Source organism: Paraneptunicella aestuarii (assembly GCF_019900845.1).
GTDB classification, from domain to species: Bacteria; Pseudomonadota; Gammaproteobacteria; order Enterobacterales; family Alteromonadaceae; genus Paraneptunicella; species Paraneptunicella aestuarii.
On sequence record NZ_CP074570.1, the window covers coordinates 3171930 to 3402615 of the forward strand.

Annotated in this window: 164 protein-coding genes (2 of these 164 only partly in view); 52 read left to right on the top strand and 112 right to left on the bottom strand. The window is 44.2% G+C overall.

The genetic code is table 11. The annotated features are described in order from the left end of the window. The 12 genes from KIH87_RS12100 to KIH87_RS12160 all read right to left on the bottom strand — a co-directional run. Positions 1 to 4790, bottom strand: the beginning of a protein-coding gene (locus KIH87_RS12100) for an SDR family NAD(P)-dependent oxidoreductase (RefSeq protein WP_232358124.1). 10786 nt of this gene lie to the left of the window's left edge; only the first 4790 of its 15576 coding nucleotides appear in the window; it begins with the start codon at positions 4788 to 4790; the stop codon falls past the left edge of the window. 7 nt (positions 4791 to 4797) lie between these two features. Next, positions 4798 to 21171, bottom strand: coding sequence for an SDR family NAD(P)-dependent oxidoreductase (locus tag KIH87_RS12105; protein ID WP_232358125.1), 16374 nt, complete (start codon positions 21169 to 21171; stop codon positions 4798 to 4800). A gap of 342 nt (positions 21172 to 21513) precedes the next feature. Continuing rightward, entirely contained in the window at positions 21514 to 21783 is a 270-nt protein-coding gene (locus tag KIH87_RS12110) for an acyl carrier protein (protein WP_232358126.1), read from the bottom strand. Between the two features lie 13 nt (positions 21784 to 21796). Further along, complete coding sequence (locus KIH87_RS12115) at positions 21797 to 22534, bottom strand: SDR family NAD(P)-dependent oxidoreductase (protein ID WP_232358127.1); 738 nt, start codon at positions 22532 to 22534, stop codon at positions 21797 to 21799. A 69-nt stretch (positions 22535 to 22603) separates the two neighbouring features. Beyond that, positions 22604 to 23989 (bottom strand): ANL family adenylate-forming protein, encoded by a 1386-nt coding sequence (locus tag KIH87_RS12120; RefSeq protein WP_232358128.1) that lies wholly within the window; start codon positions 23987 to 23989, stop codon positions 22604 to 22606. A 183-nt stretch (positions 23990 to 24172) separates the two neighbouring features. After that, complete coding sequence (locus tag KIH87_RS12125) at positions 24173 to 24907, bottom strand: DUF4386 domain-containing protein (RefSeq protein ID WP_232358129.1); 735 nt, start codon at positions 24905 to 24907, stop codon at positions 24173 to 24175. Between the two features lie 229 nt (positions 24908 to 25136). After that, complete coding sequence (locus KIH87_RS12130; protein WP_232358130.1) at positions 25137 to 25808, bottom strand: SRPBCC family protein; 672 nt, start codon at positions 25806 to 25808, stop codon at positions 25137 to 25139. 124 nt (positions 25809 to 25932) lie between these two features. Further along, a complete protein-coding gene (locus tag KIH87_RS12135; protein ID WP_269751474.1) occupies positions 25933 to 27216 on the bottom strand; it encodes a GMC family oxidoreductase N-terminal domain-containing protein in 1284 nt (427 codons plus the stop codon). Between the two features lie 128 nt (positions 27217 to 27344). Next, the gene (locus KIH87_RS12145; RefSeq protein ID WP_232358131.1) at positions 27345 to 28682 is read right to left on the bottom strand and encodes a hypothetical protein; all 1338 of its coding nucleotides are present in this window, start codon (positions 28680 to 28682) and stop codon (positions 27345 to 27347) included. A gap of 189 nt (positions 28683 to 28871) precedes the next feature. Further along, on the bottom strand, positions 28872 to 36062 hold the full coding sequence (locus KIH87_RS12150) for an HAD-IIIC family phosphatase (protein WP_232358132.1): 7191 nt from the start codon (positions 36060 to 36062) through the stop codon (positions 28872 to 28874). 1 nt (position 36063) lies between these two features. Continuing rightward, positions 36064 to 37836: an aspartate aminotransferase family protein gene (locus KIH87_RS12155; RefSeq protein ID WP_232358133.1), complete on the bottom strand. Its 1773-nt coding sequence runs from the start codon at positions 37834 to 37836 to the stop codon at positions 36064 to 36066. A 12-nt stretch (positions 37837 to 37848) separates the two neighbouring features. Next, on the bottom strand, positions 37849 to 48585 hold the full coding sequence (locus tag KIH87_RS12160) for an SDR family NAD(P)-dependent oxidoreductase (RefSeq protein WP_232358134.1): 10737 nt from the start codon (positions 48583 to 48585) through the stop codon (positions 37849 to 37851). 1676 nt (positions 48586 to 50261) lie between these two features. Between KIH87_RS12160 and KIH87_RS12165 the strand changes: the two genes are divergently transcribed. After that, on the top strand, positions 50262 to 53591 hold the full coding sequence (locus KIH87_RS12165; protein ID WP_232358135.1) for a P-loop NTPase family protein: 3330 nt from the start codon (positions 50262 to 50264) through the stop codon (positions 53589 to 53591). A gap of 78 nt (positions 53592 to 53669) precedes the next feature. Here the strand turns inward: KIH87_RS12165 and KIH87_RS12170 are convergent, their stop codons facing one another. From KIH87_RS12170 to KIH87_RS12205, 8 genes are all read right to left on the bottom strand, one after another. Beyond that, complete coding sequence (locus tag KIH87_RS12170) at positions 53670 to 54746, bottom strand: hypothetical protein (RefSeq protein WP_232358136.1); 1077 nt, start codon at positions 54744 to 54746, stop codon at positions 53670 to 53672. A 16-nt stretch (positions 54747 to 54762) separates the two neighbouring features. Continuing rightward, a complete protein-coding gene (locus KIH87_RS12175; RefSeq protein WP_232358137.1) occupies positions 54763 to 58143 on the bottom strand; it encodes a serine-rich family protein in 3381 nt (1126 codons plus the stop codon). Between the two features lie 538 nt (positions 58144 to 58681). Then, positions 58682 to 59170 (bottom strand): transcription/translation regulatory transformer protein RfaH, encoded by a 489-nt coding sequence (rfaH, locus tag KIH87_RS12180; protein WP_232358138.1) that lies wholly within the window; start codon positions 59168 to 59170, stop codon positions 58682 to 58684. Positions 59171 to 59726: 556 nt separating this feature from the next. Next, positions 59727 to 60164 (bottom strand): PaaI family thioesterase, encoded by a 438-nt coding sequence (locus tag KIH87_RS12185; RefSeq protein ID WP_232358139.1) that lies wholly within the window; start codon positions 60162 to 60164, stop codon positions 59727 to 59729. A 3-nt stretch (positions 60165 to 60167) separates the two neighbouring features. Beyond that, positions 60168 to 61286, bottom strand: coding sequence for an acyl-CoA dehydrogenase family protein (locus KIH87_RS12190; protein WP_232358140.1), 1119 nt, complete (start codon positions 61284 to 61286; stop codon positions 60168 to 60170). Between the two features lie 26 nt (positions 61287 to 61312). Continuing rightward, complete coding sequence (locus tag KIH87_RS12195; protein ID WP_232358141.1) at positions 61313 to 62434, bottom strand: FAD-dependent oxidoreductase; 1122 nt, start codon at positions 62432 to 62434, stop codon at positions 61313 to 61315. Beyond that, positions 62431 to 64389 (bottom strand): asparagine synthase (glutamine-hydrolyzing), encoded by a 1959-nt coding sequence (gene asnB / locus KIH87_RS12200; RefSeq protein WP_232358142.1) that lies wholly within the window; start codon positions 64387 to 64389, stop codon positions 62431 to 62433. Before asnB ends, KIH87_RS12195 begins: the two co-directional genes overlap by 4 nt. 87 nt (positions 64390 to 64476) lie before the next feature. Beyond that, positions 64477 to 65661 carry a hydroxymethylglutaryl-CoA synthase gene (locus tag KIH87_RS12205; protein WP_232358143.1) on the bottom strand — a complete coding sequence of 395 codons (1185 nt, stop codon included), beginning with the start codon at positions 65659 to 65661 and terminating at the stop codon, positions 64477 to 64479. Positions 65662 to 65950: 289 nt separating this feature from the next. Between KIH87_RS12205 and KIH87_RS12210 the strand changes: the two genes are divergently transcribed. The 3 genes from KIH87_RS12210 to KIH87_RS12220 all read left to right on the top strand — a co-directional run bounded on the left by KIH87_RS12210 (position 65951) and on the right by KIH87_RS12220 (position 68343). Beyond that, a complete protein-coding gene (locus KIH87_RS12210) occupies positions 65951 to 66865 on the top strand; it encodes a LysR family transcriptional regulator (RefSeq protein WP_232358144.1) in 915 nt (304 codons plus the stop codon). A 217-nt stretch (positions 66866 to 67082) separates the two neighbouring features. After that, positions 67083 to 67715 (top strand): DsbA family oxidoreductase, encoded by a 633-nt coding sequence (locus KIH87_RS12215; protein ID WP_232358145.1) that lies wholly within the window; start codon positions 67083 to 67085, stop codon positions 67713 to 67715. Positions 67716 to 67767: 52 nt separating this feature from the next. Continuing rightward, entirely contained in the window at positions 67768 to 68343 is a 576-nt protein-coding gene (locus KIH87_RS12220) for a flavodoxin family protein (RefSeq protein WP_232358146.1), read from the top strand. A 394-nt stretch (positions 68344 to 68737) separates the two neighbouring features. Here the strand turns inward: KIH87_RS12220 and KIH87_RS12225 are convergent, their stop codons facing one another. The 5 genes from KIH87_RS12225 to KIH87_RS12245 form a co-directional block, all read right to left on the bottom strand. Beyond that, positions 68738 to 73717 (bottom strand): FimV/HubP family polar landmark protein, encoded by a 4980-nt coding sequence (locus tag KIH87_RS12225; protein ID WP_232358147.1) that lies wholly within the window; start codon positions 73715 to 73717, stop codon positions 68738 to 68740. Between the two features lie 485 nt (positions 73718 to 74202). After that, on the bottom strand, positions 74203 to 75219 hold the full coding sequence (locus KIH87_RS12230) for an aspartate-semialdehyde dehydrogenase (protein WP_232358148.1): 1017 nt from the start codon (positions 75217 to 75219) through the stop codon (positions 74203 to 74205). A 22-nt stretch (positions 75220 to 75241) separates the two neighbouring features. Further along, on the bottom strand, positions 75242 to 76363 hold the full coding sequence (locus KIH87_RS12235) for a 4-phosphoerythronate dehydrogenase (RefSeq protein WP_232358149.1): 1122 nt from the start codon (positions 76361 to 76363) through the stop codon (positions 75242 to 75244). A gap of 656 nt (positions 76364 to 77019) precedes the next feature. Continuing rightward, positions 77020 to 77856 (bottom strand): hypothetical protein, encoded by an 837-nt coding sequence (locus KIH87_RS12240; RefSeq protein ID WP_232358150.1) that lies wholly within the window; start codon positions 77854 to 77856, stop codon positions 77020 to 77022. Between the two features lie 230 nt (positions 77857 to 78086). Continuing rightward, the gene (locus KIH87_RS12245; protein WP_232358151.1) at positions 78087 to 79520 is read right to left on the bottom strand and encodes an alpha-amylase family protein; all 1434 of its coding nucleotides are present in this window, start codon (positions 79518 to 79520) and stop codon (positions 78087 to 78089) included. 442 nt (positions 79521 to 79962) lie between these two features. Here KIH87_RS12245 and KIH87_RS12250 point away from each other — a divergent pair, with 442 nt between their 5' ends. From KIH87_RS12250 to KIH87_RS12290, 9 genes are all read left to right on the top strand, one after another. Next, entirely contained in the window at positions 79963 to 82779 is a 2817-nt protein-coding gene (locus tag KIH87_RS12250; RefSeq protein ID WP_232358152.1) for a sensor domain-containing protein, read from the top strand. A 65-nt stretch (positions 82780 to 82844) separates the two neighbouring features. Continuing rightward, on the top strand, positions 82845 to 83531 hold the full coding sequence (locus KIH87_RS12255; protein WP_332460716.1) for an SOS response-associated peptidase family protein: 687 nt from the start codon (positions 82845 to 82847) through the stop codon (positions 83529 to 83531). A 291-nt stretch (positions 83532 to 83822) separates the two neighbouring features. After that, a complete protein-coding gene (locus KIH87_RS12260; protein WP_232358154.1) occupies positions 83823 to 84218 on the top strand; it encodes an NUDIX hydrolase in 396 nt (131 codons plus the stop codon). Positions 84219 to 84304: 86 nt separating this feature from the next. Beyond that, positions 84305 to 85384, top strand: coding sequence for a DUF3419 family protein (locus KIH87_RS12265; RefSeq protein WP_232358155.1), 1080 nt, complete (start codon positions 84305 to 84307; stop codon positions 85382 to 85384). A gap of 11 nt (positions 85385 to 85395) precedes the next feature. Continuing rightward, positions 85396 to 86301, top strand: a complete 906-nt coding sequence (locus KIH87_RS12270; RefSeq protein ID WP_232358156.1) for a phosphatidylserine decarboxylase — start codon at positions 85396 to 85398, stop codon at positions 86299 to 86301. A 1-nt stretch (position 86302) separates the two neighbouring features. Beyond that, positions 86303 to 87034, top strand: a complete 732-nt coding sequence (locus KIH87_RS12275; protein WP_232358157.1) for an AfsA-related hotdog domain-containing protein — start codon at positions 86303 to 86305, stop codon at positions 87032 to 87034. Between the two features lie 27 nt (positions 87035 to 87061). Then, positions 87062 to 89536, top strand: coding sequence for a PEP/pyruvate-binding domain-containing protein (locus tag KIH87_RS12280; protein ID WP_232358158.1), 2475 nt, complete (start codon positions 87062 to 87064; stop codon positions 89534 to 89536). Further along, entirely contained in the window at positions 89537 to 90454 is a 918-nt protein-coding gene (locus KIH87_RS12285; RefSeq protein WP_232358159.1) for a UbiA prenyltransferase family protein, read from the top strand. Next, positions 90448 to 91383, top strand: coding sequence for an NAD-dependent epimerase/dehydratase family protein (locus tag KIH87_RS12290; RefSeq protein ID WP_232358160.1), 936 nt, complete (start codon positions 90448 to 90450; stop codon positions 91381 to 91383). Before KIH87_RS12285 ends, KIH87_RS12290 begins: the two co-directional genes overlap by 7 nt. 14 nt (positions 91384 to 91397) lie before the next feature. Here KIH87_RS12290 and KIH87_RS12295 read toward each other — a convergent pair whose 3' ends face one another. Together KIH87_RS12295 and fabB are read right to left on the bottom strand one after the other, a co-directional pair. Beyond that, on the bottom strand, positions 91398 to 92267 hold the full coding sequence (locus KIH87_RS12295; protein WP_232358161.1) for a hypothetical protein: 870 nt from the start codon (positions 92265 to 92267) through the stop codon (positions 91398 to 91400). 115 nt (positions 92268 to 92382) lie between these two features. Further along, positions 92383 to 93594, bottom strand: a complete 1212-nt coding sequence (gene fabB, locus KIH87_RS12300; protein WP_232358162.1) for a beta-ketoacyl-ACP synthase I — start codon at positions 93592 to 93594, stop codon at positions 92383 to 92385. A gap of 162 nt (positions 93595 to 93756) precedes the next feature. Between fabB and mnmC the strand changes: the two genes are divergently transcribed. Next, positions 93757 to 95814: a bifunctional tRNA (5-methylaminomethyl-2-thiouridine)(34)-methyltransferase MnmD/FAD-dependent 5-carboxymethylaminomethyl-2-thiouridine(34) oxidoreductase MnmC gene (gene mnmC / locus KIH87_RS12305; RefSeq protein WP_232358163.1), complete on the top strand. Its 2058-nt coding sequence runs from the start codon at positions 93757 to 93759 to the stop codon at positions 95812 to 95814. 4 nt (positions 95815 to 95818) lie between these two features. Here mnmC and KIH87_RS12310 read toward each other — a convergent pair whose 3' ends face one another. From KIH87_RS12310 to KIH87_RS12335, 6 genes are all read right to left on the bottom strand, one after another. Further along, positions 95819 to 96493, bottom strand: a complete 675-nt coding sequence (locus tag KIH87_RS12310; protein ID WP_232358164.1) for a FlgO family outer membrane protein — start codon at positions 96491 to 96493, stop codon at positions 95819 to 95821. 1 nt (position 96494) lies between these two features. After that, complete coding sequence (locus tag KIH87_RS12315) at positions 96495 to 97277, bottom strand: FlgO family outer membrane protein (RefSeq protein ID WP_232358165.1); 783 nt, start codon at positions 97275 to 97277, stop codon at positions 96495 to 96497. Positions 97278 to 97290: 13 nt separating this feature from the next. Next, on the bottom strand, positions 97291 to 97944 hold the full coding sequence (locus KIH87_RS12320; protein ID WP_232358166.1) for a FlgO family outer membrane protein: 654 nt from the start codon (positions 97942 to 97944) through the stop codon (positions 97291 to 97293). A gap of 718 nt (positions 97945 to 98662) precedes the next feature. Beyond that, a complete protein-coding gene (locus KIH87_RS12325; RefSeq protein ID WP_232358167.1) occupies positions 98663 to 98953 on the bottom strand; it encodes a YfcL family protein in 291 nt (96 codons plus the stop codon). A gap of 31 nt (positions 98954 to 98984) precedes the next feature. Continuing rightward, on the bottom strand, positions 98985 to 100127 hold the full coding sequence (locus tag KIH87_RS12330) for an ATP-NAD kinase family protein (protein WP_232358168.1): 1143 nt from the start codon (positions 100125 to 100127) through the stop codon (positions 98985 to 98987). Further along, positions 100117 to 100686 carry an elongation factor P hydroxylase gene (locus KIH87_RS12335; RefSeq protein ID WP_232358169.1) on the bottom strand — a complete coding sequence of 190 codons (570 nt, stop codon included), beginning with the start codon at positions 100684 to 100686 and terminating at the stop codon, positions 100117 to 100119. Before KIH87_RS12335 ends, KIH87_RS12330 begins: the two co-directional genes overlap by 11 nt. 418 nt (positions 100687 to 101104) lie before the next feature. On the opposite strand from KIH87_RS12335, the gene KIH87_RS12340 reads away from it, so the two are divergent. The 6 genes from KIH87_RS12340 to KIH87_RS12365 all read left to right on the top strand — a co-directional run bounded on the left by KIH87_RS12340 (position 101105) and on the right by KIH87_RS12365 (position 106830). After that, positions 101105 to 101869 carry a hypothetical protein gene (locus KIH87_RS12340; protein ID WP_232358170.1) on the top strand — a complete coding sequence of 255 codons (765 nt, stop codon included), beginning with the start codon at positions 101105 to 101107 and terminating at the stop codon, positions 101867 to 101869. A gap of 409 nt (positions 101870 to 102278) precedes the next feature. Next, entirely contained in the window at positions 102279 to 102917 is a 639-nt protein-coding gene (locus KIH87_RS12345; protein WP_232358171.1) for a GNAT family N-acetyltransferase, read from the top strand. A gap of 118 nt (positions 102918 to 103035) precedes the next feature. Next, the gene (locus KIH87_RS12350) at positions 103036 to 103755 is read left to right on the top strand and encodes a nitroreductase (protein ID WP_232358172.1); all 720 of its coding nucleotides are present in this window, start codon (positions 103036 to 103038) and stop codon (positions 103753 to 103755) included. Positions 103756 to 103793: 38 nt separating this feature from the next. Further along, entirely contained in the window at positions 103794 to 104483 is a 690-nt protein-coding gene (locus tag KIH87_RS12355; RefSeq protein WP_232358173.1) for an FFLEELY motif protein, read from the top strand. Between the two features lie 177 nt (positions 104484 to 104660). After that, positions 104661 to 105815: a retropepsin-like aspartic protease family protein gene (locus KIH87_RS12360; RefSeq protein ID WP_232358174.1), complete on the top strand. Its 1155-nt coding sequence runs from the start codon at positions 104661 to 104663 to the stop codon at positions 105813 to 105815. A gap of 94 nt (positions 105816 to 105909) precedes the next feature. Then, complete coding sequence (locus tag KIH87_RS12365; protein ID WP_232358175.1) at positions 105910 to 106830, top strand: IS5 family transposase; 921 nt, start codon at positions 105910 to 105912, stop codon at positions 106828 to 106830. A 135-nt stretch (positions 106831 to 106965) separates the two neighbouring features. On the opposite strand, the gene KIH87_RS12370 is transcribed toward KIH87_RS12365, so the two are convergent. Further along, positions 106966 to 107880: a DUF2971 domain-containing protein gene (locus KIH87_RS12370; RefSeq protein ID WP_232358176.1), complete on the bottom strand. Its 915-nt coding sequence runs from the start codon at positions 107878 to 107880 to the stop codon at positions 106966 to 106968. Positions 107881 to 108010: 130 nt separating this feature from the next. Then, positions 108011 to 108907, bottom strand: a complete 897-nt coding sequence (locus KIH87_RS12375; protein WP_232358177.1) for an RES domain-containing protein — start codon at positions 108905 to 108907, stop codon at positions 108011 to 108013. Between the two features lie 115 nt (positions 108908 to 109022). Between KIH87_RS12375 and KIH87_RS12380 the strand changes: the two genes are divergently transcribed. Continuing rightward, on the top strand, positions 109023 to 110063 hold the full coding sequence (locus tag KIH87_RS12380; protein WP_232358178.1) for an IS110 family RNA-guided transposase: 1041 nt from the start codon (positions 109023 to 109025) through the stop codon (positions 110061 to 110063). Positions 110064 to 110962: 899 nt separating this feature from the next. After that, entirely contained in the window at positions 110963 to 111118 is a 156-nt protein-coding gene (locus KIH87_RS19505; RefSeq protein WP_408635811.1) for a hypothetical protein, read from the top strand. A gap of 2 nt (positions 111119 to 111120) precedes the next feature. On the opposite strand, the gene KIH87_RS12385 is transcribed toward KIH87_RS19505, so the two are convergent. The 4 genes from KIH87_RS12385 to prmB form a co-directional block, all read right to left on the bottom strand. After that, positions 111121 to 111585 carry a hypothetical protein gene (locus KIH87_RS12385; protein ID WP_232358179.1) on the bottom strand — a complete coding sequence of 155 codons (465 nt, stop codon included), beginning with the start codon at positions 111583 to 111585 and terminating at the stop codon, positions 111121 to 111123. A gap of 991 nt (positions 111586 to 112576) precedes the next feature. Beyond that, positions 112577 to 113731: an MFS transporter gene (locus KIH87_RS12390; RefSeq protein WP_232358180.1), complete on the bottom strand. Its 1155-nt coding sequence runs from the start codon at positions 113729 to 113731 to the stop codon at positions 112577 to 112579. A 53-nt stretch (positions 113732 to 113784) separates the two neighbouring features. Then, complete coding sequence (gene aroC, locus KIH87_RS12395; protein WP_232358181.1) at positions 113785 to 114891, bottom strand: chorismate synthase; 1107 nt, start codon at positions 114889 to 114891, stop codon at positions 113785 to 113787. A 45-nt stretch (positions 114892 to 114936) separates the two neighbouring features. Next, entirely contained in the window at positions 114937 to 115857 is a 921-nt protein-coding gene (gene prmB, locus KIH87_RS12400; protein WP_232358182.1) for a 50S ribosomal protein L3 N(5)-glutamine methyltransferase, read from the bottom strand. Positions 115858 to 116078: 221 nt separating this feature from the next. Between prmB and smrB the strand changes: the two genes are divergently transcribed. Then, complete coding sequence (gene smrB, locus KIH87_RS12405) at positions 116079 to 116666, top strand: endonuclease SmrB (protein ID WP_232358183.1); 588 nt, start codon at positions 116079 to 116081, stop codon at positions 116664 to 116666. 59 nt (positions 116667 to 116725) lie between these two features. On the opposite strand, the gene KIH87_RS12410 is transcribed toward smrB, so the two are convergent. From KIH87_RS12410 to KIH87_RS12420, 3 genes are all read right to left on the bottom strand, one after another. Then, on the bottom strand, positions 116726 to 117373 hold the full coding sequence (locus tag KIH87_RS12410) for a transglycosylase SLT domain-containing protein (RefSeq protein WP_232358184.1): 648 nt from the start codon (positions 117371 to 117373) through the stop codon (positions 116726 to 116728). A gap of 161 nt (positions 117374 to 117534) precedes the next feature. Beyond that, positions 117535 to 119121, bottom strand: a complete 1587-nt coding sequence (gene gshA / locus KIH87_RS12415) for a glutamate--cysteine ligase (RefSeq protein WP_232358185.1) — start codon at positions 119119 to 119121, stop codon at positions 117535 to 117537. A gap of 206 nt (positions 119122 to 119327) precedes the next feature. Continuing rightward, positions 119328 to 122216, bottom strand: a complete 2889-nt coding sequence (locus KIH87_RS12420) for a M16 family metallopeptidase (protein ID WP_408635743.1) — start codon at positions 122214 to 122216, stop codon at positions 119328 to 119330. A 266-nt stretch (positions 122217 to 122482) separates the two neighbouring features. On the opposite strand from KIH87_RS12420, the gene KIH87_RS12425 reads away from it, so the two are divergent. The 3 genes from KIH87_RS12425 to KIH87_RS12435 all read left to right on the top strand — a co-directional run bounded on the left by KIH87_RS12425 (position 122483) and on the right by KIH87_RS12435 (position 124813). Continuing rightward, positions 122483 to 123031: an Hpt domain-containing protein gene (locus tag KIH87_RS12425; protein ID WP_232358187.1), complete on the top strand. Its 549-nt coding sequence runs from the start codon at positions 122483 to 122485 to the stop codon at positions 123029 to 123031. A gap of 49 nt (positions 123032 to 123080) precedes the next feature. After that, positions 123081 to 123782 (top strand): TIGR01621 family pseudouridine synthase, encoded by a 702-nt coding sequence (locus KIH87_RS12430; protein WP_232358188.1) that lies wholly within the window; start codon positions 123081 to 123083, stop codon positions 123780 to 123782. 98 nt (positions 123783 to 123880) lie between these two features. Then, complete coding sequence (locus KIH87_RS12435) at positions 123881 to 124813, top strand: ketopantoate reductase family protein (protein ID WP_232358189.1); 933 nt, start codon at positions 123881 to 123883, stop codon at positions 124811 to 124813. Here KIH87_RS12435 and thiI read toward each other — a convergent pair. From thiI to pomA, 3 genes are all read right to left on the bottom strand, one after another. Next, positions 124800 to 126293, bottom strand: coding sequence for a tRNA uracil 4-sulfurtransferase ThiI (thiI, locus tag KIH87_RS12440; protein ID WP_232358190.1), 1494 nt, complete (start codon positions 126291 to 126293; stop codon positions 124800 to 124802). The two genes, KIH87_RS12435 and thiI, sit on opposite strands and share 14 nt — an antisense overlap. Positions 126294 to 126534: 241 nt before the next feature. Continuing rightward, on the bottom strand, positions 126535 to 127416 hold the full coding sequence (locus KIH87_RS12445; RefSeq protein WP_408635812.1) for a flagellar motor protein MotB: 882 nt from the start codon (positions 127414 to 127416) through the stop codon (positions 126535 to 126537). 60 nt (positions 127417 to 127476) lie between these two features. Further along, complete coding sequence (gene pomA / locus KIH87_RS12450; RefSeq protein WP_232358192.1) at positions 127477 to 128244, bottom strand: flagellar motor protein PomA; 768 nt, start codon at positions 128242 to 128244, stop codon at positions 127477 to 127479. A gap of 340 nt (positions 128245 to 128584) precedes the next feature. Between pomA and xseB the strand changes: the two genes are divergently transcribed. From xseB to dxs, 3 genes are read left to right on the top strand one after another with little or no spacing between them, the layout of a single operon-like run. After that, positions 128585 to 128872 (top strand): exodeoxyribonuclease VII small subunit, encoded by a 288-nt coding sequence (gene xseB / locus KIH87_RS12455; protein ID WP_232358193.1) that lies wholly within the window; start codon positions 128585 to 128587, stop codon positions 128870 to 128872. Positions 128873 to 128901: 29 nt separating this feature from the next. Next, positions 128902 to 129783, top strand: a complete 882-nt coding sequence (ispA, locus tag KIH87_RS12460; RefSeq protein WP_232361478.1) for a (2E,6E)-farnesyl diphosphate synthase — start codon at positions 128902 to 128904, stop codon at positions 129781 to 129783. 21 nt (positions 129784 to 129804) lie between these two features. Beyond that, entirely contained in the window at positions 129805 to 131664 is a 1860-nt protein-coding gene (gene dxs, locus KIH87_RS12465) for a 1-deoxy-D-xylulose-5-phosphate synthase (protein WP_232358194.1), read from the top strand. Positions 131665 to 132159: 495 nt separating this feature from the next. Here the strand turns inward: dxs and KIH87_RS12470 are convergent, their stop codons facing one another. Beyond that, on the bottom strand, positions 132160 to 132333 hold the full coding sequence (locus KIH87_RS12470; RefSeq protein WP_232358195.1) for a hypothetical protein: 174 nt from the start codon (positions 132331 to 132333) through the stop codon (positions 132160 to 132162). 3084 nt (positions 132334 to 135417) lie between these two features. On the opposite strand from KIH87_RS12470, the gene KIH87_RS12475 reads away from it, so the two are divergent. The 7 genes from KIH87_RS12475 (at position 135418) to KIH87_RS12505 (ending at position 140827) form a co-directional block, all read left to right on the top strand. Beyond that, on the top strand, positions 135418 to 135765 hold the full coding sequence (locus tag KIH87_RS12475) for a hypothetical protein (RefSeq protein ID WP_232358196.1): 348 nt from the start codon (positions 135418 to 135420) through the stop codon (positions 135763 to 135765). 544 nt (positions 135766 to 136309) lie between these two features. Then, positions 136310 to 136843 carry a DUF2589 domain-containing protein gene (locus tag KIH87_RS12480; protein WP_232358197.1) on the top strand — a complete coding sequence of 178 codons (534 nt, stop codon included), beginning with the start codon at positions 136310 to 136312 and terminating at the stop codon, positions 136841 to 136843. A gap of 65 nt (positions 136844 to 136908) precedes the next feature. Next, positions 136909 to 137604 carry a hypothetical protein gene (locus KIH87_RS12485; protein WP_232358198.1) on the top strand — a complete coding sequence of 232 codons (696 nt, stop codon included), beginning with the start codon at positions 136909 to 136911 and terminating at the stop codon, positions 137602 to 137604. Positions 137605 to 137616: 12 nt separating this feature from the next. Next, a complete protein-coding gene (locus KIH87_RS12490) occupies positions 137617 to 138150 on the top strand; it encodes a DUF2589 domain-containing protein (protein WP_232358199.1) in 534 nt (177 codons plus the stop codon). Positions 138151 to 138166: 16 nt separating this feature from the next. Continuing rightward, a complete protein-coding gene (locus KIH87_RS12495) occupies positions 138167 to 138460 on the top strand; it encodes a hypothetical protein (RefSeq protein WP_232358200.1) in 294 nt (97 codons plus the stop codon). 13 nt (positions 138461 to 138473) lie between these two features. After that, on the top strand, positions 138474 to 139382 hold the full coding sequence (locus KIH87_RS12500; protein ID WP_232358201.1) for a peptidoglycan-binding domain-containing protein: 909 nt from the start codon (positions 138474 to 138476) through the stop codon (positions 139380 to 139382). Positions 139383 to 139579: 197 nt separating this feature from the next. Further along, a complete protein-coding gene (locus KIH87_RS12505) occupies positions 139580 to 140827 on the top strand; it encodes a peroxidase, FMP-type (protein WP_232358202.1) in 1248 nt (415 codons plus the stop codon). Between the two features lie 101 nt (positions 140828 to 140928). On the opposite strand, the gene KIH87_RS12510 is transcribed toward KIH87_RS12505, so the two are convergent. The 10 genes from KIH87_RS12510 to glyA form a co-directional block, all read right to left on the bottom strand. Continuing rightward, positions 140929 to 141438, bottom strand: coding sequence for a phosphatidylglycerophosphatase A family protein (locus KIH87_RS12510; protein ID WP_232358203.1), 510 nt, complete (start codon positions 141436 to 141438; stop codon positions 140929 to 140931). After that, positions 141431 to 142393 carry a thiamine-phosphate kinase gene (gene thiL / locus KIH87_RS12515; protein WP_232358204.1) on the bottom strand — a complete coding sequence of 321 codons (963 nt, stop codon included), beginning with the start codon at positions 142391 to 142393 and terminating at the stop codon, positions 141431 to 141433. The genes KIH87_RS12510 and thiL overlap by 8 nt, the downstream gene beginning before the upstream one ends. 6 nt (positions 142394 to 142399) lie before the next feature. Continuing rightward, positions 142400 to 142822, bottom strand: coding sequence for a transcription antitermination factor NusB (gene nusB, locus KIH87_RS12520; RefSeq protein WP_232358205.1), 423 nt, complete (start codon positions 142820 to 142822; stop codon positions 142400 to 142402). Between the two features lie 3 nt (positions 142823 to 142825). Continuing rightward, positions 142826 to 143296 carry a 6,7-dimethyl-8-ribityllumazine synthase gene (gene ribH / locus KIH87_RS12525; protein WP_232358206.1) on the bottom strand — a complete coding sequence of 157 codons (471 nt, stop codon included), beginning with the start codon at positions 143294 to 143296 and terminating at the stop codon, positions 142826 to 142828. Positions 143297 to 143401: 105 nt separating this feature from the next. Beyond that, complete coding sequence (ribBA, locus tag KIH87_RS12530) at positions 143402 to 144514, bottom strand: bifunctional 3,4-dihydroxy-2-butanone-4-phosphate synthase/GTP cyclohydrolase II (protein WP_232358207.1); 1113 nt, start codon at positions 144512 to 144514, stop codon at positions 143402 to 143404. Between the two features lie 47 nt (positions 144515 to 144561). Then, positions 144562 to 145224 carry a riboflavin synthase gene (locus tag KIH87_RS12535; RefSeq protein ID WP_232358208.1) on the bottom strand — a complete coding sequence of 221 codons (663 nt, stop codon included), beginning with the start codon at positions 145222 to 145224 and terminating at the stop codon, positions 144562 to 144564. 70 nt (positions 145225 to 145294) lie between these two features. Further along, entirely contained in the window at positions 145295 to 146437 is a 1143-nt protein-coding gene (gene ribD, locus KIH87_RS12540) for a bifunctional diaminohydroxyphosphoribosylaminopyrimidine deaminase/5-amino-6-(5-phosphoribosylamino)uracil reductase RibD (protein WP_232358209.1), read from the bottom strand. After that, the gene (gene nrdR / locus KIH87_RS12545; RefSeq protein ID WP_232358210.1) at positions 146438 to 146887 is read right to left on the bottom strand and encodes a transcriptional regulator NrdR; all 450 of its coding nucleotides are present in this window, start codon (positions 146885 to 146887) and stop codon (positions 146438 to 146440) included. Between the two features lie 260 nt (positions 146888 to 147147). Beyond that, a complete protein-coding gene (locus tag KIH87_RS12550) occupies positions 147148 to 148512 on the bottom strand; it encodes a hypothetical protein (protein ID WP_232358211.1) in 1365 nt (454 codons plus the stop codon). Between the two features lie 119 nt (positions 148513 to 148631). Next, complete coding sequence (glyA, locus tag KIH87_RS12555) at positions 148632 to 149888, bottom strand: serine hydroxymethyltransferase (RefSeq protein ID WP_232358212.1); 1257 nt, start codon at positions 149886 to 149888, stop codon at positions 148632 to 148634. Positions 149889 to 150356: 468 nt separating this feature from the next. Here glyA and ettA point away from each other — a divergent pair, with 468 nt between their 5' ends. Continuing rightward, positions 150357 to 152021 carry an energy-dependent translational throttle protein EttA gene (gene ettA, locus KIH87_RS12560; protein ID WP_232358213.1) on the top strand — a complete coding sequence of 555 codons (1665 nt, stop codon included), beginning with the start codon at positions 150357 to 150359 and terminating at the stop codon, positions 152019 to 152021. A gap of 296 nt (positions 152022 to 152317) precedes the next feature. Here ettA and KIH87_RS12565 read toward each other — a convergent pair whose 3' ends face one another. Continuing rightward, the gene (locus KIH87_RS12565; protein WP_408635744.1) at positions 152318 to 153508 is read right to left on the bottom strand and encodes a DcaP family trimeric outer membrane transporter; all 1191 of its coding nucleotides are present in this window, start codon (positions 153506 to 153508) and stop codon (positions 152318 to 152320) included. Positions 153509 to 153732: 224 nt separating this feature from the next. Here KIH87_RS12565 and acs point away from each other — a divergent pair, with 224 nt between their 5' ends. Continuing rightward, positions 153733 to 155655, top strand: coding sequence for an acetate--CoA ligase (gene acs / locus KIH87_RS12570; protein ID WP_232358214.1), 1923 nt, complete (start codon positions 153733 to 153735; stop codon positions 155653 to 155655). A 31-nt stretch (positions 155656 to 155686) separates the two neighbouring features. After that, positions 155687 to 156334 carry a response regulator transcription factor gene (locus tag KIH87_RS12575; RefSeq protein WP_232358215.1) on the top strand — a complete coding sequence of 216 codons (648 nt, stop codon included), beginning with the start codon at positions 155687 to 155689 and terminating at the stop codon, positions 156332 to 156334. A gap of 108 nt (positions 156335 to 156442) precedes the next feature. Here the strand turns inward: KIH87_RS12575 and fghA are convergent, their stop codons facing one another. Together fghA and KIH87_RS12585 are read right to left on the bottom strand one after the other, a co-directional pair. Further along, positions 156443 to 157306 (bottom strand): S-formylglutathione hydrolase, encoded by an 864-nt coding sequence (gene fghA / locus KIH87_RS12580; RefSeq protein WP_232361480.1) that lies wholly within the window; start codon positions 157304 to 157306, stop codon positions 156443 to 156445. A gap of 61 nt (positions 157307 to 157367) precedes the next feature. Continuing rightward, positions 157368 to 158498: an S-(hydroxymethyl)glutathione dehydrogenase/class III alcohol dehydrogenase gene (locus KIH87_RS12585; protein WP_232358216.1), complete on the bottom strand. Its 1131-nt coding sequence runs from the start codon at positions 158496 to 158498 to the stop codon at positions 157368 to 157370. Between the two features lie 122 nt (positions 158499 to 158620). Here KIH87_RS12585 and KIH87_RS12590 point away from each other — a divergent pair, with 122 nt between their 5' ends. Both KIH87_RS12590 and KIH87_RS12595 read left to right on the top strand, forming a co-directional pair. After that, complete coding sequence (locus tag KIH87_RS12590) at positions 158621 to 159502, top strand: LysR family transcriptional regulator (protein WP_232358217.1); 882 nt, start codon at positions 158621 to 158623, stop codon at positions 159500 to 159502. 300 nt (positions 159503 to 159802) lie between these two features. Further along, positions 159803 to 161392, top strand: a complete 1590-nt coding sequence (locus KIH87_RS12595) for a tetratricopeptide repeat protein (RefSeq protein WP_232358218.1) — start codon at positions 159803 to 159805, stop codon at positions 161390 to 161392. 76 nt (positions 161393 to 161468) lie between these two features. On the opposite strand, the gene KIH87_RS12600 is transcribed toward KIH87_RS12595, so the two are convergent. Continuing rightward, positions 161469 to 161939 carry a hypothetical protein gene (locus KIH87_RS12600; RefSeq protein ID WP_232358219.1) on the bottom strand — a complete coding sequence of 157 codons (471 nt, stop codon included), beginning with the start codon at positions 161937 to 161939 and terminating at the stop codon, positions 161469 to 161471. A gap of 370 nt (positions 161940 to 162309) precedes the next feature. Here KIH87_RS12600 and KIH87_RS12605 point away from each other — a divergent pair, with 370 nt between their 5' ends. The 3 genes from KIH87_RS12605 to dbpA all read left to right on the top strand — a co-directional run bounded on the left by KIH87_RS12605 (position 162310) and on the right by dbpA (position 167859). Beyond that, entirely contained in the window at positions 162310 to 163962 is a 1653-nt protein-coding gene (locus KIH87_RS12605) for a hypothetical protein (RefSeq protein ID WP_232358220.1), read from the top strand. Between the two features lie 62 nt (positions 163963 to 164024). Continuing rightward, positions 164025 to 166040 (top strand): hypothetical protein, encoded by a 2016-nt coding sequence (locus KIH87_RS12610; RefSeq protein ID WP_232358221.1) that lies wholly within the window; start codon positions 164025 to 164027, stop codon positions 166038 to 166040. A gap of 442 nt (positions 166041 to 166482) precedes the next feature. After that, positions 166483 to 167859, top strand: a complete 1377-nt coding sequence (gene dbpA, locus KIH87_RS12615; protein WP_232358222.1) for an ATP-dependent RNA helicase DbpA — start codon at positions 166483 to 166485, stop codon at positions 167857 to 167859. 335 nt (positions 167860 to 168194) lie between these two features. On the opposite strand, the gene KIH87_RS12620 is transcribed toward dbpA, so the two are convergent. Further along, positions 168195 to 170579, bottom strand: a complete 2385-nt coding sequence (locus KIH87_RS12620) for a choice-of-anchor D domain-containing protein (protein WP_232358223.1) — start codon at positions 170577 to 170579, stop codon at positions 168195 to 168197. 817 nt (positions 170580 to 171396) lie between these two features. Here KIH87_RS12620 and KIH87_RS12625 point away from each other — a divergent pair. Further along, positions 171397 to 171588, top strand: coding sequence for a hypothetical protein (locus tag KIH87_RS12625; RefSeq protein WP_232358224.1), 192 nt, complete (start codon positions 171397 to 171399; stop codon positions 171586 to 171588). A gap of 52 nt (positions 171589 to 171640) precedes the next feature. Here KIH87_RS12625 and KIH87_RS12630 read toward each other — a convergent pair whose 3' ends face one another. The 14 genes from KIH87_RS12630 to KIH87_RS12695 all read right to left on the bottom strand — a co-directional run bounded on the left by KIH87_RS12630 (position 171641) and on the right by KIH87_RS12695 (position 185938). Continuing rightward, positions 171641 to 172060, bottom strand: a complete 420-nt coding sequence (locus KIH87_RS12630; protein ID WP_232358225.1) for a hypothetical protein — start codon at positions 172058 to 172060, stop codon at positions 171641 to 171643. Then, positions 172053 to 172409 (bottom strand): hypothetical protein, encoded by a 357-nt coding sequence (locus KIH87_RS12635; protein WP_232358226.1) that lies wholly within the window; start codon positions 172407 to 172409, stop codon positions 172053 to 172055. The genes KIH87_RS12630 and KIH87_RS12635 overlap by 8 nt, the downstream gene beginning before the upstream one ends. 760 nt (positions 172410 to 173169) lie before the next feature. After that, positions 173170 to 173622, bottom strand: a complete 453-nt coding sequence (locus KIH87_RS12640; protein WP_232358227.1) for a hypothetical protein — start codon at positions 173620 to 173622, stop codon at positions 173170 to 173172. Positions 173623 to 173633: 11 nt separating this feature from the next. Further along, entirely contained in the window at positions 173634 to 174806 is a 1173-nt protein-coding gene (locus KIH87_RS12645) for a hypothetical protein (RefSeq protein WP_232358228.1), read from the bottom strand. Positions 174807 to 174966: 160 nt separating this feature from the next. Continuing rightward, positions 174967 to 175545: a hypothetical protein gene (locus KIH87_RS12650; RefSeq protein ID WP_232358229.1), complete on the bottom strand. Its 579-nt coding sequence runs from the start codon at positions 175543 to 175545 to the stop codon at positions 174967 to 174969. 19 nt (positions 175546 to 175564) lie between these two features. Beyond that, the gene (locus KIH87_RS12655) at positions 175565 to 177220 is read right to left on the bottom strand and encodes a hypothetical protein (protein WP_232358230.1); all 1656 of its coding nucleotides are present in this window, start codon (positions 177218 to 177220) and stop codon (positions 175565 to 175567) included. Positions 177221 to 177480: 260 nt separating this feature from the next. Then, on the bottom strand, positions 177481 to 178050 hold the full coding sequence (locus KIH87_RS12660) for a hypothetical protein (protein WP_232358231.1): 570 nt from the start codon (positions 178048 to 178050) through the stop codon (positions 177481 to 177483). 36 nt (positions 178051 to 178086) lie between these two features. Then, positions 178087 to 180258, bottom strand: a complete 2172-nt coding sequence (locus tag KIH87_RS12665; RefSeq protein ID WP_232358232.1) for a hypothetical protein — start codon at positions 180256 to 180258, stop codon at positions 178087 to 178089. A gap of 463 nt (positions 180259 to 180721) precedes the next feature. Next, positions 180722 to 180988, bottom strand: coding sequence for a hypothetical protein (locus KIH87_RS12670; protein WP_232358233.1), 267 nt, complete (start codon positions 180986 to 180988; stop codon positions 180722 to 180724). Then, positions 180988 to 181455, bottom strand: coding sequence for a polymorphic toxin type 46 domain-containing protein (locus tag KIH87_RS12675; protein WP_232358234.1), 468 nt, complete (start codon positions 181453 to 181455; stop codon positions 180988 to 180990). The genes KIH87_RS12670 and KIH87_RS12675 overlap by 1 nt, the downstream gene beginning before the upstream one ends. A gap of 81 nt (positions 181456 to 181536) precedes the next feature. Beyond that, entirely contained in the window at positions 181537 to 182046 is a 510-nt protein-coding gene (locus KIH87_RS12680) for an ankyrin repeat domain-containing protein (RefSeq protein ID WP_232358235.1), read from the bottom strand. A gap of 2 nt (positions 182047 to 182048) precedes the next feature. Further along, complete coding sequence (locus tag KIH87_RS12685; RefSeq protein WP_232358236.1) at positions 182049 to 184415, bottom strand: AHH domain-containing protein; 2367 nt, start codon at positions 184413 to 184415, stop codon at positions 182049 to 182051. Positions 184416 to 184868: 453 nt separating this feature from the next. Further along, a complete protein-coding gene (locus tag KIH87_RS12690; protein WP_232358237.1) occupies positions 184869 to 185444 on the bottom strand; it encodes a hypothetical protein in 576 nt (191 codons plus the stop codon). Further along, positions 185444 to 185938 carry a hypothetical protein gene (locus KIH87_RS12695; protein WP_232358238.1) on the bottom strand — a complete coding sequence of 165 codons (495 nt, stop codon included), beginning with the start codon at positions 185936 to 185938 and terminating at the stop codon, positions 185444 to 185446. Before KIH87_RS12695 ends, KIH87_RS12690 begins: the two co-directional genes overlap by 1 nt. Positions 185939 to 186165: 227 nt before the next feature. On the opposite strand from KIH87_RS12695, the gene KIH87_RS12700 reads away from it, so the two are divergent. Continuing rightward, positions 186166 to 186738, top strand: coding sequence for a tetratricopeptide repeat protein (locus KIH87_RS12700; RefSeq protein WP_232358239.1), 573 nt, complete (start codon positions 186166 to 186168; stop codon positions 186736 to 186738). A 52-nt stretch (positions 186739 to 186790) separates the two neighbouring features. Further along, a complete protein-coding gene (locus tag KIH87_RS12705; protein ID WP_232358240.1) occupies positions 186791 to 187132 on the top strand; it encodes a hypothetical protein in 342 nt (113 codons plus the stop codon). 24 nt (positions 187133 to 187156) lie between these two features. Here KIH87_RS12705 and KIH87_RS12710 read toward each other — a convergent pair whose 3' ends face one another. Genes KIH87_RS12710 through KIH87_RS12835 form a run of 26 tightly spaced genes read right to left on the bottom strand, consistent with a single transcriptional unit; the run spans position 187157 to position 207595 of the window. Next, positions 187157 to 187873 (bottom strand): sigma-70 family RNA polymerase sigma factor, encoded by a 717-nt coding sequence (locus KIH87_RS12710; protein WP_232358241.1) that lies wholly within the window; start codon positions 187871 to 187873, stop codon positions 187157 to 187159. Positions 187874 to 187885: 12 nt separating this feature from the next. Beyond that, positions 187886 to 188626 carry a flagellar type III secretion system pore protein FliP gene (gene fliP, locus KIH87_RS12715; RefSeq protein ID WP_232358242.1) on the bottom strand — a complete coding sequence of 247 codons (741 nt, stop codon included), beginning with the start codon at positions 188624 to 188626 and terminating at the stop codon, positions 187886 to 187888. Beyond that, on the bottom strand, positions 188619 to 188996 hold the full coding sequence (locus KIH87_RS12720) for a hypothetical protein (protein WP_232358243.1): 378 nt from the start codon (positions 188994 to 188996) through the stop codon (positions 188619 to 188621). Before KIH87_RS12720 ends, fliP begins: the two co-directional genes overlap by 8 nt. Then, positions 188997 to 189308 (bottom strand): FliM/FliN family flagellar motor switch protein, encoded by a 312-nt coding sequence (locus KIH87_RS12725; RefSeq protein WP_232358244.1) that lies wholly within the window; start codon positions 189306 to 189308, stop codon positions 188997 to 188999. 1 nt (position 189309) lies between these two features. Further along, positions 189310 to 190056 (bottom strand): FliM/FliN family flagellar motor C-terminal domain-containing protein, encoded by a 747-nt coding sequence (locus KIH87_RS12730; RefSeq protein WP_232358245.1) that lies wholly within the window; start codon positions 190054 to 190056, stop codon positions 189310 to 189312. 3 nt (positions 190057 to 190059) lie between these two features. Then, a complete protein-coding gene (gene flgF, locus KIH87_RS12735; protein ID WP_232358246.1) occupies positions 190060 to 191229 on the bottom strand; it encodes a flagellar basal-body rod protein FlgF in 1170 nt (389 codons plus the stop codon). A 23-nt stretch (positions 191230 to 191252) separates the two neighbouring features. After that, complete coding sequence (locus KIH87_RS12740; RefSeq protein WP_232358247.1) at positions 191253 to 191663, bottom strand: flagellar hook assembly protein FlgD; 411 nt, start codon at positions 191661 to 191663, stop codon at positions 191253 to 191255. Continuing rightward, positions 191660 to 192619: a hypothetical protein gene (locus KIH87_RS12745; protein WP_232358248.1), complete on the bottom strand. Its 960-nt coding sequence runs from the start codon at positions 192617 to 192619 to the stop codon at positions 191660 to 191662. Before KIH87_RS12745 ends, KIH87_RS12740 begins: the two co-directional genes overlap by 4 nt. A 2-nt stretch (positions 192620 to 192621) precedes the next feature. Further along, a complete protein-coding gene (locus KIH87_RS12750; RefSeq protein WP_232358249.1) occupies positions 192622 to 193068 on the bottom strand; it encodes a hypothetical protein in 447 nt (148 codons plus the stop codon). Continuing rightward, complete coding sequence (locus KIH87_RS12755) at positions 193049 to 194395, bottom strand: FliI/YscN family ATPase (RefSeq protein ID WP_232358250.1); 1347 nt, start codon at positions 194393 to 194395, stop codon at positions 193049 to 193051. Before KIH87_RS12755 ends, KIH87_RS12750 begins: the two co-directional genes overlap by 20 nt. A gap of 2 nt (positions 194396 to 194397) precedes the next feature. Continuing rightward, complete coding sequence (locus KIH87_RS12760) at positions 194398 to 195198, bottom strand: FliH/SctL family protein (protein ID WP_232358251.1); 801 nt, start codon at positions 195196 to 195198, stop codon at positions 194398 to 194400. Beyond that, positions 195185 to 195601 carry a hypothetical protein gene (locus KIH87_RS12765; RefSeq protein WP_232358252.1) on the bottom strand — a complete coding sequence of 139 codons (417 nt, stop codon included), beginning with the start codon at positions 195599 to 195601 and terminating at the stop codon, positions 195185 to 195187. Before KIH87_RS12765 ends, KIH87_RS12760 begins: the two co-directional genes overlap by 14 nt. After that, positions 195591 to 196982, bottom strand: coding sequence for a flagellar basal-body MS-ring/collar protein FliF (gene fliF, locus KIH87_RS12770; RefSeq protein ID WP_232358253.1), 1392 nt, complete (start codon positions 196980 to 196982; stop codon positions 195591 to 195593). The genes KIH87_RS12765 and fliF overlap by 11 nt, the downstream gene beginning before the upstream one ends. 4 nt (positions 196983 to 196986) lie before the next feature. After that, positions 196987 to 197307, bottom strand: coding sequence for a flagellar hook-basal body complex protein FliE (gene fliE / locus KIH87_RS12775; protein WP_232358254.1), 321 nt, complete (start codon positions 197305 to 197307; stop codon positions 196987 to 196989). Beyond that, a complete protein-coding gene (locus KIH87_RS12780) occupies positions 197307 to 197702 on the bottom strand; it encodes a flagellar basal body rod protein FlgC (RefSeq protein WP_232358255.1) in 396 nt (131 codons plus the stop codon). Before KIH87_RS12780 ends, fliE begins: the two co-directional genes overlap by 1 nt. Next, on the bottom strand, positions 197702 to 198061 hold the full coding sequence (locus KIH87_RS12785; RefSeq protein WP_232358256.1) for a flagellar basal body rod protein FlgB: 360 nt from the start codon (positions 198059 to 198061) through the stop codon (positions 197702 to 197704). Before KIH87_RS12785 ends, KIH87_RS12780 begins: the two co-directional genes overlap by 1 nt. 8 nt (positions 198062 to 198069) lie before the next feature. Next, positions 198070 to 199179 carry a flagellar basal body P-ring protein FlgI gene (locus KIH87_RS12790; RefSeq protein ID WP_232358257.1) on the bottom strand — a complete coding sequence of 370 codons (1110 nt, stop codon included), beginning with the start codon at positions 199177 to 199179 and terminating at the stop codon, positions 198070 to 198072. Between the two features lie 2 nt (positions 199180 to 199181). Then, positions 199182 to 199781, bottom strand: coding sequence for a flagellar basal body L-ring protein FlgH (locus KIH87_RS12795; protein WP_232358258.1), 600 nt, complete (start codon positions 199779 to 199781; stop codon positions 199182 to 199184). Further along, on the bottom strand, positions 199768 to 200718 hold the full coding sequence (gene flgA, locus KIH87_RS12800; RefSeq protein WP_232358259.1) for a flagellar basal body P-ring formation chaperone FlgA: 951 nt from the start codon (positions 200716 to 200718) through the stop codon (positions 199768 to 199770). The genes KIH87_RS12795 and flgA overlap by 14 nt, the downstream gene beginning before the upstream one ends. A gap of 14 nt (positions 200719 to 200732) precedes the next feature. Continuing rightward, on the bottom strand, positions 200733 to 201509 hold the full coding sequence (flgG, locus tag KIH87_RS12805; protein WP_232358260.1) for a flagellar basal-body rod protein FlgG: 777 nt from the start codon (positions 201507 to 201509) through the stop codon (positions 200733 to 200735). Further along, positions 201510 to 202184, bottom strand: a complete 675-nt coding sequence (locus KIH87_RS12810; protein WP_232358261.1) for a flagellar hook-basal body complex protein — start codon at positions 202182 to 202184, stop codon at positions 201510 to 201512. Positions 202185 to 202230: 46 nt separating this feature from the next. Next, positions 202231 to 204324 (bottom strand): flagellar biosynthesis protein FlhA, encoded by a 2094-nt coding sequence (locus KIH87_RS12815; RefSeq protein WP_232358262.1) that lies wholly within the window; start codon positions 204322 to 204324, stop codon positions 202231 to 202233. 3 nt (positions 204325 to 204327) lie between these two features. Then, entirely contained in the window at positions 204328 to 205392 is a 1065-nt protein-coding gene (locus tag KIH87_RS12820) for an EscU/YscU/HrcU family type III secretion system export apparatus switch protein (protein WP_232358263.1), read from the bottom strand. Next, positions 205392 to 206168: a flagellar biosynthetic protein FliR gene (locus KIH87_RS12825; protein ID WP_232358264.1), complete on the bottom strand. Its 777-nt coding sequence runs from the start codon at positions 206166 to 206168 to the stop codon at positions 205392 to 205394. Before KIH87_RS12825 ends, KIH87_RS12820 begins: the two co-directional genes overlap by 1 nt. 1 nt (position 206169) lies before the next feature. Then, the gene (locus KIH87_RS12830) at positions 206170 to 206433 is read right to left on the bottom strand and encodes a flagellar biosynthetic protein FliQ (RefSeq protein ID WP_232358265.1); all 264 of its coding nucleotides are present in this window, start codon (positions 206431 to 206433) and stop codon (positions 206170 to 206172) included. Between the two features lie 37 nt (positions 206434 to 206470). After that, entirely contained in the window at positions 206471 to 207595 is a 1125-nt protein-coding gene (locus tag KIH87_RS12835) for a tetratricopeptide repeat protein (RefSeq protein ID WP_232358266.1), read from the bottom strand. Between the two features lie 498 nt (positions 207596 to 208093). Here KIH87_RS12835 and KIH87_RS12840 point away from each other — a divergent pair, with 498 nt between their 5' ends. Further along, positions 208094 to 208570, top strand: coding sequence for a hypothetical protein (locus KIH87_RS12840; protein WP_232358267.1), 477 nt, complete (start codon positions 208094 to 208096; stop codon positions 208568 to 208570). Between the two features lie 12 nt (positions 208571 to 208582). Here the strand turns inward: KIH87_RS12840 and KIH87_RS12845 are convergent, their stop codons facing one another. Then, a complete protein-coding gene (locus tag KIH87_RS12845) occupies positions 208583 to 209089 on the bottom strand; it encodes a hemagglutinin repeat-containing protein (RefSeq protein ID WP_232358268.1) in 507 nt (168 codons plus the stop codon). Between the two features lie 42 nt (positions 209090 to 209131). Here KIH87_RS12845 and KIH87_RS12850 point away from each other — a divergent pair, with 42 nt between their 5' ends. The 4 genes from KIH87_RS12850 (at position 209132) to KIH87_RS12865 (ending at position 210670) form a co-directional block, all read left to right on the top strand. Further along, the gene (locus KIH87_RS12850; protein WP_232358269.1) at positions 209132 to 209368 is read left to right on the top strand and encodes a type II toxin-antitoxin system ParD family antitoxin; all 237 of its coding nucleotides are present in this window, start codon (positions 209132 to 209134) and stop codon (positions 209366 to 209368) included. Continuing rightward, complete coding sequence (locus KIH87_RS12855; RefSeq protein ID WP_232358270.1) at positions 209368 to 209661, top strand: type II toxin-antitoxin system RelE/ParE family toxin; 294 nt, start codon at positions 209368 to 209370, stop codon at positions 209659 to 209661. Before KIH87_RS12850 ends, KIH87_RS12855 begins: the two co-directional genes overlap by 1 nt. Positions 209662 to 209803: 142 nt before the next feature. Next, positions 209804 to 210265 carry a hypothetical protein gene (locus KIH87_RS12860; protein WP_232358271.1) on the top strand — a complete coding sequence of 154 codons (462 nt, stop codon included), beginning with the start codon at positions 209804 to 209806 and terminating at the stop codon, positions 210263 to 210265. A 165-nt stretch (positions 210266 to 210430) separates the two neighbouring features. Next, positions 210431 to 210670: an integrase core domain-containing protein gene (locus KIH87_RS12865; protein ID WP_232358272.1), complete on the top strand. Its 240-nt coding sequence runs from the start codon at positions 210431 to 210433 to the stop codon at positions 210668 to 210670. A gap of 338 nt (positions 210671 to 211008) precedes the next feature. Here KIH87_RS12865 and KIH87_RS12870 read toward each other — a convergent pair whose 3' ends face one another. The 10 genes from KIH87_RS12870 to KIH87_RS12915 all read right to left on the bottom strand — a co-directional run. Next, positions 211009 to 211356: a hypothetical protein gene (locus KIH87_RS12870; RefSeq protein ID WP_232358273.1), complete on the bottom strand. Its 348-nt coding sequence runs from the start codon at positions 211354 to 211356 to the stop codon at positions 211009 to 211011. A 4-nt stretch (positions 211357 to 211360) separates the two neighbouring features. Then, positions 211361 to 211723 carry a papain-like cysteine protease family protein gene (locus KIH87_RS12875; RefSeq protein ID WP_232358274.1) on the bottom strand — a complete coding sequence of 121 codons (363 nt, stop codon included), beginning with the start codon at positions 211721 to 211723 and terminating at the stop codon, positions 211361 to 211363. Between the two features lie 101 nt (positions 211724 to 211824). Further along, a complete protein-coding gene (locus KIH87_RS12880; protein ID WP_232358275.1) occupies positions 211825 to 212235 on the bottom strand; it encodes a hypothetical protein in 411 nt (136 codons plus the stop codon). Between the two features lie 358 nt (positions 212236 to 212593). Continuing rightward, positions 212594 to 213112 carry a hypothetical protein gene (locus KIH87_RS12885; RefSeq protein WP_232358276.1) on the bottom strand — a complete coding sequence of 173 codons (519 nt, stop codon included), beginning with the start codon at positions 213110 to 213112 and terminating at the stop codon, positions 212594 to 212596. A gap of 10 nt (positions 213113 to 213122) precedes the next feature. Further along, positions 213123 to 213728, bottom strand: a complete 606-nt coding sequence (locus tag KIH87_RS19435) for a hypothetical protein (RefSeq protein WP_269751475.1) — start codon at positions 213726 to 213728, stop codon at positions 213123 to 213125. A gap of 152 nt (positions 213729 to 213880) precedes the next feature. Next, positions 213881 to 214132, bottom strand: a complete 252-nt coding sequence (locus KIH87_RS12895; protein ID WP_232358277.1) for a MafI family immunity protein — start codon at positions 214130 to 214132, stop codon at positions 213881 to 213883. 23 nt (positions 214133 to 214155) lie between these two features. Then, the gene (locus KIH87_RS12900) at positions 214156 to 215556 is read right to left on the bottom strand and encodes an EndoU domain-containing protein (protein WP_232358278.1); all 1401 of its coding nucleotides are present in this window, start codon (positions 215554 to 215556) and stop codon (positions 214156 to 214158) included. 6 nt (positions 215557 to 215562) lie between these two features. After that, a complete protein-coding gene (locus KIH87_RS12905; protein ID WP_232358279.1) occupies positions 215563 to 216198 on the bottom strand; it encodes a hypothetical protein in 636 nt (211 codons plus the stop codon). Between the two features lie 389 nt (positions 216199 to 216587). Further along, entirely contained in the window at positions 216588 to 216992 is a 405-nt protein-coding gene (locus KIH87_RS12910) for a hypothetical protein (RefSeq protein ID WP_232358280.1), read from the bottom strand. A gap of 6 nt (positions 216993 to 216998) precedes the next feature. Next, positions 216999 to 230686, bottom strand: partial view of a hypothetical protein gene (locus KIH87_RS12915; RefSeq protein WP_232358281.1) — the 3' portion only. The gene runs 9358 nt beyond the window's last position; 13688 of the gene's 23046 nt are visible here — the last part of the coding sequence; the start codon falls outside the window, past its right edge; the stop codon is at positions 216999 to 217001.

The following is a 230686-nucleotide window of genomic DNA, read 5'->3' on the forward strand; positions in this document are numbered from 1 at the left end:
GCAGCCGTGACAGCCATTGGCGCAGCACTTGTTGAAGTCAATTTAACAGGTGCCGCTTGTGCTACAGCCATTGCTGGAGCAGGTGCTGTGGTCGCAGGTGCAGCTGCTTGTTGTACAGGCTGTGCTGGTGTAGCTTGCGCTGCTTGTTCGAATAGCGCCGCTTGCTCAAATAAAACACCGCGAATTTGCACACAAACATTACCCGCAGGATCACACAAATCAATGTCTAATCCCGCTGTTCCCGGACGCATCCAGGCCAGCATTTCTTTCTGGCAAGGCGCAATCACCAACGCCGAGTCAATGCCGTAAGCAATGGCTTTATCCACACCGCCCATCAAATTAGTGGCGATCTGTAATGCTTTATCCAACAGATTAGGATGCAGCTGGAACAAGCTTTCGCTGGCTTCCAAAGCAGAAGGCAAGCTTAAGTAGGCGAGAAGCTGATTGCCATTTTGGAATACGGTCGATACCACTTCAGTATCGTTGCTGTCAGCCAGCTTATAAGCGCCAGACTGATTACCCACTTGCGCTTTCAGTTGCCCCAAATCCAATGAAATCTGAGCCACATCATGCACAATATGGGCATGCCCTTGAGCGTAAATCGTGTCTTCTGTGTTTGCGCCATTTTCAGCGTAAATCTCGTAGTCAACCTGATCCGCTTTAGCGCCCGCAAAAAGTGCAATCGACACCGCTTTACCCGGTTCAACCAAGGCAGGTTGAGACCACATCAGGTTGCGCAACTCAATAGAACCCGCTTTCGCATTTGGCGATGCCATGCTGGCAGCCGCGCGAGCCATTTCGGCATAAGCCGCTACAGGCAACACGCTTTGTCCATTGTGTTGGGTCAGGAAGAACTCATCGCCATTTAAAATGGTAGCGTAGCTTTGTTGAGCCAAATCCGAAGTATTGGCGTGCAATAATGGATGCAAGACTGCTGTTTTCGCACCTTCGCCCGCACCTTCAGTCGGCAAGCCCGCAACCACTTGAGCGGTTTCAGGCATCTCAATCCAGTATCGCTCTTGAGCAAATGGATAAGTCGGCAAGCTCATGAAGTGAGGCTTGAACTCACCATAGAAAGCGTTCCAGTCGATATCCAGACCCAACACCCACTTGCCAGCTAATTCCGCAAGCTCGCCGTCGGCAATCCAGTTATCCACTTTGTTTTGATAATCCGCGTCATCAGTGAAGGCCAACAAGGCATCTTTGCTGCGTTTAACGCTGGCACGCGCTGTCGCTTTTTCACTGGCGACGAACGCCTTTAATTGCGCGTGTAAATCTGCAACAGACTCAACCACAAAGGCCACACGCTCATCCATGCCTTCCCTACCCGCTTGCAGCGTGTAAGCCAAAGACAGGAAGTTAATATTGTCAGCACCTTGGCTGTTAATGAAGGCAATCAAATCCTCAGCACGCGCAACCAATTGCTTGGCAACACGAGCAGATAACGGGATCAGGACTTTGCTTGCACCGTCGATCAAGGCGGCATTTTGTGCCGCTTCCAAATAACTCGCTGACGGAATGTATTCTTGCATCAAGACATGAGCATTCGAACCACCCGCACCAAACGAAGAAATACCCGCAATACGCGGAATAGTCTTGCCATCAATTTCAGGTTGTTTCCAGTCAGTTAGCGTCTGGTTAACAATGAATGGGCTGGCAGCGAAATCAATATGAGGATTCAGCACTTTGGAATGCAATGAAGGTACAATTTTCTTGTGCTTCATTTGCAGCAAGACTTTGGTCACACCAGCGATACCCGCGGCGGATTCGCAGTGACCCAGGTTAGACTTGGCAGAACCTAACAAACAGAATTGCTTGTCTTGCGTGAAGGGTTCAAATGAACGATTCAGAGCAGCAATTTCAATGGGGTCACCCAGTTTTGTACCCGTACCGTGTGCTTCAATGTAGCTGATATGGCGAGCATCAATGCCGGTTTCTTCCAACGCTCGGCTAATAGTGGCAGCCTGTGCTTTCGGGTTAGGTACACTGTATCCGTTAGTTTTACCGCCGTGATTCAAGGCGCTACCACGGATCAAACCGTAAATATGGTTGCCGTCCCGTTCCGCTTCAGAAAGGCGTTTCAGTACCGCTGCACCGACACCCTCACCCGGAATATAACCGTCGCCACCTTCACCAAAGCTTTGGCAATGACCGTCACTGGAAATGAACTGTCCAGCCGATAACATCAGGTATTTGTTGGCGTGAACACTCACGTTCACACCACCAGCAATGGCCAAATCAGTACGACCAGATTTCAGATCCAGACACGCAATGTGCAAAGAGGTCAGAGACGATGAACACATGGTGTCCAGCGTCATGCTGGGGCCATGCAAGTTCAGGAAGTAAGACACACGGTTGGAGATATTAGCGTAGCTACCTGCAATGCCGACACGCTTGCCTTTCAAGCTGGATTCAGCACCGTATAGCTGATATTCGCTATACATCATGCCAACATAAACACCCACCTGCCCCGGCAAATCGTTCTTGGCGTTAATTTGCAGGCTGTCGCGCGTGTAACCCGCGTCTTCGACTGCCATCCACGCATGCTGTAAGAACAAACGCTCTTGCGGATCCATATTGTCCGCTTCACGAGGCACGATATTGAAGAAACGAGGATCGAATTCATCTACACCCGCAATAAAGCCACCCCACTTACTGTAGTGATGACCCGGCTTGGTACGATCTTCGGTGTAATACTCTTGCCAATCCCAACGGTTCTTGGGCACTTCGGTAACGCAGTCTTTTCCGTCACGTAAATTCGCCCAGTATTCGTCAAGATTAGGCGATTCAGGATAACGACCACTCAAACCGATAATGGCAATAGGTTCTGCACTTAAGGTGCCCGCTTTTTCAGAACCGGAAGCAGAGGTAGTCGTTGCGCTAGCAGGTTTAACCGGGCTTGCCGATTTAACCAATGGCACTATGCTGCGACGCTTACGGCGTCCAGACACCAAGGCACTGGCTGATTTGCCAGAACCAGAAGCCGCAGGCTTACTGGCGGTATCTGCCGCTTTGCTTTCTGGTGCAGCCTGACCAAACATGCTGTTCAGTTTTTCAGCCTGAGCCTTAACAAAATATTCCGCCAATTCCTGAATAGACTGATATTCAAAGAACAAGGTTTTAGACAATGAACCAAAGGTTTTTTCCAACTGATTGGTCAGGTTCATCGACAAAATCGAGTCAATACCATAGTGCTCCAACGGCGCTTTGGGGTCGATTTTGTTTTCCGGTAACTTCAAGACTGCCGAAAACTGTGAACGCAGATAATCTTTGGTTTTATCCAGTAAGTTGCCCGCATCGACACTGCTACTAACAGGTGCAGCTTCGGCTTTCTTCTTGGCTGGTTCTGCTTTTTTCGGCTCTTCCGGCTTGGCTTTACGCGCTTGCTCAGCAACCAACGCTCGGTGCATTTTTGCCAAATCGCCGTACATCACCAAGGTTTGAGTATGGTGTAAGTCCAACGCACGGTAGAAGGCTTCCATACCTGTACTGGTAGACATTGGCTGCATACCCGTGGCTTTTTCAATGGCATCACGGCTGACTTCATCAATGCTCATGCCGCCATCCGTCCACAACGGCCAGTTAATGGAAATGGTGTGCCCTTTACGCTCACCGTCATACATTAACTGGGTACGATAAGCGGCAAATTGATCCATAAAGCCGTTCGCCGCTGCATAATCAGATTGCCCCAGATTACCCATCCAGGAAGCAACGGAAGAAAACAGGGCGATAAAGTCCAGATTCAAGCCCATAGTCGCTTGATCCAGATTCACAGTACCCGATACTTTAGGAATTAAAACCTGATTAAACTCCACCTTGGTTTTCTTCAAGATGAAGTTATCCATATTCATGCCCGCACTGTGCAGAATACCGGTAAGCTGTTTGTGATCAGCAACGATCTCGTCAATGACCTGTTTTACCTTATCCTGACTGGACAGATCCATTTGGCGATATTCTACGCGGTTGGAACCGTCACCAAACTTGTCGATTTTCGCTTGCTTGGCAGGCGTAATTTCAGAACGTCCGGTCAGGATCACGCGTGCTTTGGTTGTCTGTTTCAGGATTTCTTTGGCAAACAAACGGCCTAATCCACCCAAGCCGCCGGTGATCAGGTAAACACCATGATCCTTGAATGCGATGTGTGGGTTATGGCGGCCATCGGGAATCGCTTGCCAATGAATGATCTTGCGGCCTTCGTCAGAATACTTAACCACAGTCTCATGGGTACGCGACTGATTTACTTTCAGCAAACGCGCTAACTCATTGGTATTAATGCCTGGTGCAGTGAGGATAACCTGCCCAACGAAGTTAGGGTTTTCCTGACTGGCAGATTTAAATAATGCCGCCATACCCGCAAACAGGTTTTGCTCTTCCGATGCGGCAATAACAATCTGTACCAGCACCTTGCCATCCGGTTTGCTCTTCAGAATTTTCTGGATCAGCTCAAAGGCACCCACCGCATATTCACGGTAACGCTTGCCCACATCATCAGTCTGTGAGCTCAGCTGCACACTCTTGCTTTGCACATCGGTGGTGTTGAGCTGCGTGTCCAACTGCTGCGCTTGTACATTAGGAATGTCACACAAGATAAAGTGACGGTGCGCAAAGTTGGTCGGGCTCGCCGTGGCAATATCTTCATCCGACACGGACTTCCACACAGGTTGTGCCAATAGTGCGCCATTACCCTGATCCTGTTCCGCTGTTTTGTGAGCTTTGATTTTTTCAATGGCTTGCTCACGGGTCAGTTTACCCTCAGCTAAATCGCGGTAAATTTGTTCTAATTTTTTCATGGCTTCACTACCCTAATTCAACTGCATCATCTACAGACATATCATTTTCCAAGATGTTATCGACGAGCTCTTCATAGAAGGCATCATCGAAAGAAGCACTGTGATCAACTGCACCAGCACGGCCGATATCAGATTCCAGTGCTCGGGCTGTAAATCCCTGGATTTGGACACATACATTGCCTTGCGCATCACACAGATCCACATCAAGACGGGTAATGCTGTCACCCGGCTCGCTGCCCGGCGAGTAGCGCACCCAGGCCACCATGTCTTGAGTACATGGCGCCAACACGCGAATGGAATCTAACGCAAAAGGAATAGACGGATTTTCCGGAATGTGAACCAAATCCTCGAACAGTCCGATGGAGGCTTGTAACGCGCTGTCCATCAAACTTGGATTCATTACGTATTCTTCGTTGGAATCGTCGATAACCCCGGGCAATCTCAGGTCTGCCAGAATTTCACGGTCACCACGATAAATATTTTTAATACCCTGATGTGCTGGCCCATAGAGCAAGCCCATATGAGTCAGGATGTCGTAACACTGTGCCGCGCCCACAACACCTGCGCCCATCTTGCCGCGCAATTTGCCAAGGTCGAGGGTTTCACCACTGGTATCGCCGCTAAACACCGCTTTACCCTGATAATGAACCACTTCGTCATCACCATCGGCGCTGAACACTTCAAACTCAACATGGCCGTCATCGTCCAGTTCAAGTTCAATGCTTACCTCTTTCGAATCGTTCACCACAATCGGCTGAGCCCAGACCATGTTGTGCATTTCCAGCACGCAATCTTCCGGCATGCCACCCGCCGCCAATTCAATAGCGATACGGGACATTTCCAGATAGGCCACCGCAGGTAAGACTTTTTGCGGCTGGTTCGACGCAGAGCGGATCAAGTGATCACGCAAGAAGAACTCATCGCCACTGAATACCGAGGTATAACGCTGTTGACTGAAATCTGAAGTATTGCTGTGCAATAACGGATGCAGGTTTTCCAACAGGTTGGCTTGACCCGCTTTGCGATAGCCACGTAGTGCTTCTGGCGCGTCAATCCAGTATCTGTCTTTGGCAAATGGGTAACCCGGCAAGCAGATACGCTCAGGTTTGCTCTCGCCATACAGCTTGTTCCAGTTAAAGTTCAAGCCTTTCACCCACATTTCCAGCAACTTGGAAATATTTTCGTTCGCCAGCCAATTGTTGATCAGCGATTCCTTCATTTCAGGATCCTGATTAATCACGCTCAAACCTTCACGATGCTTAATCACGTTACCGCGATAGCAACCTTCAATGCCTTTCTTGCCTGCAATCCAGTTTTGCAGTTTGGTTTTCAATTCTGCAACCGAACTGACCATAAAGGCGAGTCTGTCGTCCATTGGCTCACGTCCAACCTGCAAGGTATAAGACATGGATACCAAATCGACCGATTCGTTTTCTTCGATGTAGGTCAACAAATCTTTCGCACGTTCAATCAAACGCTCTGAATCATCAGAATCACGCGCCGACAATGGAATCGCGTATTTGCCATCGTCTGTGACCACCGCCACGTCAGACTTGCTGGCAACCGCAGGCACATACTCAGACACTACAACGTGTGCGTTAGTACCGCTGAAACCGAAGGAACTGACAGCCGCTTGGCGCAATTCTCCCGGCAACACATTCCAGTCTTGCAATGTGTCGTTAACAAAGAACGGGCTGTCGTCGAGATCAATCATCTCGTTCAACTGTTCAAAGTTAATGGTGGGCGGTAATTGTTTATTCTTGATAGATAGCATCAGTTTGATGAAGCCGGAGATACCTGCAGCCCACAAACAGTGCCCCATGTTGCTCTTGGCAGAGCCCAGAGCACAGTAATTCTTGCGATCCGTTAGCGCTGTGAAGGACTTCATCAAGCCTTCAATTTCGATAGGGTCGCCTAATGGCGTACCTGTACCGTGCGCTTCAATCAGTTGAATATGACCCGGATCGATATTGAATCGGGTATACACATCTTTCAACAGAGCCGCTTGTTGTTCAGGGTTCGGAGCAGTAATACCGTTGGTCTTACCGTCCTGATTCAAGCCCCAGCCACGGATAACGCCCTGAATGTTGTCGTTGTCGCGTTCAGCGTCCGACAAACGTTTCAGAATAATTGCGCCCACCGCTTCGCCCGGTACGAAACCGTTAGCACGATGGTCGAAGGTGTAACAACGACCATCAGGTGACAACATGCCGGTTTGGCTACACATGATGTGCATGGTTGGGCTTGCCATCACAGCAACACCACCGGTAATCACCATGTCTGCGCTGCCCGTTGCCAAGCTTTCACAGGCTTGTGAAATCGCCACCAAAGACGATGAACACGCGGTGTCGATTGGCATACACGGCCCTTGCAGGTTCAGGAAATAAGCTAAACGAGCAGAAAGGATAGCGTTTGCACCGCCGGTAAAGCCTTGTGCGCTTAATACGGTTTCCAGCGACATTTGCTGATAATCGTTCGCGCCCGCACCGACAAATACGCCGGTTTTGCTGCCCGACAAGCTTTGCGGATTGATACCGGCATTTTCCAAAGCTTGCCAGCAAGTTTGCAGGAACAAGCGTTGCTCAGGCGCCATGGCTTCGGTTTCAACCGGCATAATGTTGAAGAACATGGTGTCGAACAGATCATATTCCTGCAACGAGCCCATATAACGGCTGTTGGTTTTGCCCGGAGTGATGTTCGGCTCGTAATAACGGTTAATGTCCCAACGATCCGCTGGAATTTCAGTAATACAGTTGCGGCCTGTGGCCAGATTTTCCCAGAACTCGTCGATATTGTTCGCCATTGGGAATTGACCCGCCATACCAATCACGGCGATAGGCTCAAACTGGCTAACAATGGACTTGTCTTGACGCGCTTTGCCCGCTGTACGCCATGACTTAAGCTGCTTGCTTGAAGTGACAACGCTGGTTGCCGCCACAGGCGCAGCTTCAGGAGCTTGATAAACGGCTTGAGCTGCTGGTGCTGACTGAACAACGGAAACTGGCTCATTTTCAATCTGAGACACAACAACCGTTTCTGTACTAACAGGCAGCGAGCCTTGTTGCTCTGCCAAGCCTTTTACGAATGCCGCAAACTGGTTCAGCGTTGGGTAGCTGTACACTTTCGGCGCTTCGATATTAGTGCCGTATTCGTCGTTAATCTTGCGTACCCAGGTCACGCTGCTGATAGAGTCCAGCCCCAAATCAATGAACTGAGTATCCGGGTCGATATCAGACTCATTCATATGCAGCTCTTCCGCCAACAAACCTTTCAGCTTGGCAGTAACGGCTGGTAATGCATCAACGGCTCTGGTCGTGGTGACTGTTTTAGTAACAGGCGCAGCTTGCACTGGTGCAGGCGCTGTTCCGGTCACTTGTTGCGTTACTTGTTGCGTTACTTGCTGAGAGACCACTGGCGAAACCAGAGTTGCTCTAGCCTGTTCCGCTGGGGCAACAGCCTGTACAGGAGCAGCACTAGTAGCAGAGACAGCACCAGATTTCTCAGCCTGTTCTTTTACAAAGCGAGCAAACTGGTTCAGCGTTGGGTAGCTGTACACTTTCGGCGCTTCGATATCTGTGCCGTACTCGTCGTTGATCTTACGCACCCAAGTCACGCTGCTGATGGAATCCAGACCCAAGTCAATGAACTGGGTATCAGCATCAACATCGCTTTCTTCCATATGCAGCTCTTCCGCCAACAAAGCACGTAGCTTGGCAGTGACTGTTGGCAAGGCATCAACCACTCTTTGAGCCGTGGTCGCAGGCGCGGCAGCGGCGACAGGTTTGCTAACAGGAGCAGCTACCGGTGCTGGAGCAACAGACGTACCCGACACTTGCTGAGTCACGCCCGGAGACACCAGATTCGCGCGGGAAACCGTGTCGTTTTCAACAGTCGCTTGTGGCGCTGGTGCTGCTGGTGCAGACGCTGACGGAGCTGCAACTTTTTCAGCCTGCTCTTTCACATAACGAGAAAACTGATTCAATGTGGGATAGCTGTAAACCTTCGGTGCTTCAATGTGAGTACCGTACTCTTCATTGATATGACGTACCCAGGTCACACTGCTGATGGAATCCAGCCCCAAATCAATGAACTGGGTATCCACATCAACATCCGACTCTTCCATATGTAGCTCTTGTGCTAACAAGGCTTTAATGGTGGCCAGCACTTTGCTCAAATCCAGCGTTGCGGCTGATGCTTTTTGGCTTGCTACCGGAGCCGCTGACAAAGGAGCCGAAACAGGCGCAGATGCAGGAGCTGAAACACCTGTCACTTGCTGATTCACCGTTGGGGAAACCAGATTGACGCGCGGCGTGTCTACTACAACAGCCGCGGGCGCTGGTGTTTCAAGCGCAACCGCAGGCGCTGCTACAGGAGCAGTAGACTGCTTCTCTGCTTCGCCTTTAACAAAACGAGCAAATTGATTCAAGGTTGGATGACTATAGACTTTTGGCGCTTCAATATCAGTGCCATATTCGTCGTTGATCTTACGTACCCAAGTCACGCTGCTGATGGAATCCAGACCCAAATCAATAAATTGAGTATCTGGGTCGACATCCGACTCATTCATATGCAGTTCTTCAGCCAACATGCTGCGCAATACTGCTGTGACTTCTGGCAGTTTCAACTCAACCGCTTTTGCTGGTGCAACTGGTGTAGCAGAAGCTGTAACAGGAGCAGCTTGAACGGGAACAGAAAGCGTTACCGGCTTAACGGTATTCGCAGGCGCAGAAGGAGCCGCTTCTGGCATTCCCAGAGAAATTTTCGGTTTCGCCAGATTTGTCGGTGCTGTTGCTTTAGTGCTTGTATCCGCACCCGTATCAGCACCCGCGTTAAACTGGCCTTGAATCTGACTTAGCGCTGCATCCTGACCCACAAAGGTCTCATCATGCATTGCCAGTTCACGCTCATAGGTATCACTCACCTGAGCATGTAAATTAGCGGTTAACTGGTGTTTAACGCCAACCAAAATACTGTAATCCAGCTTGGCAATCTTGTGCGCTAACTCAATGGCTGCATTCACCACCTCTTTACGTGGCGCAACCGGGAACAACATGCCTTTAGCTTGTAGTTCCTTACCGGAATGCTCTCTGGCGGTGAACATGGTTTCACGCGCCAAATCCAAACCAATTTGATGTGGGAATACAAAGGTAGAACCCGCGCCCGGCGTAAAGCCATAACCCATGTAAGGGCTTAGGTATTTGCTTTCAGCACCAAACATCAGGAAGTCGGCAAACATGCCCAGTGTCCAGCCACCACCAATACCATGACCTTGCATGGCAGCGATAACCGGCACTTTACAGGCCATTGCCAAATGATAAATGTTCGTGTCGGTAAACTTGGCCTTACCTTCCTGAATAGCTAACAAGCTGTCTTTGGTACCGCCCGACGCGAAGTAGTTATCGTATCCGGTCAACACCACGGCTTTGTAAGCAGAAGACGCTTCGATATGCTCGAACACTTCCATTACACCCGCCACGAAATCTGGCGAGAACATATTCTTGGCGTCTTTGTCAGCCAATTCCACAAGCAACACACCATCTGGGTGCGCCGTTGCGGTAACGACCTTGGACTGCAAGGTCACTTTGTGGGCAACTTTAGGCAATTCAGCCGCGTTATATTCAACGGTTTTCCACTCAGGCTTGGCGTCCAGCTTGGCTTTCAATTCCGCACTTGACGCTAGTTTCCAGGCTTTTAAGGTAGAAAACGGGAATTTACTCCAGGCATCCGCGATTGCATTAGCGGTAGCGACGATATCGGCTCTTGGCACAACATTCACACGTTTTGCCAGTGTTTCACCTGTGTACTCTTGCCCTGAAAGCAAGATTTCACGACCAAAGTCTGTACCTAAACGGTATGGCAATAATGCCGCAGCCGCTTTTGCACTGGAAGGCTCGGCAAGCGCACCTGCAATGGTGAAGTTACACTCAAGGCTGTACAGGATAGCATCGGCTGATTGTGCAACCAGGAAGCTATTGCCATGGGCGTTGCTCTCAATGGCAGCGATCACTGGCACTGGTGCGTCACGGAATACGGATTGCAGTAATTCAACGGTTTCCGGCTTGGCACTCACCGCAGAATCCGGCAAGAAATTATGGTAATCACTGCTGAATACCACTGCTTTCACGCCAGAATCGTCGTGAATTTGCCCCATGATGTCAGACAACTGCGTGGCGAAATTCGGCATCGCCGCTTTTGGACGAACCACCGCGCGAATTTCCAACACGCCGTTGGCGTGAGTCTTAATATCGAAATGTCTGGATGAAGTGGTAATGCCGAATTTCACTGCTTTGGCATTATCAACACTTAACACCGCTTCTTCAGCTAGCGCTTTCGCTGCGTCATTGACTTTACCAGCCAAGCGTTGCTTCAATAAATTCAACGCTTTTTGCGGCATACCCGACATGGTCTTGGCAAGCTTGTCGGCGTAGGCGTCAACGTCATTGGCTGCCACAACAGGGGTATTCCACGACTTGGCTTTTAGCTCAGCTCCGGTATAGCCCTTGCTGGTGTAATACATGATGTCATCAGCTTTACTGGCACCAAAGCGTTCGACGAAGAGCAAGCCTTCGGCTGAACTTGGGAAGATACCCTGATCCACATCAGTAAATTGAACCTTGGCGGCATCGCTCAGGATCAGGAAGTCACACAGTGCTGCTAAAACAAAGCCACCGCCAGTCACATCGCCTTTTGCAACCGCAATAACAGGATATGGGAAGTTCGCCAAATTCGCGGTTAACTGCCCTTTCACTGCATTATTTAATTGCGCACGGTTACCGGTTAACCAAGTATTCGCCGTGGATTTCACCAATACCGCTTTCACTGCATTGGTTTTCTTCGCGGCAGCTAATGCTTGATTAAATTGGTCAACCACAGCTTCGGTTAATTCACCGCCTGCAATTTCGATAGTGAAAACGCCATCGGCATGGTCATGTAAGGTAACAAAAGATTCTGTGCTGACGGTTTTACCCGATACGGAAGAACGACTAAATTCAATCAGCTTGATAATCGGTTTCGTTAATGAACCAGCCTGCTCATTGCTTTCAACTGTCTTGTCGATTAGCTTGATGATGGGTTTTTGGATATTGTCTTGAGGCTTGATTTCTTCTAAATGAGCAGTCTCAGCCAGTGGAGACACATTATCAGATGCATCTTTATCACCAGCTTCATCAGCCACAAACAGGTTGCTGGTAAATGCCGTGCTGGATGGTTGTCTTTGCGTTTCCACTTTAGCAATTGTAGGTGCAGGTGCAGTCACTTGAGCAGAAGCTGAGTCTAACGAAATAACAGGTTTGCTTGCTACTTCAGTAGTCGTTGCTTCAACCGCTGGGGCTTCAATCGCTGGTGCGGTTTCAACAACAGTTTGAGCCGCTTGAGCCACATGAACAGCTTGAGCCGCCACTTGATATTGCGCACCCATAATTTGAACGCAAACGTTACCGCTGGCATCCAGAATGTCGATATCAACGCCAACATCACTCAATGTGCGTTGACCATAACGTACCCAAGCTGTCGCGCTTTGACCATCGTTTTGCGAAACAGGACTATAAATGCGCACACTCTGAATAGCATGAGGCACAACCTGAGCATTGCCCAACATCACGGCTGCGGCCTGTATCGCCCCGTCAATTAAACCTGGATGTAATACAAATGCCGAAGCATTGTCAGCATCGGTCACGGCTAATTCAGCCAGCAACTGGTTACTACCCAAACTCAATGATTGAATGCTTTGATAAGCCGGAGTGACTGCCAGGCCGTTTGCGGCAAAGTTTTCGTAAACCGCGCTGCTATTCAGCACACCTTGTTTCATTTGCGCATTTAACAAGGCCAGATCATGTTGCAACAAAGCAGTATTAGCCGTGAAGACCGCCTGCCCTTGCGCATGAACCGTATCAACACCAGCATTGATGCTGTAAATTTCAAAATCAACTTGACCGCGACCACGATCAAACAAGGCAATCGACACTTTGCTTTCATCGCCAGTCACAGAGAAAGATTGCGCCCAGTTGACATTGTGCAGTTCAACCGCTCTTGAAGAATCTTCCTGGGCAGGAGCAGCCAATTCCACCGCCGCACGCGCCATTTCCAGATAGCCTGAAGCAGGCAAGACTTTCTGCCCTGCCAAATCGCTGTTTAGCAAGCTGGAAGACTTGTTCAGTGTGGTGCTGTAGCTTTGTTGATTCAAATCGGAAGTATTGGTGTGAACCAATGGATGCAAGGCGTCAGCCGCAACACGTACTACAGTTTGCGTCGGTGCATGCAAGTTCACCCAGTAACGGTCACGGGCAAACGGATAAGTCGGCAAGCTGATACGTTGTGGTCTAACAGCATTCTGATAGAACTTGCTCCAATCCAGATCCAGACCTTTCACCCAAAGATCAGCCAACTTGCTGAACTTCTTATTCACTACCCACTTATCCAGTGTTTCCTGGAAGTCAGCATCGGCAACAAACAAGGCCAGGGTATCTTTGTTCTTCTTAACCTGACCACGGAAAGCTTCGCTCTCTGACTCATCGCCAGACACAAAGGCTTTAAGCTGTTGTTTCAGCTCATCAACCGAGTTAACCAGGAAGGCTAAACGCTCTTCTAACGCTTCACGACCGACCTGCAAGGTGTAAGCCATAGAAGCCAAATCAACATTGCCTTGCTCACGCTCAATGAAAGCCAGTAAATCTTGTGCTTTTTGCTGCAATTGAGCGTCGATACGCGCAGATAGCGGCACGATTACGGTAGAAGAGCTGCTGGTTTGAATCGCAGGTACAGCGCCCATGTATTCTTGTACGATAACATGGGCATTACCGCCACCGGCACCAAAGGAAGAAATACCCGCAATGCGCGGAATTTCCTGCATCTTGCCGTTAACGTTACGAGTCGGACGTTTCCACTCGCTGACGTTGTGTTGCACCACAAATGGCGTTTGGCTGAAGTCGATTTCAGGGTTGAACACTTCAGAATGCAATGAAGGCACTAGCTTCTTGTGCTTCATTTGCAGCAGGACTTTGGTTAAACCACCAATACCCGCTGCGGATTCAGCATGACCAATATTCGACTTCAACGAGCCAATAGCACAGAAGCCTTTGTCTTTGCTGGTTTGTGAGAATGCACGGGTTAAGCCACGGATTTCAATGGGGTCGCCCAAGGCGGTTCCCGTACCGTGCGCTTCAATGTAGCTGATGTGATCCGCAGGAATACCCGCACGGTCAATGGCCTTGGCAATCAGGTTTGCTTGTGCAACCGGATTCGGCACTGTATAGCCGTTTGTCTTACCGCCAGCGTTAATGGCTGTGCCTTTAATTACCGCATAGATATGGTCGCCATCTTGCTCCGCTTTATCCAGCGGTTTCATGATGATACAGCCCACACCTTCAGAATCCACAAAGCCGTCGGCATTCGCGCCGAAGGTCTTACAAGCGTTACCTTCCGATAACATGGTAAATTCTGACAATACCTGATAGTGAACCGCGTCGATAATCAGGTTCACACCGCCCGCAATGGCGATGTCGGTAAAGCCACTGAACATGCTGTCTAATGCCACATGAATGGCGGTCAGTGAAGACGAACATGCCGTATCAACCGCCATTGACGGCCCTTGATAGTTAAACAGGTAAGAAATACGGTTCGCCACAGAATAATGCAACGACTGACGCAGGTAGCGCGAGTTCATCACCCCTGCGAAAACACCGATTTTCTCATTATCGCCCAGGTTGTATGGGGTATAACCCGCATCTTCGATAGCGTGATAGCAAGATTCCAGGAACACGCGCTCTTGCGGATCCATCTGCTTGGCTTCTTTGGGCGATATTTTGAAGAACAAAGGATCGAACTTGTCGATATCTGTCAGGAAAGATCCCCACTTACTGTAGATCTTGCCTGGAGCGCCCTTCATTGGATCATAGTATTCTTGCCAATCCCAGCGTTCAGCTGGAATTTCAGTGGCGCAGTTTTTGCCATCCAGCAGGTTTTGCCAGAATTCATGCAAATGCGTGGCTTGTGGATAACGTCCATCCAAACCGATAATAGCCACGTCAAAAGTACGCAAGCCATTGTTGCTGCTGGTTGCTGGCACATCCTGAATCGGTTGCATGCGACCACGACGTACACCACGACGTCCCGTTGAAGCAGCAGGCGTAGCCGCAGCTGCAACAGCAGGTGCTGGCGCAGAAGAAACCGGAGCTGAAACAGCAATCGCTTCTGGCACTTCTTCACCAATAACCGCTTTTAATTCATCGGGTTTAGATTCAACGAAGTAATCCACCAAGCCATTAATGCTTTGTACTTCAAAGAACAAGGTACTGGTGATATCCGGGAAGACCTTACGTAAACGGTTGGTCAACTGAACCACAAGAATTGAATCCAGACCGTATTCGGCAAACTGCTGAGCTACGCCGATTTGGTTTGGCTTCATTTTCAGGGTTTCGGCTACCAGCTTCTGGAAGTAAGTCACGCAATGTTCGCGGAACGCAACGCTGTTAATATCAAACGCAGCTTGAGCGACAGGTGCTGCTTGCACTTGAGCTACTGGCGCAGATGCAGCCACAGAAACAGCAAGCGCTTCCGGAGCGACTTCACCAATCACCGCTTTTAATTCTTCCGGCTTGGATTCAGTGAAGTAATCCACCAAACCATTAATGCTTTGTACTTCAAAGAACAAGGTGCTGGTGATATCCGGGAAGACTTTACGCAAACGGTTAGTCAACTGAACCACCAGAATCGAATCCAGACCATATTCGGCGAACTGTTGGTTCACACCGATTTGGTTTGGCTTCATTTTCAGGGTTTCAGCCACCAGTTTCTGGAAGTAAGTAACACAATGTTCACGGAACGCACCGCTGTTTACATCAACAGCAGCAGGCGCAGCTTGCACCACTTGCTGTGCTGGCACGGCGGCTTGTACATTGGCTTGAGCTGTTTGTACAGGAGCTGCTTTCTTCTCAGTTTCAACAATACGTTGGCGGATCCAGCCGTCACTGTTCGCCGCAATCACCTGCTGACCTAAATCGTGTGCGCCCGGAATAGAGAAGACAAGATTATCAAAGCCTTCGTTTTCCAACACCAAACGCCAATGTTCAGGCGTTAATGCCGCAGTTCCTTCCAAACGAACTGGCATGTCTTCGTACAACCACCAACCTTCGAGCAAACCAAAGGTTAAGTGACTGAACAACGACCAGTTACTCAATTCGTTCAGCAACAGGATACCGTTATGCTTCATCGCAGCCTTGGCAGTACGCAAGGTCTCACGAATATTGGACGTGGCGTGTAATACGTTAGTCGCCACAATCACATCATATTTGTTGGCATCAATGCCGGTTTGAACTAACGGCTTGGACACGTTGAAAATAGCCGTGGTAATGGCTGGGAATTGCGGCTGATAATGCTCTTCCGCATGCATCAGGAAGGCTTTGGACAAATCGGTGTAGCAGTATTCCACAACGTTGTCTTTGTACTGTTGTAGATGTGGCAACAACTTGGTTGTAGTACCACCCGTACCGGCACCAATTTCCAGAATACGAATTTGAGCTTTCTCGTTTGCGGCTTTCTTCTGTTTCAGCACTTCAGCAAGGGTTTCGCCCAACACTTCGTTGTAGTAGTCAGACAAGGCATTGCCTTTGTAGACGCCTTCAACCAGGTGCATGGATGAATCCGGGAACATGATGTCGGTAGACAGCACTTTGCCGCTCAAAACATCAGGTAAACCACGCAAACAGGCTTCTAACAGATTGGATTGCGCTTTCAGATCCGGGTTGGCAACCCAGGCGCCTTTCTTGCTATCCCATTCCTGCCATAAGGCGTTCAGGTCTTTAACCGGCTTTTTGAATTCTAACTTGTCAGACAGGAAGCCATGCGCTTGCAGGTAATCAATGCTGCTGACCAACCAACGGTCGTAGAACCTGGCAGGTTTGTTCGCCAAGCCCAATGAATCAATGGTGGTTTTGCCACCTTTGAACAAGCCCACTTTATCCAGACTGGCAGCCAGAATCTCTTCTGCAAGAGGTTGCATTTCAGGGTCAGTCAACAAGCCACCTTGTAGCTTACCAATGCGCTCTTGAGTATCTTGTTTCTTAAGCGTTTTTTGAACCGTTGGTAATACCAAAGCATCGGTTTCAGGATAATAAGTAATGCTTTCGGTCAGGGTCAGTTCGTCGAAGGCTTGTGTGCTCAACGCCTTGATCACTGCCATTTGCGATACGCCAGAACCAATCAGGGTTTCCAGCGCTTGCATACCGTCTTCGGGTTCGATGGAACCAACGCCCTGCGCTGCCATACGCTTGGTGTAATATTCGTCGGTCACAATACCGACGTTACCCCAATAGCCCCAGTTGACGGTTTTAATTGGATAGTCGTGAGTCTGCCCTAACATTTGCGCAAAAGCGTCTTTGAAAGTACAGCCCGCAGAATAGTTGGATTGTCCTGGTGACTTGGTAAAGGCCATCATGGACGAGAAGAACAACATGAAATCCAGATCTTGCTTACCGAAGACCTTGTCCATGTTGACGCAAATATCGACTTTGGCATTCAAGCTGGCTTTGAAGCGATCTTCTTCCATTTGCTTCAAGCTTTGATCCAACAGAACGATAGCGGAATGGATAACCCCATCCACTTTCTTATGAGTTTTAGCAATTTCCTTGCTGGCTTTCAGCAAATCATTGTAGTTCTGCGCGTCGGCTTGAATGTAAACAGGTGCCTTTGATGAAGAGCCGCCAAGTTTGCCAAGTTCATCGATCTTGGCCTGAATATCGGCATTAATGGCTTTACGACCCAACCAGATCATATTGGCCTGGAAGTGCTCGATCATGTAGCGGCTCCAGACTTCTCCTAAACCGCCTGAACCACCCACAACCACATACACGCCGTTCTGCTTAAAGGCAGGCGCATGTTCTGGCAAACCGTAAATACGTGCCAAACGATAGCTCATCCACTCGCCATTGCGATGGGCAATGCCATCACCCAGCGGGTTCCACGCCAAACGCAAACACTCTTGCGCAGCAACGCTTTCCAGAGATTCGATATCCAGCAAGCGAATATTCCAATGCGGATATTCTTTTGCGGTACTGCCGATTAAACCAAACACGCTGGCGTGAGTCGGGTTATTCACCTCGCCTTCTTTTACCCGCTGAGTGTTACCGGTGATCACCGTCAGTTGTAAATCTTTGCTTTCGTAATCCAAAGCTAACAAGGCTTTGATAGTACGGAAAACGTTAATCACACCGGTTTGCTGAGCCGCGATCATGTCAGACGCCGCTTTCGCGCCTAAATCCGGGGCAATCCAGACCAATTGATCAAAACTTGCATTCGCCAATTCTTTTTGAATGCTGGCAACAGTTGCGTTGTTCGGTACTTTTAATTGCGCGGTATTGGGGAATTGCGATTTTAGCCATTCCAACTGGGCTTTGTTGCCACCCAACAGTAACAATTTGGCATCAGCAGCAATATCAACAGCATCCAAAACCTCAGCCGCAACCGGATCCCAAATGGGCGCTAAATTCTGAATGCCCGGCTTAAATCCGCCTAAAGCTACAGGTTCATCGTTCTGGGCATTTGCCTGAGCCTGAGCCACAGCCATAGCTGGCGCTGAACTGGCAAGTGCTGTGCTAACAGCTTGAGCACTAGCTACGCCCTGCTTCGCCGCTTCCAGATTACGGGAAGAGAAACCACGTAATTGCGCTAATACATTGCCTTGCGGATCGCACAGGTCAATGTCCAGCTTCACAATCGCCGCGCCCGGCTGGCTGCCTGGCGAATAACGAACCCAGGCATAGGTTTCAGCATTCACTGAACCGAAAATATCGATAGATTCCAACGCGAACGGTAACGCAGGCTGTGCTGGAACCTGCGTCATATCACCATAAAAGCCGATAGACACTTGCAGCGCACAATCCATCACACTTGGGTGTAATACGTATTTGTTGCTATCTTGCGCTAATGATTCAGGTAATTGTAAATGACCCAGCAATTGGCGATCGCCACGCTCGATAGACTCAATACCCTGATGCGCTGGCCCATAATGAATACCCATTTGGGTAAAGCCCTGGTACACGCTGTTGCGAGCAATGTTACCCAGATTCATTTGTGCTTTAATCTGAGCAATGTTCAGCTTGCCCGGTACACCAGCGTTGACATAAGACGCTTGCCCTTGGCAGTGAATGGTTTCATTACCCTTGTCATCAAGGCTATAAACTTCAAATTCCAAATTCTGAACGTTATCGTCATCACCATACAAGGCGATTTGAATGTCACGTTTGTCAGCAACGATAATAGGCTGAACCCAAACCACATTGCGCAATTGCAATGTGCCCGCAATGCCTTGAGAGGCAGTGGCATTTTCAATAGCCGCACGCGCCATTTCCAGATAGCTCACGCCCGGCAGGATCTTCTCGCTGGCCTGCCCCGGCGCCGCAACCTGATGATCATCAAGGAAGAACTCTTCACCGGTAAAAGTACTGGTGTAGCATTGCTGAGTTAAATCGGAGGTATTGGCATGCAATAACGGATGTAACTGGCTTGGCAGATGAGATGCAACTGGCTTTGCGGCTTCTGCAGGGTCGATAAAACCATCTTCTATCCAGTAACGATCTTTGGTGAAACAGTAAGTAGGCAAGCTGATGCGATGGAAAGCATGAACCGGATCTTTAGCGTCCTGATACATAAAGTTCCAATCAAGATCCGTACCGTTAACCCAGTAATTGCCTAATTCTTCTTGCTTACCGTCTTTAATGAATTCTTTGAATAATGCGGGTGCATCATCTTCATCTTCCAGCAGGTCGACTTTGTCGTCGCCTTTTAATGCACCTTCAACGGGCAATTGGCAGAAACTATCTGGCTTACCTTGCAGATAATTCATCATGCTTTGATGCAGTTCTTCAACAGACGTGACATTGAACAAAACACGTTCCGCCATGCTGACACGTCCAACTTGCATGGTATAGGCCAGTTCTTCAATGCTGATGTCGGTGCGCACGCCCTTGTCTGTGGCAAGGAAATTAACGAAATTACCAATGTATTCCTGCAAGTTTTCGCTGTTACGCGCAGAAACAGGCACAGCTACCGCTTTTTCCACTTTAGTGGCTTTCTTGCGTTCAGCCGGAATGTATTCTTCCAAAATAGCGAATGCGTTAGTACCGCCTACACCCAGGCTGTTCACCGCTGCGCGGCGCGGGGTTTTGCCCGCTTGCCACGGAATGGTTTTGCCATTCACATAGAAAGGTGATGTATCAAACTTGATACGAGGGTTCGGTGTTTCATAGTGCAAAGTGGGTGGAATTTGCGCATGTTTAAGCACTAATACGGCTTTGATAAATGCAGTAATACCCGCAGCGGCTTCCAAATGTCCAACGTTGCTTTTTACTGCACCCAATGCGGTGCTATTCGGTACCACTTCTTTGGTTTTAAAAGCCGACGCCAACGACTTCACTTCTTCCGGGTCGCCGACGTAGGTTCCGGTACCGTGAGTTTCGATGAAACCAATGGTATCAGGTTCAACGTCTGCCTTGATTAATGCGTCTTTAATACAGCGGATCTGGCCTTTGGCAGAACTCGCTGCATAGCTCATCTTGCCCTTACCGTCATTGTTAATGACTGTGCTTTTGATGACTGCGTGAATGTTGTCTTGATCCCGAATCGCATGTTCGAGCTTTTTCAGCATGACCAAACCCAGACCACTACCAAATACTACGCCATCAGCGCCCGCATCAAAGGTTTTGACATGTCCGGATTTAGAAAAGATGTAGCCGTCGCGGTATTCATAGCCCTGAATATGTGGAACGCGAATAGTCACACCACCGGCTAATGCCATATCGCATTCACCCTGCATCAAACTTAAGCAAGCTTGATGCACTGCAACCATAGAAGTTGAACAGGCGGTTTGTACCGTGATACTTGGGCCAATAAGATTGAGCTTATAAGAAACGTAGGTTGCCAAAAAGTCCTTATCGTTGCCCAAATGGGTAGGACTGGCAGTAATTTTTTCAAAGTGAGAATTGTGATTGACGAAATGAGAAAAATAGCTGGTCGGCACCCCTCCAGAACCAGCAAACACGCCGACATTTTGTGGCGCATTAACCGCATAACCTGCATCTTCCAATGTTTCCCATGCACACTGCAAAAACAAGCGCAGTTGTGGATCCATTAATTCAGCTTCAATGGGTGGGATTTTGAAAAACGTCGGATCGAATTTATCAAAGTCGTCCAGAATTGGCGCGGCTTTGACATAGTTACTATCGGCTAAATCGGCTTCAGATACACCAGCATTTCTTAACTCCTCATCGGAAAGAGGAACAATGCTTTCCTTCCCTTCAATCAGGTTTTCCCAAAATTGAGAAATGCTGTTGGCACCTGGAAATTTGCCCGCCATACCTATAACGGCGATATCACTATTTTTCGTCTTCATCTGTTTCTCATGCTCTTAGGATTTTCACAACGCTTCCTTGGAGGGAATCATCTCACTTCAAAAGGCAATCCAGATGGATTGCAAAACCTGATCTGATTGAGAAAAAATGACTTTATAGGCAACAACGTAGGGTGAGCATGAATGACAATTAAGGCTGACGGAAGGCACAAGAATACTCTCGGGTGAGAGCCCCCTCTCACCCAAACACAAACCCAAAGTAATAGCAATTGTGCAGTTGTTTTCTTATCGCCACTCCGTGAAACGTCTATTTTGTCGATTCAGGGGCGGTTGCGCTTATTATTATTGTCTAATTCAGATCAGGTTGATTTTCATCAATCTGGATTAAGCACTTTTTTCCAGACTCTTTGCATATACTTTGCAAAGATCTTTAATTGTTCTGATATCAGTAATCATCACATCTTCATCTTCAAATGGGTCGATGCCGAATACTTCTTCCAGATTCGCGATCAAGGCAGCCACACCCAATGAGGTGAAACCCAAATCGTCAACAATTTCCTGGCTGTCTTTCAAATCAGGCAGATTAAGGTCTTGAGTAGCTGCAACTTCTTGAATTACTGCGATGATTTTTTCTTTTACTTCAGTGCTGTTCATTTCAATTCTCCAATTAAACTGTTAATCCGCCGTCGACAACGAAAGTTTGTCCGGTCATGAATTTGGCTTGGTCTGACAATAGGTAGGTAACAACATCAGATACATCATCAACAGTACCCAAACGACCCAGAGGAGTTTGACGGATGATGCGCGCCTTTTGCTTGTCGGTAAGTTGGTCAGTCATGTCAGTTTCCATGAAGCCCGGTGCAACCGAGTTAACACGAATACCCATGCTGCCCAATTCTTTGGAAAGGCTGCGAGTGAAGCCATCCATTGCCGCTTTGGTTGCGCTGTATGCCGCAACACCTTTATAGCCACGAATACCAACGATAGAAGAAATGTTGATGATAACGCCGAAGTTAGCCACCATCATTTGCTTGGCAACCATTTGAGAAAGGCGAATTGTGCCTTCCAGGTTAACGGTCAACATTCTGGAAATGTCGTCGCCTTTTTGCGTCGTCAACAAACCTTCGTTTGCCATGCCCGCACTGTTGATCAAGTAACCAACACGCCCAAAGGCTTCACGAACACTACGCAAGAATTGAGACAGCTTTTTGCTGTCAGACACGTCAACCGCTTCCCAGTACAATTTGCCTTCGTACTCTTTCATCAGGCTTTCAAGATTTGGGGTGCTCTTACGGCTGAAAGTTGCAACATAATAGCCTTCGGCTAATAGTTTCTTGGCGATGGCGAACCCCAACCCTTTACTGCCACCACTAATGACAACGACTTTTTTGCTTGAATCGACCACTTGCTCGCTCCACTTGTTCTTTAAATTTACAATTCGCTGCTTAAATTCGTAATACCGACAACCGAGCCATTAAGCTGGCTGGCTGTTCTCTTTGGTTTTACGGATCTTCTTGAATCGATTACCTACCACGTTGTCATCTTTCGCAATGGTGATAAGGCGTGGCACTTTGAAAGGCGCTAAATTGGCCGTACAAAGGTCGGTAATACGCTTTTTGAAAGCCACAGGTTCTTCTTCATGTTCCAACACGAATTCAGCCCATACCATTTGTCCAGTAACCGGGCTTTTCTTGGCTTTTACGATAACGTCTTTGACGTTTTCCTGTTCCAACAAGAAACTTTCTACTTCGATGGGGTAAACCTTCTCACCCGCAACGTTAATGATTTCAGATTCACGTCCCAGAATGCGGAAGTATTCGCCGTCCACTTCGACTTTGTCACCTGTGTTGTACCAGCCTTCATCATCGAACGGGCTTGGTGCATTCAGATAACCCAGCATGGACTGCTTACTCTTGATCCACAGAACGTCATCAACCACTTTCAATTCAAAGCCAGGGCCGCCGATCTTCATCCAGCGAGAAGAGTTGTCTTTGGATTTAGTGGCCAAAATACCCAGCTCAGACAAACCATAGGTTTGTTTCAAAGTAACGTCAGGCATGATCTTGTTAATGCCATTCAAGGTTGAATTTGGCATTACTTCTGTACCGTAGGTGACTACTTTCAGAGAAGAGAAGTCGTAGTGCTCATACATTTTGGACATCAACAACATGGTCAGGAATGAAGGGGTCGTTGGTAACAACTCAACCTGGAATTCCTGAATGCAGTGACAGATGTCTTTCGCCTGACGAGAGGGAGAAGTCACGATAGTTCCGCCATTGAACATAACGGCGAACAAGGTATTGATACCACCGATATGATCCAGCTTCAGGAACAACAAGGTTCTGAAAGAAGGGCGAACTTTGTCTGAATATTTTTCAACCATACGCTGGTAATCCAGCAATACAGCTTTGCTCTTACCTGTCGTACCCGATGTATAGATCACGAAGCCAGCTTTGCCTTCATTCACCAGAGGCGCCATTAATTCGTGAACGTCGGCGTTGCCACCAGAAACATCTTCACAGGTGACAGTGTCCGGATTGATATTGTTCAAATCGGTCACAGTCAATAATTTGGTTGCACAGGCGACTTCCAGACGTTCGCCGAAATCAGCGCGATCGTCTTCTGATAAAGGAATAACAATACAGCCTGTTTCAATCAGTGCTTGTAGCAAAGCTACGGTGTCAATGTGGTAATCAGACACTAAACCGACGCGGTCACCGGTTTTAATACCCCATGATTGAATCGCTGCCAACCAGTTGTCTACATTGTTAGTAAACTCGGCGTACGTAACAGAGCCGGATGCATTAACTGCAATTAATTTGTCATCGAACTGTTGAAGTCGTTCTCTTACCCAATTCATGTTTTGATCCTTAATTTTTCAGCTTCGTTTACGCCGTTTAATCAAAATACACAGTGAACCGGTCATCGATTCTGGTTCACTGACTCATGAAACCAGTGTGAGTGAGCGACATTCGATTCAACATCCGGGAATGTCGCTCACCCCCGGCGTTACAAACGCAACGCCACAGGTGTGCTTTTATGCTTATGCAGCAACAGGTACAGCTTGACCTTTAGGCGTGTTAGCGCCTTTGAACAACAACCACAAACCTAATGGGATTTCATAGAAAGTAGGTGCCCACAGGATGTCCATTGTTTCTTTGGTGATGATGTTGGTTGCTTGCAGCGGCAATCCGAAGAAAACGATGATTGACGCGAAGAAGCAGAACGCACACACCCAGCGAGGTAGTGAAGGTTGTTGTGCTTTGTAGAACAAGGCAAAGAACATGGCATTACCCAAACAGAAGAAGAAAGAAGCAACGATTAAGCCCATTCTTTCAAACTCAAGCAAAAGGTGAGCAACAGGGAAGTAAGAAGCTTTGTCACCTGCGGCAGCCGCAGCGTAGTTGTTTGCAATTTCAGTCAAATAGATAGAACTTAATTCCGCAGTACCCGCCATTGCAGTTTCTACAGAACGAAGTACCAATGCCATCAAGGCCAAACCGAAGAATTTACGGTCAGCACGGATCAACAATAGGAATAGTGAAGTTGCAAAAATTAAGGTAGCAACTTTAGATGCAAATTTTGCAGTCCAGGCAATAAAGCCTACATCTGGATTATCTGCAATGTTTTGTAGTGTTGTTGCAATGTCATCAGCTTTCAAGAAGTCCCACTGCCAGGCAACCATGGCATAAGGTACGATAACAATCAACAGCGCCAATCCCGTAATTCTCCACACCAAATCATCCGATATTATTTGGTTTTGAACATTTGAGCTCATTTAATCACCTCAAGGTTAACGTTTTTTAAAAATCTTATTTAGGCAGTGCTGGTCAATCACTAAACGGGTCAATTACCAAACTGGTTAATCACTAAACCGTTTTCTAACCTCCTGACACAGTAAAATGGATTCAGGGAATCCATCTATTTCCACTGCCCTTCAAAAATCGGATGTTCCCTAAGCGATTGCTGTATAAAAAGGGAACATCCGATTAGAGTTTTCGATTTATTTACACATCGTCCACATAGCCGATTTCAGCATTTTGGTACTGTTCAAGATCCAGATACCCCTGGAAGTATCCCAGTTGCTCATAAAGCATGTCTGCACCACCCATGTTTTGCAGGAAGTAAGGCATAGAACCACCGATATCAAAATCAGTCAGGAATTCGATTTCGTATTTGCTGTTACCTTTAGGGGTGAATTTCCAAACATTGTGCAAGTCTGTTACACGTACACAGCAATCATTAGGTGGTAGTCTGTCAGGCTCACCGATGATGTGAATTTCTACTGCTTTAGTTTTAGGATCCTGAGCAAAAGTAGACTTGATAATGTACTCACGATGAGTCATTGGCTCAGGTAAAGGATATTTGAATGTGGTGTATAACAGGCTGTCATCAACGACTTCCAGATCTTGAGAATCGTAACAACCAACCACGTCACAACTTGAAGGGTCACGTACCAGTTTAACCAAGGCATCCATATGAGTGTTTACAGTGGTAACGCCTTTGAAACGAGTCAGGATTTCACCAGGTTCTTTCAGTGAATAAACCTTAACGCCATTTTGCTCGCCGACATACTCCCATTCACCTGAACCGGAACTTTGCCATACGAAATGTGCAATAACGCCAATTACTATAGGTACTATATGAGCGATCACGAATATCTTCATGAACTTGTTCATCTTTCCTCCAAAATTAGAAATATACTGATTAATCTTTTTTTAAAACCGAGGCTTACTCACCTCTGGTCATAACGTTGTTCTAAATAGACGCATATATGACGCACCTCGCAAACAACACCTTTTTCTAAAGCGATGGTGCTATTTGCTTCGCCAAATACTTACCTAAACAAATTAATGTCAGTGACGGCGCGTTACGTACGTTTTCAGGCAGTATCGAACCATCGCAAACATGTAAATTTTCAAACGGTGTTTCCAGATTGGCGTCCAGATGTTCGCCAAAACGCACCACACCACCAATATGTGACGCGCTTAAATTGGTACGAAAGATATGCTTGGCACCGGCCTTTTCGAGCAACTTACGCCCTTTTTCCTCGCCTTCTTTCAGCATTTTCTTCTCGCTATCCGTAAACTCTTTCTGATATTTGCCGTCAGCGCTTAATTGCCCAGCCAAACCATCACGGATCATCACGCCAACCGTCAGGCTTTGCTCATAATTGAAGAAGTGCTTCAATTTGAAGTTGGTCAACATGACCATTTTGTACAACAGGCGCGACAAATTAGCGTCGCCCACGTTGAGATATTCGGTTTCAGAGTTCATCGCACCCGTGAACAGGTTCTCTGAGTGCGCTTCTGGCGATAAGCCAAACAAGGCAAAATTCGGATCACAGAAAAACGGGCTGCCCACAATGCCTTTCAAACCACTGCGATGCAGCAACATCGGAGTTTCCAGAGTTCCTGCCGAGACAATCACCTTGGTGGCATAGGCTTTTTTAGTAGTAGAACCAAACAAGCCGGATTTAACCTTGTACTCAACACCGATAGCCTTGTTGTTCTCAACCAGCACTCTTTCCGCCGATGCGTTATTTTCCAGAGTCGCCCCAGCAGCAACCGCATCTTCCACAAAGCTACGCGCTTTCCAACGAGCTTCGTATGCGTACTTGCCGTTGACCTTGGACTGGTCAATCATCATCAGCTTCTTACGCCAATGAATGCCTAGCTCGTCGGCACTGCGTTTTAATACCCATGCCTGGTTACCAATCATTTCATCGGGCAATTCAGCAAGTGGCACTTCGTTTTTCACTTCTTCAACCACATCGGTCAAATCAATGCCAATCGCTTGAAATTTGTCTACGGGAGGAATGTCTGCCACAGCAAAATAAAGTGCAGAAGAACCACCTGTGGTAACTGCCCCCATCATGGGAATTTTGCCGTCGCTATTTGCGATAGCGATTTCTTTTGCCACACTGGCAATGCCCATGAAGGTATCTTTCAAAGGTGCGTTATTACCTTTTTCCAGAATTAAAACTTTCTTACCCTGCCTGCTCAGGTCTCGGGCTACTGAGGCTCCGCTGGTGCCTGAACCAACAACAATCGCATCAAATTCGTTCGCAGTGTTTGTATTACTCATAATTCGTTCTGGTGCATTGACTAGCGCGTTAACTAGCTCGATAGTCGCGCTGTCGTTATTTAAATGTTGTAGAAATTCACTCTTTAGAAACGCAGTAAGGAATGCATACGCATTCCTTACTCCAGAACTTAAGCACTCTCTTCGGTTTCTTTCTTACTTTCAGCAGATGCGTTTGACTTGGTATCAGCCGCAGCGATTTGCTCGGCGTCATTACCATCAGTGCCCTGATATTTGTCGATCATGCTCAAATACCATCTGTGCTGAGGGTTATCCCACTTAAAGTCAGTAAGCTGCTCGTCCAGCATGGCTGAGTTATTAAACTCATAAGGCAACATGCTGTAAGACTTTTTCACTCGCTCAGGACACGAAGGCTGATCCAGCTTCAAACCTACGCCTAGTGGTTCCATCTTGCCGTAGTGGTGAGAAGAATGCTGACTGACATTCTCAAAGCCACGATCCACTTTCGGGAACATGCCAGGAATGTACTGATGCAAAATAATATCTTCATAAACCAGTTGGGTATGGAACAGGAATGACAAAATCGGATTGAAGAAAGGTGCAGGGAAACCAATAGCGTTACGAACAAAGCCTTCCAGGAACCCGGTACCAGCAACACCCACCAAACCAGAAGGGATCGCGTCGTGGTGAGGGCCATGCAAGTACACAAATTCAAACTCAGAGTTATGCCCCAACCAGTGCTCACGGTAGTACCAGTTGTTCATATCTTTCAGGAAGCGGAACTGAACCACGATATTCAGGATCACAACCACAGGCATCAATACCAATGAGAAGTTAGACAAGGCAATAACAACGTACCAGGGAGCAAGCAACGCGATGTGCGTCATCATGCCGGTACAGTAGGCATGCCATACTTCCAACGCCATATTCGGCTGACGGGTAATCTGTCCACGCCAGTTAGACTGCATCAACACTTCACGAATATGAGCCGTTTTTTGCAAGTGACCAATCAGAATGAAAGTGCGATACAACATCAACAGGATAAAGTGCAAGAAAAATCCGTATACCGCAATCTCATGCATGAGCTCTACTTTGTGTGGCCAGGTTGGTGTAATGGAAATCACATAGTTTTCCAGTAACAACAAACCCACAGCCACATACCACATCGGCTTGATATTGGTTAAGTGGTAGATGAAGGAATGTACCACTTCCATCGGACGCTTAATCATAATGGGCGCTTGAAGCTTCACCCCACCATGTCGCTTGGGAAATAGCAAAATCATCTGGGCACAATAGCCAACAGACAGAAGCGCCATCATCATTCCAGCACCAGGTAGCACCGAGTCTACTCTGGACGCAACAAAATCAGACGCAAAGCAGGCGTACATTACGGCTGCTGTCAGAATGTTCATAATGATGTAATCGACATAATCTTTCTTGTCGTACACCATTTTTACCTTTTTAGTTCCGTACAACTTGTGGAACTTCTTCGGATCAGGCTTAGTCATCTCGCACTTTCCTTCAAAAATTAAAATTAATCTTTGTGATTTTAGACCTCCGTGCCAGATGTGAACTCTGGCACATTTGACGACAAATTCACAGAAATTATTTTACCCTTGATAAAATATTGGACATTTTGTTCTGAATCAATTGTCAAAAGGGGAATTTTTTAATTTCTGCAACCAAATAGCTATTTTTTAACCTTTAATCGCTTTAACGATAGTTTCGATAGATTCTTTTTCGATGATGGACAAATGATTTGCCTCAACATCAATTCGCTTGATCGGTTTGCCCAGATACTGATTCCATCCGTAATCTTTTGGCGCACCTTCATAGCTGTCTATCGCTTTAAACAAGGTTACATCCACTGCTTTCGGCAATTTGCCCGGCTTGTATTCACGACATACGCGCTCACTCACCATCGACACGTTGTAATAAGCTGCAAATTGCTCTTTGGTAATGTCCATGCCGTATTCACGCATGATGTCGAACAGGAACTCGCCGCGTTTGTCTTCCGGAACCGCTCGAAGCTGTTCAACGGTCAAGTCCAACGAACCACCATTCGTCACTGCCACGTTCTTACAAACATCCACAATTTCAGCAATTTCATCATTTACACGGTGCTTGGGTGCCAAGCTATCTAACATCACGATAGAAGCCACCTCATCACCTTGCTTTTGCAACATACGTGTCATTTCAAAAGCCACCACACCACCGTTGGAATAACCCAGGAAGTGGTAAGGGCCTTCAGGTTGCACGGATTTCAGCGCTTCAATATTCGCTTCTGCGATTTCCTGAACGCTGTTCAGTGGCGCTTTACGGCCATCCAAACCTATAGATTGCAAGCCAAAGAAAGGCTGATCATTGCCAAATGCCTGACTAAATGGTTGCAGGGCCACCACGCTGCCACCTGCTCCCGGAAGGGCGAAGATAGGCTGTTGCTTACCTTCTGTTTGCATTGGCACCAATATTTCAATATTGGTTGTATTATCACTTAATATTTGCTCCGCCAGAGTGGCTACAGTGGATGCTGTAAACAAAATGGCCAGAGGTAATGCTTTGCCTAATTGAGCCTCGATTTTGGCGATTAACTTCAGGGCTAACTGGGAATGACCACCACAGTCAAAGAAGTCATCATTTACGCCGATACTTTCTGGCTCCATACCCAGGATTTCCGACCAGATGTTCACAAGGTGCATCTCGGTTTCATTTCTGGGTGCAACATATTCCGTTTTCACCCCCTCGCCTTTGCGTTCTTTAGGGGTGTATTGTGCGACCTTGGTATTCACTTGCTCCAAAGTACGGTATTCAAGCGCCATATCCATCAGGAAGCTTTCTTCCAAACGTTTGTCGAGAGACTTACGTACCGAGTCAATATGTGCCAACCCGGTCGCGAGTGGCGCTTCAGCTTTATCGCCCGCCAACGCATTACGCTTGCTGCTGTAATCGAAGTCGTTGATGTCTTTAGCCTGATAGACGAAACCTGTGTCGGTGCGTTCATGTGGCAACATAGTTAAAAACTGCTCCACCGGCTGGTTACGCTCGGTCTTACTGAAACAAACGAGAATATTTTCTACCCCTTTTGTTACAGCAATATGTTTTAACATGCTGTCTTCGACTTCTCTGCCTAATGCACGACAGCTCAACAGGAATTGTTCAACTGTTACCGTTTTTCCTTCCTGCTTGTACATCAACACGCCAACCATGCCGTAATCACCAAACTTGTCAGTAACCTTCACTGTTTTAACAAATTGATGCGGTTCCAGTCCGTAGTCTTGAACCTGTGCTTCATTCAACACCTGTTTGTTGGCATTGAACTGATTGGTACGCATGGTCAGCTGACTGACACGGCTGACATCGGCATCTGTCATATCAGCAATGTCAATTTTGACATTCAACTGCTTGATGAAGCTGGCATAGTCCACGCTTTGGGCTAACTTCTCGCGCTCCATGTTCTCTTTGACCATTTCGGTACGATGCTGATCTTCCGTTGTCACCAACGTCTTATCGAAACACCACAGGTCATTGATAAACGTCGCCACTTGCTCAGGCTTGGCAGGTGTTTGCAAACTCAACACTTGTGGGCAATGCTCACGCATTTCGTTCACTTCAACCGGGTTGTCGTCAATAAAGACCACATCTTCCAAACCGATTTTCAAGGTATTGGCAATGGCTTGAACATTCTGAGATTTCGGCTCCCAGTTAATGTACTCAAGCACGATATCTTCATGCTTCAATACCATGTCTTTGCGCTCTGCAAACACGTTGGCAACGTCTTCCGGGTTATTTTTACTGCACAAGGCAATCAGATAACCGGCTTGTTGTTTAGCTTTAATTTGTTGTTGAAGCTGTTTATGAGCATCAGTAATTTTGATGCCTTTAACCCCATCTTCGCCAACAATGCCTTGCCATAAGGTGTTGTCGCAATCCAGAACGATGACTTTCTTCTCTGACGTGTGACGGTCATAGTGAGCACGAAGCATGCTCATGGCTAATGCATTGAAATGCTCGTCGCTAAACGGGACATGACCTTCTTTGTCGGTCAGTTCAGCATAACGCTCTGCTGAAGACGGATACATTTTTTCAATGTCGGCTTCATCAATCAGGGTGACGGATTTGATCTTGCGAACTTCGTCAATCAGGCGCTGACGTTCTTTGTTCAGCATGTCACGTTCAGCTTTGGTTGCCACGCGCTCTGGCGAGATTTCGTGGATCAACAACATGGTGCTTTGAGCTTTGCTTTGTGATAACGCCGTAATCAGCAATTCCATGTAGTCACACACTGCGGCCTTCTTGTCTTCCAATTTGGAATTTGGCAAGAACTTGTAGGCATCTTCCAGTAAAACAGCGGCGATATGCGTCGAAACTGACTTATTGCTATTAGACATCAGTTCCTGAATGACCTGGTTGTAACCACCCACACTCACGGTCGGTTTACCCGGTAAACGCTTGGCAACCAAGCTTGTAGGGTTCACAACCGGATCCACCGTGTAAGTACCGGTGACTTTAATGGTTCTGCGCTGATAAATATTCGCCGACTCAATCAGTTGCGCCAATGGAGCTTGGGCGTCAGACACAATACGGGCTACCAAGGCTTTGAAATCAATGACCAAACGCTCAATGGTGTTGGCATGATACAGCTCTTTGGAATAGACCAGTTCAATCAGCACTTTGCCATCTTCAGCACCAATGAACACGCTCATGTCGCTCATGTTCAGGCTTTCTTCCTGACCATAATTGAAGGTGGTGAACTCGGCGCTACCAAATGGCTGTGGAATATTGCCGTCGGGGCCTAGCTGGTTAAACAACACATTAACGATGTTGGCATTACGCAGACCGAGACGATCCATGATGTCTTCAATCGGCAACTGGTTATCGTTGCCATCCAGCATGGAAAAACGCAGTTCAGACATGGCATGGTTAAAGGAACCCTGACTGTCCAGAATGTTTCTTAGAGGTACGACATTGAAGAAACTACCAATCAAACCCGCGGTTTCAAACTGATCACGGTTGGCATTAACGCTACCAATACAAATATCGTTACTGCCCGCATAACCGCTAAACAACACTTTAAAGGCTGTCAGCAAAGCCATGTATTGAGTACAGGCCTGCTTTTTCGCAACATTGGTTAATCCTTCGCCTAACTCGGTGTCCAACGTAAATCTGACGCTGGCACAATCATAATTCTGTACTGTGGGTCTTGGATAATCAGGTGCCAAATCCAGAACCGCAGGAACATCAGCCAGTTTGTCTTGCCAGTATTCCAAGCGTTGTTTCAGGATAGTGCTGCCTTCCTGCCAACGCTTCAACCAGGCAATGTAATCAACATACTGCACTGGCAAATTCATTAACTTGGGCTCTTGACCTTTGCTGAATGCGTCCATGATTTGCGTTAACTCATGAACAACAACCCCCATCGACCAACCATCACTGATGATGTGATGCAGGTTCAGCATCAGCACATGCTCGTGAGCAGACATTTTAATCAGTGTCGCTCTCAACAATGGCCCATTAGCAATATCGAAAGGCTTACTTGCGTCTTGCAGGCATCGCGCTTTGGCTTTTTCCTGACGTGCTTTTAGCGATTTGATCTTGCTCACATCCAGTTTGTCGACACTGAAACTCATAGTTTCCAGAATGCGTTGCTGGATGCGTCCGTGTTCTTTGGTGAACACGGTACGTAAACTTTCATGACGCTGGATCAACAAGGCAAAAGCGTCTTGCAAGTGCTTTTGCACCAGCTTGCCCTTGATAGTTAAGGCGAATGGTACGTTGTGCGCACCACCGCCCTCTTCCATTTGATCCAGAAAGTACATTTTTTCCTGAGCTGTACTTAACTCGAATAATCCACTGCCATCACGATTGATGGGAACAAGTGGCGGGATCTCACTGAGCTCTTCCAGCTCTTCGTCATCTCCCACCAGTACCGGCGCTACCTGAGTAGCACTGGCGTTACTTTTTACTTCTTGCCCGTGGATTTTTTTTTTTGAGACAACGATTGCATCAATCTTGTCTTGGTAGTTTTCAGCGAGATGTTGGGCAAACTGATTTATGTCGGGATATCTGAACACCACACTGGGCGACAGACTCACATTCAGCAGTTGCACCGTATTGAGCATCACATTGGTGATACCGATGGAATCCACCCCTAACTCAATGAAGTTCAAACTGCTGTCCACTTCCGAGGATGACTTCTTCAACTCGCGGGCTAATTCCTGAGTCAAAAACAGCTTCATCTTGTCCAGTGCCGCCATTTCTTCACCGTCAGTCCCTTCACTGGAGAAGTCGTACTCAACATCAGCGCCGACGCTCTTTGGTGCGTCGTTCTTGAGTTCAGGTTTCGGAGCCGGTCTGACTACTGAACGCTTTGGTGCAGGTGGTGAATATTCACCATCCACATCCAGCCAATGTCTTTCTTGTGCGAACGGATAGCTTGGCAATGAAGCACGTTGTGCAGCAGAACCTTGCCATGCAGCATTCCACGGAATATTAACGCCGTGTAACCATAACATGGCTAATTCAGCCCATTTACCACCTTTCAGGTGTTGTTCCAGTTGCTCTTGCCCCAAATCTTTGGTCAACATCTTTACAACTGTCTGGTTCTGAATATTGTTGATATTACCCAGGTAGATACCTTTATCTTCCAGGATCACTTGCTCGTCAGAAGCCGCATTTTTCGCAGCGGTCAGCTTATCAGCCAGTTCTTTGCGAGAAGAAGCGATCACAGCCACACGCTCAGGCATGGATGCACGGCTGACTTGCGAAGTGTAAGCCATATCCAGCAAAGGTGCGGCGCTATCAGAAGAAGCATAGGCAATCATCTCGTCGATGTAAGCCAGCAAACGTTCCTGATTCTTGGCAGACAGTACAAACAGTTGCTTGTCGCCAGTATCCACATCTCCACGATCAACATTGTTGCTCATGTATTCTTCAATGATGATATGGACGTTAGCGCCACTATCAGCGAAGGAGTTCACACCCGCACGGATCGGTTGACCATCTTTACGAATGGCATCAAAAGAAATGGGTTTTTCAGCGATGTATAACGGATGGTTCTTACCATCAATATCAATAAACTCGCTGGTTTTCTTCTTGGTAATGGTGGCAGGGAACTGCTTGTTATACATAGACAACGCCATTTTGATCACACTTGCCATACCACTGGCTGGCTCTAAATGGCCGATGTTGCCTTTTACACTACCCAGGGCAACATGTTTTTCCATGCCTTTCTTGCCTTGGAACGCATTACGAATACCTTCAAACTCGAACGAATCGCCCCATTTAGTTGAGTAACCATCCACTTCAATGTAGCTGATGTCTTCTTTGGTCAAACCTGCTTTTTCATAGGTTTCGTTCAACACCTTGGTAATGGATTCATGCTTGATTTCTGACAGGTCATTGGCAATACCGCGGTTGTTTTGATGTGAAGTACGGATAACACCGTAAATACGGTTGTTGTCGCGCTCTGCGTCGTCAAGACGTTTCAGCACGATAGCTGCCACACCTTCACCACGCGTGAAACCGTCAGCCGCAGTATCGAATACCGCACAAGTACCGGTAGGCGATAACATGCCGTACTGAGAACCGTAAATGTAATCATCAACAAACAGGTTCAAAATGGTCGCACCTGCAACCGCCACATTGCTCTCACCGTTCAACAATGAGTAGTAAGCACGGTTAATGGCAACGGCAGAAGACGCACAGTTAATGTTGATAGATTCGCTGGGGCCGTGGAAGTCAAACACGAAAGACAAACGGTTCGCCAGATAATAGGTTGGGCTTGAAGAACTGTACTGGAAGCCACCTTCAACATGCTCAATATTACGACGTAAATATTGCTCGTACTCTGCATATTCATAGCCTACGAATACGCCGGTATTCGAGCCCGCCAAGGCAGACACATCCATACCCGCATCTTCAAAGGCTTTATACACTTCCTGCATCAGCAAACGTTCTTGCGGATCCAGAATCTTGGCGCTTTGAGCGGGTACTTTGAAGAAATCAGGATCGAATAGTTCAACACCATCGATCAAGGCGCCCCACTTGGACACGGTTTTACCTGGCTCAGCTTTTTCTGCGTAGTATTTGCTAGCGTCCCAACGTTCTTTTGGAATCTCACGAATGGCACTGCGCTCGTTAATCAAATTGTCCCAATAAGCTTGAGGATTGGGTGCATCAGGGAAACGACAAGCCATACCGACAATAGCGACGTTGGTTGTGCCAACGGAAGCACCGCCTGACGCTTGGGCAACTGGCGCAGTTGCGCGTGCCGCCATGTTACCAAGCTGGGCGTCAGCAATTTCCAGACCTTTGTCGATGTTATAGTGCAACATCAACTCGCCAGTATGGTTGTTCAACAAGGCGTCAACGATTTCATCAGCAGAATCAAAACGCTGATAAGACATATCAATGCCATATTTCTGCTCAACAAAATCCAGCATGGCATTGATTTCAGCACGTCCACCACGAGCACGAGAGCCTCGCGCTGAACGCGCACCACGACCACGACTTGCCTGACGTACAGCTGTCGCTGTTTTGGTGACTTGCGGAGCAGCCTGAACGGCTGCTTTTGGCGCTTCAGCAACAGGCGCAGCCTGAGCTGGCGCTTCCTGAACCACTTCTTCTTCAACTTCTTCTTCACCCGCCAGCATTTCGCCAATCAGGTTAGCCAATTCACGCACGGTGTTAATATTGGTGAATTGAGCAGGAGTAATTGAAATCTCGAATTGATCAGTCAGGTTGGTCATCAATTCCATCGCGATGATAGAGTCGATACCAAAGGTTTCAAAATCCGCGTCTACGTCCAATTCGCCTTTTGGCATTCTGAACGTTGTTTCAACTGTACTGGTGACTTGTGCCAATACGTCTTTATCTGCAACCGCTCCCATCTTAGTTTCCTCCAGCTGTTGCGTTACGCAAGTCAGACAAAATCAGGTTTTTAAGTGCTTCAAGTTGATCATTACCCGCGCTGACAGCAGGAACCGCAGCTGTCGCAGGTTTAGGCGCGCCGGCCTTCTTGATGGCACGTTGAGCTTTTTGCTCAGCGGCTTTCTTGGCAGCTTCAATTTCTGCCGGATCCGGTTCAACGTAGAAACCTTTTTCGATCAAGGTGTTAATGCTCTTCTTAACGGCTTCGATAATCTGTCTGATATGCTCAGGCGTATGTTCGGTATTCAGGAAGAAGTTTCCAGATACACTGGTTTCAACGCCATTCATACGCAATAAGAAGATGAATAGTTCTTTAACCACACCATTTGGATCGTCAGTACCACGGAATTTGAACAGTGAACTGAAGTAGTCAACGGTAAATGGCACACGCTTTTCGCGGCAGAATGCATTGATTTCTTCTGCCATGTCTTTGGTGGTTTTGTTCAACTTGTTATAGAAGTTATCAGGCTTCTTACAATCCAAATCGTCACCACAGCGGGCTTTGATTTCTTCCAAAACAGCTTTACACGCAGCTAACTTAAGCGGGTTACGGGTATGAGTACCCGCTACCAGTGTACGCTTCAGTTTTGGCATGGAATCATCGTCGAAGCGCCATGTGCCGCCGTCAACGTAATCCATATATTTCGCCATACCCGCAATCATACCGGTTGGCATACCGCCACCAGGTACTTTACCGTAAGTCGCCATATCAGATTTGATACCGTAGAACCCTTGCGCACCACGAGGGCCAACACGGAAACCGGTGATCATTTCGTCGAAGATTAAGCAAATGTCTTTTTCCAGCGTCAGCTTACGTAGTTCTTTCAGGAACTCTTTAGGCTGTCTTAATGGATGGCGAGACTGAATCGGTTCAACCAATACGCAGGCAATTTCGTCAGCGTGTTCAGCAATGGTCTCCAACCCTTCCATTGCGCCGTATTCGAGCACAATGATTTGGTCTGCATATTCTTGCAACATGCCCAAGCCCATCGCCATGCTGTTGCCTTCAGGATCACGAGCCGCTAGAACCGTGTCAGACAAACCGTGGTATGAACCGTCAAAAATAACCAGTTTATTACGGCCTGTAGCAGCACGCGCAATACGCACCGCCCACATTACCGCCTCAGTACCAGACTGAGTAAACATCACGCGTTCTGATTGCGTCAGCTCAGTGAACAATTGTGCAGCAACAAACAACTCTTCGGTATAACCGACCAGAGGGAAGCCTTTGCTGGCGCGATCAACGATAGCCTTTTTGATGCGCTCTGGTTGATGGCCGAACAGGTTAACCCCGTTGTCGCCCGTTACGTCTACATATCGATTGCCGTCAATGTCATACAGGTAAGCGCCTTCACCACGATCATAAGTAATATGGTATTGCAGGTTCTTAAGGCCGCGTTTCAGGTTGGCAGTTTTACGTTGATCCACAAAATATTCCTGGTGAATCAGGGCATTTTGCTTGGACTTGGGCGCAAACTTTTCAAACATAGCGCAAAGTTCATCAACGTATTTTTGCTGATCTTCACTCAGACCACGCTCACTAACAGGCTTCAGAAGAGGCTTGTCGTCTGCGGGCGCAGCATTTTTGCCTTTATCTGACAAATTGAATTTAAGTTTCGAGATTAGAATATTCTTTTCATAATCAGACAGACTATCGAAGCTTTTCAAGGCTTCACTCTTGTCGATGTCATTAGAAAGAATTTTTTCAGCGATGCTATCAATTGTGACTGACATATTCTTCGGCCTCTAGTAGAGATTTTCTAGTAACTTTTCAAATGCTTTCTTAGCGTCTTCTTCTGTGGCGTCTGCGTTCTGAGCACTACCACCTGCCAATTCATCCAACAATGATTCAAAATCATTGAGCAAGGCAGCATGTTGACCACCAAAGCCTTCATTGTTGTAAGCAAGTGATTTCAGGGATACGCACAGATTGCCTTCACTATCCAGCAAATCGATATCCAGTTTCAGGGTACGATTACCCGGGTTGCTACCACGAGCGAATCGGATCCAGGCATACATTTCAGTGGTACAAGCCGAAACGATGCTGATACTTTCCAAACCAAATGGCGTGACCGGAATTCCATGCGGATAATCCAGGTTGGTCACAAAGCCCGTCGCGGCCTGTACAGCACCTTCCAGCATGGCTGGAGTTAGCACAAATTGCTCCGCGTCAGACTTGGCAGCTTCTGGCAGGCTCAAACGAACCAGTTGTTGCTCAGAGCCCAGCCACACATCAGCGACAGATTTCTGCGCATCACCATAGGTCATACCCATAGTTTCAAGTGCTGTATACAAGGCATCTCGACTGATGCTGCCTTTGTCCATTTGTGATTTCAGATGCGCAATATCCATTGCGTTTGAAGATACGTCGTAGCCTTCTGCTACTGCACCCTGAACGTAAACGATGTCTTGTTCATTGCCGTCATCGTCTTTCTCGGTGCTGTAAATTTCAAACTCGATTTGCTCATCGTCATTTTCAAACAATGCAATGCTGTAAGCCTTGCCTTCTGCAACTTCCATCGGTTGCAACCAATCCAAATCGTACAATTCGATTTCGCTGTTAAGGTCGCCGTTGGTTGCCTGTGAAGCCGCAGCACGGATCATTTCAAGAGAAGCCGCAGCAGACAGAACCTTGCTGGTCTTATCCGCTTCTGGCGTTAATTTCTCTTGCGTCAGGAAGCCCTCTTTACCTGCGAAGGTAGAGCTAAAGCTGATTTGTCCCAAGGTAGAAGTATTTTGATGTACCAACGGATGCAGTACCGCAACACCACCTTTACTCGCTTCATCTTTACCAGCGTGGAACCAGTAACGTTCTTGAGCGAATGGATAGGTCGGAGCGCTCATACGTTTTGGTAACACATTGGTGTACAGCTTGCTCCAGTTCATCTCCATGCCTTTACTCCAGGCATCAAGAATAGGTGCGTATAACTTGTCATTCACCCAGCTGTCGATTAAGGCATTACGTGACTTGGCTGAATCGGCACCATAGCTGCCAAAGTCTTCCTTATTGCCTTTCACGAAACCTGTGTACATGTCTGCCACATTGGTTTCTTGATTCAGGAAGGCATTCAGTTTTTCAACCAGTTCTTCCTGAGAGTTAAACATGATGCCCAAACGATGTTCCATCACGTCACGACCCACTTGCATGGTATAGGTGAAGTCCGCCATGTTCGGGTTGTACTTCTCAACATAACGCAGCACTTTTTCTGCATAGGCTTTCAAACGGTCTGCGCGTTTGGCTGACAAGACGAACACAAACGGGCCTTCTTGTGGTGTTTCACCACGAGCTGGAATGTATTCCTGCAACACAACGTGCGCGTTCGCACCACCAAATCCAAAGGAGCTAACACCACAAACACGCGGTACTTCATTGCCCTTATCATCTTTTGGCGCTTCCCAATCTTTGGTGTGCTCAACGATGTAAAGCGGGCTGCCTTGCAAGCTGATGTACGGGTTTAATTCTTCAAAGTGAACCAAGGCCGGAATTTGCTTGTTTCGGATCGCCATCAGGGATTTTAGCACCCCGGCGATACCCGCCGCCGTTTCCAAGTGACCAATGTTGGTCTTGGCAGAGGTTAAACCACAGTGCAGTTCTGAAGGAGTTCCCAGGCCATGCGCTTTGTATAGCTCAGCGAAGGTTTTCTTCAGTGCCTGAATTTCAATCGGATCACCCAGGCTGGTTCCCGTACCGTGACACTCAATAAAGCCGATATGACGTGGGTCAATTTCACCTTTGGTGTAAGCCTGAATCAACAAGTCAGCCTGAGCTGTCGGGTTTGGCGCAGTCAATGCCGCGGCCTTACCGCCGTGGTTTTCAGCTGTTGCTTTAATCACCGCGTAAATGTGGTTGTTATCGGCTTCTGCCATATCCAGCGGTTTAATCAGGATAGCGCCAGCACCTTCACCACGCACGTAACCGTCAGCGCGAGCATCGAAGGTCTTACACTTGCCATCGTCTGCCAACATCCCGGCAATACCGAAAGAGATATAAGCCGCAGGCGACAACATCACCTGAGCACCACCGACAATCGCCATTTCACAGCTGCCCGTGTGAATAGACTCAAGGGCACGATGAATCGCAATCAACGAGCTTGAACACGCTGTATCAAGCGGCGCGCTCGGGCCAGAAATGTTCAACAGGAACGACACGCGGTTCGCTAAAATAGAGTGCGAATTACCTGATGCAGTATAACCATCCAGTTCAACGCCACTGCCGTTCATCACGTCAATGTAGTCGTTTGTTGCAACACCTACGAACAGGCCAGTGTTAGTGCCTGCCAAATCAGAGATTCGATGACCCGCATCTTCAATAGCGCTCCACACAGCTTCAAGGAATAAACGCTGTTGTGGATCCATCATTTCGGCTTCACGTGGTGAAATACCGAAGAACAATGGGTCGAACTTGTCGACTTCACGCATGAAGCCACCCCACTTGGAGTTAGACACGTTCTTCTCTTTTAATGGATCGCCGTAGTAGTCTTCCCAATCCCAGCGGTCGCGAGGAATAACCGTACACATGTTGACTTCGTCGCGCAGGTTTTCCCAGAATTCTTCCATATCGTCAGACATTGGCATCTTACCGCCAATACCCACAACCGCCACAGGGCGCTCTACAAAGCGGCGTTCAGGGTTAAATGAACCGCCCTGAGCTGGCGCGCCAGCCACCACTTCTTGCTTGCCAGCATTCGGTTTCCAGCCCTTACCAAAGGACACAGGGCCGCTTGCTGCTGCCTGAGGTGCGGCATCGGCTGCAGGCGCAGAGCCCGCCGCAGGTGCAGAACCGCCACCGCTGACATTATGGAAACCGCGCACGGCATCAGGATGCTCTGTGCCGATATGGTTGGAGACTTCTCTTAACGTTGGATATTCAAAGAAGGTAACCGGCGTGATATCCAGGTTGTAACGCTCGTTGATCATGTTGGCGAAGGTGGTCAGGCCGATAGAATCAAAGCCCATATCCAACAAGATGGTGTCGTATGAGATGTCACTGGCATCCAGTTTCAGGAAGTCCTGTACGACCTGGCTCAGCTCATCACGCACCAGCATGACCAAATCGTCATCGTCCTCAGAACCTGCACCGCCGCCAGCGGCTGCACCAGCATCACCTGCTGCGGCCTGAGCAACAACAGGCTCTTCTTTCTTACGTAAGCCCCATGCGGTTTCAATCTTCTCTTGAATACCTTCCAGTACCGCCAACTGAACAGAAGGCGCATTCAAACCGGTAATAAAGGATTCAATACCCACTTCCTTGGCAAGTGGTTTGATACCCAGGTTCTTACGGAACATGGTCTCTGTGGCTTCGTCCAGCTGCATACCGCCGTCTTTCCACAATGACCAGTTAATACTTAATGAACGACCTGAACGTTCACCCTTTTCAACCTGTAATTCACGACGAGCCGCAAAGGTGTCCATGAAGTGGTTAGCAAAAGAGTAATCACACTGCCCCATGTTACCGCCCGTAGCAGCAAGGGATGAGAACAGAACGAAGAAATCCAGGTTGTCGTCTTTGGTTAGTTCGTCAAGATAGATAGTCCCGTTTAGCTTAGGTGCAAATACCTGCTGCATGTCACGAATAGTCTTGTTCTTGATGAATGAATCTCGAATAACACCGGCACTGTGGACGATACCGTTGATTTGACCAAATTCAGCTTTGGTCTTCTCAATCAGCATTTTCACATCGTCAAGTTTGGACACGTCTGCTGGCATATAAAGCACTTCGGCGCCCATTTCTTTTAGCGCATCAATTTGCGCTAAACGGTCACCGGAAAGCTCGGAACGACCAGTCAATACCAAACGCGCCTGACATTGTTTCGCCATGGCTTCAGCGAAAATCAGACCCAAACCACCGGCACCACCAGTGATGATGTACACGCCTTTATGCTTCAAGCCTGGGCTGTTATTGCCGGCAACGGCGGCGTCAAGATCGTAGATTTTCAGTTTTCTGACTAATCGTTTGCCTTTACCAGAAACCAGGCCGTCGTACTTAACGGTTAACGCCTCAGCACTGCTTGGGTGGAACTCACCTAACACAGCATCCAGTACGTCATCCTGCTTCGGCTTGCTTTGCTTGATTTCCAATGTTTTGGCAATCAGCTTTTTGTGCTCTAACTGCAAGGTACGGGCGAAACCATTAAACGCTTCGTTTTGCGGTTGTGGCATGCCATTTTCGTTGATGTACAAGTAGACGAACTGCACATTGCCGTCCATCTTCTTCTCGATAATGGCTTGAGCAAAATAGAAGAAGGAGTAAACGCCTTCGTCCATTGACGCAGCAATCAAGTCACCGTCTTTAACGAAATCCGCATGCGGCCATGCATACACCACCTTGCCGAAGCTAAGGTGATTTTCAACGATGGCATCCACCAGTTTGGTGAAATCTTCCGCATTGGTCGGGTTAACCTTGTAAACGTCATCGCCTAAATCTTCAAACTTCTCGCCCGGCTGAACCAGGATTACAGGCTGAGAACCTTCACCAGCTTTCGCCAAGCGATCCTGATACAACTTGCGTAGCTTGTCGTCATGGTCAAATAGAACAATTGAACCCACATCTGCGGCTTTACCTGCGGCTGGATCCAGCGGAATCTCATCCCAACCATTGGCGTAGTAAAGCTTCTCGAATTCGGCATCGGCATCGGCTTTGGCTGCATTGGCAGAGCCCGGCGCACTGGATTCATCTTCGTGAACGCTACGTAGCGGAATACCCACCGACTCTTTGATCTTGACCAAGATCTTGCCTGTCTCGTCCACGATCATAACGTTGGTTTTGGAGACCGCAGAAGGGCCACCGCCTTTCTTGGTATCTTTTACTTCAGTTACATAGCTGTAGCAGTTCTCGACCAGAGGGTGCAGCACTTCCACTTCACCGATGGTGAAAGGTACGAACATCTCGTCCACTTTCTCACCGATTTGAGCACCCATACCCGCCTGCAATGAACCGTCAACCAACGACGGATGCAGAATAATGTCTTTAAAATCGTGCAAGCGGAAATCAGGCAGTTTCAAACGACCCAACGTTTCTTCGTCGTTTTTGAAGACTTCCTGCAAGGTTTGGAAACTTGGCCCCAAGCCTAATCCCAGATTGTGGAATAACGGGTACGCGTCCTTACCATCAATCACATGGCGAACACGGCCTTTAATAGCTTCCAGGTCGATGTATTCATCTTCCGCTTGCAACTCAGCATCGTTGGCATAAGCCAATTTACCCTGAGAGTGAAGCTGCTTGCTGCCATCTTCATTAATACTGAAAACTTCAAATGAAACTTGCTCACCCGATGGTATCAACTCAACGTTAACATCCAGCGGCACACCATTTTCTACCGCAATTGGGCTTACCCACAGGATGTTACGGATTTTCTGAACCTTGTGTTTGGCAGCCAATTCACCGGATTTACGTACCAGTTCAAGGTACGCCACACCCGGCAAGGTGGGGATGTCGGATACCAAGTGGTCGTAAATAACGAAGTCTTTCTCGGAAAACTGTTTGGTGAAGATTTGACGATCGAAGGTTGAATCGTTGGCATCAACCATTGGGTGTAAGGCAGCTTTGCCGCCAGCAACCAGTTCACCCGCTGTAGAATCACACGCCCATAGACGCTTGTCGGCAAACGGATAGGTTGGCAAAGAAACTCGATGACCGGCGTCATGAGACTGGAAGCCTTGCCAATCGGTGAGCAAACCTTCAATCCACAACTGCGCCAATTTGCTTGGGTCACGACGTTGTGCCAGCAAGTTAATGAATTCTTGCTTTTCTCTGCGGTTCAACAGTTTGGTGATACCTTCCGCACCTTTCACGGTTCCGGTCAGGATCTGGTTGTTGCTTTGTCCATCCAGGAAGCTGGTGAGTTTTTCCAGCAAATCACGCTTGCTGTTAACAATGAAGGCAACACGATTATCAAAAGACTTTCTACCTACTTGCAAGGTGTAGGCAATATTGCCAAAGGATTCTTGCTCTTCAACCGGTAAGGCGATGTCTTTTTGCAAGTAAGTACGTAAACGCTCTGCCATCTCACGTAATTGTTCGTCATTACGTGCAGACAAAGGAATAACCTGCTTGCCTTTGGGTTCTTCTACTTTTGGATATTCAAATTGCTCAAGGATAACGTGGGCATTGGCACCACCCGCACCAAATGAGCTGATACCCGCACGGCGAGGATACACCACGCCATCAATTTCTTTCTTCTTCCACTCTTCCACTTCCTGCTCTACGTAGAAAGGGGAATGGTCGAAATCGATAAATTCGTTCAGCTTTTTGGAATGCAATGAAGGGGCGATCTTGCGATGACGCATTTGCAGCAAGACTTTGCTGATACTGACCACACCCGCAGCCGCTTCCAAATGGCCGATGTTACTTTTCACAGAACCGATAGGCACAGATTTGAATGGCACATTGTAATTTTCAAAGGCACTGTTCAAACCGTTAATTTCAATCGGGTCACCCAGTTCAGTACCTGTACCATGCGCTTCGATATAGCCGATAGTACGAGCATCAACGCCACCGCGACGTAGCGCTTCAGAAATCAATTCACCCTGAACTTGTGGGCTAGGTACTGTGTAACCGCTGGTGCGACCACCGTGGTTCACCGTTACGGCTTTAATCACACCGTGAATGTTGTCGCGGTCAGAAATGGCTTTAGCCAACGGCTTGATAAACAAGGCGCCAACACCTTCACTGGCAACATAGCCATTAGCGTTATCACCAAAGCTACGACATACGCCATCTTCAGACAATGCGCCGCCCGCTTTGTTGATATCCCACTTGGTTTGGTGAATATCCAGGTTCACACCACCGACAATAGCGCTGGAGCAATCGCCCTGATAAATGGCTTCACACGCCAGATACAGTGCAGTCAAACTGGAAGAACAAGCGGTATCCAGGGTTAAACTTGGCCCAGATAAGTTCATCCAGTAGGAAACGCGGTTAGCGATACTCCACAAGAAAGAGTTCGGGCTAACGTTGTTGCCTGTCATCTTCTCTTCTGCGCCCAGAATCTGGTACATGGCCCACACCGCGCCCACAAACACACCGACATTGCGTGTGCCTTCTTCCTGGGCAAACAACTCTGGATAATAACCAGCATCTTCAATGGCTTCATAGGCGGTTTCAAGGAACAAGCGCTCTTGTGGATCTAGCCATTCCGCTTCACGCGGTGAAATGTTGAAGAACAATGGATCGAACTTGTCGATATCAGCAATGAAACCACCGCGATAACGCTTGGTAAATTGTGTTTGACGACGCATGGCAACGCGGTGCTCTGGAATTTCTTCCACGCAGTCACGGGCATCCATCAGGTTTTGCCACAACTCTTCCACGTTCTTGGCTTTCGGATAACGCCCCGCCATACCCACGATAGCGATATCGAAGCGGGAGAAGGTCTTGCCACTGTGCTCATCTTTAGTAATCAATTCTTGCACCGGCGCGGCTTGCGCTGGCGCAGCCGTTACAGGAACAGCCGCTGATGCCGCTGTGACAGGCGCTTGAACTGGTGCAGCAGGTGCTGCTGTTTGAACAGGAGCGGCAACTGGGGCTGGCGCAGCTTGTTGAACTGGTGCAGTTTGAACCGGCGCAGCAGCTTGTATAGGAGCGGCTTGAATAGGAGCAGCTCCCGTCGCATTATGATACGCCACCAACTCATAGTTAGAGTGAATATCACCCACACCCGAAGCGCCACCTTCCAATACAATTTCAGGAATGTTCTGCTTGCTGGCGAACAAGTTGGTTAACTGAACGATAAGCGCGTCGGCTTGTTCACGTTTGAATCCAACCGGAATAGCCAGGCGAACCAAATCGTTAATCGCTGTGTTTTTCTGCATACCCACGCTATGCGCACCACCGCGCACACCAGTATTCAAATACAACCAGGCAACAAAGGACGGAACGGGTTGCGCAAAGCCAGAAAACTCAGGTACTTGCTTAACATCGAACAGAATGCAATGACCACCTGCCGGGCTAACAACCGGTAAACCTTGCTGTTGCAACGACGTCCACACATGCTGAACCACTTCTTTACGACGCAGAACCTGAGTCTCGATTTGCTTCTTGTTCTGAAGCGCCAAGCCAATCAGCTTCTTATCCATAGCATCAAGGCCACTGCCCTCTTCATTCAATAACACTTGAATGCGTTCATGCAGCGCAGCATCGTTAGTAGCTACCATGCCACCTTTGCTAACACAGAAGTCTTTTGCCAGGCTCACTACCAAGGCATCAGCTTCAGCTAAAATTTCTTTGGCCACAGACCAGATATCAGCACCTGTACGTGCCGGATCATGCTCAAGCACGAACTGAGCGTTTTCCAGAATGCGCGTACCGTCCATCACTAACGGAATGGAATGCGCGGCTAATACCGCTTTCACATCTTTAATGTGCTGTAAGGAAACCGGACAACCGCCCGCAGCGTTATCGCTGGTTTCAATACAAACCATAGCAATGGCTTGCGGGTTTTGAGCGATTTCAGCTTTTAACGCTTCCAGATCCAGATTGCCCTTGAACAATTCGGCTGAGTTCAATTGGAACAAGGCTGGGCTAGGCACTTCTTTGGGTGAAAAGCCTTTGTCTATTTGATGGAAAATGCAGGTTGGGAACATGATATTTTCAAGTACCACACCTTTGCTTTCCCAAGCTTTATAAAAGAAATGCTCGGCTGTACGACCTGATGACGTCAAAGAGAAATGCTTGAATGGGAAGATGTCTTGCAATACCGCGTCGATATTCACAGGTTGTTGCAAGTTCTTGCGTAATTGCCCCATGTGCTTGTCGATAGCAGGCATTTCCAATTGCGCCCAGGAATCGGTTTTCAAATCGAAATCTACATCCGAAGCAGCCAGATTCATTGGGTTGAAGCCATGCTGTGCCAATACACCGGCTCTTGGTGCATCGGTGGTCATGGATTTTTGGCCGGTTGCAGCAGTCGCGGTAGTGACAGTCGCGGCAGCGGCTGTTGCTGTTGTTGCAGCTTGACCAGATCCCTGATAATCCGCTTTATACTGCTCAAGATCGTCTTGAGTCTGCATCTTGGAAGGGTCGGCAATCAACATAATGATGTCGATAATGTTATCGGCGTCACTCTTGCCTTTAGCGCGGCAAATATGAATGGTTTTGTTTTCCGGACGGAATTTGTTCTTGAACTGCAAGTTACCGGCGTCGTTGAAAATGTCCTGCTCACGCAAGGTATCCAGCGCTTTATCCAGTTCAGGATCGGCGTTCTCGGAAGGAGCGATTTTAGGCCCGAACGTCGCGCCCATGCTGAACATGTTGCTGCCTTCTTCACGCAAGATTTGGATCATCTCAACAATGGCATATTCCAAACCACCTAAAGGCATGTCGGCAGGATAGAACTCCAAATCCATCAAATAGCCTTTATCTTTATCAGCCATTTGCGTGATGATGATGACGTTTTGCAGCACGTTATCGACATAAGTCAGGAAGATACGGTGTTCATGACTGAAAGTCCCCGCCAGAATCTGCTCACGCGCAATATACACAAGCGGGTTAACCATTGAGCGTGCATCACACCATTTATCGATAACATCACAAATGTTTTGGTCGACCGCTTTGTCAGTACCACATTTGTATTCCACAGTGCGGCAATCGCCGGCTTTTTGAAATTTGGACACCTGATAGCGCAAGCGACGCATGGCTTTGCCGTCTAACGTGAAGTCTTTGGTGTTCATAACACGTTGTACAGCGCCAAATGGTGTTGCGGTGAATTCAATACCCTTCACATTGGAAATAGGCATGTCAGCCAGAATGCTTAATTCAAGGCCATACTTTTCGCAGTGGTCGTAAATCTCTTTACTGATGTCTTCAAAGTAAGCTTCATCACCCGTGTAACCATAAGCAAGAAGGACTTTCTTACAACGCGTGTAGTTGAAATAGCCTTTACGCTCTTTACCGATAAACAGGTATGGCGCGATGTTCTTGGTGCCACGCGATACTGACGACTCGTTCTTAAAGTTGTCGTATAAACCTTGCACCAGATCTTTCAACTCAGGATCTTTTTGTGCGTCTTCCCACAAAATCAAGATAGGCTGAGGAGTTACTATTGCAACAGGAGCAGGTGCTGTTTGAACGGGAGTGGCTTGAACAGGGGCTGGGGCTGGTGCAACAGCTTGAGGAACGGGTGTTGCTTGAGGTGCTGGTGCTGGAGTAGGCGCGACAGCTTGAGGAGCTGGAGGTACGTCAGATGAAGACCCGGCTTCATCACCCAGTTCATTCGCAAACATAGTGAGAAGCGTTGCTTCATGCTTCTTCATAAAATAATGAGCAAGATCGTTAATGTTGAAATTCTCGAATAACAGCGTTTTAGGCAAATTGCCAAAATCTGCTTCGAGCATCTTTACAATCTTCAACACATAAAAGGAATCAATCCCCAATTCACCAAACGGGGCAAAAGAGTCAAAATCTGTATCTGAAGAGTTGGATGCTTCTGAAATTAGAGCCTTAAGATAATTCTCTGTTAACTCGAGTAATAGTTCGTTATCAATCATTTTGCCTCTCTTGCCTTTGAGAATGAGTTGAACTTGAATCGATCAATTTTGATTTACTGAAACGCTAAGCTTGCGAATCAATAACAACGCGCAAACAGCGGTCTCACGTATGAGAGCGCCTACATAGGTAGAGCGAAACAGCGGACAATTCGTCAGTCGGGTGCCAAATGTTCAAATGAGACATCCGTGAACGGAAACCCCTTTTCTGAACCAGGCTGAAACGGCTCCGTTTGTTTTCACTATTCACAGGCCTATATGCATAAGGCGATATGAACAACCAACACAAACGAACCCAAAGATACGAGCCATTCCCTTATCAGGTTCGGCTTGTATACAGAAATACGGATTTAATACATCAAGTGCTTGAGCTATTACGCGTACGCCATTTTATTGCGAACGAAACCGCTACGATGACATCGCAGGGAAAGCATTGAGTATGATGTTTATTTAAGAACCAGGGTGACTTGATGAACAAGTAATGTGTTAAGCCTTGACGGGTAACAGCTTTAGATAAAAGAACTCTATAAAACAATGAAAACTAATAATATTAGAAAGCGATGCTGGAAAAACGGGAATAGGCAGCAAACATCAAAAATCGGGTTTCTTTAAAAGAGATGAACATCTTATGGCATCAACCTTGTTTGCAAATTTACAAAGTCTTCCAGCCACGCTACCGCCGAAGCAAGCCCAAATTTTTTGGCACCCTTGATGTACGCATTCGCAGTCAACTTATGTTGTAAATAATGTAATGTTGTAAAAACTACTTACATTCCCTACTTCAAGTTCACACTTAAAGTAAGTTGTGTGAAATTAGATCATCATCACAAACTGCTTCCTGCGGCACTTCAAATTCCATCAATTTATTTATGGTAAAAACGCCAAAAATCTGCACAAAATTTAAACGCAATCACCAGTAAAAATTAAATGTTTTAAATAGAGAATTTTCCTGGACGCAACCGAGGATATTAAATTTACCCTATAGCGTCAACTAGTTTCTAAGATGCCTTATTTGACTAGGGTTAAACGCCTATCCCCCCACCCCGGCATTGTAGACAATAGCATCATTTTCAGGTCAATTATAATACCGTTACAGGTTAGAATACTAACCACAGATGACAGTTCGATGACCGACTTTAAATTCATTTTAGGTAAATATTTTAATCTCACCAGAAACCTTTAAAATCAAGCCTTGCAGACAAGTTACCGAGGTTAAAAATTTAACCTGAAAAATAGATTTTCAACCACTTTGTTCTTATCGAAAAAAAGAGAACAAACATTCCAAAACATTCACATTGTCGGACAATATTTTTTTTATCTGACATCAAAAACAGCTCACAAAACAACCGCCCGATAACAACTATTTTCACGGAATATCCGTATAGCTATTGTGTAATCCCATCGACTTCTTTAAGGTGCAAACTTTGTCACTATCGGGAAATATTTTCAGCCAGAAAAGTTCCTGTTTATGTATTCGATATGTGACCATTTGGAAGGCTAAAATTTAGCGAAAATATGAGTGAGTCTGTGTGAGAAAATATGTGTTCAATGCTCATTTTGTACATTGCAAAATGTTACATTCGACCATATCACTGATAAACGAATAATGACAACAAACCAGAGGCGGTAAGTACAACATGATGCTGTTGCGGATAATTGATAATCCAACCATGGGTGCAATGACTAACTCCATTAAAATGGTGTTGGAATATCAAGGAAAATCAGGTCTGGAAGAAGATAGCTTTAGTGTCGATTCCTATACCTCTCCTATCAATGATAATTTCCGCAATACGCTTTCCTGGTATTTTAATGATTATCTTGCGGGTAACAGCTACGGCGAAGATAAATCAGACGTTGTTGGCAAGCTGGTAAAGTTTGGCCGTTATATGGGTGACGAGCTACTGGGCGACGATCACCAACTTCTGCGCTTTATGGAACGTATTGATGGTTTGGGCTACCCCAATGTAAAAGTACAAATTGAATCCAAACGCATTGAGTTCTTCTCCGAACTATGGGAAGCCACCATATTGCATGAGGCCAACTACTTTCTGGCAGGAGCCGCACATAGCTTTACTCGTCGTTTTGTTGGTAACGATTTCCCTACTCAACTTCCCGATATCAGCCGACAGTTAAACACTACGCCGCCTGAGCAGGATCAGGTGAGCAAACTTCTGGGCGCTCAGAGCGGTCAACCAGAACAACCTAAAGAGCATAACCCGCTTAAGGTGTTGTATCTGGTCTCTCGCGCTAACTTAAATAAAGAAGAAGCATTACCGAGCAATGCCATCAAAACCAGTATCGAAGCCGCTGTCGCTGGCAATATCATTGAGTTTGATGTGTGTCGTTTCATCGACAAAGCCACACTGATTGAAAAGCTAAAAAGTGCGCATGTATTACATTACGATGGCTCTGTCGTCATTGAACAAGGCACTTCCTTTTTACAATTAGAATCTCATGACGGCAAGGTTGAAAAAATCAGTATTGAAGAACTGACTCAGGCAATGGTTGCCAATGGGGTTACCCTGCTGAATCTGGACTGTCGCCAATATACTTCCGATGGCAACGCGATATCCGCCAGCGTTGGCTTGGCGAGCGTCGCCTATAGCGCGCAAAAACAAGGTTTGGGAAATGTTGTCGGCCTGAATGAAATTAGCAATCCCTGGTTAAGCAGCCAATGTTTCGACACAGTTTATCGCTCCATTATGAATGGTTTTTCCATTGCACAAGCTATCGTTGAAGCCCGAAAAGTGCTGCAAAGCAATGTGGAATCATTGTTGGCAACACCTGTCGCAATTCCGTTTCATCCCTGGTCGTTGTTGGCGCATTATGGCTGCCAGCAAGTCACCTATTTTGCAGGCCAACAAACGCCTGCCGATCCTTATGAATCACCGGAATTAGCCAAGCTACACAATAAACTATATGGATTCCGTTCTGACATGCTGCCACCATTGCTACATCAAAGCAGCGATAGCATGGCCTTGAGTTTAACCGATACCCTGCTGCTACCGTCATCGCCTATCGTAGCAGTAACGGGCGAACGAGGTGCAGGCAAAACTCAGCTAACTCATATTGTTGCCACACACTTGGCACAAAAAGGCAAAATTGATTACGGCTTTTACTACGACTTTGGACACAACGATTATTCAACCGACGATTTGTTAGAAATGATCGCGCCTATCGTGGGGCAAGATGTGAAAGACAAAGCCGGTATCAAAGCCAAGCTGGCACAGCTAACCTGCTTAATCGTGCTGGATGATTTACCGCCTGATGAGCCGCAAAACACCTCCTGGTCGTCCTTATCGGACTTCATTAAAGACATGCAATCTGCCGGGCATCGGGTTGTTATATCAAGCGATAAAACAACACCTCTTTTTGAAAGTGCAGACCAGCTCATGACATTAGCACCTCTTTCCATGTTGGAATTAAAGGTGCTGGCATCGCAAAGCGTACAACAACAAAGACTTCCCAATATCGCGCTAAATGCAGATTGGGACAATTTCCTTGCATGCTTGCACGGTAACCCTTGGTTAACAAAAAAAGCGTTAAGTTTATTGTTAAAAACGCCTATTACTGAGCTAAGTAAACAAATCGAAGAAAAGGTTATCGCCAACGATAAGCTTTCCAAAGTCGATGCCTTCTATGAATGGCAATGGGCTGAATTGGATAAGGGCTGGCAGGATTTACTACTGTTAGTCAGTGAACAAAAAGCCTTGTTGCTTGAAACCCTGATGATTGCTGTCGATCAAAAAGAATTGTTCGAACCAGCCAAAGCCTTGTTTGACAATATCGGCAAAGAAGGGGCGAAATTCTCCGAAGCCTTGATAGCCTGGGAGTTAGGTGGGTTTTTGAATCGCTTCCCACATGGTCGCATGGTCGACACTCGTGTATTACCGTTCCTGCAAAACAAACGCGAGCAGCAAGGTGAAACATCAAATGACAAGCAACAATTGCAGTTCAGTCAGCTCATTGCCGAAGGTATTCGTCAACTGTCTCAACATGTGTTGAAACAGCCTAACCCCGCCATTTCCAATAACCTGCTATTTAACCGTCGTTATTGGGTAAAGCATTTTGAAAACCTCTGGTTTAACGAGGATTACAAAGGCTTTATTGGCGTGAAACATGCGTTCGAACAGTTACTACATCAAGCCAAATTGATCGATGAAAGTAAACAATGGTCACTTGATTTGCTGAGTCGTACCCCACCTGCGACGAACGATCCGGAAAAATCCATAGAATCCAAACTTGCCTGGTTAATGATGGCAGCCGGAGCGATGGAAAGCCCTATTGAAACCGGTACTAAAGCCATGCAGGAGGCCAAGGATAAGGTTCATCAAGGCGCAGAATTGTGGCATGACTGGTACAAAGCGGTTGATGAAAGCATTGATCAGGCGGAATTGGCTCTTTTCCATCAGGTCGCCGGATTTTTGGAAGTCTTCTTCCGCAGCAATAAAGAATGGGCTCAATGCCTGGAAATTTGCGCCAAAGCAGCACAAATCTACATTAAATACGAGGCTTGGCACCGTGTCATTCAAGCATGGCGCTCTCAAGCCAAATATTTCGCAGAAATGGGTAATATGGAAGAGGCATTGGACACTGAAAACAAGATTTTCAGCGACATCCCTTACGACGAAGCACCGCAAGGTTTTAGAACCCAACAAATGCTGGAAGTGCTTTTAGCAAGAGTGGCTCGTTCAGCCACAGATGCTGCTCAAGAGCTATTAAATGATATCCGCGAAACCGACGATGCAGCACGCATCAAAGACATGCTGGACGGCGTACAATGCGATATTTATTATCAACAGGAAAATTACGCTGCAGCATTGCCCTACTACTGTCATGTTTGGGCAAGAACGTTACAGAGCAACCAGCAACTTCAAATAGACCAGCTACGCAATCGCCTGTTGGAAATAGAAGAAAAACTGGGCTCAGAAGTGTTCAATAAAACCTTCAAACAAGAAACGCCTGAAGGCACTGTTAAACCCAGGGATTATCAAAGTAGCTTGCATTAAGCGACGGACAAACTGCGCAAAAATAAAGGAGTACATCTTGCTTTTATGAGATGCACTCCTTTTTCGTTTTTCAGTGAATTAATTCAAGGCAACATTATCTCTAATATATTCCAAAGTACTTTTTTCAACACGCAAGTGATAATCACTTGTGCATGTCGCTGATGAATATACAACGGTGCCGTTTTCATCGGCAGACTCTATCTCACACATAGGCAAAACATTACCCACAGGAGTGGTGATCACGTTGTCTTTCGAGCGATAACTACCTAATTGACCATCTTTATCGACACAATTATTATTATTCTTACATACGTAATTGTTTGCTCTTAGAACAACTTGATCCGTAAATTTCACCTTATTAAAAGCGAAATTTTCCCCTTCGAGCTTTATTATTCCATTTACAAACTCAGTTTCATTCCAAGTAAAAGCATTTACAAAACGAAAAGCAGGATTATCAAATTCCAACTGATTTCCAGAATTGGTAGTAGTCTCTAATCTACCACCAAAGAAGTTAAGTTGGTTAATCCAGCCTAAGTATGTATAGGGCTGGCCATCTTCCCCAACACCTTCATTTTTATGAATAACAGCCCTAAAATTAGTGTTGTTCTTCATATTATTAGCTGGCGACACGTCAGAAAAGAAAAAGTCCAGATAAGCAACATTATCATTAGCAACCAACTCAACACCTGTATCAAAGCCAGAGATTTCAGAAATTTCTATCCTGTATCGACCAACATCTTCAATTTGAAAGGCTACCGAGTTTTCAGTAGCGCTCGAATTGACAATATTTGGCAATACCACTTTTCCCGAATAACGCATCGCGTGCTCAAAAACACATTGATTATCGCCAGCAGGCTTTCGGCACGTTGACTTGAATCTACGAGCCCCAGGCAAGGTTTCACTAGCCCTTAGTTTTATGGCTGGATTAGCACTACTGGTTGCAAAAGTAACATTAAAAGTTGCTCCCCTTGCGTAAAAATCACAACCTTTCAATTCAATGCTTTCTGCTACGTCATAGGTATCTGGAGGCAAAATAACAACACCATTACCAGGTGTGCACATATCGTCAAAAACAGCTTGGGAAAAAGGTGTATTTTGTGCAAGTACAGTATTACTTAACAAGGCCACTGCAAGTATCAAAATGGAATATTTCATTATTTACCCTCCTTAATCAATTGATTCCGTTCTTGTCAAATTGGTCAGATTTAGACCAATATGGCTCTTTGTCATTGCTACCATCTTTACAGCCACTTTCGTAAAAAGATACGTCGTTTATCTTTTCAAATACGGGAATGACAGCGCCATGGCTCCATATGATGTCGTTACCAGCGGTATCTTTAAGGCCCGAATTAACCTCAACACCAGATGCGTAACGCTCTTTATTTAATGGGCATTCCTCATCATCATCAAACCAATAAGCCGGACCTATACTCAGTTTTTTGCTGTGTTGACCAAAATAAATAAGGTTACGAGAACCATTGAACCCTGCAATCCCTTCCTGGCCGACAACCTGACCTTCGGCATTGGTTTTATAGCTGGTCACGCCTTCCCATCTAACGTTGTAGAAAATGTTTTTGTTACCCGAAACAGCAATAGGCATTTCACCAGTAACACCTTCCATACAAGTGCCAAACCAGGTGTTATTGTCTGCCTCCAATGTTTCAAGTTGACTGAACTGCCACTGCCTAGAACTCTTACTCCAATGAGAGTAAGAACCACCAAGGAAAGTGTTTTCTTTTGAATTCTCTAAGCGCAGGTTCACTTTATTATTTTCCAGATAACTGACTTCTAATTCATTGGCATTTGAATTAGTGATCAACAATCCTGTTTCCCAATTCTGAATATTGCCAATTTCAATGCGCTTGTTTTGCACATTGTTTAAATGAATTCCTATGCTGTTAACATTATATAAATCAGCACTGCTAGTGGCATGATATGCAAGATTGGGGAGTTTCAAATCCTGCTCAGGAGAGTTAATTTTCAGAACAGTAAAACCTTGTTTTACAGTATCTGAATAAATGACGCGCATATAACTCGCATCAAAGCTTCCGCAGCCAGAAAATTCTCCTAAAGCATAAGCCTCACTAACCTCATAGATACCTGCGACAACATCTACGGATTCACCATCACAAGCTTTACGAAGCTTCTCTCGAATGTCACGAATCGTTGTTCCAGCGGCATCAATCAAGAAAGATTTAGTAGTGTAATTGCCAGTCTCCATATTGGCAGCATCAACATCTACCGCCTCCAAATTCAGGTAATAACCACCGCTTTGATAATTAACAGGGATGTTGATTCTGTAACTTGTTGATGCGGCAAGCACCGCCCCATTACCTTTATCAGAGTTATTTTCAGGTATTTGACTGAACCAGTAGGTTAGCTTATTTCCTCCTGTGTAGTTTTGATCGAATATTTTTCCTGAAACAACATAATCACCTATATTAACGGTGAGCGTAGGCTTATAAACAGGTGAATCAACAATGCTGACCGAAGCTGTAGCATCAGATTCTTCTGTATTCGGGCCTTTACAGATAACAGTTTTACTAAACGTCCCTTTTGTAGTAGGTGTATAAGTTACAGGGCTGGTTTTCTCTACACCATCAATTGAACAAGTAGATGCCAGATTGGTTTCCCATGAAAACTTAACTTCACTCCCTGCCTCAGCTTCCGTCTTATCAAAGGTCGCTGTAACTTGAAGTGATGAAGGTGTCGGAATAGCAATAGTTTGGTAAGTATAATCACCGGTTTCTGTTCCATCTGAATTCACATCCATAGCAAATACTCTTACATCGTATGTACCATCAAGATACTTCGTTGGAATGGTGTATTGATAATTTCCCGATGTGGTATTGATAATAGCGCCATACTCTCGGTTAGTGCTGCTATAAGGCGACGGCGAAAACCAGAAAGAAACACGTAATTCTTTTGCAAAATCACCATCAGATGCTGAACCAGTGATTAGTTGACCAGTAACGTGGGCTGTTAGCGTCGGTAACACTTCAACTGTTGCATTCGCTGTTGAATCAGAACGGCTGGTGCCCGGATACCCTTCGCAAGCAACAGTTTTAGAAAAAGCGCCTCTTGCGTTTGGTATAAAAGTGATAGGGGAAGTTTCCTCTGAACCATCCACAAAACATGACGTCGCATCCTGAGCAATCCAGCTTAACGTCACGCTCTCCCCTAACATGATAATGTCTTTATCAAAGACAGCTGTAACTTGAGGTGATGGCGGTGCCGGAACAGTAATAGTTTGGTAAGTATAATCACCAGTTTCTGTTCCATCTGAATTCACATCCATAGCAAATACTCTTACATCGTATGTACCATCAAGATACTTCGTTGGAATGGTGTATTGATAATTTCCCGATGTGGTATTGATAATAGCGCCATACTCTCGGTTAGTGCTGCTATAAGGCGACGGCGAAAACCAGAAAGAAACACGTAATTCTTTTGCAAAATCACCATCAGAAGCAGTGCCTGCAATTGTGCCATTGTTGTTTAAGTCAACTGTTAAAACAGGTAAATACTGCTGTGGATTAACTGTCAAACTGGATAATTTGTCTCCAGAGGAACCACCCGCACCTGTACAATTTAATACTGATGTTTTACTTGTTGTGAGATCTGTGTATTGCAATGAATTGCTTGTTGCAACAGAAACACCATCAAGCGTGCAGCTGGTCGCGTTATTGGAAGACCAGGTAAGTGTCGCAGCACCATTATACTCAATAACACTTGGAGACCAGGCAATGCTTGTTGTTGGACTCGGAGGGGCACCAACGGTAAGCACAGCATACTTAGTGCTGGAACTACCACCTGCGCCCGTACAATATACTGATGACGTTTTATTTGAAAGCTGATTGCTATAGTCAATATAACCACTGGTGCCCTTGCTCTGCCCGTCAACAATGCAAGCAGTTGCATCACTGGAACTCCAACTTAATCTGGAACTGCCGGCATAGCTGACCGTTGATGGAGACCAACTCAAGCTTGCTGTGGGTACTTTAGGTGGCGGTAAAACCGTTAACGTTGCACTTACAGTACTAGATGTTCCTCCTAGACCTTGGCAATATAAATTTGATGTCTGAGTTACTGTACGGTTATCGCCCCTCCAAGAACCGTTCGCAGGTCGACTTGCACCATTTAATACACAGCCCGTTGCGTTAGTTGAACTCCATGTCAATGTTGAGCTATCACCATAGTTTACAGTTGAAGGGGACCAGCTAAGTGAAGCTGTAGGAGGGGGGACAACAGTTAATGTTGCATATTGTGTACTTGACGTTCCACCGGAACCGGTGCAATAAAAGGAAACCGTTTGGTTTGCAGTTCGATTAGTTCCAACCCAGCTTCCACTTGTTGAACGAGCTGTACCGTTCATCACACAACCAGTTGCGTTAGTTGAACTCCATGTCAATGTTGAGCTTTGCCCGTATCCAACTGTTGACGGAGACCAACTTATTGATGCTGTGGGGCTCACAGCTAAAGCGGCATGAGAAAATGTCCCTAACAATAGGAGACCAAGAGCTGCAAAACTCTTCCTATATTTCCAATTCATTATTTTACTTCCTGATATTAAAATGTGTTTATTCTCTAGATACTGCGGAAATATAAACAACTTCCCTAAGCATCCCTATTCCTATAGTCCAGAGCACAATGGTACTCCATCACATTGCGGACTAAAAGACGATTCTGAAGTAAAACGACTAATGTCATTTCGATAGTCCTTGTTGATAACACCACAGAGAAGAGTTATGCCTGTAACCTAAAATGGCTGGAAAAAATGCTCAATCATTAAAATATCTCAAGCAGAAAGGCTAGGTACTTTATGCATTAATGAAGTGATTAAAAAGCTCAATAACTTAACTAAATCGCCCCTTTTCGTTATTCACATACACTTCACTCAATGCGAAGAGCATGTCTCCCACAAGACGGGCTCAGACGCGTTTAATAGAACCTTTAAACAAGAAACCCCGGAAGGTACTGTTAAACCCAGGGGTTATCAAAGTAGCTTGCATTAATTAGCGGGGAATCTGGATGGCGCATCCAGTGCGCCATGACATTAAACACGTTATTTTAGAGGCGATTAGCCAGGGTTAGCTCTTCACTTCAAATTCATCAAACCCTAACTCCATACGGGTTTGGCTTTCCAGAATTTTTAGCAGAATAATGGCGCGTTCTTCACCGGATGAACATTCAAAAATGCCATCCACACCAGAGAATGGACCTGACTTAACGACAACAACGTCGCCTGTATTAAAGACAGGTTGTTCAGGAGTAATCTCTAATTTATATCTGATTGAATCAATAATATGATCATGGGCTTTTGCAGGTTCCAAACCAAAGCTGACAACCTGAGTCACGCCAAGCGTAGAGCGAATTTTTGCTTGAAACTGCTGGCAATGCTCGTCGTATTTAGTAAACAAATATCCGGGAAACAAAGGCTCTTTTACATGCACTTTTTTACCACGGGTGATCTTCTCAACATTCACCATTGGCAGGAAGGTGGTAAACCCCTGCCGTTCCATATTAAGCATCGCTTTTTGTTCACTTTTGTGCTTGGTTTTAACTACTAACCAGCTCATCAACTACTCCTCGTATTACTCATACTACTGACTGAGCGAAAAAGCCGTTGTCTAAATTGACACTGATATAATATTTTTCGCTTGCTTAACATGAATTCACTACTGTTATATTTTTATTGAAAAATTCAAGATTCGAATTTTAAAAACAAAACAACCACAATCATTGTTATCCAGCATTATGTATTTTTAAAGACATTTCCTCCATTCAGCAGGAAATATTCACACCTTAACATTATGGATAGATATTTTACAGCCAACAATTTGCAACCAAAAAGGGATAAACGTTAGATTGAATAAATGCTCTTGCCTATCAAGTGGAAAGACATAGATTCAAGTTTGAGAGTGGCGAAATAGGAATCGTAATAAAAAAGGGAGCCATAGGGACTCCCAACTAAGGCAGAGAAAACCTACATAACTGTTCCAAATAATCAGTCACCGACAGAAAGTTGGGAGCAGCCCCTCAGCCGCAAGGATGCGGCTGTGGAGCTTCAAGGGATTGATTTACGGCGAGTCTGCGACCAATTTCTGTAGGTGGCTTGCAGTTATACACACTTATTTAGACGTCTTGACGTCGTTTAAACTTGGTCAGTTGCGCAGAAGCGATCAATGTACGCGAGCCATCTTCTTTCAGCTTGTATGCTTCACAATGGCTAAACAGCATATTGCGTCCATTGCGAACAATATCCGCTTCCATTTCAACCATCGTATTTAACGGTGTTGCAGACATAACGGAACAGGAAAAACTACTTGTAATAGCGTACTCACCATCTTCCAAGGCAGGGATCGTAGCCAACATACTGGTTACATCCAGCATGGAATAGATAACGCCGCCATGCAATGTATGGCTCAGGTTATCGATATTTTCAGTGACCATAAATCGTGTTTTACAGTGTCCGGGACGCTGTTCAACAATTTCGATACCGCAGAAACGCTGGTAAGCATGTTCTATCAGCGATGAACTTAAACGCTGTGCATATTCAGACATGGTTGCCATAATTTAATCCTTCATTTTAATAAAAGGCCGAAGCAATCCACGACCAATAATTTCATTCATAATTTCAGTTGAACCGCCGCCCAGGCTCAAGATTTTGGCGTCTCGATACGTGCGCTCAACCAGAGTGTGCTGTAGGCAACCAGCCGCACCACAGATATGAACACATTGATTCGCCGCTTCTTCTAGTGCCGCTACCGCAAAGTTTTTGGCAATACAGGTTTCCTCGTCGGTAAGATCACGCTCTTTAAGCGCCTGAAAGCATTTCTCAACATAGGCTTCAGACACTTTTAACTGCGTACTCATGGTGGCGATTTTGTGCAGAATCGCCTGTTTCTTATAGAGAGGTTTTCCCTGAACCATACGCTCGGTACTGTATTTACCTGCGTATTCAAGAATGCTTTTAGCGCTGGCGTTAGACATTACCGCCAGGTTCAAGCGCTCTTTCGCTAATGCTTTACGAAGTATCTTGGCCGCTTCTCCAACTTCACCAATCAAGGCCGCACGGGCATTGGTAAACGTGATGCTGGAAACGGGCAAGCCATACCAACCGATGCAGTGCAGATCATCGGCATGAGTGGTTTCCGGTTCACGTTCAACCAAAAACAGAGAAAGCTCATTTTGATAGTAAGCCGCCGTGATAAAGAAATCGGCTCGCGAACCATTACAAATGAATTTCTTTTCTCCACTAAAATGCAGCGAACCGTCGCAATGTTGCTCAACTCTGCTGCTAATAGCTCGCAAGTCGGAACCCGCACCGGGTTCGGTCAAAGCCATCACGATGAGTTTCTCTCCAGAAACAACTTGCTCAGCCACGTCTTCGAATACTTGCTGGTTTCCGTGTCTCAGGGCGGTGAGGCTGACCATGTGCGAAGCCAACCCCATCGCCATAGCCTGAGACCCGGCTCTGGTTAGCTCAGCTAACCAAAAAGCTTGCCGTTCGGCATCGGCCAACATTTGATCGTAATCGTCATGACCCAATTGCAGAAGCTTCCAGTCCGCCGCTCGATTGTGCAGATCGAGCGGGTAAGTACCTTCTTGCTCCCACTGTGGAATATTTTGGGTAATGGCTTCTGCGACAAACTCTCTAGCCGAAGCCTGAAATTCAGTAATTGTCATAGCCATTTGGATTTATTACTCCTTAGCAGCGCTTAGAAAACTGTGGTTTCAGCCAATTGATAGAAGCGATCCATAATTGGCGTTAATGAATCATGCTGAACGGAGTTTTCCGGTTGGAAATAGAAAAGATCGGTCATATCTTCCATTACCTTCAACATTTTCTGAGAGCGTATTGCAGCCCTTGATTCATAACGCTTCAATGCAGATTCAACCGAATCATCGCAATTACCATTGATGGCTTGTGCCAACATAAAGCAGTTTTCTAATCCCAGCGTAAATCCGTAACCCAACGTGGGTAACATGCCGTGAACACTGTCTCCTAATAATGTACAACGGCCTTTATACCAAGGCCCTTCTGCACGCATGGCGCGCAGTTTATTAGCAATGATATTTTCCGGTTTCGTAGCCTGGATCATTTCCAGAAGAGGAGAACTCATGCCTTCTAATCGGCCTACAAGTTCATCTTGTGTCAGGAGCTCATCACCTTCGTGCTTGTAGGCAACAAACCAGTATTTAAATTGAGTGCTATTGTCCAGTGGGTAGGTCACAAAGCGTGCATTGCTGTGTGTATAGATTTGGCAGGAGTGCCCTTCCAGCATCGGCGATTCATAGTGAACAACACCACGAGTCGCCGCAACACCAGTGTAGCGGCAATCCTGATCCGAGACATAACTACGAACTTTGGAGAAAACACCGTCGGTGCCAATCACCAAATCGAATATTTTGACTTCGCCGTTAGCAAACGTAACGCGAATGTCGTTATCGGTATCATTAATATCAACCGCTTCGGCACCATAATGAATATTATTGTTGCCCAAGCCTTCTTTTAATAATCCGAATAGGCGCTTGCGCTCAAACATAACAGCTGGCGCAGGGAAATCGTGACCCGGCATACGCACCGGGTGACGATGTAATTCAGTTGCATGACGATCCAGAGTTACCAGATATTCAATAGGCTGACCTTCGGTTAATAACTTATTGTTACCCAGAATAAATTTCAGAATTTGTACGCCTTGCGGCCATACATAGATCCCGGTTCCTGAATCTCGCGCTGAGTCACCACGCTCAAAAACCTGAGCGTCGTGACCGAACTTGCGCAGCAGACAAGCTGCCGCCAAGCCGTTTAGTCCAGCACCGATTACACCAATTCTCATGCCGCGACCTCCTGTGCCATCATGTCGCTATCCACTGTCATGTTGTATTGATTTTGCAACATACACATGCTGGTTAGTTCCATGATCATTGGGTCAAGTAGCGCTTGACGCTCACGGCTCATATCCGGTAGTTCGTCAATCAGCTTACGTACTTTAGCAGCGTTATAGAACGGCAATTTCTCTAAAGCCTGGCTGTTCAGGGTATCGCGCACCAATTGGAACAAGCGCCCATTGCGTAACAAGGTTGCCGGTGGCGCACGGAAGTAATGTTTCTTACGCTCATACAACTCTACCGGCAGATAGTTTTTCATTGCTTCGCGGAAGATGTACTTCTCGGTAGAGTTACGGATCTTCATATGTACAGGCAATTTCGCTGCCATTTCAACAACATGGTGATCCAGAAGCGGTACACGGCCTTCAACACTGTGGCCCATTTCCATGCGATCGCCCAAGGTAGTCAATACAAAAGCAGGCAAGTAGGATTTCGCCCACAAATACATGGAACGGTGTACAGGGTCGATATTTTCCAGTTTGCGATGATCCAGCGTATTGAAGAACATGCGATATGGTTCAATACTGCCATAACGGCTAGCAACATCATCAGAATACATTTCTTGCAAAGCAGTAAACCAGCCAGCCTGATTGTCCAGCCATGAAATACCGTGACCAATTTGCTCAGTTAACCAGCTTACGTCTTTTGGCATATTGCTCTGCGTGTAGCCCGCTTGGCTAGCCAGGATCTTTTCACGCATGTTAGCGATGACTTCAGGATCCTGGTTCTGAGAATTGAACAGCACCATGTCACGCTTAAAGTGTGGGTAGCCTGCGAATACTTCGTCGGCACCTTCACCGGTTAGAACAGCCTTAATTCCGTTGTCACGAACAATGCCGCTTAACATGAATTTGGCAACACCGTGCGCATTAAAGAATGGCGTTTCGTTGTGCCAAAGGGCCTTTTCATAATTGTCAGCCAGGTCGTCCTGAGTTACAGGAATAGTATGGAATTTTGCCCCCGCGCGTTCTGCCGCCAAGCGTGCGAAACGGTTCTCGTCATAATCTTCCATTTCAACGAAAGACAGGTTGAAAGCGTCCATCGACTTGCCAGAAAGCTCGGTTGCCATGCCTAACATGGCTGATGAATCAACACCGCCACTTAAGTAAATACCAACCGGAACGTCTGCACGTAAGCGTAAACGAACCGATTCAGCGATGGCGTCATGTACATCGCGGATCAGGGTTTTCTCGTCTTTACCTGCAACAAATGGGTCTTCAACACCTGCATCATTGTATTCGATATCCCAGTAACAATGCTGCTTCATGCCTGATGGCGTAAGAAGCATCATATGACCCGGTGTTACCGCATTGACGTATTTAAATAGAGAGCTGTTATCCAGATAGAAAGAACGAGTAACGTAAGCCATTTCGTCCCATACCGCTGGAACGCCAGCATTGATAATGGCTTTGGCTTCTGAAGCGAAGTAAATTTTGCCGTCATATTCACCGTAAAATAACGGCTTGATGCCCATACGGTCACGCATGGCAATAACGCAATTTTGCTGCGCATCGTACAACACCATTGCGAATTCACCACGCAGTCTTTCAAGACCTTTAGTGCCGTATTCTTTGTATAAATAGAGTGCTATCTCACTGTCTGATTCTGTTGAGAAGTGGTAGCCTTTTGCGCGTAATTCGTCACGAATTCGCTCGAAATCGTAAAATTCACCATTAACAACTAGGTGAAGTGCTCCACTTTGATCGCTAATAGGCTGCAAACCATTGCCAAGGCCAATGATACTGAGGCGGGTATGACCCATTACCATTCTATGGTCATTGGAAATCCAGATATTGTTTTCATCTGGACCACGATGATAAATAGCGTCCAAGCCTGCTTGAACCTGTTCTTTTTTCGCCTGATGTTTAGGGTTGGCTGAATAAACCGTTAGAAATCCGCACATGATAACGACCTTTAATAAAACCGAATAAAGTTAGAATGAGAAGGCGCCTGAGCTAGCGCCCGATCTTGTAATGGCTCAGAGTGAGCCCTATGCCTTTTCTACTGCCTGATACTGGCGAATGTTGTCCACGACACCACCCATACGGAATGCAGAGTTAGTCACTGCAGGGTATTCAATCGTGCCGCGAGCATCGTCTTTGGTTTGATACATGAAACGCTCATAATTCTGATAACTGAGGCGCTCACGATTTTGCAACATGCTCTTGTGTTCCTTGGTTGGTAAGCCTCGACGGTAGTTAGGTTGAACGGTTCCTGAGAAGAATTCACCAACACAGCCAGAGCCATAGCTGAACAAGCCGATTTGCTGACTCGTCATGTCACCGTCATAATTTTCCAGAAGGGAAATCAAACCAAAATACATACTGGCGGTATAGGTATTACCAATGTCTTTACCGTAGATTTGACTGATGGTGTAGCTTTCGTCTTGATGATCAGCCATTTCATCAGCAAACTCGGTTTGCAAATGCTGATAAGCCTTCTTCGCCATTTTGGTGAAAGGTTGATGGAAACATAACCAAGGCAATTCGTTGAGGCTCTTGCCACCGTTTTCTCTATAGTGCTTATAAGCTTCTGCCATAGAGTTGAGATAGCAGTTAATTGACAATTCACCGTCAACTAATGCATGTTGCATGTGATTGGGACGCCAGAAGTCCATCACGTCTTCGGAGTACAAACCGCGCTGAGAGTCGAATGCAATGATGTCAGGGTTTTGACTGATCACCATCGCAACGGCACCCGCACCTTGAGTACACTCACCCGGGCTATTTTGTTCATACTTGGCAATATCGCTAGCAATAACCAATACACTTTCATGTGGACGAACAGTAACAACGTCACATGCCATTTGAATTCCAGCCGTTGCACCGTAGCAAGCTTGCTTGATTTCAAATGCACGAACATTTGGACTAACGTCGATCATGCCAGTTAAATAAGCCGCGCCAGATTTAGATTGATCAACACCTGTTTCTGTCGCAAAAATAACCGTTGAAATAGATGCTTTCTGCTCTGGAGTCATATCATCCAGAATCAGTTTTGCCGCATTAGCAGCCATTGTGACAACATCTTCGTCCGGTGCAGGAACTGCCATTTTTACCTGACCAATACCATGAAGGTATTTGTTAGGGTCGATTTGATGCACTCCTGCCAGGTCATCTAATCCCAAGTAATACTCGGGTATATAAAAACCCATTTTGTTTATGCCGATTTTTGCCATAATATTCACCTGTACTTAGCACTAATAAAAAAACTCACGTTTAAAAAATAACAATCACAGACTGTTACAAAGAGAATTAGCCAAAACAGATAAAGAGCACTTCTTATTGTTATTATTAAATCCTTTACCTTTTAAATTTGATAAATAAGAAAACGATTTAGGACTTAATTTTTCGTTTAATATTCGTACCAAATCATGTAGTTCGGGTAATTTCTTGCTCTGGCATTCTATAGACTGGTTATTGAATGAAAATTGAAAAAAGTAGTTAAACAGTAATGAGAAAATTCATATGTTTTCCAGAATCACACTAGAAATGTGGCGTGTTTTCGTCACCATTGCAGAGGAAGGAAGTAGCGTGAAAGCCGCTTCTGTACTGCATAAGAGCCAATCAGCCATAAGTCACTCAATAAAAAAAATGGAGAGTGAACTTGGCAAGCCATTATTTAAAATTGAAGGGCGATCTTCGGTCTTGACGACATTGGGAAAGATACTTTTACCTAAAGCTCAACGCCTTTTAGGTGATGCAGATGGTATTGAGAAATTAGGTAAACAATATCAACTTGGATTTATGGATGAAGTGGGAATTGCATTAGATGTATTAGTTCCTGCAAGTGTTATTCATGAAACAATTGAGAGATTTGGTGTTATTTATCCAAATGTTTCCTTACGTATTTATGAGACCTCTCTTTCAGGTACAAAACAACTATTAGATGAAGGAACTATTGCATTGGGCATTTCCAGTACCATGCCAAATGACATCATCATTGAACCCTTTATGGATATTCCAATGATTTGCGTCTGCTCCCCTTCATTTAGTCTGGCTGAGGAAGAAAAGGTTACTCAGAATGACCTTAAACGCTTCCGACAAATTGTTATTCGAGACTCGGGAAAAAGTAATATCAGTAGTGGCTGGTTAGGCTCCAGCAATCGAATTACAGTGACTCACATCCATACAGCTCTGAATATGGTTGATTCAGGAATTGGTTATGCCTGGCTTCCTCATCACCTGGTTCAACCTTATGTTGAGAGTGGTCGATTAACCTTTATTCAACTCACGAAAGGCGCGACTCGAAGTGTGAATCTTCAAATTGGACTACGTTCAGAACTGATGCAGATTGAAGAAATCCAAACACTGTTTGACCTGTTAAAAGCCGTTTCAATCAGTGATGACATTGTATCCAACCCTATTCAACTCACTGGCTAGGGCTTTTTTGCTCCTCATTTTTACACGATCAATTACCCTACAATATTCACTTGAACTCAGCATGGAACGCTAAGTTTCAAGTTAGTATTCACTTCGCCCAAATATGCTTCGCCTCGCACTATTTGAATTTTTTAGATGACACGTGCCAGTTTTATTCAGTGGTTATCCCCTCCTCGCTCCCATACCATCATCATGCAACACACAGCGAGGATAAAAAATGAGCAAATTAACCGTAGAATTTTTCCATGACGCGGTTTGCGGCTGGTGCTATGTCCAAAGCCCCAGGTTACGCAAAATTGCGCAGGAAATGGATATAAAAGTCGTACAACGATGTTTTGTTTTACAGCGTAACAATCAAGAGATTATTCAGCGCTTTGGCTCTTTGGAACAGGCCAAAACTGAAATTCTTGGGCATTGGGTTGCCTGTAAACAACATGCTGACGATCCCACATCAATTGATATTGAAGGTATGGCAAAACAACCATTCACATATCCTAGTGGTTACCTGGCAGCATTAGGTGCCAAAGCTGCTGAAATGATGGGCGACAGCGATAAGCATTGGGATTTTTTCGACGCTATTCAAAATCAGCATTTACGCATTAACAACAATATTGGTGATGCCAGCATTTTGATCGAAACAGCACAAAGCATTGGATTGAATCCCATTACATTCGAAGAAAAACTGCATAGTGATGAAGTCAAAGCAGCCGTTGAAGATGATTTATTGCTGGCTCGTCGTTATCAGATCCGTAGCATTCCAACCTTGGTAATTAATGGTGAGAAGGTTATCTCGCAAACATTAAGCCTTGAGCAAATGCGTCAAGTTTTTAGCCAGCTACTTGCTGCCTAAATCTCAGCTATTAAACAGACCTGAAAACAGGTGTATTACAGGAACTAACAAAATGAACAAATTAGTCATCCTTTTTCATAGTGGTTATGGGCATACAGAGAAGCAAGCACATAGTGTTTTGGAAGGTGCTAAAAAAGTTTCAAACGTAGAAGCAAATCTTATGGCGATTCCAGAAAATGGTGAATTGTCGGGAGCACAATGGGAAGAATTAGCCGAGGCTGAAGGTATTATCTTTGGCTCTCCCACCTATATGGGCGGTGTTTCATGGCAGTTCAAGAAGGTCGCAGACGCTTCTTCCAAGCCTTGGTTTGGTCAGCAATGGAAAGATAAAATTGCTGCGGGTTTCACTAATTCAGCAACAATTAATGGCGACAAATTCCTTACGGTTAACTACTTGCAAACACTTGCCATGCAACATGGCATGGTTTGGGTTGGAGTAGGTTTAATGCCTTCCAATGCAAAAGATGCAGACCGTAATGACATTAACTACCTTGGCGGTTTTAATGGCTTATTCGCGCAATCACCTTCAGATTCTTCACCTGAAGAAGGCCCTCTTCCTGGTGATTTGAAAACAGCAATCCTGTTTGGTGAACGTATCGCAAACGCGGTTGCCCGCTGGAATAAGTAGATTTAACAATTCTGGAGAAGAAATCTCTGGATTAATTACCCCTTTGCGTAAATCAACTTTCAATCCCTGGACAAGTTGATTTACCAATGATTGGTTTTCCTTAAGGACGTATACACGGAAAGCCAGTGTTCACAACGACACCTTGTTGTGAACACATGTACCATCAAACTCGGAGCTTAGGTGGTATTTGAGGCGACTGCATCCCCCCCACACCACGCAGCAGTCGCCTCTCCCCATCGTATCTTTTAAGAATTCAATCCAACGCTCAGTTCTGGCTCAGTACACAAAGAAATAGATAAGAAGAAAATGATGGTTCGAAAAACAAAAATGACCGGTTAAAACCAGCCATTCAGTATTCGATATTTGTTTTTATGCGTTTAATAACGCTCAGTACCTATTGAGCTCTTTCAACCAATTCCAGTAGTTCTTTGGCTTCTTGTTGTTCTTCGGCTGTACCATTTTCCATTACTTCACTAATAAACTGTCGAGCTGATTCCATATCATTAATTTCCATATAGGCTCGCGCCAGATCCAGCTTGGCATCAACGCCACTATCTTTATCAACATCAATAATATCAGCGTCATCAGTAACGCCTGTAAACTCGCCAAGTTGAACATCCAGATTTAATTCCGGTTCTGGCATATTCTCGCTTTCAGCTTCCATACTTTCAGCCAATAAGGTTTCTACATCCTTAAACTCGCTAACCAGCTCTTCATCGGCTTGTGACGATTCAGGCTCAAGTGGGATATCTTCAACAGGTTCAACCGTCTCCTCACTCAACAAAGCATGCAAATCCAAATCTGGATTATCTGGCAAAATGAACCTTTCTGGTTGTTCCTGCTCTTTTTCCTGAACTGAAGGTGCAATACTTTCAGAAAACGACTCTTCATTTAACAGAGCTTCAATATCAATACCGCCCTGTTCGTCTTGCCCAAAATCAATATCAGGTTCGACGGAGGACTCATTTTCCTCATCCGGCCCATCAATGCTATTTAACAAGTCATCAAAAGAGGTATTTTCAAGCCGCTCTAATACTTCAACATCTTCATTGTCTGATTCTGAATCGACAAAATCGCCAATAGACTCAGGAGACTCTTCGGAATCAGTTAATGCATCAGCCAAATCCGCCATTTCAGAATCTTCGGTGAACTCCCCAAAATCAAAATCAGGTTCGCTGGCTTCATCTTTCGTAGTTTCTGGCAAAATATTATTTAGCGATGATTCTTCATCAGGTAATTCAACTGACTGACCAGCAACTGAGAATTGCAAATCATCCAGGGCTGGAAGATCGTCATCATCAAATGACTGCCCTCTAGCCTCAATATTACTCTCTTCGGTAACATTCGTTTCAATGACTTGTTCAAGGATGTTTTGAGCGTCCTGAGCAGGAGCAGACTCTTGAGCTTTAGCAACAACTTCATGCTCTTCACCCAACCAATCGCCAAGCCCAGGCATGTCAGCAAGTTCGTCTTGCAATTCTTTGTCTAATTCAGACAGACTTTCCTCTGTTCCTGAAACAGAATTATTAGGTTCCGGCTGGGATTCAGCCTCAAATTCATCAGCCGGTCTTTCCTCAGAAGTGCTAATCAGTTCGGCGTCATCGAAATCTTTTAACGCTTCTTCTAACTGATCGACTTCATTCATATCAATGATTGCGGACGTGTTTTCCTCATCAGACAATTGTTCTTGCAAACTTGCCAGATCGTCTTCTAATTCCTCATTCTCCGATAAAGAGGCATCGGAAGAAGGCTCTATTTCAGTAGCTTGAGCATCATCTTCATAATCCGCATCGAAATCATCGGCATCTGACAGCTGAGCTTTTAATGAAGCCAACTCAGCGTCAGCATAGTCATCAAGTTCTAATTCATTTTTGTCATCACTGGTATCATCAACGGCGTCTTCGATAGAGTCAGCGACTTCTAACTCCAACTCATCCCCATCAAGCACATCCCCATCAAGAGAATCTGTATCAGAAGCGTTTTCTGGTTCAAGCTCTGGCTCAATCTCTAGTTCCAGTTCTGACTCATCATCTTCCATCAGCAGTTCAACAGCCGCTTCTAACTCATCGCTCAATGTATCTTGAGTACCATGAGAATCTTGAGATGCGTCAACGGTCTGAGTTTCTTGCAAAAAGTCTTCATTTTCAGATTCGACAACTTGCAGTTCTTGTTCGACTGTAGATTCGGTATCCGCTGAGGGTTCGATATCAGCTAAAAGCTCTTCATCTTCCAAGAGCTCTTGCCCCGCTGAGGGCTCTTCATCATCTAAGAGCTCTTGCTCCGCTGAAGGCTCTTCATCATCTAAGAGCTCTTGCTCCGCAGAGGGCTCTTGCTCCGCAGAGGGCTCTTGTTCCGCTGAAGGCTCTTGCTCATTGGGTTCATCCAAAAATCCGGTATTGGATACCTCTACATCATCAAATGACATATCGGGTTCAATAAACTCTGCGCTTTCCTCAGCAGCCTCCTGCCCAGACTCTTGTTCAGACTCTTGTTCAGTTAGCCCGCTACCTTGAGGGGATGGTGGTGGAGTTTCAGGGTCGAAATCCAATTCATTCAACAAGTTTTGATAATCTTCCTCTGATAATGAATCGATTTCATAAACCCTTTCATCCTGAGTTTCTTCTGAATCAGCTAACGATGCATCAGGGTATTCCTGATCTTGAACGGCTGCCCCAGAAGGCATCGCTGAAGACTCATCATCCATGCCCAATTCAGCCAATAATTCATTAGCTAAGTCCTCTTCATCGAAAGATAAGGATTCCACTTCCTCATTATCGACTTGTGGCTCTTCAAGCGTATCAAAGTCGGCATCTGTTTCACTAGCGTCTGAGGGTTCTTCTGCAATACCAAACTCGGCAAGCAACTCATCTGCCAAATCGTCCTGTTCACTTTCAACTTTTTCAGGTTTTGACTCGGCTTCTGCTTCATCAGTTATCCCCATTTCAGCTAAAAGCTCATCCGCTAAATCATCTTGAGCATGGTCGACGTTATCGGCGTCGTTCATTTCGGGTTGAGCGTCAGACTCACTTTCCTCAATACCAAATTCAGCCAATAATTCATCGGCAAGGTCGTCTTGCGCATGGTCAATTTCATCTTCTACAGCTTCAGGCTGAGAGACTGATTCTTCCGTAGTACCATCAATGCCGAATTCGGCCAGCAATTCATCAGCAAGATCATCTTGTACATGCTCGGCTTCGGCTTCCTCTACTTGCGTTTGAGTTTCAGGTTCTTCCGAGGCTTCTTCCTCATTAATTCCAAACTCAGCAAGTAATTCATCTGCCAAATCATCCTGTCCGCTTTCAGCTTCATCAGATGTTGATTCTTCTTCATCTGTGATACCCATTTCAGCTAACAGTTCATCGGCCAAATCATTTTGAGCTAAGTCATCTTCGGTTTGAGTTTGTTGCTCTTCTTCACCTTGAATGCCAAATTCAGCAAGTAGATCATCAGCTAAATCATCTTGGACAGATCCCGTTTCAACTTTCGGTGCGGGTGCGGGTGTCGGTTCATCAGCCATACCCATTGCGGCAAGCATTTCATTGGTAAGTTCACCAGAGAACGCTTCTCCCTCAGAGGTTCCTTGTCCCGCTGAAGGCTCTTGCACATCACCAAAAACAGGTTCAGGAACATCAATAGCTATTTCAGGATCGCCGGGAGCTTTATTCGGAGCATCTTTAAGCTCTCTGGTTAGTTCTCGGGTGAGATCATTTAATTTACGATTCTGCTCACCTAATTTTTCACTGACTTTCTCAATGGCATCTTCAGATAAAATAGGTTCGTCACTGATACCCAGATCACTAACTGGATCAAAGACTTCAGGTTTAGCTGCCCGCTCACTACTTTTCTCAGCTTGAGCTTCTTGATTTTGTCCTGCACCGTCTAAAGCATCAGGTACTCCTAACTCAGCCAAATCTTCTTCAATAATTTCTTCGATAGCATCTGATTCAGGATTAATTTCTATTTCTGCGCCAGTATCAAATAAGTCTTCATCCAATCCCTCTATGACGCCATCTAATTCTTTATCCAAATCAGACACATCTTCAGATTCAGTAATTTCAATGCCATCATCTTGCAGATCGTCCAAATCCAATGCGCCAGCAAGTAAATCATCTTCGTCCAAGACATCATCCAAGGTGTCGCTGTCGAACATTTGGTCAAGGGCGTCATGTTTCTCCAGATCCTCAGGAACCAACATATCGTCGTCCAGATCACTGTATGAACCCAATTCATTTTCCAGTACATCATCCAGAGATTCGTCGAGCTCTTCCGCCAGCACATCATCAAGAAGGTCGTCATCACCAAAAAGATCGTCATTGCCTAACTCGTCGGCTTTTTCACCCTTTAGATCCTCAGAGAGTACATCAGAAATATCATCCAATTCCGCCACTTCTGCCGCAGATGTATCAACAAAGTTCATACTTTCAGAAACAGACTCTTTGTTTTGGCGTTTCAGCAACCAGAACGCTAAACCAGCTAATAAAGAAATCGAAAATAAAACCGTGACACCAATCAGAAAGGCTGGCTCTTTGACGAAATCAAACGTATTTCCTTTAGAGGACTGTTCCTGCGCTGACTTTCTGGCATTGGCGACCAACTCATTTTGAAGCGCCAGAATTTGATCCATTTGACGCTGCACTTCACCATCGTTTCCAATTCTTCCGCGCAGGTCTTCGATATCTTTGTTGACGGTATCTAAACGTTCATAAATCTTCTTGTTTTCATTCAATAACGTCTGAACGCTGTTAATAGAATCGGCAAATTGTTGCCGTATTGCTTCAAACTGCTTTTGCTGTTCAGCGTCGATTTGATTGAGTTTGCTTTCCAACTCATCTTTGGTTTGAGTTAAATCTGTTCGGCTAGCCAGTTTCTCTGGTGGCTTAAGGTTTTTCAGGCTGGATCCGGGAGCAACTTTGGATTCCCAGGCTTCATCGTCCTGGTCAGATTTCAGTTTTGCATCTTCGGGATTAATTCTTGCGATATAACGTTCAGATGGCAGCATCAAGGTAACGCCATCTTTCATATGATTCAGGTTATCACTGTAAAAAGCGTCAGGATTTAGCTCCTGAATGGCCACCATGACCTGATAAATGGAAAGATTCTTATTTTGACGATAGCGATCAGCAATACGCCATAAGGTGTCGTCAGCATCAATGGGGCCATAGGAAACGCCGGCATACTGCTCGGTCGCATTTTTCGGGCCTTTAATTGGAACCTGCTTAAACTCTGCAGCATTGAGACTGGAAAGACTGAAAATGCCTAACCCGACAAGCACTATAAAGGTTAGTGCCAGTTTAGTAACAGCTCCGTTTCCGAATACTAACGTTCGGATATTGGTTAAGCCTGTTTGCAAATTTCCGTAATAATTCTTAAGCACTTAATTGTTTGCCGTCATGGATTTTTATTTGTTATTTCAGCACTGGCATGGAGTTAGGCGCAATATTGCCCTAGTCTCAACCAATCTCTCTTATATACCAAGCGTAAGCAAGACACGTTCCAAAACTTACTATAAACCAGATAATCCCCTTAATCTATAAAGCGCCAAGTGAAAATCAAGCTTATTATCAGATGCTTACCAATCATGCCACGCTGCATACATTCAGGTGGTGATTCGTTACCTTTCCCAAATGGCATTCGTGGTTTTACATCGGCCTATATTCAAAATAGTTGAGGAATATCAGCTAGCTGAGTCAAGAAATTGACAAATATTCCTATTAAACTACTTTCCCGCTAATAACCGAAGAAAACAAAAAACAGTCTGGCCGAACCCCTACATTGAAGATTTGACTTCGACCAGACTATTGTCAGATATCCTTATCTGTCGCGCAAATAACTTATACAAGCCATCTGCAAACTATCTATTTACAGGTAATCGCGAACCAACACTTCTGCGATCTGAATACTGTTAGTTGCAGCACCCTTGCGCACATTGTCAGAAACGATCCACATGTTAACGCCATTAGGATGAGTAATGTCTTTGCGTAATCGGCCAACAAATACATCGTCTTTACCGCTGGCATTGCCCACCTGGGTTGGAAAATCTTCACGATCTTCAAGAAAAGTCACGCCCGGCGCATTTCTTAGCAAGTCTTTGATTTGCTCAATATCAACAGGCATACGTGTTTCCAAATGCACAGCTTCACCATGTCCGAAAAATACCGGTACACGCACCGCAGTGGCGTTCACCAAAATATCATCGTCACCCATGATTTTCTTGGTTTCCCAAGACATTTTCATTTCTTCCTTGGTGTAATCATTATCAAGGAAAACATCAATTTGAGGGATACAGTTAAATGCAATTTGACGTGAGAAAGCTTCAACATCTACGGGTCTACCATTTAACAGATCTGCCGTTTGCTTTGCCAATTCATCCATTGCACTCTTACCTGCACCGGAAACGGATTGATAAGTCGCCACGTTAATACGATCAATACCGAATACATCATGGATAGGTTTTAACGCTGCAACCATCTGGATGGTCGAGCAGTTAGGATTCGCGATGATATTACGATTTCGATAATCAGCTAGTGCCTGAGGATTCACTTCTGGAACCACCAAAGGAATATCGGGTTCGTAGCGATACTGAGAGGTATTATCGATAACAATACACCCGGCTTCAGCAGCGATAGGTGCATACTTGGCTGAAACACTTCCACCAGCCGAGAAAAAGCCAATGCTAACCTGTGTCCAGTCGAACTTATCAGCATCTTCTACAGTAATGTCGCGTCCCTTAAACGTAATTGTCCCGCCAGCAGAGCGAGAACTAGCGAGCGGAAAGAGGTTCTCAACAGGGAAATCTCTTTGCTCCAGAATTTCAATCATGTGTTGACCAACAAGGCCGGTTGCGCCTAATACGGCGACATTAAAGGCACGTGACATTTAGCCCATACTCCTGAGTTTGTTAACTACCAAATCCGAGGCCATAGATTGCCTGTGAATTACACAAATTTCCAGCATTAACTTTGAAGTATTGAAACTCTCTTCGAGCCCCGTACTGCTTGCGAAACAAGCGAAACTCATCAGCGTTTTTTACCCTTTTTCGAAAGTCCAAATTATCCTGGTAAATATCGTACACTTTACTAACTAATTCCAATGCATCTGGCACGGTAAATTCTGCTTCAAAATACGACAAATCCGCATTATCAATTGCTGGTAGAAATTCATCCAGAGTCAAGCTTGGCTCTATCCCAAACTGCTGGCATAGCGCCTGATACACCATTGACGTTCCTTTCGCCTTTCCTTCTATGGTATGCCCGGCGATATGAGCGGTTGCCAAATCGGTATAATCAACCAGCTCGAATAAAATATCCGGCTCATTTTCCCAAACATCTATGACCAGCCCAAATTCAGCACCTTGCCGCTTCACATCCAATAGCGCGTGATTATCAACCACTTCTCCCCGACAGGCATTGATAAAGCATTGCTTTTCACCAAGCTGAGCCAAACGGGCAGCATCAAACATGTGATAAGTAGGATGTTCTCCTTCTTTAACCAAAGGCACATGCAAGGTAATAAGATCGCACTTCATGATCTCATCGAAATTAACAAACTCGCGTTTATCGCCAGACGCTTGAAGTGGTGGGTCATACAAAGCTGTTCGGATCCCCATGGCCTGCAAGCGCTCATTCAAACGCCCACCAATATTGCCTACACCCACAATACCTATACGTTGTTCGAGTAAATCAAATTGCCGCTTTTTAGCCAAATACAGCATAGCGCACAATACGTATTCCACCACCGCAACAGCGTTACAACCCGCAGCGTTGTACATAGGAATGCCTCTGGATTGCAGGTAGGTTTTATCAAAGTGATTAGAGCCCGCCGTTGCCGTACCCACAAATTTCAGGTTTTGACACTGGCCTATAAGCTGCTCATTGACCTCTGTGGTTGAACGCACAACCAACACATCGGCATCCTGGATTTGCTCAGCAGTAACAGTAGAAGCGGAAAAAGTCTGGCATTGGCCTAATGAGGAAAAAAAGGCCTCTCCGTAGAGCAAGGTATCTTCACAATATATTTTCATGATAGTTGTCAGAGTAACGACTTATCCGGACATACAGCCACAAATAAGAACGTGAAAAATACGGAAAAGTATTGTTAATAAGAGGGCGCTAAGAGTGCCATAAATAGTAGATATAGAAAAGTAAATCACCTGAGCAGATATGAAGAGCGGCAAGCTCAATATTATTCAGACATCCACTTTGTTATCAAATCTCAAAAATAGTGTGCGCATGCACCATACAATGGGATATATCACTCCGGTGCATATAAGAATAAACAGAGTTAATTGTTCAAGCCATAACGTGTATTCAGCTATACCAAGCAAACGATTAAATACGAAAGTATATGCATACAACCCGGAACAGACCCAACTATACTGTTTTAATACTGAACATAGATATTGACTAAAAAGAAAGAAACGTTTGCTTGGAAGGGATGCAAGCAACACCCCAACCGTAAATAACAGAACAGAACAGATACTGTCTAATTCAAAATTGCCTTCCAAATCTGGGTTTATATATTTAAAAGACGCATAGCAAACCAAAAGGTAGGCGGCGGGGAATATTCGGCCTGAATTACTGGAATATGCAAAATTTAACGAAACAAAAAGTAAAATCGTAATACCAGAAATAAGATAATAAGACATGAAATATCCTCGAACGCCTCCCTGTTACTTCACTAATAGCAGACGGTTTGAGCGACAAGAACCCCCGTTCGCCCGGTATAATGTATATGACAATTAAATGTGTCTATTGAAAACAACCAATTACCGTAATTATAACCTCCGTTATAATTCTCTGTTCCAGCCAGAGGAGAGCCTCCACTACTGCCACTGCCACTTCTTTCAATAGTCATTTTTCCACCTTTGAAAACCAACTTATCCCCAGGTTGCAAGTCTGTCTTATACCAATCGGTGGACTGTAACAGTTCGTTAATTACCACAGCAGATGCTGACTCAGTTAAACCTGCCATCAAAGTCGTATTTAACGCTGCTGCAACTTTCTGGGCAATGCGTCCAATAGCATTTGTAGTAGCGACAGCAATAACAAGCCTCCGAGCTTCATTATTTCCATTAATAAATTCATCTGTAACGGTAAGTGTAATCTCGCTATTGTTTATTGATGTTACTATGTAGTTGACAAATTCAACTTTCATCCAGTCATCACAAGAATATTGATCGTCATATTGACACTCTAATGGTGCGTCATAAACAACAATCCCATTTCGACTTTTTCCCTGAATAACATCTATTTGATAGGTATCAATAAACTCTTTAAGAGAAAAACTATAAGATACATTTCCTTGAATTCGTACATCAAAACGTTGAGATAGAACAGTCTCGTGAAAACGTTTTTTTAATATACCTAATACCGTTTCCCGTACATCACAAGCAGAATCACATTCTACAACAATGGGATCTCTGTCAGGCAAAGTCGCGACTTCAGAAAATGCAGAAAAATGGAATAAGCAGGATACAAAAATTAATGAATTGAAAAGCTTTCTAAAAATAGTCATTTAGTCATCCTTAAATCTTAAATCTTAAAAACATCCAGTTTCACAGCAACTCAACTGTAAGCTGTGGTTCACAATATACTTCAAACCAATCCGGTCAAATAACATATATCGAACGATGATATCGGACATCAAATACGCAGCCTTCCTTCATACAGACCCTGATAGTATAAAAACCGAAGTATTTGATACCCATAGAAACTTAAGAACTCTATGGGTATCGTATTACTATTTTACTGCATCAACCACATACGCGCGCTACGTGCAGGAATATGGAAGTTATGCCACTGTGAAGTAATGTATTGAGTATTACCTGTCAAAGTGTCTTTATAGTTGCGATACCACCACAAACCTTCAGCGTTGGTATCAACCCAAACGTCCTGACCACTACCGCACTTATTAATACCCACGATACCCACATGCTCACGACGGAACATAATGAAGCAATCACTATAGTTAACGATATCCATTGAACGCCCTTGAACACCGTTGTGGAACTTAATCATATTGGCAATATCAGTACGCTTGTACAGATTCACCCAGCGATTGTCACCACTCTCGTTGTGATCGGAATACATCATTGGTGTACCACCATCACGTCCCAAAATATAAGCGTTCGCCAAAGTTTCATCGGTTGCGTTCATGATCTGATAACGGAATCCATCATTTAATGGAATATCATGCGTTACAGTAAAGGTAACGGCTTTGCTGGAAGGTAAAGCCTGTCCGTAAGCCGCAGGATCAACCAACTGATTCATCGAACCACTGTATGAGAAAGCACTACGAATAGACGCAAACAATGGGAAATCGTAAGCATTATGTCCGGTAGCACTCAAATATGGAGCCAAGAAGTTATCATATTCAGTGTTGCCCGCACCGCCAGAGGTAATGATCTCACCGAATACATGTACACCGCTCTTAATACCCGAATCAAACACAGCATTGATGTGGTAATTGGTCATATGCTTGGCAGCATCAACGCGGAAGCCTTTAACACCGTAGTTTTTCAGCGTTTGCAAATAGGCTTTTTGTTGCGCAATTACCCAGCTATTAGAATCCAAGTCTGGCAAACCCGTGTCACCGCCGCCGCCACATAAACGCCAGTATTGAACATGACCAGGGTCATTCCAGTTGGTAATACAACCAGCCGGATGAAAATCACCAGAACCAAACAGGTTAGTGGAAAGGTCACCAAACAGTTTGTTGGAATTGTAGTAAGAACTACTTGCCGCATACTGATTTAAAATCGTAGTCCCGGGATAGTTAAGATCGGAACGAATAGCAGATTCATTGGCCATGTGGTTGAACACGATGTCGGCATATACATCAATACCTTTGGCTTTAAGTGCATTGACCATGGCTTTAAAATCGTTCGTGTCGCCCAGAGGGTTATCAATGACGCGGTAATCTTGCGGCTGATAACGCGCCCACCAGGCACTGCCTGTCGATTTATAAGCGGGTGAAACCAATACTTTTTTGTAGCCCAGATTCGCAATCTCTTGAGCTTTAGCCGCTACGTCATCATACGTCCAGTTAAAAGCATGGAGAATAACGTCTGCACTGGCAGAAGCTGAAAATAATGTTGCCGATGCTATGGCACTAAAAGCCAGCGCCTTAAGCTTGCTGACTGAATTGCCACTTTTGGCAACATTGTTACTATTACGCATACAGATACCTCGTTAGGATTAATTCTTTTATCTCGTCATCCAATTTAACGATTTTCACAACACACAGAGTGTTATTTTTACCATTTTAAGGAATAAGTTAAATTGCCTGCATACGTATTCACACTATTTTTACATTTTGTAATATATGTGTTCATTTTGTTATCAAAGAAAACATTAATGATAGATTTCAATGAGATAATGCACTTCCCATCCATTTTTATTCAAATAAAATCTAAAAATAGACACATCAATAACTGAAAAAACGATAAAAAATTAACGGCTGAAATAAGTTTCAAATTAATTTCCAGAACAACAACTTAAAGCCCCTTTGTGTGCCTGTATGGTGGTCTTGGAAGGGAACTCTACCCAAGCGAAACCCTAAAACATCCTCAATTTGTTCTAATCTTAAACAGACAAGCTATCAGTTCTGATGAGGTGATGAATGAATAGCGATCAACCGAATATCTCCAAGCGCCTGCTCATCATGTTCGCTGTATTTTGTACGGTTGTGTGCGGATTACTATTTGTTTACTCGTCATATCAAACAGAGAAACACCTTGGCTCTTTGTCTCGCGAATACCAACAGCGGCTGTTTAGCGGTTATCGTCAGTTATTAGAATTACAGGGGGGCAAGCTCAGTACCCTAATCACTTTTCTGAGCGAAGATCAGGCATTAAAAAACCACTTTCGAGAGCGAAACCGCACAGCCTTATATGAACACTTAACCAATCATCTGGGCTCTTTGTATGGCGATCAAGATGCCATAGAGCTCTATTTTCATGCCCCCGATGGGCAAAACTTTCTACGTTTCCAGCAACCTGAAAAATTTGGTGACCATGTACCTCACTACACGCTTGAATCATCGATGCGTTCAGGACAAAGCAGCTACGGGATTGAACTGGATAGTATTGGGCTTCCGGTACTGAGCGTCGTTCTACCTTGGCGCGATACGGGTGATTTACTCGGATATATCGAAGCGACAACAACCATGACCTCCGTTCTGGAAGGCTTGGCAAGCATCAATGACGTCACCATTCTCTTGGCAATGGACAAACAATATTTGAACCAAAACCAATATCTGCCCAGTGATGAGGAAATCAAGAAAACCCGCTTTCTATATAATACGCCCGAGTTTCTGGTACTGAGCACTGGCTACAATCAATTTGTGAAATCACTGCTCCCCATTCTCTCAACAAGCAGGCAACAGACCTTCTACCAAAGTGATAACAACGGTTTATATCAGATTGTGTCGTCACTGCCGATTCATAATTCAGAAAACGAAATAACGTCTTACCTGTACTTCATGGTGGATGTATCAACACTCATTGCCGCCAATGGCATCCCGATTATTTCCATCACCTTGATACTTCTGGCCTTGGGTATGTCGATCATTGGATTATTCTTTTTCTATGGTGAAAAGCTACAAAGTAGAATGGCAAAACTGTTGGAAAATTCCGAGGACAGTAACCAGCTTCATCACAAGCTAACGTCTCTGGAACAGACAAACGCAGATCTCAAACGTGAACTTGTGAAACAACAGGAAAACCTGAATCAGAGTAACAAACGCTATCAAACTCTGTTCGACAAAACCGCCGATGCATTGTTGGTTATAGATGGCAATCAATTCATTGATTGTAATCAGGCAACTCTGAATATGCTGGGCTATTCGAGCAAGGAAGAGTTAAGTAACACTCATCCGTCTAAACTCAGCCCCCAAAAGCAACCCGATGGCAGAGATTCCAAAGAAAAAGCCAATGAAATGATTGAAATCGCCTTTGCTAAAGGCAGCCACCGCTTTGAATGGGATCACAAGCGTAAAAATGGCGAAGTATTTCCAGTAGAAGTATTGCTTACCTCAATCCCAAACGGTGACACCAACCTGCTTTATACGGTCTGGCGAGATATTTCGGAGCGTAAAAAAGCAGAAGCAGAGATTAAATACCGCGCGAATTACGATGCCCTCACAGGTCTACCCAACAGAAACCTGCTTAATGAACACCTCAAAACCGCTTATCAAAAAGCCATTGCCGAAAGGGAATACCATGCCATTCTCTTTCTTGATCTGGATCGCTTTAAAAACGTCAATGATTCAATGGGTCATACCATTGGCGACCAATTGCTGATTTCCTGTGCCAAACGCATTAAATCCCTGCTCCGCCCCAATGATATTCTGGCTCGATTCGGAGGCGACGAGTTTGTGGTGCTGGTTAACAACCTGGGAAAAAACCTGCAACAGGCCAATATCATTGCAGAACGAATCGCAGAAAATATACGACAAAGTTTTAACTCTCCTGTACAAGTTGGACAGTACGAACTGCAAGTGACCTTAAGTGCCGGGATAACCACCTTCCCGCTCACCGATGAATCCATTGAAGATGTACTGAAATATGCGGATGTTGCCATGTATAAAGCCAAAGACACTGGGCGCAACAAAACCGCCTTTTTTGTCTCCAGCATGCAGGAAAGCATACTGCGACGCTTACATATTGAAAAAGATCTGCGCACAGCAATTGAAAAACAGGATATCTATGTCGACTACCAACCACAGTTCACTATCTCTGGTGCAATAGAGGGAGTAGAAGCACTAGCCAGATGGAATCATCCTGATTATGGCCTGATCCCACCCGAGGAATTTATCTCTGTAGCCGAGGATTCGGGCATGATTACTGACTTGGGCGAACATGTGCTGAAAACCGCCTGTAAAGACATTGAGCGAGTGACAAAAGAAACAGGGAAAACCTTGAAGCTATCAATAAATGTGAGCCCAAAACAATTGAATCAATCGGGGTTTGTGGCCTCAATGATTTCCATACTGGATAACTTTACCTTGCCAACGGCTAACGTCACTCTGGAAGTTACCGAGCATGTGTTAATTGAGAACTTCAACGTCATTTTGCATAAGCTTAATGAGCTTAAAAATTTAGGGCTCAAAATCTCGTTAGATGACTTTGGCACAGGCTATTCATCGCTTAGTTATTTAAAACAACTGCCATTGAGTGAACTAAAAATCGATCGTGCTTTTGTAATGAATCTGCATGCCAACAGCAATGACACCCGACTGGTTAAAACCATTATTGATATTGGTCATGAGTTTGGCCTAAAAGTCGTCGCAGAAGGTGTTGAAACCCTGTATCAGTTGAATTACTTAAAAGAACTGAACTGCAATTGCTATCAGGGCTACTACCTTAGCAAACCCCTTTCACTGCCAGATTTAGTGACTCTGGTAAAACGCCATATCAATATTGCCCAGGTAAACTAGCATTCGTGTTACATTTGCCATCACCCAGCTGAGCAAGAGAGAACAAAGCATAAATGTGTGGCAGATTGAATGTAACTGACGATCCGTCTGTTAGAGCCTTATATGATTTATTGGATATTAATCTTTGGTCACAACAGCCCATTTTTAGTAGATACATAGGCGCAGCTCAACCCGTATCCATTGTTAGAGAAACATCCTTGGGCAGGCAGCTCAATAACGCCACATGGTGGTTATTGCTAGAAGAAACCGAGTCAGGATTTAGGCCCTCTAAATATACTTCCTTTAATACTCGTTACGACAAACTCAGTACACCACGAAGTGCTGGATTTATTCCCTATCGCCAAAGCCGCTGTATCATTGCAGCAAAAGGCTTTGGTGAATCTGAATTTAAAAATGGCAAACGTATCTCCTGCCATGACATGCAGGCCAAAGATGACGCTATCGCTTTTGGTGGGCTTTATCGAGAATGGTTACACAGAGGCACTGGAGAAATCCCCCTGTCCTGCTCTGTTATCACGCTTCCGCCCAATCCAAAACTGTCAGACATTCACTCCAAATCTATTCCTCTAATGTTGCCACAAGATAAGGCAACGCTGGATGCCTGGTTAGCCCCTAACAACACTGAAACAAAACAGTTTGAACCATTGCTGGAACCGGTTTTACGACATGACTTAATTGTGCAGCAAATAGAAAAGCCCAGCGCTTGGAACAAGCATATCGGTGAACCATTCATCATTGAAAAAGACAGTTAAACTCACGTCACTAAAGAGCGGCACCTTCATTTATCTTGATAATCAACAGAGAACATACTCATTTGTATGTGTAGATATCAACCACAACTTATTTGACCAACAAAATAAACTTCTCAAACCTTTCATTTAAAACTCACAAAAAAAACAATTTGCCAAATATTTTTCACACATTAATTATCTTTTAAAGCTATATAAAAAAAGGCAATTAAAGTTGTTTCGAACAAAATAAAATGGCATTTTTAAAAACATCTTTTCGTGGAGATATATCGCTTATTTAAAAGGATTAAATGCATGATTGAATGCGTTGCTTTTATGCTATTGAATGACCAAAAGATACTGCTAGAAAAGAGGAGATTGGATAAAGAGATTGATCCAGGGTTAGTAGCCATACCTGGTGGTCATTGCATGCCTGAAGAAACTCCTGTTGAAGCTCTAAAAAGAGAATTAGAGGAAGAAACCGGGCTTACCGCGCTAGAAACCCACTACATTTGTACTCTTGTACATGTCACTAAAGAAATACAAAAAGTGCACTATTTCGCAATAGAAAAGTGGAAAGGAGATATTTCAGTTAACGAAGCGGAAAATTTGTACTGGCTAGAATTATCAAATATAGAAAAATTAGATATACCTCCTGACAAAACAGCAATAAATGAATACAAAAGAATCAAAAAAACGAAATTATGGTAAGTATTTTTTATTCACCAAAATCTACTCAATCAAAGAAGTGAAAAATCAATTCCGAATTCAAAAGCATATACAAAGAGCAACTATCAATGAGCAATTCAAATCAAGACTGGGGGTTTAACTACACCTTATCCAACGAGGATAATTCACTAGAACTAGGAGTGTTAGCCAAGCATTCTGAGCATGTAGTAAGTATCGCTGGCAGCGGCTCTCGGGTATTGCCGTTGTTAGCAAAACAACCTGCCGCCCTAACCTGTATAGATTCATCTGCGCATCAACTTGCTCTTACCAAGCTACGAATCGAAGCCGTGAAGCTTTTAGATTACCAGGATTATGTCGCATTTCTCGGCTACCCCGGATTCAACATGCCTGCCACCAAGAGAAAACAGATATTTTCTGACATCGCTAATCAGTTCGATGACATAAAAAGATTAGAACCCTTTCTGGAACAGGCTCAATGGCAAGGCATTATTTATTTGGGTAAATGGGAACAGGCACTGAAGAAGTTTGCCAAAGTGACCTCTTTGTTGTCCCTGGATTCATTCTTATCTGTTAGCGATCAGCAGGAATGGGATGCAATGATGACAAAAACCAGCCTCAAATTACGCTGGTACATATACATAAAATTACTGGGCAGTGTCACTTTCCTTCGTGCATTTTTCTACAAAGATCGTCTACCTCAAATGCAAGTAGCTAATTCCTACTACGATTTCTTCAAAGAACGTTTTCAACGCCTGGTTTATTCCTGTGGATTAAAAAAATCGTGCTTTGCACACCTTATGCTTACAGGAAAAATCAACAATGATATTGCCTTCCCCATCGAAGTAGATGAAGAGCATTTTCACTTAATAAAGGAAGGCGCAAACAACGTCACCATGAACTATCTGAATACCAATATCAGCGACTTTAGTGAGTCATTCAAACATCCAATATCATTTGTTTCTTTATCTGACGTTCCTTCTTATCTTGATAGCGCTACCTATTCCAGATTACTCAAAGCCTTAACAAACAACATGGACAGTGGAGCCACGATCATCTCCCGATATTTCGCTTTTCGTCCAGATTTCTCGCTGCCTGAGAACTTAAATCTGGTCACTGAAAAGTATCAGGATCTGATATCCAAAGAAACTACTCAGTTTTACGACATTGATATTTTCCAGGCCAGTTAAGGGTAAAGACAATGAAAAAAGAAGTTCATCCTGAATATTGGGATCGCGATGCGAGAAAATTAATTCAAAGAGAAAACTATGCCGGTCAGGCTCTTTCCTGGATGTACAGTAGCCCAATTGGAAAACTGTTTTTATATGGCTACTTCGCAACACGCTTACACTCTTGGGTTTATCGTCAGTACAAACGCTCACCTTTGACTAAAAATCAGGCTTTACAAGACATTGAAAAGTACCAGATAGACCTGAATGAATTCGATATAGAAGAGAGCGATATTGGCTCATATCGCGACTTTTTTTTAAGAAAATTTAACCAAGGTGCTCGCCCTTTTAACGATGATAAAGATACATTTTCAGCTTTTGCTGAAGGGTTTTATCTTGGTTACAAAAACACGCATGAGGACATTCGTTTCCCTGTAAAAGGCGGGTATTTATCAGCAGAACAAATTTTAGAGAATGATGAAATTAGCAAGAGATTTATGGGAGGGCCGGTTTTAGTCTGTCGCCTCTCTCCGATAGATTACCACTGGTTTCACTTTCCATTCGACGGACAGCTCACTGACGCCTATCACAGAAAAGGCAAAGTACACGCTGTTAATCTGGTAGCACTTCGTCACAAGCAAGACATTTTCTGTACCAATGAACGACAAGTCAATTTGCTCTACTCAGAGGATTTCGGTCATCTGGCTTATGTAGAGGTTGGCGCGATGGGAGTGGGCAGAATTCACCAAACGTTCAATGCACCAAGCTTTCAAAGAGGCCAAGAGAAAGGCTATTTCGATTTTGGAGCCTCCACCATTATCGTGTTTGGGGAGAAAGGACGTTGGGAACCGAGTGCAGACATCATTGAGCACACAGCGAACGAAAGAGAAACCAAAGTTAAATTAGGCCAGGCAGTTGCACACAGGAGTAGAAATTAATATGAACGATTTATTTGACACTCTAAATATACAGACTGAAGAGGAGCTTTCTTTTTACTCCACTGTTTTAGGTCTCGACGAGCAAACAGTCGCTCAATTTAGCAATCAAAATTTAAACCCAGAATCCGCATTTGACTGGAAATCCAGATGGAACTGGACAATTACCAACATGCTTTCAAGGCTCCCTGTTGGCCCAACGGATAAATCTTATGATGCTCAATGGGAATCAATTGCCAGTGGTGGTGGCTCCAGAATCAGCAAAGAAATGGTACATAAAAAGCAAGATGCCAATGTGCTTTTGTCTGAACCTCTGGAAATAGGCAAAGTGCTTTATTTCAACATGGGAGTTTCAACGCAGGAGATTAACTTTGACCATCCATCAGATCATGTTCAAGGCATGTTAATCATGGAAGCTCTGCGTCAAACAGGTTTAGCGACAGCGCACTACTACGGCGTTCCGGAATCTTCCCAGATCACCATTACCGCATTCAATTTCGAATTTAAGGATGTTCTCGACGAAAGATACCCAATACTGATTCGTCTAATTAGCAACCTGTCAGTAAATGCCACATCCAAAAGCACTGGTTGGGGTGCATTTGAAGTCCTACAAGCCGGTGCATCTTGTGTTGTGGGCGGTTGGGAAGGACATTTTGTTCCGGAACGCACCTGGAAACGAATTCGTCAACGTTCGTTACGCAAGATTGAAAACCTGATGGCATCTGAAACCGCCTGATTCAACTGAAATCACAAGGAACTAACCATGACTCTACTTGTTGTTTCATTGAAAAATAAACATCTTTGTGCCAACCAAAATGTAGGGGGAAAGGCAGCTCGCTTAGCCGAACTAATAGCAGAGGGATTTACTGTTCCCGATGCTTATGCACTTACCACATTCGCATTCGAAAAATATTGCCAGTTCAACAATATCGACCTAAAAGCCAGTGGTGCTCAAGAAGCCATCATTAAAGGCCGATTTCCCGATGAGCTGGTGCAGGAACTGGATCATGTAAAAGCGTTTTTTAAAGGCAAAGACGTCGCAATTCGCTCTTCTGGAGTCGGTGAAGATGGCTTCGATAACTCATTAGCCGGACAGTTAAAAACCTTTTTAGGAAAAGACAACTGGGAAGATTCCATTCGCGAATGTTGGGCTGCCATATTTTTGGATAGAGTTGCCAGCTATGCCCAAGCCAAAGGCAGTGAATCCCTGACTCAAATGGGCGTTGTTATTCAGGAGTTGGTTCATGCCGACAAAGCCGGTGTTGCGTACACAGTAAATCCCAGTGAAAAAAGCGCCGACAATGGTGTCATTGAGTGGGTAGACGGGTTAGGCGATAAACTTGTAGATGGTGCGGTCACTCCGCAGCGTTGCTACGTTTCCCGACTCACCAAAAAAGTCATCGGAGTGGACGATAAAGCATGGGGAGACACATTAAGCGAATTATCCAGGCAATGCTATCAAATCGAAACGATGTTCAATTACCCAGTGGATGTTGAATGGGCAGTAAAAGACAATAAAATCTACATCCTGCAAGCTCGCCCTGTTACCGCATTTTTCTCCGAAAACGCTAACATACTGTCCAGTGCAAATATTGCTGAAAACTTTCCGGGCCAGTTAACCCCTTTAACAAAAGATGTCTCCGAAAACTTTTACTCCCAATATATGCGTAGTTCGTTACAACACCTTGGGGCGTTTGATAAGCACTATCATACCGACAACATGTTAAATGCCCTGCTTGCTTTTCATGAAGGTTCCATTTTTTACAACCTTTCTAACTGGTATGCAGTCATAGAAGCTTGCCCCTTGAACACCTGGATAAGAAGAGGATTCGATCTTTACGTTGGACAAACTGTACCAGGAACCCAGGTACCTAAAGCGAAAAAATCAGGGGCGTCTTATCTCGCCTCTCGATTACGTACATTTGCGACCCTCTCCTGGCGTATCTTTAATCTGGAAAATGAGCTCAGCCAATTTGAGCAATCTTTCAAGCAAGCCAAATCACGTTGGAGAAACATAACATCACGTTCCTGCTCACCTCTTGAGCTAAACTCATTATGGGATGAAATAAATCAATGGTCAGGAAAAAACTGGGGGCCCGCGGGCTTAGCTGATTTCTCAGTGCTGGTAACCTCAGGACTTATTCAGTTTTATGTTGAGAAATTATCAGCCCAGAATCAGGCCGAGGCAGTGCGAGTTCTATTGGGTGGCATTGTTGTAGAAAGCACCGACTCAGCAAAACTGATCCAGGAAATTGCTAACCTCATTTCCAAAGACAATGAGCTAACCGCTTTACTCAATAGTAAAAACTACGCGCAACTGGAATCTATTGCAGGCAAAGAGATCCAGCAACGACTCTCTCGATTTATGGATGAATTTGGAGGACGCAGCTATAACGAGTCGGTATTAACCACCCCCACATTCGAAGAGCAACATGACTATTTCTGGGATTTAGTCGCTTCTCATTTGAACTCGCCGCATACCGGGGCAAAACATCAAGAGTCGAAAAATGACCCCGATTTAAGCTCTCTTCCGTGGTCAACTCGAATATCTCAGGCATTCATTAAAAAATTTGCCAATAGAGCCCTCAACAACAGAGAAAGAGGTCGTTTGATATTTGGTCTGTATATGGCTGAGATAAGACGTGTAGCGCTCACCATTGGAGAGCAATTTGTACAATGGCGTTATTTGAACGCGAAGGAAGATATCTTTTATTTATCCAGCCAGGAAATCACCGATACATTACAAGGCAAGCTCCTATATTCGGGAATAAAAGAGTTTGTCGAACTTCGCAAGAAGCTCCAAACGGAAAGCGAGGCACTGACTCTGGCTGAGTTTATGATTTGGGAGCATGGCAGAAAATACGGTCTGTCAGGAAATAGTCACTTATCTGACAATGAAAACATGCTCCATGGATTGGGTGTGTCTGGGGGAAAAGCAAAAGCTCATGCCTGTGTTGTACTTGATCCCACTAAAGGTAACCATGACGTGGCAGGAAAGATATTGATTGCTAAAACGACGGATCCTGGTTGGACACCGCTTATCGCATCCGCAAAAGGCGTTATTGTAGAAAGAGGCGGGTTGTTGTCTCATGCGGCTATCGTGGCACGGGAATTTGGTATTCCAACCGTGGTTGGTATCAACAATGCAACCAGTATAATTCCACAAGGCTTAATGATTGAAATTGATGGCGATGCGGGAACGGTGGATTTAGAACATGATGAAAAGGAAGTCGCATAAATGACAAGATACTTCTCAGGTATGAGTATTCTGTTCTCAACAGCCTTCTCTCCCATGTATCTACTCTATGCTTTTTTATGGGCATGGGGTATTGAAAGCCTGGTGTTTTTGACACTGGGAGAATCCCAATGGTCTTTTGGTTCTGAATCGATAGTGCGCGGCTTTAGTGTGTATCTGTCCTTATTCTTTTTAACCCTGATTGATGAAATAAAAGATTATCAATATGACAAAGAATACAACCCAGACAGAGTGCTCGTAACAGGAGCATTAAAACATAAAGATCTTATTCTTACGGCAACTGGCATCGTATTTGTGTTACTAACGTTGAATTTTTTTATGTTCCCAAATGCTGCGTTCATTATCGTGGCAGACATTATCTATGCCTGCCTTTTGTTACTGGCAGAATCAAAATCTCAACGCTTCAAAGAGAGTGTCATTATTAATTTAATCTTCACTTATCCTGTTCAATTTCTACTTAGCATTTATCTGGTGCTTTCCGTCGTGGAGCAGCAGGAACTGTTGAGCAGCTCTTTTACACCTCAGGTTTGGCTATGGCCAATAGCTATGATGTGCGCCTATCTTCACTACGAAATGGGGCGAAAAACAACTTGGGACACGAGTAATGCCAAGTTCTATTCCTCAGTTTTGGGCTCTAAAACGTCAGGAATTACGGTGCTAACTTTTGGACTGCTTGGCATTGCAATTAGTAGCTATATGCTTATTTTTGTCATTCAAGCCTGGTCTTCTATTATTAGCAGCACACTGGTGATCGCCCAAATCACATTAGTCATCATAGGATTTATACGTTTTATATCCCAATCGAAAAGTTGGCCTCAAGCTTTTGCTCTTGGTTTCTTTTTCCTTTTCTTATTTTCAAGCCCAATTCACGTATTAAGTACAGCAGGTGCAGTATGGTAAAAAGTGCCCTTCATAAAAAAGTTGCGATTACAGGAGCAAACGGTTTCATTGGTTCTACCGCGCTTAAGAAACTTAAAGCTCATGGGCTAAATGTAAGGCCAATCTTCCATAATCAACTACCTGACGATGCTACAGACTACGACTATATCTGCTGCGACATTAGCAACAACGCAAGTATTAATGGGGTTTTTAACGACATAGATACGATCCTGCATCTTGCCAATTATGTAGGTAACGATGAATCACTGGCTCAAAAAGTGAATGTGCAAGGTAGCCAAAATATTGTTGAGGAAGCACGACGAGCGGGTGTTCGACGTATTATTTATGTCAGTAATGCATCCGTGTATGAAGGCCCTACTCATAAAGGTATTAAAGAGAGTGAAGTCGCCTGCAAACCAGAATCCCTCACCAGCATAACCAAATTGCAAGCGGAACACACCATTCTGGAGTTTGAAGAAAGTGCCATTCTGCGCCCCCTTTTTATCTACGGAACGGGTGACAAATGGTTTATTCCCAGTATTGCTACCTTTTGCAAAGCGGGGCTACCACCAATCAACGAAGGCAAAGCGCTGTTGTCGGTAATTTCAATTGATACCCTGGCAGACTATTTATTACGGCTCATTCAGTGCCCTGACTCAACGGACGGAATTTTTCACGTCAGTGAACCACCTGTCGAGCTAAAAAAAGTCATTCAATATTGTGAGAACAAGTTAGCGCTGGAAGGCAGTAACTCAACAATTGACCTTGAATCCGCTTACGAAAAGCTAACGAAGTACGGTGTTAGAAAGCATCAGTTAGAGCTGATTGCCAGCGATCACTATTACAACTGTGATCGTATCAACAATCTGCTCCAATGGGCTCCAGAAAACACCTTTGATTCAGCAATTGATAAGTACAGTAACTGGTACGAAAAAGTCTTTGCAAATTAATTGGGTTTGTTTGTCTATGTCTTGGGTTTAGGGTGCTTCTTAGCCCAATTATTAACAGCTTTGACCCTTTCTTTCATTCCTGTTTCAATACGGTTGCCTTGCATATCCTGTATCTGAGTGGAAGAACCAAAAGCCCGGTTCTTGTCAGCCCACATAGCCATTTTAACCGCGCTGGTTTGATTAGGTTGATAATGCCCTGACAACATAGTGACACTACGAAGTTCATTGTTAGTACCAAAATTTAGATAGCCTGCATTGGCTACAGGCAATCCAGAATTAAAGGTACTGTGTTGAGTTCGCTTGTTCTGCTTATCTGGACTTTGCTTTTCTTTCACCATCGCCAATAGCTGGTCGGCATTAGAACCTCGGCGAGTGAACATGACCTTGTTGTCACCCAGTTTAGAGGGATCAACTGTGTTATCGTGATGAGTGCTTTTAATACCTTGCTGCTGTAACTGCCCTTGCTGCAAATTCACAGCATAGTTTTGTCGCTGCTGAGTATTGCGATCAATATATTCCACTTGCTGGTTATGGCCTTGTCGCCCCGGATAAGGGTGGTTAGCTCTATCGCGCTCTTTATGGTAATGCTTATTTAGCGGTAAATCGTTTGACGCAATAAAGGAATCCCGGCGCTCTACAAAGGTTTTGGCTTGAGCAGTGGATGTATCCTGTCGACGCTTCTCCGCCCCCGGGAATTTAATGGCTCCGGGCTTATTGTTCTGATACGCCGCTTCGTAAGCCTGATGCCTTAGTTTTTCATTACTATCGGCAGCATTGGCATTGAAGGGGTTACCTGCACTGCTTTTAGGTTGATTTTGACTCGGCTGATTTTGTCTGCTTTGCTGAGTCTGAATGGTCTGTGTTCGTTTATCATTATTAGCCATCGCCGAAACCTCCCGGATAACTAGCCAAAACAAAATAGAACAAAAAACTGTCCAAGTCTAATAAAACTAACACTTCGCCTTCCCTGGCAATGTTCAGATCTGATTCAAACCCTATTTATGAATAGCGTTGAAATACCAAGGTGGCATTGGTTCCGCCGAAACCAAAGCTATTAGACATAACCGTATCCAGCTTTGCTTCACGCATACTGGTTACAATGTCCAACCCTTCGGCTTGAGGATCCAGATTTTCGATATTCACTGATGGCGCAATAAAATTGTGCTGCATCATTAGTAAGCTATAAATGGCTTCATTCACACCCGCCGCGCCTAACGCATGGCCTGTCATAGCTTTAGTTGCTGAAATCGCCGGGCTGTTGCTGCCAAACACTTGTTGAATGGCTTCCAGTTCTTTCAAATCACCTACAGGCGTAGATGTGCCATGAGTATTTAAATACTGAATGGGAGAATTCACGCCTTCCATTGCCTGTTGCATACAACGTACCGCGCCTTCACCGGATGGAGCCACCATGTCGTAACCATCAGACGTTGCGCCATAGCCAACGATTTCAGCGTAGATTTTCGCGCCACGCGCCAAAGCGTGTTCCAACTCTTCAACAACAACGATACCGCCACCGCCAGAGATAACGAAACCGTCACGATCCGCATCGTAAGTACGAGAGGCTTTTTCTGGTGTTTCATTAAATTTGGTTGTTAACGCCCCCATGGCATCGAATTCCATTGCAAGCGTCCAGTGAACTTCTTCACCACCACCCGCAAACACGATGTCTTGTTTACCCAGCTGAATTTGCTCCAACGCAGCACCAATACAGTGAGCACTGGTGGCACAGGCCGAGCTCATGGAATAGTTCACGCCTTTGATTTGAAACGGTGTTGCCAAACAGGCAGATACCGTACTGCTCATGGTTCTTGGAACCATATAAGGGCCGACTTTCTTTACACCTTTTTCACGTAAAATATCGGCAGCTTCAACTTGCCACTTGGAAGATGCGCCACCCGAACCGGCGATCAATCCTGTACGAGGGTTGGAAATATCAGATTCTTCCAAGCCACTGTCTTCAATTGCCTGTTGCATGGCAATATACGCAAACGCTGCGGCATCGCCCATAAAGCGCAATGCTTTACGATCAATCAGGGCTTTAGTATCAATATCTACATTTCCCCAAACCTGACTACGCAAGTTCAGTTCAGCAAATTCCTCCGCTCGGGAAATACCCGATTTACCGGTTCTCAGAGATTCCAATACTTCTTCCTGGTTATTACCAATACTGGAAACAATGCCCAGACCAGTGATTACAGCTCTTCTCATTGTGCTACCTTAGATAAAAAATTGCGGCTATTGTAACTGTTTAAAATGCAAAAGTGGTCTGCTTTTTTGTGACCAACTCATGACGAAAGCGCAAGAATTCAGTAACATTCGCGCAATCTATTTTATCCGCTCAAGACAATCCGCTGTTTATAGGGTCGCATTTTGCCAATTCAAACCGCCGAAATTCAATTCAATGATAAAGGAACTCCCGTATCCACTGCCTTTGATGATGTTTATTTTTCCAATGACAACGGGTTGCAGGAAACCGAATATGTCTTTCTTCAAAACAATCATCTTCCTGAGCGCTGGATAAACTGGCAACAAGCGACCTTCATTGTGGCAGAAACCGGATTTGGTACTGGCCTCAATTTCCTGGTGCTCATAAAACGATTCAATGAGTTTAGGCTACAGAATCCAGAGCATCCACTCAGACAACTACATTTTATTTCGTTTGAAAAATACCCTGTTGCCCGTGAAGATTTACAGCGCGCATTGCTGGCATGGCCTTCGCTTGCTGAGGAATCAGAACGATTAATTGAGCAATATCCACTTGCCATAGAAGGCTGCCATCGACTGACCTTTAACGCTGGTTCGATTCATCTGGATTTATGGCTAGGTGATGTCAATGAACTCATGCCAGCGCTGCCACACAGTCTGACCGATAGCGTCCACGCCTGGTTTTTAGATGGTTTTGCTCCCAGTAAAAACCCGGATATGTGGCAAGACAGTCTGTTTCACTTTCTGGGCAAATACAGTGCTCCAGATGCTACATTTGCCACTTTCACCGCTGCTGGAATCGTAAAACGCGGGCTCAAAGATAACGGCTTCTCCGTTGAAAAATGCAAAGGCTATGGCAGAAAACGAGAGATGCTACGCGGCGTTTATACGGGTATAAATGAAAATAAAGCTTTGGATTCTAAAAAAGGCATTGGCTTTTGGCATCGCCATGCCGCAGATTCCAGTCAGCCCGTTACAGAAGTGACTGTTGTAGGCGCCGGTTTAGCCGGGCTCAACTGTGCCCTGTCACTGGTGCAAAAAGGTATAAAGGTCGATTTGTACTGCGCCGATAATGAACTGGCAACTGGCGCGTCAGGCAATATTCAAGGCGGATTCTATCCACATTTAACCGTGGATTTTACCCGTCCAAGCCAGCTCTATAGCCAATGCTTTTTATTTGCTAAACAGCGCTATCAGTGGTTACAACAGCAAGGTTATGAGTTCCAACAGGAAAACTGTGGTGTACTCTTATTAGGGTTTAACCATAAGCAGGAAGAACGACAAGGTAAGCTATCCGAAAGAGGAGCCTGGCCTGAAGAATTGGTACGGCAGGTTAATATGCAAGAAGCGGAATCCATCGCCAATGTATCTTTAGGACGAGGCGGGTTATTCCTGCCCCAAGCTGGCTGGATAAACCCAAAGCAGTTGGTTCAGGCATTAGCGAAGGCTGCTGAAGCAACAGGTAAACTAAACATTCACTATAACAAGCGCTTGCTAAGCCTGACTCAACCTGCACCGGAAAAAGCACCGCCTAATGGCTCACAATGGCATTTGCAATGGCATGATAATAGTGAAACCGCTGCGCCGATCGTCATCCTCGCAACAGGTCATGAATCCGCTCACTTAGCGCCCCTGAACGACATTCCGATGCAAGCCGTTCGTGGACAAGTCGAAACTATCAAAGCAACAGAACAATCCAACAAACTTTCAACCGTACTGTGCCATAAGGGATATATGACGCCAGCACTAGATGGCACTCATGCATTGGGCGCCACCTTTACCAAGAACGATACCCATACCGAGTTTCGCACTGAGGATGAAACATTCAACCTGTCTATGTTGAAAAAGTCACTACCTGAAGCAGCCTGGGTAGATGAATTAGCACCTCAGCAACAAGGACGAGCCGGAATACGCTGTTCTACTTTCGATCACTTGCCTTTGATGGGAAATGTGCCTGATATCGCCAAGCAGTCACAGCAATATCAAGATGCGTACAAAGCTCTACCCGCACACAGATATCCATTGCCGGAAGATCATCGTAATTTGTATGTGTTAACAGGATTGGGATCGCGTGGATTATGTACTGCGCCATTGCTGGCAGAGGCATTAGTTTGCCAGATCACCGGCAATCCATTGCCGCTATCACAGGATCAGCTCAATGCGCTAAACCCGAATCGTTTTCTGATAAAACAGCTTGTACGTAGAGAAAAAGGTCTGAAGTAAACGGCTACTCAGCTGGAATAAACACATATTCCGGCACGACGGCATTCACCACAAAATGAGGAATAAAACCTCGAGCGGATGCCACCACCGACTTATTACCCAGAGAGATAATACGGGCATTCACTCTCACGCCCTTTTCATCTCGATGCATAGTGCCAGACAATACATAATCCATATCAGCACCTGACAGCTGCCAATTATCACGACTGAAGATGATGTCGCCATCGCGAGAAACATCGATATTCTTCATGATCTTATAATCGACAACCGAAATACCATACGCCTGGACTTCCTTGATAAAGCTTTCGGCAAGCTGGTTTCCAAGAGCGTTGGTTTTTTGTAACGACGCATCCAATGAGACAAAACTGGCAACACCAATACGACTGTTACCATCAAGATGACGAGCCTGCTGCATAAGCTGCATGGTGATTTGCTCGGCATAATCATCAATGGTTTTATGGGTATAACGAGGTTGATAGCTGTTTGCAGGCGGTATCAATACCGGCGTCACGGCTGTCGCCACTTCAGTATGACTAGCCGCCATGCCTTTACTACGCAGAGGATCTGGCATATCAACAGACTGCTGTTGAGCTTGTTGCATAGTAATGAGATTGGTTGCACAGCCGCCAAGATTCAACACACTAGCAAATGCAAAAGCGGCAACAGTTAAAGCTCGCATATTATTCACCTCGACGGATTTTAACACCATCAACCATGCCATCATCGGTTGGCATCAAGGCATCAGCAATATAGAAAGGGATCATCATCTGAGCACTGGCCACCACCGCTTTAGATTCCATGCCCAAAATACGGGCATTGACCAAAAAACCACCTTGGTGTTTAGTCATGGTGCCGGTCAATATGTAGTCAATGGCAACCTTGTTTTTTAACTCCAGAAAATCTCTGGAAAGCAGGAAATCCCCTTGTTCGGTCACACGAATATATTGCGTAGCTTTGAAATCAATCACAGGAATGCGGAACTTATGCAATTCATGCATAAAAGACTCTGCCAATTGATAACCTAACAGGTTGGTTTTCTGTAAATCACTGTCAATTAAAGCAAAATTAGTCACACCGACGGGTGTTTTATCGGTGAGATATTCCATATTGGAAATCAGATCCTGCGCCATGTTCTGTACATAGTCGCCCACATGTTTGGTTAAAGCTTGCCCACGATACAAGGCATGATTGCTGGTATAAGTCGCTTCTTCGCTTAAAGCGCCAAAGTTATCAACTTGCGGAGAGTTGTTCATGATTGGCATGTTTAACTTTGCCATATCCTTGCCTTCGTCCAGCACAGGGACTTCGCGCACATTCACCACATCCATATCCTGCGAATGTTGTTGTGAGTATTTTTCGTGGGTTGCAAACCAGGAAGAATTCCAATCAGACAAATTGGCACAACCCGACAGCAAGCCAGTAGCCATCAGGCCAGTAACTGTTAATATCCAATGCTTATTCATAATTCTCTCCCGCCTATTTAGCGCCTGTACGGTAGATCATGCCACCTCGGGTCGTCACTTTTTCCTGCGTCCAGAAAAGCTCTGCCGGGAAAAATTTAGTTGCTGCGGCGACCACATCTTTTGTTTTTACATGTATCACTCTGGCATTCACTATTGCGCCATTTTGCTGCTCAGTGATTGTGCCGGATACATAGAAATCGATACCCAGATTATGTTGATAAAGCTCGTCCGGGTTACGGCTCATCACTCTATCGGATGTCTCATTGATGATAATATCGTTTGTAATCTTATAGTCTTGAGGAATAAATCCACGGCGAGAGGCTTCGGTCATTAAACCCTGCTCTAATTGATGTCCTAATAACATCAAAGGACTCTGGGCTTTGGGATCATGTTGCATGTCCACAACGGGTACAAATCCAGCGATAGCAAAGCGGTACTGACCTCGTTTTTTACTGTGCTTGAAGTTGGCAAACAACTCGTCAGCCAGCATGGAAGTGTGATACTCAATATTCCCCAACGGATTATGTTGCGAGCTGTATTGCGAACCAGGATGAGCTTGCCAGGCGTCTTGTTTGGCCTTTGCACACCCAGACAGCATCATAATAAAAATGATGGTACTCAAGTGTACTAAATTACGTATGTTGCGACGGTTGAGCATTGCTTTCATAAGCCTTAACACCACCCAAAGTTCAAAATTCGATATTCAGAATATATGACCATAACAATATGGTGAATTATCCCGAACGATATTCTTTGGGATTTTTGAAAGCAATAATTGAGCCAGTTGTTATTTTGACGCTTTATTTTCGATAGACCCCATCCTTACACTATGCTCTATCGGTTCTATTATCTAGAGTTACTTTTTATATTCCGAGCGACTTGTCTGTTTACATGTCTCGTCTTGCACACTCAGGGGAGGTGTATCCCTTTCGTCAAAAACGCTGTAAATACTTCCCTGTACGCTCGACAAATTCATCCCTGAATTTGACGTTTTGCCGAAAGGAACACACCTCCCCGTAATTCAGCTCAAGCTTTTGGTTAACCAAAACCAATGACACAAATCGTTATTTAATTTTGACCGGATGTATTCAGGAAATCGGGTTAAAAGGTTAGAAGACCGTCCTCGTCAGGGATGACGAGGTCGAGCGTTCAGGGATGAACTTGCAGCGTGTCTTCGATCTTTTAACCCGGTTTCCTTTTAGATACTTTTCTTAAAACCTTTTATCAACTTCGCGGCTTGCTCAGTATCCATGGCGTCTTCGCCAGTCGGGTTAAGAATGGCTTCCAAAGACTCCAATAATCAAAGTAGGTATAAACGAGAGGATGCAATTGAGGAATAACAAATCGAAGATAAATCAGCGCCAGAACCCACAAGAAAAGCTCAACTACCCTATTTTCTGCAAACAAGACTGCCAAAAGGCTCGAGCGTATTCTTGATCCTCCTCCTGCAACTCACCATCAGCAAAAGCATGATTGAAGCTGGATTGCATCTTGCTGTCTAATGCAGCAACAGAATAAGCTTGCTCATTAAAACACTGGCTAGCCACCAGAGAGAAATGTCCATTCACGTAGCCTGAAATAAACAACTCCTGATCATCCCCCGTTTCCACAATGGTATCGAAGGAGTTCTGTAACTCATCGACCAAATCAGAAAATTGTGCTTCATTTAAACTCATGCTACCAACCCCCTCTCCATTCTCATTACGATTACTGTTGCCCCAAGCGATACAACACTTGATCATGATACCCGGTCACAACAGGGATAAACCCGGCAAGCTCTTCATCCAATTTGGAATCCCCGGTATCAGCAATTAACGGACGCCCCTGTAAAGCTTCCAACTTACTCTTGGTCGCAATCAATCTAATATTTTCCTTGCCAATAAACCGAATTACATCCGGACTCAATTGCTGATTACCACGCCCAAAGACATGCCCTTGCCCACCAATCAAAGTGATCACCAAACGAATATTGCCATCCGGATTAGCTTCTTTTTGCTGCTGCAATAAGGCCAATAATTCAGGAGCAGTGATATCGGCTTGCAACACTTCACGGTCTTGTACCACATCCACACCCAATAAGGTATTGTCCAATCCCAACTCATCCATAACCGCTGCGACCGTGCTACCAGAGCCCATCACATATACATCGTCATCAACCATTTCTTCGATGATATGAGCGGCAATGTCCATGAGCACCAATTCTTCTGATTCCCTGCCGCCCACCTTCACCGACTGCACATACTGCAACGCCTCAGGCACTTGCATTTCACCATAACGACGCGCCTTCACCCTGCCTTCACGAAATGCAACTTCATCAATGTCCATGACATCAGAATGCTTTACTGTCACGATTTCCCCGGCAATCATCTTTTCAATGACGCGACCGGCCGCTTGAGGAGTCACAGCATACACACCTGAATGAATTTTACAGCCAGCGGGAACACCCAAAACCGGGATTTTATCCTGTGCAATATGGCAAACATTGCGAGCCGTACCATCACCGCCAGCAAACAGGATCACATCGACTTCGTGCTGCATTAAAGCCTGTACTGTCGCTTCGGTATCTTCTGCTTCGGTTTGTTCGTTTGGACATTGGTAGACAACTTCAACATTAAAACCCATCTTGCGAGCCAGTTCTTCTCCCATCTCACCGCTCGCAGTACAGATTTTTAATTGCGCTTGCAAAGGAAGAAGCTCTTGCAAGGCGGTTTCGGTTCTGGCAAAAGACTTTTGTTCAGCTCCCATCGCCAAAGCCTTGGCTCTGGTTTCAGCACCATCACTTCCCTTTAGCGCCAAAGCACCACCAATCCCCGCATAAGGATTGATCACCAAACCTAATTTAAACATCACAAACCTCTCTCTTTTCCCAAGCGAAGTCATCAATCGTTAACTCAGGGGTATTGAACAAATGGCGTAATCCATCAACAAACATTTGTGCTCGTTTCGGTAACCCCTGTTGCATATATGCCTTTACCTGCTGATAAACCGTTTCCTGAAATGCAAATCGGTCGCCGGCTTCGCCCGACAAATTATCCACACTCACTTTGAATGGAAACCCTGCCGCAACACTGAAACACCACTCCAGCGCCTGAGGTTTAATTTCCACTTTCTCAAACTCAGCCTGTTGCTCGGCACTACGCCCGTCGGGGCAATACCAATAGCCAAAATCAACCAACTTACGACGTTCAGCTCCCGCCACACACCAATGAGCAATCTCATGCAAAGCACTGGCAAAAAAGCCATGAGCAAACACAATGCGATGATAAGAATGCTGTTCATCAGCAGGCAAGTAGATAGGCTCATTGTCACCTTTCACCAATCGTGTGTTGTATTGATGGAAGAAAACTTCATCAAACAACGCAATTAACGTTGAATAATGATGTTCAGGTTGTTGATGACTGTTCGGCATAGAATGATAGGGCTTGTTGTGAAGGCAAGTATGATAAGTGATAAATAAAAGTGCGCGGATTTTATCTTTTGCTCAGCCTCGCTGCAAATTCTACATATTATTTAACATTAAGATGTATTGACGTGACGTATTAAAGTAAAAAGTGCGCCCCAAAACATTCGATATAAGGATAAGGTTCAATTGAAGAGAAAACTGAATTGTTAAATTTTGTCGTTTACAAAGCACTTTGATTATTTATTACCTTCGTGTAAAGTATTGCCCGAAATCAGCTTGTCTCCTACGCTATTCCTGATGGTAGGCGTTTTATAGATTACGATTCAAACGACAAGCCAGCTTTTTAGTAAATGGAATTGGTGCCAACTCTAACGATTCGCGAAAGAGAAAATAGAGTTAAACCATTAATAAATAAGGAAGTTTTATGATATCCGCAAAAGAAATACTGCCCCTTACGCCAGCCGAAAGAAAGCAATTATTGCTCGAAGATTCAAACGCTTATCAAGCCAAAAATGAATTTGAACGCTGCCAGCGATTATCTCATTCAATCAACAAATTTATTGAAGATTATTTCAAACAAATACAACTCTCAGATCGGGAAAATAATATAGGCAGCATACTGCAAGAATTTAATATCCCCGATGCCATTATGCATGAGATAAACAAATTTAAACCCATTGCCATAAATGAAATAACTACTTCAATTTCTTCAAAAAATTCTGAATCACCTCCCGCAAACATTTATGAACTGGCTGGCGCGCACAAACTGGCTGGCGGTAATAAAACAAGTCGCAATCTAAGCACTGCGTTAAACCAACTTTGGCATAACATTGCGAATATCAGCCCTTATGTTGTGAGCCCAGAGCAAGATTTCAATATTAAATTGAAAGGCATTGATCTGATTATTCACAACACCAGTAATAAGAAAGTGGAATATGTACAGTTGAAAACGCAACAAAATACCATGACAGGCTCCCAGAAAGGCCGCACGATCGATGAACTATCTATTTACTCTAATCCGGTTTTTTGTGCTGTTTTTTCCCTTGGCATATGGACGTTTAACCACGACGTTATACCTCGCCGTAGTGGAGCAGAATTCTGGCAAAGCATTGGTATTCACTACCCTACTTTTGAGCGCCATGCTTTGGAGTTATTACAAATGCTGGAAAATGAATATAGCCGAAGCTAAAAAATCGGCAAACCAGTTAAAGTAGGTGAGATTGGTAATAGCTCACCCGAAGAAGCTTAGCGCAGACTCACCGTAAATTAATTCTTTGATGCTTCACAGCCGCCTGCGGCTGTAGGTCTGATTATAAGTTCTTGGGGTAACAGACCTGTACCGTTTGATAAAACAGACTCTTTTTTTTAGACAGCATTTTTCAATACAAAAAACTCGGGCAGAATCGGTAAATTAATGTATCATTGCCGCCCTATTTTTTGTTGTTTAAATAATCCATTAATTAACAGCAACATTATTTGTAGTAGTTTGCCCAACAGAACCGATTAAGGTCGTAATGTTATTTTCATGCTGGCATATAGGTTTACCACGATGAAAATGCAGGAGCACCAAGGGCATAGTAGTCATATTGGATCGAATAATGAAGTTTGAAAAAATTAATCTAGAAGGTGACCATGTTCTACTGGAGCCTCTATGTCTAAGCCATAAAGAAGGACTTATTGAAGCCTTCAGTGATGGTGAATTATGGAATCTTATCTACACATTTGTACCAAAAGCTGATCAGGTTGAAGACTTTATCAAGAATGTAGAACAAGAATGGCAAAACGGTACTACCCTCGCATTCGCTATTATCGACAAACAAACTGGCAAAGTTGCCGGAACCAGTCGATTTAAAAACACTTGCTGGTCGAACAAACGATTAGAAGTGGGTTACACCTTTATAGGCAAGTCCTATCAGCGCAGTTCCGTTCATACTGAAACCCGCCTACTCATGTTTTCCTACGCCTTTGAAACATTGCAAATGAACCGCATTGGCTGCCTGATTGATTATCTTAATCAAACATCAAGAAATGCCATGATACGCCTGGGGGCGAAAGAAGAAGGTGTATTGCGTAATCACATGGTTATGCCTGATGGCAGAGTCAGAGACTCGGTCATGTACAGTTTTATCAAAAATGAGTGGCAAGGCATCAAACAAAATATGCATTATAAGCTGTCCCGATACTCTACTGGTAGTGCGCAGGTTATTGACCTGATGCAGCACCCCGCCATGGGCTAAGCGCCAATTTAGTAAACTCGTTTGTTATTTGACTTCCCGATGCTTCCATAGAAGAATCGGGCTAATCATTTATGGTCATACCAGTTCAACAAATCTGATAGCGGGAGCCAGTGAGTTTATGGAATTCAATGATATTGTTCAGCAACGACGCAGCATACGAAACTTCAAACCCGATCCTGTCGCGCAGGAAACATTGGATGCACTGCTTTCTCAAGCCCTTGAATCACCCAGTAGTTCTAATTCTCAGCCTTTCAAAGTAGCCATAGCCCAAGGCGAAATTGCCAAACAAATTGGGGCAGAATTAACAGACAAGTATTGGCGCTCTACAGAAATTCAACGAAAACCCCTGATACAGAAATTAATTGGATTTCTGACCAGTGATTCTATGCCCGACAGTGATTTCAAACCCATTTTGGGCAAGTACCCCGGTATATTCCAAAAACGCCGAGTGGCAACGGGAATGGGATTGTACGAAGTGCTGGGCATTGACCGCAAAGACACAAAAGCCCGCGATGAACATATGGCGAAGAACTTCCATTTTTTCGATGCCCCCGTCGCCCTGTTCTTTTTTGTTGACCCAAGAATGACTCACACAGCCTTGGTAGATTTGGGAATTTTCATGCAATCACTTATGCTGGGAGCAACCAATGAGGGATTAGGCACTTGCGCTATGGGAGCTTTAGGTATTTGGCGCAAACCTCTTGATAAACATTTCAACATCCCCACTGAATACAAGTTAGTATGCGGTATGGCACTGGGCTATCCTACCGACGCTAAAGTCAACCAATACCGCCCGGAAAAGATATCATTGCAGGAATTAATTATTCCAGAAGCTTAAGGTCTGGAATAAACACTCAGAGGCTTTGCTAACTATTTATGAGTAATATCGTTGATAACATTGTCGAGCATTTACAACACGCAGCAGATGTTCAGGCTCAAGTAACGCAAGAAGGTCGGCTTAATAAACTGATAGAGCTGAAAGAATGGCAATGCAACCGATTATTGGCAAGCCACTATAACCTTTGGCAAGTCACGCGATTTCAACCCGCCATTACTTTCTTTATTGACGAGCTATATGGTCCCAAAGACTTTAGCCAACGCGACGCTGAAATTGCCAAGGTATTACCTAAAATGGCCAAATGGCTGCCTGATGAAGCACTGGAATCACTTGCTGTTGCCATCCATCTGAATAGTTTATCGCAGGATCTGGATGTCGCCATTCTGGACAATCTTCCAGACGACAACCTTAATGCCAAAAACTATGCCATTGCCTACCGAGCCAGCAATAATCAAGCTGCTCGAACACAGCAAATTGACTACATAGAAGCCCTTGGTATGGATTTAGCGAAAGTTGTCAAAATCCCCGGTATTTCCATGATCCTGAAAATGGCCAGAGCACCAGCTAAAGCATTAGGTGTAGAAGAGCTTCAACGCTTCCTTGAAGATGGCTTCCAAGCCTTTAAACAGCTAGGCAAAGTGGAAGATTTTATTATTCCTATCATTGCCGAAGAACGTCGTATTATGGAAGCCTTGTTTGCTGGACAAGAAGTGCTTCCCGATATCTAGGAAGCAACTGCAAAATACCGACTCGAATCCTTAGCTTTAACTTGTTCCAAGCTAAAACAAAACGCTCATTTTTCTGTTTGGGATTATTCTTCATAACCATGTATAAACGTGACCTTGTTCTTTCACATTTGAGACGGTATAAAGGAAATATTTTTACCACAGAGCAGGTTCTTTAAGTTGCGTTCTCTTAGTCTACTTCTCACCGTATTGTTAGCGTTATCCATAGCGTTAAACTTCTATTTCTATACGGAATTAACCCTTTTCAAAGTAGATTCAGAAAACGCAAAAGATGTGCAATATGTGAAATCTGAAACACCCAAAAACAGTACAGAAAACAAACTGTTAGAGGAAGCTCAAGACGCATTTAAGCAGCACAATATTAACGCAGCCATACAAACCTTACAGGCTTTACACCACGCATCCCCCAAGCAAGCAGAAACACTCACCATTCAGTGGTTCGAAACCATTCTCCAACAACTGAAAACAGAACGCTTTTCACCACACGGAGAATTCGTACAGGAGTTTCTGCGAGTTTACCCTTACGATCCCTATTTCCTCTATCTTGAAATCGAATTCTATGATTGGAAAAACAGTAAAATTGACACTCTACTAGAGCTATACCAACTACTAAAAGGTAACTTACCCGCAAATCTGGCAGAGATTATTACCATACGGATCAAAGAGTTATATCAAGTTAGGGCTGAGCAATTAAAAGAGCTTGGAGCCTGGGATATTTTGGCAAGCATGATCGAAAGCATACTCCCTATGGAACCGAACAATTCTGTCATGTTACTGGATCTAGCTGAATCTTACGCCATGCAGCAACAATTTGGCTTGATGGACAGCGTGCTCGCCTATTTGCCAGAAGATAACGAAAAAGCAGAACAACTACGCCAATTCCAAAGCAATCTGGCTCAACAAGAACCCTTACAGCCTTCGATAGATGCTGGCGCACCGCTCATTAAAGAAGGCGACCACTATATTGTGAACGCCAAGATTGGCGAACATTATCAAGTATCGCTTTTAATCGACACAGGCGCTTCCACCACCGTCATCAGCCAAGCCACCTTCGACGCCCTCCCCGGCTACGTACACCCCGACTTTGTTGGCAACTACAACATCAACACCGCCAACGGCAACCTGGTCGCCCCCGTCTACCGTTTTTCATCCCTTTCCATTGGTAACAGTTATGTCGACGACATCGCCATCGTAGTATTGCCATTAGAAAATATGGACTCAGACGGCCTGCTAGGAATGAACTTCCTAAGAGCCTTCAGATTTGAGATCGACCAGGCACAGGATATGTTGATACTGGCACCGAATAAGGCTTAACTTAGAGCTAATAAGAGAGGCTTTGTTGAACAAATGATTTGAACTTTTCCCTCTCTCAGTGATCAGATCACAAAATCATTATTGTTCTCTCCTCATGCCTAAGCCTAAATACCGAACTAATAACTGGAAACAGTACAACCAACACCTTATAGATAGAGGTTCTATCACATTTTGGATTGACGAATCTGCGATAGAAGAATGGAATTGCTCGGAACATCATGGTGGTCGTGGACGAGGCTTTATTTATAGCGACACGGCCATTGAAACGGCACTCATGGTAAAGAAAGTATTTCGTTTGTCATTAAGAGCGCTTCAAGGATTTATGAACTCGGTATTTCAGTTGATGGATGTTCCGCTGAGTTGCCCTAACTACAGCAGTATTAGTAAACGCGCGAAGGATTTAGATATCAGTATCAAGTTTCCCTCTTCTGGTGAAATTAAGCACTTGGCAATCGACTCAACAGGATTGAAAGTGTTTGGTGAAGGCGAGTGGAAAGTTAAGAAACATGGTAGTGAGCAACGCCGCTCATGGCGTAAGTTACATCTTGCTGTTGACGCCCAAACTCACGATATCATTGGTGCTCAATTATCTTTAAGTCGAACGGCGGATAGCGAAGTATTACCTGATTTACTCAAACAAACTCGTCGCCAAATCAAACAGGTGTCCGGAGATGGTGCATACGATACTGGACATTGCTACGAAGCGATAATGGCCAAACGAGCACAGGCATTAATACCGCCAAGGAAGAACGCGGCTAAATGGGAAATTGACCATCCGCGAAATTATGCCGTGATATGCCAAAATCTCACAGGTTCAAACCGCTATTGGAAAAAACAGACTGACTATCATCAACGTTCACTAAGTGAAACAGCCATGTTCAGATTCAAAATGCTCTTTGGAGATAAACTGAACTTAAGGCATTACAACTCACAAATTGCAGAAGCAATGGCAGCCATCCGCGCCATGAACAAGCTTACCAGGATAGGTATGCCTGAAACCTGCAAAGTGGCCTGAAATGGGGCTGCATTACTCGTGCTTTATCTATGGAATGAATTGATCAACAGAGCCATTAATAGGCTAAAAATAGTTGGTTAAAATTAGCAACGAAGGAGCAAAAACCAACTGTTTTTTGTCCTTTTGAATGACTTGTTATATTTTTATTAGCTCAATTCCAAGTTTTGTAGTTCCCTTGATTCTGACTATTTTTTTAAACTGCACTGGATTTGCTATATTATTTTTACACAGGCGGATGAAATCGTTTCGCGATGTTTCATCAGACGATAAGCCAAAAACCACCTCGCTAAGTTCAGATGGAAAATCGTATGAACCATATTTTTCCTCAATATATCTCCATTCTTTTTCGTATTCCCAATCTTTAGTTTTCGTAAACATAGCTATTTGAACTTGTTCATCTTTCAACGGTACATAGCCATTAACTGATAATCTACCGCCAGTTTCTACTCTGTACTCCAAACCACTAAGGTGATCTTCTTCAAAATCAAACTGGTTAACATCATCTTTATAATTAACACGACAACAAAAATCACTATCTGACAATTTAGAATTTGGTAATTGAGAAAAGCCAAGCGCAACCCCTTTATGGTTATTACCATAGTGTGACCACATGAGCATATTGCATGGATCCTCTGACAAGCTAAACACGCCAATATTTTGTAATTGCTCACTAATGGATTTAGCTTCTTTTATTGGATCACTAAGGCCGTTAGTTCCAGATTCGATCATTAGTTTATTTGCTAGTTTATATTTCCGGTTTTGATCTTTTAATTTACCAATTTTGCTTATGAATTGCTTAAGACGCCTTCCTTTCAGTCCAAAAAAATCATCCTTACATTTATGGCATCTCATAGCTTCGAATAAAAAACCAGCTAATTGAACTTCCTTACTTTTTTGTGCATATTTATTTAATTTTGAACGTTCAAACTCTTCAATTTGACACTCCAATGGGTCATTTAAAGTAGATGGTTTAGCTAACCATATTTTTTTATCTGTAATTATTTCATTTGTTCTAGTTGAGAAGTCTCGATATTTATAGAGAATATTCATATGGCCTCGAAAAAATATAACGCTGCCATCACCCGTAACTGACCAGAGTGCATTTTGTGCTGAACTGGCGCTCGCGCCAAGCACAAAAGGCGCGGCGGGAGGGCATCGGGTGGATGGTTTTGTTATGTGCTTATCTATACACTGGCTTAAAAAAGCCCTCATCCGCAGTTATAAACTCAAAAGGCTCTTCTTCGCTGAATTGCTCACAAAAGCTCAATGTGGAGTACTTGAAAAAACCATTTTGATATACTTCTTCAAGTCGGTTTAGGCTTGAGAAAACTATTTCCATGCTATCTGCAAATGATTGTTTAAATGCTAAGTTAATTCCGTATCTATTTTGCATTGTAGGATACAAAATTGCGTCTATTTCGGGTAGCTGTGTAAATATAGCATCCGCTAAGATTGACGATAACACATGATAATTCACACCTTTATCATAAAGGATATCAGCCATAGCACACTCTAGTGCAGAAAATCCTTGCATGGTTCTATTATGCCCAATCTCACCAAAAAAGCTGATCATTGCGTCCTTGGATTGAGCAGAGTCCCTAGGCAAATTCAAATGAGCATCACTAAAAACACCTAGCCTAAATACTTTGAAAGATTTACTAATCTTGAATTTAGTTAGCTGAAAATTATTACCTACATATGAAGCATCCAATCTAGTTTCAGACATTGCTGTAAACTCATGAAATGCTGTATATAGCACTCTAGAAGACATATTATTCATTCTATCTTCGTGCTTAGGACTTGCTGGAGGATAAATTAATTGCCCTCTATCTATATAAGGTTTATTCCCATTATCAACGCATTTCCTAACTCGGTAAACATTAGGAACTTCAACTTCACTATAGCATTTTATGAACTTGACAAAATTTTCAAAAAAACGTTTGATATTGAAATAGTTAGCCCCTTGATTTATTACGTCTTCTAAATAATTCTCATCCTCTAGCAACCTGCTTTTAACTTTGGAAGTTTGTTCAATAAAGTTTCGAACTTCATCAAGATTACAACCCCATACTGCCACCACAATCTCCTAGTTTTACTATGCTGGTAGGCTCTAGCACATAACAGATAATTAGACTCCCTCCGAACTACTTAGCGTATTATCGTTTAGCTTTTTCATTTGGAGTCATATAGTTATGAAGAATACTACAGTTATCGGTGTTGATTTGGCAAAAGATGTTTTGCAAGTCTGTATTTATACAGACAATAAGGTGCGCTCTAATACAGAAATGACACCGCAAGCATTTACATCTTGGCTAGCGATACAAACACCTGCAACCGTAATATTTGAAGCTTGTGCTACATCCAACTATTGGAAAAGGTTAGCTACAGAGTATGGGCATCAAGCGCAGCTAGTCAGCCCACAACTGGTATCACGTATTAGGCAACATCAAAAAACGGATAAAAATGATGCGTTAGCCATAATTCAATCAGCATTATTGCCCAATGTTAATTTCATAGGTGGCAAATCACTTTTACAACAGCAGTTACAGTCAATACTGCGAATGAGAGATTTAGCTGTAAAGCAGAAAACGGCTCAGCTTAACCAAATAAAGTCCATCTTACTTGAATTCAACATTCGTTATGACTCGCGACATGGAGGAATAAAAGCTGCCGTCCAATACGCACTAGAGGATGCCGAGAACGGTTTTAATATGGCCTTTCGCAAGGCTCTTGCCCAAGCTTGGCAATTGTTTATTACTACCAATGACCTGATCCAGGAATATGATGAAGGACTACGCGCTTTGTTGAATCATATTCCTGAGTGTAAAAAGCTCACTCAACTGGAAGGCGTGGGTGTTATTAATGCGATTAACCTTTATATGACCATTGAATGTGAGGGCGAGCGTGTTTTTAGCTCTGGCAGAAATGTCGCTGCTTGCATTGGTCTTACCCCAATACAATATTCTTCAGGTGGTAAGGTAAAGCTTGGTTCCGTAGGTAAACATGTTAGAAATAGCACTTTGAGAAGTCAGCTAGTAACGGGAGCATTTACATTTATTAACAGTGTAAGTAAACGTGAGCCCAAAACGGAAAAGGAACAATGGCTAAAAGCACTAATTAACCGACGCGGAAAAAAGTGCGCAGCCGTTGCTTTAGCTAATAAAACGGTGAGAACTGCATTTGCAATGTTACAAAACGGAACAGATTATCGCTCGGTAGCAATACCGGGTTAAAAGGTTGAACACCATCACTTTGCATAACTAGTCGGAAAGCCAGTAATACACTGAGAGGAAATTACCTCGCCTAACAGATGTGGCTCCGTTACGCGCAATTATCATTGAGTCAGCCTTACATTGGGTTTGAACTCGTACATAAGTTCGCAAGTATCAAGTGACGAGTGTTGACATGGAGGGAGTCTACATAAGTGTATTACTGCGAATTCTCAGCATGTCTAATTTAAACACCATACTAAAAATTCAACAATTAAAATTTTTACTAATACTAGCAATAGTTTAAATCGAATTACTAGCCTCTTATTCATATAACAGTTTGGGGGAAAGCGAGAATTGGGATTTATATAGGTCTCTGTAAATTTGAATCCCAAATTTCATTTCCATTAAAATCAAATGCTTATAACTTTCCACTTGTTCAAAACGAGAGCGGGATTGTATGAAAGGGAGAAAAATAGATGTTAAATACGGGCATTCCCATTGCAACTGCATATGCAAACAGTTGTAATAAATAAGGGAATCACATGCCACCATTTATTGAATCTGTTCGAGCGGAATTGAGAGTAAAACACTCAAAACACCTCTTCAACACCTAAATTGGAAAACTTATCACCCATACATATCTAAACCACCAAAATAGCGCAGCAACACAAACCCAAAGCTTATAATGAGCTCTCATTTTTATGTACAAATTGTTCGCTTACCCTGCGCACGACGTTAGTCATCTAATGCTTTAAACTTTGTGCCTAGTTATGCTTTTAAGCACATATGACGCATCCTTCGGACGCGCCAGTCACTTTTCCCAAATTAATAAATAGTCAGCTGAACAAGAAAAGTAACCAAAAGAAATCAGCCCCAACGGCAACCTGGTCGCACCCGTCTACCGTTTCTCATCCCTTTCCATTGGTAACAGTTATGTCGACGACATCGCCATCGTAGTATTGCCATTAGAAAACATGGACTCCGACGGTTTGTTAGGAATGAACTTCCTGAGAGCTTTCAGGTTTGAAATCGACCAGGCACAGGATATGTTGATACTGGCACCAAATAAGGCTTAGGTTTAGTCAGACAAAGCTTTTGGCCAGCGGTTCTTATATTTTTCAACATGAGATAACGATATCGAACATCCCTTCCATCCCTTTGGCTGCCCCTCATACGGATCCCAGTAGACTGTGTTTTCTGAATTTAGTTTTGCTCCATCACTTTTACTTGCAACTATACCCTCAGCAACGCTCTTCCAGCTTTTAACATCTAGCACATAAAAATCAGGCAGATCATTTAAAGTTTTATCTTTAAAGTCCACAAATACCAATAAATCTCCTTTTGCCCAAATGCCCGATACTTTAGGCCACTGGTTGCCTGTTTTAGCTTTTACTGATACTCGGAAAAGTTTATCAGGCGTTTCAACCAAAATATCGGTTTTCTTGTGATTCCCTAACGTTAGCTGCGCGTAATAACCTCTTCGACAAAGCTCAAACGCAACAGCATATTCTCCAGCCAAACCGATTGTTTCTTTACTCGACAATTTCAATCTCCTCAAACGGAACTAATCATTAACCTCTAATCACGCCTAACAATAGCGCACTTTTTTAACCTTTAAAACACCGAAAAATCACACAGACCTCAGGTCACTTAAAATAAATTGTAAGCAGACCTTCCGCCGCAGGGATGCGGCGGTAGAGCATACAGGGACGTACTTGCTGCGTGTTTGGATTAGGTAACCCTGTTCTTGCCGTTGCTCTAATTGCTCACTAATCATATAGATCACTGCTCATATAGCTCACTTCTCATATAGATCTATAAGCAAGGTCGCTTGGTTCAGGAGGTACTGACCGGCGTCAGCATGACGACTTGAAAGGTACGGCTCTGGATGGCGCATCACGTGCGCCATGACATTGTGTTGCATAACGAGCTCACATTGAAATGAAAGAACAGCGTTGCCTAAGCCAAACCGTCACCCGCAGGGAGCGGGTGTCGAGCATACAGCGATGTACTTGCTGCGTGTTTGGATTAGGTAACCGTGTTCTTGCCGCTGCTTTAATTGCTCACTGCTCATATAGCTCACTTCTCATATAGCTCAATAAGCAAGCTCGTTTGGTTCAGGAGATGCAGACCTGCGTCAGCATGACGACTTGGAAGGTACGGCTCTGGATGGCGCTTCACGTGCGCCATGACATTGTGTTGCATAACGAGCTCACACTGAAATGAAAGAACAGCGTTGCCTAAGTCAAACCGTCACCCGCAGGGAGCGGGTGTCGAGCATACAAGGATGTACTTGCTGCGTGTTTGGATTAGGTAACCCTGTTCTTGCCGCTGCTTTAATTGCTCACTGCTCATATAGCTCACTTCTCATATAGATCAATAAGCAAGGTCGCTTGGTTCAGGAGATGCTGACCTGCGTCAGCATGACGACTTGGAAGGTACGGCTCTGGATGGCACATCAAGTGCGCCATGACAATAAAGAGAAAGCACCAGATGGCGCATATGTTATGACAAATAAGCAAGTTAAAAACTCACTAACTAGAAACATCCTGAGGAGCCTTTAATCCATTCACAATCAACGCTCCCACAAACGCCATACCCGCCGCTACACACCAGGTTTGATAAGCACCAGCCCCTTGTAACCATAACTGCCCAGCGACAAAGCTACCGATAGAGCCACCCAAACCAAAGCTCAAACTGACATACAACGCCTGTCCCTGATTCTGGAACTGCTTGCCAAAATGCTTATGTACAAATTGCATCGCGGTCGCATGAGCAAAACCAAAACTTAAGGCATGAATACACTGACTCAACAAGATAAGTAACAGCATGTCAGCCCATTGCGCCAACATCAGCCAACGAAAGCTGGTCGCGAACATACACAACATCAAGGCTCGCTTAATGCCAACACGTTGCAACAACTTACCCGCAATCAGAAAGATACCAATTTCAGCAATAACGCCCAACGAGATAAACCAGCCCGTCTGTTCGCCTGTATAACCCAAATCGCGCATATACAGAGCGAAGAAACCATAGTAAGCGCCAAAGCTCATTTGCAGTAAGCTCATTACTGAAATAAATACCAAAAACGGACGGCTTAGCGCTTTCTGCCAGATAGAACCAGAAACCTCATCGTCTTCACGTCTCACAGCCTGACTACGCAACAAAAAGCTACTCATCAATAAGCAGCTAAGCATCACGCTGCAACATATCAGGATCACTTCTGAGCCATACACATCAATCAAGGCTCCCCCTGTAATCGACATCAGAATAAAACCGATACTGCCCCACATCCTGACCCGGCTATAGCGTGCAGGATCGCCCTCCACTTCATTTAAAGTAATAGGCTCAAGTTGAGGAATAACCGATGTCCAAAAGCCAAAGCTAAAGGCCATGCATATGGCAATAGGCCAGAAACCATCGACAAAGAACAGTATGAGAAAAGAAGCTAAAGCAAGTGTGCAACCAATGCGGATTATCGCCAATCCCTGCCCGGTTTTATCCGCTACCCAGGCCCACAGGTTAGGCGCAACCAGGCGAGCGATGGTCATGATAGCCATCAACTGACCAATAGCTTCAGAAGACAGTCCACGACCATCAAGAAACACACCAAGATAAGGCGTTAACACTCCCATATGTCCAAAATAGAACAGGTAGGTTAACGCCAAAAGTGCAATATTTAGCGTCATTAAATGAGAAGTTCAGAAATGTTAGTTAGCGCTGCTTTATTTAGGCTCTGGATTTAGTCGCTGGATTTAGTCGCTGGTAATATCGGTGTGTCACATTGCACATCGGCATTTTGCGCACGATGACGTAAAAAGTGATCCATCAATACCAGCGCCATCATCGCTTCTGCAATAGGCACCGCACGAATACCAACACAAGGATCATGACGGCCTTTGGTGATGATCTCTTCCGATTCACCGCGAACATTCACCGTTTCCCCCGGCACGCTAATACTCGGCGTAGGTTTCAGAGCGATATTCACCAACAAATCCTGACCCGAACTAATGCCACCTAACGTACCGCCAGAGCGATTCGATGCAAAGCCTTCCGGTGTTAACAAGTCTCGGTGCTCAGAGCCCTTTTGTGTCACCACACCAAAACCTTCGCCCACTTCCACACCTTTAACCGCATTGATGCCCATCATGGCATGAGCCAAATCCGCATCCAAACGATCAAAAACCGGCTCTCCCAAGCCTACCGGTACACCTGTTGCCACAACAGTGACCTTGGCACCAATAGAATCCCCTTCTTTTTTCAGGTCGCGCATGTACTCGTCCAAAGCTTCCAGCTTCGATGCATCCGGGCAGAAAAAGGCATTGTCGTTAATGATGGACTTATCCACCGATTCCATCTTGATTGGCCCAAGCTGAGACACATAACCAAAAATTTCAATACCACACACAGTACGCAGGTATTTCTTGGCTATCGCACCAGCGGCAACGCGCACCGCAGTTTCACGAGCCGATGCTCGACCACCACCACGATAATCGCGAGCGCCGTACTTATGCATGTAAGTGTAATCCGCATGGCTAGGACGAAATACATCTTTAATTTTGGAATAATCTTTGGAGCGCTGATCGGTATTTTGAATCAATAACCCGATAGGCGTACCCGTGGTTTTACCCTCAAACACACCAGACAGGATCTGCACTGCATCATCTTCTCTACGTGCGGTTGTATAACGCGAAGTACCCGGCTTACGACGATCCAGGTCAACCTGAAGGTCTTCTTCTGTAATTTCAAGGCCGGGAGGACAACCGTCAACAACACCACCAATGGCGAGCCCATGACTTTCCCCAAAACTGGTTAAAGTAAACAATTTGCCAAAGGTATTTCCAGACATCTATTCCACCCCGTATTAATCAAAAAAATTCAAATAAAACAAAAACTACTCATTGCCTGCGAAGTATTCTGCCAGCGCTTCTTTTTGCACCGCGAATACTCCGTCACCGCCATGTTCGAATGTGATCCAGGTCAGAGGTAAATCAGCATATTGCTCATTCATATGCACCAAACTGTTACCCACTTCTACAATCAACCAGCCGCCATCATTCAAGTGGTCGGGAGCATCACGCAAAATGGTATGCACAATGTCCAAACCGTCTTCACCGGCTGCCAAGCCAATCACGGGCTCAACATGGAATTCTTCCGGCATATCGGCAATGTCTTCGGCATCGACATAAGGCGGATTGGTCACAATCAGATCATACTTTTGCCCAGCCAGGCCGGAATACACATCAGAATGCAGAGGAAATACCCTGTCCTGCAATTGATGCTCTTCAATGTTGATGCTGGCAACGTCCAATGCGTCGTAACTAATATCTGCCGCATCCACTTGCGCCTCGGGGAACTCATAGGCACAAGCAATCGCAATACAGGCACTGCCAGTACATAAATCAAGAATATAACCGGGCTCTTCAGTAAGAAAACCAGCAAACCTGTTTTGAATCAGTTCAGCAATAGGAGAACGAGGAACCAAAACACGTTCATCAACGTAAAAAGGCAAGCCACAGAACCAGGCCTGGTTAGTGAGATAAGCCGCAGGAACGCGCTCATCGATACGACGTTGGATAAGTTCCAGCACTTGACGCTTTTCACTGGTGGTCAAGCGAGACTGATACAACTGCAAATCGATTTGCTGTGGTAAATGCAATACTTGCAACACCATGCTAATGACTTCATCCCAGGCATTGTCAGTGCCATGCCCGAAATATAAACCGGCTTGATTAAAGCGGCTTACACTCCAGCGAACCACATCCAAAATGGTTTCCAGTTCCTGTACAGCTTCGTTAATATCCGTGTTTTCCAACCTGTTACCTCTTTAAGTTCGGTCTATGTGTTTCGGTACTTTTCAGTTGTACCTGATATCTTTTTAACTGACTTGTCGCGCAAATTAACAGGCCGCTTTCATTGCATAGCTATTTCTCGTTGCGCAGCCTATACAAGATATGAATAATGCCAGTTCCAACACTCATATTTACAGCCTAAACAACATTCATTATAGGCTTGACACATCAGGTATTTTGCTTAATGACTCAGAAAAAGCTGACTCAGCATAAAACACCCAATGACGAAGACAGCTTACTGTTTCGAGAAGCTGTTTCTGGCGTTAAGGTGTTGGAGCAAGACAAAATACCGCTTGAACTCGCTCGCAGCAAGCAAAAAGCCGAGATAAGACGAAAAAATCTGCGACAGGGAAACTACGCAGATGACAACATCCGAAAACAAGCGGCAGCAGCGTTTCAATTTTCAGATGGTTATCAGGCGCATTTTCCCGAAAAAGGCCCAATGAAATGGGTGAAACCGGGTGCCGACAGCGCAGAAATAAAGCGTTTGCGCCGTGGCGAATATCCACCTGAATTGTTTTTGGATCTACACGGATACAATCGTCAAAACGCCAAGTTAGAGATTGCCGCGCTGTTGCAAGTGGCAGAAAAACGTCACATTCATTGTATTTGCATTGTTCACGGCATTGGTAGCAAGGTGCTAAAGCTGGCTATTCCAAGCTGGCTGGTACAGCATCCACTGGTTTTAGGTTTTCACAATGCACCACTGGAATACGGCGGCGACGGCGCTTTGCTGGTTCTACTGGATTGTATGGAAGAGGGAAAGTATTAGCTTAGTTCTCCAAAACTCTCAAATCTGAGCTCTTAAGCCAAAGCTCTTAAACCAAAAACCTAACCAAACATCAAACGCCACAACCAGCTGCTGTCGAGATCATCTTTACATCCCTTCAATTGCTTACTGTAGGTAGCGGAGCGGTCTTTTACTCGTTTAGCCACTTTCTTCAACCAGGCTTTTTTGTTATAGGTTCGACGTTTATATCCACCCCAGCCTTCGTGATAATTCAAATACTGTGCGTAAGCATCCCACTTGGATACCCCATTAATCTTGTAGGTTTTACTGATAAACCAACCCATAAAATCAATGGCATCATCAAAATCGTCACGATCTGCGCCAGAGTTGCCGGTTTCACGAATATAATCATCCCAGGTTGGGGTTTTCGCTTGTGAATAACCATAAGCGGAGCTCACACGCCCCCACGGGATCAGGCCAAATAGAATATAGTCACGTGGCGGCAAGGCATCATCACGAAACGAGCTTTCCTGATACATCATTGCCATAGGAACATGAATGGGCACGCCCCACTTTTCGTTCATATCGACAGCGGCGTCATACCAATCACGTTTTTCCTGGAAGATCTCACAAAGGTTATGTGCATTTTGAGGTGGAGAGGTCGCGCATGAAGTCAGCACGAAAAGGCTAACTATTGGAAAAGCCACAACTTTTAATTTTTTTAAAATTTTTTGGAACTTTCGGCCCATAACCAACGTCTTATGATCGTGTGTTCTATTTATTGTGTTTTCCCTGGAAGTGACTTATGCCTGGCGTGTGTGCCAGGCATTTTTTTATCTACAACCTGAGTCGTTAACCTTTATACCCGTTTACCAAGCAAAAGACTACCTGCAACAAGGGGGCTGGATGACTAAACCCCAAACTGCCGTTTCATAAATTCATCAAAACTGACCTTATCCTCAGCTTCAATTTGGCGCTGTAAACGCCACGACAATGCAGCTTGCTGAATAAAAAACTCTTCGTCATAAATCTGATAATTGGTATCAAAAAAGTGCTGTCGATATTGTTCAGCCAACTGAATAGCAAAGTCGCCATTATCCACTTCTTTACCGTGATCCATTAGCTCATTCATTAAACGACCAGACACTGTCATAGACGGGTCATCAATAGCCTTTCTTTCATGAGCCAAAGCAGCTGAATATTCATTGGTGTTATTGGCTTTGTCCAATAATTCCGCCACTTCAACCATTTCATCCAAAATCTTGCCGCCCCATTCAGGCAACGTAATAGATTGACCATCACGATTTAATTTCAGAGCCGGATTACGTCCTTCCACCACAACCTTACTCATGTTCTGACCAGCTTGAGCGAAACTATCCATATCAAACTGAGGGCTTGGCTTAACCAAACAGTACAGTAAGAACACATCTAAAAAGCGCATTTGTTCCAGAGTGATACCAACGGGAGAAAACGGGTTCACATCCAGCACCCTTACCTCGACGTAGCTCACGCCACGATCCGCAAGCGCATCAGTAGGTCTTTCCAGACTAATGGTGGGTTGTTTGGGGCGTATCGGTGCGTACAATTCGTTTTCAATCTGCAAAATATTGCTATTCAACTGCTGATATTCACCATTTTGCTTACCTGCAAATTTTGTGTAGTGAGGTGAAGGCGTTTTTGTCGCCTTACGCAACAAATCAACATAAGTATCAATATGGTTATAACAGATCTGCAATCCTGATTGTGCGTCGTTGGTATAACCCAAATCGCTCATACGCAATGACGTTGCATAAGGAAGGAACAAAGTTCGCTTACCCATTTTCTGAAACTCAAGATTGGTCTTCTTGTTACCCAAAAAACATGCGCACATTGTGGGCGATGCGCCATACAGATACGGCAACAACCAACAATAACGACGGTAATTTCTTAAAATTGAAAAATAGGCCGCAGAAGTGGAGGCTTTTGTTGCAGCTTCACCTTTCACTTTGGGCAGGTATTCTTGCCAGAAATCGGCAGGCAATGAGAAATTAAAGTGAATACCCGATATAGTCTGCATCATACTGCCATATCGGTTTTTCAGCCCTTTGCGATAAAGGGTTTTCATTCTGCCAACGTTAGACTCACCATAGTAAGCCAGCTGGATATCACTCTCATCTCGAATGTAACATGGCATACTCATAGGCCATAAGCGCTCAATGCCAATATGCTGCATGGTGAACTTATGAGTATCGGACAACTGCGCCAATGTGGTACGAGAGTTTTGCTCTGGAGGGGTAATGAACTCCAACAAAGATTCTGCAAAATCCGTTGTAATAAAACGATGAGTTAACGATGAACCCAATTCTCGATAATGCCCTGTTTGTGCCAGGCTACCATCTGGATTAATTCTTAGAGACTCCCTCTCAACACCGTGTTGAATACCGCTTAAAGTTGAAAGTAAATCAGTCTGTTTGAGTAGACTTAACCTTTCGCTGAACTGCTGACTAGTGTGTTGCAAAGTCAATCCTATTTTTTTGTGAGCCTGAATCCGGACATGCCTTAAAGCAGACTATGATTTTGCCTTGATTATGGGGTGCCTTGATTTAAATTCAAGCATTGTATGATGCATTTCTTTTACCAAATGTTTTCAAAGCTTAAACCTTTAACAAGGCCCCTGTATTTATGAGGCTTCCATAACCAACATCAATAAACTATAGATGAAAACTACTCTACTACGCTCAACAGCTCAATGTGTCGATTCAGTTTTTTAGCAATGTCCTGTAACTGAGGCTGCAATAAACTCACATCCCCTACAACCATAATTTGCATTGTTGCTGAATCCAGATGAGTTTTCGCTAACTGGTTTATTTCATCCAGCGAGATGCTATTGATGATGTCATTTTGCTCGGCGACATAATCAGGTGTCAGGGAATAAGCGTTCAACTGCAATAAGAAACCGGCCTTATTGGCTGGCGTCTCATAGCTCAGCGCATCGCCCATGGTGTAAGCACTGCGCATAAAAGCGAGTTCTTCAGCGGTCATACCCTGCTCATGGAAACGGTCTATTTCAAACAACAATTCAGTTAAGGCATCCGCTGAATTTTCATGCTTCATAGCCCCGCCCGCTCTAAAATAACCCAGCGTTTTGCCCCCCAGGAATGTGCTGCCAGCACCGTAGGTATAGCCTTTGTCTTCGCGCAAATTCAGATTAATTCGGCTATTGAAGCTTCCGCCTAATGGAAAATTCATCAACTTGCTGCGGAACTGCTCTCCGGTTGCGTCATAAGGTAAAAACGACTTGAACACTCTCACAACCGACTGCGCAGCACCCGGTTTATTGATCAGATAAATTTTACTGTTATCAGGCTGGGGGAAATCGCTATAGGGTGGAATGTCATAAGCGGCTCCCTGCCACTTTTGAAGAAAGTCTAATTTTGACAACACTTCCTGTTGCTCAACATCACCCACCACAACCAGGCTCGCCATATGAGGGGAATAATAGCGTTGATAAAAGTCTTTAACATCGTCCAATGAGATCTTGGCAAGTGTATTCAAGGTACCGTCATCGGGCAGCCCCATTCGATTACCAGCACCATATAACAACTGACTCATCGCCCTTTCCGCAAGAACATTAGCCTGCTTCATGGATTGCTGTTTATTTTGCAGGTTACGTAACATCAGGCGTTGGAAATCCTGTTGTTTGAAGGCAGGGTTAAACAGCTTTTCCTGCAATAATTGCAGCGTTTTATCCAGATTTTTGGTTAATGAAGACACTTGCACGCGAGTATTACGACCACCAGAGCTAAAACTGATACTACTGCCAATCAACGCCAGCTCATTCGCCATTTGTTCATTGCTGTAGTTCACCGTGGCTTCTTCCATCATTTGTGCAGTGACATCAGACAATCCCGCTTTTTCATAAGGATCCAGTAATGGGCCACCTTCCATATTCAAGGTTAGCGAGACAGTAGGCGTTTCACTGGTTTGATGCCCTAACACCTTAACGCCATTTTCCCATTGTACCTGCCAGAAATCAGGGACATGAACGACAGGGGCTTTGCCTGCGGGCGGCATTTTAGAACGGTCAAAATCATCCGGTGCGTTAGTTCGCGCAACAAAATCTTTGTTGGCGTTAACGTCAAACTGTCGTTGTGGGAATGTATAGTTGGCTTTCGCCGCAGCCAATTGTTCCTGCCCTCTGGGAACCACACTTAATACCACGGCAGGTTTATCCTTGATATATCGCTTATACACCCGCATGACATCTTCAACACTGACCGCACGATAGCGCTCCAAATCATCCTGCACCATGTCAGGTGAATCGCTCATATATTGGTTATAAGCAAGCGTAGAGACCTTACCAGAAACACTTTGCAATGCGTAAATCGTCATAGATTCAATATGGGCTTTAGTACGCTGAATATCCTCTTCCGTCACACCTCGTTGCTCAAATTCCACCAGCGTTCCACGGATACGTTTCTCAATCTCAGCCAACCCTATCTGTTTTTGTGGGTTAACCAAAGCTGCCAGTTCAAACTGACAAGCCAGTTCACGACATGGATGATTGACCAAGGCTTGAATCGCCATGCCATCCTTAACCATATTTTTATAAAACAGCGAGGTTTTACCACCACCCAAAATATCGGAGAGCACATCTAATGGTGCTTCATCTTCATGACGAATATGTACTGTTGGGAAAGTCACTTGTAGCAAAGGCAAGTGAACATCGTCAGGTAACGTGATATAGCGGTTTTCCGGCAAATCTACTAACGTTTTATCCAGTTTCGGTATGTCCGTTCCCTTGGAAATAGAACCAAAATATTTCTTCACCCAATCAAGCGTTTGTTGAGTATCGATATCTCCACCTATAGTCAACACCGCATTATTGGGCCCATACCAGCGCTGGAAAAACTGTTTTAGATCATTCACATTGACTCGATCCAAATCTTCTACGTAGCCAATAACTGGCCACGAATAGGGATGATTAGCGGGATACAGAGCCTCCGAGACTTTCTCATCCAACAAACCATAAGGCTGATTATCAATCCTCTGGGCTCGCTCGTTTTTCACCGTTTCGCGCTGAACTTCAAATTTTTCCTGAGTAACAGCACCGAGCAAATAGCCCATTCGGTCAGCTTCTAGCCAGAGCACTTTCTCTAGCTGGTTTGATGGAACTGTTTGGTAGTAGTTAGTACGATCATTAGTCGTCGTACCATTCATGGAACCACCCGCTTCAGTAATAATATTGAAGTGCTGTTCATCAGCCACATTCTCAGAGCCCTGAAACATCATATGTTCAAAGAAATGAGCAAAGCCTGATTTCCCCGGCTCTTCACGGGCAGAGCCAACATGGTAGGTCACATCGACATGAACCAAAGGATCACTGTCATCCTTATGCAAAATCACTGTCAGACCATTGTCCAGGCGATAACGCTCATAAGGGATACCGACTTCGCCAGCTCTGGGTTGATGAATATCAACCAATTGCACGCCATCAGGAAGAGAACGGTTAACATTGGCCTGATAATCAGGACTTTGACAAGAAAAAAGTAATGGCAGCGCAATCAAAGCACCAACAAGCGGACGAGGAAGGGAAACTTTCACTATATTCATGCCCATTTATCTAATTGAGAAAGACTCACCTGATGCTCAGAAAGCGCTATCTGACGAATTTACTTTCTGGTTAAACCAAGGATCGACTGGCGGTTTTAACACGAGAACAAACACAATGAAAAGTAGCAAAATGTAAATGAATACAACGACTCACATTAACCTCTGGCTATTTTTACGCAAAGATGTGGATTATTGTCCATACTTAAAATGCTATGGTAAGCTGCAAGCGTTATTCATTTACCAGCATTCCGATAAGGGGCTTTATTTTGACAGATGACAATTCGCTCTTAAATCTGGAGTTTGGTCTCAGCCAGCTGAGTGGCAACAGAGACCTGTTATTCAAAATGTTCGACCGATTCGCTCAGGATTACAGCTCAATTTCTGATGAACTGTCAGGGCTGATCACTAACGGGAATTACACAGAAATAAGACACAAAGTCCACACAATTAAAGGCGTCTCGGGCAATTTGGGATTAAATGCGCTGTACAATGTCAGTAAGGTATTTGAAGACGCAGCCAAAGCCTCAGATCCCGATATCATCCGTTTTCTGGAACCCTTCAGTACAACCCTGAAAGATACCTTGCAAGCAATTGAAAACGCCAAAAATGGTGGTAACAGCGACTCTGGCAATAACAACGCAGGTAACGATGAAGGTATCGCTGAACTCAAACGCTTACTGGAACAAAATGAGTTTATCTCTGCCAACACGCTGAGCGAGTTATTAGCCAAAACCAGGTTAGATTCCGGGAAGAAAGATAAAATCAGTCAAGCTATTAACGATCTGGATTATCCAACCGCCCTCTCGTTATTGTAGACTTGCTCTGGATATCGCTTTTACCGTTAATCTTTAATTAAAATCAAATATGTCAATTCCCATTCCTGAAATTCAGGTGGTCTTTGATCACCCCGAATTTATCGTTATTAACAAACCCACTGGCATTAGCGTTCATCGTGAACCTCACCTTGATGAATCACAGCAGATGCCGAGCATTCTTGAGATTGTTCAACAACAGTTGAGCATACCTAACCTTTGGCTGGTTCATCGTCTGGACAAAGTCACTTCCGGTTTGCTCATATTAGCCAAAACTGAACAGGCGGCATCAGCCTTGTCACAGAAGTTTGCTCAGCGGGAAATACAAAAATACTATTTAGCCGTCAGTGACAAGAAACCCAAAAAGAAACAAGGCAGTATTATTGGTGACATGGAAAAAAGCAGAAATGGCCTGTGGAAGTTGTGTCATAGCAAACAATCCCCTGCCATCACTCGCTTTTTTAGCAAAGGATTGGGCGGTACTCGCCTGTTTATCCTGAAACTGGAAACAGGCAAAACCCATCAAATACGCGTCGCCCTAAAAAGTATAGGTAGCCCAATATTAGGCGATGTGGCTTATGCGGGTAGCCCATCAGACAGAACTTACCTGCACGCTTATATGCTGGCATTTAACTATCAGGATGAAGACATCTCTATCATTCAAGCCCCCACTCAAGGGGAACACTTTCTGACCCCGGAGTTTGAAACTCAGCTTTCAGATTATGCTCAACCACAAGAACTAAATTGGCCTTAGCCAGATGGGGCAAAGAATCATGAAAAGATCATTGGCAACACAGAGTAAGCGAGTATGATCACCCTATTCAGTCTCTCTCCCTGCTTGATATCATAACTATGCTTGGAATTCTCGGTAACGGTGCAATCGGCTCATTGCTAGCCAGCAAATGCCATGTGTTGGGGATAGAGCACCTGCTGCTTTGTCGCAACGCCTTGCCATCTCTAAGTTACGAATTAATAGTTCCAGATAGCGACAACCGGCAACGAGCGACTTACAAGCCAATAAGTATCACTGTAGAAGCGCTGAGCGAGAAACACACATTTCCCACGTTATCCATGCTTGCTGTAACAACCAAAGCCTATGACGTTGATGCAGCACTGGTTCAATGGCGACCTGTGATTTCACCAGAGACCATCCTGGTATTGATGAATAATGGTATGGGGCCTCATGAAACCGTTCCGAAGCTTTACCCTGAAAACCCTATCGCTGTGCTCACCGCTAGTTACGGCGCACTAAAACCAAGTAATGATCAGGTTAAAGAAACCGGACAGGGGCAAAGTGCAGGCGGTTGGATATCTCTTCCTTCAGAAAACATAGAAAAATACAGGCACGAACCCCCGGTACAAGCCCTGTTTAACAAGCTATTGCCTGTATGCCACTGGTATGAAGATGCTACCTTTCCTCTTTGGCAAAAATTAGCCATTAATGCCATTATCAATCCGCTTACAGCGGCTAATCAGGTAAAGAATGGGGAATTGCAGAAGCAAGAATACCAGGAACAAATTCATTTTCTGGTCAGTGAATTAATGCAAATCCTAAAACTGGAAAACCAGCCTTTTGAATATTCATCCTTGCTTACCAGCATTAATAACGTCATCACCGGCACGGCCGAAAATATATCGTCCATGTATCAAGACATTCGGCAACAGCGTAAAACGGAAATTGACTTTATTACTGGCTACCTGTTGCAAGTAGCCCGCAGACACGGGGTATCGCTACCCCATCATGAAAAACTGTACCAACAAATAAAAGGGATTAGCCTTCCTTAGATGGCTCATTTGCCACGCTCGGTTTAGCCGGCTGGTAAAGATGAGTGTTTTGGAATCCGCGCTCACGTAACAGCAAAGTGTGATACTTGCTCATCACGCCACGATCACAGTACAGATAATACTGCTTGCTCTGATCCAGCTCAGAGAAGACTCGCTCCAGCTTGTAAAAAGGTACATGTTTCACTTCAACAGTATCCAATTCCAATGGGCTAGCGTCCTCTTCTTCCGGAGAACGAATATCTAACACCACCGCATCTTGTGGCAGATCAGAAACCGCTTCAATGTCTTTTGCTTCCTGACCAAATACCTGGTTAATATTGCGAATATCCAACACATTGCTGGCACGAACCACTTGTTCGATCAGCTCCAGATTCAGCTTCTGCTCTTCTTCTATGGTCTTTTCCAGGCTGGCTTTAACATTAGGGCTGCGCGAAATAACACCACAATATTCAGGAATGGTTTCCGACAATTCTGCCGTACCTATTTCTCTGGCACGTTTGATAATGTCTGACTTATCCATACAGATAAGTGGACGCAACACCAACTTGTCTGTGACCTGATCGATAACATGCAAATTGGTTAGGGTTTGGCTGGCGACCTGCCCCACACATTCACCGGTTATCAGGGCTTTAATTTGCAGATTATCGGCGACGATAGAAGCCGCTCGCAGCATCATACGTTTAAGTACAACGCCCATATAGCCAGATTCACAGTTTTCTACAATGTCATTTACCACAGGAGCGAAATCCACCGAAATGAACTTCACACGGTGCGACATGCCGTATTTTTGCCACAGGTAATAACAAATCTGTCGAACGCCCAATTCGTGCTCTCGACCACCCAGATTGAAAAAGCAGTAGTGAGTTTTTGCACCGCGACGAATAAATTCAAAGCTGGCAACACTGGAGTCAAAGCCACCGGAAATCAAAGACAAGACATCTTCCTGAGTAGGCAGGGGCATGCCTCCCAACCCTTTGAACCTGTCTTCAATCAACAACAGCTTGTCTTTATCCACTTCCAACTGAATTTCGACATCTGGATTGTTCAAAGATACGCCGCCAGAGGGGAAGTTCTGATTTAAACCACCACCAACATAACGCGCCACATCAACCGACGTGAAATCATGTTTACCTCTGCGCTTAACTCTAACCACAAAACGTTTGTCTGCAATTCGAGGCCCCCAAACGGCGCTCACTTGCTGATAAATATCATCAAAATCCGTGTATTGGCTTTCTTTTACTTCAAGCACCTGTTCAATACCAGGAATATGCGCCAACGCCGAACGAACACGCTCAATATGATCGGGCTCTTGATTACGAGGACGTACTTCCAACTTGTCCCAGCTATTCTTAATAGCAGCATCCACATCACGATGTTTAAACACGACGCGAATATTAGATTCCAACAGGCGAGTAAAACGCTTTCTTACCGAAGCACTTTTAATCGTGATTTCAGGGTGTAGTTTAACGATAAATTTCATACAAATATGGGGAATGGAGCTCGACCAGGTCAAAAACCGAAACGCTCAACATACCCTCTTCCGATTTAGGGCTTAAAAACTGGGGCGGGATCATACCACCAATCCAATGATAGACCAGTGCTTGAGCAAAATTTAATAGTAATCCATTGAAGCTCCGCAACACCCAAAAACAACAAAGCCCCAATCAAGGGGCTTCATGGTTTTTTAGAATGCTGAACAAACTCGGTACAGGATAATACGCCTATTTATCATCCGGGATCACTGATATTGGATCAGAAAACTTGGGTTTACCCTGATTAATCGCAATCTCAACGCGCCGATTACGCAAGGCTGCATCGGGTTCTTCATGAGGAACAAGCGGCATGGTATCAGCCCGACCAACCACTTCCATACGCTGCTCGTTAAACTGTGGGACTGTACGCAGTACCTCAGCTACAGCAACAGCTCGCTGAGAAGATAAGTCCCAGTTAGAGGTGTACAACTCGTTGGAAATTTGCTGATTGTCACTATGACCAGAAATTTCGATATCGCCCGGCATATCAATCAATAATTGACCAATCTTACGAATAATAGGAACAAACTGAGGTTGCAAGAAAGCAGAACCTGCGGAAAACGCACCATTCTCACGAATTCGGATCGTAATTTGCTGACCCAAAGATTCCATTTCAATGGAGCCATCGAGAATTTGCTTTTCTAGTTGCTGAGCAACCTTCTTCATCTGTTCGGCAACCTGCTCTTCATTGGCAGCCTGAGCTTGTGAAGACGATGAATCCGTTGCTGTTTGGCTGGTTTGCCCGCCACGTTGTTGGCCTCGCTGCTTCTGACGCCCACCCGCACTGTCTTCATCCCCCGCCTGAAACTCCAACATCTGCTGAGTCATCTCAATCGTCTGCTGTTGAATATTTTCGATAGGAGTAGGATCTGGACGCCCGGGTCTGAACTCCATGGCAATAACACTGGTACCTTTGGGAATGTCTTTCACTTCAATTTTATTTTGCACACCAAAGGCGAACTTCATCGAGCCAGCAATCTGCTTAAACTTCAATACATCCATTTCAGAAAAAGCCAGCAACAGCACGAAGAAGCACATTAGCAACGACATTAAATCCGCAAAAGTCGCCATCCAGGCAGGCAACCCGGGAGGGGGGCATTTAGGACATTCTTGTGCTTCTTCAGACACGCCCTACTCCTCAGCCTCAGCACCCGTTTTGCGTTTATTGGCTTGCAGGTAATTCTTCAAAATACCTTCAATAACACGCGGGTTTTGCCCATCAGCGATACCGATAATACCATCCAGTACCAGTTGTTGATTCAATCGTTCTTCATCTGCACGATTGTTAAGTTTTACCGCAATAGGCAAACAAATAACGTTCGCAAAGAAAGCACCATATAGCGTTGTTAACAATGCCACCGCCATGGCAGGGCCTATAGCCTTTGGGTCATCCATGTTAGACAACATGGCAACCAAACCAATCAATGTACCAATCATACCCATTGCAGGTGCAATATCGCCCATGCCTTTAAAGATAGTGGCACCAAAAATATGACGCTCAGTCGTCATGGTAATGTCTTTCGATAAGGTAGAACGCACAACATCCAAATCGTGCCCATCCACCAGCATATCCACGCCTTTTTGCATGAAATCATTCTCAATTTCAGCTTCTTCCAATGCCAAAAAGCCCCCTTTACGAGCCGCATCAGCCATTTCAACGATTTTCTGGATCAAATCTTCCGGAGCTTCAATTTTAAACATGAAGGCTTTCCCGGCAATTTTACCGGCACTGAAGAATTGATTAAGCGTAAACTGGGAAAGTACAACGAAGATGGAACCACCAAATACGATCAATATAGATGGTATGTTGATAAACATTTCAACGTTACCACCAAGAATCATGGCCATGACCACGAACCCGATGGCACCAACCATACCTATCAAGGTTGCTAAATCCACACATTCCCCCTATTAAAAATCATACGTTCGAAGCGCTCTGTGAAATTTAAGCGAAATCAGCTTGTTAACATCAAGTCTAATGGAGTTTCACTATTTGTCACTGTCTAATTACGGCGATGCGACTCAAAAATAATACCTTATAAATTGCATCGGTATTTCCTTCTATTTTCGTTGTTATCGACAACCCAGTTATTTTCTATAGCGTTGAATAATGATCATCAGATGTCAATGAGTTAAAATAGCGGAAATATTACACCTCCTGCCCGTTGGCTACTTGATCCACTCATGTACCTCGGTTAATGTGCAGCATCATTTTTATGGAACCAAATAAATCTACCTTATGAGCAAGCCTAAAAAGCCAGACAGCCTGTCATTTGAAGAAGCCGTTGCCGAATTGGAAGACATCGTTGCCCGAATGGAACGTGGAGATCTTCCATTAGAAGAAGCGCTTGCTTCTTTCGAACGAGGCGTACAGCTTGCCAATCAAAGCCAGCAAAAACTACGACAAGCTGAACAGAAAGTGCAAATGCTGATTGAAAAGAGCGGTGAACAGCAACTTATCGATTTCGAGCCCCAACAGCAATCAGAGCAGCAAAATGAGCCCTATGATGGAGGCTTGGCTGAATAATGCCAAATGCCGTTAATGCTCAACATACCATGCCCTGGAAAGCATTCCAGGAGCAAGTCGCTGTTCGTATGGAAAGCTTGCTTACAGAACAAATTAACGCCCTTCCAGAACATCACTCCAACCTAAAAGCAGCCATGCAGCATAGTCTGTTAGCAGGTGGCAAACGAATGCGCCCATTTTTGGTTTACGCTGCTGGCGAAATACTTCACGTCGATAAAGCCAATCTGGATATGTGCGCCCTTGCCGTTGAATGCATTCACACCTATTCATTGATCCATGATGATTTGCCAGCAATGGACGACGATGATCTGCGACGAGGCAAGCCTACTTGCCATGTTGTTTATGGTGAAGCTAGCGCGATTCTCGCGGGTGATTCACTGCAAACACTGGCATTCGATATTCTGGCTAATTACCCTGCCCCAGCCACTCTTGAACGAGTAAAGCTGGTGAGCATTTTAAGTCGTGCCGCTGGCTACCAAGGCATGTGTGGCGGACAAGCTCTGGACTTGGCGGCAACGAACAAAACGGTTTCGTTATCCGCTTTACACCAAATCCACGAATTAAAAACCGGGGCACTCATTAAATCCTGCATAGAAATGGTATGCGCACTGGCGCATCTGAATGAACAGGAAACCGATTCTTTCAGCCAATATGCCCACGCTTTAGGCTTGGCATTTCAAGTACGCGATGACATTCTGGATGTCACATCCGACACTCAAACCCTTGGAAAACCTCAAGGTTCGGATCAAGACGCCAACAAAAGCACCTTCCCCAGCTTGATGGGTTTGGAACAAGCACAACAATATTTACAGGATCTACATCAACAAGCACTACACGCGCTAGATGCAATCCCGTACAATACCGAGCTCTTAAACGCCTTTAGCCATTATGTGGTGCAGCGCGAGCATTAATTTCCGGACATAATAATAAGCATGACCCTTGATTTAGCACACTATCCCTTGCTGAGCCTGGCAGAAACGCCAGAACAGCTACGCCGCATCCCTAAAGACAAGTTAAAAGCTCTTGCCAATGAGCTAAGGCAGTTTCTGTTGGCAAGTGTGAGCCAAAGTAGCGGGCATTTTGCTTCTGGCCTGGGAACCGTAGAACTCACGGTTGCATTACATTATGTGTACAACACGCCGTTTGACCGTTTAATTTGGGATGTGGGTCATCAAGCTTATCCCCATAAAATTCTGACTGGACGCCGAGACCGTATTACCACCATTCGCCAAAAAGGTGGTCTGCATCCTTTCCCCTGGCCACCTGAAAGCGAATACGACACCTTTGCGGTGGGTCACTCTTCGACGTCTATCAGCGCCGCGTTAGGCATGGCCGTTGCCGCAGAGAAAGAACGCAAAAGTCGAAAAGTCGTCGCAGTGATTGGTGATGGTGCCATGACAGCAGGTATGGCATTTGAAGCGTTAAATCATGGCGGCGATATGGACAAAGACATGCTGGTTGTATTGAACGACAACGAGATGTCAATTTCCGAAAACGTGGGAGCGCTGAACAGCCATTTGGCACGCTTGCTAACCGGCAGCTTTTTCAATTCCATTCGCGATGGCGGTAAAAAACTGCTTAGCAATGTTCCTCCTATCAAGGAATTTGCCAGCAAAGCCGAAGAGCACATTAAAGGCATGGTGGCTCCCGGTACTATTTTCGAAGAACTGGGCTTTAACTATGTTGGCCCCATTGATGGGCACGATGTTGACAGCCTGGTTGAAACTCTGGCCAACATGAGAGTGATGAGTGGCCCGAAACTGCTTCACGTCGTCACCAAAAAAGGTAAAGGCTACGAGCTGGCAGAAAAAGACCCTATCAAATTTCACGCAGTACCGAAGTTCAATCCAAAAGAACAAAAATTACCTAGTAGCAAAGGTAGTGCCCCCACATTTTCCAGCATTTTCGGCGACTGGATATGCGATATGGCACGAGAAGATCCCACTCTCATGGGCATCACACCCGCCATGCGCGAAGGCTCAGGGTTAGTGAAGTTTTCTCAGGAATTCCCTGAACGCTACTTCGACGTCGCTATTGCCGAACAGCACTCAGTCACCTTTGCAGCGGGTTTAGCCGTTGAAGGCTACAATCCTGTTGTTGCCATTTACTCAACTTTTTTACAACGCGCCTACGACCAGCTCATTCACGATGTCGCACTGCAAAACCTCCCGGTTTTGTTTGCCATTGACCGTGCCGGTATTGTTGGTGCAGATGGCCCAACTCATCAGGGCGCCTTTGATATCAGTTACATGCGTTGTATTCCCAATATGACCATCATGACACCGTCAGATGAACAGGAATGCCGTAATATGCTTTATACCGGGCATAAAATGAATTCGCCCGCCGCCGTGCGTTACCCTCGCGGTTCCGGTAATGGCGAACCAGTAGAAGAAGCCATGCAAGCGCTGGAAATTGGTAAGGCCAAGTTGATTAAACAAGGTAGCAAAATCGCTATTCTCAACTTTGGCACACTCATGCCATACGCAAAACAAGCCGCAGAAGATCTTGGCGCAACGCTGGTGGATATGCGCTTTGTGAAGCCTCTGGATACGGACATGATCGACCAGCTAGCATCTTCTCACGAACTGCTGTTAACCCTGGAAGATAATGCCATTGCCGGTGGCGCGGGTAGTGCCGTAGCAGAATACGTACTTAGCAAGCAATATGATGTGAAAATCACCCTTCTTGGCTTGCCGGATGAATTCATTATGCAAGGAACTCAGGAAGAAATGTACGCTGAATTAGGGCTCGATACCGCTGGCATCAAAGCCAGAATTAGCAGCCTTGTTTAATTACTCATAAACATTCCGAGGTAGTAGTTAAAAGCAACTACTACCTTCCTTCCACGCTACAAAAACGCGGAATCTGTTTAAACAACAGCGTCAAACCGAGCCAGAACTGTTTAAAAAACAGCGTCAACCTGAACACGTTTCAGGTTCTTTTCAATAACTCAATGATTTAAAAAACGGATGATTCACTGGATGCCACATCAAGTGTGGTATGGAGTTTGAAGAATGGTCTGTTCCCCCTCGGTTAACCCCGAGCATCGCAAGAATATTAAAAGCAATTCATCAGGGATGATGAATTAGGGCTGCTCGGTGCATGGATGCACCGTGAGACCGGCTTTTAATATTCGAGAAGCACAGGAATAGGGTAACCGTTGGGGCTGATTTCTTTTGGTTACTTTTCTTGTTCAGCTGACTATTTATTAATTTGGGAAAAGTAACTGGCGCGTCCGAAGGACGTGTCATACAAGAAACCCAAAGAAATAACAAAAGCATACTGACCTAAGAGCTCTGCAACGGAGCAGGACGAAATAAGTTTTGCTTGCCGTTTGTTTCACGGGCACTCTGCCCTGAACAGTCCATCGTCATAGCGGCCTCCGAGCCGCTATCCAGAGAATCAACAACAGTTGTGTCTGCTACAACCTTGCTAACTCCAACCATGTTTATTCGTCCCATCCATGGGACTCACCCCTTCGGGGCCATGCTAAAGCATGTTCAAAAACGCTCCAGGCGTTTTTGTCACGGGCACTCTGCCCTGAACAGTCCATCGTCATAGCGGCCTCCGAGCCGGAATCCAGAGAATCAACAACAGTTGTGTCTGTTACAACCTTGCTAACTCCAACCATGTTTATTCGCGCTTTCCTTGGATACAACTTTCATTGAAGCGACAACAAGTTTACGGTTGCTTAACCCATCCGTGGTGCTTGGTTCCAGCCGCGACTTCCTGTCGCGTCGTTCGTTCCTTTTATCGTGATTACCTATCACGATAAATCTGCTAACGCAGACCGGAGCCTCACCCCCATCGGGGCTAGCCTTCGGCTATTCACCAAGATTTGTTGGAACAAATCAGAACAGCGTTAGCTGTCTTGCGAAGCAAGTGGAGCACATGGATGTGCGACATAAATTGCTCCCGGCAATTTTGTCACGGGCACTCTGCCCTAAGAGCTCTGCAACAGAGTTTCTTCTAGCAGTGCTAGAATGGTATTTAGCGTTTCACGGGCACTCTGCCCTAATCATCGCTCTTATCAGCAACACACCAGATTCAACAGGTGCTTGTCTGGAAGTCATCACCACATTCAACCATGTTTATTCGCGCTTTCCCTGCGCTCACCCCTTCGGGGCTAGCCTTCGGCTATTCAAAATTGCTCCCGGCAATTTTGTCACGGGCACTCTGCCCTAAGAGCTCTGCAACGCCTCTCTTTATCATATTGGCCTTGTTTCTTATCTAGTTTCACGGGCACTCTGCCCTAAGAGCTCTGCAACCAACTAAACGAAATTCTACTCTTGCAAAAGAGAGAGGTTTCACGGGCACTCTGCCCTGAACAGTCCATCGTCATAGCGGCCTCCGAGCCGGAATCCAGAGAATCAACAACAGTTGTGTCTGTTACAACCTTGCTAACTCCAACCATGTTTATTCGTCCCATCCATGGGACTCACCCCTTCGGGGCCATGCTAAAGCATGTTCAAAAACGCTCCAGGCGTTTTTGTCACGGGCACTCTGCCCTGAACAGTCCATCGTCATAGCGGCCTCCGAGCCGGAATCCAGAGAATCAACAACAGTTGTGTCTGTTACAACCTTGCTAACTCCAACCATGTTTATTCGTCCCATCCACGGGACTCACCCCTTCGGGGCTAGCCTTCGGCTATTCACCAAGATTTGTTGGAACAAATCAGAACAGCTTTAGCTGGCTTGCGAAGCAAGTGGAGCACATGGATGTGCGACATAAAATGCTCCCGGCAATTTTGTCACGGGCACTCTGCCCTAAGAGCTCTGCAACGCCTCTCTTTATCATATTGGCCTTGTTTCTTATCTAGTTTCACGGGCACTCTGCCCTAAGAGCTCTGCAACCAACTAAACGAAATTCTACTCTTGCAAAAGAGAGAGGTTTCACGGGCACTCTGCCCTGAACAGTCCATCGTCATAGCGGCCTCCGAGCCGGAATCCAGAGAATCAACAACAGTTGTGTCTGTTACAACCTTGCTAACTCCAACCATGTTTATTCGTCCCATCCATGGGACTCACCCCTTCGGGGCCATGCTAAAGCATGTTCAAAAACGCTCCAGGCGTTTTTGTCACGGGCACTCTGCCCTGAACAGTCCATCGTCATAGCGGCCTCCGAGCCGGAATCCAGAGAATCAACAACAGTTGTGTCTGTTACAACCTTGCTAACTCCAACCATGTTTATTCGTCCCATCCACGGGACTCACCCCTTCGGGGCTAGCCTTCGGCTATTCACCAAGATTTGTTGGAACAAATCAGAACAGCTTTAGCTGGCTTGCGAAGCAAGTGGAGCACATGGAAGTGCGACATAAATTGCTCCCGGCAATTTTGTCACGGGCACTCTGCCCTAAGAGCTCTGCAACAGGGGTGGAATGTGTGATTAATGACGAGGTTAGAAGTTTCACGGGCACTTTGCCCTAAGAGCTCTGCAACGTTGATTCCAATTCCCCTATTATTGGTCTATTGAGTTTCACGGGCACTTTGCCCTAAGAGCTCTGCAACTAAAAGGGGGTCTATTTGCTTCCGAAGAGGAAGCTGTTTCACGGGCACTTTGCCCTAAGAGCTCTGCAACAGCGGGCTTCTGGAGGCCTTGATTTTAAAGGGCTACAGAAGGGCTTTACTACCATCATTTATTAAAGAACGTGTTTTCGGTTGTTGAACCCTTCCGTGGTGAGGGCTTCCAGCTCGGCATCCATGCCTCGCGTTCGAGCCTGAAATTGCTGCGCGCTCTCGCAATTTCCGGGCGGCTCTCACCCACCACTTTTTTATTGGTAAAAATAATGGCTTTCCATAACTGTTTTTGCAAGTTTCATTTGTTGCTTGTCTTCCCGTTATTAAAGGGGTGTCACCATGTGTTTTTTGAAAAAGCAAGAAATTAAATTCATAACCCATTGTTTTAATTGAGTTATTTTAAAAACTCGAAACAACCTGTTACTTATATCAATTTCATGGTGATTTTTTGACTACTATTCCGTTTTGAAATAGAAGTTCGACACCCAACAGTGACATTTATCAATCCCCAAAAGTGAATCACCATTAAGTTTCCCCCCTCTTGTTTGTCGAATTAAATGAAAACAATTAAATCCATTTGTGTCAACAAGTTAACAGCATTTTATCTATCACTTTTTAAGCATTACTCTTTATTTTGATTCCTTTTTATTCTTTCTTTAACTCTGCCATTTTTGATATATTTTTATCTGTTTTATGTAATTCAACAATGAGTTGGAAGGAGGTATTTTTCATGAACCTTTTATAGCTTTTGATGTGTTATTCGAAATAGCTGAATTTGAAGGTTTGATGTATTTATTACGAGTATGAGTAATTATTTCAGCTTAATTCTGTAATTGTTCAGATTTAAGCCATATCGTTCGAGTTCGAGGCAGAAGCTCGGAACGTATGATTACTACTTGAGCACTTCTAACGAAGAAATCGGACGATAGGGCAACAAGCTGAATAATTATGAGTTTTATAGTCGCCGCTTTTAGGTGCTTGCAACACCCAAAAGCAGCTAACCAGTATAAACTAATTTGGAGTTTACAATGGCTAATTGTGATTTTAAGGGCTTTGGGGGATGTTTTGTCAAAGAGTTTCCGCTTGAACAGGGGAATTTGGTGTTAAAACAGCGTTGGTTGTCGCTTTTTCATGCGAATTCAGGCAACCAAAAGCACACGGGCGAGCCTGTATCCGGCTCTTCTCATTCGCAGGCTCAGGCATCGTTATTGGTACTTCCCGGGTATGTGTTAATTACGACTCAACCTCACTTATGTGGGCAATTGGCGGGCATTGCGGAATTACAGTTCCGGCAAGACGAGGTAAAGCAGGATTTTTCCCATGCCATTGAAGGTTTGCTCATGCAAATCACCAGGGCAACGCCAGTGCTCATGTAGAAAATTCATGTAGCGAATTCATGGCAGGCCGTTTCGGGAGGCTTGTGTTAATAGCCTCCTTTATGAAGCCGTTGATGAAACAGTGAGAACAAACAGACTGGCTCAATCTCATTTCAGGTTATTTAACTGCCTTAATAAACCTCATGAAAGCCGTGATAAAACCATAAAAAAGTCAGTATCGAAGCTTTGCTATGCGATGCACTGAGTAACTTGCCCCAACACATCCGACCAATTGAGAACATTATTTCCTTTTAGTATAAGAGGTTATCCTGTAAAACCGTGTTTTTATAAAGGTCTTTTTTTATGCCCAAAAACTTGAAAATATTTCCCCTTGGTTTTTAATGTACATTCGCTTTGAGGATGGAATGCGTTTTTCAAGGCTGGATTGTCGCTTGCTGTATCAGCGATATACACAAGAGACTCACTTTAGGGATAGAAGTCTTATCACCTGAAGTCGTGTCGGATTACTTCGAGGACTTATGGTATGAGTTACGCAAACAGAATATTGGGTAGTATCCCATATGGAACTTTGATAGGCGCTCCGATGAACGCAGCAGTCGAAGCTCAAGCTATGGCAGCCCAAACCTCCATTGACTTTATTCGCTCCATTGGCTTCACCTCAGACTCTGAGGACGAGCAATTTGGTGATGTAAGAATGGTGGTATTCACTTACAAATCCCGCAACAACGAAGGCGAACTGGATGAAATTACACTCACCGTTCCCATTCTAACCATTGTGCCCATTCCCTACTTACGTATTGAGGATATGACGATTGATTTCACATCCAAGATTACGGAAGAAATGGTGCGCACGACCAAGCGTGATACATCGGTTGAAGCCAAAGCTGAGCTATCAGTAGGCTACAAGCAATTCCTTTCGCCAGTGAAAGTGAACTTTAAAGCCAGTGTTTCTGCGAAACATTCTTCGTCTAAAGCCACCAGTAATCGCTACAAAACTGAACATACCATCAACATCAATGTTCGTGCTGTACAAGATGATATTCCTGGCGGTATGGGGCGCATTCTGGACTTGTTTGAAACTGCAATTACAGAGCAAGCAGCTCCAGCCAACCCTTAATATTGACTAGAAAACAGGAAAGAGACGAAGTTATGGCAGACTTGACGAAAGTCGTAGGATCTATCATGTCTGAATTAATTCAGGCACAAAAAAAGGCATTGGAATTAACGAAAGAAATTGGTGAAAGTCAAAAAGACGATCCCGTTTATGAGTTGATGCCTGTGCCTGGACTCAGGATCGATAACTTCGATCTCTCCCTTAAATTCATCATTGATGACGATGATGGTGAAGAAGAACCAACGGAAACAGAGCAACCCAGAAATGCCGCTTTGGAAGCCGCCAAAAAACACACCATTATTCGCACTCTGATTAGCCAGACAGGCTCCTCCCTGTTTAGCAGAAGCGATGTTAAACCTTTAGTCACCAAAAACAAGGTGGACGCCAGAGAACTCAGTGCTTTACGTTCAAGCGTTAACCAAACTCTTATCGCGGCAACCAATCACGAAACGGCGGTGTTTAACGAAACCCAGGCTCAAAATGAGATTATCAAGCTCATCAGTGGCTCCAAATTAAAAGGTGCCAGAGACATTGCCGTCATGAGAAAAGCGGTTAAAGAGCAACTCGACAATTACAAGTCAGAATTACAAACCGAAACAACGCCCAAGGTCGTTACCAAACGCTCCAATTTAATTGTTGATAAAAAGCGGTTAGCGAATGTCAATCCAGAGCTGATTTCAACCATCAACATGTCACTCTCTTTAGATGAGTACGAATGGGTCGATGATGAAAACGGTAATCCCAAGCTAAGAAGTGCTGGATAAAGGAACTCAAACATGATTAAACGCACTTTTGACTTTTCTTCCCTGCTATCCTCGCAAGTACGCGCCATTATTGAAGCCGATGCGGAATCAGCGGCAACAACGGCCGACTTTATTGAAAAAGTTGGCTTTGAAAAAGACCGAAACAGTAAAGGTATGGGCAAATTGCGTATGGTGGAATTCACCATGCAACGACGCAATGACGAAGGTGGATTAAGCACACACCATGTAAAAATCCCTCTCTTGTCTTTGATTCCAATTCCCATGCTGAATATCGAAAGAGCAGAAATAAACTTTGATCTTCAAATTGAAGAAATTCAGGAAAACACCACCGAAGACGCCAACGCTAAAAACTTGCGCGGCAGGCAGGCTTCACGTTTGCGCACATCGTTTGCCAGGAAAACACCTGCGAATAGAAAGTCGTCTGGTTCCACCACTCATCAAGCCGACCTTAGCGTGAAATTGACCATGTCGCAGTCTGACTTTCCGTTAGGCATTGAGCGACTGTTAAACATTGCCGAATTAGGCGCTAACGATGAAATTGAATAAGAAGTAGAGGTTAATTTTGCAACAAAATGCTCGCGCCGAAGGGTTTGCTTGCCCTGAATGCTCAAACCGTATTCATGTGAACTATTTCAACATGATTACTACAGGCATGATTAGTTGTCAGGTATGTGGCCTGGAACTACACCTGAACAGAGAGAAAAGCCAGAAGGCACTTCAGGCAGTCGATACGGCCATGCAAGGTATTGATAAAGCAAAAGCTCACGCTGAACAAGGTAATTATCAGCAAGAGCCAGCCGGAAGACGCGCAAGAGGTCAGCGTCAACCAAGACAAAGTCGCTCCAGAAGGAGATAAAGGGGGAACCATCATGGCCGAATCCTATTCCAGAACGCGTCATCCCTTGTTACGTAAACCCATGCGTAACGATGCTGTTGCTCGCATGCAAAGTCGTCTGACCAAGCACAATACTCAACTTGACGAAAATAGTTTTGTGGATGGGGCATTTGGGCCAAATACCGAACGGGAAGTTAAAAAATTCCAGCAAGCTAAAGGCTTAAAGCAAGACGGCATTGTGGGAGAAAACACCTGGAAAGCACTGCTTGCGGATCCTCAAGAGAAAACACAGCAAACAGGTAATACCGCCAGTAATGCAGACCGACGTTCCCAAACCGATGGTTCAACCAATGTACCTGAAATTGATAGAGTTAAACGGGCATTGCAGAATAAAGGCTATCAGTTCTTTGACGACGATCAGCCTTATTACCTGAACATTATTGGTGTACGTTCACCCAGCACAGAAATCAACCATTTCGATGATGAGATGTATTTGATTTATCGAGATCAGGATAAGCAGTTTAAGTGTCACAAATTCCCGATCACCACGGATCCGGGCTCTACGTATACGCAGCAGGAGCTGCTCAATAAGGATGGCGCAGCCATTCTGCAACCGGGTCAATATACCGATGTTTATGCTATTGATTCCCATCGCGGCAAGTATCAGGCGTTATGTCAACGTAACGGCAAGGTAAAGGTCTGGCGTGATGGTAATAAAGACGGAAAGCTCGACAGATCAGGGCGCACCTACGAAGGCTATTTCGGCATTAACATTCACCGTTCATCGTCGACAGAATCCACTTATGTCGGCGCTTACTCTGCGGGTTGTCAGGTATTTAAGCGCGCCGCTGATTTCAGTTTATTGATGGACTTGGCAAATCGTTCTAAGGGCACCCGAGGCAATAAATTCACATACACCTTGCTGGAACAGGGTGATATCTGATCTGACATAAACACACTAAGGTAGCGATTCCACAGCCTCAAAAATTAGCATTAGAGAAGCGTTCAATCCCTTACCAACCCATGTATTTGATTTGAATTATAGAGCACGTTGGCTGCAAGCCTCCGTGCAGAGTGAGTTGTACCACCAAATTTTTACAAAACAACAAAGTATAAAAAACAATAAACAGGAGAAAAACCATGTCTGAAATCACTCAAAAATCATCCGTAAAACCCTATTTAAGATGGGAAGAAGGACAACCGACCGGGCCACAATTTGGCATCTTGTCCAAGCTCAATGGCACCTGGGTTAACTGGAAAGGCGGCCCGACAGGACTACATACAACTCCGATGCCTTCTCCCGGCACGTCTTCAGAAACCATCTTTGGCGTATTCCATTTCAAATCTCAGGAATACAGAGAACAGCTCACATTCACTCAGGTAAATGCTCCGGTTCGTAACCGTGCAGGCTCAAACGAACAGTTCAATGCCGCCGTTAAATACGAAACCGCCATCATTGACAATAACAACGAACTTCAGCATTTCGAGAATGGCATGTACTTGTGGCTGGGTGACAACCAAATGCCATGGAACCCGGAAAGTCCCTATCAAAACCCTCCGACCATGTTTAACCATCCATCGGACGTAGAGTCAGTAAGAACCGACGGTGCTGAACCTGTATTAGGCCCGGGCGAATTAGGCCCACAATTCGTGCCGCCCTATTCTATTTCTCGTTCTGGTGTGATCCCTCATGGTACGACCATCCACTTGACTGGCAATATCAAAGAAGCCAACGTACAAGGCAAAGCGCCACACATTGCCGATCTATGGGAACAACAATATTTGGCAGTGTCGCCGTCTATGGGCATCAACCCGGAAACAGACCTGATCCCGGGTTCATTGGAAAAGCCAGCATGGACAGAACTGCCTCGTGAAGAGCAGGAAGATGGCGGCGTTAACAGTGGCAGAGCTTACTTCGAGAAAATCTTTAACTACGATCAATTCGGCGCAAAGTTCCCCTACACTGTGCAGCCCAATCTTAAATTGTCTGATGCCAATCAAGGGTTGGAGTTTAATAAATACGACATGATTGAACTGGACACCTTTCACAACACCGGCGTTCAGGGTGGAGCCATCAACAACGTGATGATTGAACGCTATTGCCGTGTGGCACGTATGCGATACCGTATGTGGATTGAAGAAATCGTCGAAGATGGCAAGGTCATCGATCAGTTGCAATACGAACAAATCGTCGATTTTGAATTTATGTTCGGCTCAAGTGGCGGTACGACTCTTTGGCCTCACATTCAGGTGAACACATTACGACGAGAAAAAGACATTCCGGAAGACATGCGTTTGCCTCCCATTCAGCTACCAACAGAGAAAGCTGATGAAGCCTGTGGCGGGCCCGAGCCTAAAGTCTATTCAATGAAACACAGAAAAGACTAATTCAAAAAGATACATAACAAAGAAGCCAGTATGGATACTGGCTTCGCGACGCTCAGATTATGGCAGGCTCTCAAGTAAATGAGCCAACGTCAGGCTCAATGTCAGGCAAGCACACCAAAATACAGCGCAGCCTGTAAAATACCGGAAGCAATGACACCCGCCATGACATCATCCAGCATAATCCCCAAACCACCATCTATTGATTGATCTGCCCAACGAATTGGCCAAGGCTTAAAGATATCCAAAGCGCGAAACAAGATAAAACCAACAATCAAATTCGGTAAGGTGAATGGCACGGCCATAAAGGTGATCATCATGCCGGCAATTTCATCCCAAACAATGGCAGGATGATCATGCACGCCAAGGTCTTCAGCCGCTTTCTTACATACCCAGATACCAATCAGGATAATGGGGGTTAGTAATAGGCTATAAACCGGTGTAGGCAGCATGGAAGCCCAATAAACAAGTGGAATAGCAGCCAAAGAACCAAAGGTTCCTGGTGCTTTGGGTAGTAAACCACTACCGAATCCAAATGCTAACCAGTGGGCAGGGTGATAAAACTTAATCTTACGAAAAAGCTCTCTTGTCGATAATGTGTTTTTTTCAGGCAAAATGTTGAAACCCTTCTTGTTCCAGAGAATAAACTGCGTCCCCGTCTTTCAACTCCAGCTTTTCAGCATAACCATTGAGTTGTCCGATACAAGTCGCCGATACATTACAATTCGCTAACACAATATCCAGATTGCCTTTCTGCTCTTCGGGAATGGTGAATAGCAATTCGTAATCGTCACCACCAGCAAGCGCATAGCGAACTGCATCATCCCGGCTGACTGATTCTTGCATAGCTTCTGAGAATGGTAAACGATCAATATTCAGTACCGCACCCACTTGAGACGCGAACAAGATATGTTTCAGGTCAGAAACCACACCATCTGAAATATCAATACAAGAGTGAGCGATACGCCGAAGGGCGGTACCCGCAAGCACTCTCGGTGTTGGTGTATTCAGTCGTTTCAACAAATAATTACGATGGATCAGCTGAACGTCTTTTTTGCCCATTGCCAACTGTAACCCTAATGCCGCATCACCAAGAGTACCGGTTACATAAATATAATCACCGGGTTTGGCTCGCGAACGGGTTAATGCCTGACCTTTAGGTAAAAAGCCTTGTGCGGTAATCGTCACCGCCAAAGGCCCTTGCACTGTATCACCACCAATCAACTGAATAGAGTAATACTCTGTTAGCTCCTGAAGACGTTTCGAAAAGTCATTCAGCCAATCAGGATCGACCTTTGGCAAGGATAACGATAAATTAATCCATGCCGGCTCCGCTCCCATGGCTGCCAAATCACTAAGATTTACAGCAACAGCCTTGTGAGCTATATCACCTGCATTGGTGTTTACGGGAAAATGCACGCCTTCCAGCAGAGTATCTGTGGTCGTTACCAAATGCTGCCCTTCGGGAACATTGGTAACAGCACAGTCATCCCCTATACCTATCACCACATCATGACGCTGATAGCTACGAGGCTGAAAGAAGTGTTCTATGATATCGAATTCTTTCACTAAGTTTTAAGTTCGTTCGTCTTTTCTAAAGGTTTTAACAGCTTTATCTAACACGCCGTTGACAAATTTATGACTATCAGCCGCACCAAACTCCTTGGCCAGCTCAATAGCTTCATTTATCACAACCTTGTAAGGCACATCGATACGATGTACAAGTTCATAGGTCGCCACTCGAATAATGGCTTTTTCAACCGGGTCAATTTCTTCTGGCAGACGTCCAAGATAAGGTTTAACGGCCTTGTCCAGATCTTCCAGATTTTGCAACGCGTTACGCAAAATGTCCTGAAAGAAGGACATATCCACCTTCTGCATGTCATTGCTGGTTGCGATGGCAAGCTCGATTTGCTCCACCGCATTCCCGGACATTTGCCAGGAATACAGGGCCTGCATTGCTAATTCACGAGCTTTATGTCTTGGTGAAACCTTCACAAACTACGCTCCGATTTGGTCACAAACGTTAACCATTTCCAATGCAGTTAATGCTGCTTCAGCGCCTTTGTTGCCTGCTTTAGTACCTGAACGCTCAATAGCCTGTTCGATGGTATCGGTAGTAATAACACCAAATGCAACGGGAATGCTGTGCTGCAAAGAAACCTGTGCCAAACCTTTATTGCATTCACCCGCCACAAAATCGAAGTGGGGTGTGCTACCACGGATAACCGCACCTAAAGCGATAATGCCATCATACTTGCCAGTAGCCGCTAACTTTTGCGCAACCAAAGGCAATTCATAAGCACCAGGAACACGAACAATAGTGATGTCCTGCTCGTTTACTTCACCATGACGTTCCAATGCATCAACGGCACCGTCAACCAAATGTTCAACTACAAAGCTGTTAAAACGAGCAACGACCAACGCAAACTTTTTGCCTGTCGCACGCACATTACCTTCAATTATGTTCATTTTTCACTCCGCAAAAAAATCGGCGCATATCCTAGCATAATTGCGCCGATTAGGATGTATATTTTAATGCTATAAGGCGAGTCAGATCACATTAGCAATGTGTGATCACTCTTCCCACAGTGTTTCAACCACTTCCAGCCCATAACCAGACAAGGCATGATACTTTTTAGGGCGGCTTAATAGGCGCATCTTTTTCACGCCCATGGTTTTCAATATCTGGCAACCAACTCCAATGGTGCGAGAAGTGCCATTCCACTTGGCCTTGGCCTGCGCTTCCCCGTTATCTTCAGCTTCAAACTGCTTCACCATTGATAGCAATTCATCATCGCTTTCCTGATGTCCAAGAATAACCAGTACACCACCTTCAGCTGCAATCTTCTGCATTGCCTTTGGTAAGCTCATGGTACGTTCTACGGAGCGATCAGAACACAATACGTCGCTGAATGTATTGCGCAAATGCACACGTACGATAGTGGGCTCTTCCGGATCAATCTCACCTTTACGCAACGCAAAGTGAACTTCATTGTCGATATGATCTTTAAAGGTGACTAACTCAAACTCACCAAACTCGGTGGGTAACTTACACTGAGCCACTTGCTCAATGGTGGTTTCATTCAAATTACGATATTCAATCAAATCCGCAATCGTACCGATTTTGAGATTATGACGTTCTGCGAATGCTTCCAGTTCTGGGCGACGCGCCATCGTACCGTCTTCATTCAGAATCTCAACGATGACCGATGCCGGCTCGCATCCCGCCAAACGCGCCAAATCCACTCCCGCTTCGGTATGTCCTGCACGGTTTAACACCCCGCCATCTTTTGCAATCAGAGGGAAAATATGACCCGGTTGAACGATGTCAGAAGCCTTCGCATCCTTGTTCACCGCCGCTAATACAGTGCGCGCTCTATCAGCAGCAGAAATGCCCGTTGTCACGCCTTCAGCCGCTTCAATAGACACTGTGAAGTTTGTGGAAAACTGAGCCCCGTTATTTTGCACCATCAAAGGCAAATTCAAACGTGCGCAACGCTCTACCGTCATAGGTAAGCAAACCAGGCCCCGAGCGTGAGTGACCATGAAATTAATGGCTTCTGGCGTAACATGCTCAGCCGCCATAATCAGATCGCCTTCATTCTCACGATCTTCATCGTCCATCAATATCACCATTTTTCCCTGGCGAATATCCTCAATAATTTCCTGAGTTGTGTTCAATGCCATGCAATGACTCCTATTACTCAACTTTTAACCACGGAATAGTTGCTGGCTTATCTCAAATAACCATTCTCTGCCAGTACCGACATGCTAATGTCGGCACTTTTGCCTGACTCGGCAGCTTTATCACCCATCATTAAACGCTCCAGATAGCGAGCGACAACATCCACTTCGAGATTTACCTTAGTGCCTGTTTTGTAATGTTGAATGATGGTTTCTTTCAATGTATGCGGAACCAGCGTTAATTTAAACGCAGCACCGTTAACATCATTCACTGTGAGGCTAACGCCATCGACAGTGACAGAACCTTTCTCAGCTAGATATTTAGCCAGGTTGTCGGGCGCTTTCACCCAGATTTCCCAGGTTTGACCCAAATCATGAATAGACTGAATTTCGCCCACGCCGTCGACGTGGCCGCTGACAATATGGCCACCAAAGCGAGAGGTTGCCATCATTGCTTTTTCCAGGTTTACAGCTTGCCCTTTACGATAATGAGCAAAGCCTGAGCGCTTGATGGTTTCAATTGATACATCAGCAACAAAATAGCCTGAACCCAGCTCAACAGCCGTTAAACACACGCCGTTAGTGGCAATACTGTCACCGATCTTAACGTCACCAAGATCCAGTTTTCCTGTTTGAATGGTAATACGTTGATCATTCCCTCGGGGCTGCATATCGCTAATTTCCCCAAGAGATTCAATAATTCCTGTGAACATTTCAGTTAGATTCTCTCTGAATGAATAGGTTGAATACTGATTGTCAGTCCGTACAGCTTACTCGTACATCTTACCGGGAGCTCTCATCCGCTACTTCGGGATAACGCACGCCAGCGGTGATTTTAATGTCATTCCCAACCATACGCAGATCAGTCCAGTTCAGCTCGTATGCTTGATCCATTGCTTCAATTTCTGGAATTTCCAGACTTCCCTGAGATGGATTCCCCAATAACTTGGGCGCAATGTAATAAATGACTTCATCCACCAATTGCTGCTGCATCATAGCGCCCAGCATATTAGCACCGGCTTCCACCCAAACCCAGTTAATGTGTTCTTCTGCCAGCTCTTTCAAGGTTTCACGCAAATCAACCTTGCCCTTGTACATAGGCGCTTGCCATTGGGCAACGTGCTCTGGAATTTGAGTATTATGAGAAAGGTTCACCACCAGCACATCCCCCGGAATTTGGAAGATTCTCAATTTATTGTGAAGCTGGTTTTTACTGTCGATGATCACGCGAAGTGGTTGTCTGACCTTGTCTTCGGCAAGCTCTTCTTGCGCTTGGCCTAATTCGCTATAGCGCACATTGAGAGAAGGATCATCTGCAAGCACAGTACCGGAACCGGTTAAAATGGCACAACTTTGAGCTCGATGACGCTGCACGTCAGAACGCGCATCAGGCCCTGTAATCCACTGGCTAACACCGTTTGCCAACGCGGTTTTACCGTCAAGGCTAGTGGCCATTTTCGCCGTTACCCAAGGCAACCCCTGTTGAACAACTTTGATAAAGCCTTTATTAAGCTCATGCGCTTCGTTTTCAAGCAGGCCACATTCAACCTCAATACCGGCATCACGCAACAGTTGTAAACCAGTTCCGGCTACTTTATGAAAAGGGTCTTGGATTGCTGCGACCACTCGGGCAACACCAGCTTTGATTAAGGCTTCTGCGCAAGGTGGCGTACGTCCATGATGGCTGCATGGCTCAAGGGTTACATAGGCTGTCGCACCTTTTGCGTTATCACCTGCCATACGCAAGGCGAACACTTCCGCGTGAGGTTCTCCGGCTTTCTGGTGATAGCCTTCACCAATAATTTGTCCATCTTTAGTAATAACACAGCCAACTCGAGGGTTAGGAGAAGTCGTAAAGCGCCCTTTCTCGGCAAGTTTCAAAGCTCGCGCCATCATCGCGGCATCAACAGCAGAAAATTCAGACATTTAATCACCCAGTTTGGCAATCTCTTCACCAAACTCCTTAATATCTTCAAATGAACGGTAAACGGAAGCAAACCTGACATAAGCTACTTTATCAAGCTCTTTAAGCTCCGCCATGATCAAATTCCCTACCATTTCACTGGACACTTCACGCTCGCCAGTTGCGCGCAGGGCAGACTTAATTTTTGTTACGCTTTGTTCTACTTTTTCAGTGCTGACAGGACGTTTTTCCAGTGCTCTTAACATGCCCGAACGAAGCTTTTCTTCGTCGAAAGGCTCACGCTTACCATCACGTTTGACCACTCTTGGCATCACCAATTCAGCCACTTCAAATGTAGTAAAACGTTCATGGCACTGAATACACTCGCGGCGGCGGCGGATTTGATGTCCAGCAGCGACCAGACGAGAATCAATCACTTTTGTTTCCTGTGTAGAACAAAAAGGACAATGCATATCGTTTCCTAATCAAACTAATCCGGTTGATTTCAACAGGTGAAATCCACGAATCTCATTCCTAAAGCTCTCGGTTTTCTGCAAGCTGAATACTGTTAGCACTGTACGAAAACGCCTAACCTATAGAATGAAAGTGCGTAGTATAACGTCGTATTGCCTTAAGGAGTAACTTTCCTGTTACTTTGCTGGCGTAAACAATGCTTTGCTACGCAAATCAGGGTGTATTGAACCAATCCCGAGACATGGAGACAGCAATAGCGCTACTGCTGTCCTTTCTCCTCTTCCTCTTTTATTTTGCCAGATTCAATTGTTTTGTCTGATTGGATAGCTTTTTCAGATTGAGCCGCCACCTCATCGGCGGCAGAAGCAAGTTCAGCAGGGCTAAGCGGCTTTTTGTCTGCGCCAGCTTCGGGCTTTTCCTCCGGAGCATGTTCCTGTTGCTGAGCACGTCTATCACTTCGTCTGTCCATTGGATGGTCAGCATGGGAAGCCACTGGACGAAACAGTTTGTTAGCCATATCACGAATAATCAAATTCACGTTTTCACTGGTAAACCCGAGGAAAAAGAACAACATCAAAAGATAAGGAAAGTTGTTTAATTTCTGATCTTGCATGGCATAGCCGGAGCTTATCAAGGCAACAACAACCATACCAAGTACAGGTGCCAGAATAATTCGCGGGAACATTAAGCTGAATTCCGAAGCGGTATAACGGCGCTCGCGACACACTTTATTCAAGTTCACCAATGAACAACTGAATAGGCCAAACCAACTCCAAAACACCAGTTCCACGATCCACATCGAGCCGGGATGATATAACCATAAGAAGCTTAATTGCGGACGCAGCTCTTCATGAGCACTGATCATCATTTCCTTGCGAGCCTTCAACTCTTGCTCAGACAAAGAGCCCAGTAATCCAATAGCATGTTTAAGCTCTTTTGATAGCTGTTGTCCATCAGGAATAGATTTGAAATCAGTATTGTCAGCGACAGCCTCCAATTCCGTCCTAAGCGAATCAATATCAACCGATGTCAAGACACTAGCTAAATCGGAACCGTCCAAATCCGGCATATAAACCAGATTATTGGCAACATTCACCCTCTGAACAATGGCTGTTACCTTCTTCATCAACATAGCGCGCTGCTTGAGAAAGTGTTTTTTCAAATCATTGTTTTTTGCTTCAAAGGATTGCTTGTAGGCGTTGATCTTTACGTCATCATAAAAACGAAACAGTGCATTATCATTAAACCTTAAATCGAAATACCCTGCGCCATTTCTCAGCTGCGCATCAGCAATTTGGTAAACCTCCTCGTAACCGTTTGTCTCGTCATAGTTATTTTCTTTAACGGGTAATTCCCTATAGGTCACTTTCCAGGAGCAAGGTGTAACTTCCTTATTTAACTTCCCTTTCGCGCATCGTTCATTGGTATTGCCTTCCATAAACTGAAAGCTCAAGTAGCCAATAATAGCGAGCAAAAACAAAAGGATAGTTACTTTGTAGGCTTTTTCGGCTTGAACAAAATAGGATTCAAAAATAACGCTGTTTGGAGTCTTGCTGGGAGATGGCATAACAATAAAGGTAAGTAATAAAGCAATACTGTTCAGTATGACAAAGAATGTCCCCAAGGCAAGTATTTGACTCGTAAGAGTAATGTGAGAGCAATTGAAGAGCTGGAAATAAAAAAGCGCAGTAATTTTCTGCGCTTCTCTTCTCTATAATTAATTTAATTCTTCACAAGCTTTGCTTATGCGTACACAGGGTACTTGGCACACAACGCCTTAACCTGCTCTTTTACGCTGTTGCGGGTTGCTTCGTTGTTGATATCATCCAACACATCACAAATCCAGTTAGCCACTTGTTTGGCTTCTTCCAAACCAAAGCCACGACGAGTTATCGCTGGTGTACCAATGCGTAAGCCAGAAGTCACAAATGGAGAACGAGGATCGTTCGGTACAGAGTTTTTGTTTACCGTAATATTGGCGTTACCTAAAGCCGCATCTGCGTCTTTACCTGTGATGTCTTTATCAACCAGATCCAACAGGAACAAGTGGTTTTGGGTACCGTTGGAAACCACCTTATAACCGCGTTCCATCATTACAGCCACCATCGCTTGCGCATTATCAACCACTTGTTGTTGATAAGCTTTAAACTCGGGTTGCAAAGCTTCTTTGAATGCTACTGCTTTAGCTGCGATAACGTGGCAAAGAGGGCCACCTTGACCACCAGGGAATACCGCGCTGTTCAGCTTCTTGTAAATAGCTTCATCGCCACATGAAGACAAAATCAAACCGCCACGAGGACCCGCCAATGTTTTATGAGTAGTGGTCGTTACTACATGGGCATGTGACATTGGGCTAGGATAAACGCCTGCGGCAACCAGACCAGCAATGTGTGCCATATCCACCATCAAATAAGCACCGATGCTGTCAGCGATTTCACGGAACTTGGCCCAGTCAACAATGCCTGAATAGGCAGAGAAACCGGCAATGATCATTTTAGGCTTGTGTTCTTTGGCTAACTGCTCAACTTGCGCGTAATCAATCTCGCCCGTTTCTTCGTTCAAACCATATTGAACAGCGTTGTACATTTTGCCAGAAAAGCTGACGCTAGCGCCGTGAGTCAAGTGACCACCATGAGCCAGGCTCATACCCAATACCGTGTCTTTAGCATCCAACAAGGCCATAAAAACCGCAGCATTCGCTTGTGAGCCTGAATGCGGTTGAACGTTGGCATAATCAGCACCAAACAGTTGTTTAGCACGCTCAATGGCCAGTTCTTCCGCTTTATCTACATATTCACAACCGCCGTAATAACGCTTATGCGGATAACCTTCAGCATATTTGTTTGTTAACTGAGAGCCTTGAGCTTCCAGAACTCGTGGGCTACAGTAGTTCTCAGATGCAATCAACTCAATATGCTCTTCCTGACGCAAGGTTTCTTGCTTGATAGCTTCAGATAATTCTGGATCGAAATCCGCAATAGTCATATTACGTGACAACATCGTATGTCCTCAAAAGATAGTTAGGGAAGGAAAAGTCCTGTTATTCTAGCCATTATCAAAGGGTTCGTACAACCAAGTAAAACGCATCTTTTATACATATTATCCCTTTATACTTCTCATTTTCGTCTAATCGGTAAAAACCTTAGAACTATTTTATCCCAAGAGCAGTTTGTAACCGGACTAGCCACACGCCAGAATGGTAAACATTACTAATAACCAACACGAAATACATTTATAATTTTTATGTATTTCTATCTAATGCTGAAGGACTGTAAAGATATCGCAACGGATCAGGCATTTTCTCTCATTTTCCGGGCGTTTTGACATTCTATTGCTCAGAAATAAGGGGGAAAGTGTTTTTCTTACCGATTTAACCATGATCGATATGGAAAATAATGGTTCAAGCATTCCAACCTATGTTTGTCTCCATTAGAATACCGGCATCAAAAAAATGGATACTGTAATTCTATGTCTCAATACGTATATACGATGTCTCGCGTGGGCAAAATTGTCCCACCCAAAAAAGAAATTCTTAAAAATATTTCACTGAGCTTCTTCCCCGGTGCCAAAATCGGTGTGTTAGGTCTCAATGGTTCAGGTAAATCGACACTACTACGCATTATGGCGGGAGTTGATACCGATATTGAGGGTGAAGCCAGACCACAACCGGGATTAAAAATCGGTTATTTGCCGCAAGAACCCAAACTGGACGAAAGCAAAAATGTGCGTGGTAACATCGAAGAAGCCGTTGCAGATGTGGTTCATGCACTTAAGCGCATTGATGAAGTCTATGCCGCTTATGCTGATCCCGATGCCGACTTCGACGCACTGGCAAAAGAGCAAGGTGAACTGGAAGCCATCATCCAAAGCAAAGACGGCCATAACCTTGATAACGCTTTGGAACGTGCTGCCGATGCACTTCGTCTTCCACCCTGGGATGCTGAAGTATCCAAGCTATCCGGGGGTGAACGTCGTCGTGTGGCACTATGCCGTTTGTTGCTTGAAAAACCGGATATGTTGCTACTCGACGAACCCACTAACCACCTTGACGCAGAATCGGTAGCCTGGTTAGAACGCTTCCTGCACGACTACGAAGGCACTGTTGTAGCCATTACCCACGACCGTTACTTCCTCGACAATGTAGCAGGCTGGATTTTGGAACTTGACCGTGGCTACGGTATTCCTTGGGAAGGCAACTACTCTTCATGGCTGGAACAGAAAGAAAAACGTCTGGAACAGGAAGAGCGTGCTGAAACAGCCCGTCAGAAATCCATTAAACAGGAATTGGAATGGGTTCGTAGCAACCCTAAAGGACGTCAGGCAAAGAGCAAGTCTCGTATGTCTCGCTTTGAAGAATTGAACAAAAACGATTACCAAAAGCGTAATGAAACCAATGAGTTATTCATTCCACCGGGTGAGCGTTTGGGTGATCAGGTTATTGAAGTCAGTAACTTAAGAAAAAGCTACGGCGATCGTGTGCTTATCGACGATTTAAGCTTCACTATGCCTAAAGGTGCAATTATCGGTATTATCGGCCCCAACGGTGCGGGTAAATCAACCCTGTTCCGCATGTTAACGGGTCAGGAACAACCGGATTCAGGCGAAATCAAACTGGGTGAAACCGTTCGCATTTCCAGCGTTGACCAGTTCCGCGACCATATGGATGGCAACAAAACCGTTTGGCAACAAATCTCAAATGGTCAGGACATCATCCAGATTGGCAGCTTTGAAATTAACAGCCGAGCTTACGTTAGCCGCTTTAACTTTAAAGGTAATGATCAACAGAAGTTCATTAAAGACTTGTCGGGCGGTGAAAGAAACCGTGTTCACTTGGCTGAGTTGTTAAAAGCCGGCGGTAACGTATTGCTGCTGGACGAACCGACCAACGACCTTGACGTTGAAACCTTACGAGCCTTGGAAAACGCCCTGTTGGAATTCCCGGGTTGTGCCATGGTTATCTCGCATGACCGTTGGTTCCTCGACCGCGTAGCCACGCACATTCTTGACTATCGTGATGAAGGTAAGATCAACTTCTACGAAGGTAACTACAACGACTATGAAACCTGGCTAAAAGATAACTTTGGTCAGGATGTGGTTGAGCCTCATCGCCTGAAATACAAGAAGATCGGGTAACCATCAGGGTCTGTAAACGATTTCTGCTGCGTTATAGCCTGTTTCCATAGGTTTAGCATGGAAGCTACAAAGAAGAACTGGAAGAAAAGAAAAATAGCAGTCCCAACAAGGGGTTGGCTGTTGGGACTGCTTTAGAGTGAGGAGCAAAACTCCTCGGGTGTGACAACAGGGAAGTACCCGAGTCGAGAAGAAGCATTAACCTGCTGTCACAAACCCGGGATCAAGACATCGCCTAATCTCGATCCCAAGTAAACGTTTCCAGGGAGGCTGTATCAGCTCCCTGAAATTAACCTTCCTTAGAAAGCGTATTTAGCTGAAAGCTGGATACGGTTCATATCGCCTTCTGCATCGTTTTCCAAAGTACGGTTTGCATAGCCATACTCAGCACCGAATGTGATCTTGCTGTTTGGAGAGTACAAAAGGTTAACGTGAGTGCTGTAAGTGCTTTCGGTAACACCTGTACCCGTCAAACTGACATCGTTGTCGGCCTGGAATTTTGAGTAAGTCAAGGTACTGCGCCATTGGTCATTCCAAACGTGACGATAAGCGATCGCGTATCCGTAGGAATCAATCGCTTCAAGTTCGTTGGCAGCATTCAACACCGCACCATTTGCCGCGTTAATACCTAAATAACGACCTAAACCAGAACCTGTATTGAACATCAAACGTAAATCGTCTGCGCCCAATTTGATTTTACTGGTGATGCTAATGCCGTAGCCAGTTTCGCTGGTATCAATGACATCGCCGCTTTGGTAAGCAAGTTGACGCACCATACCGGCAACAGCAACGTGACCCCAGTCAGCTTTGTGAGTGTATCTGGCAATCAAATCTGGAACCGAGTTGTCGTCAGTCACGATACGACCACCGCCACCGTATGGTGTTACGGTCGTTTCAGGGTTTTCCAACGCGATCTCGAAACCATTATTGCTATAACGGATCATGGATTGACGTACGAAGATAGTACCGTCTGTCACACCGATGAAGTCCAGCGTTTCCGGTAGCGCGGTGACGTCCTGGAACGTACTCCAGGTTTGACCGAACAACCAGTTACCGTACTTAAGGAATGCGTGACGAACACGAGGAGAATACGAGTTAGATACACGTTCATCACCATTTGGTGTCGCTTGCATATCGAACTCAAGCACACCAGTCATTTTCTCACCATCGATCACAGTATCCGCAGCAAAACGGAAACGAGACTGTCTGGCGTGCATATCAAACTGGGTTGACTCTTCAACACCACCCACTGGCGTTAAACCTGGAATGTAGAAGTCTCTTCCAAGATTACCAGAAGACAATGTGCCTGAATCGTAGCTACTAAACATGGAATCAACTTTGATGTAACCGCTAAACTTAAAGTTAACGTCACTTGCTGAATCCGCCAATACTGCAGGGCTAGCCATCATAAGGCCAAGCACAACGGCAGTGCTGATAGAGGTTCTTTTAACGGAGCGAGTTGTTTTAGGGGTGTTGTTAGTGCGTGTCATAATTATTGTTCCTGCTTAAAACTCCACCTGACTTTGACCCAAACTATTTTCCTTGCCCATAGGACTTTGGTCTGAGTCGGACTAAAGTCCGATACATCAGGCACTTGGCATTTAATAAAGTCGCACTCAGCAAATTTACTAGAACGAGCTACCCTTTACTTAATGTGTGAAGGCTAGCACGCTCTAATTAACGCTATATTTAAACGAATTCGAGAGGCAACCCCATGAATACGACAACAGCAAATCGCTCATACTTCATAGATGACGAGCTATACGCCAAAATGTATGCTCAATCTATCGAAGCTCCTGAACAATTCTGGGCTGAGCAGGCAGGTATCCTGCAATGGGAAACTCCGCCTCAAAAAATCAAATCCTGTAACTATTCCAAGGATAGTGTTTCCATTAAGTGGTATGAGGATGGAGAGTTAAACGTCACCGTAAACTGTATCGACCGTCATTTGGCAGAAAGAGCAAATGACATCGCTATTTTATGGGAAGGTGACCAACCGGGCGTCAGTCAAGAAATTACCTATCAAAAGCTTCATGATGAAGTATGTAAGCTAGCTAACGCCATGCGTGACATGGGTGTCGGCAAAGGTGACCGTGTAGCCATTTATATGCCAATGGTGCCAGAAGCGGCATTTGCCATGCTGGCATGTGCCCGAATCGGCGCGGTTCACTCTGTTATTTTCGCCGGCTTTTCTCCTAACGCTATCGCAGACCGCATTAATGACTGTGAAGCGAAAATGATTTTAACGGCTGACCATGTTCGTCGTGGTGGCCGTGCCATTCCTTTAAAAACCAATATTGATCAGGCTTTGGCAAACGGTGCTTGCCCTACCATTGAAAATACCATTGTATTTAACTGCACAGGGGCAGATCTGCAATTAGGTGCCAATGAACATTGGTGGAATGAAGTGGTTAACAAATATGAGCCACAATGCGCACCAGAGATCATGAATGCAGAAGATCCACTATTTATTCTGTATACCTCTGGTTCAACCGGTAAGCCTAAAGGCGTGTTGCACACCACTGGCGGCTATCTGGTTTATGCAGCACTGACTCACAAGTACATTTTCGACTATCGTCCTGGTGACATCTATTGGTGTGCCGCTGACGTTGGCTGGATCACAGGCCACTCTTACATTGTTTATGGCCCGCTTGCCAATGGCGCAACTACCGTCATGTTTGAAGGTATTCCAACCTATCCTGACGAGCGTCGCATTGGTCAAATCGTTGATAAATTCAAAATCAACATCCTGTATACCGCACCAACGGCTATTCGTGCATTAATGGCAAAAGGCACTTTCGCAGCCGAAGGCTCTACCCGTGAAAGCTTGCGTTTATTAGGATCGGTTGGTGAACCCATCAACCCGGAAGCGTGGCATTGGTATCATGAAAACATCGGCAACGGTAAATGCCCCATTGTTGATACCTGGTGGCAAACCGAAACCGGTGCAACACTTATCGTTCCATTACCGGGCATGTCTACTCAAAAACCGGGCTCAGCAACCAAACCTTTCTTCGGTATTGAACCTGCATTGCTGGACAACGAAGGTAATACGCTAGAAGGCGCAACCGAAGGTAATCTGGTCATTAAAGATAGCTGGCCAGGCCAGGCTCGTACCCTGTTTGGTGATCATGAACGCTTTGTACAAACCTACTTCAGCACTTACGATGGTTACTACTTCACGGGTGACGGTGCTCGCCGTGATGAAGATGGTGACTACTGGATCACTGGGCGTGTGGACGACGTATTGAACGTGTCAGGCCACCGCTTGGGTACAGCAGAAATCGAAAGTGCACTGGTTGCTCATCCATCTATCGCAGAAGCTGCGGTTGTGGGCTACCCTCACGACATCAAAGGTCAGGGCATTTACGTCTATGTCACACCTATCGCGGGTGTCGAAGTGAATGACGAACTTACCGATACCATCCGCAAATGGGTCAGAACTGAACTTAGCCCAATTGCGACTCCTGATTTAATTCAATGGTCAGATGGCCTTCCGAAGACAAGATCAGGTAAAATCATGCGACGTATCCTTCGTAAAATCGCCGCCAACGAATATAGTCAACTAGGAGACACATCAACACTTGCTGATCCCAGCGTAGTTGATAAGCTAATAGAAAATCGACTAAATAGATGACTAGTTGGCTAGTCTGGGAAATGCTGTATAAATGATTACATTGCTGATTGCTGATGACCATCCACTATATAGAGATGCATTACGCGGGGCCTTAAACGCCCACATGGATGAAGTTGAAATACTCGAAGCTAGTGATATGGGTCAGGCAATTGAGCAATTACAACAAAACAAGGATATTGATTTGTTGTTACTGGATTTACATATGCCAGGTAGTCAGGATTTATTCGGCTTAATCCACATTCGTAAAACCTTCCCGGATCTACCCGTCGCGGTAGTTTCGGGAAGTGAAGACAAAAATATCATCAGTAAAGTCATTGATATCGGCGCACTGGGTTTTGTTCCCAAAACCACCAATGCCGCTGATATCGCCAAAGCCATACAAAGCATGCTCGAGGGTGAAGTCTGGCTTCCGGAAAACTTTTCAGGCGACGTAACAGAAGATCCCGAATTCGCTGAACTTGCCGACAAAATCGCTACCCTCACCCCCGCTCAATACAAAGTATTGTGTATGCTTAGAGATGGACTGCTTAATAAGCAAATCGGCTATAGTCTGGGTATCGCCGAAAAAACCGTAAAAACCCACATTACTTCTATTTTCAAAAAGCTGGATATCAGCAACCGCACTCAGGCTGTGATTATTGCGACTCAGTTGCAATTGGAAGCGCCCTCCGGGGAATAGCTTTAGAAGTAGAGCTTGATGGATTTTGCAACTAGTTGAATCTCAAAAGAAAAAAGCGACATGAACACTGGCATAAAGTGCCCATGTCGCTACTAGTGCTAACTGTTTCTACTTCATTGTCTCAGCAAATAGAGTCTTGGCATGAAAGCGCAAATGCTCTTCAATAAAACTGGCAATGAAAAAATAACTGTGGTCGTAACCTTCCTGAAAACGAAATTCTAAAGGAACGCTCTTTTCATCAGCGGCATCAATCAATGCATTTGACATGAGCTGTTCATCAAGAAACTCATCATCTGAGCCTTGGTCAATCAGAATTGGCAAATCTGATAATGTATTTCCGGCGTCATTTAACAGACAAACAGGATCATACTGTTTCGACGCTGAGCTATCGCTTCCTAAATAGGTTGCAAAGGCTTTCACTCCCCAAGGGCATTGAGTTGGATGACAAACCGGGCTAAATGCCGACACGGAAGTAAACATCTCAGGGTTCTTAAAGGCGATACTCAACGCCCCCATTCCTCCCATGGAATGACCACTAATAGCCCACTTATCTGTCACGGGAAGATTGGCTTTCACTAATTCCGGCAACTCTTTCACAATGTAGTCATACATATGAAAATGCTTGTTCCACGGTGCTTGTGTGGCATTAAGATAAAAACCTGCGCCCTGACCAAGGGCGTAGTCATCTGCCACATTGGGTACATCATCACCTCTTGGGCTGGTATCGGGAGCAACAATGGCAATACCCAATTCAGCGGCAATACGCTGAGCCCCGGCTTTTTGTGTGAAGTTTTCATCGGTACAGGTTAACCCCGACAACCACAACAACACGGGCACTTTGTCATTCTTATTTGCTTGCGGCGGCAAATATACCGCGAACTTCATGTCACAATTCAGAACCCTCGAATGATGAACATAACGCAACTGCCGACCACCAAAGGCTTTATTTTCACTTATCTTATTCAAACACATCATTCCTTTCGCTCCGGAGAAACAGCTCAAATTCAGGCTTGCTTCGGAGCAACCTCCCTAACTACTTATCAAAATGAACAACAGAGCGAATACTCTTGCCTTCGTGCATCAAGTCGAATGCATCATTGATGTCATCCAGGCCCATGGTATGAGTGATAAAGTCATCCAGCTTAAATTCACCCGCCATGTAGCGCTCAACAATACCAGGCAATTCACTGCGGCCTTTTACGCCACCGAATGCTGTGCCACGCCATACACGACCTGTAACCAATTGAAACGGTCTGGTAGAAATCTCCTGCCCTGCACCAGCAACACCGATGATAACGGACTCACCCCACCCTTTGTGACAACATTCCAAGGCCGAGCGCATAATATCCACATTGCCAATGCACTCGAAAGAGTAATCCACGCCACCATCGGTGATTTCAACGATGTACTCCTGAATAGGCTTATCTATTTTCGATGGATTAATACAATCCGTTGCGCCCAGCTTCTTCGCCAAGTCAAACTTGCTTTCATTGATATCCAGTGCAATGATTCTTCCTGCTTTTGCCATTGTTGCACCAATAATGGCAGACAAGCCGATACCGCCAAGGCCGAAAATAGCCACCGTAGCGCCTTCTTCAACCTTTGCTGTATTCATCACCGCGCCCATGCCAGTTGTGACACCACAGCCCAGCAAACAGACTTCTTCCAATGGCGCTTCCGGGTTTACTTTAGCAAGGGAGATCTCAGGTAAAACGGTGTATTCAGAGAACGTAGAGCAGCCCATATAGTGGTAGATAGGCTTACCATCCTTATAAAAACGCGTAGTACCGTCTGGCATTAACCCTTTACCCTGTGTGGCTCGGATCTTTTGACATAAATTGGTTTTGCCAGACAAACAGAACTTACACTCACCACATTCTGGTGTGTAAAGTGGAATAACGTGATCGCCAACACTCACGCTGGTCACACCTTCACCAACCTGCTCAACGATACCACCACCTTCGTGGCCTAAAATACATGGAAAAACACCTTCAGGATCATCTCCTGACAAGGTAAATGCGTCGGTATGACACACACCAGAAGCCACAATACGAACCAGCACTTCCCCTTTTTGCGGCGGCATTACATCGACTTCTTCAATCGACAAAGGCTGCCCAGCACCCCAGGCAACAGCGGCTCTGGATTTAATAAATTCTGTACTCATACCAACTCCAATTTGAAATTTAACAACAACGCGCGCGAACTAAATTTTCGAGGCCATTATCTATTATTAACTCAACTGTGATAATCTTCACTTTTGCAAAACACTATTACACAGAGGTAATAATGAAGTGGGAAGGTATCAGCGAGTTTGTCGCTGTTGCTGAAAATGAAAGTTTCACCAAGGCATCAAAGCTCCTTGGTCTGTCTATCGCTCAGGTTAGTCGCCAAATTGCAGCCCTGGAACAACGACTAAATGTGAAGCTTTTCTATCGCACCACACGCAAGGTCTCATTGACCCATGAAGGCGATGTATTTTTTAAACAATGTAAAAATGCGCTGGAAAGTTTAGCAGAAGCAGAGCGCTCTCTGGCAAACTTACAACTTCAACCTCAAGGACATATTAAACTCACTGCCCCTGTCACCTACGGTGAACGAGTGATTATGCCACTGGTCAATTCTTTCCTGAAATCCTATCCCGATCTGGAAATAACGGTGAATCTAACCAACGAAACCATTGATCTGGTACAAGGCGCTTACGATCTGGCAATACGCGTTGGAGAGCTTGGCAACTCAAGTCTGGTGGCTCGAAAGCTAACAACCCGAAAAAACTACATCTGTGCATCTCCAGAATATTTGGAGAAACATGGCAACCCCAAAGACATTACCGATTTATCGCAACACAATTGCTTAATCGGCAATAAAGAACATTGGAAGTTCAACAAAAACGGCAAACCACAATCCATTAAAGTACAAGGAAAATATAAAAGTAATAATGGTGTAGTTCTGGTGAATGCAGCACTAAAAGGCATTGGAGTAGTGCAATTGCCTGATTATTACGTAGACAGCTACATTTCTGAAAAATCCCTGGTCGTATTGTTGGAGGATTTCATGGTCGCAGAAGAAGATGTCTGGGCTGTGTACCCCTACAATCGCCAATTGTCGCCCAAAGTCCGTTTTCTGGTGGATTATTTATCCGATGCATTGGGCGGACAGTGCGTAATGTAACAAACACGAAATGACATGCGCCAAAAGGCATACGTAAAACACCATAAAGTCCAGGTTAATTTCAAGCCAGTTAAGCGCAATGAAATTAGCCTCTCATCGGCCGTATATAGCTTTTTCTTTGCGCAGAATAAGCAAATAAAGAGAACACATTCACACAATTCCCTTCAGAAACCTCTGAGCAGTTGAACGGTAACTAAAATAAGCTAAGATTGTGAGCTATTGATTTGTGAAAATAACATTAACTAACAAACATTACGGATGACTTTCTTTACCCCCCCTTTTGCCCTGCTGTTTTTTTTTATGTCGACCTCGACATTTGCCGCAATGTGCACACAGCAAAGTCCGGCCAACATAACTGGTGACATACTCAGCTGCAAGCGCATTATTAGCACTCTTCATCCTAAAAGTGATGAAGCTTTCGACGCTACAATGGAATTGGTTGCCCTTTACCGTCAAGCGGGAGACCTAAACCTTGCCAATCAGGCGTTAGACGAGCTGTTACAATTCGATCTAAAAGATGCCCAGCAATATCAGGCACTCCGTCAAAAAGGCATTAATACCTACCGACAGAGAAACTACATTCAGGCTCTGGAATATTTTCACGACGCTCAGCTACTCTCGCTTAAATTGCAAGAAAACAATCTTAAAGGTCAATCAGCAAATGATCTGGCAAACGTCTATCAGGCTTTGGGCGACCTGGATACCGCGTTAACCCTGTTTCTGGAAAGTTATCAAATAGCAAAAGAACTCAATGATACACGTCGTCAAGCCATTACGTTAAACAATCTGGGCAACGTATCCAGAGATATCAATCAACTGGACGATGCAATTTTGTCATTTAGGCAAGCTCACCAGCTACACCAACAAACGGGCGATCAAACCAAGGCCAATCACACATTAATCAGCCTTGCGGAAGTGCTTTTTAAAAAGAATCAGTTAGACAGAGCCGTTACCATCATTAACGATGTAATTGAACCACTGAATCAAAGTGGAACTTATGCTGAATTATCAAGAGCTTATTTACTCTTAGCCGAAATCGCTATCGCTCAAAACGACATAAAGCAAGCCGATCAATGGCTTGATGCCCAGAAGCGCACCAGACAACTGGTACAAACCAGTAAAGTCGATCAAAGAGCTCTTCTGATAGAAGCTAAATTAAAGCAACTGGAAGGCGATCATGTAACCGCACAGTCCTTGTTGAAGCAAGGGCTCAATGCCCATAGCCAACAAAACAGCCAACTCACTGAACTGTTTTACATTGAACTGGTGCAATCTCAATTGCAGTCGCAACAATTTAAAGACGCCGTCACAACTTTGCAAAATTACAACAACATGCTGAAAAACAGTCGAGCCCAAAGCACCAGTCTGTATCAGTTACGCATGAGAAGAGCTAACGTATTACAACCCTCCCCCACTCAGCCTGAAGAAGGATCCATTAATACCGCAATGCCTGTTATCGCCTTTTTTACAGGGCTTGGATTAAGCGCAAGCATTTTTTATTACCTTCATCGACGCAACAGGTTGGCAGCAATTCAGGAAGAATCCAACGAAGATTCTTCCCCCGAAATCGAAGACAAACAAATTCGTCAATTAATGGTAGAAATTATGTCGCTGGCGCTATCAATTTGGGAGCAAAGCAGTGGTAAAACCCGAATAGAACTGGCAGAAGAAAGCAAAGCCTGGAAAGTCAATATTGACGACGGACGCTTGCGAGTACGCACACTGGAACGCTATCTCAACATCAAAACCTTACCCAAGAAACCGCGTTGGAGAAACATTATTTCAACAGCAGGCCACGTGATAAGCCACTGTCCGGGAGATCACGCTCAAATCAACACGTTAAAACTAAAGGTGCAACAGCTGGAAAATGTGGCTATCGACTTTAGCTAACCACAGGGTTGTTGCGGCTTTAGTTAGTCACAAAAAAGGGGCTCTCGCCCCTCATCAACTTAAATTTCCGTAAGGATCACTGTACTGCGGGTTCGCAAAGGTAACACGCAAATGTTACCCCCATTCCCGCTTCAAATTCCTGATGATGTTTGTCACCTTTGAACTCAGCAGGGCCTTCAAATCTGGTCCAAATAGATGTTCCTGGCGGTAATGAATTCTCAAATCCTTTCATTTTTTCATAAAGAGCATTACACATTTTATTGCCCATATCGTAAGCCAATCGCCAATCATCAAACTGGCCACAATCCAGTTGGGGTTCCAGTTGTCTATTTGTTCCTCCACCACTTCGGGTGGGACAAACGTTGCTTCCTTCGCTATGTAAATACTTAAATGTACCTGCCGATAAGGTCATTTTTCCTAAATATACTGTTTGAGATTTCGGGCAGCTTGCACCATCGATCACCTGTAATTTCGTCAACATCTCAGAACTATGAGCTTGTACATATCCTGCAAAAAGCACACTGCTTAATAGTATTAAATGTTTCATTGACTGCCTCTTAAATTGCTGTTGTCGGTTAAAAATCGGAAAGAGAAAAACCCTTTATTATTTTTCTACTCATTTGGGTAATAAAAGCTTGCATCAAACTCATTACCAATGCATCTAAACTCACGGGAATAATGGGTAAATTTGGGTAAAAATAAATATATCTTATTGTTTTTTAATAATTATTTAAAAGCACACCAACTCTCATGGCCTTCTCGCCGTGTCAGGGGTTCATTTGTCCCCAATTGACCCTGAGTGACCCAACATCACCCTTCCATACGGTCTGAAAACTAACCACCATCAAATTGCGCTCTAACCGCGCCTCATTCACAAACACTAAAACAAAAAAGAAAATCCAAAACAGGAATAAACAATGAAATCAAAAATTTCGACATCAAAACTACTCAGTAGCATTGCATGTTCAATTCTGCTTGGTAGTGCGTCTTTTGGACAAGCAACAGCCGCTAATATTGACGGACAAAATATGTCCATTCTTCAGGAAGATTATGATCAAATGGCTCCGTCACAGGTCAGCGCAGAAGCATGGCAAGTGATTTCTGGCTGGTCTTCTGATTCTGTTTCTCTTCTGCAATTTTTAGCAGACGGAGAAGAAGAGTTTGAACTGGATCGCTACGTTGACGATGTCACCAAGGAATATCAAGCTGGTGAAATCCTGGCTCAAGTGCAGAAACTAAATAAAAGCGTACTGGATCGCTGGGAAGAAGCTATGGCTGAACAGGTTCCAGAAGACAACTACTATTTTACTCGTTACATCATTCAATATAAGCCTGAAGTATTCGACCAATGGAGCATTCAACAAGGTGTGATGCCTCTTACCCAATATCTGGAGAGAAACGCCCCTGCAACCTATGCAAGCTGGTATGACGGGTACGCAGCGCCGAAAACCAAGGGGCTTTCGGTACTGGAATATAATCCAAAAATCTCGGCCGAAGTGCTCGGTGAATTAAAATCCTTGTTATCCAAAGACCCTATCGGTGGCTCGCCTTATCAGAAGAAAAGCTGTTCATGCCAAATGGTGACGCCAATGACAAGTACAGGCAATGTGGTGACTAACTATCCCTCAACACCAACCAGCGGAAACTACACCTCAGACGACAGCAGTGGTTTTGAAAAGCACCATCTAAGCTTCGACACAACTGCCTATGGCGCATTCCATTCAGGTGACGGTGAGCGCTGGTCAAAAAACAAGGTTTATGGCTACGACGCCACTATTGCGCAGAACTCTACCGAGTTCTACGTAAAAATGTTATGTGCTGATGCCAACGGCTATGCCTGTAATCTGAGCAATTCGTGCTCTGGTAACCTGGAAGTACGCGGTACTTATGCAGCTCGCTATCACGTAAAAGGTACGGCCAAGCAAATTTGGTCAAAAGCCACCAACTCTCATTCCTCAGACGGTGCTAAATTCGCAGTAGATTTGCCAGGAGCGGCTCCTGAAGTCATTCTTTTCAATAAAGCTGGCGGTGCTGGTATGAGCTACAACACAGGTTGGGATATCAACTCTGTATTAGGCACGCTAAAAGCAGCATTAGGTATCACATCTGCCATTTTGAGTGATAACCCGGGCAGCTTACTTGATGGTCAGTTAGCGAGTGATTTAATCAGCAATCTGGTGGGCATGATCACGCGCTCAGGCAACGAAGCTTCGGTTACCAATACCATGCGCGCGCGCTTTGACTCATCAGACGTCAGCCCATTCCTGTTGCAACCCAATGAAGTCTACCACTTCACTCTGGACTCAAATTCCCACGTAAAAGCAAGAGGATACGGCGGTTACTCAGACAGCCATTTTGAATACGGCAGCTCAGGCGCAGTTATGTACGCAGCCAACCACTTCACCTGTGGTGCGGAAGTTAATGCACCAGCGCCTACCGGTTTGTGGTTCTATGCCGACCAACTGGGCCCAGATAGCAATGCGTCATTACGCAATGATGTAGAAACCTGGTTATCCATTCAACTTAACAAACCTATTAATGCCAGCCAGTCACAAGGTGTCGTGCACTAATCTATGACCTGCAAGGGAATAACCCAGGTTATTCCCTTTAACCGAATATTACTGGACCGACTATGAAACATCTCATCATCACTTCAATTGCCTACGTTGCCCTTGTAACCGGCAAATATGCATCTGCTGAAATCGAGAACTCTGATACTTCGACCATACCAATCTTGTTCTACGCAGACCAAAACAGCTATCAAGCCCTGTCTCCCTGGTATTCATTTCTCTATCAGGATCAACAAATTAAATTGCAGACCTGCCCGGAACAGGCATGCATTCAATCACTACAATTTACCGATATTGAAAATACTGAACCATTTTCAGGCAGTGATTATCAACCCAGTTACCAAGGTCAACCCGGCAATATCAAACAGCTGGAAACCTACTCACAGCTCAACCTTGGAAGCGCCAGCAACAACGCGCTTCATGCCAGTGGTAACCAGCGCAGAATACTGTTTACATTACAGGTATCAAGCCAGCCAGCAACACTGGCTTTTGAATTCAATGACAGCTACGAAGCCCTATTTTCCGAAGATCAGTTATCGTTAACACGCACTCATGAAGCCTGTGCAACACTTTGCGAAACCACATGGCAAGCATTCAATGTAGACAGAGATGGGCGTTACACACCAGCCCGGTTTATTACAACTGAATCAGGTGGATGGCGCATTGAAAGCAGCAAAGATTCAACCCGCATTGAACTGACCACATTGATAGGCGAGTATCAACAGCCATCAAAGCATTATCACAGCGACCAAACCACGCAATCCAGTTACAAACTAGATGAAGACAGCATGGTCATTTCATATCATCAAGGCCAACTTCAAAGGCATCACCTAATAGGAAATGAAGTGATGGGTCTGGGAGAAAATACCTGGTTGCTAAAACAGAAAGGACTTAATCAAAAAGAACCTGAACAAGAAGAAATTCTACTTACCGATCACAACGCTGAAATATTAGCCAAGCGCCCGATGTCTGAGCTAAAACTACCAAAATTTTTTGATAGCCATCTGGATAAAGGCAGAGTGTACCTGTTAGGACTGGCTCCCGTGGACGCCAAAGATATTCCAAGCCAACAAACCATTATGACCCAATATCCAGCGAAGCACTCAAACACCATGGTCACCACACAACTTTTGGAGCTTGACGGTAACCTGTCTCTGGTTTCGGCAACCACGATCTACCTGCCCGACACCGAATTGGCACAAGTAAAGATAACGCCTGAACCCTGGGGAATTCTGGTTGGTACTGGTGAGATCTCGGTAAGCTCAATCAGCCATACTTACCAAACGAATCAATCATCATCTGCCATGTCATCAGGCTGCCCAATGATGAACGACGGCTACGGCTATGGATTACTATGCTGGAAAGCCCTAAACAACCCGACATTAACCTATACACCAAGCAATGCCAGCGGCATGATCCCAACCTTCGTTGTTGACAATACAACACCAGCGCTAATTAATAACCTGGAAAACAACCAGCACGGCGTAATCTTTAAAAATGGTTCTACACCTGTTGACCCCAATGGTACCTGGACGCACCCCAACAATGCCGCTTCCAGCAAAGAAAATCTGGCACTGGCAATTGCCATGTATCATCATCGCTGGTCTTCACCAGTAGCAGCCAATATTGTTTATCCGGCGGGAAGTACACCTCATCCTGTGATGTTTAGAAAAGTGGAATACGAAGCCGCCAACACCGACAACCTGCCACATAAAATCTGTAGCAATTTCGCCGCCAGCTCGGGCTACGCAGAATATCAGGCCGCCAATGCCTGCATGGGGCAACTGAACTTTGGCTTATTCACACTTAAAACCCTGACATTCGACCGCTGGCAAGGCAGCACTTACCTTCCCAATAACACAATAAACGGCTCAGATAATACCTGGTTCCCATGGTTCACCAATTATGTTGGCGACCCACCGGAAACAGATCCATTCCAACAGGCCGCCAGTAATGAAATGATTGCTCGTATCAAATTTCACGCTGGAGAATTTGGTCGCATCAACCAAGACACGTACATTAATGGTCAACTCTTTAGTCAAGGCAGCGTTAACGGCTATTACCTCTGCGATCACTAACCTTTTGTGTTCTGACGAAAACACTTCGTGATTAATTCAACAGACTCCTCAGCGTTCGCGGGGGAGTCTCGCTGCTCATGACAACAAATCACCTACGGAAATTTATCGCAGACTCGACGTAAATCCATCCCTGGAGTCTCCACAGCCGCTTCCCTGCGGCTGAGGGTCTGCTCACTACTTTCTGTAGGTTAGTGACTGATTATTTACAGTACCCATTTAACTGTATCAACAAACCTTTAATAGAACTCTCACTTCATCGAACGCTTGAAAAAGATTTTCCAAATCTCAAATAGCAATTAGCTCCCTTGTTATCACCACGGTTGTGAACCATAATAGCCGCTCGCTGGATAATGCTTGGTTAATGCCTAATTAATGCCTAATTAATGCAAAAAACCTGCGAACGACATCATCTTAAAGCGCCTTTCATTTAAAAGTGGTCACTGTGAATAAATCTTTTTCCTCTCTTAACTTACATACGCCTTTGCTAAAAAACCTCGAAACCATGGGGTTCAGCGAAATGACAGAGATTCAAGCCAAAAGCTTGCCGCTGATATTAAAAGGCAAAGACGTCGTGGCAAAAGCCAAAACTGGTAGTGGTAAAACGGTCGCTTTTGCGCTTGGACTGCTAAGTCGCCTGGAAGTTGAAAGGTTCCGTATACAGGCTTTGGTGATGTGCCCAACCCGAGAGCTTGCAGAACAAGTCGCTCAAGAGATCCGCACGGTAGGCAGAATGATCGAGAATATGAAGGTACTAACCCTATGTGGCGGCACTCCCATGGGGCCGCAAATCGCGTCTTTGTCACATGGAGCGCATATTATTGTCGGCACACCGGGTCGCATAATGGATCACTTACTCCATCGTCGATTAAATCTGAATGATGTGAATACGCTCGTGTTGGACGAAGCGGATCGTATGTTAGATATGGGCTTTGAAGAAGAAATGGAGACCGTCATTAGAAATGTCCCCGTAGCCAGACAAACGTTATTATTTTCAGCTACCTACCCTGACGAAATTCGCAATATCAGTGTTCGCATCCAGAAAAATCCGGTTGATGTGACCCTTGAAGCCACACATGACACCAGTAAAATCCAGCAACTTTTTTATGAAGTAGAAGACGCTCACCGCATCAAAGCGACAGCGGCTTTACTTACTCACTTCCAACCTGAGTCCAGCATCATCTTCTGTAATACCAGACAAGCCTGTCAGGAAGTGGCAGACGAACTATGCGAGCTAGGCTTCTCAGCATTAGCTCTACACGGCGACATGGAGCAAAAAGAACGTAATCAAGTATTGGTTCAATTTGCCAACAAGAGCGTGTCGGTACTGGTCGCAACCGACGTTGCCTCAAGAGGGTTAGATGTGAAAGAAATCGGAGCGGTTATTAGCTATCAGATAACCCCCGACCCAGAAGTACACATTCATCGAATTGGCAGAACTGGAAGAGCCGACGCCGAAGGACTCGCCCTTACATTATGCGCACCTAGCGAGATCGCCCGAGCCAACGCCATTGAGGATTATCAGAAATCCAAAATAAAATGGACAGGCATACAAGCCGTTAGATTCCATGCTAACCGCATCGTCCAGCCAGAATATAAAACCCTGTGCATTGATGGTGGCAAAAAAGCCAAATTAAGACCAGGTGATATCTTGGGAGCCCTCACCAAAGACGCCGAAGTTCCCGGCGACGATGTCGGAAAAATCAACGTTACCGCCACACACAGCTACGTTGCCGTTAAGTTACGCAGCGTAAAACGCAGCCTCAAACAATTTAATGAAGGCAAAATGAAAGGCCGGAAATTTAAAGCGCGCAAGCTTTGAGGTAATGGGGGTGAGTTAATTGATGCTTTGTCGAAAAACTCATTCTTGGTAACCTACAAATAATTACAAAGACACCCATCATAGGCTTTTTCATTTCCCGGATTTATTTTGACCCACTTTATTTTTTAGATGGCTGTCCTTGTTCTCAGTCCTTTTCTCAATAGAGGGATGTTGTGTACCAATAATAACTACATAGCGTAATTAAAAAGCCCCCCACTCTACGCTCGCCTCTTCATTAAACACCCATTTAAATATTGGCTGCTAAAAACAACAATGCCGCTCACTTTATGTGAACGGCATCGTCATAAACGAGTTTTTATTCCATTAAAACTTCATCAATTAACAGTGAGTTGTGATGAGGCTATTTGAGTTGATTTATGATTTGAGTTCTCATGCATCAGTTTATAATCGGTAATTTCAGGATTTTGATCCTGGAACAAATCTTGAGCAAAGGCATAAGCAACTGGTTGATAAACAAGCTCTACCGTCACTGAATAGGTATCCGCTGCTAACCCAGAAATTTGATAAGTGACTTGGTCACCACCTCCGGTAAAGCTTGCGTCGTTTAACGCTAAACCGGCAACCGCGACATCGGAAGGCGCTGTGGTTTTGTTAAAACCATTGGGCAGAATGCGGTTATCTTTTAAGTAGGTCATCCCTCTCAACAGCGTATAAGTCACTTCTCCCAGATTATTCCCCATAATTGACTCATAAACCTGTACCTGATCAGGGCTAGTAATAACGTCGTAATGTGGTTCATAGTTTGCCAGATTCAGGTCTGCATCGACTCCCACTACACTGCCATCCAGGTTAACTTTGCCGGATTCAAAAACGATATCATCATTACTATTACGCACCACTGTATGCACAATAATGCGTCTTGAAGGGTAGGATGTCGGGAGTTTATGACCCGTTTGACTTGTTATTGACACCAAAAATGACAAGGTATTATTTGCAAACTGAGGTTGATCAATACTCACACTTGCAGAGCCTTTTAACATGTCATCGGTTTTTGCGATGGTTTCCTCAAAGTTGTTTGAAAGAATTCCCAACTGACTTTTATAGGTATTAAAAATATCTAACATAAACTTGTTTGCACCAATGAAGTCATGCACAGCGAAATTATCGCGCAAGGCATTTACCCAAAATGGATTTGATGCCATTACCACTCCATCGGCTCTTGACATGTGGCAGTCCTGACAACTTTGCTGATTTGCATAATCACTATGCAACCATTCGGTATAAGGCATTTGCTCAGGGAATTCTTCTTCCGGTGTTTGACTCAAGATAGTGCCATTTTCATCAACAAATGGCGTTTTCAAATTATGACAGGTTGCACAAAGTTCAGACTGTTTAACATGCCCACTAAATACTGGTGTATAACCCGTATTATTTATCATCGGCTGCGCGGTAATATTATCGAAAGGCCCAAAAATTGTTTTGGTATTATTAATCTCAAACTTACCTGTAAACCCTTGCAATGTGCCCAACTTGGTGCTGTCGTTCACTTGGTGACATAAAGTACAACTGGCACCATCCATCGCTTCATTATGACGAGGAGCAAGCATGTCCAAAATACCATTATTCAACACCGTCAAAGTTTCATTATTTTGCTTAGCTTCTTCATTAGCCATAGGAGCATGACAACGAGTACATTTGTCGTTAAGAATACCTTCCAAGTGAGAGTTACGATTAACTTCTGATCTTAGTTTTGCTCGCCAAAGCGGGTCTCGAGCCGCATTCGCCATCATACTTGATGACCAATCAGTTTGAATGGAAACGTCCTTACCGCCACTATCAGTTATACCGTTATGACACCCTGAACAGTTAGCTGAGCCACTAAAATGTTGTGATGTAAATGCAGGATCACCACCAGACAAAGCAGGCAATGAGAAATTAGGATGCAACATTCCATTGCCAGTTAAGTTCATTACGATATTAGCTTCATCTGCATCATTTGATGTGATATTCAACGAACTTGTGAAGTTACCTACTGTTGTCGGATTAAATCGAACAACGACAGTACAACTGTTACCTCCGGCTACTGATTGATTTGAACAGGTATCACTCAATAACGTATAGGGTGTCGATGTGCCAGTAATGCTGCCTAACACTAAATCGGCATTACCGTCATTGGCGATAGTGAAAGTGATATCTTTGTTAGTGTTGACGATAACACTGCCGAAGTTCTCAACACCAGTGACAGTAATCTCTGGGGCTCCAATCCCTGTAGATGTGCCAGAAACCGTAATGTTGTCGCCAAGACAATGTTCACTCATAAGGTTTCCATTGCCGGTATAACGCAACTGAACATTAGCATTATCATCCAGTCCAGTTGAGATTGTTCCTGAACTAAACTGACTATCATCCTGACCATCCGTTTTTGATATAACAGTTTGCCAGTTATTACCACCATCCACAGAAACCTCTGCGGTACAGACCTCACCAACCTCAAGAAGTTTGGCAGCCAGAAACATTGTTAAACTAACATTGACATATCCTGCCGTCGATATGGTCTTATATGATGACGAAATTCTTCTTAATCTTAATGCATTGGTGTCAATAGCGACCAAGCCATCCACATCAACGCTATCACCAACTTGAGTCCATCCATTCAGACTGCCATTTTCAAAATTTTCTGTATAAATTGTTGATGCTTCAGCACTAAACACTCCTGAAAGCATTGTTGTACTTATCATCATTATTTGTAATAACTTCATCCTATTCACCACGATTAGGTATTAACAATATGATTTATAGAATTTTTTAGGCAACAGGAGAAACACATTACTTTCATAAACAATTGCTATTGTTTAGTGACCTTACGCAGCGCAAATAACGAATGTTATGAATGTCCGCTAACGATGAATACCTTAAAAAATCTGTATAGCATAGCGCCACAAAACAACATTCATTTTCGTTTTAACGTGAGTTGTAACATGGCAAACATAAACATTACGCTTATTACTTCGTCAGTATAGAACCAGTGTAAGAATATGAATGGAGCCAGCTTTCTCATCAACAATGTTGCAATTTATTTCGTTTATTTTAATTTTATAAAAGCCAAATTCTTTTTAAATCATAGCCTTAATAATTTCACTCCAGGATATTTTGGAAATAACCACCGGTAAAATTATAAACCTCATAGTAAATATGAATCAGCGCACTTAACATGCGACGAATTGTCGCACTGAGCTGTAGTAACAGATTCCGAATTGAAAGGAATGGAATTGCTTTGATTATCGCAGTTTGATTTGGTACTGATGAAAACGAGTGAGCGCCCCAAATAAATGTCATTTCGGAATTTAATAACTTTTCAAATGGCTGTCTTTGTATTTCACCAAAGGTATCGGCCAGTATTCACCATAGTACAAAAGGCCCAAATAAAACTAACCAACCAATGCAACAAAACAACAATGCAAGAATAAAAATTACAAAGACACCCATCATAGACTTTTTCATTTCCCGGATTTATTTTGACCCACTTTATTTTTTTAGATGGCTGTCCTTGTTCTCACACTGGACGTGATCAAGAACATGGCCATTGCGATTGACGTGACCACGGATGCGCTCATTTTTGATAGCACAGACAGAAGCCCAGATGATGAGCTAAGGCTGCAATTTGAAGCACTCAAGGGGTTTACCCCTGAAGAGAAAAAGGTGGCTAAAACCGTACTGGAGAGCTTGATCTTACAGCATGATGCTAAGCGGTTTTCATCAGCAGGATAAAGCGGCTAAGAAGAATTAGCCGCTTATGAGACATGGTTAAAATTGATAGAAGTTAAATACCTCTTCCTGATTCAAACGTAAGGTAGACAGAGATAAAAAATAAAACCAAAGAGCTAACCGCTGGAATCAGTAAATACTTTTGATCGTATTTATCTAAATTATCCATACTAATTTCTGGGTACTTATCCCCATAGCCAAGGTTACTTTTATCTTTTATACACACCACATAAAAGACGAATAATGTTATCAACGGTCCAATAAACAGCATTGGAGCGCCTAACTCTGTCTTATAAATCATCAGCCCCATAAACTCAATATCAAAAAACACCCCCATTAAGAACAGTAACGAGGTAACAAAAAAGAACCCTGTCACACACAATCCAATGAGAGCTGAAACGACTAAAAAACCATCTCCATTTTTTTTGACTTTTAGATAAGCCACATAAAACATTAATTCTAAGTATTTAGTCATTGCCTATCACCTTGTGAAACGCTTCTTCTGTTGACGTTCTCCATGGGTTTAAGAATGAATCACCACCAAAACTAGTTGCAGCAAAATATGTTAGAGCAACACCTGCCCCTATTGGGCCACCAAAAACACCTATATAAGTCATGGCTGCATCTGTCGCTACTTTCGTGCCGTTATAAACATAACTAGAAGTTCGAATTTCACCAGTATCTTGATATTCAGCTACTAGTTTAGTAGTTGCTTCTGTTGCTGACAGCACCACTCCTGTCGCTGCTAACCCTTTGCCTGCTAGCTGTCCAACTTTGGTCAATGTGCCACCAGACTTATATGTCAAGAGAGTTGTATCAGCCATTCGTTTACCTGAATTTAGAGGTTCCAGTAACCAAGTATTACTAGCTAACCCAACCACTGAAGGGTTAAATGCTGCTTGGCTTCCAAATCTAAATCCGGGCAAATGCTCAGCTAAATCAGAGAAGGTAGATAGGTAGGTAACAGTCTTATCATTAATTAATTACAAAGATAATTAATTACAAAGACACCCATCATAGACTTTTGCATTGCCCGGATTTATTTTGCTCCGCTTTATTTTTAGATGGCTGTCCTTGTTCTCGGATGTTCTTCTCTCAGATGGGTGTCTTTGTATTTCTTCTGGAACGTATAGGTATCGAAGAATCCAATTGGCTAACACTCACTACAGAGTTTGAACAGCATTTCAGTCACGCTGTTGGTGCAGAATCCTTTCTAAGGTCATTTAAAGAAAATACTGATTGTAAACGAATATCCGGAATATCTGCTGCCAAGAAACTACTCAGAACAGCCTGACTTCATTTAAAAGCCACCACTGCTACCTGTTAACCGAACCAGACAAATTCTGGAGCCTTATTGCATCCGAAATACAGATAATTCCCCTAATTTTCAACCAATACACCCGTTTCTAAATAAAAACAGCCCCAAATCAATAAAGTAACCTTTTCATTGAGCTGATTTTCTCCACTTTATTTTTTAGGTGGCTATCCTTGATTCCTTGCCCGGATTTATTTTGCTCCGATTAATTTTTCAGATGGCTGTCCTTGTTCTCAGTCCTCGATCCCATCCTTATATTTCTGTTAGGTTTACCCCAATAGTTTCTTTGTATCAGTTATAAAACCGCTAAACTTGCAATGGAATCCATCATCAAGTGACTCGATATTGAGGAACGAGTTTACAATGTAGGTTTTTTTACCCACCAATAACTCGCCTGTAGAAAGCACATAACCTAAGAATTCACTTGGCAATTCCTCTAAAACAACTTCTTCGAACAATTTTCTATTTTTTTTCAAAATATCCTTAAGTGAGGGAAAGCTTTCCTGTCTAAGCTTAAGGTAAACATCCTCCACATCTTCACCATCTTCAAAAGCTTCCCGCTCTTTTCTTATGAAGTCGTCGTAATATTCCGAAAACAGCTCCAGAACTTGATCATCCCCAATGGTTGCAGAACAAATTATAGAGTTGCCAAGTGGTTTTCCAAACCCTACTTCATTTACAACAACGTTATAGTCGCCTAATTTACCTTTTAACTCATTCATAATTAGTTACTCTATCTTCCCGGAGGAACAAACTTAACGGTTCCATTTGGGTTTATTGAGATATATCCAGACGGCACAAATGGTTGACCAGCTTGTGACAGTGGATATGTTCTTTTTCCTGACAACTGGAAAAAGTCTTGAGGGCTTGTTATTAAACCACTTTTTGGTTTGTTGCCTGTGACAATCCTTATTCCTCTTTCTGAGCGTAACTCACCTGCATTGTCAAAGTTGTTCAGTATCCTTTTTACTTGGCCACTACTTATTTCATTATTAAAACCAATATCAAGATCACTATCTACTCTATTTATTGGGCCGCCAAATTGACTTCGCACCCTGCTACCACCTATGACAACTTCAGCTGGGTTTTTAAGGTTAAATGCAGAGTCTAATAGAGCTTGCGCTTGATTTACAGACAGACCGGGTAACGAATCGGACAATAAAGTAGCTTGTTCTAATCTACTATTTAAAACAACTGTTCTTTCAGTCAGAGCTGGATTGTTGAGCCTTCTATTAGCAACGAGTAAATCATTTGCTTTAGATAAGCCTTTCGCTCCTGCTAATAATATCCCTTCTCCACCGACAAAAAACGATGTTACTCCACCTAACTGCCTACCACCAGCTTGTTGTATTGTTGTCGGTGCATCAAGGAATGAATGCGTTTCTGCCGTAAACGGATTAAACAAACCATTACCACTGTAATAGTGTGCAGCCTGGAATATTGGATTGATAGCTGCCAAAGCCATTCCAGTAAACTGCAATCCTTGATAAATACCATCAGCAAAGCCTTCTAAAACACCAACCCCCATATCACCTAATGTGCCAAATTGCTTCATTCGCTCATAGGACAAGTCACTAAAATAGTTACCTATCTGTTTACCTGTCATTTGATTACTCAGTCGGGTTAATCTATTGGTGGAATTAATCTGGTAACTCGCCTGCCCTCTGGCATAACCATCTATAAACGATTGTTCAATTTGACTTGCCGCAATTTCTCTTCTGTCGATATAGCTTTGAGTTTGAACTGCACCAGCATAATTTGCTAACTGCGAACCAACCGAACCTAATGTAGCAGTCTCAAGTCCTGCATAACTTAACGAGAACAGTTCAACTTCCTGTGATGATATCGGTGCATTGGCTATGATTTCTAAAGCTCCGTCTGTTCGCTCTTGGAAAGCGTCCTGCATACCATCAACAAACCCTTGGTTATTGTCTCTGGCAGCGGCATCATAGGCTGCCCCTATCTTTTTACCAAACGCTTCAATATTTCCTTGAAGTTGAGCAGCTTCGGTTTGCCCCCTAACAATACTATTCCCAATCGCATTGCCAAAGGCATCGGCCGAGACGTTAGCTTATGTCTACACAAAGCTTATTTGCTTTATCAAGTATTCGCAGAAGTGCCCAACCAAGCGCAAGCAAACAAATCATTAACACGGATATAGCAAAGTGACCTTTCAACAGCATCGCTAAGATACCAATTGAGAGTACCGCAATTAATACCTTTGCTTGATTCACAAAAGAAGACAGGTTTTTCTTTCTGCAATATCGCGCAAGAAACTTTGCATAAATGGGGGCTGGTTGCTCAGTTAATCTTACTTTTTTGCCTTTATTCAGAGTGTTGTTAAGAGTTAACCCATATAATAAAAAGATAAAGAACAACCCAGATGAAACAACAACTTCTGCCCAAAATGGTCCTAATGCATCAACTAAAAAAATCAAATGAATCCCCCCAAAAGCTGAGAGCAAAAGGGACATTTCAACAATCTTCTTAGTTAATTTTTCATGCGACTTTTTGGACAAGAGATAGCTATTCATGGAATAAAAAAATCCGCCGAATACAACGATATCTGTTTCTTGAAAACCGAAGTAGCTCTTAAGGTCTTTAAGAGCTTTTTCTCTCGCTTCAGTAATCCATGCTAACTCCATGGAAGCATACCTTTATAACTTATTGGAACCACCCAATTACCTCTCTAGTAGAATTTGTCACAAAATTATTCACAGCAGTACCTGCCCCACTAAATGTATATGTTACAGCACCAACTACTGCTCCGATAGCGGCCCCGGGAACAGCACCAACTCCACCGAACAAGGCTCCAATACCAGCACCTACTGCTGCACTTTTACCAATAACATAGGCACCTGTGCCCAACTCTGCGGCTGTTCCAAGTGCCCTACTTCCTACGTTTAGAGAAGTTTCTGAAGCTGTTAAATTGTTTTCATACGCAAAATAGGCTTCCTCTCCCAATTGACTAGCCGCGTAAACTCCGGGTAGAACTCGGGCTGAGACTTTCGCTCCTTGATATATTGGATTGCGATTCAAGTCAGCAAGGATTTGCAACGACTTAGCATTTGAAATAGGAGCATAGGTTTCGGCTATTGTTGTCAGCGGTACACCAACATTCTTCAATTGATTGGAGCGAAGAACATTCACAGGCTGATGCAATGCTTTCTCTACCGCGAGAAGCGCATTGGTTCTTGGTAAAGCTTCCAAGCCTACCTGTAGGCTGGTACTAACAGCTCCAGCCTGATCAACATAGGTGGAAACTGGAGAAACCCCATTTTTACGATCATCAAATAAGCTTGCAAAAGCATTATACGAATCTGAGGCTGATTGGCTAAAATCGTTAATGGTAGTGTGTAGCGCTTGACCTCTAGCAATTCCATCAGCCCACACACTTCTTTCGTAGCTAGCTTGAGCATAAACACTAACAGCAATCTCTGTAGAACTTAATCCAGAAACCGGTCTATTATTCACACCGGCAAGATAACTATTTTCACCTCTCGCAACCCCAGCATCAAATGATTGCTGGATGCGTTCAGCGGCTGCCTGTCTAGCTTGTAAGCTCTGACTCGCCAAAATATTTCCATGGTGTCTGTAAGCTGCGCTCTGAGAAACAAAATCAGAAGCACGTTGTGCAGAAGCATTTTGATTAGCTGCAATCACTTCATCAAAATCTGCATTCTGCTGCGCTTGCTGGGCCTCAGTCCTAGCCGCAAGGTTATCAGCACCTTGTTGCTCAACTTCACCTAGAATTCTCGCATTCGTTTCATTAATGCTGGAAGTGACAGAATTACCTACATTGTCACTGATTGATTGACCAATTGACGCTAGCGGATCAGAAGTATTACCTCCCACCGTCGTACCACTAGGTTTACCTGCTTTATCACCACCGCCCACTTGCGGTTTCGACTGAGATGCTCTTACTATCGAGTTACCAATCGCATTGCCAAATGCATCCGTAGCGACATTCTCAAAGTTCCAACTTCCCTTGTTGAAAAAGCCTTTCTTAATTCCATAACTAATACCCGCTCTGGCAAAACCGCCAACAATATCTGAAGCAAACTCTCCCTTTAACAATCCGCCTTCAGATATTGGGCCACCGTCTAGATTCAATTCTGAAGCAATAGCAGCTGTACCTATTGATGCCGCCACATTTGCCCAGGAAAATCCACTTGGATTACCTACCAATTTGTTAGCTGCTGCACTCGTCACAGCACTGGTAGCTGCCAATATCGCTTTTCCGCCAGTAGTTAATGTCGCCTTACTTCCTTCTTTGGCTATCTCTGTAAATGTCGAGGCTTCGGTACCACCTACCCCCAAATAGGAACCAACTCCTGCAGTTATACCAGCGGTAAAACCAGAAACAAGAGCACTGCCAAAGTCAAAGCCGTCCTGACCCCCTAATAGATTTCCAGCCGCTTGACCTGCTAATGACCCTACAAAACCTCCCGCAGCGGCGGCAGCAATCCCGGTTGCTCCAGCAACACCTCCCGTTAATGCTGTTCCACCAGCAAGAAGTAATTCGCCAGTCCTTGTTCTTCTCTCAGATGGGTGTCTTTGTATTTTATTTGACTATTTGACTAATCATAGGTCGCGATACCACTCTCTTTCACGACGATATCTTTATCAGGGTAATAAACACTATGATATTTACGGCTCATGGACTTATTTGAGCCAGTGATATCTACTTCATACAAGTAAAGCGGCTTATTAGCCCCCGGAATATTACGCTGATAAAGTTCTTGATAAAAATCCGTATACCCTTTTAAGCGTTGGTCGATTATTCGCTTGTCACCATTATCAAAATGCAAAATAAATCCGGGATGAGGTGCGGCCATCACCTGCAACTGTACCTTCATAAATTCTATTCTTTTTAATGATGACCAAGAATATTGTTTATTACTTTTGGCAAAAGTTAAACCGTATTGATCCGTGGTGATAAAAAGCGTCCTTCCCTGCCATAAAGCCTTAACTGCAACCAGCAGACACAGCAGAGCACTGCTCCCAAAGAAAAAATGAAACTCCCAATCCCCCCCTTTATTCACACTATATGCCAATAAACCTAAACAAAGTGAGAATGGAAAAGCTACTTTTTTAATAGCCTCCGGCAAATTTACCTCTGTTAATTTATATCGCTTTTGGTATTTCATATTCCATGCCTTTTTAACCGGTTCCTCATATACAAACTAAAACTTAAATATGTTTGAAAACTCACTATGCAATATTCCTCCGCTAATTCCAGCAACAGTGCTTGCCGCCAACGGCCTAAATGTTGTGCTCTGAGGGGTAACAATCAAACCTTTCGGAGCATACACCCCAAGCATTTTATTTGCCCCAAAAGTAGCGGCACCGCCTATTGCCCCAGCAAGTAATACTTTACTAATATTGAAATCATCACCATTAATACGTTGGCTAATAATCTCTGAAGCCACTCCTCCATAAATCCCACCAACTACTGGTTGTAATACTGGTGATGCAAAACTGCCAACTGAGTTACCGATCGCACCACCAATAAATCCAGCGCCAAAAGCTCTACTAGCACTACCAACATCCCCTTTTATCGAATAATCCACCCATGCACTGGTGCTTCCATTCAACAATCCAGCCTGTACATTTGGATTAGCCAATGCGTCACCTGATAGTCTGGCAACCGGTGCCAGCATATTTCCAGCTCTGGATAATGTCGATGTTAGGGTCTTGCTAAACCCTTGCGTAGTAAAACTTGCACTGTTAAGAATGGTATTCTGTGCTCCACGATGTGCCAACTGTACTTCAAGGAAATTGACTGGCCTTGAAACATTCAATAGAGAACCTCTTACGCCATTAGCTGCAACATTTTGACCTATGTTTGTAAACGAAGTTCTAATTGATTGCCCCGCAGATAGCAATCCTCGCCCAAGTGATGACAAACCTGACGCTGTCAGACTACCAAGTGCGACCAAGTCACCAACCAACAATGGCAAAGAAACAGCACCTGCAACAACTCCCAAAGCCGCAGCATTAAGCTCAGCCTGCGTTTGCGCTCCAACTCCATATGCAAATGATAAACGCGTTGCATCATCATTTAAGTCAACTTTAAATCCTTGAGACCGAGCATTGAAATTATTCGTATCCAAACGGGCAGCTGCATCTCCTCTTTCAAACCTTGCCTTTTGAATTGCTCCAAATGCATCTACCTGTCCCCTTACTTCTGCTCTGAAGTTTGCTTGTGCAGATAACAAGTTATCAAATTGACGAGTCAGAGCCTGACTATAACCGACTGAGCGATTAGCAACATATCCCCCAAAAGCACTTTCAGCAAATGAAGTGAAACTTCCTCCTTCAGAGCCTCCACTTCCTCCATTTCCGTCTCCACCAGAAAGATTAGCAATAAGTGCATCAGTAGAGACATCCAAATTCAGGTTGACAGCTTCATTAGCCCTACGCGTTATTGTACGTTCCGTTGCTGCATTTTGCAGATTTTGATTGATCCGTTGATTCACACTCACTGATGCATCATGCGTTGTTCTTGCATCAAACTCAGCCAAATCTTTTAAGGTTTTGCTATCAAGTGTTTGTCCCCTAACAATACTATTCCCAATCGCATTGCCAAATACATCGGTAGCGACATTCTCAAAGTTCCAGCTTCCCTTGTTGAAAAAGCCTTTCTTAATTCCATAACTAATACCCGCTCTGGCAAAACCGCCAATAAGATCTGACGGGAATGAACCATCCTTAATCGCACCATCGAACAAAGGTCCACCGTCTAGATTCAATTCTGAAGCAATAGCAGCTGTACCTATTGATGCCGCCACATTTGCCCAGGAAAATCCACTTGGATTACCTACCAATTTGTTAGCTGCTGCACTCGTCACAGCACTGGTAGCTGCCAATATCGCTTTTCCGCCAGTAGTTAATGTCGCCTTACTTCCTTCTTTGGCTATCTCTGTAAATGTCGAGGCTTCGGTACCACCTACCCCCAAATAGGAACCAACTCCTGCAGTTATACCAGCGGTAAAACCAGAAACAAGAGCACTGCCAAAGTCAAAGCCGTCCTGAACCCCTAATAAATTTCCAGCCGCTTGACCTGCTAATGACCCAACAAAACCTCCTGCAGCCGCGGCAGCAATCCCGGTTGCTCCAGCAACACCTCCCGTTAATGCTGTTCCACCAGCAAGAAGTAATTCGCCAAAAGTTGAATACGCAAGCCCTGAAAGTGCTCCAGCCGTAGCCAATGACGCTACAACTGTGATTGCAACAATAAGCACCATTGCTACAACATTGCACCCCGCCTCAGATGGTGGTGGCACATAAGGTAATGAAGGGGTTGTGCTGCCAATCTTGTCAACAATGCTGTCTGGTTTGAAATTATCAAACAAAAAATTACAAAGACACCCATCATAGACTTTTTCATTGCCCGGATTTATTTTGCTCCGCTTTATTTTTTAGGTGGCTGTCCTTATTCTCCTACGCTCGAACAACTGCAACCATTGCTCTTTGCTACGTTTGGGCATGGGATAACCTCCTGAGTGTGATGGTCAGGAGGAGAGTTTAAACGGATGAATGGTTAATTGAAGGTGTGGTTGCCTAGACGCTTACAGTGAATTACCCGCACGAAAAGCGGATAGTGGCCTGACCGATTTACTCCCCTGGAATGTGAGTTTAAACGACGTTAAATAAAACAACAGGTGTGGTTGCCGAGACGCTTACTGATCACCGATAACAAGCTGGATAGCTCTTACCTACAACTGGATGAAGCCATCCAGATTGTGGATAAGATCATTGATGATGGGTTTAAAGCAGCGGCTCAATAGAGCCGCCTTTCAGTACGGATTTACCAAATCAACAATTACGATTCCTTTGATTGCTTAATTCATATGAGACTTTATGTAATAGCTCCGCTAAATCTTTATCGAATGTTTCAATATCTCTGGCCGCTACTTGTCCTATAGTCATATTTCCATGATCAATTGGAGTCCCCTCTTTCTCAGCCTCGATCAAGCTTTCTAGCTGTAATATCACTTCATTTAGAGGGAACATATAAGGAGCATTTTCTAACGCCCTCTTCGCTTCTATCAAAGCAGTTTGAAATAACTCTATGCGGTTCATTAATTACCTCTAAACGATTTGGATGTTGTAAAGAATTGCATTCCCCCTCCCGGAGCATCTATTTTCCAGTCATAGGATTTCATTGACCAATGATCTATTGTTGATGCTGCCGTTGAACGTAATGCTTTAACATCACTCGTAGTAACATAGTTCGTTGCTACCCTTCCCGATGTATAAAAGCCTAGTGTATTACCCGGAGTTCCCGGTAGAGCAAAGTAATTACCCATAGGGGCTTCGGGAATTTGGAATTGAATTAAATCAGTACCCGGATTCAAAGTTACTACATCGACAGGTGCCTTGAAGTCAATCCCTTTGAGGTGATCAGCCGTAGCCTCTATTGAATATCCACTCTCTTGATAAAAGCTGGTCGCAAGCCCTTTCCTTTCAGTTATTAGCCTTTGTTGGAAATTAATATCTAATTTACCAATATTGCCAGTTCCCAATGCAGCAAAGGTCGCTCCAGCCAAAGCATCACCAAAGAATGTCCCCGCAGCAGCCCCGAACCCATCTGCTTCATAGATGCCTGAGTAGTAATCCCTTTGCAGTACTTAACCGCATCCTTCATAAGTAGTAATCATATCCGCTATTTCTTGACTACCTCGCTCCAAGGCAAATTCAATTGCCCCCATATCAGTCATATTCTCCCCTGTATATTTTATTTTGGTATCTATACCTCTGTCTAAGAGGAGCTTAGCTATTTCAATATGATTTCCATATATGGAAGCAAATAAAGGATTTCTAGTTGGGTCACTAACATCCATGTCAGCTCCAGCTTTGAGTAACTTTTCTACTATCTCTTTCTTTCCTTTTGAACACGCCGTGTTCAAGGCGCTTCCTCCAAGAGTTCCTCCCTTAACATTTAAGTCAAATCCATTAGCAATTAAATAGTCAACAACAGAAACTGCTCCACTTGAGGCTGCTATATGCAACCAAGAACCAAATGGGGTGATAAAATTCATTAAGCTTTTATCATCTGACAAAAGTTCTATAAATGATTCCAAATCATCCTTTTCAACAGCTAACTTTATTTTTCTAGCCAAATCCAAATCTATACTCATTATTACCTTCTTCTAGCGGCCAATTCGCCTAGTTCTTGTAATGTATTGACAATATCTTCTCTTGTTCCACCAAAACTCTTAACTGCATTAAGCTGATCAACAACGTTTTGCAACGCATCGATTCCATGCTGACCCTTAATACGATTCGGTGCCCAAACTAAGTTCTCAACACCTAATATTGGGTCAATATCATACTCCCTCAATATTTCTTGACCTTGGTTTACTAGAGCTTGCTGCTTATTACCCAATCCTTTCTTAAACAATATATGATGTGCATGGGGATCAACCATTCCTTGAGGAGCTGGACCAATTTTTGATTTCAAATAAGAACCGAAGTCAAAGTTCTCAAATAAATTCCCCCCATTGATACCTAGCACACCGGGGCGTGGCACAAACACATCTGTGGCATCCCATAAATATCTCGCTGACTGACCAACTGTAGGCCCAAAGTTGCCAATCCTAGTTAGACTTGCTCCCGTCAGTCCTGCTGCAACATTCAGTAATGCTTGTTCATCCCCTGACAACACAGCATTGATTCCATTTCCAACAACGCCAATGGGATCGGATACAAGTTCTCCAATACCACTGTAAAACCCGCTACGAACGTCAGAACTAGTAAAGGTTCTACCTAAACCAATAACACCATCAGCAATTGTATCTCCCAGCCTCAGTCCCGCGTAAGCTGCTGCTCCAGCTCTAAGGAATTTCGAATCGGTCGATGCTCCAAATGTATTGACGTCTTCTATAACACCATCAAGGAAGTTCCCCGCACTCGCTAGCATATTGTCAACGCCATCTAATGCGCCATTGAAATTAAATGCATCAGAGACGCTGTTAGATACCATCAGGGGCGTAAGTTGGAACAATCTAGGCTGAGCAATCGCAGAACGATGTGTAGTGATATAACGACCTCGAGCCAAGACTTGTTGAGATGTTTGCTCTAGTTGCTGCGCAAATTCGGCTTGTCTTTGCTGAGTGCGAAGTACATACAATGCAGAATTTAAATCTAAACCTGCACCACTGTAGCGACCATCATCAATGAAGGCATTTATTTCTGTTTGTAGAGAACGTGCCCCCGCTTCAAGGTTAAAGAAAGCTTCCGCACCTTGCCCGTTTGTTATTGCAATCGCTTTCGCAAAGGCATTTGCTTCTCCCGAAGCATCTCGAACGCTAATTCCCGAAATAGCGCTTATTTCATCTATAGCCTGTTGGGCTGTTACTTGATCATTTAAATTCGCAGCGCTAGAAAGGATAACAGCTTCACCACTAGAGCCGCCTGAACTAGAGCCACGATCTCCACCACCTACTTTCGGTTTAGGTTGGCTTGCCGCAACAATGGCATTACCAATCGCATTGCCAAAGGCATCGGCAGCGACCTGGGCATAATCAACTTTCCCGCCTACACCCAGTGCGCGTCTGGCATGCATTCCGATCGTTCCAGAAACAACCCCAGATATTAAATCGCCTTCAAATGAATTAGTCAAATCCAGAGAATCAGATACGCTATTTCCGATGTACTGAGCAATTGGCTCAGCCGCTGCTGATGCAGCTACCTCAGCCCAGGAAAAATGAGCAGGCTCTCCAATCAATTTCCTCGCTGTATAATTTGCTCCATAACGAATAGCTCCTTTTGCAAGAAGTTTTCCAGCATCAGCTAATCCAAAATCATCATAATTAATATTCAGATCACCGACAATTCCTTGAGTTATTCCCGCTGTAAAAGCAGACACAAACACGCTCTCTACATTGAACCCATCCTGTACACCCAACGCAATCCCTGTTACCTGCGCAGCTGCATTACCAGCCGCAGCGCCTACAGCGGCTCCTAATGCGCTACTCTTCAAAGCTTCTCCAGCAGCTGGAGTTACATAAACAGATACAATGATCGCCACAACCACAATAATGATAGTAGCAACAGCATTACAACCAGCATCTGGAGGCGGAGGCGGTACATAAGGCAGTGCAGGTGTAGTATCACCTATCTTGTCGATGATGCTGTCAGGTTTAAAATTATCAAACTGGTTTTCATTAGTTTGGCGTTGAGGTATTTCAAGAATCTGTCCAGAGGTCAGTTGTGAAGTACCGTCATCAAGTTGCAAGCCATTAACATCAGCCAGAATATACCAATAATCACTGTTACCGTAAAATAACGTCGCTATCTGGCGAAGAGTCTGACCCTCTTGCACGGTATAGCGTTGTGATGAACCTGGAGTATTTGTATTAATGCTCTCAAAATGTTGCGACTTAACGTGAATATCGCCATTCTCGTTAAACTCACCGATATATTGACGGTTCGTATAAAGATAGTGACTTGATGAGCCTTTATCCTTAACGTACTTAATTGTGTTGGCTATAGATGCATCACCCATTGGAACTCGATCTATAGGCTCAATATACTGAGTCGCTATTTGATTCCAATGGCTCTCCTTTTGTGTTCCGGTCTGTTTTTTAACCAAAAGTCCGTCAGCGGAATAATCAAAATAACGGGATTTAATGTCAAATCCCGTATTCCGAGTTCCATTGCTATTAAGAATCGATTCTTCAACAACGAGCCTATTACCCTCAGCATCGTAAAAACTCTTGGTTTTACTAGGCCGATAAGACCCATCATTATCGCCTATTGCCTTACCGTAACCTCTGACTTCTGATTCTAAATATTGCTCACGCCCTTCATATTGATAATAGAATGTCTTCGTACTATCGCTTTCTGTCAGGGTCGCTTGATCCAGTATTCCCCCTTTGTAAACACTGGTTTTCTCGTAAAGTTCATGCTTGGAAACCGAGTCTGTATTGGGTATTTTTAGATGGCTATCCTTGTTCTCCTATATGTAATCAACAGGTTTCCCTCGATTATTATCTATAGTAAGACTTGCCCCATCTATACATTTACCATAGATATTTAGCCGATTATAAATGGGTAACTTATCTTCAACACCTTCAATTCCTCTGCCTTTAAGATGTTGATAAATCCCCCCATAATTTTCTATTCTCTGATAAATATCCCAGCTAGTGCCATCATCAAAAATCAGCATAAAACCTGGTCTATGCTCTTCATTTTGCCATGGGGCAAAGAACTGAACGCTTTTAATATTCCCCCAAGGATGATAACAGCTTTTTCCCTTGTCACATTTTTCTATGCCATTTTCATACACTTTAAAAGAAGGAAATCCATTTTCTTTCCGAAGCCGATTCCACCAATGTATATTGGTATAAATCCCCCCCCCCAAGACCAGACACAACCATTCCAAAGGAAAATCTCGATATAGCCATCCCCCAAAGAAACAACTCAAAGCTAAAATATTTAATAGCGCAATATTAAGATAATGCCGTAAAACTGTAATTTCTTTGTAACGAAAATCCTCCAATAACTCTCCCTTAATAGCTAATGATTCATTCATCAACGATCACCTCTCAATCCCACTCGGGTTTTATACACTCTATCCAAGAAACTATCGCCAAACGGGCTACTTTCTTGTAGTTTGTTAGTAGCATCAATGAACCTTTGCTGCTGCTCAAACTGAACTTTTATACGATCAGGCGTCGAATTAATCAGCACTTCAGTACCTTCGACTGTTGCACTTCCAACCGCATTTACTATTGTTTGCTGACCTCCCAACAGTAAATTATCCACAGCCTCTGTTAAAGCATGAGTGGAAAATATACCTGCAAAAGAGCTAGGCAAATAATCACTTAAAGTTGTACCAAACTTTTGCGTAAAAATATTGTTTCCCAATTGGCCTAAAGCGCCAAGATTACAAAGACACCCATCATAGACTTTTTCATTTCCCGGATTTATTTTGACCCACTTTATTTTTAGATGGCTGTCCTTGTTTTCTGATACGTAAGGGATGTGCGATAGGTGGGTAATAACTTGAAAACCAACACATCCCAACTTGAAAACTACTCCTCATATAGCGGAAAGTGTTTAATTAAAAATCAAATTAATTTATATGCTTTTGGTTTTATTAGAGTTTATTTAATCGCCATACTAAAACTTAATCCTTTAACAAATTAACCAGGCAAATACTTTCTTGTTGCACGCCTTTTTCTGACCTAAAATCACAACAGTTCATATGGCTTAAATAGCTTGGTTAAAAATACAAGACGGATTCATATTTAATGGAAGAAAATCAATTATTTATTCAAATATCTGACACATTGTCTCAAGGGAAGCTGGATGTTGCAGCTCAAATGGCAGAAGAGGCGATAGTTCAATTTCCACAGAGCGCTCAGCTATATTTTATATCGGCAGCAATTTCTGCCCAGTCAGAACTCTATGAAGAAGCGATTAATCGGTATAATTTAGCTCTGGAACTTAATCCTCAACTTCACATAGCAAACTTTCAATTAGGACTACTTCTAGCGACTCTAGGACAAATTGAGCCATCCATAGAAGTGCTAACACGTTTATCCGAAGACGCCATTATTTATCTCAATCGATTTGCAAAAGGCTTAATCCTGGTATTAACGGCAGAAAACAACCAGAAGAAACTTACTCAAGCATTAGAATTTATACAGGAAGGCATCAGATTAAATCAGGAGAATCTATACCTGAACGACGATATGCGAGGGATCGCTGAAAGAATTGAAAATGAGTTATCTACAATGCCAGATATGCAACTAGCAACAAATGAAGAGACAGACGAATCAGACCAAAGCCATTTGCTCGATATTTATCAAAACAAACATTAGAAACCATCTGTGAATTATTTAACTACACCAAGACATCTATAGGGAGAGCAAAATGGTTGATCGTATTTCTAAACCAGCTCCACCGACCCCCGCTAGCCGAATTCGAAAAACTAACAAAGCCAAAGGAACTGCTAAAGAAGCTCAAAAATCTGATCCGCCCTCGCAATCTCTGACTGAACGAGTCATGTCTAAAATAGATTTTAAAAATATGTCCTCTGAAGCCAAAATCCGCCGCCAAATGGTATTTCATACCTTATGTGACATTCTGGGCGAAAAGGCTGTCAGCTCACCCCAATTTGCAGAATTAGTGGAGAAAATAGATAACACTTTAGCCAATAGTTCTTTGACGGAAGAGCAACTTAAAGAGGTCATAAAAAAGAAATCGAATAAATGAAAGCTGAAAGAACCAAGTGAGAAATTAAACCCAGGAAAGTTTATGTCTTAGTTTTTTTAATGCTTGTTTATGAAGCTGAGATACTCTCCCAACTGTCAGGTTCAAATGCATTGCAATATCAGAGAAACTATTAATTTTTTGGTAATGCATATCCAGAATTTCTCTTTCAACGTCGGTCAAACAATCCATGTAATGCCAAATTCTGGTGTGTAAGTGAGCAAACTCGACAGTGTTATATCTTTGCCCATTTAATACCATTTCGGAATTATGCGCATCGTCATGCTCCAGCAAAAATCCAACAGCAAGCTCGACAATATTATCGATGATAGCTTCAGCTGGCGATTTACTTGAATCGGCTAATTGAAGTTTTTCCAACCGTTCTTCTAATATTTGTTTTTTACACTGATACTGGTTCGCACTTTCAGAGAAACGATACAAATGATTAAGCACTTCTCCTCGAATTCTTTTCTTGGCAAATGATTTAAACGGCACTCCGAAAGAAGGCTCATAACGCTCAATCGCTTCCAACAGTCCGATCGACGCATATTGTTCCATATCTTTAAGCTCCAAATCCTTTCCTAATGAGCGACTATAGATTTTACGGGCAATCGCTTTGCTCCACTCTTGATAGCGTTCAAATAATTGAGCCCTGCTATTTTCCCAATCACAATCTCGGGCAGGCCATACATCAATATGACCGACCCAATTTATGGTCATTTTTTGGTTTTGAAGAAAGTCCATGTCCTCACCCAGCTAAGTCATAATACTTGCCATCAAAGACTGAGTAACCAAGCTCCATCCATCAACCAATATAAAAAGCATAATTTTAATCGGCAGCGCTATCGATATAGGAGGAACCATTATCATACCCAGAGCCATCAACGTGCTGGCAACAATAAGATCTATTAGTAGAAATGGAATGAATATTACGAATGCGATTTGGAATGCAGTCTTTAATTCACTGAGCATAAATGCAGGGATTAAGTGAGATAGTTCGATATCTTTTGCTTCTGCCGGAGGTTGAGCCGAGGCCATATTCAACACGGCGGCAAAATCCTCTTCTCTTGTTTGCTGGATCATAAAACTACGAAATGGCTCAAATCCCTTTTCTACAGCTTCCACAAACGTAATTTCGTCACTCAGATATGGCTTTAAAGCAAGTTCTTTAGCTTCCGAAAAAACGGGCTGCATCGCAAACCAGGTTAGGAAAAACGCCAAGGTTATAATGACGATATTCGGAGGCGTTTGCATAAGTCCCAGTGCCTGGCGAAGCAAAGACAAGACGATCACAATGCGAGTAAACGCCGTCATAGCAATTAAAGCGGCAGGTACAAAGGAGAGCACTGTCAACGTCAGTAATACTCTCAGCTCTGGAGCCAGAGTCTCATCGGCCGTTGCTTTTTCTATAATTTGCAACACATCACTTTGCGCCCACGACACCTCTGGAAATAAAACCAGAAAAGCCATAATCGACAACAGAACAACTCTACTCATCAACTTTCTTTCCTTGACTGTTAATAACATTTTGTTCTGAAATTCCGTTATCAGAATGCCTCATTTCCGCTTCTTGTTTGATCTTATCAAGCAACAGAACTCCAGAATCTGTTTTTAAGACCACATACAAAGTATCTTCTCGAACAATTTCCTGAAGTGAGGTATTTCTATCAATCTGGTATGACTTGTACCTCAGATTATTCGCCTTTTGACTCCATCTGGAATTGCCTAATACCGACTTTCCTTTAGCTGCTCGATGTCTTAGAAACAAAGACAATCCGACCAATATCAGTAGAACAATAATGAGCACAGCAAATTGTGAGAAATCCACACTGCTTTGTGCTTTAAAGCCCAGATCTTGCATTTCCAACTATTCCGATACTTCCGTAATTTCAACGCCAAATTGCCCATTCACAGCCACCAGATTGCCTGTGGCAATAACATTTCCATCAACAATCAAGTTAATCGGTTCATCAATTTGCTTATCCAAACTGAGCACTTCACCAGCTTTCAGAGAAAACAATTTCTCCAGAGTAATAGTGCTACCTCCCAAACTAACTTCCACATTCACAGGTACAGATTTAACTAACTGAAAATCCCTTTGTGATAGAAGCACTTCATCTGAAGGTTGGGAGATCACTTCAGCTAGTTCGATGTGTTTAACATTTGTATCAACTGTCATTTTACTCACTAAACAGCAATGCCTTGCTGCCCTCACGTTTAACTAAAAAAGCATTTAGCTGAATTGCCGAATCTTCCGTTTTCAACAATACCGACTGATCCAATGGATGATTTAAAGTAACGACATCCCCTGATTTCAAATTAAGTAACTCATCAAGTGTAAGTCTCGCTCCATGCAGCTTAGCCTCAAAACTAACCTGTCGTTTTTTCGTTGCTTCCTGCCTTGATATCAAAGTGGCTTGATATTCAGGCTGCTCATAAACGCCAGCTAATTTGAAAACATCAACACTCATTAGAACCTTAATTTCGCATCCTGCTATGTTCATACAAACCGTAACCCCATAAGAACAATGAATACCTTGTTGTTCTGCTCTTTGGAAACCTTTCAGTCCTAACTGTAATAACAAGTCTTCAATCAGCTTATTCGTTAAGATTTCCAATACGGGTTCCGAACAGTCAACGTCCGGTTGCTCTATAGAGAATCCCAATGAAGCCATTGCTAATTGAGGTAATACAAGCAAGGCATTACTTATCACTAATTGAGAATGGTTATCTGTGTGCTCAAATAAGCAATCGCCGTTTAGACACTCCTGAACAGCAAACAACTTATCGTTAAACACCACCTCAATACGGGATGCTTCTGCAACATCAGAGACAAACCATGTGCGAATCCACTGATTCAGGCGCTCATGTAGCCAGAACTCTACTGGCTTTCTAGATTGCTGGTTGATGACCGCCAACCTTCTCATGACTTATCGGCTCCGGGTATTTTCATAAAGCTGATCAAGCAGCTGATTAGCTACATTAAGAATGCGAGAGCTAGCCTGGTAGCCTCGTTGAATAATGATCATGTCAGCAAATTCTCTTGATAAATCGACGTTAGAAAGTTCGATACTTTCTGCAACCAAGGTTCCCAAACCTTTTTCACCGGGTTGACCAATCGTTCTTGAACTCCCCTCTAATGCTCTAAAAACACTACCTGAAACCTGTTCAAGGTTGCTTTGATCGGCAAAGGTAGCAAGTGCAATATTAGGCCCATCCAGGGTTTCACCATTGGCATACTCAAGATTGATAGTGCCATCTGAAGAGAATGAAACTTTTGTCAAACTAGATATGGCATGGCCATCAACAACCGTTCCCTGAATGGTGGAAGAGGCTCCCCCAGAAACAGAAGTTGAGTCAGCAAAGCTTCCATTGACACCAAAATTAACGCTAATAGTATCTGTACCACCATTTAAATCAGTAATATCGAAACTCAAGGTATTAAAATCCGTTAATGGCGTTCCATCTACATCAAAACGAATTTCACCACTATGAATAACATTGCCATCAGCATCTTCGATATCAACAAGCCAACTTCCAGCAGTAACTGCTGAGTTATTGGTAAACTTGAAGGTTAAATCCAGTGACTCGCCCAAACCGTTAAATACGGTAATACCGGCTACATCATGGCTTGTCATATCTGTAGACAAATTGCCCGCAAAATCAATCGTGGTTGTAGGGGTAGGCGCTAAAACTCGATAAGAGCTAATATCAATAGGTACTAATTCACCTTTTGCATTCACTGCGGCAACTTGCCCACCGGAATTACTATCAATCAAGATCCCTTCGTCATTGAATTGAAATTGACCAGCACGAGTGTATTGAACCTCTCCATCATTTAATAAGACAAAAAAACCCTCACCAGAAATAGCTAAATCGCCAGCATTTCCCGTTTGTCTGATATCACCATCACCAAAGCGATAACCATTACCAGAAATTTGAGCGCCAAGAGCGCCATTTTCACTGGTTAAGCTTCGATAGAATGTGTCTTTCCCCTTAAATCCCGGGGTATTCATATTTGCAATATTGTCACTGATATTGTCCAGATTTCTGGAAAATGACAGCATGCCTGCCAATCCATTAAAAAATGCCTGAAACATATTAATTCTCCTTTCTAGGCAAGCTATTTTTGTACTAATCTGACGTCTGCAAGTGCAACATCCGTCAGGAATTCATTACTACTATTTTTAACCGTCAAATGGACGCCACTGCTGTTAAAACTTATGCCTTCGACTGAACCATCAAACAAGCTGTTACCGTTGATAACTTGCACGGATTGTCCAAGTAATTGCAGACCTTGAGCCGAAGATTCCATCGTTAACATGTTGGATAAACTTTCATTCATCAGTCGGGTCTGTTCCAAACTGGTAAACTGAGCCATCTGCGCAAGAAACTGGCTGTTATCTACTGGCTCTAAAGGATCCTGGTTGGTTAGCTGCGCAAGAAATAATCGAATAAAATCCTCCTGATTTATCGCGTTATTACTCAACTCCTGACCGCTATCAACAACGGTTCCTCCAATTGCATCAATCATGAGAATCTCCCCTGGTCGTTATCCGAATTCCTATCAAAAACATTCCAAATTAAACTGCCGTTAATCACCAAACGTTGGATTTTATTTTCATTGGCAAATTCACTGTTTACCAAGCGTGTAGCTAGCGTCTGCTTATCCAGTTCACTCATTTCATAATCCCTATACCAAAAAGTATTCCCTTCATTCCCTGGCGTTTGCATAAAGAAACGCTTAACGATTTCACTGTGGATTGGATTTAACTCGATATGAGCCCAGACTCTTTCTGTGGAATTAGAAAACTGTTTCTGTGAAGCATTAACGGCAAAGGCATTATTAACTACCTCTGAGATTAAAGTTGGTAATGAATTTTGCTCTTTATTCAGAACGGTTTCAGTCTTGGCAACAAATTCCTGATTTTTCATTTGCTCCACTGAATTGAGATATAATCGAGTGCCAGACTGTTTGGACAATAGATCGCTGTGGGAAATAATTGATAGATAGCCATTGCCCAAACTACCTAATGGCAAAAGGCGTTGTTGTAGCAGTTTGGAATCTCTACTCTCAGAACTATTTGTATTTGATGACAGGCCAGATACTGCATAAACATTTAAATTGATAGCGCCACCAAGGCCGCTTACGGCAGTATCGTTTTTCTCATTAGCTAACAATAGGTGATAGCTGGAAATTTCCCCAATTCCATCTCCCAGGGTATTCACGGATAAATCAATATCACCAGCTTGCTTTCCAGAAGCCAGTAGATGGCTATGGTCAATCCAGCTTTGAGTTGGGGTAAGCCAATGCGAAGCCTGATCGGCCATTTGCAACTGTCCATTATTCAAAGACGATTCACTTGAAAAAGCTTGTTTCTCTTGTGACTTGTCACCAAGCAAATCCTGAAATTGCTTCGGGTCCATTTTCTGGTTTCCATCCACGAATCCCTTGAATTCACTTGCAAGTAAGGACGCTAATACTTTCATCACTATCTCCCCCGATATCCACGCAACTGACTGATCTGCTCCAATTCACGTTTATCTATTTCCAGATTAAACTCCTTTTGATAAGCCTCTTTCCGCTCCTCTAACCATCCAAGATTCTTTTTGCTATCTATGTAACCAGAAATAGCAATATCCATAACCTCTTCAGCCTCCCTAAGTTGCTCTTGCGCATGTTGGCATTGTGTATGTTCTCTATTCACCAAGCCACCAGCACCAGCCATAAGAACGGGAGACAAGTTGTCGCCACTAAAATACTTGTTAACCTGTTCTTCAACTCGACTTAATTGCGCCCGCTGTTGTTCAAAAACGTTCTGCTTTTGTTCTCGTTCAAGCATAGAAGCATGTAGTTTCTGCTGTTCATTTTGAACATGAACCTGCTGCAGCTTTTTCAACCGATTAATTCGATTCAATTTAGTCTTTACGGGTAACATCTATGAGTTCTCCTAACTTGAATAACTGCTCACGACAAGACTCCAAAGAATCAGCATTGTCAGTATCCTGAACCAAAAAAGACTTAATATGCTGCCAGGCTTCAAGTAGTGTTTTTCTCTGCTCAGAACCTTCACTATCAAATAATCCCAGCTCAAGAATGTCCCTGTTTTGCTCATAGTCAGAAATACGTTGACGTAATGAACGAGCAACCTGCTTAATCCCATCGTTATTCAATTTGGTATAAATTCGACTGATGCTTTTCAACACATCAATAGCAGGGTAATGATTACGCTCTGCGTATTCTCTGGACAAAACGATATGACCATCCAATATGGCTCTGACACTATCCACAACAGGATCAGTGAAATCATCTGACTCAACCAATACAGAAAACAATCCAGTGATCGAGCCACTATTTCGAAAATTGCCACAACGCTCAATGTAATAAGGCAGCTCGGTAAAAACAGACGGGGTATAACCTTTCACTGTTGGAGGCTCTCCTACTGCCAAACCAATCTCCCTTAATGCCATGGCATAGCGAGTAATAGAGTCGACCATGAAAAAGACATTTTTTCCCTGTTGAGCAAAATGTTCAGCGTACGCCATTGCTGCTCTGGCAGCCTGAACTCTCATTAATGGAGACTCCTGGGCTGTAGCTGCAATAACAACCGATTTTGCTAGCCCTTCTGACCCCAAAGTATGATTAACAAATTCTTCAACTTCCCGCCCACGTTCACCGATGAGAGCGACAACGTTCACATCGGCTTCTGAATGCTGACAAATAGATGACAAAAGCGTACTTTTGCCCACTCCACTGCCAGCCAACAAACCCAAACGCTGGCCTTTTCCCATGGTTAGCAAACCGTCAATGGCACGAATTCCGGTACTCATCACTTCAGAAATAGGTTCCCTGGACATAGGATTAACAATGCTATGCCGCACCGGTTTTCGATTGGCCTTATGTTTGAATGACGGATTATCCAATGGCTCACCGAAACCATTCAGAACATGTCCGAGGTGCTTGTTCGTGGTACTTATACCTGCGTAACTGCCAGTACCTTTTACTTGGGTTGAGTGATGAATACCGAGCGTAGATTGATAAGGCATGAGTAAAATACGGTCATCTCGAAATCCTACAACTTCCGCTAAAACCGCCTGTTCAGCCCGGTTTGGATCCGACAGCTCACACAATTCACCAATAAAAGCACCGGGCAATGTTGCTTCTATGGTTAAACCAACAGATTGCAATACATAACCACAGCGGGATGTTTCGGGAATATTGTCAATAACGCTTTCAATCGCGCTACACAAAGCTGCCATAGACATGATTAGCTAACACCTCCGCTGTGTTCTGCTGGAACATTGTCAGTTGCATTATTTTCTACTGAATAATTTTTTAACTCTTGAATGAACTGCTCGAATAATCCTTGCAAATCTCGTTGGATATCGCCGGACTGCAACGCCAATCGATAACTTCCAACAGACAGGTTCGAATCTGATTTCAATTCAAAAGGCAGTTCGGCATCCCCCTTGATTTCCGTAAATGACTCGAATTGAACTTCCGGTAAATACAGGATTTTAGGCTGATACTTTCCATATTGAGCGGCTAAATCCCTAACCAGTTCATTGATATATCGCTCATCAAATAAGTTCACTTGTAATAACTTGCATAAGGCTTTAGTGAGCAAATAAACGAAAGTCTCTTCTTGTTCAATACACCAGTTGGCTTGCTTTTCTTCCTGCTCAACCATACTCAACCATACATTTATGGTTTGTTCTAATTCAGAACGAACATTTTGAATTTGTTCATTAAACTGTTCTTCTGCAGAATTTCTTGCTTCCAGAAAACCTTTTTCTTCGCCTTCTTTTCTCGCAGCATCTTTTAGTTCTACAAAATCACTCTCAAAAGTCTGCCCTATTAACTCGCGCCTGGCCTCTTCATTCAAAGAAGCAAGATACTCACGTCCAAGCTCCAAGCGCTCATCAGCCGTCAACGCATCCAAATCTATACACTTATGATTCTGATGAGGCATCGCCTGTTGCTTCTGAACTGGCGTCAATCTAACTTCCGATGAAGGCACAAAAGAATGATGAGAACCTTTAACTGGAGCAGACTTAATGACTGGCATGTTTATCTCCAGCAAGTGCCGTATTTACCGTATGTTCCGACATTTCCATTAACATACGTCGCACAGAATCAGTCACCGTCACTTCATGACAGTGGATCTTCTGCACCTGAGACTTGAGTACAGGACATTGAATATGAGAATAAGAAGCTTGAGGCTCCGCAACCTCAGATAGCTTGTCCCCAAGCAAGCATTCTTTCGCCTGTTGCGCTTCAATAGCTCCAGCCAATAATGCTTCAATCGTAGGTCGCCCCAGTGATTTCACAAACTTGACCGACTTCTTCAAACGTTTTCGCTGTTCACTGGGTAAACGAGACATAATCCAAAAACGATCCCGCCACGGCAGACAAGCCAACTTCAAAGACAACATTTTCTCTGGATCATACAGCCCTGTATTAATTGCCATTTTTGACCTCATCCTGACTTAACCATTGCTGGGCTTCTAGCAGCAACTTCTCTCTTTCGTCCTGACTTAAAGCAGGCTGCCTTGTTATTACCCAAACGCCAGGAATAACAAGAAGCAACAACAACCACCAAGAGCTTAAGCCTGCCCATGAATTACTTTCCGGGTTGCTATTGGCAGATTTAATGTCTGTTGTCTGGGAAAGTTGAACAGCCGGAGAATGAGGCTCTTCATTTTTAACCGATAAAACCGCGGTTCTGTCTTTAAGCACTGCAACCGCAATGTTATCACCTCGATAAGTATTCACTCCCAATCCAGCGATAAGCAAATCTTTGATAGTCGCCACTTCGTCCTTATGCAGATCTTCACGCAAAGCAACCGCAACATTCATGACTTTAATTTCACCCGCTGAGAAAACCACCTCCTCCGTACGCTTACCATGCTGATATTCAGTTTCACTCTCACGAGTCAGAGTATTTTCAACATTGCTTTTACGTGTGGGGTTGTGCTCCTGATTTTGCTGAGATTCAACCTTACGAACAATGGCACCTTCGCCTTCTGCGTTAGCAATATAGTCTTGAACCAATTGCTTGCGTTGATCGAAGTTCAGTGTCACATCAACAGAAACCGCGATGTTTTCAGGTGAAATCGCCAGAGATAATAGTTTGTAAGCCTTTGCTACCAATTGCTGCTCTATTTCCTGCTTGGCAGCAATCTGCTTACTCATGCTCTTGGTAGAGGAATCGTTAACGTTGCTAATTAGTATCCCACTGTCATCAAACACCGCCACATTTTGCACTTCCAGGCTTTCAACGGCATTAGCAACCAACACTTGTACAGCCTGAATTTGAGCTTCATCAAGCTTCACATCCTGGAGCAGTTCCAGATACACCGCAGATTTAGCTTGTTCCTGTGCGCTGGAAAACAAACGTTTAGGTGCAAATGTGATGTGAACTCTGGCAGAAGCGACCCCCGGCATTGACGAAATAGTACGCGCCAGTTCCCCTTGCAATGCCCGTTTATAAGTCACTTCCTGAGTAAAATCAGTCATGCTGTAATCGGTATTTTCAAACAGCTCCAATCCCTGAATTTGAGGCAACCCCAAATCGGCTCTCATGGTGACTTTCAAACGCTCAACTTGTTCTTCAGCCACTGAAATTGTATGGCCTGATGGCGTTTCAACTAACTCATACGGCACCTTGGATTCTTCCAGATAGGCGATAGCCTGAGCAGCACTTTGCTCATTCAATTGCTCGAATAGCGGCTTTTGTTTCGGATAAAGCAACCAGATTGCAACGCCTATAAAAGCACAAATCAAAATAATGACCGTACCAAAGAACATTGTGCGTTTGGCAGGACTAAATTCATTAATGACATCAACCATCGTACTACACCTGCATTCGCATAATTTCCTGGTAGGATTCCAGCAGCTTGTTGCGGATCTCAACCATCAGTTTCAATTCCATTTTGGCTTTTTCCATAATCAGCATCACTTCATGTGTACTGACATTCTTATCCAGCGATAGCGCATGAAGCACAGCTTCCGATGCTTTTAGGCTGTCATTAACCTGTGCCACGCCTTCGCTGACAAGATTAGCAAATGAACTTTCGGCTATTGCTTTTCCTGCACCAATGTCACCAATATCAGCAATCGTTGTTTCGGTGCTTTGAGCAATCGCAGCGATTGATTCAATACCTGTACTCATCATTACTTCCCTATTTCCAGCGCTTTGAGTGTCATATTCATCTGATTATTAAAGGCTTTGACATTGGCTTCATAAGCTCTGGTCGCATCACTCAGTACAACCATTTGGGCAGCCATATCTACGTCAGCCACACGAACAAACCCTTGCACATCTGCTGCGGGATGTTCCGGTCGATATTGCTTTTTCTCACTCACCTGCAGCTGTTGCAATTGAAGATTGTCTTTATCAAACACTTCACCGTTAAACGAGGTTTGATTGACCACGGTTTGTAATGCGAATGGCGCCTTTCCCGTTTGCACTGTATTGGCTTGCGCAATATTGAAGGTTGCTGCATCCACGCGCATTTTCTGGTATTGCAAACCAAATTCAGCAATAGCCATAACCTCTGTCACCGCCATTATCGATTTCCTCCCAATACGGTTCCCATCAATCCCATTTTTCGATTAATCACTTCTACCAATGCCTGATACTCCAACATGGCCTTGGTCGATTCTGAATTGGCTTCCTGCAAATCAACAGCGTCACCAGTATTGGTTTGCAACTGATCCACCAACCCCGTTCCCAATGCATTTAATTCACTTAAATAAGCGCTTTGCTTTGCTTCAGGCATCTGCTCGATGCGGTTCAGAATCTCCGAAAAGTCCACTTGTAACTTCTCGTGATTACCTACATTTGCCATATTTCTTGCGGCGACAATTTGCCTCATGCTGTGCATGTTTAGAGCGAAATTGGCCAGATTTAAAGTTACTTCGTCCATCACGTTCCCTATTGAATAATGAGTTCAGCGTGCAATGCGCCAGCTTTTTCAATGGCTTGCAGCACAGCAATAAGATCACGTGTACTGAGATTAAGGGCTTTTAATGCCTCAACTAATTCTCCAATACTGGCACCATTAAAAGTTCGTACATTTCCACCGGACGTCTCTTCAACAGACATATCGCTATTGGCAATAACCATTGATTCAATTGAATCCGGTGTTTCTCTAAAATATCCTGCGGGCTGAGAGGCGCTGTAAGTGGTTTTGATGTTTAACTTAAGAGCACCATGAGAAATAACAACATCATCAATTTTTACTTCGGCACCCGCTACAACTGTGCCATTTCTCTCATTAACAACCACTCTTGCGTACTTGTCGGGTTCCACTTGCAGAGATTCAATTTCAGCCATCACTCCCAATAATCCGGCCTCCTGGGTAAATTTCACTTGCACTTTGGCAGGATGATTGGAATACACTTTTGCGGCAGGAAAATGGCGTTGCAATGACTCAATAATTCGTTGGGCAGTGGTAAAATCTGGCTTGTTAAGAACCAATGTCAGACCATGATCAATACTGAAATCGTATTCAATGGCCTTTTCAACTTTCGCACCATTTGGCACAACACCTACAGTTGGGTGATTTTTACGAACACTGTTGCCGTTGTAGTCAAATTGATAGCCGCCAACAGAAAGAGGCCCTTGCGCCAAAGCATATATTTCATCATTAGCGGCTTTTAACGGTGTCAGTAACAAGGTTCCGCCTTGCAAGCTTTTCGCATCTCCAATCGACGATACATTCACTTCCAGTTTATCTCCCTCTTGGGCGAATGCGGGCAACGTGGCAGTAACCATAACAGCAGCCACATTGCGACTACGGATATCGTCTTGAGCAACATTCACTGCGAAACTCTGTAACGTGTTTCTGAGGGACTGCATTGTGGCTTTGTTATTACTTGAGTCACCAGAACCGGATAAGCCAACGACCAGGCCATAGCCAATCAAAGGGTTATCCTGAACACCCTCAATACGCGCAAGTTCTTTCAGTCGGACGCCACTGCTGGCCATGGAGGGCAAAGCCAGGAATAACAGCAGCAAGGCTAAAATGTGTTGTTTATTCATCCCTAAAATCCTAACCAGTTAATGAATCTGGCAAGCAAGTTACTGTTCTTGCCTTCGGTTACAGAGCCGTCGCCATCAATACTGATCTCTGCATTTTGAATACGAAACGACGGTACAGTATTGGCGGCACTCACATCTTCTTTTCTTACTTTTCCTTTAATCTTGATGACCTGAGCCTCTTCATTGATGCTCACCGTTTGAGTTCCCTCAATAAAAAGGTTGTGATTCTCATCAATATGGGTCACAACAGCTGTTATCTGAGCCTTTAAGAAACCGTTTCTATTGGTACTGGCTTCGCCATCATTGCCAGCTCCCAAATTAATCCCAGCCCCCCAATTACGCTCATCCACCGATGCAGTTCCAGCCAAGGCAAAATCACCACTGCTGCCTTCACCGGCACTGCTGGTTGCCTGAGCATTTTCGTAAATCAAAATGGTTATCCCATCACCAACCCGGTATGCCTTTTTGTCTTCATAAAGCGCCTGAAAACGGTTGGCGTCATATAAAGAACCCGCCATCGCCGAATGCGATGCAAACAGGTTGAGCACCAAGGTCATCAACACAAGCTTCAACACGCTGTTCGAGACATTAAACAGATACATTTACAACTCCTTTTGCCACCACTGTGGCTTTACTTGTTCTCGGACTGTCTTGTACTTTCACACTGATTTCTTCCCCATGATTTCCTGAAGACATGGCGACGCCCTGAGTCGAAATCTGGATAGCGCCATGAGAAAGTGTCACTTTTACCCACTCCCCCTGGGCAACAAGAGGTATCGGTATTACATCGCGATGAGACAGCAGATAGCCCTTCGAGAGCTGTTTAACCAGCTGATACTTTTCCAGTTCACTTTCTGTGATCAACTTATCGCCTCGCCAAGGCACTCTTACGTGCGACAAATCCAGTTTATTTAAAGGAGTGTTCATGGCTGCTTTCGCATTCAATTTAAGTGCTTTCGCGCTAAATTGAGCGTCATACTGAGCAGCTGCGTCATAAGTACCACTTGATGTTTCGATGGAAAGTTGAACCTCAATACCCTCATGGCCTGGAGTAGACACATTTACAACTCTCACCCCTTTTGCCTGCTCTTCGATACAAGGGATCGTTCTTTCATCCACCTGTAATGAATTGAGTATCAAATACCCTGGCAGGGATGACTGAATCTCTTGACTGATCATGGCTTGGCTGTCAGTCAATGACACCGGGTAACACCATTGCAGCCATGATTTTTTGATACCTTTCCATGTCAGTGATTCTGTAGTAACACCTTTCGTTTTCGCCCATTCAACAACCTGTTCCTGAGTAACCCAACCTTGCAATGATTCAGGCCATTCTGTATTCAAAACGTCGTTCGGCCATAAGTCCCTTTCACTCGCCTGCAACTGCAGCACGTCCGTTACCATAACGGGAGCCTGAAGACGGTTAATGCTTTTCTGGAAGCTCATCGCCTGCGCAGATAAACTCAATGTAAATACGCTCAATGCCATACAGCATGGTAATAGCTTGTTTTTTTGCAGGAACGTTATGAGCAGCAACATCACGACACCAAAACCTAACGACGCAGGTTATTGACCGTATCCAGCAACTGATCTGAAATCTGGATAATACGTGCGTTCAACTGATAACCACGTTGGGCTAACATAAGGTTGACCATTTCTTCTGTCATGGAAACGTTAGACACTTCGGTCATGCCTTGTTGGATATGACCAAAACCGTCTTGTCCGGGCTTGCCATAAAACACGTCACCAGTCTTATCGTTACCAGTGAAAAGGTTCTGCCCTATGCTGTTCAGCATCTCCTGATTTGAAAAACGCGCCAGTTCAATGTTGCCCAATACAACCCGTTCGCCTTGTTGCCCTAACCTTGCAGACAATTCACCATCTGGAGAAATTTGCATATCAACGGCATCTGGAGGAAGTTGAATATTAGCGCTCAAACGAAAACCGTCTTTCGTGACCAGATAACCATCCTGATCAAGGCGTAACCTTCCCGCTCTGGTATAGGCGTAATCACCGTTTTCCAGTGTCACTTCCAAAAAGCCATTTCCCTGAATGGCTAGATCAAATGGGTTGAGCGTCTGTTTAAGTTCACCCACTGAAAAATCCAGAATATTTGAACCAATTTGAACGCCTGCGCCATTGCTTTTGTTGTCAGTAGATTGTTGGGCGGAGATTTGACTGGCATTAGACTGATAAACCAAATCAACAAAGTTCACCTGTGATTTTTTGAATCCAGGCGTTGAGGCATTGGCAATATTGTTTGAAATAACATCAATTAATTGTTGTTGTGAACTCATGCCTGTTTCAGCAATGTATAACGATTCAATCATTTACTTTTTCCCTAGTTCGTTGATGCCGGCATTCTTGATTTGATCAAGCGCATGAAATGCTCTTTGCAAGCTTTCCGCATGACGAGATGTCTCAATCAAACGGATCATGTCTTGAGTGGTATTAACGTTGGCACTGTTCAAAGCGAATTGTTCAACCTGAGCCGATGCGGGTGAATATGAGGCATTGGCAAAAAGACCCGCGCCACGGTATTCCGTTTTTTCAGTCCCATTCATGGTAACTAAAAACAGCTTGTCGACTTCATGACCAGCCACATGCAGTTCACCATTCGCCTTAATCTCAATGTCGCCTTCTGGCAGTTGAATGTAACCAGATTCTCCTAACACCTTACCGCCAGAAACATGCAATAAATTACCGTCCTTATCAGTATGTAAACGGCCATGTCTGGTCAGTAAGGTTTCGCCGTTGAGTTCGACTTGCAAATAAGCATCAGAAAGAATGGCAACATCCAAGGAGCGTTGAGTTTTCTGAATAGTGCTGTTGCTGTTAGCGAGAAGAGTTTGCAGCTTACTTCCTTCAGAACTACTCATGTATTCAGAAAAGACATGAGATGCCTGAAACCCAGGGGTTTGAGCATTAGCCAAATTCTGGCTAATCACCTCAACCTTGGAAATATCATGTTGCAGACTTTGTAGTATGTAATCTATGGGTTCCATTGTACTTCATTCCTGTCGTCAGCAAGCTGACAGCTAATACATATAATTAGGCGTTGCTTACGACTTCACCATTTTCTCGAATCATTCCAAATGAACGCACATTCACCGTTGTCGGTATCTCATTAAGAGACAATACGTGTAATTGAGGTAAGGCTCGTTCACAAAACAGATATAACTTCCTGCGCAGTATTGGTGTGCAGAGCAAAACCGGGGTTAAACGCTTTGATAACATGCGCTCGACATAGGTTGATAATGAACGTAGTAATGTTTCCGTAACATCGCCATCCAGCATCAACGAATTACTGTCACTGGCATCCCCTACCCCTGCCACTAATCGTTGTTCTAATCTGGGTTCAAAGGTTAAAACGTTAAGCGATGCTTCGCCGTCAGCCAACCCTTGGCTAATCTGATTACGAAGGCGAAACCGAACCTTCTCGGTTAAAAAAACAATGTTCTTTTCTTGTCTCGCTGCATCAACCAGTTCTTCTAAAATCAGTGGTAAATTTCGTATGGATACTTTTTCCTGCAATAACTGCTGCAGAACTTTCTGAACATCGGAATAACTCAATACACTGGGTATTAGTTCATCAACCAAACCATGCTGTTGTTCTGCAACTCTGGATAACAATTTCTCAGTCTCAGAACGGGTTAGAAACTCAGGACTATATTTCTTTAGCGTCTCGGTAATATGAGTCAGAAACGTTGTTTCAGGATCAACAACGGTAAAACCGGCTTTTCTGGCTGGATCGGCGAGTGTTGTTTCAACCCATAAGGCTGGAAGGCCATAAGTAGGCTCTTTCGTTTTTATACCGGCAATACCCTGTTTTTTACCGGTTGGATCAATTGCCAACATAAGATCAGGATGAATCTCTCCACTAGCAACCTTAGCCCCGTGAATCAGCAATCGATAATGATTTCCCGTCATCCCTCTATCTTGTATTACAGAATGCACAGGTATCACCAAGCCATAATCAAGTGCAAACTGTTTACGGAAATTAGCCAGTCGCTCATTTAAAGTGCAAGACTCGCCATTGATATAACTGTATATGTCCGTACCCACTCTTAGTTCAAGCTGTTCAATGTGAGTTAAGCGGTACAAGTCCTCTTGCCTGGTAGATTCAACGACATCTTTCGATAATGGGTCTTCATACTGGCTTTCATGACCACTATCATTGACGCTTTCTTTTTCAGTTACATCTCTTCGAATACTGAAAAAAGCCATAAACCCAATTAAAAAAGCCAAAAATAGAATGGGTAAGGCTGGTAACCCGGGCATAAACAACACAAGTAGCAAGGTCACAACAATGATGACCAATACTCTGGGATGAGAGGTGATTTGAGCAGCCAGTTCTTTGCCTAATTGAGCATCAGATGCTGCGCGAGTAATAATGATGCCTGTTGCAGTTGCAATAATCAGGGAAGGGATTTGGGTAACAATACCATCTCCAACTGTCAAAAGGGTATAGGTATGCAAAGCAGTTCCCCACTCCATTCCCATTTGACCTGTACCAATAGACAATCCACCGATAATATTGATCAGTATGATAATGATCCCGGCAATGGCATCTCCTTTTACAAACTTGGTAGAACCGTCCATTGCACCATAGAAATTCGCTTCTTTCTCAATCTCCAAACGACGCGCTTTCGCATCATGCTCGTCAATCAGCCCCATGTTCAAGTCGGCATCAATGCTCATTTGCTTACCCGGCATACTATCCAGCGTAAATCTCGCCGCTACTTCAGCAACCCTTTGTGCACCATTGGTTACAACAACATATTGAACTACGATAAGGATGAGGAATACGACAAGCCCAATAACGTAGTTCCCACCCACCACATGTGAGCCAATAGACGCAATAACCTGCCCCGCAGCGGCATCATTCAGAATCAATCGAGTAGAAGAAACGTTAAGCCCTAAGCGAAATAAGGTGGCAATTAGAATAAGAGACGGAAATGTAGAAAAGCTCAGAGGTTTATCCGTATAAAACGTTAATAACAGGATAATCAACGCCAAGCAGAAATTGGTGAGTAACAACAAATCCAAAGCAACAGCAGGAACAGGAGTAAAAAGCAACATCAGTATGGCAATCACACCAATGACCAATAGCAGTTCACTTTTTCCTTGCTTAAACATATCCATTTATTACTTCTCCTGCCGATCCATGCCTAAAATACTTCTGAACACTGGCGCAACATCTTTATAGCAGGATTCGGGAATGTATCCGTTTATGTTGCATGTACGGTATAACTGACGAGCCAGTTTAATATTTCTAACAATGGGAACTCGATGAGTACGTGCTAACTTGCGAATTGTTGCTGCATGATGGTCTGCCCCCATAGTTAATACCTTAGGTGCGAACATGGACGCAGGATCATATTTTAGGGCGACGGCAATGTGCTCTGGATTGGTGATCACAACATCCGCATCTTTAACACTGCTTAATGACGCTGCTTTTTGCAATAATTCCTTTTGTATTTGCTTTTGTTTTTGTTTTATTTTCGGGTCGCCTTCCCGTTTCTTGTGCTCATCTTTAACTTCCTGCTTACTCATCATCATCTTTTTAGCAAACTGCCAGTTTGAAAAGATAAAATCCAACAGAGCAATAGGCAGGAGAATCGCCAAAGCCATCAGAGCTAATGAAAATACTGAAGATTGCCAATGTTGGGCAAAAGTATTCTCACTCATTCCATAACTGTCCATAACCACGTCCAACCAACTATCTCCCCACATAAACCAAACAACAGAAATGACTGCCAGTTTTAATAGTGATTTGAACAACTCAAATAAGCTTTTTAAGGAAATAATCTTTTTAAAACCTTCAACGGGGTTAAATCGATTCCAATCAATTGATAAAGGATGTGTGGAGAATACAGGGCCAGTCTGTAATAGGTTGAAAGCAATCGCTCCCAGTACCAAAACAACAAGAATAGGGGCAAAAATCCCAAGGACAGACATCAAAATACTCATACCTATAGACAAAATAGAGTGAGATGAAACATTGACGTTCCCTGCCGTAGCCAACAAATAAACAAACAAGCTTTTTACATCAGCAATCATGCCACTATGTAAAAACCAAAAAGCAGCGCCGCCAAGGGTCAGCATTAACACACCAGTGACTTCTACACTCTTACTGACCTGCCCTTTATTTTTTGCTTCTCGAAGCTTATAGGGAGTAGCCTGTTCTGACTTTTCTTGATCTTCAGCCATTACCTTACAACCCCTAACAACAGCCAATTCCCTTCAAACCATTTGTCCATCGTATTAAAAATTGTTCCGAGCAAAGGCTTAAAGTGCTCAACACTTAAAGACAACAGGTACATTCCTAACCAAATTTTTAACGGTAATGTGACAAAATAAACATTCATCTGAGGCATGGTTTTAGACACAATGCCGCTGAACAGATCCATTAACCATAGACCCATTACAACAGGGCCGATAAGTAATAAAGCAAAACTCAACTGGACGGAGAAATAACTCATAATTTTGCTAACATCGACAACACCATCCCAACGTCCTGGAGGAATAAGCGCAAGCATTTCCCTAAAAGCCAATAAAAGATGATGGTGGGTATTACTCAAAAACAAGCAAAGCGTAACCAACAATACAATGATATGTCCGAGCAAAGGTTCATTATTGTTAGTATGAGGATCCATAACCCCTGCGGCTGCAAAACCAATTTGCATATCAAGCACTCTTCCCATCATCTGAATAGCAGCAATAGCCAACTGGAAACCCAGTAAAATCGCCATTCCCAAAACAAATTCAAAAAGCAGGTTAATGACAAATACACCAATAGACATTGTGAGCCAATTATCGCCAATTCCCGTTACACCAAAGGCTAAAATCAAGGAAATGGAAAAGAGCAACACCAATCTAACCATTAATGGAAAATACTGCATGGGTGAACCATTCATCGCCATGAATAGCGGCGTTAATCTGGCTAGCAACAGAAAATAAGGCTGCAACAAAGAGGAAGTATCCATACTAAAATCCTGCAGCCTGAGAAATAATATGCTTGGTAAAGGAGATTAAAGCGTTTAGCATCCAATGCCCCAAAAAATAAAGCACAATACAACTAACAAAAATTTTGGGAACAAAGGTTAAGGTCATCTCCTGGATTTGAGTAACGACCTGAAAAATGGAAATCAGAACACCAGTCAGCAGTGATGCCATTAGCAAAGGGGTTGCTACAGATAAGCCCGTAGCAAACATCTCCCCCATAAATCCAATTGCCATATCTATATTCATCGCGACTACTTCTCACTCGATGGCTTATTTCTACTGCTTATTTTTTACTGAAAGACTGAAGCAACTGGATATAAGTAATTTCTGGCAAGTGGGATTGAGTATTAAGCAAATCATTAACCATATGATCTGCCTTTTCTATCTCTCCCTGGCTACGCAGTAACATACTATTGGCAAATTTCGCGGTTAAGCAATTCGGGTCAAGGCGCATGGCAACCTTAATTTCATGCTGAGCCTGTTCCATCTCTCCACGATTAGCCAGAACAACGGCTAAACCACCATGAGATTCCGCAAAATTTCTGTTTAGTTCCAAGGCTCTGGAGAAAGATGTTTCAGCAGCTACCAGGTCATCAAGCATGAGTTCACACCATGCTTTCAAGTGCCACGTACCAATATGATCTGGCATCACTTCGGTTGCTTTTTGCAAAGCATTCAAAGCTTCTGGTATTTGCTGATTCAGCATTAATCCCTGCCCTAGCAATGACCACAATCGACCATTTAAGGGGTAACGCCCAGTAGCATGTTGAGCAAGAGATAACGCAGGTACAAAATCAAGATTGCGGTATAGGCATGTAATCTTGGAAATCAACGCATCTTGTTGATTCTCATTGTATTTTAGAACTTCATCCGACATTTTATCTGCATCATCATATCGTTCCATATCTAATGCGATAAGTGAGAGAAGCCCAAGGGAATCAGGTGAATGTTGCTTAACGTGGGAAAGAACGTCAAATGCGTTCTCAAGATCTTTCAAAAACAGGAGAGTGCGAGCATAAAGCTCGGTTAATTCTAAAGGAGGAACATTGGTGCGATCGACAAAAGCAGACTCAAGAACTTCTTTAGCCTGGCTAAATTGGCGCTGCATAAAGAAACACAAGCCAAGCCCATATTCTCGCAAATAATTAGGTGTATCAGGCAATGTTTGAAATAGAGATGCGGCCTCTGAAAAATATCCCTGGTAAGTCAGAGATTGTCCAAATTGCCATATAATGTCGGTATCAGCCTTAAATTGCGGAGTAATAGATTGAAAAAACTCCCAACCAGCAGAGACATCTCCAACTTGTACGTAAGAATCAAGTAAATCTTTGATGATAAGTTTATTTTGAGGATCTTGAAGCCAAAAAGACTTAAGGCGATCGATCTTGGATCTAATTTGAGTATTCATACCTTGTACCCTGAACAGTATTAACTGTACAACTCCCTAACCGTGGCAAGATTTATACTTACCCAAAAACTGAATAATACGAAATACAACATAGTACGTCCTATTCAATTGAGCCTTAGTCTAATTGCAGCGCAGTATAAAAAGCAACTCGAAGTTGTCAAACCAGTTACCGCATGGGTAATTAAACAAACCACAAGGAGGTAACCATCTAATTTTATTAAATAATTCATGAAGATACGTATAACTAATTCCCCCTTACATGAAGCATAAACGGAAAAATAAGGGGAGCATCTTAAACGTTTTCACAAATAAACTCAGACAATCGAACTCCTTTATTTTCACCACGTTAAGACCTTTTTTCTTTTTTGGTGTTAAATTTGACGAAAGTATTTAATTTTTTTTAATTCATTTTAAGAATATAAAATAACCAATAGAAATATATAAAATGGGGATAATGCCTGATCATAAGCGAATTGGTGTATTCAAAAATGTCGTTTTATGAAGCTAGTAATAAAAGGATTTAAAAAGCAAAATATCATTTCAATTGATGATGTTGTCAATATACTAAAGTCCGTCCCCAAACCACATAAAGCAGGTATTACAACCATCGTTTACGATCCCGAGAGGTTTTACAAACGAAGTTACGTAGCGCCTCAACCTATTAATTATTCAGCTCTCGGCGAGTATAGCAACCTCCCAATAGATCATATTTTGATATATGAATTCGCTTCACTTAACCAATTTAGGCACATGCTACTACATGAGATCGGACATCACGTTTTTAGACGGATTTTAACCAGTAGTGAACGTAAAAAGTGGGTGACAGAATTATATCCTGTGGAAGGTAATGTAACCCGTTACGCCCAAACAAATGCCAACGAGGACTTCGCAGAAAGTTATGCCTGCTTTTATACCAATCCACTCGAACTGAAAAAACTCAATAAGAAATTTTTGTATATTAAACAGCTTTTTTAAAGCCTATATCTACTACCACAGCTCTGATCTTCTCCAAGCGACTCCCGCTGCCAATACCAATAAAATGGTTGCTGCCACTACTACGGTCTTGTACCGATTCAAACAGTAAGTCGCCCCCACGGTCAAATCCAGATGGTTAGTAGCATCCACATTCGCACCGACAAACGATGCGTTTTCTGCGGTCACAATATTGATATTGTTCACACTTAACACACTGTTGTTATAGGTGGTGGATTTATCCTCGCTATCACTCTCACTCTGACCATAACTGGCATTAAACGAAGGCCCTCCCGCAGAGCCATACACCGTTTGCTGAACACTGAATGACGCATCTTGAGTGGTAATGGTTTGCTCAAAGGTATCCCGGCTGGCAAGCACATCCAGATTACCCGTCGCTATCGTCATATCACCATCAGCCACTAATGTGCTGCCCTGTATCAGGGTATTGCCCGTTTGACCAAAGGTGTTTTCATCTTCATAGCCCGTGGTAATAGTGATGCTAAATTGACTTATTGGCATTATGAGTATTAATATTTAATACAATTTTGAGCGAGGTACATCATGCAGAGAAATACCAGCGTGACATTGGGCGAGCACTTTGGGCAATTCATTGAACAAAAAGTGCAACAAGGCCGATTTGAATCAACCAGTGAAGCCGTTCGAGCTGGTCTTCGATTACTTGAAGAGCAAGAAATGAAACTGGATATACTGAGAAAAAAACTTGAAGTCGGTGAAACACAGTTGGATCGAGGCGAAGGTATTGATGGTGATAAATTTATGCAGGATCTGATTGGATAGTGACAACTTATTTACTTTCTCCCGCAGCTCAAGCAAGCCTGAAAAACATCAAAGCCTATTCCCTCGAAAACTTTGGAACAATACAAACTCGACATTACCTGAAAAGCTTAAGAGAAAGAATGCAGGCACTGGCAGAAAACCCTGAACGAGGGCGAATTCGCGATGAATTGAAGGTGGGATTTTATAGCGACTTCATAGGCTCACACACTATTTATTACCGAATCAAACCGCCCCATATCGAAATCATTGATGTACTGCATCAATCAATGGATCCCAGCAAACACGTAGAGTAATAAGCAGACAATAATTAAACCACCCTCTTTTTGAAAACCTATGCTGTTGTTATTGCTCCTGCTCTGTCTTTACCTCACATTAAACTCCGATAAAAAACAGCATTTTTTACGCCGAAAACCCGATGCGTTGAACGCAATCTGCTTGCCTATTAAAAACAACAAAAAGCCAGAATGGGTTAAACATAAAGTGATTTACCTAAAAGCCCTCAACCCGGATTTGGGATGCAGAAAAATCGCCGAGCTGTTTAACCGTATTCACCTTAAAAAAGATGCCGAAACGGTGAGTAAATTCTATGTGTATTGCCAACTTAAAATTCATCATTACCAATGGCAAATTCTGCGCAGAAAGCTTAAACACAAGCGCCCGGCTTTTGTTCCTGTAAATACTTGCTGGGGCGTGGATTTAACCACCGTCACCGACCTAAATAAACTCCAACATACCCTGCTTGCTGTGGTCGATTATGGTTCGCGCCGATGCTTGTGCTTACAACCATTAAGCAGCAAGCATTCATGGATTTTGCTAACCACCCTGTTCGCATTATTTGCTCAAGTTGGTAAGCCCAAACGCATAAAACCGATAATGAAGCCGTATTTAGCTCTCTGATTTTCCACTTGGCGATGATACTGGCTGGCGTTAAGCAACAATTCTCCGATATTGCTTGCCCATGGCAAAAAATTGCAGGAGCAAATTTTTAACATCGGAGACTGCGACGATGGCCCGTAGGGTGAGCAACAGGGATGTTGCGAATAAAACGGCAGAGTTGAAAGAATGATTGGTACATTCAAAGCGCGCATTAACAAACTGCTTGTGCAAGATGCAGAGCAATTACACCACTTACTCCCCGACTTTATTCACTGGTACAACACAGTTCGCCCACACTCTCACCTGAATGGACGCACACCGATGGAAGTCTGGAATGGTGTTGATATCTTTCAAACAGGATATAAACAGGCAAGGCATTATGAAAAATGGGGCGGATTGCTTACAGGTGTGGAGCTTATTATTTAACTCAAATCAAGCATTGTTCGATTTACATCGCTTGAGAGTGAATGATGATTAACCGTCCATGGATAGTCGCGGCTTATGCAGAACTTTAGTGAAATTTTTGCTGAAATTAAAAAGACAACAGACTGATTTTTAAACGCTTTTGAAAAAACCAGCCTTGAGGAGTATTACCCGTTATCTATTGGACGTTTGGACGGGGCACGGGGCATTTCGAGTGATTTTTGTGCAAGAAAATTAATCAAAAACTGAGTTTTTTAATATTGAATGGAAAATTTTGCAGAAATCAAAAAGGCAACTAGCTGATTTTTAAACGCTTTTTCAAAAATCAGCCTTGGGGAATATTACCCATTATCAATTGGACGTTTGGACGGGCATATAAAAACTTCATCATCTCTGAAGATTTTAATAAAGTTCAATTCATTTAAATATAATTCATTGTTATAAAACTCTAAACGCCCTTCAATCTCACATTCATCTGAATATAAATACTCTCCTCCAACGTAACAGGGGACAACATCCAATAATCTCTCAGCAAAAGAATAGTTCACATTTATAGATAATTCAGATTCCCTTGTGGTTTTAATAAAAGACTTATTTTCTAAATTAACAAATATCACACCTGTAACCGTTACCTGTCTTCCAATAAATTCGTTTTGACGACACAGCAATTCATCCACTAGCAATTTCATATTGTTACCCTCCACTATTTATAATGACTCCTTGCCTTAAAAATCGTTTCTTAAAGACCGTTAGCTTTTCAAAATATTGAGTTCCCCATGGATCCCTTATAGCAACGACATCAACCCCTTGCCTAGTTGTAATTCCATCGACAACTATCGCATGCCCGCCCCCACCTTGTCTCACGGCCACAATAACAGGAGTACCTGACTGAGTAGCACTTGCAATGTCATCTATAGTAAGTCCTCTTTTAAACTCAGCATCAACTCCATAATTTTGAAACACTCCGCTTAATTTATCTATTGATACTCCTTTATCAGTTATAGGCAGTTGCTTAACCAAGTCTTCCACATCAACAGAATTGCCTAGAGTATCCAAAACCATACCACAAGATGTAGGCCCACAAGTAGGAGTTGTTCCCTGATATATAACCGTTCGGTTCCCATTTCTAGGCATTCGACCATCTTCGTCAAATGTGTTCACATGATTGATTTAGTAGAAGAACCAACATCATCAACCTTCTTCGCAATCGTATCTTTAATCCCTTTTACAATAGATTTGGTTACCTTGGCTGCGCCTGCCGCTCCACCAACTAACGCTACAATCTTGGCTGTGATTCGACCGAGATTCTCACCCGCTTCATTAGCACCGTCCCAACCTGCAATCTCAAGTTGTTCTTCAAAATTCTGCAAGAGCTCCTGAATTTCTTTGACTTCGTTTTCTGCAACTTCTGCCAGTAAAGCCGGGTCATCAATTATCGCTTGTAATGAATCGACCAGTTGCTGAGGGTTAGCCAGCATATCAACCAATCCAACCAATTCATCAACAGCTTCTTTACCTACTCCTTCAACAATACCCGCTGTCACCGCTGCATTTGGGCGGACGCACACCGATGGAAGTTTGGAATGGCGTTGATATCTTTCAAACCGGATATAAACACGCAAGGCATTATGAAAAATGGGGCGGATTGCTCACTGGTGTGGAACTTATTATTTAACGCAAATCGAGCATTGATCGATTTACATCGCTTGAGAGTGAAGGATGATTAACCGTCCATGGACAGTTGCGACTTATGTGGAGTTTTCGAGTGATTTTTGTACAAGAACATTAATCAAAAACTGAGTTTTTTAATATTGAATGGGAATTTTTGCAGGAATTAAAAAGACAGCAGGCTGATTTTTAAACGCTTTTGAAAAAACCAGCCTTGGGGGATATTACCTGTTATCTATTGGACGTTTGGACGGGGCATTATCTATGGGACGTTCGGACGGGGCACACATCAATCTCAAATTTCTTAGCTGGACGTAACTTTTTTTGACCTCTAACTTGCTTTCCATCTTCGAACTGAGCCCAAAGGCAAATATCACAAGCTAAAACAATTTTATTGTCTATTTCATTAACCATTATCCGCAAGTCATCGTCTTTGCAATTTGGACATTGGATATGAGTCTTAAAAGTACTGCAATCCCAAAGCACATCTCTAACAATCATGGCTACCCTATCAACTGAATGAGGAGTAATCTTTCTCAATCGTTCAATCAAGAGACTCACACTATCCTCAGATACTCCAAGATAATATTCCCGAACATCTAGCTCAGTATAAAAATCTAACTTGTAAATACTCCAAATATCCTCAGGAAAAGACTTTTTATTGTTTGATAACCATCTTGTTATGGCAGTAAAAAGCTCTTCAATAGTGGCTGTATCGGAGTTAAGTTTTTCTATTTCTCTACAGAAACTATTCCAAACTTTCTTCACCGAACTCATATTTAATACCTTATTTGACTGGATAGGTGGTTATAAGATTACCCGCAGAATCAGTAATTACCCTTATTCTGGTAGTAGCCCCACCACCTTGATTTAACGAGGCATTACCAACAACCTTACCGACATCCACAATTCTAGAATATTGCCCTCCCCCAAGATTTGTAACTGGAGAATCTACTACTGTTTTACTCATTAAAATATTTTTAAGTTCTGCAGGTTCAATTGAAAAAACTGAACGATTGTTGCCAAGTGCAACATTAAAATGCCCGTCAAGAACATGATCGAAGCCCGCTGATACAGGATTGCCAGAATCTCTAAGAGGCGTTGTTCTAGTTCTGCCATTCGCAATGTTAATTCTGGATTTTACCCTACCAGGGATATCAACATTGCCAGCAGAATTATCTAATGCATCAACGTTTCTCACAACGTCATCAATAATATCATCAGCAGATCTGGAAACATCATCAATGATATCATCTGCAGCTCCGCCAATACCCGCAGCAGGGAATAAAGCTCCAGCAATTGTTAACGCATCGAATGTAACATCAACAGCTAAAGAGCCCCATTGCTCCTGATATATCTTTTGAGCCTTCTCTATTGAGTCAGCTTGTTCCAAGAAAATTAATCAAAAACAGAGTTTTTTAATATTGAATGGAAATTTTTGCAGAAACTAAAAAGACAACAGGCTGATTTTTAAACGCTTTTGTAAAAATCGGCCTTGAGGAATATTACCCGTTATCAATTGGACGTTTGGACGGGGCAACACAGTTAAGGTGGAGAAACTAAATACTCAATATCCATCCACAAATCACTTGATAATTCCATATCAGCAACTAACCCTTTTATTACCTGAAATTCAATTTCATTTATCACAATTTCATGTTCATGTAATTGTGAGCAGAGGAGTTCAACGCCAACCCCCCATTCACCATGCTCAACTAGTTCACGAATATTTTCAATGTCATTTTCAGGTAATTTCGTACTCAAATTTACCAGTAATTTTAATACTTTATCTTTCATAAGACTGTCATCCATTTATAAATTTAATCTACAGGATAAGCCGTTATTATTCCCTCTCCATGAGGCTCAACAATAACTCTGATTTTAACACCATCTCTGACCGACTCGACTCGCCATCTGACGGGCCTTCCACTTTTAGTATGGGTTGCACCAGGCTTTCCTGACAGCTGAGTCCAATTTGCATTAGGATCGGTTGCAACATCTGATACATTGTGCATAACCTTATCAGCATTCCAATTTTCTGGAAAAACTGATTTACCAGGTGCACCAGGCCATAGATGCCCTCCTCCTGTTTGATCTCCTTCAAGAATATGCTTCGTTCTTTGCTCACTTGCTAAATTAACGTATTCATCAAAGTTAGGTGGTAATTCATTATTTAAATGTGTCGCTGTAATATCTAGGTTTTCAGCCTCTCCATTAGAATTAATATTATCAGAATTATCTCCCAAATCATTACCGCCCCCAACTCCGTTACTTTCTCCATTCCCACTAGAACTTCCATTTTCTGAACTGTTCTGCCCACTGTTACTTGTATCATTACCATCTGGTTGATTGGAATGTCCTGTTGAGGTATCCAAATCAGGGCTACCAATATCATCAACCTTCTTCGCAATCGTATCTTTAATCCCTTTTACAATAGATTTGGTTACCTTGGCTGCGCCTGCCGCTCCACCAACTAACGCTACAATCTTGGCTGTGATTCGACCGAGATTCTCACCCGCTTCATTAGCACCGTCCCAACCTGCAATCTCAAGTTGTTCTTCAAAGTTCTGCAAGAGCTCCTGAATTTCTTTGACTTCGTTTTCTGCAACTTCTGCCAGTAAAGCCGGATCATCCACTATCGCTTGTAATGAATCGACCAGTTGCTGAGGGTTAGCCAGCATATCAACCAATCCAACCAATTCATCAACAGCTTCTTTACCTACCCCTTCAACAATACCCGCTGTCACCGCTGCATTCTGCATTTGAGAAATATAGGTGTACTCTAGCTCAGCCTTCATTTCACAGCCGAAATTACCATTACACTCTTCCTTGGCTGCTTCCAGTTGCTGTTTTTGATTCTCCGACAGGTAATAATACATATCTGTTGGGTCTTCACTGGCAAACTGTTCATTGTTCTGAACAATCATTTCATTGCTGGAATTCGTTTCTATCCACGCTGAGTCAACCGCAGAATCACTTCCTGTATCAACTATGCCGTTATAATCCAGTTCTTGATCCATGACGATTTCCGCCACAGCTCCCAAAAACTCTGCGCCAGACTCACTTTCTCCGGCGATATGCGCCACTTCATGACCAATCGTATTGGAAATAGAACCAGCATCGCTAATCGATGTACCGTCCTCACCGTGGTTCACATAGATAGTATCTTCACCATCTGTCGCACCACGGATAATGCCCAGTTCATTCAGAATAATCTTCAACTCAGCTTAGGTTTCAACACCAAATGATATTAATAGTTGTTGACTCCAGGCTTGTTCTGCAGCCTGGACGGTTTCTGGTGGATAATTTTCTGCATTTGCCAATACATCCAGATACTCAGGATGATTTTCAGCATATGCCCAACCCGCAGCCTTAAGTTCTGAACTTTGTAAGGCTTTCTCCATTCCTTCGGGAATATTGCCATTACTGCCATATTCAACTATCGCATTAACAACCAACCCGCCAAGATCTGCCCCCCGCTCAAGATTGTTCACTGCATCCATGGCATTACTGCCGTAGTTACTCACGCTGTTTTGCCAATTTTCCAATGTCTCCGTTGGATTGGTCACCGAGTTCCATGATGAGTCGGTGTAATACACTTCCACACCATCAGATTCATCCCGCATGATTTCCTGTGCGATGTCAATATCACGGTTCAGGTCGCTGATATCCTGGTCGGGATTATCACGAATAGTGATAACGCCTTCGCCTATGGTGGCGCGGTTTATCTGCTCCTGGTCGAGGTTGCTGTAGCTACCCTGTACACTGTTGATTGAACCGGTTGAGCCTGTGGCATTACCGGTATTTTCAGTGTGAACATTGCCAGAACCATCTTCCCCCGCAAAACCAACACCGACGCTCACATAGAAACTACTTTCGTTGTTGTAGCCTTCAATATCGCTGTATCCCAGCGTTCCTGTATCAAGGGCTAATTCATCTGAATCACTGTTTATGTAAGCGCCATCAATCTGCGTATGACCACCAACAAAAGAGTTAGATTGCTCACAGATATAGAGCTTATTATTTAACCGGAATCTAGTATTGTTCGATTTGCAGAACTTGAGAGTTATGGATGATTAACCGTCCCTGGACAATTGTGGCTTATGCGGAACTACTGGATAATTTTCGTACAAGCAATTTAATGGAAAGCTAAAATTTTAATTACTGAATGGATATTTTTGCAGAAATTAAAAAGACAACAGGCTAATTTTTAAACGCTTTTGTAAAAATCAGCCTTAAGGAATATTATCCGTTATCTATTGGACGTTTGGACGGGGCGATTTAATCGTTTACTCAATGCTTCTATTTCCATTTTTTTATCCGGGTGATTAGGAGAATAGTAAACAAGCGCCTCTTTCACTAATTCACTTAGCTCATCCGTGGAAATATCTTCAATATCATTTGAGATAATCTCATCATTACCATAGTCATAAAAAAAGCGTATTCCAGAGAAATTCTTAAAGTTATATAAATCTTGGAGCTCACAGCTGGATGATTCCCCCCATACGGCTACTCCAACAATATCAACAAGCTCATAAATTCCTGAACGACTAAACAAACATAAGTCCATTAACTCACAAAAGTCATCTCTTTTAATTAAGTGATTTAATATATTTTTAACAACACTATATTTTTCATTTTTTCTGATATTAAACATAAAATTCTAGCCTTTTATAGGGTGAAAGCCAGATACAATAACTTCTCCTGTAGCTTTGCTTACACCAAGATAATATTGAAAATTAATACCACCTGCGCTGCTAGTAAATATTCTTGCCCCTGTTTCATTATAAGCTTGCACGGCCTCTTTAAAGTTTTTCGAAACAGCGGCCTTACCAAAATCAACAATTTGTTCATCAGAAATTACTGACGGATCATATACTGTTTTCGGATCTCTTGGAGGTTCTTTTCCTACAACTTTGTATTCGATCTCATATATACCCGGTCTTATTTCAACCTTACTAATAATCTCTACATCACCAGATTCAACTAAAGAATTAAATTCATCCATGTTATGACCACCACTTACATTTTTACCTTTAATTTTAGGGACTATCATATGCTCTTCGAGAGAATCCCCCATTTTTGTATCTTGCCTTTGACGAAAAGGTATTTCGTCAACAGATGTATACGATTGATGCCCTGCCTCAGAATCAGTATCAAACGACCCGTGTTTAGATCCACCAACATCATCAACCTTCTTCGCAATCGTATCTTTAATCCCTTTTACAATAGATTTGGTTACCTTGGCTGCGCCTACCGCTCCACCAACTAACGCTACAATCTTGGCTGTGATTCGACCGAGATTCTCACCCGCTTCATTAGCACCGTCCCAACCTGCAATCTCAAGTTGTTCTTCAAAGTTCTGCAAGAGCTCCTGAATTTCTTTGACTTCGTTTTCTGCAACTTCTGCCAGTAAAGCCGGATCATCCACTATCGCTTGTAATGAATCGACCAGTTGCTGAGGGTTAGCCAGCATATCAACCAATCCAACCAATTCATCAACAGCTTCTTTACCTACCCCTTCAACAATACCCGCTGTCACCGCTGCATTCTGCATTTGGGAAATATAGGTGTACTCTAGCTCAGCCTTCATTTCACAGCCGAAATTACCATTACACTCTTCCTTGGCTGCTTCCAGTTGCTGTTTTTGATTCTCCGACAGGTAATAATACATATCTGTTGGGTCTTCATTGGCAAACTGTTCATTGTTCTGAACAATCATTTCATTGCTGGAATTCGTTTCTATCCACGCTGAGTCAACCGCAGAATCACTTCCTGTATCAACAATGCCGTTATAATCCAGTTCTTGATCCATGACAATTTCTGCCACAGCTCCCAAAAACTCAGCACCAGACTCACTTTCTCCAGCAATATGCGCCACTTCATGACCAATCGTATTGGAAATAGAACCAGCATCGCTAATCGATGTACCGTCCTCACCGTGGTTCACATAGATAGTATCTTCACCATCTGTCGCACCACGGATAATGCCCAGTTCATTCAGAATAATCTTCAACTCAGCTTCGGTTTCAACACCAAATGAATCCAGCATTTGTTGGCTCCAGGCTTGCTCCGCTGCTTGAACCGTTTCCGCTGGATAGTTTTCAGGATTTGCCAATACATCCAGATACTCAGGATGATTTTCAGCATATGCCCAACCCGCAGCCTTAAGTTCTGAACTTTGTAAGGCTTTCTCCATTCCTTCTGGAATATTGCCATTACTGCCATATTCAACTATCGCATTAACAACCAACCCGCCAAGGTCTGCCCCCCGCTCAAGATTGTTCACTGCATCCATGGCATTACTGCCGTAGTTACTCACGCTGTTTTGCCAATTTTCCAATGTTTCCGTTGGATTGGTCACCGAGTTCCATGATGAGTCGGTGTAATACACTTCCACACCATCAGATTCATCCCGCGTGGTTTCCTGTGCGATGTCAATATCACGGTTCAGGTCGCTGATATCCTGGTCGGGATTATCACGAATAGTGATAACGCCTTCGCCTATGGTGGCGCGGTTTATCTGCTCCTGGTCGAGGTTGCTGTAGTTACCCTGTACACTGTTGATTGAACCGGTTGAACCTGTGGCATTACCGGTATTTTCAGTGTGAACATTGCCTGAGCCATCTTCCCCCGCAAAACCAACACCGACGCTCACATAGAAACTACTTTCGTTGTTGTAACCTTCAATATCGCTGTATCCCAGCGTTCCTGTATCAAGGGCTAATTCACCTGAATCACTGTTTATGTAAGCGCCATCAACCTGCGTATGACCACCAACATAAATATCCATTTGACCATTGGTGTTAATGCCACTTTGCTCATCGACCCAATGAGTTTCACCTTCGGTTTCTCCATAACCAACAGAGGCTGAGAATCCCCCCATGGAAACACCTGCAGACACATTCCATTGCTCCCCTGAAACCTCTCCGGTATTGGTAACCGACGCCACCGTTAAATCGCCACCTACATGCATACTCGCTGTATCAGCATTCACTACGCCACCAACAATATTGGTATCGCCTCCGGTCACAACGGTTAAATGTCCACCTGCATTGACATGGCTATTGGTCTCGGTTGTTGCCGTACGGTCAAGCTCGCTTCCACCCAATCCGGCATCAACATACCAACCTGCCTGACCTGAGCTGGATATACCAATACCTGCGCCCGCATTGAAATGACTGGAGTCGCTTTCACTATCATAGTTTGATGTGGCGCTGGTAATAGTCAGTGAATCGCCCGCGATAAAGGTCATATCAGCATTGGCATTAACATCACTGCCTTCAATCAGAATGTCATCGGTGGCAGCCAGTATCATGTTGTTGCCAGCGCTCAAACCACTTCCAACAGCATAGGTACTTTGACTATTGTTATCGCTTTGTGAGCCTGACACTTCGACACCAATGCTGGCGCTATCGGAGCTGGCGCTAATACCCACACCCGCTCTGAGTGTGTCTGAGCTGCTTTGGTCGTTATACGTGTCGTGAACCGCTATCACATTGATATCAGTAGCACTTACCATCAGGTCGTTAGCGGCATTAACCTGGCTGCCCGCAATATTTACATTGCCATCAGCCAATAACGTGACATTGCCACCGGCATTCACTGTGGAAGCCACATTGGTTGTTCCCTGCGCGGTATATTCGGAGGTAGTGGTTTCAGTACCAAGGAATGCACTGGCTTGAGGACCACTTAAGGTAGAATTTACGGCATCAACTGCTTGTAGAACGCCTGAAACATTACTGACAGCATCACCGCCCTGACCAACATTTTGAATAGCATCAACGGTATTGCCAACATTATGCTGTACGCTAACTGTCAAACCTGTTCGAGTAAAACGCTCTTCCTGTTCCAGTCCATTGTATGCAACACCAGACACAATATTGATGTCATTACCCGCCTGCATCAACACATCGTTTACCGCATTGATATGGCTACCAATCTGATTAATGTTTTCACCTGCCACCACGGTAACATTGTTACCAGCGCTTAACGTGGTACTGACAATCGTGGTATCAGTAGTCACAACACTATATTCTTCGGTTTGCGCACCAGCAAAAACACTTACGCCATTATCATCACCACTGAAACCAATACCTATCTTGGTTTCTTCATCTTTAGAGGCACTGCTGCTACTGCTTTCTCCAGCAACGATATTGGCATTGCGACCGGCATTAATACGCAGGTTTTCTCCCGCAACAACTGTAGAGCCGACAATGTTGACGTCTCGGCTTGCAGTTAAATTGACGTTCTCTTCGGCAATAAAGGTACTACCAACATATTCCGTCGTTACCTGAGTATTTTCCTGTGCTGTTTCCTTGGCAACAGAAAGGAAATTATCACTGAAACCGAGAGACAAACCACGTTTACGACTTTCTTCGTATAAGCTACGAGTTTGCTCTTCTCCCAGAATATTCAAATCTGCATCTTTGGCTTCTTCATTACCAAACCCGGCACGTGCATCAATGTTTTGACCACTAATGTGACCAGCTAACACATTGATGTCGTTTTGAGCCAACAAGGTGATATCGCCACCTGTATGCAATTCAGCATGTCCAAGGTATTGCACATCTTCCTGTGACGTTTTTTCAGAGCCGAATAACCCGCCAAGATAACTCTTCTTCGTATAATGAAGTTCAGATTCCCATTCTTCACCGGATACAACATTCATCTCGCCCTGGGTATAGGCAAACAAATCCCCACCAGCGGCGATTTGTGTGCCTTCCATCATAATGTCGCCCGAGTTAAACAAACGCATTCCGCTTTCGGTTTCCTGGGCATTCATATTGACATTGCCACCTGCAATGATGGTGGTTCCTTCATGCGTTACTTTGGTCACTTCATCAACAGTGACTTTTTTCGAGAAAGTGCTTTTCTTGGTTTTCTTGGTTTTTGTGGAATGAACTTCTGTGACGCCCATCAAGTTCATTTCATTGCCAGCGGCTAAATTGACATTGCCTCCGGCAAACATTTCCGTACCTTGGGATTCCAAATTATTCCCTGCTGCAATGCTTAGGTTTCCACCGGCATCAAGGCTGGCAACATCCCAGGTAGTATCGTAATGCTTGTCGTAACCGCCTTTAAACTCTCGCTCAACATTAGTGGTGTTCTCTATTGCACCCAAAATGACATCATTTCCGGCATACAAGCTGATATCACCCGATGCATTGAATCGACTGCCGGTAATATCAATATTGTTACCGGCATTCATGCTTAAGCTGTTTTGCGAAATGATGTTAGCGTCTTTGCCTCCCCATGCCATTTCAACGCGGTAATTACCTGCATTATTTTCATAATCAATGGAGTATTGTTCTCTACGATTAATGATGTCATTGCCCGCAGCCAATTCAACATCGAAACCAGAGATTGTTGAGCCAGCCATATTGATAAGGTTATTACCCGCAGTCAGACTGGCAAAGCCATCGGAATGTATGCTGGAATTATTAATCAGGTCTCCACCCAGAGAATCCATCCACAGGAAATTACCTGAATTAATCGTGCTGTTATTGGTCAGGTTGCCTTGAGCAATTACATCAACAGAAGCCGCACCATTAATCGTGCCGTTATTGGTGAAGTTACCTCCAACATCCAACCAAATATCTTCGCTTTGTAAATTCAGCGTATTGGTAAAATCCACACCGGTTTGCAGACCAATTAGACTGTCACTATCAATGAAAGTGGTATTAATAAAGTTAAGAGCACCTTCTGCACTCAAAACGACTCCGTTTTTACCTGAAATACCAGCATCAATACTGATATCACCCGTGCTGGTAATATCAATACTGCCACCCGCACTGATAGTCACACCGTCTTCCAGCAGGTCGTTTTGTGATATGGCGGAATACAGGACATATTCACCATAGCGGATATAGTCTTCGTTAAAGCCAAGTTCTCCGGTTAATACCGCGACTTGTTCTTCAGTCATGAAGATATTTTGCGCAACTTCCACGTCACCTTGAGTCAAGCCGACGCTGGCAAGGCTAAAGGGCGCAGGTGGTGCGCTATTTTGCTCGTTCGACGGATTGCTGGTTTGTGCATATTGTTCATTCTGGTTTTGCTGCTGTTGCTCCATGGTATAGAGGGTTTGCTCAGCAGCGCGGTCAATTTCTTCGATAAAAGCAGGGTTGTCCAGGTCGTCCTGCAATGGTTTTTGCAGGAATTCATCGCGATTTTCAGCGTTGTAATCCAAATCTGGTGCATCGTTAACGATGGTAATACTAACATCAGGATTACCTTGACCATTGGTATATTCCGCTTGCGTTCCAGAAGAGACTAAAGTCATATCCCCCTGGTATGGCAATATGGCAACTTCATAGTGCTGGTCTTGAGTTTCACCTTCAACGGGCATCAAAGAGCGAATGTTGTCTTGATCGGTTGGAATAATGTCAGGTGTAGTGTATTTGTCGTTAAAAACAGGCGCAGAACCACTTTCATCGGGAACAATTCCGACAACAACAGGTTTAGGCTGTACAACCGATATCAGGCTTTTCTCTATCGGTGCATCGTCTTCGGGATCCGGGATAATACCACCAGAGTTAATAGCAGGCTGACCATCCACAATGACCTGATACACATCGTCATTGGCGGATTTTTGTGTAGCACCAGAGGTATCAACAACCACAACGCCAGTATTAACCGTTCCGGGTGTCACAACCACATCGCCAACGGTTTTATCACGAGGTCCAGGTAATACAGCAGTTTTAATTTCAATATTGGAACTGACATTCAACGCCAATGTTGCCAAGTCCTGATTCGCGATGTTATTGCCATTTTGCTGATTATCCACAAGCGGGTTGTCGGTGATCACCGCGGCTTTGACATCGGTACCATTACGATCTGCGCCAGTACCACCTACAGATATCATTTGTGGATTTTCTGGTACCAGAATGGGGGTTTTAGTCACATTATGAGCATTGCTACCCGGAGCACTACCTGTTCCAACAACGACAGCGGTGCTGAGTGTGGCTTCACTATTGCCTACAACAGCAACCGTAATAGCAGTTTGAGTATTACCCGTTTGATTATTAACAACGGTTTGAGTACCGCTGGAAACAACCGAGCCAGTTTGAGCAACAACAGCAGTTACCGCATTGGCTTGAGCGTTACCGGTACTCACTTGTGAAGCTTGCCCTGCGGTGGTTGCGACAACGCCATTGGCAGAAGTATTACCCACAGAAACAGAAGTATTGGCGGTGGAAGCCGTGCCATTAACAGTCAGATTTTGACCCGTAGTGCTCAACACTGTACCGCTAGAGCTACTGGTTGAAGCCGATTGACCAGATGTACTAGACGCCCCGCTTCCTCTTGTTGCGGAACCTGCGCTGCCACTGGCTGTAGTAGCAGCGGTGGAGCCGTTGGCGCTGACAGGACTGGCATCGTTGGAATTAAACCCATCGACATTGCCTCTAATATTACCTCCAGCAACAACAGTCCCATATGCGCCACCGGTATAGGTGGTTTCTTGAGATGAGCCGGTGACCGTTTCAGTGGTAGTAATAGTGCCGGGCTCTGCGCAGCCGGTTTTAGTGCCTCCCCATGCTTGCAAACAATCCCAGTAATGTTTTACCTGAATAGTTTCAACATCGGTTTCCACTCGGTTCTGAATCGAATTATTGGTCAGGTTTTGCGACAGAACGATGTCACCTCCAGCAGAAATGGTGCTGTAGTTGTTGGTCGTTTTGCCCGTTAAGGTCAGTGTATTCCCTGCTGCGATAACGCCCGCAGTTCCACTTGCAGAAGCGGTGTAAACCGTAGATGTGCGCACTTCTTTATCACGGTACCAGGTTGTTCCATCTCCACCCGGACTATTTACCGGACTCCAAAACGCGCCATTACCATCCGTGTATTCACTGGTGGTGGTGGTCGCACCTTGAGTAAAGCTGGTGGAGCCGCTTCGGTTATTGTTGATGGTACCGGTCAACGAAAGGTTTCCAGCCGCCGTAATTCGGCCCGCATTATTGGTGATTGTGCTACCCGTAATTTTGCCGTTGCCACTGGAATAAATAGAGCTACTGTTAGTGACTGAACCATTAATATCCAACTCCGATGAAGCGTAAATCAGGTTGGTATTATTAACGCTGGCATTAATTTTTGTGGTTGAGCCTGCAACCGTACCGCTATTGCTTAAGCTACTGCCGTTAACCGTTAAGGTAGAATGGCTACTTAAAGAACCACTGTTGTTGATGGTGCCACTAAAGCTAAGGGTATTGTTGCCACCGGATTTTAAGCTGCCTGTATTGGTCAGGTTAGTACCTGCAACGCCGAGAGTTCCGGATGCAACCACCGTTCCGCTATTGCTAACTGCGCCGCCAGTAGTGATATCAACATTACCAGAAGAGCTGATAGATTCCCCTGAGCCAATCGACAATCCACTGCCCAGATTAATATCAACATTACCGCCGTAGATTGAACCCACCGACAGGGTGCTGGAGGTCAATGTAACTGTACCATTCGATTGAATTTTACCGGAACCATTGCTAAGCGCATTCGCTTGTACCGTAGTTGCGGTAGCACCAGAAAGGGTTCCAGTGTTAGTGACTGTGCCGGTGGCATTAACCGAAAGCGCACCATTACTACCGACAGTGCCGCTGTTAGTTAAACCGGAAGCGGTAATGCTATTGCTATTCTTGCCAAATACGGTGCCGGCATTATTCAGCGAAGACCCGGCATTCATGTTCAATGCACCGTTAGAACCAATATAGCTGCCAGTAGTGCTGTTTTGAATGCTGCTACTGTTGAAGGTTAAAGCCCCGGTTCCAGCCAAGGCGATTGTGCCGCCATTGTTATTTAACGCACCGGTATTCAGAGTCAGATTAGTGCCATTTGAAGCGATCTTTCCGCTACTGTTAGTCACGCTACCATTGGCAGACAAAGTGCTATTACCCGTACCAAACGCAACGATATTACCGCTGGTATTTTGTATCGTAGTACCAATATTCAAGTCGAAGTTATTACCCTGAATATTGCCGCTCGCGTTATTCAGCGCACTACCTGCGTCAATATCAATGGAACCGTTAGTGAGAATAGAACCGCTACCATTAGCAAGATTTGTCGCAGCAGCAATTTTTAATGTTCCCGTGCCACCCAGTTTGATTGCGCCACCAGTGTTATCAATATGACCAGAGGTTGTGCTGACAGAAAGGCTACTTCCTGATGACTGTATCGTACCATTGGTATTGTCAATGCTGGTGGCGGTAATGCTCGCAGCACCAGTACCTGTTGATGTGATGGTACCGTTGTCGTTCGCTAAAAAGCCCGATTTAAGATTGAGACTCTGCCCCTGAATCAAACCACTACTGTTGGTGATAGTTCCAGACGTATTTATTCCCAGTGTTCCATCAGCAATAAGCTCCCCGCCCTGGTTGTTAACAGCGGTATTAATTTGCAAACTACCTTCGGTGTACAACTTGCTGTTGCTGTTGGTAAAGGTTCCTGAGCTATTGATGATCATTCCGGTTTGAGCATAGATACCACCGGCGCCAGACACACTGCCCATCAACTTGGCGGTACCTGCCGTAGCGATTGTACCACCGGCAACATTCACGCTACCTTTGTCACCCAGGGTTAGTGCGCCCGCTCCCGCATGGGTAATAGTGCCAGTATTGGTAATATTGCCACCAAAAGACATGGAGCTGCCTTTACTGTAGATATCACCGGCATTATTCAGATTGCTGACATTCAGGTTCATTGCCCCAGCGCCAGTACCAGCTGCAACTAAAATACCGCCCGAATTGTTATTGAGGTTGGTTCCGGTGTAAGTGCCATTAGCGCTTTCAATTCGTCCAGTATTGGTTAACGTACCAAAGCCGCTGATAGCTAAAACGTCTGAGGAAACATTGCCACTGTTCGTGATAGTTCCAGCAGCAATCGTCGCACTATCTGCACCGTACAAGGTTCCACTATTGGTAAGGCTTAGCGCATCAATGCTGAGCACACCAACTCCAGCACTATTAGCAACAATATTTCCAGAATTACTGACCGATTTACCGCTGGCATTGATATCAATATTTTTGCCGACCAAGACACCCGCAGAGTTATTGCTTAAACCACCATTGATAGTGAGAGTATTGCCCGCCTGAAGACTGGAATTATTGGTAACGCTGGTGGCATTCACTTTTAGATTTGCCAATGAAGCAATAATACCGCTATTGGTTAAGGTGCCTGATTGACTCACAGTGAAAGTGCCAGAGCCTTCATGCAGAAGCTTACCGTTGGTGTTGGACAAATTATTGAGTGATAAGCTCCAGTTATTCGCTTTCGTGCTCAATACACCGCTGTCGTTATTAATCGCCGATACGCCGGTTAACGACAACGAATTATCAGAGCTACTAGTGGAAACAACCTTACCACCCGAGTTATTCAGCGAAGCGCCTTTAAGCGTAACGGCTCCACCATTGATCACCCCGCCACTGGTATTGGTAATGGTTTGGGTTGCATTCAGTGTCAGGTTATTTGCCTGCAATGCACCGGCACTGTTACTGATGTTTGTGGCAGAAACCGTTGCTGTACCATCGGCCTGTAATACACCACCGTTATTGCTGAACAATGAACCAGCAGAAATCGACGCATTACCATTGCTGCCCATAGTGCCGTTGTCGTTATCGACAGAGCCAGAGCCAGAGCTAATTGTCAACTGACTACCTTGTGCGAACATTGTTCCAGAGGTGTTATTCAGTGAACCACTTCCGGTATTCACCGACAACGTTCCGCCCGAAACTACATTGCCGCTGGTATTATTTAGGGAAGAAGCCGAAATAGACAGGTTGCTACCGGCCTCAATTTTGCCACCGCTACTACTAATCGTCCCGGCATTGATACTGGATTGACCAGCGGCATAAAGCACACCACTGTTGTTGTTCAAATTACCACTATCAAAATCCAGCGTGCCTTTTGTAAACACCATTCCGGCATTGTTATTAAATGCGCCCGATTGCTGAATATTAAGCGTCCCGGTTCCCTGATGACGGATCTGTCCCCCGGCATTGCTAATAGTACCTACATTAGCCAGATTCAAATTCTGACCACGAGACTCAACGACACCGCCGTTGTTGGTCAAAGTACCATTAACATTCAAATTCAAACTATTGGCAGAAGTGCCTGTGCTTAACAACATACCATTGCTGTTGTCGAGGCTATTGGTGGAAATGCCAAGCTGGCTCGCCTGCAACGTCCCGGCTTTGTTGCTGATAGTGCCAGCATTAATAGTGGCGATATTGGCCGAAATCACGCCGCTGTCATTGCTTAAACTATCCAATGACAAATTCACTGTTCCAGCGGTATCAATAACACCGGAATTATTGTTAAGCGAATTGAACCCGGTAAGTGCCAGATTACCTGCTCCAAGATGCTTAATATTGCCACCCTGATTCAGCAAACTACCACCTTGAATGTTCATATTGTTGGCAGCAGAAACCATCACGCCACCCGCGCTGTTATCAATGGCACCATTAACATCAAGGTTGAACTGATTACCCGCCGAGCTAATCTGACCGCCCTTGTTATTCAGGCTATCAGCGGTCACATTCAGGTTATTTCCAGCGTGGATCTTACCGCTCTGGTTATTCAGGGTTGACGGGGTCAACGTCAGGTTATTCGCAGCCTGAACAATACCCGATTGGTTTGATAAAGAACCTGAGCCAGTGATATTGCCCTGGCTTAATAGTCGCCCACCATCGTTATCAACATTGGTGACCGTCAACGTACCATTGCTAAGTAAAATGACTTCGCCGTTACTGTTATCCAGAGCAGTACCCAGATTTAACGCCGTACCCGCACTTTGAAGCACACCGCCCTGATTGCTCAGCGCGTTTGTTGTCACAATACGCAATGATTCACCGCTGGTTCCTGTTGCAGATAACAAACCGCTGTTATTGTTGAACTGATTGGTAGTAACCGTAATTTGCTGGCCATTGACTGCGCCAGCATTATTGAAGTTTGTCGCATTCAGATTCAGCGTATTCGCTTGTACAACACCGCTATTATTTAAAGTGGCAACATCAAGTTGCAACACACTGTTAGTGCCAATAGCGCCGATCTCGCCACTACTGTTAAGTGTTGTCGCAGACAAGGTCATTGGCTGTGCGCCATTATGTAGCAATACGCCACTACCATTATTAATAGTGGCGGCGGTAATCGAGAACGCTCCACTATCGTTATAAATCAGGCCCGCGTTGTTGCTTAGCGTATCAGTAAGATCCAGCGCTAATCCCTGACCAGCAATCACCCTCCCCTGAGTGTTGGTCAAAGAGGCGGCTGCCAGATCAACACTACCTTCTGCCAACAAGCGTCCATCAGTATTGTCGATCGCATAGGGTGTTGAAATATTCAGATCACCCGAAGCCTGAATTGCACCAGCATTATTGTTCAACGCAACCCCGGCAGTTTGACCTTGCAGATCAAGAACAATATTGCCAGCACTGCCAATAAAACCGCTTTGGTTATTCAGTTGGGTATTGCTGGTAATGCTTAACTCACCGCTGCCCATGTGACGCAATACGCCACTTTGGTTGTTGATATTTTGATTATTAATAGTCCAGTCAGTGCTATGAACTTCCAACTGTCCACCAGCACTGTTATCGAACGTATTCTGTAAATTTAGCGTGAAGTTTTCACCTGCCGACAGCACCAAACCGCCCAGGTTACTCATGTTGGCAACATTAAGCACCATGCTGTTGGCAGTTTCGATACTACCGCCATTATTGTTGACGTTGTCACTGGTTAAAGTGAGATCATTGGCACTAATCAAGGCTGCCGCATTGTTATTAATATTGGCAACATTCAGATTCAAAGCATTTTGAGAAGTTAACGCGCCACCATTGCTGTTATAGCTATTCGCCGTGACCGCCAATCCGCCAGCCGTAGCAATAACACCGGCGTCATTATTTATTTGTGCGGCGTTAATCTGAGTATTGGCTGCCGAACTATTAATACTGCCGTTGGCATTCAATAGATTGTTGGCAAGGTTAATGGATGTGCTACTTCCCTGAGTGCTGATACTGCCGTTCTGATTGTCCAGATTTTGCAAATCCAACCCCAGATTGCCGCCGTTACGAATTAACCCGGCATCGTTGGTCAAAGTGCTTGCGGTAATCGACAAATCATTGTTTGCCTGAATTAGACCATTGCTGTTATCCAGATCACCGCCTTGAACCACTAAATCATTATTTGCATGAACCCAACCGTTTTGATTGGTCAAAGACTCAAAAGACAGAACACCGACACCGGCATGAATGATTTCACCACTGTTATTCACTGCCTCGGTGAAGGTTAAGTCTGTGCCGTGACTTTGAATACGACCACTGTTGTTCACACCGTTAAGTGTGTTGATATCCAACGACTCACCTGTGGTTCCAGTTGCCAGCAATACACCCTGATTAGCGAAGTCATCAGTGTTAATCGTGACTTGTTGCCCCTGAACAACGCCATCATTATTGAGAGTATTGGTTGTCAGGTTCAACTCACTTGCGGTGACCGTACCTGCGTTGTTTAAGGTACCAGCATTAACATTAAGCTGTTGATTGGCGCGAATAACGCTGTCTGTGCCAGAAATAGTACCTGTGGCATTGAGGGTTAATGCGTTGTCACTTAATTGGCTGATTAAGCCTTGAGTATTGTTGATATCACCCGCATTGATCACTGCCGTCGTTCCAGTGGTGACAATGCTTCCCTGAGTGTTGTTCAAACTGTTGGTTGCAGTTAGCAATAACGAATCATTGGCTGCAATCAAACCATTGCTATTATCCAAAGAAGCCGTGTTCAGCGTTAAACTGTCACTGCGAATATCACCGGCGATATTCGAAATCGTATTAGCCGTAACGCCTACGTTACTGCCCAGTATCTGACCCGCATTGTTGTTTAAATTAACAGTTTGCAAATCAACAACATTGGCGCCCAATAAACCGCCAGCATTGTCCAGAGATTGAGCGGCATTGATGGTTAAATCGCCGTTATTTAATACTGCATTTAATACCGCTATTTCTCCAGCCTGGTTATTCAAGTTATCAACCTGAATTTGAGCCGCAAGCTCGACTTGAATATCGCCATTGGCGTTATTAAGTAAGGTAGCGGCGATATCCAGTGAGCCATCAGTACGAATCAAGCCATCAACATTGCGTAGTTCATTTAGCGTGTCCAGAGTCAGCACTCCGGTTCCTAAATGCAGCAAACTGCCATTTTCGTTATTCAGCTCCAGATTCGATAAGCTGAAGTTTTCACCATAACTGGCGATCACACCGGAGTTGGTAATGCTTGATGAAGTAATCGTTAAGCTGTCGCCGACTGTACCTGTTGCCGCCAATAAACCACTGTTGTCGATACTACTGGCGTTGATATTGGCCGTGACTGCCGCTAAAT

Coding starts and splice junctions, on each gene's coding strand:
- KIH87_RS12105 (WP_232358125.1), bottom strand. CDS start 21,171: ATGAAGACGAAAAATAGTGATATCGCCGTTATAGGTATGGCGGGCAAA.
- KIH87_RS12110 (WP_232358126.1), bottom strand. CDS start 21,783: ATGAACAGCACTGAAGTAAAAGAAAAAATCATCGCAGTAATTCAAGAA.
- KIH87_RS12120 (WP_232358128.1), bottom strand. CDS start 23,989: ATGAATTGGGTAAGAGAACGACTTCAACAGTTCGATGACAAATTAATT.
- KIH87_RS12125 (WP_232358129.1), bottom strand. CDS start 24,907: ATGAGCTCAAATGTTCAAAACCAAATAATATCGGATGATTTGGTGTGG.
- KIH87_RS12130 (WP_232358130.1), bottom strand. CDS start 25,808: ATGAACAAGTTCATGAAGATATTCGTGATCGCTCATATAGTACCTATA.
- KIH87_RS12135 (WP_269751474.1), bottom strand. CDS start 27,216: ATGAGTAATACAAACACTGCGAACGAATTTGATGCGATTGTTGTTGGT.
- KIH87_RS12145 (WP_232358131.1), bottom strand. CDS start 28,682: ATGACTAAGCCTGATCCGAAGAAGTTCCACAAGTTGTACGGAACTAAA.
- KIH87_RS12150 (WP_232358132.1), bottom strand. CDS start 36,062: ATGGGAGCGGTTGCAGATAAAGACGTATTGGCACAAGTCACCAGTACA.
- KIH87_RS12155 (WP_232358133.1), bottom strand. CDS start 37,836: ATGTCAGTCACAATTGATAGCATCGCTGAAAAAATTCTTTCTAATGAC.
- KIH87_RS12160 (WP_232358134.1), bottom strand. CDS start 48,585: ATGATTGATAACGAACTATTACTCGAGTTAACAGAGAATTATCTTAAG.
- KIH87_RS12165 (WP_232358135.1), top strand. CDS start 50,262: ATGACTAACTCCATTAAAATGGTGTTGGAATATCAAGGAAAATCAGGT.
- KIH87_RS12170 (WP_232358136.1), bottom strand. CDS start 54,746: ATGAAATATTCCATTTTGATACTTGCAGTGGCCTTGTTAAGTAATACT.
- KIH87_RS12175 (WP_232358137.1), bottom strand. CDS start 58,143: ATGAATTGGAAATATAGGAAGAGTTTTGCAGCTCTTGGTCTCCTATTG.
- rfaH (WP_232358138.1), bottom strand. CDS start 59,170: ATGAGCTGGTTAGTAGTTAAAACCAAGCACAAAAGTGAACAAAAAGCG.
- KIH87_RS12185 (WP_232358139.1), bottom strand. CDS start 60,164: ATGGCAACCATGTCTGAATATGCACAGCGTTTAAGTTCATCGCTGATA.
- KIH87_RS12190 (WP_232358140.1), bottom strand. CDS start 61,286: ATGGCTATGACAATTACTGAATTTCAGGCTTCGGCTAGAGAGTTTGTC.
- KIH87_RS12195 (WP_232358141.1), bottom strand. CDS start 62,434: ATGAGAATTGGTGTAATCGGTGCTGGACTAAACGGCTTGGCGGCAGCT.
- asnB (WP_232358142.1), bottom strand. CDS start 64,389: ATGTGCGGATTTCTAACGGTTTATTCAGCCAACCCTAAACATCAGGCG.
- KIH87_RS12205 (WP_232358143.1), bottom strand. CDS start 65,661: ATGGCAAAAATCGGCATAAACAAAATGGGTTTTTATATACCCGAGTAT.
- KIH87_RS12210 (WP_232358144.1), top strand. CDS start 65,951: ATGTTTTCCAGAATCACACTAGAAATGTGGCGTGTTTTCGTCACCATT.
- KIH87_RS12215 (WP_232358145.1), top strand. CDS start 67,083: ATGAGCAAATTAACCGTAGAATTTTTCCATGACGCGGTTTGCGGCTGG.
- KIH87_RS12220 (WP_232358146.1), top strand. CDS start 67,768: ATGAACAAATTAGTCATCCTTTTTCATAGTGGTTATGGGCATACAGAG.
- KIH87_RS12230 (WP_232358148.1), bottom strand. CDS start 75,219: ATGTCACGTGCCTTTAATGTCGCCGTATTAGGCGCAACCGGCCTTGTT.
- KIH87_RS12235 (WP_232358149.1), bottom strand. CDS start 76,363: ATGAAAATATATTGTGAAGATACCTTGCTCTACGGAGAGGCCTTTTTT.
- KIH87_RS12240 (WP_232358150.1), bottom strand. CDS start 77,856: ATGACTATTTTTAGAAAGCTTTTCAATTCATTAATTTTTGTATCCTGC.
- KIH87_RS12245 (WP_232358151.1), bottom strand. CDS start 79,520: ATGCGTAATAGTAACAATGTTGCCAAAAGTGGCAATTCAGTCAGCAAG.
- KIH87_RS12250 (WP_232358152.1), top strand. CDS start 79,963: ATGAATAGCGATCAACCGAATATCTCCAAGCGCCTGCTCATCATGTTC.
- KIH87_RS12260 (WP_232358154.1), top strand. CDS start 83,823: ATGATTGAATGCGTTGCTTTTATGCTATTGAATGACCAAAAGATACTG.
- KIH87_RS12265 (WP_232358155.1), top strand. CDS start 84,305: ATGAGCAATTCAAATCAAGACTGGGGGTTTAACTACACCTTATCCAAC.
- KIH87_RS12270 (WP_232358156.1), top strand. CDS start 85,396: ATGAAAAAAGAAGTTCATCCTGAATATTGGGATCGCGATGCGAGAAAA.
- KIH87_RS12275 (WP_232358157.1), top strand. CDS start 86,303: ATGAACGATTTATTTGACACTCTAAATATACAGACTGAAGAGGAGCTT.
- KIH87_RS12280 (WP_232358158.1), top strand. CDS start 87,062: ATGACTCTACTTGTTGTTTCATTGAAAAATAAACATCTTTGTGCCAAC.
- KIH87_RS12285 (WP_232358159.1), top strand. CDS start 89,537: ATGACAAGATACTTCTCAGGTATGAGTATTCTGTTCTCAACAGCCTTC.
- KIH87_RS12290 (WP_232358160.1), top strand. CDS start 90,448: ATGGTAAAAAGTGCCCTTCATAAAAAAGTTGCGATTACAGGAGCAAAC.
- KIH87_RS12295 (WP_232358161.1), bottom strand. CDS start 92,267: ATGGCTAATAATGATAAACGAACACAGACCATTCAGACTCAGCAAAGC.
- fabB (WP_232358162.1), bottom strand. CDS start 93,594: ATGAGAAGAGCTGTAATCACTGGTCTGGGCATTGTTTCCAGTATTGGT.
- KIH87_RS12310 (WP_232358164.1), bottom strand. CDS start 96,493: ATGCGAGCTTTAACTGTTGCCGCTTTTGCATTTGCTAGTGTGTTGAAT.
- KIH87_RS12315 (WP_232358165.1), bottom strand. CDS start 97,277: ATGAATAAGCATTGGATATTAACAGTTACTGGCCTGATGGCTACTGGC.
- KIH87_RS12320 (WP_232358166.1), bottom strand. CDS start 97,944: ATGAAAGCAATGCTCAACCGTCGCAACATACGTAATTTAGTACACTTG.
- KIH87_RS12325 (WP_232358167.1), bottom strand. CDS start 98,953: ATGAGTTTAAATGAAGCACAATTTTCTGATTTGGTCGATGAGTTACAG.
- KIH87_RS12335 (WP_232358169.1), bottom strand. CDS start 100,686: ATGCCGAACAGTCATCAACAACCTGAACATCATTATTCAACGTTAATT.
- KIH87_RS12340 (WP_232358170.1), top strand. CDS start 101,105: ATGATATCCGCAAAAGAAATACTGCCCCTTACGCCAGCCGAAAGAAAG.
- KIH87_RS12345 (WP_232358171.1), top strand. CDS start 102,279: ATGAAGTTTGAAAAAATTAATCTAGAAGGTGACCATGTTCTACTGGAG.
- KIH87_RS12350 (WP_232358172.1), top strand. CDS start 103,036: ATGGAATTCAATGATATTGTTCAGCAACGACGCAGCATACGAAACTTC.
- KIH87_RS12355 (WP_232358173.1), top strand. CDS start 103,794: ATGAGTAATATCGTTGATAACATTGTCGAGCATTTACAACACGCAGCA.
- KIH87_RS12365 (WP_232358175.1), top strand. CDS start 105,910: ATGCCTAAGCCTAAATACCGAACTAATAACTGGAAACAGTACAACCAA.
- KIH87_RS12370 (WP_232358176.1), bottom strand. CDS start 107,880: ATGAATATTCTCTATAAATATCGAGACTTCTCAACTAGAACAAATGAA.
- KIH87_RS12380 (WP_232358178.1), top strand. CDS start 109,023: ATGAAGAATACTACAGTTATCGGTGTTGATTTGGCAAAAGATGTTTTG.
- KIH87_RS12390 (WP_232358180.1), bottom strand. CDS start 113,731: ATGACGCTAAATATTGCACTTTTGGCGTTAACCTACCTGTTCTATTTT.
- aroC (WP_232358181.1), bottom strand. CDS start 114,891: ATGTCTGGAAATACCTTTGGCAAATTGTTTACTTTAACCAGTTTTGGG.
- smrB (WP_232358183.1), top strand. CDS start 116,079: ATGACTCAGAAAAAGCTGACTCAGCATAAAACACCCAATGACGAAGAC.
- KIH87_RS12410 (WP_232358184.1), bottom strand. CDS start 117,373: ATGGGCCGAAAGTTCCAAAAAATTTTAAAAAAATTAAAAGTTGTGGCT.
- KIH87_RS12420 (WP_408635743.1), bottom strand. CDS start 122,216: ATGAATATAGTGAAAGTTTCCCTTCCTCGTCCGCTTGTTGGTGCTTTG.
- KIH87_RS12430 (WP_232358188.1), top strand. CDS start 123,081: ATGTCAATTCCCATTCCTGAAATTCAGGTGGTCTTTGATCACCCCGAA.
- KIH87_RS12435 (WP_232358189.1), top strand. CDS start 123,881: ATGCTTGGAATTCTCGGTAACGGTGCAATCGGCTCATTGCTAGCCAGC.
- thiI (WP_232358190.1), bottom strand. CDS start 126,293: ATGAAATTTATCGTTAAACTACACCCTGAAATCACGATTAAAAGTGCT.
- KIH87_RS12445 (WP_408635812.1), bottom strand. CDS start 127,416: ATGGCGACTTTTGCGGATTTAATGTCGTTGCTAATGTGCTTCTTCGTG.
- xseB (WP_232358193.1), top strand. CDS start 128,585: ATGAGCAAGCCTAAAAAGCCAGACAGCCTGTCATTTGAAGAAGCCGTT.
- ispA (WP_232361478.1), top strand. CDS start 128,902: ATGCCCTGGAAAGCATTCCAGGAGCAAGTCGCTGTTCGTATGGAAAGC.
- dxs (WP_232358194.1), top strand. CDS start 129,805: ATGACCCTTGATTTAGCACACTATCCCTTGCTGAGCCTGGCAGAAACG.
- KIH87_RS12470 (WP_232358195.1), bottom strand. CDS start 132,333: ATGGGACGAATAAACATGGTTGGAGTTAGCAAGGTTGTAGCAGACACA.
- KIH87_RS12475 (WP_232358196.1), top strand. CDS start 135,418: ATGGCTAATTGTGATTTTAAGGGCTTTGGGGGATGTTTTGTCAAAGAG.
- KIH87_RS12480 (WP_232358197.1), top strand. CDS start 136,310: ATGAACGCAGCAGTCGAAGCTCAAGCTATGGCAGCCCAAACCTCCATT.
- KIH87_RS12485 (WP_232358198.1), top strand. CDS start 136,909: ATGTCTGAATTAATTCAGGCACAAAAAAAGGCATTGGAATTAACGAAA.
- KIH87_RS12490 (WP_232358199.1), top strand. CDS start 137,617: ATGATTAAACGCACTTTTGACTTTTCTTCCCTGCTATCCTCGCAAGTA.
- KIH87_RS12500 (WP_232358201.1), top strand. CDS start 138,474: ATGGCCGAATCCTATTCCAGAACGCGTCATCCCTTGTTACGTAAACCC.
- KIH87_RS12505 (WP_232358202.1), top strand. CDS start 139,580: ATGTCTGAAATCACTCAAAAATCATCCGTAAAACCCTATTTAAGATGG.
- ribH (WP_232358206.1), bottom strand. CDS start 143,296: ATGAACATAATTGAAGGTAATGTGCGTGCGACAGGCAAAAAGTTTGCG.
- ribBA (WP_232358207.1), bottom strand. CDS start 144,514: ATGGCATTGAACACAACTCAGGAAATTATTGAGGATATTCGCCAGGGA.
- KIH87_RS12535 (WP_232358208.1), bottom strand. CDS start 145,224: ATGTTCACAGGAATTATTGAATCTCTTGGGGAAATTAGCGATATGCAG.
- ribD (WP_232358209.1), bottom strand. CDS start 146,437: ATGTCTGAATTTTCTGCTGTTGATGCCGCGATGATGGCGCGAGCTTTG.
- nrdR (WP_232358210.1), bottom strand. CDS start 146,887: ATGCATTGTCCTTTTTGTTCTACACAGGAAACAAAAGTGATTGATTCT.
- glyA (WP_232358212.1), bottom strand. CDS start 149,888: ATGTTGTCACGTAATATGACTATTGCGGATTTCGATCCAGAATTATCT.
- ettA (WP_232358213.1), top strand. CDS start 150,357: ATGTCTCAATACGTATATACGATGTCTCGCGTGGGCAAAATTGTCCCA.
- KIH87_RS12565 (WP_408635744.1), bottom strand. CDS start 153,508: ATGACACGCACTAACAACACCCCTAAAACAACTCGCTCCGTTAAAAGA.
- acs (WP_232358214.1), top strand. CDS start 153,733: ATGAATACGACAACAGCAAATCGCTCATACTTCATAGATGACGAGCTA.
- KIH87_RS12575 (WP_232358215.1), top strand. CDS start 155,687: ATGATTACATTGCTGATTGCTGATGACCATCCACTATATAGAGATGCA.
- fghA (WP_232361480.1), bottom strand. CDS start 157,306: ATGTGTTTGAATAAGATAAGTGAAAATAAAGCCTTTGGTGGTCGGCAG.
- KIH87_RS12585 (WP_232358216.1), bottom strand. CDS start 158,498: ATGAGTACAGAATTTATTAAATCCAGAGCCGCTGTTGCCTGGGGTGCT.
- KIH87_RS12590 (WP_232358217.1), top strand. CDS start 158,621: ATGAAGTGGGAAGGTATCAGCGAGTTTGTCGCTGTTGCTGAAAATGAA.
- KIH87_RS12595 (WP_232358218.1), top strand. CDS start 159,803: ATGTCGACCTCGACATTTGCCGCAATGTGCACACAGCAAAGTCCGGCC.
- KIH87_RS12600 (WP_232358219.1), bottom strand. CDS start 161,939: ATGAAACATTTAATACTATTAAGCAGTGTGCTTTTTGCAGGATATGTA.
- KIH87_RS12605 (WP_232358220.1), top strand. CDS start 162,310: ATGAAATCAAAAATTTCGACATCAAAACTACTCAGTAGCATTGCATGT.
- KIH87_RS12610 (WP_232358221.1), top strand. CDS start 164,025: ATGAAACATCTCATCATCACTTCAATTGCCTACGTTGCCCTTGTAACC.
- KIH87_RS12620 (WP_232358223.1), bottom strand. CDS start 170,579: ATGAAGTTATTACAAATAATGATGATAAGTACAACAATGCTTTCAGGA.
- KIH87_RS12625 (WP_232358224.1), top strand. CDS start 171,397: ATGGCCATTGCGATTGACGTGACCACGGATGCGCTCATTTTTGATAGC.
- KIH87_RS12630 (WP_232358225.1), bottom strand. CDS start 172,060: ATGACTAAATACTTAGAATTAATGTTTTATGTGGCTTATCTAAAAGTC.
- KIH87_RS12635 (WP_232358226.1), bottom strand. CDS start 172,409: ATGGCTGATACAACTCTCTTGACATATAAGTCTGGTGGCACATTGACC.
- KIH87_RS12640 (WP_232358227.1), bottom strand. CDS start 173,622: ATGAATGAGTTAAAAGGTAAATTAGGCGACTATAACGTTGTTGTAAAT.
- KIH87_RS12645 (WP_232358228.1), bottom strand. CDS start 174,806: ATGCAGGACGCTTTCCAAGAGCGAACAGACGGAGCTTTAGAAATCATA.
- KIH87_RS12650 (WP_232358229.1), bottom strand. CDS start 175,545: ATGGAGTTAGCATGGATTACTGAAGCGAGAGAAAAAGCTCTTAAAGAC.
- KIH87_RS12660 (WP_232358231.1), bottom strand. CDS start 178,050: ATGAAATACCAAAAGCGATATAAATTAACAGAGGTAAATTTGCCGGAG.
- KIH87_RS12670 (WP_232358233.1), bottom strand. CDS start 180,988: ATGAACCGCATAGAGTTATTTCAAACTGCTTTGATAGAAGCGAAGAGG.
- KIH87_RS12680 (WP_232358235.1), bottom strand. CDS start 182,046: ATGAGTATAGATTTGGATTTGGCTAGAAAAATAAAGTTAGCTGTTGAA.
- KIH87_RS12685 (WP_232358236.1), bottom strand. CDS start 184,415: ATGGGTGATGCATCTATAGCCAACACAATTAAGTACGTTAAGGATAAA.
- KIH87_RS12690 (WP_232358237.1), bottom strand. CDS start 185,444: ATGAATGAATCATTAGCTATTAAGGGAGAGTTATTGGAGGATTTTCGT.
- KIH87_RS12700 (WP_232358239.1), top strand. CDS start 186,166: ATGGAAGAAAATCAATTATTTATTCAAATATCTGACACATTGTCTCAA.
- KIH87_RS12705 (WP_232358240.1), top strand. CDS start 186,791: ATGGTTGATCGTATTTCTAAACCAGCTCCACCGACCCCCGCTAGCCGA.
- KIH87_RS12710 (WP_232358241.1), bottom strand. CDS start 187,873: ATGGACTTTCTTCAAAACCAAAAAATGACCATAAATTGGGTCGGTCAT.
- fliP (WP_232358242.1), bottom strand. CDS start 188,626: ATGAGTAGAGTTGTTCTGTTGTCGATTATGGCTTTTCTGGTTTTATTT.
- KIH87_RS12725 (WP_232358244.1), bottom strand. CDS start 189,308: ATGACAGTTGATACAAATGTTAAACACATCGAACTAGCTGAAGTGATC.
- KIH87_RS12730 (WP_232358245.1), bottom strand. CDS start 190,056: ATGAGAAGGTTGGCGGTCATCAACCAGCAATCTAGAAAGCCAGTAGAG.
- flgF (WP_232358246.1), bottom strand. CDS start 191,229: ATGTTTCAGGCATTTTTTAATGGATTGGCAGGCATGCTGTCATTTTCC.
- KIH87_RS12740 (WP_232358247.1), bottom strand. CDS start 191,663: ATGATTGATGCAATTGGAGGAACCGTTGTTGATAGCGGTCAGGAGTTG.
- KIH87_RS12745 (WP_232358248.1), bottom strand. CDS start 192,619: ATGAAAGTATTAGCGTCCTTACTTGCAAGTGAATTCAAGGGATTCGTG.
- KIH87_RS12750 (WP_232358249.1), bottom strand. CDS start 193,068: ATGTTACCCGTAAAGACTAAATTGAATCGAATTAATCGGTTGAAAAAG.
- KIH87_RS12755 (WP_232358250.1), bottom strand. CDS start 194,395: ATGTCTATGGCAGCTTTGTGTAGCGCGATTGAAAGCGTTATTGACAAT.
- KIH87_RS12760 (WP_232358251.1), bottom strand. CDS start 195,198: ATGCCAGTCATTAAGTCTGCTCCAGTTAAAGGTTCTCATCATTCTTTT.
- KIH87_RS12765 (WP_232358252.1), bottom strand. CDS start 195,601: ATGGCAATTAATACAGGGCTGTATGATCCAGAGAAAATGTTGTCTTTG.
- fliF (WP_232358253.1), bottom strand. CDS start 196,982: ATGGTTGATGTCATTAATGAATTTAGTCCTGCCAAACGCACAATGTTC.
- fliE (WP_232358254.1), bottom strand. CDS start 197,307: ATGATGAGTACAGGTATTGAATCAATCGCTGCGATTGCTCAAAGCACC.
- KIH87_RS12780 (WP_232358255.1), bottom strand. CDS start 197,702: ATGGCGGTGACAGAGGTTATGGCTATTGCTGAATTTGGTTTGCAATAC.
- KIH87_RS12785 (WP_232358256.1), bottom strand. CDS start 198,061: ATGGACGAAGTAACTTTAAATCTGGCCAATTTCGCTCTAAACATGCAC.
- KIH87_RS12790 (WP_232358257.1), bottom strand. CDS start 199,179: ATGAATAAACAACACATTTTAGCCTTGCTGCTGTTATTCCTGGCTTTG.
- KIH87_RS12795 (WP_232358258.1), bottom strand. CDS start 199,781: ATGTATCTGTTTAATGTCTCGAACAGCGTGTTGAAGCTTGTGTTGATG.
- flgA (WP_232358259.1), bottom strand. CDS start 200,718: ATGTTGCTGCTCATAACGTTCCTGCAAAAAAACAAGCTATTACCATGC.
- flgG (WP_232358260.1), bottom strand. CDS start 201,509: ATGATTGAATCGTTATACATTGCTGAAACAGGCATGAGTTCACAACAA.
- KIH87_RS12810 (WP_232358261.1), bottom strand. CDS start 202,184: ATGGAACCCATAGATTACATACTACAAAGTCTGCAACATGATATTTCC.
- KIH87_RS12815 (WP_232358262.1), bottom strand. CDS start 204,324: ATGGATATGTTTAAGCAAGGAAAAAGTGAACTGCTATTGGTCATTGGT.
- KIH87_RS12820 (WP_232358263.1), bottom strand. CDS start 205,392: ATGGCTGAAGATCAAGAAAAGTCAGAACAGGCTACTCCCTATAAGCTT.
- KIH87_RS12825 (WP_232358264.1), bottom strand. CDS start 206,168: ATGGATACTTCCTCTTTGTTGCAGCCTTATTTTCTGTTGCTAGCCAGA.
- KIH87_RS12830 (WP_232358265.1), bottom strand. CDS start 206,433: ATGAATATAGATATGGCAATTGGATTTATGGGGGAGATGTTTGCTACG.
- KIH87_RS12835 (WP_232358266.1), bottom strand. CDS start 207,595: ATGAATACTCAAATTAGATCCAAGATCGATCGCCTTAAGTCTTTTTGG.
- KIH87_RS12840 (WP_232358267.1), top strand. CDS start 208,094: ATGAAGCTAGTAATAAAAGGATTTAAAAAGCAAAATATCATTTCAATT.
- KIH87_RS12845 (WP_232358268.1), bottom strand. CDS start 209,089: ATGCCAATAAGTCAATTTAGCATCACTATTACCACGGGCTATGAAGAT.
- KIH87_RS12850 (WP_232358269.1), top strand. CDS start 209,132: ATGCAGAGAAATACCAGCGTGACATTGGGCGAGCACTTTGGGCAATTC.
- KIH87_RS12865 (WP_232358272.1), top strand. CDS start 210,431: ATGATTGGTACATTCAAAGCGCGCATTAACAAACTGCTTGTGCAAGAT.
- KIH87_RS12870 (WP_232358273.1), bottom strand. CDS start 211,356: ATGAAATTGCTAGTGGATGAATTGCTGTGTCGTCAAAACGAATTTATT.
- KIH87_RS12885 (WP_232358276.1), bottom strand. CDS start 213,112: ATGAGTTCGGTGAAGAAAGTTTGGAATAGTTTCTGTAGAGAAATAGAA.
- KIH87_RS12895 (WP_232358277.1), bottom strand. CDS start 214,132: ATGAAAGATAAAGTATTAAAATTACTGGTAAATTTGAGTACGAAATTA.
- KIH87_RS12910 (WP_232358280.1), bottom strand. CDS start 216,992: ATGTTTAATATCAGAAAAAATGAAAAATATAGTGTTGTTAAAAATATA.